Source organism: Nonomuraea sp. NPDC059007, assembly GCF_042740555.1.
Taxonomy (GTDB): Bacteria; Actinomycetota; Actinomycetes; order Streptosporangiales; family Streptosporangiaceae; genus Nonomuraea.
In genome coordinates this window covers 1-168917 of sequence record NZ_JBHYJD010000022.1, presented here as the reverse complement: position 1 = coordinate 168917, position 168917 = coordinate 1, and the positions used below count along the sequence as shown (strand labels likewise).

The 168917-nt window shown below is 71.3% G+C and carries 167 protein-coding genes, 4 tRNA genes and 2 pseudogenes; 69 read left to right on the top strand and 104 right to left on the bottom strand.

Features of this window, described 5'->3' with window-relative positions:
- Positions 1 to 69 precede the first annotated feature (69 nt).
- Positions 70 to 1347: an MFS transporter gene (locus ACFWY5_RS32450; RefSeq protein ID WP_379636446.1), complete on the top strand. Its 1278-nt coding sequence runs from the start codon at positions 70 to 72 to the stop codon at positions 1345 to 1347.
- A 12-nt stretch (positions 1348 to 1359) separates the two neighbouring features.
- Here the strand turns inward: ACFWY5_RS32450 and ACFWY5_RS32445 are convergent, their stop codons facing one another.
- Both ACFWY5_RS32445 and ACFWY5_RS32440 read right to left on the bottom strand, forming a co-directional pair.
- A complete protein-coding gene (locus ACFWY5_RS32445; protein WP_379624741.1) occupies positions 1360 to 2100 on the bottom strand; it encodes a metallophosphoesterase family protein in 741 nt (246 codons plus the stop codon).
- 18 nt (positions 2101 to 2118) lie between these two features.
- Positions 2119 to 2346 carry a hypothetical protein gene (locus tag ACFWY5_RS32440; protein WP_379624739.1) on the bottom strand — a complete coding sequence of 76 codons (228 nt, stop codon included), beginning with the start codon at positions 2344 to 2346 and terminating at the stop codon, positions 2119 to 2121.
- A 34-nt stretch (positions 2347 to 2380) separates the two neighbouring features.
- Between ACFWY5_RS32440 and ACFWY5_RS32435 the strand changes: the two genes are divergently transcribed.
- On the top strand, positions 2381 to 2992 hold the full coding sequence (locus tag ACFWY5_RS32435) for a Uma2 family endonuclease (RefSeq protein WP_379636444.1): 612 nt from the start codon (positions 2381 to 2383) through the stop codon (positions 2990 to 2992).
- A 36-nt stretch (positions 2993 to 3028) separates the two neighbouring features.
- On the opposite strand, the gene ACFWY5_RS32430 is transcribed toward ACFWY5_RS32435, so the two are convergent.
- The 7 genes and pseudogenes from ACFWY5_RS32430 to infC form a co-directional block, all read right to left on the bottom strand.
- On the bottom strand, positions 3029 to 5578 hold the full coding sequence (locus tag ACFWY5_RS32430) for a phenylalanine--tRNA ligase subunit beta (RefSeq protein WP_379636442.1): 2550 nt from the start codon (positions 5576 to 5578) through the stop codon (positions 3029 to 3031).
- Positions 5578 to 6618, bottom strand: a complete 1041-nt coding sequence (gene pheS, locus ACFWY5_RS32425; protein WP_379636452.1) for a phenylalanine--tRNA ligase subunit alpha — start codon at positions 6616 to 6618, stop codon at positions 5578 to 5580. Before pheS ends, ACFWY5_RS32430 begins: the two co-directional genes overlap by 1 nt.
- A gap of 123 nt (positions 6619 to 6741) precedes the next feature.
- The gene (locus ACFWY5_RS32420; protein WP_379624735.1) at positions 6742 to 7824 is read right to left on the bottom strand and encodes an ATP-binding protein; all 1083 of its coding nucleotides are present in this window, start codon (positions 7822 to 7824) and stop codon (positions 6742 to 6744) included.
- Positions 7825 to 7873: 49 nt separating this feature from the next.
- Positions 7874 to 8686 carry a TrmH family RNA methyltransferase gene (locus ACFWY5_RS32415; protein WP_379636440.1) on the bottom strand — a complete coding sequence of 271 codons (813 nt, stop codon included), beginning with the start codon at positions 8684 to 8686 and terminating at the stop codon, positions 7874 to 7876.
- Between the two features lie 43 nt (positions 8687 to 8729).
- Positions 8730 to 9113 carry a 50S ribosomal protein L20 gene (gene rplT / locus ACFWY5_RS32410; RefSeq protein ID WP_184961802.1) on the bottom strand — a complete coding sequence of 128 codons (384 nt, stop codon included), beginning with the start codon at positions 9111 to 9113 and terminating at the stop codon, positions 8730 to 8732.
- Positions 9114 to 9137: 24 nt separating this feature from the next.
- Complete coding sequence (gene rpmI / locus ACFWY5_RS32405) at positions 9138 to 9332, bottom strand: 50S ribosomal protein L35 (protein WP_379624731.1); 195 nt, start codon at positions 9330 to 9332, stop codon at positions 9138 to 9140.
- 243 nt (positions 9333 to 9575) lie between these two features.
- Positions 9576 to 10088, bottom strand: a pseudogene (gene infC / locus ACFWY5_RS32400) (translation initiation factor IF-3); the annotation flags it as partial.
- A gap of 364 nt (positions 10089 to 10452) precedes the next feature.
- On the opposite strand from infC, the gene ACFWY5_RS32395 reads away from it, so the two are divergent.
- Positions 10453 to 10710, top strand: coding sequence for a type II toxin-antitoxin system Phd/YefM family antitoxin (locus ACFWY5_RS32395; RefSeq protein WP_184961806.1), 258 nt, complete (start codon positions 10453 to 10455; stop codon positions 10708 to 10710).
- Positions 10707 to 11123: a type II toxin-antitoxin system VapC family toxin gene (locus tag ACFWY5_RS32390; RefSeq protein WP_379636438.1), complete on the top strand. Its 417-nt coding sequence runs from the start codon at positions 10707 to 10709 to the stop codon at positions 11121 to 11123. The genes ACFWY5_RS32395 and ACFWY5_RS32390 overlap by 4 nt, the downstream gene beginning before the upstream one ends.
- Here the strand turns inward: ACFWY5_RS32390 and ACFWY5_RS32385 are convergent.
- The 12 genes from ACFWY5_RS32385 to ACFWY5_RS32330 all read right to left on the bottom strand — a co-directional run bounded on the left by ACFWY5_RS32385 (position 11098) and on the right by ACFWY5_RS32330 (position 23500).
- On the bottom strand, positions 11098 to 11931 hold the full coding sequence (locus tag ACFWY5_RS32385) for a shikimate dehydrogenase (protein ID WP_379636436.1): 834 nt from the start codon (positions 11929 to 11931) through the stop codon (positions 11098 to 11100). The two genes, ACFWY5_RS32390 and ACFWY5_RS32385, sit on opposite strands and share 26 nt — an antisense overlap.
- Positions 11932 to 12254: 323 nt before the next feature.
- Positions 12255 to 13403 (bottom strand): endolytic transglycosylase MltG, encoded by a 1149-nt coding sequence (mltG, locus tag ACFWY5_RS32380; protein WP_379624724.1) that lies wholly within the window; start codon positions 13401 to 13403, stop codon positions 12255 to 12257.
- Between the two features lie 211 nt (positions 13404 to 13614).
- Positions 13615 to 14898, bottom strand: a complete 1284-nt coding sequence (mltG, locus tag ACFWY5_RS32375) for an endolytic transglycosylase MltG (protein ID WP_379636434.1) — start codon at positions 14896 to 14898, stop codon at positions 13615 to 13617.
- A 182-nt stretch (positions 14899 to 15080) separates the two neighbouring features.
- Positions 15081 to 15563, bottom strand: coding sequence for a Holliday junction resolvase RuvX (gene ruvX, locus ACFWY5_RS32370; protein WP_379624720.1), 483 nt, complete (start codon positions 15561 to 15563; stop codon positions 15081 to 15083).
- A 1-nt stretch (position 15564) separates the two neighbouring features.
- Positions 15565 to 18237, bottom strand: a complete 2673-nt coding sequence (gene alaS, locus ACFWY5_RS32365) for an alanine--tRNA ligase (protein ID WP_379636432.1) — start codon at positions 18235 to 18237, stop codon at positions 15565 to 15567.
- Positions 18238 to 18255: 18 nt separating this feature from the next.
- Positions 18256 to 18486, bottom strand: a complete 231-nt coding sequence (locus tag ACFWY5_RS32360) for a hypothetical protein (protein WP_379636430.1) — start codon at positions 18484 to 18486, stop codon at positions 18256 to 18258.
- Complete coding sequence (locus tag ACFWY5_RS32355) at positions 18483 to 18869, bottom strand: DUF948 domain-containing protein (RefSeq protein ID WP_379624714.1); 387 nt, start codon at positions 18867 to 18869, stop codon at positions 18483 to 18485. Before ACFWY5_RS32355 ends, ACFWY5_RS32360 begins: the two co-directional genes overlap by 4 nt.
- 306 nt (positions 18870 to 19175) lie before the next feature.
- Positions 19176 to 20393, bottom strand: coding sequence for a methyltransferase family protein (locus tag ACFWY5_RS32350; RefSeq protein ID WP_379636428.1), 1218 nt, complete (start codon positions 20391 to 20393; stop codon positions 19176 to 19178).
- Entirely contained in the window at positions 20390 to 21265 is an 876-nt protein-coding gene (locus ACFWY5_RS32345) for a hypothetical protein (RefSeq protein ID WP_379636426.1), read from the bottom strand. The genes ACFWY5_RS32350 and ACFWY5_RS32345 overlap by 4 nt, the downstream gene beginning before the upstream one ends.
- 82 nt (positions 21266 to 21347) lie before the next feature.
- Positions 21348 to 21743: a VOC family protein gene (locus tag ACFWY5_RS32340; RefSeq protein WP_379636424.1), complete on the bottom strand. Its 396-nt coding sequence runs from the start codon at positions 21741 to 21743 to the stop codon at positions 21348 to 21350.
- Positions 21740 to 22981, bottom strand: a complete 1242-nt coding sequence (locus tag ACFWY5_RS32335) for a replication-associated recombination protein A (RefSeq protein WP_379624747.1) — start codon at positions 22979 to 22981, stop codon at positions 21740 to 21742. Before ACFWY5_RS32335 ends, ACFWY5_RS32340 begins: the two co-directional genes overlap by 4 nt.
- A 69-nt stretch (positions 22982 to 23050) precedes the next feature.
- Positions 23051 to 23500 carry a DUF2231 domain-containing protein gene (locus ACFWY5_RS32330; RefSeq protein ID WP_379636422.1) on the bottom strand — a complete coding sequence of 150 codons (450 nt, stop codon included), beginning with the start codon at positions 23498 to 23500 and terminating at the stop codon, positions 23051 to 23053.
- A 146-nt stretch (positions 23501 to 23646) separates the two neighbouring features.
- Between ACFWY5_RS32330 and ACFWY5_RS32325 the strand changes: the two genes are divergently transcribed.
- The 3 genes from ACFWY5_RS32325 (at position 23647) to ACFWY5_RS32315 (ending at position 27027) form a co-directional block, all read left to right on the top strand.
- The gene (locus ACFWY5_RS32325) at positions 23647 to 24546 is read left to right on the top strand and encodes a peptidylprolyl isomerase (RefSeq protein WP_379636420.1); all 900 of its coding nucleotides are present in this window, start codon (positions 23647 to 23649) and stop codon (positions 24544 to 24546) included.
- A gap of 77 nt (positions 24547 to 24623) precedes the next feature.
- The gene (locus ACFWY5_RS32320; protein WP_379636418.1) at positions 24624 to 25820 is read left to right on the top strand and encodes a cytochrome P450; all 1197 of its coding nucleotides are present in this window, start codon (positions 24624 to 24626) and stop codon (positions 25818 to 25820) included.
- A gap of 10 nt (positions 25821 to 25830) precedes the next feature.
- On the top strand, positions 25831 to 27027 hold the full coding sequence (locus ACFWY5_RS32315) for a cytochrome P450 (RefSeq protein WP_379636416.1): 1197 nt from the start codon (positions 25831 to 25833) through the stop codon (positions 27025 to 27027).
- A gap of 152 nt (positions 27028 to 27179) precedes the next feature.
- Here ACFWY5_RS32315 and ACFWY5_RS32310 read toward each other — a convergent pair whose 3' ends face one another.
- From ACFWY5_RS32310 to ACFWY5_RS32295, 4 genes are read right to left on the bottom strand one after another with little or no spacing between them, the layout of a single operon-like run.
- The gene (locus tag ACFWY5_RS32310) at positions 27180 to 29957 is read right to left on the bottom strand and encodes a DEAD/DEAH box helicase family protein (protein ID WP_379636414.1); all 2778 of its coding nucleotides are present in this window, start codon (positions 29955 to 29957) and stop codon (positions 27180 to 27182) included.
- Between the two features lie 19 nt (positions 29958 to 29976).
- The gene (aspS, locus tag ACFWY5_RS32305) at positions 29977 to 31707 is read right to left on the bottom strand and encodes an aspartate--tRNA ligase (protein WP_379624693.1); all 1731 of its coding nucleotides are present in this window, start codon (positions 31705 to 31707) and stop codon (positions 29977 to 29979) included.
- Positions 31704 to 32960 carry a histidine--tRNA ligase gene (gene hisS / locus ACFWY5_RS32300; protein ID WP_379636412.1) on the bottom strand — a complete coding sequence of 419 codons (1257 nt, stop codon included), beginning with the start codon at positions 32958 to 32960 and terminating at the stop codon, positions 31704 to 31706. Before hisS ends, aspS begins: the two co-directional genes overlap by 4 nt.
- Entirely contained in the window at positions 32960 to 33640 is a 681-nt protein-coding gene (locus tag ACFWY5_RS32295) for an MBL fold metallo-hydrolase (protein ID WP_379624689.1), read from the bottom strand. The genes hisS and ACFWY5_RS32295 overlap by 1 nt, the downstream gene beginning before the upstream one ends.
- Positions 33641 to 33779: 139 nt before the next feature.
- On the opposite strand from ACFWY5_RS32295, the gene ACFWY5_RS32290 reads away from it, so the two are divergent.
- The 5 genes from ACFWY5_RS32290 (at position 33780) to dinB (ending at position 39101) form a co-directional block, all read left to right on the top strand.
- On the top strand, positions 33780 to 34658 hold the full coding sequence (locus ACFWY5_RS32290) for a peptidylprolyl isomerase (RefSeq protein ID WP_379636410.1): 879 nt from the start codon (positions 33780 to 33782) through the stop codon (positions 34656 to 34658).
- A 60-nt stretch (positions 34659 to 34718) separates the two neighbouring features.
- The gene (locus ACFWY5_RS32285; RefSeq protein ID WP_379624685.1) at positions 34719 to 35948 is read left to right on the top strand and encodes a DUF349 domain-containing protein; all 1230 of its coding nucleotides are present in this window, start codon (positions 34719 to 34721) and stop codon (positions 35946 to 35948) included.
- Positions 35949 to 36119: 171 nt separating this feature from the next.
- Positions 36120 to 37454 (top strand): glycoside hydrolase family 28 protein, encoded by a 1335-nt coding sequence (locus ACFWY5_RS32280; protein ID WP_379636408.1) that lies wholly within the window; start codon positions 36120 to 36122, stop codon positions 37452 to 37454.
- A 21-nt stretch (positions 37455 to 37475) separates the two neighbouring features.
- Positions 37476 to 37886 carry a cupin domain-containing protein gene (locus ACFWY5_RS32275; protein ID WP_379622499.1) on the top strand — a complete coding sequence of 137 codons (411 nt, stop codon included), beginning with the start codon at positions 37476 to 37478 and terminating at the stop codon, positions 37884 to 37886.
- 33 nt (positions 37887 to 37919) lie between these two features.
- Complete coding sequence (dinB, locus tag ACFWY5_RS32270; RefSeq protein ID WP_379636406.1) at positions 37920 to 39101, top strand: DNA polymerase IV; 1182 nt, start codon at positions 37920 to 37922, stop codon at positions 39099 to 39101.
- 173 nt (positions 39102 to 39274) lie between these two features.
- On the opposite strand, the gene ACFWY5_RS32265 is transcribed toward dinB, so the two are convergent.
- The 30 genes and pseudogenes from ACFWY5_RS32265 to pgsA all read right to left on the bottom strand — a co-directional run bounded on the left by ACFWY5_RS32265 (position 39275) and on the right by pgsA (position 73395).
- Positions 39275 to 41467 carry a RelA/SpoT family protein gene (locus ACFWY5_RS32265; RefSeq protein ID WP_379636404.1) on the bottom strand — a complete coding sequence of 731 codons (2193 nt, stop codon included), beginning with the start codon at positions 41465 to 41467 and terminating at the stop codon, positions 39275 to 39277.
- Between the two features lie 124 nt (positions 41468 to 41591).
- Positions 41592 to 42089 carry an adenine phosphoribosyltransferase gene (locus ACFWY5_RS32260; protein ID WP_379622493.1) on the bottom strand — a complete coding sequence of 166 codons (498 nt, stop codon included), beginning with the start codon at positions 42087 to 42089 and terminating at the stop codon, positions 41592 to 41594.
- Positions 42090 to 42160: 71 nt separating this feature from the next.
- Positions 42161 to 43162 (bottom strand): protein translocase subunit SecF, encoded by a 1002-nt coding sequence (secF, locus tag ACFWY5_RS32255; RefSeq protein WP_379622491.1) that lies wholly within the window; start codon positions 43160 to 43162, stop codon positions 42161 to 42163.
- 1 nt (position 43163) lies between these two features.
- Positions 43164 to 44933, bottom strand: a complete 1770-nt coding sequence (secD, locus tag ACFWY5_RS32250; RefSeq protein WP_379636402.1) for a protein translocase subunit SecD — start codon at positions 44931 to 44933, stop codon at positions 43164 to 43166.
- A 45-nt stretch (positions 44934 to 44978) separates the two neighbouring features.
- The gene (yajC, locus tag ACFWY5_RS32245; RefSeq protein ID WP_379622487.1) at positions 44979 to 45341 is read right to left on the bottom strand and encodes a preprotein translocase subunit YajC; all 363 of its coding nucleotides are present in this window, start codon (positions 45339 to 45341) and stop codon (positions 44979 to 44981) included.
- Positions 45342 to 45594: 253 nt separating this feature from the next.
- On the bottom strand, positions 45595 to 46659 hold the full coding sequence (gene ruvB / locus ACFWY5_RS32240) for a Holliday junction branch migration DNA helicase RuvB (protein WP_379636400.1): 1065 nt from the start codon (positions 46657 to 46659) through the stop codon (positions 45595 to 45597).
- Positions 46656 to 47276 carry a Holliday junction branch migration protein RuvA gene (gene ruvA / locus ACFWY5_RS32235; RefSeq protein WP_379622483.1) on the bottom strand — a complete coding sequence of 207 codons (621 nt, stop codon included), beginning with the start codon at positions 47274 to 47276 and terminating at the stop codon, positions 46656 to 46658. The genes ruvB and ruvA overlap by 4 nt, the downstream gene beginning before the upstream one ends.
- Positions 47277 to 47917: 641 nt before the next feature.
- Positions 47918 to 48412 (bottom strand): annotated as a pseudogene (ruvC, locus tag ACFWY5_RS32230) (crossover junction endodeoxyribonuclease RuvC); the annotation flags it as partial.
- 291 nt (positions 48413 to 48703) lie between these two features.
- Positions 48704 to 49855, bottom strand: coding sequence for an enhanced intracellular survival protein Eis (gene eis, locus ACFWY5_RS32225; RefSeq protein WP_379636398.1), 1152 nt, complete (start codon positions 49853 to 49855; stop codon positions 48704 to 48706).
- 9 nt (positions 49856 to 49864) lie between these two features.
- Positions 49865 to 51424 (bottom strand): hypothetical protein, encoded by a 1560-nt coding sequence (locus ACFWY5_RS32220; RefSeq protein ID WP_379636396.1) that lies wholly within the window; start codon positions 51422 to 51424, stop codon positions 49865 to 49867.
- 11 nt (positions 51425 to 51435) lie between these two features.
- Positions 51436 to 52530 (bottom strand): epoxide hydrolase family protein, encoded by a 1095-nt coding sequence (locus tag ACFWY5_RS32215; RefSeq protein WP_379636394.1) that lies wholly within the window; start codon positions 52528 to 52530, stop codon positions 51436 to 51438.
- A gap of 42 nt (positions 52531 to 52572) precedes the next feature.
- On the bottom strand, positions 52573 to 53325 hold the full coding sequence (locus tag ACFWY5_RS32210; protein WP_184961861.1) for a YebC/PmpR family DNA-binding transcriptional regulator: 753 nt from the start codon (positions 53323 to 53325) through the stop codon (positions 52573 to 52575).
- 3 nt (positions 53326 to 53328) lie between these two features.
- Positions 53329 to 53940 carry a pyridoxal 5'-phosphate synthase glutaminase subunit PdxT gene (pdxT, locus tag ACFWY5_RS32205; protein WP_379622505.1) on the bottom strand — a complete coding sequence of 204 codons (612 nt, stop codon included), beginning with the start codon at positions 53938 to 53940 and terminating at the stop codon, positions 53329 to 53331.
- Between the two features lie 30 nt (positions 53941 to 53970).
- Entirely contained in the window at positions 53971 to 54765 is a 795-nt protein-coding gene (locus tag ACFWY5_RS32200; RefSeq protein ID WP_379636392.1) for an endonuclease/exonuclease/phosphatase family protein, read from the bottom strand.
- Between the two features lie 5 nt (positions 54766 to 54770).
- On the bottom strand, positions 54771 to 55970 hold the full coding sequence (locus ACFWY5_RS32195; RefSeq protein WP_379622472.1) for an MFS transporter: 1200 nt from the start codon (positions 55968 to 55970) through the stop codon (positions 54771 to 54773).
- Positions 55971 to 55988: 18 nt separating this feature from the next.
- Positions 55989 to 56405, bottom strand: coding sequence for a MarR family winged helix-turn-helix transcriptional regulator (locus tag ACFWY5_RS32190; RefSeq protein WP_379622470.1), 417 nt, complete (start codon positions 56403 to 56405; stop codon positions 55989 to 55991).
- Between the two features lie 92 nt (positions 56406 to 56497).
- The gene (locus ACFWY5_RS32185) at positions 56498 to 58147 is read right to left on the bottom strand and encodes an alkaline phosphatase D family protein (RefSeq protein ID WP_379636390.1); all 1650 of its coding nucleotides are present in this window, start codon (positions 58145 to 58147) and stop codon (positions 56498 to 56500) included.
- A 344-nt stretch (positions 58148 to 58491) separates the two neighbouring features.
- Positions 58492 to 59157, bottom strand: coding sequence for a TetR/AcrR family transcriptional regulator (locus tag ACFWY5_RS32180; protein WP_379636388.1), 666 nt, complete (start codon positions 59155 to 59157; stop codon positions 58492 to 58494).
- A 50-nt stretch (positions 59158 to 59207) separates the two neighbouring features.
- Entirely contained in the window at positions 59208 to 60962 is a 1755-nt protein-coding gene (locus ACFWY5_RS32175) for a PP2C family protein-serine/threonine phosphatase (protein ID WP_379636386.1), read from the bottom strand.
- A gap of 56 nt (positions 60963 to 61018) precedes the next feature.
- Positions 61019 to 62803 (bottom strand): flavin-containing monooxygenase, encoded by a 1785-nt coding sequence (locus tag ACFWY5_RS32170; protein ID WP_379622462.1) that lies wholly within the window; start codon positions 62801 to 62803, stop codon positions 61019 to 61021.
- 40 nt (positions 62804 to 62843) lie between these two features.
- Positions 62844 to 63323: a hypothetical protein gene (locus tag ACFWY5_RS32165; RefSeq protein ID WP_379622460.1), complete on the bottom strand. Its 480-nt coding sequence runs from the start codon at positions 63321 to 63323 to the stop codon at positions 62844 to 62846.
- A 22-nt stretch (positions 63324 to 63345) separates the two neighbouring features.
- Complete coding sequence (locus tag ACFWY5_RS32160) at positions 63346 to 64596, bottom strand: arginine deiminase (protein ID WP_379622458.1); 1251 nt, start codon at positions 64594 to 64596, stop codon at positions 63346 to 63348.
- 13 nt (positions 64597 to 64609) lie between these two features.
- Positions 64610 to 66007: a basic amino acid/polyamine antiporter gene (locus ACFWY5_RS32155; RefSeq protein WP_379636383.1), complete on the bottom strand. Its 1398-nt coding sequence runs from the start codon at positions 66005 to 66007 to the stop codon at positions 64610 to 64612.
- Between the two features lie 87 nt (positions 66008 to 66094).
- The gene (locus ACFWY5_RS32150) at positions 66095 to 67765 is read right to left on the bottom strand and encodes a serine/threonine-protein kinase (RefSeq protein WP_379636381.1); all 1671 of its coding nucleotides are present in this window, start codon (positions 67763 to 67765) and stop codon (positions 66095 to 66097) included.
- A 296-nt stretch (positions 67766 to 68061) separates the two neighbouring features.
- The gene (gene pdxS / locus ACFWY5_RS32145; RefSeq protein ID WP_379622503.1) at positions 68062 to 68970 is read right to left on the bottom strand and encodes a pyridoxal 5'-phosphate synthase lyase subunit PdxS; all 909 of its coding nucleotides are present in this window, start codon (positions 68968 to 68970) and stop codon (positions 68062 to 68064) included.
- A gap of 203 nt (positions 68971 to 69173) precedes the next feature.
- Entirely contained in the window at positions 69174 to 70187 is a 1014-nt protein-coding gene (locus ACFWY5_RS32140; RefSeq protein WP_379622453.1) for a DUF3048 domain-containing protein, read from the bottom strand.
- A gap of 64 nt (positions 70188 to 70251) precedes the next feature.
- On the bottom strand, positions 70252 to 70794 hold the full coding sequence (locus tag ACFWY5_RS32135; protein ID WP_379622451.1) for a hypothetical protein: 543 nt from the start codon (positions 70792 to 70794) through the stop codon (positions 70252 to 70254).
- Positions 70791 to 71897, bottom strand: coding sequence for a glycosyltransferase family 4 protein (locus ACFWY5_RS32130; RefSeq protein ID WP_379636379.1), 1107 nt, complete (start codon positions 71895 to 71897; stop codon positions 70791 to 70793). Before ACFWY5_RS32130 ends, ACFWY5_RS32135 begins: the two co-directional genes overlap by 4 nt.
- Positions 71894 to 72802 carry a phosphatidylinositol mannoside acyltransferase gene (locus ACFWY5_RS32125; protein ID WP_379622447.1) on the bottom strand — a complete coding sequence of 303 codons (909 nt, stop codon included), beginning with the start codon at positions 72800 to 72802 and terminating at the stop codon, positions 71894 to 71896. Before ACFWY5_RS32125 ends, ACFWY5_RS32130 begins: the two co-directional genes overlap by 4 nt.
- A complete protein-coding gene (gene pgsA / locus ACFWY5_RS32120) occupies positions 72799 to 73395 on the bottom strand; it encodes a phosphatidylinositol phosphate synthase (protein ID WP_379622445.1) in 597 nt (198 codons plus the stop codon). The genes ACFWY5_RS32125 and pgsA overlap by 4 nt, the downstream gene beginning before the upstream one ends.
- Positions 73396 to 73562: 167 nt before the next feature.
- Here pgsA and ACFWY5_RS32115 point away from each other — a divergent pair, with 167 nt between their 5' ends.
- From ACFWY5_RS32115 to ACFWY5_RS32105, 3 genes are all read left to right on the top strand, one after another.
- Positions 73563 to 75701, top strand: coding sequence for an elongation factor G-like protein EF-G2 (locus ACFWY5_RS32115; RefSeq protein ID WP_379622443.1), 2139 nt, complete (start codon positions 73563 to 73565; stop codon positions 75699 to 75701).
- A gap of 134 nt (positions 75702 to 75835) precedes the next feature.
- Complete coding sequence (locus ACFWY5_RS32110; RefSeq protein WP_379636377.1) at positions 75836 to 77398, top strand: glycoside hydrolase family 10 protein; 1563 nt, start codon at positions 75836 to 75838, stop codon at positions 77396 to 77398.
- Between the two features lie 92 nt (positions 77399 to 77490).
- Positions 77491 to 79566 carry a hypothetical protein gene (locus ACFWY5_RS32105; RefSeq protein WP_379636375.1) on the top strand — a complete coding sequence of 692 codons (2076 nt, stop codon included), beginning with the start codon at positions 77491 to 77493 and terminating at the stop codon, positions 79564 to 79566.
- 9 nt (positions 79567 to 79575) lie between these two features.
- On the opposite strand, the gene ACFWY5_RS32100 is transcribed toward ACFWY5_RS32105, so the two are convergent.
- Positions 79576 to 80109 carry an HIT family protein gene (locus tag ACFWY5_RS32100; protein WP_379636373.1) on the bottom strand — a complete coding sequence of 178 codons (534 nt, stop codon included), beginning with the start codon at positions 80107 to 80109 and terminating at the stop codon, positions 79576 to 79578.
- Between the two features lie 63 nt (positions 80110 to 80172).
- Between ACFWY5_RS32100 and ACFWY5_RS32095 the strand changes: the two genes are divergently transcribed.
- The 3 genes from ACFWY5_RS32095 (at position 80173) to ACFWY5_RS32085 (ending at position 82309) form a co-directional block, all read left to right on the top strand.
- A complete protein-coding gene (locus ACFWY5_RS32095) occupies positions 80173 to 80622 on the top strand; it encodes an Asp23/Gls24 family envelope stress response protein (RefSeq protein WP_379636371.1) in 450 nt (149 codons plus the stop codon).
- A gap of 319 nt (positions 80623 to 80941) precedes the next feature.
- Entirely contained in the window at positions 80942 to 81661 is a 720-nt protein-coding gene (locus ACFWY5_RS32090) for a PIG-L deacetylase family protein (protein WP_379622433.1), read from the top strand.
- 444 nt (positions 81662 to 82105) lie between these two features.
- A complete protein-coding gene (locus ACFWY5_RS32085; RefSeq protein ID WP_379636369.1) occupies positions 82106 to 82309 on the top strand; it encodes a TM2 domain-containing protein in 204 nt (67 codons plus the stop codon).
- 161 nt (positions 82310 to 82470) lie between these two features.
- On the opposite strand, the gene ACFWY5_RS32080 is transcribed toward ACFWY5_RS32085, so the two are convergent.
- The gene (locus tag ACFWY5_RS32080; RefSeq protein ID WP_379636367.1) at positions 82471 to 84219 is read right to left on the bottom strand and encodes a family 20 glycosylhydrolase; all 1749 of its coding nucleotides are present in this window, start codon (positions 84217 to 84219) and stop codon (positions 82471 to 82473) included.
- A 122-nt stretch (positions 84220 to 84341) separates the two neighbouring features.
- Here ACFWY5_RS32080 and ACFWY5_RS32075 point away from each other — a divergent pair, with 122 nt between their 5' ends.
- Positions 84342 to 86246: a primary-amine oxidase gene (locus ACFWY5_RS32075; RefSeq protein WP_379622427.1), complete on the top strand. Its 1905-nt coding sequence runs from the start codon at positions 84342 to 84344 to the stop codon at positions 86244 to 86246.
- Here the strand turns inward: ACFWY5_RS32075 and ACFWY5_RS32070 are convergent, their stop codons facing one another.
- The 4 genes from ACFWY5_RS32070 to ACFWY5_RS32055 all read right to left on the bottom strand — a co-directional run bounded on the left by ACFWY5_RS32070 (position 86247) and on the right by ACFWY5_RS32055 (position 90372).
- The gene (locus ACFWY5_RS32070) at positions 86247 to 86717 is read right to left on the bottom strand and encodes a MarR family winged helix-turn-helix transcriptional regulator (protein ID WP_379622425.1); all 471 of its coding nucleotides are present in this window, start codon (positions 86715 to 86717) and stop codon (positions 86247 to 86249) included.
- 29 nt (positions 86718 to 86746) lie between these two features.
- A complete protein-coding gene (gene thrS / locus ACFWY5_RS32065; protein WP_379636365.1) occupies positions 86747 to 88711 on the bottom strand; it encodes a threonine--tRNA ligase in 1965 nt (654 codons plus the stop codon).
- A gap of 41 nt (positions 88712 to 88752) precedes the next feature.
- On the bottom strand, positions 88753 to 89358 hold the full coding sequence (locus ACFWY5_RS32060) for a glycoside hydrolase family 25 protein (protein WP_379622421.1): 606 nt from the start codon (positions 89356 to 89358) through the stop codon (positions 88753 to 88755).
- 117 nt (positions 89359 to 89475) lie between these two features.
- Positions 89476 to 90372 (bottom strand): TIGR03564 family F420-dependent LLM class oxidoreductase, encoded by an 897-nt coding sequence (locus ACFWY5_RS32055; RefSeq protein ID WP_379636363.1) that lies wholly within the window; start codon positions 90370 to 90372, stop codon positions 89476 to 89478.
- 49 nt (positions 90373 to 90421) lie between these two features.
- Between ACFWY5_RS32055 and pgm the strand changes: the two genes are divergently transcribed.
- Positions 90422 to 92041: a phosphoglucomutase (alpha-D-glucose-1,6-bisphosphate-dependent) gene (gene pgm / locus ACFWY5_RS32050; RefSeq protein ID WP_379636361.1), complete on the top strand. Its 1620-nt coding sequence runs from the start codon at positions 90422 to 90424 to the stop codon at positions 92039 to 92041.
- A gap of 65 nt (positions 92042 to 92106) precedes the next feature.
- Here pgm and ACFWY5_RS32045 read toward each other — a convergent pair whose 3' ends face one another.
- Both ACFWY5_RS32045 and ACFWY5_RS32040 read right to left on the bottom strand, forming a co-directional pair.
- Complete coding sequence (locus ACFWY5_RS32045) at positions 92107 to 93291, bottom strand: hypothetical protein (protein ID WP_379622413.1); 1185 nt, start codon at positions 93289 to 93291, stop codon at positions 92107 to 92109.
- 153 nt (positions 93292 to 93444) lie between these two features.
- Positions 93445 to 96021: a phosphoenolpyruvate synthase gene (locus ACFWY5_RS32040; protein WP_379636359.1), complete on the bottom strand. Its 2577-nt coding sequence runs from the start codon at positions 96019 to 96021 to the stop codon at positions 93445 to 93447.
- A 93-nt stretch (positions 96022 to 96114) separates the two neighbouring features.
- Here ACFWY5_RS32040 and ACFWY5_RS32035 point away from each other — a divergent pair, with 93 nt between their 5' ends.
- The 5 genes from ACFWY5_RS32035 to ACFWY5_RS32015 all read left to right on the top strand — a co-directional run bounded on the left by ACFWY5_RS32035 (position 96115) and on the right by ACFWY5_RS32015 (position 100203).
- Positions 96115 to 96696, top strand: a complete 582-nt coding sequence (locus ACFWY5_RS32035; RefSeq protein WP_379622409.1) for a TetR family transcriptional regulator — start codon at positions 96115 to 96117, stop codon at positions 96694 to 96696.
- A gap of 514 nt (positions 96697 to 97210) precedes the next feature.
- On the top strand, positions 97211 to 98380 hold the full coding sequence (locus tag ACFWY5_RS32030) for a cytochrome P450 (protein ID WP_379636357.1): 1170 nt from the start codon (positions 97211 to 97213) through the stop codon (positions 98378 to 98380).
- Between the two features lie 30 nt (positions 98381 to 98410).
- Positions 98411 to 99157, top strand: a complete 747-nt coding sequence (locus ACFWY5_RS32025) for an HAD family hydrolase (RefSeq protein WP_379622406.1) — start codon at positions 98411 to 98413, stop codon at positions 99155 to 99157.
- Positions 99158 to 99169: 12 nt separating this feature from the next.
- A complete protein-coding gene (locus ACFWY5_RS32020) occupies positions 99170 to 99436 on the top strand; it encodes a DUF4031 domain-containing protein (protein WP_379622405.1) in 267 nt (88 codons plus the stop codon).
- Between the two features lie 29 nt (positions 99437 to 99465).
- Positions 99466 to 100203, top strand: a complete 738-nt coding sequence (locus ACFWY5_RS32015; RefSeq protein WP_379636355.1) for a maleylpyruvate isomerase family mycothiol-dependent enzyme — start codon at positions 99466 to 99468, stop codon at positions 100201 to 100203.
- Here ACFWY5_RS32015 and ACFWY5_RS32010 read toward each other — a convergent pair.
- Positions 100200 to 100796, bottom strand: a complete 597-nt coding sequence (locus tag ACFWY5_RS32010) for a metal-dependent phosphohydrolase (RefSeq protein ID WP_379622401.1) — start codon at positions 100794 to 100796, stop codon at positions 100200 to 100202. The genes ACFWY5_RS32015 and ACFWY5_RS32010 overlap by 4 nt on opposite strands.
- Before the next feature lie 47 nt (positions 100797 to 100843).
- Between ACFWY5_RS32010 and ACFWY5_RS32005 the strand changes: the two genes are divergently transcribed.
- Complete coding sequence (locus tag ACFWY5_RS32005; RefSeq protein WP_379636354.1) at positions 100844 to 102040, top strand: alpha-hydroxy acid oxidase; 1197 nt, start codon at positions 100844 to 100846, stop codon at positions 102038 to 102040.
- 50 nt (positions 102041 to 102090) lie between these two features.
- Positions 102091 to 102537, top strand: a complete 447-nt coding sequence (locus tag ACFWY5_RS32000; protein ID WP_379636352.1) for a lamin tail domain-containing protein — start codon at positions 102091 to 102093, stop codon at positions 102535 to 102537.
- Here the strand turns inward: ACFWY5_RS32000 and ACFWY5_RS31995 are convergent.
- Both ACFWY5_RS31995 and ACFWY5_RS31990 read right to left on the bottom strand, forming a co-directional pair.
- A complete protein-coding gene (locus ACFWY5_RS31995) occupies positions 102510 to 102749 on the bottom strand; it encodes a DUF6011 domain-containing protein (protein WP_379636350.1) in 240 nt (79 codons plus the stop codon). The genes ACFWY5_RS32000 and ACFWY5_RS31995 overlap by 28 nt on opposite strands.
- A 58-nt stretch (positions 102750 to 102807) precedes the next feature.
- A complete protein-coding gene (locus ACFWY5_RS31990; protein ID WP_020547189.1) occupies positions 102808 to 103224 on the bottom strand; it encodes an SsgA family sporulation/cell division regulator in 417 nt (138 codons plus the stop codon).
- 430 nt (positions 103225 to 103654) lie between these two features.
- Between ACFWY5_RS31990 and ACFWY5_RS31985 the strand changes: the two genes are divergently transcribed.
- Positions 103655 to 103726: transfer RNA gene (locus tag ACFWY5_RS31985), tRNA-Val, on the top strand.
- A 24-nt stretch (positions 103727 to 103750) separates the two neighbouring features.
- On the opposite strand, the gene ACFWY5_RS31980 is transcribed toward ACFWY5_RS31985, so the two are convergent.
- On the bottom strand, positions 103751 to 104116 hold the full coding sequence (locus ACFWY5_RS31980; protein ID WP_379636348.1) for a tyrosine-type recombinase/integrase: 366 nt from the start codon (positions 104114 to 104116) through the stop codon (positions 103751 to 103753).
- Here ACFWY5_RS31980 and ACFWY5_RS31975 point away from each other — a divergent pair.
- From ACFWY5_RS31975 to ACFWY5_RS31965, 3 genes are all read left to right on the top strand, one after another.
- On the top strand, positions 104110 to 104760 hold the full coding sequence (locus ACFWY5_RS31975) for a hypothetical protein (RefSeq protein ID WP_379636454.1): 651 nt from the start codon (positions 104110 to 104112) through the stop codon (positions 104758 to 104760). The two genes, ACFWY5_RS31980 and ACFWY5_RS31975, sit on opposite strands and share 7 nt — an antisense overlap.
- 63 nt (positions 104761 to 104823) lie before the next feature.
- Entirely contained in the window at positions 104824 to 105123 is a 300-nt protein-coding gene (locus tag ACFWY5_RS31970) for a transposase (RefSeq protein WP_379636346.1), read from the top strand.
- 61 nt (positions 105124 to 105184) lie between these two features.
- Positions 105185 to 105994 carry an IS3 family transposase gene (locus tag ACFWY5_RS31965; RefSeq protein WP_379636450.1) on the top strand — a complete coding sequence of 270 codons (810 nt, stop codon included), beginning with the start codon at positions 105185 to 105187 and terminating at the stop codon, positions 105992 to 105994.
- A gap of 93 nt (positions 105995 to 106087) precedes the next feature.
- On the opposite strand, the gene ACFWY5_RS31960 is transcribed toward ACFWY5_RS31965, so the two are convergent.
- On the bottom strand, positions 106088 to 106384 hold the full coding sequence (locus ACFWY5_RS31960; RefSeq protein WP_379636344.1) for a hypothetical protein: 297 nt from the start codon (positions 106382 to 106384) through the stop codon (positions 106088 to 106090).
- 688 nt (positions 106385 to 107072) lie between these two features.
- Between ACFWY5_RS31960 and ACFWY5_RS31955 the strand changes: the two genes are divergently transcribed.
- Positions 107073 to 107423, top strand: a complete 351-nt coding sequence (locus ACFWY5_RS31955; protein ID WP_379636342.1) for a hypothetical protein — start codon at positions 107073 to 107075, stop codon at positions 107421 to 107423.
- 156 nt (positions 107424 to 107579) lie between these two features.
- Positions 107580 to 108356, top strand: coding sequence for a hypothetical protein (locus ACFWY5_RS31950; RefSeq protein WP_379636340.1), 777 nt, complete (start codon positions 107580 to 107582; stop codon positions 108354 to 108356).
- Positions 108357 to 108770: 414 nt separating this feature from the next.
- On the opposite strand, the gene ACFWY5_RS31945 is transcribed toward ACFWY5_RS31950, so the two are convergent.
- Together ACFWY5_RS31945 and ACFWY5_RS31940 are read right to left on the bottom strand one after the other, a co-directional pair.
- Positions 108771 to 109394: a hypothetical protein gene (locus tag ACFWY5_RS31945; RefSeq protein ID WP_379636338.1), complete on the bottom strand. Its 624-nt coding sequence runs from the start codon at positions 109392 to 109394 to the stop codon at positions 108771 to 108773.
- Positions 109391 to 110074, bottom strand: a complete 684-nt coding sequence (locus tag ACFWY5_RS31940) for a DUF4352 domain-containing protein (RefSeq protein ID WP_379636336.1) — start codon at positions 110072 to 110074, stop codon at positions 109391 to 109393. Before ACFWY5_RS31940 ends, ACFWY5_RS31945 begins: the two co-directional genes overlap by 4 nt.
- A gap of 133 nt (positions 110075 to 110207) precedes the next feature.
- Between ACFWY5_RS31940 and ACFWY5_RS31935 the strand changes: the two genes are divergently transcribed.
- From ACFWY5_RS31935 to ACFWY5_RS31905, 7 genes are all read left to right on the top strand, one after another.
- Positions 110208 to 110426 (top strand): hypothetical protein, encoded by a 219-nt coding sequence (locus tag ACFWY5_RS31935; RefSeq protein ID WP_379636335.1) that lies wholly within the window; start codon positions 110208 to 110210, stop codon positions 110424 to 110426.
- 92 nt (positions 110427 to 110518) lie between these two features.
- A complete protein-coding gene (locus ACFWY5_RS31930; RefSeq protein WP_379636334.1) occupies positions 110519 to 110719 on the top strand; it encodes a hypothetical protein in 201 nt (66 codons plus the stop codon).
- A 2-nt stretch (positions 110720 to 110721) separates the two neighbouring features.
- The gene (locus ACFWY5_RS31925) at positions 110722 to 111255 is read left to right on the top strand and encodes a DUF6879 family protein (RefSeq protein WP_379636333.1); all 534 of its coding nucleotides are present in this window, start codon (positions 110722 to 110724) and stop codon (positions 111253 to 111255) included.
- Between the two features lie 14 nt (positions 111256 to 111269).
- Positions 111270 to 112109: a helix-turn-helix domain-containing protein gene (locus ACFWY5_RS31920; protein ID WP_379636332.1), complete on the top strand. Its 840-nt coding sequence runs from the start codon at positions 111270 to 111272 to the stop codon at positions 112107 to 112109.
- A gap of 56 nt (positions 112110 to 112165) precedes the next feature.
- Positions 112166 to 112327, top strand: a complete 162-nt coding sequence (locus ACFWY5_RS31915) for a hypothetical protein (RefSeq protein WP_379636331.1) — start codon at positions 112166 to 112168, stop codon at positions 112325 to 112327.
- A complete protein-coding gene (locus tag ACFWY5_RS31910; protein ID WP_379636330.1) occupies positions 112324 to 112569 on the top strand; it encodes a hypothetical protein in 246 nt (81 codons plus the stop codon). The genes ACFWY5_RS31915 and ACFWY5_RS31910 overlap by 4 nt, the downstream gene beginning before the upstream one ends.
- Positions 112566 to 112925 (top strand): hypothetical protein, encoded by a 360-nt coding sequence (locus ACFWY5_RS31905; RefSeq protein WP_379636329.1) that lies wholly within the window; start codon positions 112566 to 112568, stop codon positions 112923 to 112925. The genes ACFWY5_RS31910 and ACFWY5_RS31905 overlap by 4 nt, the downstream gene beginning before the upstream one ends.
- 106 nt (positions 112926 to 113031) lie before the next feature.
- On the opposite strand, the gene ACFWY5_RS31900 is transcribed toward ACFWY5_RS31905, so the two are convergent.
- Positions 113032 to 113727, bottom strand: coding sequence for an SDR family NAD(P)-dependent oxidoreductase (locus ACFWY5_RS31900; RefSeq protein WP_379636328.1), 696 nt, complete (start codon positions 113725 to 113727; stop codon positions 113032 to 113034).
- 85 nt (positions 113728 to 113812) lie between these two features.
- On the opposite strand from ACFWY5_RS31900, the gene ACFWY5_RS31895 reads away from it, so the two are divergent.
- Complete coding sequence (locus ACFWY5_RS31895) at positions 113813 to 114412, top strand: TetR/AcrR family transcriptional regulator (protein ID WP_379636327.1); 600 nt, start codon at positions 113813 to 113815, stop codon at positions 114410 to 114412.
- A gap of 7 nt (positions 114413 to 114419) precedes the next feature.
- Here the strand turns inward: ACFWY5_RS31895 and ACFWY5_RS31890 are convergent, their stop codons facing one another.
- Both ACFWY5_RS31890 and ACFWY5_RS31885 read right to left on the bottom strand, forming a co-directional pair.
- Positions 114420 to 114620, bottom strand: a complete 201-nt coding sequence (locus tag ACFWY5_RS31890; protein WP_379636326.1) for a hypothetical protein — start codon at positions 114618 to 114620, stop codon at positions 114420 to 114422.
- Positions 114617 to 115159, bottom strand: coding sequence for an SAM-dependent methyltransferase (locus ACFWY5_RS31885; protein ID WP_379636325.1), 543 nt, complete (start codon positions 115157 to 115159; stop codon positions 114617 to 114619). The genes ACFWY5_RS31890 and ACFWY5_RS31885 overlap by 4 nt, the downstream gene beginning before the upstream one ends.
- A gap of 437 nt (positions 115160 to 115596) precedes the next feature.
- On the opposite strand from ACFWY5_RS31885, the gene ACFWY5_RS31880 reads away from it, so the two are divergent.
- Positions 115597 to 115854, top strand: a complete 258-nt coding sequence (locus tag ACFWY5_RS31880; RefSeq protein WP_379636324.1) for a hypothetical protein — start codon at positions 115597 to 115599, stop codon at positions 115852 to 115854.
- 460 nt (positions 115855 to 116314) lie between these two features.
- On the opposite strand, the gene ACFWY5_RS31875 is transcribed toward ACFWY5_RS31880, so the two are convergent.
- The 3 genes from ACFWY5_RS31875 to ACFWY5_RS31865 all read right to left on the bottom strand — a co-directional run bounded on the left by ACFWY5_RS31875 (position 116315) and on the right by ACFWY5_RS31865 (position 117748).
- Positions 116315 to 116809 (bottom strand): DUF4352 domain-containing protein, encoded by a 495-nt coding sequence (locus tag ACFWY5_RS31875; protein WP_379636323.1) that lies wholly within the window; start codon positions 116807 to 116809, stop codon positions 116315 to 116317.
- A 70-nt stretch (positions 116810 to 116879) separates the two neighbouring features.
- Positions 116880 to 117065, bottom strand: coding sequence for a hypothetical protein (locus ACFWY5_RS31870; RefSeq protein ID WP_379617260.1), 186 nt, complete (start codon positions 117063 to 117065; stop codon positions 116880 to 116882).
- A gap of 23 nt (positions 117066 to 117088) precedes the next feature.
- Positions 117089 to 117748 (bottom strand): DUF305 domain-containing protein, encoded by a 660-nt coding sequence (locus tag ACFWY5_RS31865; RefSeq protein WP_379636322.1) that lies wholly within the window; start codon positions 117746 to 117748, stop codon positions 117089 to 117091.
- Between the two features lie 39 nt (positions 117749 to 117787).
- On the opposite strand from ACFWY5_RS31865, the gene ACFWY5_RS31860 reads away from it, so the two are divergent.
- Positions 117788 to 119188 (top strand): LVIVD repeat-containing protein, encoded by a 1401-nt coding sequence (locus tag ACFWY5_RS31860; protein ID WP_379636321.1) that lies wholly within the window; start codon positions 117788 to 117790, stop codon positions 119186 to 119188.
- Here the strand turns inward: ACFWY5_RS31860 and ACFWY5_RS31855 are convergent.
- Genes ACFWY5_RS31855 through ACFWY5_RS31840 form a run of 4 tightly spaced genes read right to left on the bottom strand, consistent with a single transcriptional unit; the run spans position 119185 to position 123805 of the window.
- Positions 119185 to 121038, bottom strand: a complete 1854-nt coding sequence (locus ACFWY5_RS31855) for a protein kinase (RefSeq protein WP_379636320.1) — start codon at positions 121036 to 121038, stop codon at positions 119185 to 119187. The two genes, ACFWY5_RS31860 and ACFWY5_RS31855, sit on opposite strands and share 4 nt — an antisense overlap.
- A gap of 39 nt (positions 121039 to 121077) precedes the next feature.
- A complete protein-coding gene (locus ACFWY5_RS31850; protein ID WP_379617254.1) occupies positions 121078 to 121908 on the bottom strand; it encodes an aminotransferase class IV in 831 nt (276 codons plus the stop codon).
- A complete protein-coding gene (locus ACFWY5_RS31845; RefSeq protein WP_379636319.1) occupies positions 121905 to 122909 on the bottom strand; it encodes a chorismate-binding protein in 1005 nt (334 codons plus the stop codon). The genes ACFWY5_RS31850 and ACFWY5_RS31845 overlap by 4 nt, the downstream gene beginning before the upstream one ends.
- The gene (locus tag ACFWY5_RS31840; RefSeq protein ID WP_379636318.1) at positions 122852 to 123805 is read right to left on the bottom strand and encodes a LysR family transcriptional regulator; all 954 of its coding nucleotides are present in this window, start codon (positions 123803 to 123805) and stop codon (positions 122852 to 122854) included. Before ACFWY5_RS31840 ends, ACFWY5_RS31845 begins: the two co-directional genes overlap by 58 nt.
- A gap of 59 nt (positions 123806 to 123864) precedes the next feature.
- On the opposite strand from ACFWY5_RS31840, the gene ACFWY5_RS31835 reads away from it, so the two are divergent.
- Positions 123865 to 125022, top strand: coding sequence for a Rid family hydrolase (locus ACFWY5_RS31835; protein WP_379636317.1), 1158 nt, complete (start codon positions 123865 to 123867; stop codon positions 125020 to 125022).
- Between the two features lie 160 nt (positions 125023 to 125182).
- On the opposite strand, the gene hutH is transcribed toward ACFWY5_RS31835, so the two are convergent.
- The 3 genes from hutH to ACFWY5_RS31820 are packed head-to-tail and all read right to left on the bottom strand — an operon-like array spanning position 125183 to position 128264.
- Positions 125183 to 126733, bottom strand: a complete 1551-nt coding sequence (gene hutH / locus ACFWY5_RS31830) for a histidine ammonia-lyase (RefSeq protein WP_379617245.1) — start codon at positions 126731 to 126733, stop codon at positions 125183 to 125185.
- 16 nt (positions 126734 to 126749) lie between these two features.
- Entirely contained in the window at positions 126750 to 127463 is a 714-nt protein-coding gene (locus ACFWY5_RS31825; protein WP_379617243.1) for an ArsR/SmtB family transcription factor, read from the bottom strand.
- Between the two features lie 36 nt (positions 127464 to 127499).
- The gene (locus ACFWY5_RS31820) at positions 127500 to 128264 is read right to left on the bottom strand and encodes a class I SAM-dependent methyltransferase (protein WP_379617241.1); all 765 of its coding nucleotides are present in this window, start codon (positions 128262 to 128264) and stop codon (positions 127500 to 127502) included.
- Between the two features lie 107 nt (positions 128265 to 128371).
- On the opposite strand from ACFWY5_RS31820, the gene ACFWY5_RS31815 reads away from it, so the two are divergent.
- The 4 genes from ACFWY5_RS31815 (at position 128372) to ACFWY5_RS31800 (ending at position 129206) form a co-directional block, all read left to right on the top strand.
- The gene (locus tag ACFWY5_RS31815) at positions 128372 to 128899 is read left to right on the top strand and encodes a CGNR zinc finger domain-containing protein (protein WP_379636316.1); all 528 of its coding nucleotides are present in this window, start codon (positions 128372 to 128374) and stop codon (positions 128897 to 128899) included.
- Between the two features lie 59 nt (positions 128900 to 128958).
- Positions 128959 to 129030 (top strand) — tRNA-Gly (locus ACFWY5_RS31810).
- A gap of 15 nt (positions 129031 to 129045) precedes the next feature.
- A tRNA-Cys gene (locus ACFWY5_RS31805) sits at positions 129046 to 129119 on the top strand.
- Between the two features lie 12 nt (positions 129120 to 129131).
- Positions 129132 to 129206: transfer RNA gene (locus ACFWY5_RS31800), tRNA-Val, on the top strand.
- Between the two features lie 50 nt (positions 129207 to 129256).
- Here the strand turns inward: ACFWY5_RS31800 and ACFWY5_RS31795 are convergent.
- The 3 genes from ACFWY5_RS31795 to ACFWY5_RS31785 are packed head-to-tail and all read right to left on the bottom strand — an operon-like array spanning position 129257 to position 131268.
- A complete protein-coding gene (locus ACFWY5_RS31795) occupies positions 129257 to 130273 on the bottom strand; it encodes a cation diffusion facilitator family transporter (protein WP_379636315.1) in 1017 nt (338 codons plus the stop codon).
- Positions 130274 to 130330: 57 nt separating this feature from the next.
- Positions 130331 to 130801 carry an SRPBCC family protein gene (locus tag ACFWY5_RS31790; RefSeq protein ID WP_379617235.1) on the bottom strand — a complete coding sequence of 157 codons (471 nt, stop codon included), beginning with the start codon at positions 130799 to 130801 and terminating at the stop codon, positions 130331 to 130333.
- A 47-nt stretch (positions 130802 to 130848) separates the two neighbouring features.
- Positions 130849 to 131268, bottom strand: a complete 420-nt coding sequence (locus ACFWY5_RS31785; protein ID WP_379617233.1) for a MerR family transcriptional regulator — start codon at positions 131266 to 131268, stop codon at positions 130849 to 130851.
- Between the two features lie 28 nt (positions 131269 to 131296).
- On the opposite strand from ACFWY5_RS31785, the gene ACFWY5_RS31780 reads away from it, so the two are divergent.
- From ACFWY5_RS31780 to ACFWY5_RS31765, 4 genes are all read left to right on the top strand, one after another.
- Complete coding sequence (locus ACFWY5_RS31780) at positions 131297 to 132232, top strand: NAD(P)/FAD-dependent oxidoreductase (protein ID WP_379636314.1); 936 nt, start codon at positions 131297 to 131299, stop codon at positions 132230 to 132232.
- Between the two features lie 5 nt (positions 132233 to 132237).
- Positions 132238 to 133572 carry an MFS transporter gene (locus ACFWY5_RS31775; RefSeq protein ID WP_379636313.1) on the top strand — a complete coding sequence of 445 codons (1335 nt, stop codon included), beginning with the start codon at positions 132238 to 132240 and terminating at the stop codon, positions 133570 to 133572.
- Between the two features lie 260 nt (positions 133573 to 133832).
- Positions 133833 to 134717 (top strand): sulfotransferase family protein, encoded by an 885-nt coding sequence (locus ACFWY5_RS31770; protein WP_379636312.1) that lies wholly within the window; start codon positions 133833 to 133835, stop codon positions 134715 to 134717.
- Positions 134718 to 134779: 62 nt separating this feature from the next.
- The gene (locus tag ACFWY5_RS31765; RefSeq protein WP_379636311.1) at positions 134780 to 136135 is read left to right on the top strand and encodes an arylsulfatase; all 1356 of its coding nucleotides are present in this window, start codon (positions 134780 to 134782) and stop codon (positions 136133 to 136135) included.
- A gap of 146 nt (positions 136136 to 136281) precedes the next feature.
- Here ACFWY5_RS31765 and ACFWY5_RS31760 read toward each other — a convergent pair whose 3' ends face one another.
- Positions 136282 to 137040 (bottom strand): helix-turn-helix domain-containing protein, encoded by a 759-nt coding sequence (locus ACFWY5_RS31760; protein ID WP_379617223.1) that lies wholly within the window; start codon positions 137038 to 137040, stop codon positions 136282 to 136284.
- Between the two features lie 70 nt (positions 137041 to 137110).
- On the opposite strand from ACFWY5_RS31760, the gene ACFWY5_RS31755 reads away from it, so the two are divergent.
- Positions 137111 to 137917: a phytanoyl-CoA dioxygenase family protein gene (locus ACFWY5_RS31755; RefSeq protein ID WP_379617221.1), complete on the top strand. Its 807-nt coding sequence runs from the start codon at positions 137111 to 137113 to the stop codon at positions 137915 to 137917.
- The gene (locus ACFWY5_RS31750; RefSeq protein ID WP_184962033.1) at positions 137914 to 138177 is read left to right on the top strand and encodes a hypothetical protein; all 264 of its coding nucleotides are present in this window, start codon (positions 137914 to 137916) and stop codon (positions 138175 to 138177) included. The genes ACFWY5_RS31755 and ACFWY5_RS31750 overlap by 4 nt, the downstream gene beginning before the upstream one ends.
- Here ACFWY5_RS31750 and ACFWY5_RS31745 read toward each other — a convergent pair.
- Positions 138166 to 139383 (bottom strand): phytase, encoded by a 1218-nt coding sequence (locus tag ACFWY5_RS31745; RefSeq protein WP_379636310.1) that lies wholly within the window; start codon positions 139381 to 139383, stop codon positions 138166 to 138168. The two genes, ACFWY5_RS31750 and ACFWY5_RS31745, sit on opposite strands and share 12 nt — an antisense overlap.
- Before the next feature lie 51 nt (positions 139384 to 139434).
- Complete coding sequence (locus ACFWY5_RS31740; RefSeq protein ID WP_379617218.1) at positions 139435 to 140574, bottom strand: ROK family transcriptional regulator; 1140 nt, start codon at positions 140572 to 140574, stop codon at positions 139435 to 139437.
- A 105-nt stretch (positions 140575 to 140679) separates the two neighbouring features.
- Here ACFWY5_RS31740 and ACFWY5_RS31735 point away from each other — a divergent pair, with 105 nt between their 5' ends.
- Genes ACFWY5_RS31735 through ACFWY5_RS31715 form a run of 5 tightly spaced genes read left to right on the top strand, consistent with a single transcriptional unit; the run spans position 140680 to position 144715 of the window.
- Positions 140680 to 141408, top strand: a complete 729-nt coding sequence (locus tag ACFWY5_RS31735; protein WP_379636309.1) for an amino acid ABC transporter ATP-binding protein — start codon at positions 140680 to 140682, stop codon at positions 141406 to 141408.
- Between the two features lie 17 nt (positions 141409 to 141425).
- A complete protein-coding gene (locus ACFWY5_RS31730) occupies positions 141426 to 142343 on the top strand; it encodes a glutamate ABC transporter substrate-binding protein (RefSeq protein WP_379617214.1) in 918 nt (305 codons plus the stop codon).
- Positions 142343 to 142987, top strand: coding sequence for an amino acid ABC transporter permease (locus tag ACFWY5_RS31725; protein ID WP_379617212.1), 645 nt, complete (start codon positions 142343 to 142345; stop codon positions 142985 to 142987). Before ACFWY5_RS31730 ends, ACFWY5_RS31725 begins: the two co-directional genes overlap by 1 nt.
- Positions 142984 to 143781 (top strand): amino acid ABC transporter permease, encoded by a 798-nt coding sequence (locus ACFWY5_RS31720; RefSeq protein WP_379617210.1) that lies wholly within the window; start codon positions 142984 to 142986, stop codon positions 143779 to 143781. Before ACFWY5_RS31725 ends, ACFWY5_RS31720 begins: the two co-directional genes overlap by 4 nt.
- Positions 143774 to 144715 (top strand): asparaginase, encoded by a 942-nt coding sequence (locus ACFWY5_RS31715; RefSeq protein ID WP_379636308.1) that lies wholly within the window; start codon positions 143774 to 143776, stop codon positions 144713 to 144715. Before ACFWY5_RS31720 ends, ACFWY5_RS31715 begins: the two co-directional genes overlap by 8 nt.
- 22 nt (positions 144716 to 144737) lie before the next feature.
- Here ACFWY5_RS31715 and ACFWY5_RS31710 read toward each other — a convergent pair whose 3' ends face one another.
- A complete protein-coding gene (locus ACFWY5_RS31710) occupies positions 144738 to 145688 on the bottom strand; it encodes a PHP domain-containing protein (RefSeq protein WP_379636307.1) in 951 nt (316 codons plus the stop codon).
- An 83-nt stretch (positions 145689 to 145771) separates the two neighbouring features.
- Between ACFWY5_RS31710 and ACFWY5_RS31705 the strand changes: the two genes are divergently transcribed.
- From ACFWY5_RS31705 to ACFWY5_RS31695, 3 genes are read left to right on the top strand one after another with little or no spacing between them, the layout of a single operon-like run.
- A complete protein-coding gene (locus ACFWY5_RS31705; RefSeq protein ID WP_379617204.1) occupies positions 145772 to 146869 on the top strand; it encodes an LLM class flavin-dependent oxidoreductase in 1098 nt (365 codons plus the stop codon).
- A 35-nt stretch (positions 146870 to 146904) separates the two neighbouring features.
- Positions 146905 to 147981 carry an LLM class flavin-dependent oxidoreductase gene (locus ACFWY5_RS31700; RefSeq protein WP_379636448.1) on the top strand — a complete coding sequence of 359 codons (1077 nt, stop codon included), beginning with the start codon at positions 146905 to 146907 and terminating at the stop codon, positions 147979 to 147981.
- Positions 147978 to 148571 carry a CE1759 family FMN reductase gene (locus ACFWY5_RS31695; protein ID WP_379636306.1) on the top strand — a complete coding sequence of 198 codons (594 nt, stop codon included), beginning with the start codon at positions 147978 to 147980 and terminating at the stop codon, positions 148569 to 148571. Before ACFWY5_RS31700 ends, ACFWY5_RS31695 begins: the two co-directional genes overlap by 4 nt.
- 127 nt (positions 148572 to 148698) lie before the next feature.
- Here the strand turns inward: ACFWY5_RS31695 and ACFWY5_RS31690 are convergent, their stop codons facing one another.
- The 6 genes from ACFWY5_RS31690 to ACFWY5_RS31665 are packed head-to-tail and all read right to left on the bottom strand — an operon-like array spanning position 148699 to position 153528.
- The gene (locus ACFWY5_RS31690; protein WP_379617200.1) at positions 148699 to 149607 is read right to left on the bottom strand and encodes an SGNH/GDSL hydrolase family protein; all 909 of its coding nucleotides are present in this window, start codon (positions 149605 to 149607) and stop codon (positions 148699 to 148701) included.
- A gap of 37 nt (positions 149608 to 149644) precedes the next feature.
- Entirely contained in the window at positions 149645 to 150331 is a 687-nt protein-coding gene (locus ACFWY5_RS31685) for a type 1 glutamine amidotransferase (RefSeq protein ID WP_379636305.1), read from the bottom strand.
- The gene (locus ACFWY5_RS31680; RefSeq protein WP_379636304.1) at positions 150324 to 150731 is read right to left on the bottom strand and encodes a DUF5655 domain-containing protein; all 408 of its coding nucleotides are present in this window, start codon (positions 150729 to 150731) and stop codon (positions 150324 to 150326) included. Before ACFWY5_RS31680 ends, ACFWY5_RS31685 begins: the two co-directional genes overlap by 8 nt.
- The gene (locus ACFWY5_RS31675) at positions 150728 to 151390 is read right to left on the bottom strand and encodes a hypothetical protein (RefSeq protein WP_379617195.1); all 663 of its coding nucleotides are present in this window, start codon (positions 151388 to 151390) and stop codon (positions 150728 to 150730) included. Before ACFWY5_RS31675 ends, ACFWY5_RS31680 begins: the two co-directional genes overlap by 4 nt.
- A 53-nt stretch (positions 151391 to 151443) precedes the next feature.
- Positions 151444 to 152181, bottom strand: coding sequence for a sulfite exporter TauE/SafE family protein (locus tag ACFWY5_RS31670; RefSeq protein ID WP_379617193.1), 738 nt, complete (start codon positions 152179 to 152181; stop codon positions 151444 to 151446).
- 45 nt (positions 152182 to 152226) lie between these two features.
- Positions 152227 to 153528: an ABC1 kinase family protein gene (locus ACFWY5_RS31665; protein ID WP_379636303.1), complete on the bottom strand. Its 1302-nt coding sequence runs from the start codon at positions 153526 to 153528 to the stop codon at positions 152227 to 152229.
- Between the two features lie 71 nt (positions 153529 to 153599).
- On the opposite strand from ACFWY5_RS31665, the gene ACFWY5_RS31660 reads away from it, so the two are divergent.
- Positions 153600 to 156335 (top strand): hypothetical protein, encoded by a 2736-nt coding sequence (locus ACFWY5_RS31660; protein ID WP_379636302.1) that lies wholly within the window; start codon positions 153600 to 153602, stop codon positions 156333 to 156335.
- On the opposite strand, the gene ACFWY5_RS31655 is transcribed toward ACFWY5_RS31660, so the two are convergent.
- Both ACFWY5_RS31655 and ACFWY5_RS31650 read right to left on the bottom strand, forming a co-directional pair.
- Positions 156332 to 156811 (bottom strand): DUF488 family protein, encoded by a 480-nt coding sequence (locus tag ACFWY5_RS31655; protein ID WP_379617273.1) that lies wholly within the window; start codon positions 156809 to 156811, stop codon positions 156332 to 156334. The two genes, ACFWY5_RS31660 and ACFWY5_RS31655, sit on opposite strands and share 4 nt — an antisense overlap.
- A gap of 77 nt (positions 156812 to 156888) precedes the next feature.
- Positions 156889 to 157284 carry a RidA family protein gene (locus ACFWY5_RS31650; RefSeq protein WP_379617271.1) on the bottom strand — a complete coding sequence of 132 codons (396 nt, stop codon included), beginning with the start codon at positions 157282 to 157284 and terminating at the stop codon, positions 156889 to 156891.
- 126 nt (positions 157285 to 157410) lie between these two features.
- On the opposite strand from ACFWY5_RS31650, the gene ACFWY5_RS31645 reads away from it, so the two are divergent.
- The gene (locus ACFWY5_RS31645) at positions 157411 to 158385 is read left to right on the top strand and encodes a helix-turn-helix transcriptional regulator (RefSeq protein ID WP_379636301.1); all 975 of its coding nucleotides are present in this window, start codon (positions 157411 to 157413) and stop codon (positions 158383 to 158385) included.
- Here ACFWY5_RS31645 and ACFWY5_RS31640 read toward each other — a convergent pair.
- Positions 158377 to 159636, bottom strand: coding sequence for an FAD-dependent oxidoreductase (locus ACFWY5_RS31640; RefSeq protein WP_379636300.1), 1260 nt, complete (start codon positions 159634 to 159636; stop codon positions 158377 to 158379). The genes ACFWY5_RS31645 and ACFWY5_RS31640 overlap by 9 nt on opposite strands.
- Before the next feature lie 351 nt (positions 159637 to 159987).
- Here ACFWY5_RS31640 and ACFWY5_RS31635 point away from each other — a divergent pair, with 351 nt between their 5' ends.
- From ACFWY5_RS31635 to ACFWY5_RS31625, 3 genes are all read left to right on the top strand, one after another.
- Positions 159988 to 160782 carry a Cof-type HAD-IIB family hydrolase gene (locus ACFWY5_RS31635; RefSeq protein WP_379617183.1) on the top strand — a complete coding sequence of 265 codons (795 nt, stop codon included), beginning with the start codon at positions 159988 to 159990 and terminating at the stop codon, positions 160780 to 160782.
- 108 nt (positions 160783 to 160890) lie between these two features.
- Positions 160891 to 161283, top strand: coding sequence for a hypothetical protein (locus ACFWY5_RS31630; protein WP_379617181.1), 393 nt, complete (start codon positions 160891 to 160893; stop codon positions 161281 to 161283).
- A gap of 18 nt (positions 161284 to 161301) precedes the next feature.
- Complete coding sequence (locus ACFWY5_RS31625; RefSeq protein WP_379636299.1) at positions 161302 to 162390, top strand: alpha/beta hydrolase; 1089 nt, start codon at positions 161302 to 161304, stop codon at positions 162388 to 162390.
- 10 nt (positions 162391 to 162400) lie between these two features.
- On the opposite strand, the gene ACFWY5_RS31620 is transcribed toward ACFWY5_RS31625, so the two are convergent.
- Positions 162401 to 162871 carry a DUF2283 domain-containing protein gene (locus ACFWY5_RS31620; RefSeq protein ID WP_379617177.1) on the bottom strand — a complete coding sequence of 157 codons (471 nt, stop codon included), beginning with the start codon at positions 162869 to 162871 and terminating at the stop codon, positions 162401 to 162403.
- A gap of 134 nt (positions 162872 to 163005) precedes the next feature.
- Here ACFWY5_RS31620 and pyrF point away from each other — a divergent pair, with 134 nt between their 5' ends.
- Positions 163006 to 163812: an orotidine-5'-phosphate decarboxylase gene (gene pyrF, locus ACFWY5_RS31615; RefSeq protein WP_379617175.1), complete on the top strand. Its 807-nt coding sequence runs from the start codon at positions 163006 to 163008 to the stop codon at positions 163810 to 163812.
- Positions 163813 to 163825: 13 nt separating this feature from the next.
- On the opposite strand, the gene ACFWY5_RS31610 is transcribed toward pyrF, so the two are convergent.
- A complete protein-coding gene (locus ACFWY5_RS31610) occupies positions 163826 to 164353 on the bottom strand; it encodes a helix-turn-helix domain-containing protein (protein WP_379636298.1) in 528 nt (175 codons plus the stop codon).
- A 100-nt stretch (positions 164354 to 164453) separates the two neighbouring features.
- On the opposite strand from ACFWY5_RS31610, the gene ACFWY5_RS31605 reads away from it, so the two are divergent.
- On the top strand, positions 164454 to 165380 hold the full coding sequence (locus tag ACFWY5_RS31605) for an alpha/beta hydrolase family protein (RefSeq protein ID WP_379636296.1): 927 nt from the start codon (positions 164454 to 164456) through the stop codon (positions 165378 to 165380).
- Positions 165381 to 165386: 6 nt separating this feature from the next.
- Here ACFWY5_RS31605 and rbsK read toward each other — a convergent pair whose 3' ends face one another.
- Genes rbsK through ACFWY5_RS31590 form a run of 3 tightly spaced genes read right to left on the bottom strand, consistent with a single transcriptional unit; the run spans position 165387 to position 168750 of the window.
- The gene (gene rbsK, locus ACFWY5_RS31600; RefSeq protein WP_379636294.1) at positions 165387 to 166274 is read right to left on the bottom strand and encodes a ribokinase; all 888 of its coding nucleotides are present in this window, start codon (positions 166272 to 166274) and stop codon (positions 165387 to 165389) included.
- Positions 166271 to 167614, bottom strand: a complete 1344-nt coding sequence (locus ACFWY5_RS31595) for an ADP-ribosylglycohydrolase family protein (protein ID WP_379636292.1) — start codon at positions 167612 to 167614, stop codon at positions 166271 to 166273. The genes rbsK and ACFWY5_RS31595 overlap by 4 nt, the downstream gene beginning before the upstream one ends.
- A complete protein-coding gene (locus tag ACFWY5_RS31590) occupies positions 167611 to 168750 on the bottom strand; it encodes an ADP-ribosylglycohydrolase family protein (RefSeq protein WP_379617165.1) in 1140 nt (379 codons plus the stop codon). Before ACFWY5_RS31590 ends, ACFWY5_RS31595 begins: the two co-directional genes overlap by 4 nt.
- Positions 168751 to 168917 lie beyond the last annotated feature (167 nt).

Here is a 168917-nt window from a genome sequence, read left to right as displayed (position 1 = left end):
GGGCCCTTCCCCGCGTCAGGGAGAAAACCGTTTGAGCTCGCGCGCGGGCACGACGGACAATGTCACCTCGTGTTCTCCCTCATCAAACGCATCGCACCCGACCTGGGCCCGTTGCGCGACTCGCGTGACTACCGGCTGCTGATGGTCTCCGGGGTGATCACGATGTTCGGCACGTTCGTCACCATGGTGGCGCTGCCGTTCCAGATGATGGAGCTGACCGGCGACTACGTCGCCGTGGGACTGATGAGCCTGGCCGAGTTCGTGCCGATGGTCGTGTGCGGGCTGTGGGGCGGGGCGATCGCCGACGCGCTCGACCGGCGCAAGATCGTGCTGTTCAGTGAGGTGGGCCTGCTGGTCACCTCGGGCCTGCTGACCGTCAACGCGCTGCTGCCGCGCCCGCAGGTGTGGGTGCTGTACGTGGTCGGCGCGATCGCGATGGGGCTGACCTGCCTGCAGCGGCCCAGCCTTGAGGCGCTCATCCCGCAGGTCGTCCGGCACGACCAGCTGGCTGCGGCGGCGGTGCTGGCCAGCCTGCGCTGGAACATCGGCGCCATCGCCGCGCCCGCCCTGGGCGGCCTGCTCGTGGTCACCTACGGCAGCGCCCTGGCCTACGGGCTGGACACGGTGTCGTTCGCGCTGTCGCTGGTGCTGCTGTGGCGGATCCGCGCGGTGCCGCCGCACGAGGAGGCGCGGCCCGCCTCGCTGAAGACGCTCGCCGAGGGCGTCCGCTACGCCTGGCGCCGCAGCGACCTCATGGGCACCTACCTGGTCGACATCGCGGCGATGGTCTTCGCCATGTCGACGGCGCTGTTCCCGTTCCTGGCCAAGCAGCTGGGCGCGCCGCAGGCGGTCGGGCTGCTCTACTCGGCCAGCGCGGTGGGCGCCCTGATCGCCTCCCTCACCGGCGGCTGGACGGCACGGGTGCACCGGCACGGCCTGGGCGTGATCGTGGCCGCCGGGCTGTGGGGCGTGGCCGTGGCGCTGGCCGCGGTGGTGCCGAACATGTTCGCGGTCTTCTTCTGTCTCGCGCTGGCGGGCGCCGCCGACATGATCAGCGGCATCTTCCGCTCGACCATGTGGAACCAGACCATCCCGAACGAGCTGCGCGGCCGCCTGGCCGGCATCGAACTGCTGTCGTACGCCAGCGGCCCCATGCTGGGCAACGCCCGCGCCGGAGCGATGGCCGCCTTCGGCGGCGCCCGCTTCGCGCTGGGCGCGGGCGGCCTGCTGTGCGTGGGCGCGGTGGTCGCCTTGGCCGGAGCGCTGCCGAAATTCCGCCGCTACGACGCCCGCACCGACGAACACGCCCTGGCCGAGAAGGCCCGCCGCGAAATGGCCGCACCCTGACCCGGTGCGGCTTCACCGGCCCTCGCGCCGCGCGAACGCCGTCAGCGCCACCGCGTCGGAGTAGACCTCCCGCACATACTCCGCGACCCACTCCTCGATCCCGCCGAATCCCGACCCCGCCACCAGCCGGGCCGCCACGTCCGCGGCATCGAGGGGGGTTCGCCGCAACGTCACCGCCCCGCTGACGGAGTCGAGCAGCGCCCAATGAGCCCCGTCCATCCCGTACGGCATGCCGACGGACCCCGGGTTCACGATCAGCCGCCGATCGGCCAGCCGCGCGAACGGCATGTGCGTGTTCCCCAGCACCACCGTGTCGGCCGGCTCCCCGTCCAGCACCTCGCGCCACCGCTCCAGCGAGCTGTCGACGAGCACGACCTCGTCGTCACTGCGCGGTGTCCCGTGCACGAACAACGTCCGCCCCAGCCGCCCGAGCTCCAGTTCCTGCCGGGCGGGCAGAGCGGCGAGCACGTCAACCTGATCATCCCGCAGCCGCTCCCCCGCCCACCGCGAGATCGCGAACTCCGGCGCCTGCCCCCGAGCCGCCTCCACCAGTTCCCGGTCGGCGTTGCCGCCGACCCAGAGCGCCCGCTCCCCCAGCGAGACCAGCAGATCGATCGTCTCGACCGGCATCGGCCCCGCGGCCACGTCGCCGGTCAGCACCAGCAGGTCCGCACCCCGCACATCCGCCTCACCCAGCACCGCCTCCAGTGCTGGCAGCACCCCGTGCACATCGGACAAGACCGCGACCCGCATCCGTTCACCCCGCATCGGCTAGAGACTCTCCCGCCACCCGTCATACTCCTCGGCCAGCGCCTCGACCTTGCCGGCCAGCTCCGCGGGCAGGTCCTCGACGACCACGACCCACTGCGCGTCCTCGGCGTCGTCCTCGCCCGCCAGCGTCTCCCGCACCACCCGGGGCACCTCGCCCAGCCACTCCCCCAGCACCTCGGCCACCGCCTCGGCGTCATCCCGCTCACCGAACACCAGCAGGTTTCGCACAACCCCGTCCTTCATAGATTGCTACCGTAGAACCATGACGGCCGAAGCGGTGAGCATAGATATGCCTGAAAAGCCACCATCGCTTCCCGACTGGGTCTTCCCGCCCCCGGAAGGCTTCGTCGCGGAAGACCTCGATCACATTCCGGGATTGCCTGCGCACACGGAGTTGATTGACGGAAGCTTGGTCTTCGTGAGCCCCCAGCGAGACTTCCACACTTCCGCGCTCTACCTTCTGGAGAAGGCGCTTCGCGGTTCGGTGCCGAGCGATCACCGGGTGCGGCGCGAGATGAGCGTACGGCTGTCCGCGACCCAGCGCCCCGAGCCAGATCTGATCATCCTCGGCCCGGGAGCCCGCATCCAGCCCGACGCGACCTTCTACGACGCCGACGACGTCCTGCTGGCCGTTGAGGTCGTCTCCCCGGACTCCAGGGTGCGTGACAGGGAGCGCAAGCCCGTGCTCTACGCGCGGGCGGGCATCCCCTACTTCTGGCGCGTCGAGAACGCAGAGGGCCAGTTGATGGTCCACGTCTACGCGCTGGAGCCGTCTACCGGGAGCTACGCCGTCGCCGGCATCTTCCATGACCGGCTCAAGGTGCCCGTGCCGTTCGCCATCGACATCGACCTCACCGAGATCGACCAGCTCTGAAAGGCGGACACGGCCGAACGCCGTGCCCGCCTCCCGTCAGGCTCCGCGTAGCGATGCGCCCACGCGGTCGGCGGCCAGCGCCACCGCCGCGTCACGGGCCGCCGTCGTCTCCTCCACCGTCAGCGTCCGCTCCGGTGCGCGGAAGCGCAGCGTGTAGGCCAGGGACTTGTTCCCCTCGCCCACCTGTGCCCCGGTGTAGACGTCGAACAGCCGGATCGACTCCAGCAGATCGCCCGCCCCCTCGCGCAGCGCGGCGGCCACCGAGGCCTCCGGGGTGCCGGCGGCGACGATCAGGGCCACGTCCTGGGTGGCCACCGGGTAGGCGGACACGGCCGGCGCGTTCACCGGGCCCCGCAGGTCCAGGCGGGTCAGCTCCATCTCCATCGCGCAGGTGCGCGGCGGCAGGCCGTAGGCCTCGATGACGCGCGGGTGCAGCTCGCCCGCGTGACCCACCAGCGTGTCGCCGGCGTAGAGGGCGGCGCAGCGGCCCGGGTGCCACGGCTCGTGCTGGTCGGCGGCGACCCGCAGCTCCACCCCTGCCTGCGCGGCCGCCATCCTGGCCGCCTCGACGGCGTCGGCCCAGGTGGCCTGGCGGCCCTTGCCCCACCAGCCGGAGCGTTCGAACTCACCGGCCAGCACGACGGCCAGCCGTTCCGGCTGGGCGGGCAGCGCGGCCTCCAGCGCGGCGAGCTCCTCCCCTGCGGGGGCGCGCTCCACGCCGAAGACCGGGGCGGTCGCCGTGGCGCCGGGCTTGGCGCGGTAGACCAGGCCGGACTCGAACAGCGAGATGTCGGCGAAGCCCCGGCCCACGTTGCGTACCAGCGTCTTGAGCAGGCCGGGCAGCAGCGTGGTGCGCATGTACGGCTCGTCGTCGGAGATCGGGTTCGTCAGCCGGGTGGCCCGCCTGCGATCGTCGTCCGCGGGAAGCTGCAGGTTGTCGAGGTCGGCCTGCCCGATGAACGGGTAGGACAGCACCTCGACGTAACCGTGGTCGGCCAGCACCCGCCCGACACGCCGGCGCAGCCGCTGCGTCTCGGTGAGGCCGGCGCCGGCGGGCGCCTTGGGCAGCACCGACGGCAGCCCGTCGTACCCTTCGAGCCGGATGACCTCCTCGGCCAGGTCGGCCGGGTCGGTCAGGTCGGTGCGCCACGACGGCGGCGTCACCGTGATCATGTCGGGGCCGGTGACGGCCAGCCTGGCCGCGATCTCGCCGCCGGTGACCACCGCGGTGGGCGCGACGCCGCCCCGGCGGATCGCCGGGTCGTCGCCGTCGGCGACCGTGCAGCCGACCTGCTCCAGGCGCCGCACCACGGTCTCCTTCGGGTACGGCACGCCGCCCACCTGACCCGGGTAGGCGGCCGGGATGGCGATGCGCGCCGGCTCCACCTCGACCTCGGCGTGGGTGAGCCCCGGCTGGATGGCGGCGCCGCCCAGCTCGGCCAGCATGGTGACCGCCCGCCAGGTGGCGACCACCGGCAGCTCCCGGTCGACGCCGCGCTCGAAGCGCTTGGACGACTCCGAGACCAGGTTGTGGGCGCGCGACTCGCGCGAGATGCCGGGCGCGGAGAAGTGCGCCGCCTCGATGACCACGTCGGTGGTCGTCTCGGAGATCTCGGTGGCCAGGCCGCCCATGGTGCCGGCCATCGAGATCGGCCCCGACTGGTCGGTGATGAGGATGTCCTCGGGGTGGAGCTCGCGCACCACGTGGTCGAGGGTCTCCAGGCGCTCGCCGGGCTCGGCGCGGCGTACGACGATCTCGCCGGTGAGCTTGGCCCGGTCGAACGCGTGCAGGGGCTGGCCCATCTCCAGCATCACGTAGTTGGTGATGTCGACGGCCAGCGAGACCGGCCGCATGCCGGCGCGCGTCAGCCGTACCCGCATCCAGAGGGGGCTCTTCGCGGCCGGGTCGAAGCCGCGCACCTCGCGCAGCACGAACCGGTCGCAGGCGGTGGCGTCGGCGATCCACGCCGGCCACGCCTCCTCGGCGGCGGCGGGCGGCTGGAGGTCGGCGGGGTCGTGGAAGGGCACGCCGAAGGCGATGGCCGCCTCACGGGCCACGCCGCGCATCGACATCGCGTAGCTGATGTCGGGAGAGATCTCCATCTCGATGACGTCGTCGCGCAGGCCGAGCAGCTCGACCACGTCGGTGCCGATGGGCGTCTCGGGCGGCAGGACCATGATGCCGTCGTGGTCGTCGCCGAGCCCGAGCTCACGCTCGGAGCAGATCATGCCCTCGGACAGCCGGCCGTAGGTCTTGCGCGCGCCGACCTCGAAACCGCCGGGCAGCACGCCGCCGGGCAGCACGACCGGGACGCGGTCGCCGGCCACGAAGTTGCTGGCGCCGCAGACGATCTCGCGCGGCGTCGCCTCGCCGACCTCGACCTTGCAGTGGCGGATCGGCTTCTTGAAGCCGGTGAGCTCCTCGATCTCGAGGACCTCGCCGACGACGACGTTCTTGACGTCGTGGCCGTGGGAGATGATCCGCTCCAGCTTGAGCCCGGCCGCGGTCAGCCGCTCGGCGACCTCGTGGGCGGTGACCGGCGGCAGATCGACGTACTCCCGCAGCCAGGAAAGCGGGGCCTTCATCAGATCTCCATTCCGAACGGGAGCGAGAAGCGGACGTCACCCTCGACCATGTCGCGCATGTCCTCGGCGTTGTGGCGGAACATCAGCGTGCGCTCGATGCCCATGCCGAAGGCGAAGCCGCTGTAGCGGGCCGGGTCGACGCCGCCCGCGACGAGCACCCGCGGGTTGACCATGCCGCAGCCGCCCCACTCGATCCAGCCCTCGCTCTTGCAGGTACGGCACGGCGGGTTGCCCGGCACGGCACTGGTGCCGCGGCAGACGAAGCACTTCAGGTCCATCTCGGCCGACGGCTCGGTGAAGGGGAAGTAGTGCGGCCGGAAGCGCGTGGTGATGCCCTCGCCGAACATGACCTCGGCGAAGCGGTCGAGCGTGCCCTTCAGGTGCGCCATCGTCAGGCCCTCGTCGACCGCCAGGCCCTCGACCTGGTGGAAGACCGGGGTGTGGGTGGCGTCGAGCTCGTCGGTGCGGAAGGTCTTGCCCGGCGAGACCACGTAGCACGGCACGCCGCGCTGCAGCAGCGCGCGGATCTGCACCGGTGAGGTCTGCGTGCGCAGCACCATGCCCGAGTCGGCCGACTCCACGAAGAAGGTGTCGTGGTCGGAGCGGGCCGGGTGGTCCTTGGAGATGTTGAGCGCGTCGAAGTTGAACCACTCGCCTTCGAGCTCGGGGCCCTCGGCGACCTCGTAGCCCATGGCGACGAAGGTGTCGGCGATGCGTTCCTGCATCGTGGTCAGGGGGTGACGGGCCCCCTGCGGCCGGCGGTCCCACGGGAGGGTGACGTCGACGGTCTCCTCGACGAGGACGCGGGCGTCGCGCTCGGCCTCCAGCTCGGCCTGGCGGGCGGCCAGCGCCTCGCCCACAGCCTTGCGGGCGGCGCCGATGCGCTTGCCCGCCTCGGCGCGCGCGGCCGGGGGCAGCGCGCCGATCTCGCGGTTGGCCAGCGCGATGGGCGAACGGTCGCCGGCGTGGGCCAGGCGTACCTGCTTGAGTTCGTCGAGGCTGCCGGCCGCCTTGATCGCCGTTACGGCGTCCGCCTCCATGCGCGACAGCTCGTCGGCATGCAGGGGCGTGACCTCGACAGGGTCGTAGTCAGACAAGAGAGAGCTCCGTATCCAGGGCTTGAGCGAGACTGAGTCTAGTGCTGGCCCACCGGAGCCGATGACCTACGCGAAGTCAGGCGTGCCGGTGGGCAACATAAATCGGAACTCGGCCCCGCCCTCGGGAGCACGCTGCACGGTGATCGTCCCGCCGTGCGCCTCGACCAGGCCCTTGACGATGAACAGGCCAAGCCCGGTGCCGCCGCGCCGGCGGCTGTTGCCGCGCCAGAACTGCCGGAAGACGCGCGTGGCCAGCTCGGGGCGGATGCCCTCACCCTGGTCGCGCACAGACACGGCTACTCCATAGTCGACGGCTTGAACGTCAATGCTCACGGTTCCGCGTCCGTGCCGCAAAGCGTTTTCCACCAGGTTACCGAGAATCTGGTCGATCTTGTCCTGGTCGAGCCAGGTCTCGGGCAGGTGGCCGGCGACGGCGAGCCGGAAACGGTCTTCTGGCTCGCCCGCGGCCACGCGCCCGGCGATGACCCGGCGCACCCGCGCGGGCACGTCGACGACCTGGCGGTGCACCTCCATGCGGCCCGACTCGATGCGCGAGACGTCGAGCAGCTCGGTGATCAGCCGCGTGACGCGGTCGGCGTCGGTGTTGATGGTGTCGAGCATGACGCGCTTCTGCTCGTCGGTGAAACGGCTCCACTTGGCCAGCAGCGTCGCGGTGAAGCCCTTGACGCTGGTCAGCGGCGAGCGCAGCTCGTGGGCGACGGTCGAGACCAGGTCGGCGCGGCTGCGTTCCAGCCGGGCGCGGGCGCCGCCGTCGCGCAGCACGATCGTCACCCGTTCGACGTCGCCGCGGCGCTCGGGATCGCGCACCAGCCGGGCGGTCACGTGGAGCTCCTGGCCGCCGGGCAGATGCAGCGGGCGTTCCGGGACGCGGGTGCGGGTGCGCAGCCCGCCCTCCGGGTCGAGCGCCTTCCACCACTCGCGGCCGTCGTGGTCGCGCAGCGGGAAGACGTCGTTCATGTGCCGTCCGACGGCCCGTTCGACGGGCACGCCCGTCAGCCTCTCGGCCGCCTTGTTGAGCGCCAGCACCCTGCCGAACCTGTCGGTGACGATGACCCCGTCGGGAAGGTCGTCGATGCCGATCGTGCACACGGAGGCCACCACCCGACCTTCGCTGTCTTCGCCGTGCACGACCCCGCCTCCTCGACTACATGGCCGACAATAGCGGGTTTCCGCGCCCCTAGGGCACCCGCTGAGCCCGTGCGGACGCGTAGAGACACACTGCTGCCGCGGTCGCCAGGTTGAGGCTCTCCGCCTGCCCGTAGATGGGCACCCGCACCACGTCGTCGGCCAGCGCGCGTACTTCCTCAGGCAGCCCCCACGCCTCGTTGCCGAAGATCCACGCCGTCGGCCCCGACAGGTCCACGTCGTCGAGGGTGCGCTCGCCCGCGCCGTCCGCGGCCAGCACCCGCAGTCCCTTGTCCTTGAGCGCCCGTACGGCTCCCGCCACCGGGCTGCCGATCACCACCGGCAGGTGGAACAGGCTGCCGGCGCTGGCGCGTACGCACTTGCCGTTGTAGGGGTCCACGGAAGCGTCGGTGAAGACCACGGAATCGGCCCCCGCCGCGTCGGCCGCCCGCATCACGGTGCCGGCGTTGCCCGGATCGCGCACGTGCGCGAGCACCGCCACCAGGCGGGGGTCGCCGCCGAGCGCCTCCTCCAGCGGGACGTGCACGAAGCGGCAGATGGCCAGCAACCCCTGCGGGGTGACCGTCTGCGAGAGCTCGGCCATCACCTCGCCGCTGGCGCGGTGCACCGGCAGGTCACGCGAGAGCGCCTCGCCGACCAGATCGGGGTGGCGCAGCTCGGCCTCCGCCGTGGCGAACAGCTCCAGCGTCACGCCGTCGAGCTTGAGCGCCTCGCGCACCGCCTGCGGGCCCTCGGCCACGAACCTGCGGTCCTGGTCGCGGAAGGAGCGCTTGGCCAGGCGCCTGGCCGCCTTCACCCGCGGCGCCCTGATGTTGGTCAGCTCCACGTTGTCCCCCAGTGCCATGCAAAAAGGGCCCACCGGAGGTGGGCCCCTTGACCGTAAAACCTCAGCTCGCGGCCGGCGCGTTCACGTTCGCCGGCAGCGCCTTCTTGGCGGCCTCGACGAGCGTGGCGAAGGTCTGGCTGTCGTTCACCGCGAGGTCGGCGAGGATCTTGCGGTCGACCTCGATGTGGGCCAGACGCAGTCCCTGGATCAGGCGGTTGTAGGTCATGCCGTTCTGGCGGGCCGCGGCGTTGATCCGCTGGATCCACAGACGGCGGAACGCACCCTTACGGTCCTTACGGTCCCGGTAGGCGTACGTCATCGAGTGGAGCATCTGCTCCTTGGCCTTGCGGTAGAGCCGCGACCGCTGGCCGCGGTAGCCCGCTGCCCGTTCGAGGACGACCTTGCGCTTCTTCTTGGCGTTGAGCGCCCGCTTCACGCGTGCCATGTTGTATCTCCCCGGGGGTTCGCGCTACTTAGCGAGCAGCTTCTTGATCTTCTTGACGTCATTGTCGGAGACAATCACTTCGCCCTTGAGACGGCGCGTCAGCGTGGAGGACTTCCACTCGTTGTAGTGCGCGCGAGCGGCACGACGGCGCTTGACCTTGCCGGTGCCGGTGAGCCGGAACCGCTTCTTCGCACCGCTGTGCGTCTTCATCTTCGGCATCTCGCCGTCTCTCCCTCAATTCGTCCGTGCCGGTGGCCGGGTCGGTGCAGGCCGACCCGGTCGCGGCGTCTTCGTTACGGCAGTGGCGTCGTTCGGGGGTTGCCGTGTAAGGCTAACCCGAACCGCGGGTCACGCTTCCTGTGCGGAAACTTCCTCACCTGGTACGGAAGCTTCCTCGCCCGGAGAAGGCTCCTCGCCGCCACGCTGTGCCTTGGCTGCGGCCTTTTCGGCCTTGGCCTCGGCCTTCTTCTTGTGCGGACCGATCACCATGATCATGTTTCGGCCGTCCTGCTTGGGCTGGGACTCGACGAAGCCGAGCTCCGTGACGTCCTCCGCCAGCTTCTGCAGGAGCCGGAAGCCCAGCTCGGGACGCGACTGCTCACGTCCGCGGAACATGATCGTGACTTTGACCTTGTCTCCCGCCTTGAGGAACCGCACCACGTGACCCTTCTTGGTCTCGTAGTCGTGCGGGTCGATCTTCGGCCGGAGCTTGATCTCCTTGATGATCGTGTGCGCCTGATTCTTGCGCGCCTCGCGCGCCTTCATCGCGGACTCGTACTTGAATTTTCCGTAGTCCATGAGCTTGCACACGGGCGGTCGAGCCGTGGCCGCGACCTCGACGAGGTCGAGGTCGGCCTCCTGGGCGAGCTTGAGGGCGTCGTGAATGGAGACGATGCCGACCTGCTCGCCGTTCGGGCCCACGAGGCGAACCTCGGGAACTCGGATACGCTCGTTGATGCGGGGCTCAGTGCTGATGGGGCCTCCTAGGTTTGCGTCCCTACGTGCTCGTCGTGCCGAGAGCTTCGCACGTACGTGTCTGTACACGCGAAAAGCCCCGCACGTCGCGCATGCGGGGCCACTGAGCTCGTCGGCTTCGTGGCCGTAAGCTCCCCGGAGTAGTCCGGCGTGATCCTGGACCCGGCCGCCGGGCGGCGACTCAGGTGGGAGGGAGACCTCCGCTTGCGCGTCCAGCAAGGCATGCCGGACCGATCAGGGAGTTACGTTACCACAACACACCGAGTTCTTCGAATCATCCTGCCCCGGGAGCGTCGGCTTGCTATCACTGTGTGCTACCGGGCCAGCTTGCTAATCTAGACAGACCAGACAGGAGGTGGGTCCCATGTCCTCATGGCAGCTCCAGGAGGCCAAGCAGCGCTTCAGCGAGGTGGTGCGGCGGGCACACGACGAAGGACCCCAGATCGTCACCCGGCACGGCGAGGACGTGGCCGTGATCATCGACATGGCCGAGTACCGGCGACTCAAGGGAGGCGAACCCGACTTCAAGGAGTTCCTCATGTCCGGACCCGATCTCAGCGACCTCGACCTCACCCGGTCCCGAGATCTGCCCCGCGAGGTTGACCTGGGGACCGACTGGTGACCTACCTGCTGGACACCAACGTCGTCTCGGAGATGACCAAGCGCCACCGGGATCCGGGGGTGGCCGCCTGGCTGGAGACGATCAACGGGCCGACCCTCTACCTGAGCGTCCTGGTCATGGGTGAGATACGCAAGGGCATCGAGCTCTCCAGGCGCCACGACCCGGTACAGGCCGCCGCGCACGAGGCCTGGCTCACCAGGCTCCAGGCCGAGTTCGCCACGCGGATCCTGCCCGTCACCACCGAAGTGGCCGAGGAGTGGGGCCGGTTCAACGCCATCCGCCCCATTCCCGTCGTCGACGGGCTCATGGCCGCCACCGCGCGTACCCGCAACTGGACCCTCGTCACCCGGAACGTCAAGGACTTCAACGGGCTCGACCTGCGGATCATCAACCCGTTCGACTGGCCCGTCTGAGGATCTCCGCCTCGCCGGCCGCGCGCATGGCCTCCACCGGCACGTCCGCGCGGCCGGTCATCAGCTCCACCTGCCGCACCGCCTGGTGCAGCAGCATGGCGAACCCGCCCACCACGCGTCCGCCCGCCTCCAGCACGCTCGCCGCCGCCTTCGTGGGCCACGGCGCGTAGACCACGTCGAACAACGCCGGCACACCCGCCAGCGCCCCCGCGTAACCGTCGGCGGCGCCGCCCGGCAGCGTGGAGATCACCAGGTCGACCCCGAGCAGGTCGTCGAGCTCGTCCAGTGGCGCCACGCGCAGCGCCACCCCCAGCCGCCCGGCCACCGCGGCCGTCCCGGCCGCCCGCCCGGCATCCCGTACGGCCAGCGTCACCCGCTCCAGCCCCAGGTTCCGCAGGGCCGCCAGCGCGGAACCGGCGGTCGCTCCCCCACCCAGCACCAGCGCCGAACCGGGCCGCGGCACACCCGCCTCGGCCAGCGCCCGCTCGATCCCGTAAACATCGGTGTTCTCACCGCGGGCGGACCCATCACGGAAGACCACCGTGTTGGCCCCGCCGACCTCGACGGCCAGCTCGGAGACGGAATCCAGCAGGGGCAGCACGGCCCGCTTGAGCGGCATCGTCAGCGACAGCCCCGCCCACTGCCCGGCCTCACCGCGCAGGCCCGCCATCCGCGCGGGCAGCGCCGCCTCGTCGCACTCGAAGGCGTCGTAGGTCCAGTCGTTCAGGCCCATCGCCCGGTAGGCCGCCCTGTGCAGGTACGGCGAGAGCGAATGCGCGATCGGCGAACCGAGAACCGCTGCCCGCATGAAACCCCTCCCTATCCAGCCACAGGACCCTACCCCTGGCCACCGATCCGGCCGAAATCAGCGGCCTGGGAACACCAACCACTTGGCGGGCCAAGGCGGGCCGTTGCGGCGGGGAGTGCGTCCGACGTGAGAAGCGATCCCCCCGACCTGCGCCCGCCCGCGACGGCGGGTGGCGTCTGGGTGGCTTGCCGTAACGGAAAGGCGCCCTTGAAGAGCGCCGCCACAACGGGAGGACCCCCTTGAAGAGAGCCCGCCACAAGGCGGGGGGCCCTTGAAGGGGCCCGCCGCAACGAAAAGGCCTGCCGCGATGGACCGCCGCCCGCTCAGCCGCCGTTCTTCTTGTACTCGTTGAGCAGCACCTGGAACTCCGCGTCCGTGGTGGCGAACTTGGTGACCTGGCTCTTCGGGTCGGTGGCGACGAAGTACAGCCATGTGCCCGGCGTCGGGTTGAGCGCGGCCTCGATCGCGTGGTCGCCCGGGTTGGCGATGGGGCCGGGTGGCAGGCCCAGGTGCAGGTACGTGTTGTACTTCGACGGCGTCTTCGTCTCGGCGAAGGTGGCGGCCGTCTTGTACTTGCCGAGCGCGTACATGACCGTGCTGTCCATCTTCAGGTGCATCTCCGGCTTGTGGGCGAGCCGGTTGTAGACGACGCGGGAGATCTTGCCCATGTCCTCCTGGCGCCCGGCCTCCGCCTGGATGATGCTCGCGATGATCATGATCTCGTGCGGTGTGCGGCCGAGGTCCTTGGCGCCCGCCTCCAGGCCGGCCCGGTCGGCGGTCTCCTTGAAGCGGTCGACCATCTTGGTGAGGACCGCGCTCGCGCTCGACTTCGGCGGGAACTGGTAGGTCGCGGGGAACGCGTAACCCTCCAGGCGGCCCTTGGCGTAGCCGGGCAGGCCGAGGTCGCCGGCCTTCTTGGCGGCGGCGGCGAAGTCCTTGGCCGGGATCTTCGTCTTTCCGGCGAGCTGCGTGAACGTGTCGCTGAGGCGCAGGCCCTCCGGCAGCGTCACCTGGGTGTACTGCCGGTTGTTCGCGTCGAGTTCGCTGACGGCGTCCGCGGCGCGCATCTGCTTGCGCAGCGTGTAGTGGCCAGGAACGAGCGAGGCGCTCTTGCCGGAGTTGGTGACGGCGTTGATGAAGGCTCTGGAGTCCTTGATGACGCCGAGGCGCTCGAGTTCCTCCGCGACGTCGGTGGCGCTCTGGCCCTGCCTGATCTCCAGGGCGACCGAGCCGCTGCCGGGGCCGGAGAAGTCGCCGGGCACGAGGCGGTCGCTCACCCACAGGTAGCCGTAGTAGCCACCGCCGCCGACGATGCCGAGCAAGACGATGAGCGCGAGCAGCGGCGCCAGGAATCCGCCGCGATTGCGGCGGCGGCGACGGCGGCGCCCGCGCCGGCCGTTGCCCTTCTGGCGGCGCGAGCGTCCGTTGTCGTCCTCGGAGCCGAGGAGCAGGTCCATGTCGAGATCGTTCATAGCTGCGATGGCCAATCTCCCGGTATGACCGGCCTGGCGTCAAGACCGGCGAGGGTTACCGAGCGGAACGGGGGGAACCGCCGGTCACATGCGGATGACCAGCGATGATCACTCTGAGTAGCCATGCTAGGGGACACGGAGAGTGCGTGCGCCCCTTCCGCGGGGCGGCGCAGGGAGAGTCCCTGCGGGACGGGGGGTGTCCCGACGAGCATCAGTTGGTCCCGAGGTATTCGTTCAGCTCTTCCCGGTATCTCACAAACTCACTCTCTTTATCGGTGAATTTCGTGATTCTATGCTCCGGATCGGTGGTGACAAACCAGTACCAATCACCCTCTGCAGGCTTCAAAGCCGCCATCAGCGCCTTCTCTCCAGGGCTGGAGATCGGCCCCGGCGGCAGCCCCGCGCGCAGGTAGGTGTTGTACGGCGAGCGCACCCGCGTGTCCTTCACCGACACCTTCAACGTCCGGCGGCTCTGGGCGTACGTCACCGTGCTGTCCATCTGCAGCGGCATCCCCTGCTCCATCCGGTTGTAGATCACCCTGGCGATCTTCGGATAGTCGGAGTCCCTGCCGCCCTCGGCCTGCACGATGCTGGCCACCGTCACGACCTCCAGCGGCGTCAGGTTCACCTCGGGAGCCCGCTGGGCCAGCTTCACCTCTCCGGCCGCCGTCGTGAACCGCTCCACCATCGCCGCGACCACGTCCGTGGCCGAGGAGTCCGGCTCGATCTCGTACGTCGCCGGGAACAGGAACCCCTCCACGCCTCGTGCGTACTCCGGCAGCCCGAGCAGGTCGGTGTCGATCGAGCGCAGCTCGTTCAGCGGCAGCCCGCCCTGGGCCGCCACCCGCCGGAACACCTCCTCGGCCCGCATGCCCTCCGGCACCGACACCTTCTTCACGACCCGCGACCCGGGATGCAGCAGCATGTCCACGGCCGCCCCCGCCGCCATGCCCTTGCGCATCCGGTAGTGCCCCGGCCGCAGCCGGTCGGCGACCGCCTTCTGCTCGGTGGCGTTGATGAACGAGCGCGCGCTCGCCACCACCCCCGCCGCCGTCAGCGCCGCGCCGACCTCTCCCGCGCTGGAGCCGGGCTGGATCCGCACCGTGACCGCGCCGCTCCCCTGCCCGTCGAAGTCATCGGGCAGCAGGTACGGCTTCGCCACCACATAACCACCGACACCCACCGCCACCACCGACGCGGCGAACCCGGCCACCAGCAGCCCCTTGGTCCGCCGGGTGAGGCCGCGCTGGGCGGGCAGCGGCACGGTCTCCGCCCCGACCTCCTCGGCCACGTCGATCTCCCCGCCGGCCAGCAGTTCCGCGGCCAGCGAGCCGGAGTCGTCCTTGGCGCCGCCCTGGGGCGGAACGGCGGCGGCCAGCCCGGCCGCGTCCCGGGCCCGATCCTGCCCAGCCCTGGCCGCCTCGCCTCCGGGCGACCCTGCTCCGGGCGACCCGTTTCCGGGCGACCCGCCTCCGGGCGACCCCTGCTCGGGCACGAAGGCCCCACGCCCGGACCGCTCACCCGCAGACCGCTCACCCGCGGACGACTCACCTGCGGACGACTCATCCGCGAGCGAATCACCCGCGGCGGAAGGCCCCGCGGACGGTGAGTCCTCGGACGGTGGCTCGTCGGGCCGGGGATCCTGGGCTGGGCCTCCGGCCGGGTGCTCGTGTCCGCTCACCGGGCAGTCCCGTCGTCCGCCCCGGCGGGCGGATCGACGGGTCTGCCCGGTGGCTCGCCTGTGGCGCGTTCCCGGTCGAGCGCGTCCTGCAGCAGCACCACGGCCGCCGCCTGGTCGACGACCCCGCGCTGCTTCTTGGCCTTGACCCCGCTGGCCCGCAGCCCCTGCTGGGCGGCGACCGTGGTCAGCCGCTCGTCGTAGAGCCGGACCGGGATGGGCGCCAGCCGTACCGCCAGCGAACGGGCGAAGGCGCGGGCCAGCTCGGCGGCCTGCCCCTCGCGGCCGGACAGCGACGTGGGCAGCCCCACGATCACCTCGATCGCCTCGTGCTCGGCGGCGATCGCCGCGATCCTGGTCTGGTCGCCCTTGCCGCGCCTGACCGTTTCGACCGGGGTGGCCAGCAGTCCCGAGGGGTCGCTGCGGGCCACGCCGATGCGTACGGACCCGACGTCGACGCCGAGCCTTGTGCCGAACCTCATGTCAGGTGAGCTGCTCACCGACGGACCGCTCGACAGCCTGCAGCGCGTCGGCGACGGCGCCCGCGTCGGTGCCACCGCCCTGCGCGACATCGTCCTTGCCGCCACCGCCACCCCCAAGTGCCTTGGCGGCGACGCCGACCAGTCGCCCGGCCTTGAGACCACGCTCGCGTCCCGCCTCGTTGACCGCGGCAACCACCACGGGCCATTCGGTGGGGGCCCCGGCGATCACGACGACCGCCGGGCGGTCGGCCGGGAACCTGCCGCGCACATCAAGCGCGAGCTTACGCAGGTCATCGGCACCGGTTCCATCAGGCGCGCGGTGCGCGACGAAGGAGACTCCGTGCAGGTCACGAGCCTGAGAAGCGAGTTCGCCGGCGATCTGGAGCACCTGGGCGGAGCGCAGCTTCTCCAGGTCCTTCTCGGCGGTGCGCAGCCGGGAGACGATGCCCTCGACCCGCTCGGGCAATTCCTCGCGGCGAGCCTTGAGCTGCTCGGTGAGCTGGGCGACGAGCAGGCTCTCGCGGGCCAGGAAGCGGAAGGCGTCGATGCCGACCAGCGCCTCGACGCGGCGCACGCCGGCGCCGACGGACTGCTCGCCGAGCACCTTGACCAGGCCGAGCTGCCCGGAGCTGTGGACGTGGGTGCCGCCGCACAGCTCGCGGGAGTAGTCGCCGATCTCGACGACGCGGACCTCGTCGCCGTACTTCTCGCCGAACATGGCCAGGGCGCCCATGGCGCGCGCCTCGGCCTGCGTGGTGTAGAAGGCGTTGACCTGGAGGTCGTTGATGAGGACGGCGTTGACCTCGTCCTCGACGTCGCGCAGCACGCTCTGCGGGACGGCGCCCGCGGCGGTGAAGTCGAAGCGGAAGCGGCCGGGCGAGTTCTCCGAGCCGGCCTGCGCCGCGGTCTCGCCGAGCGCGTTCTTGAAGCCGCGGTGGACGAGGTGGGTGGCGCTGTGGCTGCGCGAGATCGCGCGGCGGCGCTCGATGTCGATCTCGGCGTGCGCCTCGTCGCCGGCTCTGATCTCGCCCTCGCGCACGCGCCCGCGGTGGACGACCAGGCCGCCGATGGGCGACTGCACGTCGAGAATCTCGGCCTCGCCGCTGCCGGTGCGGATGACGCCCTGGTCGGCGAGCTGGCCGCCGCCCTCGGCGTAGAAGGGGGTACGGCCCAGCACGATCTCGACCGTGGCGCCCTTGCCGGCGACGGGCACGGAGGCGCCGTCGACGAGGATGCCGAGGACGGTGGAGTCGGCCTCGGTGGCGTCGTAGCCGAGGAACTCGACCTTGCCCGCCTTCTCCAGCAGCGTGCCGAAGACGGAGATGTCGGCGTTGCCGGTCTTCTTGGCCTTCGCGTCGGCCTTGGCGCGCTCGCGCTGCTCCTTCATGAGCCGGCGAAAGCCGTCCTCGTCGACCTTCAGGCCCTGCTCGGCCGCCATCTCCAGGGTGAGGTCGATGGGGAAGCCGTAGGTGTCGTGGAGCTGGAAGGCCTGGTCGCCGGAGAGCGTGCCGCCGGACTTGCGCTTGGTCTCCTCGACGGCGACGTCGAAGATCGCGGTGCCGGTGCGCAGCGTACCGAGGAAGGAGGCCTCCTCGGCGTCCACGACCGCGTGGATCTGCGGGGCGTCGGCCTTGAGCTCGGGGTAGGTCTCGCCCATCGCGTCGATGGTGACGTCGGTGAGCTCGTGCATGTAGCGCTCTTCGCCCGAGCCCAGCAGGCGCAGGTTGCGGATCGAGCGGCGCAGGATGCGGCGCAGCACGTAGCCGCGACCCTCGTTGCTGGGCGCGACGCCGTCGGCGACCAGCATGGTGCCGGTGCGGACGTGGTCGGCGATCACTCGCAGGCTGATGTCGGCGCGCGGGTCGCGGCCGTAGCGGGTCTTGGTGAGCTCGGCGGCCTTGTCGAGGATCTTGTAGGTGGTGTCGATCTCGTAGAGGTTGTCGACACCCTGCAGGATCGTCGCCATGCGCTCCAGGCCCATGCCGGTGTCGATGTTCTTGGCGGGCAGCTCGCCCGCGACGTCGAAGTCGGTCTTCGAGCGCACCGCGCTGAGCTGGTACTGCATGAAGACGTTGTTCCAGACCTCGAGGTAGCGGTCCTCGTCGGCCACCGGGCCGCCGTCCCTGCCGTATTCCTGGCCGCGGTCGTAGTAGATCTCCGAGCAGGGGCCGCCGGGGCCGGGCACGCCCATGTGCCAGTAGTTGTCCTCCAGGCCGCGGCGCTGGATGCGCTCCATGGGCACGCCGACCTTGTTGTGCCAGATGTCGATCGCCTCGTCGTCGTCGAGGAAGACCGTCACCCAGAGCTTCTCCTCCGGGAAGCCGAAGCCGCCGTCGGACTCGGCGTTGGTCAGCAGCTCCCAGGCGAAGGGGATCGCCTGCTCCTTGAAGTAGTCGCCGAAGGAGAAGTTGCCGAGCATCTGGAAGAACGTCGCGTGCCGCGTGGTCTTGCCGACCTCTTCGATGTCGGGCGTGCGCACGCACTTCTGCACACTGGCCAGCCGGGCCGCCGGAGGCTTGCGCTGCCCCAGGAAGTACGGCTTGAACGGGACCATGCCCGCGGGCACCAGCAGCAACGTGGGGTCTTCGGCGATCAGGCTGGCCGAGGGCACTACTTTGTGCCCACGCTCCTCGAAGAAGCGCAGGAAGCGGCGAGCGATTTCTGCCGACTCCATGTCAGCCATCCTTTGCAATCAGTGGTGGTTGTCACCGTTGTCGAGCCCGAAGCGGGCGCGCAACGTGGTTTCGCGCTCGGCGGCCTCGCCGAGCGCGTCCGAGGTAAAGTCTCTCACCTGCTCCAGGAGCCCTGCCGCGTTGTCCACGGTACGGCGGGCGACATGCTCGGGACGCATGGCCTGCAGCCTGCGCATCACCCAGACGGCGGTGAACGCGCCGAGCGACAGGTAGAACAGGCGGCGGATCATCGGTGCCGCCTCACCCGGCGGCGCGGACGGCGGGCCTGGATCGCCCTGCGCACACCGTAGCTGAGCGCCGAGACCTTGATCAGCGGGCCGGTGAAGATGGTCTGCGTCACCCCGCTGAGCTTGGCCGCGTGCGAGCTGACCTGCTTGACGTCCTTCGTGATCGCCTCGACCGCGACGAGCTGCCGGTTGGCCTCGTTGACCGTGACGCTGACGTCTTCGAGCAACGGCACCACCCGCTCGCTCAGGTCGGAGACCATCTTGGTGGTCTCGGTGAGCAGCCGGGCGAGCTTGACGAGCACCATGGCCAGCACGCAGACCAGGACTATCCAGCCCGTGGCGGCGATCAGCCCGGCGACCTCTCCAGCGGTAAGCACTCCGCTCATCTCCCTCTTACGCTGGGCCGGAACGCCAAGACCCTATCGCGTCCGCCCGACAGAAGAGGGCATCAAAGGGCGGCAGCGGGGCCCAGCGCGCCCATCGGCGCACGTGCCACCGCCGCCACCTGCCACGGCGCGACGTCCCAGGCGTGCTCACCGAGACGGGCGCCGACCCCGGCCGGCTCACCGGCGCGGACATGCCGACGCGGCAAGCGCCGGGCGAGGCGATGCGGCAGGTGCCGGAGAGAGGCGCGGTGGCAGGTGCCGGGCCCGGGTGGAACGCCGGAGCGGCGGGCGAGGTGCTGGTGCCGGTCAGGCCAGTTCGCGTGGGCCGCCGCCCAGCGCGTCCACGCAGAGCTGGGCGAAGCCGTTCAGGCAGGGTAGCTGGAGCAGCCAGCCCACCAGCGCCCAGCCCAGGTGGACGTGGGTGAGCACGTGCGCGACGGCCGCGACGCCCTGCGCCCGCAGGCCGTCGGCGCGCTCGTAGGTGATGCGGCGCAGGCCGGCCGGGTGGGTCTCCGCGGCGACGACCCGCAGCGCGACCGGGCCGCGCCGCTCGATCCAGGCGCCGACCTGGGAGCACTGCCCGCATGTGGCCGCCACGTACACGGTCGCGGGCACCGCGGCGGGCCGCCAGCGCGGCAGCCATGCCCGCACGGCGGCCCGGTAGGCGGCCCAGTCGGCGCCGAAGCGCCGTGTGAGCTGTTCGCCCTCGTGCCAGGCGGCCAGCCCGGCGCCGTAGGCGAGGCTGATCGCCGCCGCGGCGAGAAAGCGCACGTCGAGTACGGCCAGCAGCACATACCCGGCGGTCATCGCCACCTGCATCGGGTTGCGCACATAGGCGTAAGGCCCGCCGGTCACCAGCCGCCGGGGCGGGTCGTAGGGAAAGGGCGTGCCCCCGCCCGTCCTCGCGAACTCCCGCACCGCCGAGGCCCCCATCACGAACGGCACCGCCAGCGCCTGCGCCATGAGCGCCAGCACCCACGCGGGCTGCCGCCACACCCCGAGCAGCAGCACGGGCGCGACGACCCCGAGCCCCGCGGCCAGCACCACCTGGAATCCGGCGCGGGCCATCGGCAGCGTCCCCCGCACGGTCCAGCGGGCCAGCAGCAGGCCGGGCACGAGCGCGAGCCCGACCGCCACCGCCTCGCCGTACAGCCAGTCGGGACCGAGCACCACCACGGGCTCGGCCAGCGGCATCACCGCCAGGTCGAACCAGGCCAGCCCGGCGGCGCCGAGCGCCACGGGCGCCTCGGGGAAGGCCAGCGCGGGCAGCGCGCCCCACAGCAGCGCCCAGCCGAGCAGCAGGTCGAGTGGTACTCCGGCCAGCGTGCCGCCCTCGGCGTGGAAGGTCCACCAGCCGCCCTGGTTGACGGCCATGAGCACCATGGCGTTCCAGCCGGTGGCCAGGATGGCGGCGGCGGCGCGCGACGGACCGAGGCGGCCGGCGCGCGCGGCGAGCAGGGCCGCCACGAGGACGGCGGCCAGCGGCAGCATCAGCCCGAGCCCCCTGATCAGGACCGCGCTCACCGCGCACCGGCGAACGTCCGGGCCAGGTAGCCGGCGGCCTCGGTGGCGGCGTGGCGCTGGATCGGGCCGAAGTACCAGGAGGGGTCGAAGGTCCTGCGGTAGCTCAGCGCGACGGTGAGGCGGCCGCCGTTCCAGGTGAACGCGGCTTCGCGCAGCTCCAGCCAGCGGGCCAGCGTGGTGTCGCGGGCCACCTCGAACACCACCCGGCCAGGGGCGCTCTCCTTCACCCGCAGCGTCATCGAGCGCGGCTCGGGCCGGGCGCCGATGCCCAGGGAGCGGCGCGGGCTGAAGACGATCTCGCGCGTCGCGCCGGTCCCGAGCCCGGTGCCGCGCGCCGACAGCGGCCGCGGGAAGCCGAGCTTGAGCAGGACCGAGGTGTAGGGCGCGAAGCGGGGCGGCGCGGCCAGCGCGGCGGCCACGTCCCCCGGGGCGGTGACGGACGCGCTGACCACCTCCTCGCGCGGCATCGACGTGGCCTCGCCCGCCCCTTCGAGCATGACGAGCAGGAGCAGCGGCGCGGCGAGCATCTGCGGGCCCTTGGGCCCCTTGGCGCGCAGATAGTCGGCGAACGCCCCGAACAGCGCCCCCACCAGGTAGAACAGCGGCGCGGCGAACACCAGGCAGACGATTCCCTCGCCCAGCAGCGGGCCGGCGAGCGCGAGCGCGACGGTGATGACCGCCATCACCAGCCCGATGGCCGAGCGCGGCTTGGCGACCAGCACCACGGTGATCGCGATGACCGCGGGCACGCCCACGTAGAACACCGCCGTCTGCTCCAGTCCTCCGGCGTGCAGCAGCTTGTAGGCCGCCATCGCCGCGAACAGCGCGCTCACCACGCCCGCCAAGGTCATGCGGGCGGCATTACGCTCCATCGCGAACCCCTTAACCGAATGCTTTAATCGAACGCTCAAACCTTACGACAGAGCTCGGCCCGGCAGAAGACCGGGGTCGCCCTCAGCCGGTGGCGCGCACCAGTTCGATCTCGAAGCCCGCGACGTTCTCCAGGTAGGCCGCGTGGTGGGCGAGCCCGCCCGCGTAGGGGTGACGGTCGGCGAACAGGAGCGTCCAGCCGTGCTCGCGCGCCTCCTCGGCCATGGCGTCGGGGTCGTCCACGTGGAAGGCGAGATGGTTGAGCCCGGCGCGCAGCCGGTCGTGGCGGCCGGGTACGCGGGCCGGCGACTTCTCCAGCACCAGGTACGTGGCGCCGAGCAGCCAGGACCGCCCGCCCTCCCAGCTCTGGAACGGCGCATAGCCCAGCCGCTCGAACAGCCAGGTGAAGCCGGGCAGGACCTCGGCCAGGGAGTCGACCCACAGCTCGACGTGGTGCAGCGTGCCGTGCACGGTGCTCACTCGCCCCGAAGGAAGGCGCGGATCTTGGCCCACCGCTCGGCGACCGGCGCTTCCGCGCCGTGCCTGGTCGGCTCGTAGTAGCGCCGCTCGCGCACCTGCTCCGGCGCGTAGTCCTGGCGGACGACGCCGTGGTCGAAGTCGTGCGGGTACTTGTAGCCGTCGCCGTGGCCGAGCTTGGCCGCGCCCTGGTAGTGGGCGTCGCGCAGGTGGCCGGGCACCTGGCCGATGAGGCCCTTGCGCACGTCGGTCGCCGCGGCGCCGATGGCCTTCACCACGGCGTTGGACTTGGGGGCCATGGCGCAGTGGATGACCGCGTGCGCCAGGTTGATCTGGCCCTCCGGCAGGCCGATGAGCTGGACGGCCTGGGCCACGGCCACCGCGGTCTGCAGGCAGGTCGGGTCGGCCATGCCGACGTCCTCGGAGGCGAAGATGACGATGCGCCGGGCGATGAAGCGGGGGTCCTCACCGGCCTCGATCATGCGGGCCAGGTAGTGGAGCGCGGCGTCGGCGTCGGAGCCGCGCATCGACTTGATGAAGGCGCTGATGACGTCGTAGTGCTGGTCGCCCTGGCGGTCGTAGCGGACGGCCGCCTTGTCGACGGCCTTCTCGACCACCTCGACGGTGATGTCGTCGGCCAGGAGCGCGGCCGCCTCCAGATAGGTCAGGGAGCGCCGGGCGTCGCCGCCCGCCAGCCGTACGAGATGGTCGAGGGCCTGCGGGTCCAGGCTCGCGCGGCCGCCCAGGCCGCGCTCCTCGGCGACGGCGCGCTCCAGGACGGCGCGGACGTCGTCGTCGGACAGCGACTCCAGGGTCAGCAGCAGCGAGCGCGACAGCAGCGGGGAGATGACGGAGAAATACGGGTTCTCGGTGGTGGCGCCGATGAAGGTGACCCAGCGGTTCTCGACGGCGGGCAGCAGGGCGTCCTGCTGGGCCTTGTTGAAGCGGTGGACCTCGTCGACGAACAGCACGGTCTGGCGGCCGGTCATGCCGAGCTCGCGCCGGGCGTTGTCGATGGCGGCGCGCACGTCCTTGACGCCCGCCGAGACGGCGGAGATCTCGACGAAGCGGCGCTTGGTGACGTTGGAGACCACGTACGCCAGCGTGGTCTTACCCGTGCCGGGCGGCCCCCAGAGGAACAGCGACATCGGCGCTTCGCTCTCCACCAGCCGCCGCAGCGGCGTGCCGGGACCGAGCAGGTGCCGCTGGCCGATCACCTCGTCGAGGGCGCGGGGTCGCATCCGCACGGCGAGCGGCTGCGGAGTGGCCTCCTCAGCCGCCGAATCGAACAGGCTATCCACAAATCGAGACTACAGGGTCCACACCGCTCTCGCTCCCGAGTCACCGGCGCGGAACACGTAGTACGCGGCCACGAGCGCCGCCACGACCGTGAGCGCGGAAAGGACCAGGCCCACGGTCTTGTTGCGGGCGGCGAAGACCAGCAGCAACGACAGGGCGCCCAGGGCCAGCGTGGACAGCAGCAGCGGGGTGGCGAAGCTCTCGTGGGTGGCGATGCGCTGACCCAGCTCGCCGTCGGCGGTGGCGAACCGGGCCTCCTTCAGCGCCAAACCGCTCTGCCTGGCCGCGAAGACCGCGCCGGGCGCCAGCACCGACAGGGCCACCACCGCCCAGGCCAGCTGGGGCCGCCAGCGCGAGACCGCGACGTAGACCACGGAAACGGCCACGAGCAGCGGCGTCAGCACCACGGCGAAATGGATGATCAGGGGGTGGGCGGGGAGCCCGAGGATCTCGTTGAACATGGCAGCACTCCGTTCTCATTTCAACTACGTATGAGGCAAGGACCTGGTTCCCGTCCCTTCCGCCACTTACGTACACCACATAAGGGAGGCCGGTAGCATTCGCGAAGTTGTTTGGTCATGTGTCGGCAAAGATGGAGGACATATCCGTGAGCGGCGACGACCGCCAGAGCGAGCTGGCGCGAGAGCACAAGGAGCGGCAGGCGCGGCGTGCTGCTGGGGAAAACGCCAAGGGCAGGCGTAACACCCTCATCGGCGGCGGTGTGGCCCTGGTCCTGGTCGCCGGCGGCGTCATCGCCGCCACCACCCTCCTCGGCGGCGGCGATGACGACGCCAAGAAGGTCGCGGCGACGTCCTCGCCGTCCCCTTCGTCCAGCGCCTCCTCGGAGCCCGAGCCGTCGATGACGCCGAAGACCGGCCCGATCAGCTGCACGTACACCAAGGACACGCAGGACGTCCCGAAGAAGTTCGTCGGGTTCCCGCCCAAGAAGCCGGGCGACTCCCTGAAGATCAAGACGATGACCGTGGTCACGAACCGCGGCGACATCGTGATCCAGGTGGACCCGAAGTTCACCCCGTGCACGGTCAACTCCATGGCGTTCCTGGCCAAGAAGAACTTCTACGACGACACCAAGTGCCACCGCCTGGTGGTGCCGGAGAACTCGGGCCTGTTCCTGCTGCAGTGCGGTGACGCGCTGGCCAAGGCCGACGGCAAGAACCCCACCGACGGCCAGGGCACCGCGGGCTACGTCTACGGCGACGAGGCCGCCGGGGCCATGCCGTACACCCGCGGCGTGGTCTTCCTGACCCAGCCCACCGACGCCCAGGGGCAGAACTCCAGCCAGTTCGCCATCTCGATGTCGGACGAGAACACGCAGCTCGACCCGGCCTACTCGATCCTGGGCACGGTGACCAGCGGCCTCGAGATCATCGACCAGGCGTCCAAGGAGGGCTTCATCGTCAACCCGGACGACATCACGGGTGACGGCGGCTCAACGGCACCGAAGAACCCCTTCATCATCAAGGATGTCAAGATGTCCACCAAGTGATGGTGATTCCCGTCACAAGCGGCTGATCGGCCGCTTCCGCGGAGCCAGAGTGGATCTGGACCCAAAGGAGTGGCCGCATGCCGGAAAACCTGCCTTTCGAGTTCTTCTTCTCGCCCGAGTTCAGCGCGAACCCGTACCCGATGTACGCGGAGCTGCGCGCCAAGGGCCCGATCCACCGGGTCGACTTCCCGCCGGGCGCCGAGGCGTACGTGGTGGTCGACTACGAGCACGGCCGGGCGGCGCTGGCCGACCCGCGGCTGTCCAAGGACATCGACAGCGGCCCCGAGTGGTTTCGCGACGCGGTCCGCGTCAGCGATCCGATCCTCGCCGACAACATGCTCATGTCGGACCCTCCCGACCACACGCGGCTGCGCAAGGTCGTTCAGCGGGCCTTCACCCCGCGCCGCATCGAGCTACTGCGGCCCAGGATCGAGCAGATCACCGGCGAACTCCTCGACGGGATCGAGGGACGGGGCCGGGCCGAGCTCATCTCCGACTTCGCCTTCCCGTTGCCGATCGTCGTCATCTGCGAGCTGATGGGCGTACCGGTCGAGGACCGCGAGCTGTTCCGCGAATGGTCGGGCGCGCTGGTCGATCCCGCGATCAACGAGGAGCAGCAGGCCAGGCGGGCGCGGGCCACCGAGTCGCTGCGCGCCTACTTCGCCGACCTGATCGCCGGGCGCCGCGCCGACCCCGGCGACGACCTGGTCAGCGTGCTGGTGACCAGCCCCGAGCTCGACGACAAGGAGCTGCTGTCCACGCTGGCGCTCCTGTTGATCGCCGGGCACGAGACGACCGTCAACCTCATCGGCAACGGCACCCTGGCCCTGCTGCTCGACCCGGAGCAGTTCGCGCTGCTCAAGAGCCGTCCCGAGCTGGTGCCGAACGCCGTCGAGGAGTTCCTGCGCTTCGACGCGCCCGTGGAACGCGGCACGTTCAGAATCGCCCTCGAAGACCTGGAGATCGCCGGAACGCCGGTCGGCAAGGGCGCCTTCGTCCACGTCTCCATCGGCGCCGCCGGCCGCGACCCGCACGCCAACACGCACCCCGACGGGCTCGACGTGGCCCGCCAGGACACCCGGCACGTCTCCTTCGGCCACGGCATCCACTTCTGCCTGGGCGCGCCGCTGGCCCGCCTGGAGGCACAGGTCGCCTTCGCCATGCTGCTGGAGCGCCTGCCGGACCTGCGGCTCGGCTGCCGCGAGGACGAGCTCTCGTGGCGGCTGAGCGGCTCGATCCTGCGCTCGCTTTCCGCGCTGCCCGTGGCGTTCTAGGGTGATCTCCGTGCCGGAGAAACTACCGTTCGAGTTCCTTTTCGCTCCCGACTTCAGCCGCGACCCCTACACCGCCTACGACGGCCTGCGCGCCGGGGGTCCCGTCCATCCGATCGACTTCCCGCCCGGGATGGACGCCTTCCTGATCATCGACCACGAAGTCGGGCGCGCCGCGCTCAACGACCCCAGGCTGTCGAAGGACATCACGGTCTTCGGCGACTACTTCCGCAAGCTCGCCGACACCAACGACCTGCTGTTCCAGTCGAACATGCTCCAGGTCGACCCGCCCGAGCACACCCGCCTGCGCCGCGTGGTCGCCAAGGACTTCACGCCGCGGCGGGTCGAGGCCCTGCGCCCGCGCGTACAGGAGATCACCGACGAGCTCATCGACGCCATGGAGATGAACGGCAGCGCGGAGCTGATCGGCGAGTTCGCCTTCCCGCTGCCGATCATCGTCATCTGCGAGCTGCTCGGCGTGCCCGCCGAGGACCGCGAGCTGTTTCGCGAATGGTCGGGGCGGCTGGTCAACCCCAGCTTCGACCCCGAGGGCACCAAGGTGCGGCAGCAGGCGGCCCGCGACACGCACGCCTACTTCGCGCGCCTGGTCGCCGAGCGGCGCGCCGATCCGCGCGAGGACCTGGTCAGCGCCCTGGCCAACGGCGGCGACCTGGACGAGCGCGAGCTGCTGTCCACGCTCACGCTGCTGCTGATCGCCGGGCACGAGACGACGGTCAACCTCATCGGCAACGGCATGCTGGCCCTGCTGCGCGACCCCGACCAGCTCGCGCTGCTGCGCGGCGAGCCGGAGCTGCTGCCGGACGCGATCGAGGAGTTCCTGCGCTTCGACGGGCCGGTCGAGCGCTCCACTCCCCGCTTCGCCGCCGAGGACATGGAGATCGCCGGGGTGGCGGTGCCGCGCGGCGCGATGGTGCACATCTCGCTGGGCGCCGCGGGCCGCGACCCCGCCGCCGTCTCCGCGCCGCGGGAGCTCGACATCACCCGCCGCGACAACCGCCACCTCGCCTTCGGCCACGGCATCCACTTCTGCCTGGGCGCGCCGCTGGCCCGCCTGGAGGGGCGGATCGCCATCGGCACGCTGCTGGCCCGCCTGCCCGGCCTCGCGCTGGACTGCGCGCAGGAGGAGCTGGCGTGGCGGCCGCCGGGCTCGGTGGTGCGGGGCCTGTCACGCCTTCCCGTCCGCTTCTGATCGCCGGTACGGCTACCGCCCGCCGATCGGAACCGCGGCGGGCGGGGCCGTGCTCACCGCCGGATCGTGCCCAGCGCCGGACAGTGCTCACCGCCGGACAGTGCCCAGCGCCGGATCGTGCCCATCGCCGGGCTGTGCCCAGGAGACCGTGCTCAGCGCCAGGTGACGCGCAGGGCGGTGGCGACGTCCAGCGGCGAGCCGCCCGCCTGCGCGGCCAGGATCCCCGCCCCTTCCGGTGAGCGGGTGTAGACCGGCTCGCCGAGGCTGACCCAGCGGTTCCACGCCTGCGCGAACGCCTGCGCGTCCTTCCTGCGTTCGCCGAGGACCTCGGGCACCGCGTGGTGGACGACCGCGTTCGGCTCCGGGCGGCCCGCCATGAGCGCCCGCCCCTGCCGGCGTCCCGGCTCGACCAGGTACCGGGGCACCAGGTAGCGCGGCGCGACCGGCGCGGTCAGCACCTCGTCCAGCGCGAGGCTGAAGCGCCGCGAGGCGGCCTCCGGGACACCGCGCAGCTCGATCCAGTAGGCGCCGGCGCCGTCCGGTTCCACGTGCACCCCCCGCGCGCCCTCGGGCACCTGCCCGGCCGCGTGCAGGGCGTCGGCCACGGCACAGGCGATCGCGGGCAGGTCGAACTGCCCCGCCACCTCGCGCAACGCCGCCTGTCCCGCGGTGGCGCGGCGGGCGCGGCGTACCAGGAGGAAGGCGGCGGCGCCGAGCGGCAGCCCGCCGGGTAGCGCCAGCGGGAGCGCGTCGGCGACCATGACGGCGGGCACCTCGGCCAACCCCGCGGCGAGCCAGGCGGCGGTGCCCGCCACCCACCCGGCGGCGCCCGCGAGCAGGTGCGGGCGGCGATCGAGACGGGGGCGGGGGCTGATGCCGCGTTCGGCGGGCACCGCGCGCGGCGGCTCGGGACGGCTCACCGCCGGGCGGGCGGCGGCGCGGGCGGGCTCGACGCGCAGGCTGTGCACCGGCAGGTCCTCGTACGGCGAGCCGACCCGCCACAGCTCCCGCACCCTGGCCCGGTCGGCCGCCCGCTCCAGCATCGACACGTTGAACCGGTCGAAGCCGGACACCGGAGGCGGCGCGTAGGGCGACAGCTCGGGATGCACGTGCGCGACCCCGGCGGCGATCGTGCCGGAGTCGGTCAGCCCGAAGTAGCCCTCGTGCTTGCGGACGAACCGCTCCCAGTCCGCCGACCCCTTGGGGTGCTCGGCGCTGACGCACACCACGGACCAGGTGTTGGCCACCTTCTCCGGCCAGGACGGGTCGGCGCGCAGCCCGCGCCCGCGCATCTGCACGACCGCGCCGGCCGTCGTGGCCTCGGTGAGGTCGACGACCGTGTTGACGCCCTTGGCGTCCCAGCCCTCGCCGAGCATCGCCCGGGTGCCGACCAGGATCGAGCAGCCGCCGGACTCCAGGAAGCGGGTGGCGAGGGCGACCCAGGCGCGGCTGTTCCAGGAGCCGGTCACCTCGACCACGCCCTGCGCGCTGGGCGGGATCGGGTCCAGGCGGGCCGTACCCGCGCAGAACGCGGCGAAGGCCGCGGCCGTCGCGGCCGGGGCGGCGACCGTGCGGCCGGTGACGAGCATGGGGTGCAGCCGCCCGGTACGCGGGTCGGCGGCCAGCGTCTCCAGCACCAGCCTGGCCGACCCGGCCTGCTCGTCCAGCACGCCCGACAGGCGCGCGGGCAGCGTGGCGGTGGCCCGCTCGTGGTCGCACAGCACCAGAGCGCGGATCCGCTCCCCCAGCGCGGCGTGCTCGGCGGCCAGGATCTCCGCCACCGCCACCGTCTTGGCCTCGCTGCGCGCCACCACCCGGTCGACCGGGGTACGGCCGGCCCGCACGCCACGCGCGGTCAGCTGGTAGCCGATCGACGGCAGCGCCAGCCGGATCGCCTCGACGGCCGCCGCGTCCGCGGGCTCGCCGCTCCGCCGCAGGCAGCGGCGCACGTAGTCGTCGAGCAGGCAGACCCAGTCGTCGGCCGTGGGCCGGTGGCGGTGTTCCTCACGGACGCGGGCGCCTTCCGGCAGGGGCAGCAGCCCGGCGTGGTGCAGGCGCAGCGCGGCGGCGGCCAGCGCGGGCTCGCGGCGTTCGAGCCGCTGCCAGGTCATCGCGTCGTCGCCGCGGTGGACGAGGCGGGTGTCGAGCCACTGCAGGAAGCCCAGGGTGGCGAAGCCGGGGTCGAGCAGGTCGGTGGTGAGCTCGGCGAAGCGCTCGGCCTCGGCGGCCAACCACGCCTGCTCGTGCGCGGTCGGGCAGGTCAGCCACGCCAGCTCCGCGTACGGGGCCAGGTGGCCCTCGCGGACCACGGCCGGGATCGACGGACCGCGCACCACCGGCCCGAACAGCTCCTCGACCAGCTCGGCCTGCGCCGGCGTGAGCCGGTCGGGCGGGGTCGCGGTCAGCCCGATCACGGCGGCCTCCGGCAGCCGCCGCAGGACCTCGGCCAGCAGCTCGCCCCAGGTGTCCAGCAGGTGGTGGCACTCGTCGAGCAGCAGCGTCACCCGGCCGAGCGCGGCCAGGCGGTCCACCAGCTCGCGGCCCGCCGGGCGCAGCCGGTCGAGGTGGGAGGGCCGGCTGCCGCCCTCCTCGTCGATCTCGGCGTCGGGGTCGAAGCTGGCCAGCGCCTGATAGGTCAGGACGGTGACGTCCTCGCCGAGCAGGCGCGAGGTGCCGGCGCGGGCCTTCTCGCCGAAGGCGCGCCACTCGGCCAGCCACTGGCCCTGGATGGCGGTGTTGGGGCCGAAGGCGACGATCGGGTCGCCCAGCCTTCTGGCCGCCTCCAGGCCCGTGAGCGTCTTGCCGGTGCCGGGCGGTAACACGACCCAGGCCCGGCGCCGCCCGGCCGCGAACGCCGCCTCCAGCTCGTTCAGGGCCTGTCGCTGGTGGCGGCGCAGCGGCTTGGGTGCGGCGAGATCGGCATATCTCACGCGGACCTCACGCTCGCGGCTACTCCTTGGGCTTGGCGTCGACGCCGGCTTCCTTGCGCTGCTCGGCCGTGATGGCGGTCGGGGCGCCGGTGAGCGGGTCGAAGCCGGAGGCCGTCTTGGGGAAGGCGATCACGTCGCGGATCGACTCGGCGCCGGACAGCAGCATGCAGATGCGGTCCCAGCCGTAGGCGATGCCGCCGTGCGGGGGCGGGCCGTACTGGAAGGCGTCGAGCAGGAAGCCGAACTTGCTCTCGGCCTCCTCCTTGGAGATGCCGAGCACGTCGAAGACGCGCTGCTGCATCTCGGCCCGGTGGATACGGATCGAGCCGCCGCCGATCTCCATGCCGTTGCAGACCATGTCGTAGGCGTAGGCCAGGGCTTCGCCCGGCTTGTCCTGGAAGTCGGCGGCGTACTCCGGCTTGGGACCGGTGAAGGGGTGGTGGACCGCGGTCCAGCCGCCCTCGCCGTCCTCCTCGAACATGGGGGCGTCGACGACCCAGAGGAAGGCCCACTGCGACTGGTCGATGAGGTCGCAGCGGCGGCCGATCTCCAGGCGGGCGGCGCCGAGCAGGTCGCGCGAGGAGTTGCGGGCTCCGGCGGCGAAGAAGATCGCGTCGCCGGGGGCCGCCTTGACGAAGGCCGCGAGCCCGTCCTGCTCCTGCTGCGAGAGGTTCTTGGCCACCGGGCCGCCGAGCGTGCCGTCCTCCTGGACCAGCACGTAGGCCAGGCCCCTGGCGCCGCGCGACTTGGCCCAGTCCTGCCAGCCGTCGAGCTCCTTGCGGGTCTGGGAGGCGCCGCCCGGCATGACGACCGCGCCCACGTAGTCGGCCTGGAAGACGCGGAACGTGGTGTCGGCGAAGTACGCGGTGACGTCGACCAGCTCCTGGCCGAAGCGCAGGTCGGGCTTGTCGGAGCCGTAGCGGGCCATCGCGTCGGCGTAGGTCATCCGCGGCAGCGGGGCGGGGATCTCGTAGCCGAGGATCTCCTTCCACACGCGGCCGATCAGCGCCTCGCCGACGGCGATGACGTCCTCCTGGTCGACGAAGGACATCTCGATGTCGATCTGGGTGAACTCCGGCTGCCGGTCGGCCCGCAGGTCCTCGTCGCGGTAGCACTTGGCCAGCTGGTAGTAGCGCTCGAGGCCGGCCACCTGCAGGAGCTGCTTGAACAGCTGGGGCGACTGCGGCAGCGCGTACCAGTTGGACGGCTGCAGGCGCACCGGCACCAGGAAGTCGCGGGCGCCCTCGGGGGTGGAGCGGGTGAGCGTGGGCGTCTCGACGTAGACGAAGCCGAGCTCGTCCATGACCTGGTTGGCCAGGAAGGTGGCCTTGGAGCGCACCCGCATGGCGTTGCCGACCTGCTGGCGGCGGATGTCGAGGTAGCGGTACTTCAGCCGCGCCTCCTCCGACACCCCGGTGTTGCCCTCGATGGGGAAGGGCAGCGGCGCCGACTCGCTGAGCACCTCGACCTGGGTGGCGACGACCTCGATGTCGCCGGTGGGCAGCTCGGGGTTGGCGTTGCCCTCGGGCCGCACGCGTACCTCGCCGACCACCTTCACGCAGTACTCGGCGCGCAGGTCGTGGGCGTGGTCCTCCTCGCGGAAGACCACCTGGGCCGAGCCGGAGGCGTCACGCAGGTCGATGAAGACCACGCCGCCGTGGTCGCGGCGCCGGGCCACCCATCCTGCGAGCGTCACCTGCTGCCCGGCGTGCTCCTTGCGGAGCTCCCCGGCCTTATGCGTGCGGATCACTGCACTTTCCCCTTCAGAACGTCCACGACCTGGGCCAGCGGCACCTCGGTCTGCTCAGCGGTGGTCAGGTCTTTCAGTTGTACGGCTCGCGCCGCCAGGTCACGCTCGCCCAGGATCAGCGCGAAGCGGGCGCCGGAGCGGTCCGCGCCCTTCATCGCACCCTTGAGCCCCTTGCCGCCGAAGGACATGTCGGCGGCGACGCCCGCCGCGCGCAGGTCGCCGAGGAGCTTGAACATGGTCCGGGCGGCCTCGTCACCCAGCGCCACACCGTACACCTCGCAGCGCGGCGGGGTGGCGAGCTCGATGCCCTCGCGGCCGAGGGCGATGACGGTGCGGTCCAGGCCGAGCCCGAAGCCGATGCCGGGCAGCCGCGGCCCGCCGATGGCCTCCGACAGGCCGTCGTAGCGGCCGCCGCCGCCGATGCCGGACTGCGCGCCCAGCAGCGGGTGCTCGAACTCGAAGGTGGTGCGGGTGTAGTAGTCGAGGCCGCGCACCATCCTGGGGTCGTCCTGCCACGGGATGTCCAGGTCGGCCAGGTGCTGCTTGACGCGGTCGTGGTAGGCCTTGCAGCCGGCGCACAGGTGGTCGCCGATGAGCGGCGCGTCCTCAAGCTGCTCGCGCACCTCGGGCCGCTTGTCGTCGAGCACGCGCAGCGGGTTGATCTCGATCCGGGCGCGGGTGGCCTCGTCGAGGTCGAGGCCGCGCAGGAAGTCCTGCAGTCGGGTGCGGTAGAGCGGACGGCACTCGGCGCAGCCCAGCGAGTTGAGCAGCAGGCGCACCTGGGTCAGGCCGAGCGCGGTGTACCACTGCCAGGCCAGCGCGATGGTCTCGGCGTCGACGGCCGGGTCCTCGGTGCCGACGGCCTCCAGGTCGAGCTGGTAGAACTGCCGGTAGCGGCCCTCCTGCGGCGCCTCGGCGCGGAAGACCGGGCCGCCGGTCCAGACCTTGACCGGAAGTTGTCCGCGGTGCAGGCCGTACTCCAGGACCGCGCGCAGCACTCCGGCGGTGAACTCGGGGCGCAGCGTGAGCGAGCGGCCGCCGCGGTCGGTGAAGGTGTACATCTCCTTGCTGACGACGTCGGTGGACTCGCCGACGCCGCGGGCGAACAGTTGAGTGTCCTCGAAGACCGCGGTCTCCAGGTAGGAGTAGCCGGCGCGCCTGGCGGTCTCGGCGAACGCCTGGCGGATGGCGTAGAAGGTCGAGGCCTGCGGAGGAACGTACTCCTTGACGCCCTTTGGTGCTTGGAAGCTCATTAGATCCCTCGGGTGGGACCGGCGTGCGGCGCTGCTTCCTTGAGGTAAGGATTGGTGGCGCGCTCGCGGCCGATCGTGGTCTGTGGTCCGTGGCCCGGCAGGACGATCGTCTCATCAGGCAGCGGCAGGCACTTGGCGGCCAGGCTGCGCAGGATCGTCGGATAGTCGCCGCCCGGCAGGTCGGTGCGGCCGATGGAGCCGGCGAACAGCAGGTCACCGGAGAACATGATCTCGTCCTCGGGCAGCCGGAAGCTCACCGACCCCCTGGTATGGCCGGGGGTGTGGTCCACGACGAGCTCCAGTCCGGCCAGCTTCAGCACGGCGCCGTCGGACAGCTCCTTCACGTCGTCCGGCTCGCTCAGCGTGATGCCGCCGAACAGCTGCGCGGAGGTCTCGGACCAGCCCTTGGCGGGATCGCTCAGCAGATCGCGGTCTTCCGGGTGGATCCACGCGGGAATGTCACGCGCGCCGCACACCGGGGCCACGGACCAGACGTGGTCGAGGTGCCCGTGGGTCAGCACGACCGCGACCGGCTTCAGCCGGTGCTCGCGCAGCAACTCGTCTACGCCCTCCACGGCGTCCTGACCAGGGTCGACGATCACACATTCCTCGCCGGCGGCGGGCGCGACGACGTAACAGTTGGTCTGGAAGGCCCCTGCGGGGAACCCTGCGATGAGCATCTGCCTCAGCTGATCTCGTTGAAAAAGCCAATGGGAATGTAACCGAAGGGTACCGGTGCGGGTCGCCGGGCTGCGAACCATTACCCATTGGCCGATACGATTCGCCCACCTCAGTTGATTGACTATGGGAGGCAAAGCGGTGGCCACGGGGAAGGACCGGCAGAAGCAGCTGGCTCGTGAGCACTACGAGCGGCAGATGCAGCGCCGCATCGAGCGCGAGCAGCGTAACAAGCGCACTGCGATCATCGGCTCCAGCATAGGCGTCGTCGTAGTGGTCGGCGGCATCGTCGCCGCCGTGGCCCTGTTCAACGGGGAGCCAGGCACGGAGGCGGCGGCCTCGCCCACGCCGGCGGCTTCGGACTCGGCCCAGCCGAGCACCTCGCCGAGTCAGGTCGCGGCGGCCGCGCCGTTCGACCCGAAGACCGGCAAGTGCGGCTATGTGGCCGACAAGAATGGGAACGTGAAGGATGTCGGCATGCCTCCGGCCAAGGCGAGCGTGAAGCCGGCGACCAAGACGCTGACGTTCGCCACGAACCAGGGCGACATCCAGGTGGAGCTGAACAACGCCGCCGCGCCGTGCACCGTCAACTCGCTGGAGTTCCTGGCGAAGAAGAACTACTACGACGGCAGCAAGTGCCACCGGCTGGGCAACGAGAAGTTCCCGATGTTGCAGTGCGGCGACCCGACGGCCAAGGCCGACGGCAAGAGCCAGACCGACGGCATGGGCGGCCCCGGCTACGTGATGGCCGAGGAGAACCTCAAGGGCGCCGCCTACAAGCGCGGTGTGATGGCCATGGCCAAGACGAGCGCGCCCGGGTCCACCGGAAGCCAGTTCTTCCTGGTATACGGCGACATCGGACTCACCCCGGATTACACGCCAGTCGGTACGATCACCAAGGGGCTCGACATTCTCGACAAGGTGAACAAGGCGGGCGTTATCACGCCGGGTCCGGACGGAACGGGAGCGCCCAAGGAAACCCTCCAACTCAAAGACGTGACAATCTCTGGCAAGAGCTGACGTAATACAACTAGGGACGGGTAGTCCCGAAGGGTCTGATGGAAAGTGCGGGAGGACACGGTGAGCACCGACCCGTGGGGCCGGGTAGACGACGACGGCACCGTCTACGTGCGTACGGCTGAGGGAGAGCGGGCCGTCGGCTCCTGGCAGGCCGGTGAACCCGAGGAAGCGCTGGCCTACTTCCATCGCAAGTACGACGAGCTGGCCGGGCAGGTGCAGCTGCTGGAGCAGCGGCTCAAGGGCACCGACCTGGCGCCGGCCCAGGCCGAGGCCAGCATCGTCAAGCTGCGCGAGGCCGTCGCCGACGCCCACGCCATCGGCGACCTGGCCGCGCTGACCGCCCGCCTCGACGGGCTGTCGGAGCTGGTCGCGCACCGCCGCGAGGAGGTCAAGGCCGCCCGTGAGCACGCGCGCGTCGAGGCCAAGGCGGTCAAGGAGCGCATCGTCGCCGAGGCCGAGCGCATCGCCGAGGAGACCACCCACTGGAAGTCCGGCGGCGAGCGGCTTCGCCAGCTCGTCGAGGAGTGGAAGGCCGCCGACCGCATCGACCGCGCCACCGAGGCCGGCCTGTGGAAGCGGCTGTCCGCCGCCCGCACGGCCTTCGCCAAGCGCCGCAAGACCTACTTCGCCGGGCTCGACGAGCAGCGCGAAGGCGTGCGCGCCGAGAAGGAGCGCATCGTCGCCGAGGCGGAGGCGCTGGCGGAGTCCACCGACTGGGGCCCCACCGCCTCGGTCTACCGCGAGCTGATGCAGCGCTGGAAGTCGGCCGGACGGGCCTCCCGCGACGCCGAGGACGAGCTGTGGGCCCGCTTCAAGGCCGCGCAGGACGTGTTCTTCCAGGCCCGCTCCGCCGTCTTCGCCGAGCGGGACGCGTCGCTCGCGGCCAACGCGGAGGCCAAGGAGGTGCTGCTCGTCGAGGCCGAGAAGATCCTCCCGGTCACCGACGCGCGGGCCGCCCGCGGCGCGCTGCGCCACATGCTGGAGCGCTGGGAGGCCGTCGGTCCCGTGCCGCGCGAGCAGCGCGACCGGCTGGAGGGCGGGCTGCGCAAGATCGACGAAGCCGTGCGTAAGGCCGAGGACGCGGAGTGGAAGCGCTCCAACCCCGAGGCCCGCGCCCGTGCCCAGAGCACCGTCGACCAGCTCCGCACCTCCATCGAGCAGTTGGAGAAGCGCCTGGCCAAGGCCGAGGCCGCCGGCCGGGCCAAGGACGTCAAGGAGGCCGAGGAGGCCCTGACGGCCCGCCGTTCCTGGCTGGAGGAGGCCGAGCGCACGCTCGCCGAGTTCAGCTGAGCGTCGCCACGACGAACGCCGGCCGGTCACTTCCGGCCGGCGTTTTCGTGCGCTCCCGCCGAATTAACTTCCTCACGAAGCGAATGTGATTTAGGCTCCAGACATCCGACCCCTTCTGGTGGAGGACTGATGCCTTCACGACGTTCTGTCTTGCTTCTCGGCGCTGTCAGCATGATTCCGGATACGGCACATGCCGATTCATCGGACCCATGGCACCGAGTACCTCACATTCTCCGCAGGATCAGACCACCCCGCTTCCCCGCCAGGAGGTGGGACATCACCGCCTTCGGCGCCGTCGGCGACGGCGTCACCGACTGCACCACCGCCTTCCGCCGGGCCATCGCCGCGTGCCACCGCGCGGGCGGCGGGCGCGTGCTCGTACCCCCGGGACGGTTCCTGACCGGGGCCGTCCACCTGCGCAGCGGCGTCGAGCTGCACGTCTCGGAGGGCGCCACGATCGCCTTCAGCACCGATCCGAACGCCTACCTGCCGGTGGTCTTCACCCGCTGGGAGGGGACCGAGTGCTACAACTACTCCCCCTTCATCTACGCCCGCGGCCAGCGCGACGTCGCCATCACGGGCAAGGGCACCCTGGACGGCCAGGCCCGCCAGGGCCCCTGGGAGAGCTGGTACGCCGGCGGCGGCCCGCAGGGCGCGGACCAGCGCGCCCTGCGGAGGATGGGCGACGACGGCGTGCCGGTGGAGCAACGGGTCTTCGGCGCCGGGCACTACTTACGCCCGGCGATGATCCAGTTCGTCCAGTGCGAGAACGTCCTGGTCTCGGATGTGACGATCCTGGAGCCGGCGATGTGGACGGTGAACCCGGTCCTTTCACGAAATATCACCATCCGCCGCATCACCGTCGTCAGCACGCTCTACAACACCGACGGCTGCGACCCCGAAGCCTCCTCCTATGTGCACATCCACGACTGCCGCTTCAACACCAACGACGACTGCGTGGCCGTCAAGTCCGGCCGCGACGCCGACGGCCGCCGGGTCGGCGTGCCCAGCGAGAACATCGTCGTCCAGGACTGCCTGTTCTCCGGACGCTGGGGCGGCATCACCGTCGGCAGCGAGATGTCCGGCGGCGTGCGCCACGTCTTCGCCGAGCGCTGTGTCGTCAACTCCCCCGCCTTCCCCGGCAACCACCCGGTCAAGTACCCCGTCTACATCAAGGCCAGCAAGAAGCGCGGCGCGTACGTCGACGGCGTCCACGTCCGCGGCTTCACCGGCTCCGGGGTGGACCGGGAGATCATCTTCGTCAACATGAACTACGCGAGCACCGATCCGGGAACCCTGCCGGTGTCGGTGCGGAACATCACCATGCGCGACACCCGCATCGACGGTGCCGACGCCGTGCTCAACCTCGTCGGCCTCGAAACCGACCACCTCACGGACGTGCGCCTGGACAGGTGCCGCTTCACCGGGATCACCGGGCCCGACAAGATCGCGTTCACCGACGGCCTGCGGCTGCGCAAGGTCTTCGTCAACGGCGTCGAGGTCTGAGCGCGTGAGAAGGTGGCCGCCATGGACGCCTTCCACCGCAAGCTCCACCACATCGTCCCCGGCCTGCTGACGGCCGACACCGCGCAGAGCGGGGGCATGCGCCGCCTGGCCGCCGTCAGCGGCGCCTCCGTGGGCTCCAGCCGCCTGTGGATGGGGCAGACGCACGTCGCCCCGTCCACGGCCTCGGCCGACCACCACCACGGCGAGTCCGAGACCGCCATCTACGTCGTCAGCGGCACCCCGTGCTTCGTCTTCCTCGACCCCGACGGCGGGGAGGAGGTGCGCATCGAGGCCAAGGCCGGTGACTACATCTACGTGCCGCCGTTCGTGCCGCACCGCGAGGAGAACCCCGACCCCTCGCGGGAGGCCGTGGTGGTCATCGCCCGCAGCACCCAGGAGGCCATCGTCGTCAACCTGCCCGGCCTGCGGTAGCCCTGATCGTACCTTCCATGCGAACATGTGTTCGTGAGCGAAGCGACGATCCTCCACGCCGACCTCGACGCCTTCTACGCCTCGGTCGAGCAGCGTGACGACCCGGGCCTGCGTGGCCGTCCGGTCATCGTCGGCGGCGGCGTGGTCCTGGCGGCCAGCTACGAGGCCAAGGCCTGCGGGGTCCGCACCGCGATGAGCGGCGGCCAGGCCCGCCGCCTGTGCCCGGGCGCGATCGTGGTCGAGCCCCGCATGTCCGCCTACTCCGCGGCCAGCAAGGCCGTCTTCGACGTCTTCGAGCGCACCACGCCCCTGGTCGAGGGCCTGTCCATCGACGAGGCCTTCCTCGACGTCGGCGGCCTGCGCGAGATCTCCGGGCCGCCGGACCGCATCGCCGCCAAGCTCCGCCGCGACGTACGCGAGCAGGTGGGCCTGCCCATCACCGTCGGGGTGGCCCGCACCAAGTTCCTGGCCAAGGTGGCCAGCGGCGTCGCCAAGCCCGACGGCCTGCTCGTCGTCCCGCCGGACGGAGAGCTGGACTTCCTCCATCCGCTGCCGGTCGAGCGCCTGTGGGGCGTGGGCCCCGTCACCGCCCGCAAGCTCCACGCCCTGGGCATCACCACCGTGGGCGAGGTGGCCGCCCTGCGCGAGTCCACGCTGACCGCCCGCCTCGGCCCCGCCGCCGGACGCCACCTGCTCGCCCTCGCGCTCAACCACGACCCGCGCCCCGTGCGGACGGGCCGCCGGCGACGCTCCATCGGCGCCCAGCGCGCCCTGGGCCGCACCCGGCGTACCCGCGGCGAGCTCGACGCCATCACCGTCGGCCTGATCGACCGCGTCGCGCGCCGCCTGCGCGCCGCGGGCCGCAGCGCCCGCACGGTGGTCCTGCGGCTGCGCTTCGAGGACTTCACCCGGGTCACCCGCTCCCACACCGTCCCGCAGGCCACCGACGAGACCGCGCCCCTGCTGGCGACCGCCCGCCGCCTCCTGGCCGCCGCCGCGCCCCTGATCGACGAGCGCGGCATCACGCTGGTGGGCTTCGCGCTCACCAACCTCAGCGACTGCGCCGCCCTGCAGCTCGCCCTGCCCTTCGACGAGCCGCGCGCCCTGGACACGACGGTCGACTCGCTCCGCCTGCGCTTCGGCTCCGCCGCCGTGACGCGCGCCGTCCTCCTCGGCCGCGACGACGACCCCGCCGTCCCCCTCCTGCCCGACTAGGAGGTACGGCCCCGCTCCCCTTGCCCTCCGAAGCGGCCTGAACATCCCCAGAACGGCCATGGAAACCCGCAGGCGCGCCGAGCCCTGCCCAAGGGCTCAGGCGCCGCCCCGGGGTGAGGCGCCGCTCCACCGAAGCGCTCGTGGTTCCCGTCCGGGCCGTACCAGAAGAGAGGTCAGCTGCCGGCGCCGCTGACGCGGTAGACGTCGAAGACGCCCTGGATGCTGCGGACCGCCTTCAGCACGTGCCCCAGGTGCTTGGGGTCGCCCATCTCGAAGGTGAACTTGCTGATCGCCACCCGGTCACGCGACGTGGTCACGGACGCGGACAGGATGTTGACGTGCTGGTCGGACAGGGTGCGGGTGACGTCGGACAGCAGGCGGGGCCGATCGAGCGCCTCCACCTGGATGGCCACCAGGAAGACCGAGTCCTCGCTGGGCGACCAGCTGACCTCGACGAGCCGGTCCGGCTGCTCCTTCAGCTGCTGGACGTTGGTGCAGTCGGCCCGGTGCACCGAGACGCCGTGGCCGCGGGTGACGAAGCCGACGATCTCGTCTCCCGGCACGGGGGTGCAGCATTTGGACAGGCGTACCCACACGTCGGCGTCGCCCGCCACGACCACACCGGCCCCACCGCCGCCGCGCGGGCGGCCCTTGAGGCGGGTGGGCAGCGAGGTCTCGGCGATGTCCTCCTCGGCGCTCTCGACGCCGCCGATGGAGGCCACGAGCTTCTGCACGACCGACTGGGCGGCGATGTGGCCCTCGCCGACGGCGGCGTAGAGGGCGGAGACGTCGGGGTAGCGCAGGTCGCGCGACAGCGCCAGCAGCGCCTCGCCGGACATCAGGCGCTGCAGCGGCAGGCCCTGCTTGCGCATGGCACGGCCGATGGCCTCCTTGCCGGCCTCGATCGCGGTCTCGCGGCGCTCCTTGGAGAACCACTGCCGGATCTTGTTGCGGGCACGGCCGGACTTGACGAACTTCAGCCAGTCGCGCGACGGGCCGGCGTCGGGCGACTTCGAGGTGAAGATCTCGACGGTGTCGCCGTTGCCCAGCCGCGACTCCAGCGGCACGAGGCGGCCGTTGACGCGGGCGCCGATACATCGGTGGCCGACCTCGGTGTGGACGGCGTAGGCGAAGTCGACCGGGGTCGCGCCCTCAGGCAGCGCCACGACCTGACCGCGCGGGGTGAAGACGTAGACCTCGGAGACCGACAGGTCGAAGCGGAGCGACTCCAGGAACTCGCCCGGGTCGGAGGTCTCCTTCTGCCAGTCGAGGAGCTGGCGCAGCCAGGCCATGTCGCTGCCCGGCTTGACCTTGCCGGGCGGGGCGGTGGCGCCGACCTCCTCCTTGTACTTCCAGTGGGCGGCCACGCCGTACTCGGCGCGATGGTGCATGGCGTGGGTGCGGATCTGCAGCTCGACGGGCTTGCCCTCGGGGCCGATCACCGTGGTGTGCAGCGACTGGTACATGTTGAACTTGGGCATCGCGATGTAGTCCTTGAACCGGCCGGGCACCGGGTTCCATCGCGCGTGGATCGTTCCGAGGGCCGCATAGCAGTCGCGCACGCTGTCGACGAGCACGCGGATGCCCACCAGGTCGTAGATGTCGTCGAAGGCGACATCCCTGGCGATCATCTTCTGGTAGACGGAGTAGTAGTGCTTGGGCCGGCCCTTGACCACCGCGCGGATCTTGGCCTCGCGCAGGTCGCCGGAGACCTTCTCGATGACCTCCTGCAGGAACAGGTCGCGGCGCGGCGCGCGCTCCGACACCATGCGCGCGATCTCGTCGTAGCGCTTGGGGTAGAGCATCGCGAAGGCGAGGTCTTCCAGCTCCCACTTGATCGTGTTCATGCCCAGGCGGTGGGCGAGCGGCGCGAAGATCTCCAGCGTCTCGCGGGACTTCTGCTGCCGCTTGTGCTCGGGCAGGTAGCGCATCGTGCGCATGTTGTGGAGGCGGTCGGCCAGCTTGATGATCAGCACGCGGATGTCGCGCGACATGGCCACGACCATCTTGCGCACGGTCTCGGCCTGCGCGGCGTCCCCGAACTTGACCTTGTCCAGCTTGGTGACGCCGTCGACCAGCGAGCCGATCGTGTCGCCGAAGTCGCCGCGCAGCTCCTCCAGGCCGTAGGCGGTGTCCTCGACGGTGTCGTGGAGGAGCGCGGCGCACAGGGTCTCGTCGTCGGTGCCGAGCTCAGCCAGGATCGTGGCCACGGCGAGCGGGTGCGTGATGTAGGGGTCGCCGCTCTTTCGCTTCTGATCGCGGTGATGGTACGCGGCCACGTCGTAGGCACGCTCGATCAGGCGCAGGTCAGCCTTGGGATGGGTAGCCCTGACCGTCCGGAACAAGGGTTCCAGCACCGGGTTCATGGCCCCACCCCCAAACCGCCGCCGACGCGTCGAAGACTCGGTTACGTCGGGCACGACCACATCACGGGGCACACAGACTCCTTACGTGTGAGTCCAGGCCCCCCAGTGTATCCAGGTGGCGAACTCAGACGGTCAGCAGGGCGCGTACCTCTACTCCCGGCAGGCGCGCACGCCCCTCGAGAAAGGCAAGCTCCATCAGTACGGCCACGCCCACGACGTCGGCCCCGGCGCGCCGCACCAGCTCCACCGTGGCCGCTGCGGTGCCGCCCGTGGCCAGCACGTCGTCCACGATCAGCACCCGGTCACCCGGCGCGAAGGCGTCCCGGTGCACCTCGATGGTGGCCGAGCCGTACTCCAGATCGTAGGACTCTTCCAGGGTTTCGGCGGGCAGTTTGCCCTTCTTTCTGACTGGCACGAACCCGGCATGAGCTTTGTACGCCACCGGCGCCGCCAGAATGAAGCCCCGCGCCTCGATCCCGACGATCTTGTCGGCCTCGAACAGCCCGGCGATCTCGTCCACCATGGCCGCGAACCCGTCGGCGTCGCCCAGCAGCGGCGTGATGTCCTTGAACAGCACACCCGGCTTGGGATAGTCGGGCACGTCCCTGATCAGCTCGTTCATGAATCCCCTCCTGTGGGACAAGCGAAGCCCCCGCCCCGTCGAAGCGGAGCGGGGGCCATGCCGGAAATCCGTCAGCCCTTGGCCGCGGCCGCCTTCTTGGCGCCCTTGCCGCCGCCGGTGGAGGCCAGCCTCCTGGCGATCGCCTGGTACTTCGGCTCGCGCTCCTTGAGCGTCACCAGCAGCGGTGTGGCGACGCACAGCGAGGAGTACGTGCCGACGACCATGCCGACGAACAGGGCCAGCGCCAGGTCCTTCAGCGTGCCGGCGCCGAGCAGCGTGGTGCCGATGAACAGGATCGCCGCCACCGGGAGGATGGCCACCAGTGAGGTGTTCAGCGATCGGATCAGCGTGTGGTTCAGCGCGTCGTTGGCCGCCTGGGTGTAGGTCTTCTTCGACGTGGTGCCCAGCTTGGCCGTGACTTCCTTGATCATGTCGAAGACGACGACCGCGTCGTACAGCGAATATCCGAGGATCGTCAGGAAGCCCAGGACGGTCGCCGGCGTGACCTCGAAGCCCGACCAGGCGTAGACGCCCGCGGTGATGACCAGGTCGTGCACCAGCGCCACGATGGCGGCCAGCGCCATCTTCGGCTCGAACGCCATGCTGAGATAAAGGATGATCGCCAGCATGAAGACGCCCAGGCCGATCAGGGCCTTCTGCGACACCTCGCCGCCCCAGGAGGCGCCGATGGACTGGATGTCCACCTGCGAGACCGGGATCTTGTAGTCGGCGACGACGGCGTTCTGGACCTGGGTCACCTTGGTTTCGGGCAGCGTCTCGGTGGTCACGCGCCACCGGTCGCCGGCCGTCTGCACGATCGCCTGGTGCACGCCCTCGTCGGTGAAGGTCGAGCGGACCTCGTCGATGCTGGCCGCGGGGGCCTTGAAGGAGAAGACCGACCCGCCCTTGAACTCAACGCCCAGGTTGAGGGGGCTGCCCGTGTTCACCGCGCTGAAGATCAGACCGGCGATCGAGAACACCAGCAGAAGGCCCGACAGCGAGTACCAGAGCTTCTGCTTGCCGACGAAGTCGACATCGATCTCGCCACGGTAGAGGCGACGCCCGAGTCCCATGTCAGGCCTCCTGCGGGGTGTTGGTGCGGGCGGGCTCGGAAGCCATGCGCTCGGCATCGAGACCGGACAGCGGGTGCCCCTTGGAGAAGAACTTCAGCTTCGCCAGCAGGGCGATGAACGGCTTCGTGAACAGGAACACCACGACGACGTCGATGAGTGTGGTCAGGCCCATCGCGAAGGCGAACCCGGCCACACCGCCCACGGCCAGGAAGTACAGCACGACCGCGGCGATGAACATCACGGCGTCGGCGATCAGGATCGTGCGCCGGGCACGGACCCAGGCCACCTCGACGGCCGCGCGAAGCGTCCGCCGACCTTCCTTCATCTCATCACGAATACGTTCGAAGTACACGATGAAGGAGTCGGCGGTAATACCGATTGATACCACCAAGCCGATGATGTGCGGCAGCGAGAGGGCGAAGCCTCCGTTGGCGCCGAGGACCACCACCGACTCGTACGTCAGCACCGTGGCGATCACCAGGCTCAGCACCGCGACCAGACCGAGGCCCCGGTAGTAGAACAGGCAGTAGAGGACCACGAGGGCCAGGCCGATGCCACCGGCGATCAGACCGCCCCTGAGCTGGTCGGAGCCGAGCGTCGAGGAGATCGTCTCCACCGAGCTGCGGTTGAACTTCAGCGGCAGCGCGCCGTACTTGAGCTGGTCGGCCAGGTCGGTCGAGGTCTTCTGGTTGAAGCCGCCGGTGATCTCGGCGCGGCCGCCGGGGATCGGGCCCTGGATGACCGGCGCGGTGATGACCAGGCCGTCGAGGACGACCGCCACCTGGTTGCGCGGGGCCTGCGAGTTGAACGCGACGGAGGTGAGCTTGCTCCACTCCGTGGCTCCGGCGCTCTTGAAGTCGAGCTGGACGACCCAGTCGGTGCTGCCCGGCCGCACGCCCGAGGACGCGGTGTCGATGTCGGTGCCGACGACCTTGGCCACGTCCAGGATGTACTTGGCGGAGCCGTCGTCGGAACAGGCCGCGAACTGCTTCTTCGGGTCGTCCTGCACGCCCTGGCCGCGGGTCTTGGGGTCGGTGCAGTTGAGCGCCTGGTACTGCTTCAGCACGGCCGGGTCGACGCCGCTCGTGTCGATCTGCGGCTGCTGTTCCTGCTGCGGCTGCGAAGGCTGGGCGGAGGGCGAGCCCGACGGGGTCGGGGTGGCCTTCGGGTCCTTCTTCTTGTCGTCCTTGGCCGAGGGGGTCGGCGTCGTGGGCGAGGTCAGCGCCGAGGACAGGGCCTTGCCGGTCGGCGAGGCCTTGGGGGTCTCCTGCGGGGCGTTCGCCGACGGCTTCGCGCTCGGCTCCTTGGCCGACGGCGAGCCACTCGGCTTCGCGGTGCCGCTCGGGCTGGTGCTCGGCTTGGGCGCCTCGGTGCTGAGCTGCTCCGGGGCGGCGGCCTCGACCGCGAGCACCTGGCGGAAGCGCAGCTCCGCCGTGGTGCCGACCAGCTTGATGACCTCCTCCTGGCCCTTGCCGGGAACGGAGATGATGATGTTGTCGCCGGACTTGGCGACCTCCGCGTCGGAGATGCCTGTGCCGTTCACCCGGTCACGGATGATGCTGACGGCACGGTCGAGCGACTCCTGGGAGGGAGCCGCGCCGCTGAGCGTGACGGGTGACAGGGTCACCGTCGTTCCGCCGGCGAGGTCGAGGCCCAGCTTGGGCGTGAACGCCTTCTGCAGGAGCATCGTCCCGCCCAGGGCGAGGATGAGCGCCAGGAGAATCAGGAGCGTGCGCCCCGGATTGCTGTGGCGGCTGGTCGGTCGGGCCACGGGTCGTCAGTTTCTTTCGGAGTAGAGGAGTCTGTCGCAGCCTAGTCAGGACTGCTTCGTGCTCGAGTCGCCGTTCTTCGTTTCGTCCTTGACGTCCTCGGTCTTGACCTCGTCGTCGGCGACGGGCTCGTCCTCGACGGGAGCGTCACCCGGGGTCACGACGCGGCCGATGGCCGCCTTGACCCAGCGGGTCTCGATTCCGGGCGCCACCTCAAGGATCACGTCCTCATTGTCGACCGTCACCACGGTGGCGAACAGCCCCGTCGTGGTCATCACTCGCGTACCGGGGGTGAGCGAGTTCTGCATTTTGACGGCTTCCTGCTGCCGCTTGCGCTGCGGGCGGATGAGCAGGAAATAGAACACCACCACCAGAAGTACCAGCGGCAGGATGCTTCCGAGTGATCCCATGTCCATAAGGGGCGACCTTCCATTGTCGTACAAGAAGTTGACACCGGCCTCGCGCCGGAAATTCCGTGCGTTGCGTTCGGGCCGCGCCGCTCAGCCCGTCAGCCTACACAGCCAGCCAAGCCACGGAGTGTAGGCGGTTGTTGCGAAACGCGGCAACGAGGCAGCGATTCGGCGCGCGGGGAAGTTCCCAATTTGCAATGGTTGCAACCGTTCTGTGACCCCGTGGGTTTGGCGGGGCGCGTGCCGTTCCGTGTCATAGGTCCGCGGGGCCGAACAGCGGGGCGCCGAACGCGTCCGGCGGCGGGGTCAGGCCCAGATGGGTCCAGGCCGCGGCGGTCGCGACGCGGCCGCGCGGGGTGCGGGCCAGCAGACCCTGGCGCACCAGGAACGGCTCCGCCACCACCTCGACCGTCTCCGGCTCCTCCCCCACCGCCACGGCCAGCGTGGACAGCCCGACCGGGCCGCCGCCGAACTTGCGCAGCAGTACCCCGAGCACCGCCCGGTCGAGCCGGTCGAGCCCCCACGCGTCGACCTCGTAGAGGTTGAGCGCGGCGGCGGCCAGGTCGCGGGTGACGACGCCGTCGGCGCGCACCTCGGCGAAGTCACGCACCCGGCGCAGCAGCCGGTTGGCGATGCGGGGCGTGCCGCGCGAACGGCGGGCGATCTCGTGCGCGGCGTCGTCCGGCAGGTGCACGCCGAGCAGGCGGGAGGAGCGGGCCAGCACCTGTTCGAGCTCGGCGACCTCGTAGAAGTCCATGTGGGCGGTGAAGCCGAAGCGGTCGCGCAGCGGCGCGGGCAGCAGTCCGGCCCTGGTCGTGGCGCCGACCAGCGTGAACGTCGCGATGTCCAGCGGGATCGCGGTCGCCCCCGGGCCCTTGCCGACGACGATGTCGACCCGGAAGTCCTCCATCGCGAGGTAGAGCATCTCCTCGGCGGGGCGGGCCATCCGGTGGATCTCGTCGATGAACAGCACCTCGCCCTCGGCCAGCGTCGACAGGATCGCCGCGAGGTCGCCGGCGCGTTCGAGCGCGGGGCCTGAGGTGATGCGCAGCGGCGCGCCCAGCTCCGCTGCGATGATCATCGCCAGCGTGGTCTTGCCGAGGCCCGGCGAGCCGCTCATCAGCACGTGGTCCGGCGGGCGTTGCCGTCTGAGCGCGCTTTCGAGCACCAGCGAGAGCTGCTCGCGCACCCGCCCCTGGCCGATGAACTCCGCCAGCCGCTTGGGCCGCAGCGCCGCCTCGATCTGCTGCTCGTCGCCGCCGGCCTCCGGCGCGACCAGCTCGCGCTCCAGATCGCCCAGGTCGTCCCAGTCGCTCATCGCACGCTCAACGCCCTCAGCGCCGCCTTGAGCAGCGCGGCCACCTGCGGCTGCCGTCCCTCGGCCAGCGCGACGTCGGCCTCGGGCGCCACGACGGCGATCGCCTCGTCGGCGTCCTTGCTGGAGTAGCCGAGCCCGACCAGGCCGGAGTGGACCTGCTCACGCCAGGCGGGCCTGCCCGCGTTGCCGCCGATCGCGGCGTTGACGGCCTCCTCGGGGGTGCCGAGCCGGTCCTTGAGCTCCAGGACGATGCGCTGGGCGCCCTTCTGCCCGATGCCCGGCACCTGGGTCAGCGCCTTGAGGTCCGCGCTCGCGACCGCCACGCGCAGCGCGTTGGGCGTGTGCACGGCCAGCATCGCCAGCGCCAGCTTCGGCCCGACGCCGCTGGCCGTCTGGAGCATCTCGAACACGGTCCGCTCGTCCTCGCTCCCGAACCCGAACAGGGTCAGCGACTCCTCCCGCACCACCAGCGAGGTCGCCAGCCTGGCCGCCTCCCCGACCCGCAGCCCTGCCAGGGTGCCGGGAGTGCAGTGCACCAGAATCCCCACCCCGCCGACCTCGACGACGGCGCCGTCTGGGGCGAGCGCCGCCACCTTCCCCGCCACGGACGCGATCACAACCCCACACCCTTTCCGGTGGTACGGCCGGCAGCACCGGCCTCGTCTGCTCGGGGACCGCCACTCGCACCGGAGCCCGATCCAGCGCCGGACCCCGCCTCGGAGCCCAGGCCCTGACCGGTGCCCGGGTGTGGCGGCTGTCCGGAAGGCGAGCCTAGAGCCTGGCCAGGTCGCCGGGGCGCTGCCGTGCCGCGCGAAGTCCGGCCGAGGGCACCGGCAGCGGCGGGCACGGCGGCCGAGCTTGTGGGGCTCCCGCTGCCGGCGGCACCCGAGGTGGCGGGTGCCCCGGTGGAGCCGCTGGGCCCATCAGGGGGACCAGGCGTTCCGGCGGAGCCGTGCGAGGGACCAGCGGCGGTGTCACGTGACCTGCGGGGGGCGGCTGCCGAACCGGCCGAGGTGGCGGGTGCCCCGGTGGGCGTGGCAGGCGGGCTGGCCGGAGCGGGGCGCGTGCCCGTGGGCGTGCCGGGCGCGGCGGAGCGCGTGCTGCCGGGCGCGGCAGGCGGGGCGGAGCGGGTGTCGGTGGGTGGGGCAGGAGGGTTGGGTGGGCTGGGAAGGGGTTGGGGGGAGGGGGTGCGGTTGGGTTGCCGGGGGATGGAGGTGCGGGGGTGGGGGGTACGGCGTTGGGATTGGGCTCGGGCGACGGCCTGGGCGAGGCGCTGCTGGTTGCCGCCGCGCCAGACGTGGCAGATGGCCAGGGCGAGGGCGTCGGCGGCGTCGGCGGGCTTGGGCATCTCGGACAGCCGCAGCAGGCGGGTGACCATCGCGCCGATCTGCTTCTTGTCGGCGGTGCCGCTGCCGGTGATGGCGGCCTTGACCTCGGACGGAGTGTGCAGCGCCACCGGCAGGCCACGGCGGGCGGCGCACAGGACGGCGATGCCCGCCGCCTGGGCGGTGCCCATCACGGTGCGGACGTTGTGCTGGCTGAAGACGCGCTCCACGGCCACGGCGTCGGGGCGGACGTCGTCGAGCCACCGCTCGATGCCCTCCTCGATCCCCACCAGGCGGGTGCCCAGGTCGTCGTCGGGTGAGGTGCGCACCACGCCCACCGCCACCAGGGAGAGCGCGGTGCCCGGCCGTCCCTCGACGGCCCCGAGGCCGCATCTGGTCAACCCGGGATCGACGCCCATCACCCGCACCCGCACGCCCCCTCAACCGCCGAACACCTGTTCGGCACGGAACTCTACCCGTGTTCCCCCGCCCGCGCACCGCGAACACGCCCCCTTCCACCCCGGGGGACCCGGCCCAGGAAGTACCGGCGTCTCAGGGCCTCCGGAGGGACGTGACGCGGTGTCTCGGAGGTAGGCGCCGGGGCACGCATCCGGCCCGTGGGAACCCTGGGCGGCATCCGGGTCCGAGAACCGGGGAGAGTGCGGAGAAGCCTGGGAGCGTGGGGAACCACGGGGGTGCGGGTCGTGCTTGGGGAGGGGTTAGAAGTAGTCCAGCATGTACGGCCGAGCCGCGAACACCGCGTCCAGGGCATCGTCCGAGGTGTCCGGCCCGGTCATCAGCCCGGAGCGGCGGAGAGTGGCCGTGGGCACACCGGCGTACAGGGCGGCCATGCCGTTGGCCGTCAGGTGGGGGCCGGCGGCGGAGGTGGTGGCGGTAGCCGTACCGGATCCTGAGGAGACGTCGAGGCGCCACGCGCCCGCGTTGTCCGGGCGCTGGGGGTCGGTGACCTCGACGACGGCGGAGGCGGACACCGCGGCAGGGTAGCCGCGGCGGGACACGGCGAGGGGCAGGTCGATGAGGCGGTGCATCCAGCGGACCTGCTTGACCGTCTCCTTGGCGCGCTCGCCCACCAGCCACAACACCGGGTCGTCGGGGGCGACGGCGGCGGTGACGTGGGCGGCGATGGAGGAGGAACTGCCGATGAGGGACCACAGCGCCCTGCTGGTCTCCGCGGAGCCGGCGACCACGGCGTCGACCTCGATGCCGCCGTCCGACCAGCGGTAGATGGCGTAGCCGTCGTCGGCGAGGTAGAGGAAGTCGTTCTCCTCGGCCAGCCATACGCGCCAGGTGCGTTCGTCCCAGGTGATGGGGCCGCTGGCGCGGGCGGCGGCGTGGGCGCGGCCGATGACGGACAGGAGTTCGGGGGCGTCGCCTGGGCCCATGCGGCGCAGCTTCACCTGGCCGGAGTGGCGGAGGCGGCGCAGCGACTCGGTGGGGAGCGTGATGAGGTTCTGGGCGCCGGCGTGCTCGTAGCCGAGCGAGCGGTAGATGGGGGTGGTGGCCGGGTACAGGGCGGAGACGGCTTCGCCCAGCTCGGCGGCGCGGGAGATCAGCGCGGTCATGAGGAGGGTGCCCACGCCGCGGCCCCGGTCCTCGGGGTTGACGGTGACGCCGGCGACGCCGGCCATCGGCTGGGGCCGTCCGTGCCACCACTGGGTGAAGGAGCGGATGCGGCCTGCCGCCGACAGGCGTTCGCCGTCGAAGACGCCCAGATAGCGGCCCGCGGCCATGACCGGCGGCATGGCCTTGAGCCACTGCTCGCGCTCGCCGGGCGACAGTACGCCGAAGGAGCGTTTGCGGATGTCGAGCACGGCGTCGAGGTCGTCCAGGGTCAGCTCACGTGTGTCCACCGGACAAACCTACGCGGTCCTCCCCATCGTGATCGCCAGCCGGTCGAGGTAGAGGAGCTGAGCGGCGACCACGGCGGCGAGGGCGAGCAGCATGACGGGCAGCGGCGTCGTCACGCCGACGTCGACGGTGGCGCCGCGGTAGGAGTTGAGGCTCTGGCTCAGCAGCATCGTGGCGGGGCCGCTGGACGGCCGCTGGGAGACCATGAGCGGCCACAGGCCGTCCTGGGCGTTCACGAGCGTGATGCCGCCGGCGAGGATGCCGGCCATGGGCAGCGAGGGCAGCACGACGCCGCGCAGGAATCCGGTACGGGCACGTTCGGCCAGGCCGCGGCAGAGCAGCGTGAGCACGACGAGGGCGGGCACGCTGACGAGCATGGGCGGCACGAGGGCGATGATCGTGTCCATCAGGCCGAGGTCGCGGACGTAGGTCCAGGTGGCCAGGCTGAACGGGCCGGCCGCCGCCAGCGCCCACGGCGCGAACGGCAGCAGCAGCCACTCGCTGTGGCGCCCCAGCGGCCGCAGTCCGCCGATGCCGAGCGCGGCCGCGTAGGCGACGGCCACGGACACCAGCGCGCCGGCGAGGGCGGGCAGCCACGTCCGCACATAGGTGCCGAACGTCACGGGCGGCGTCTCCTCCGCGCCGAACAGCGCGGTGATCCACGGCCAGGCGAGCACCAGCCCGGCGGCGCTCACCACGATCAGGGCGAGCACGCCGATGAGGGGCTGCCCGTTCCCGGTCGTCCGTGGCGACAGGTGCAGGCGCATCCCGCCCAGCACCACCAGGAGCACCGCGACGATGCCGAGCCCGCCGAGCAGCAGGCCGGTCAGCGTCGCCGCCGCCGCTGCCGGGCCCAGCCGCCCCGCGGCCAGCCCCTCGAACAGCATGTACGCGCCCAGCGTCCGCGTACCCCTGGACCCGCCCCGTGACAGCGCCGAGCTGAAGGTGAACGCCTGCAGCCCCACGGCGAGCAGGGTGAGCACGACCAGGGCGGCCACGGCGAACATCGCGGGCGTCACGGTGCCGCCGCGCAAAGCGGGCAGGAAGGCCAGCGTGGCCAGCGCGCACACCACGCCGAACGTCATCGCCGCCACGACGAGCGGGAACGTCACGGCGGCCCCCTCCCCCGCCACCCCGCGGACCAGCGTGGCCAGGCCCGTGGCGTCGGGACGCAGGCCGCGCGTCCAGGCGGCGACCACCGCGACCGGGGAGAACGTGATGACCGCCAGCGAGAGCACGACCCTCCCACCGCGCCGGGCCACGCTGCCGCCGCGGTCGAGCGCGAGCGCCAGCAGGGGCGCCACGACCACGGCCACCAGGAGCGGCACCAGGGTCACGAGCAGCGAGAACGCCAGCGCCCGCCAGAACCCCTCGTCCCCGAGCACGGTGGCGTAGTTGGCGAGGCCGACGGGCTCGTCCCGCCGCGCCAGCAGGCGCACCGATCGTGTGCTCATCACGGCGGTGTGCACGCTGGGCACGACCAGGCAGGCGAGCGCCGCGAACGCCGCGGGCGCCAGGAGCAACCAGCCGAGCGCGGCGGGCGGGCGTGGAGCGGGCGGGGCCGGGATCATGGCCCACCACCCTAGCGAGGGGCGAGTCCTCCGAAGAAGTCCCGGATGTCGGCCGCCAGCGGGCCGGGCGCGGCCATGGCGAGCATGTGGCTGGGGTGGTCGAGATCGTTCCAGTGGACGATCGTGTTCTTGCGCTCGGCGATGCGGCGGAAGGGCTCGGGTCCGCCGTGGGAGACGCCGGTGGGGACGGCGTCCTGGTCGATCGGCAGTCCGGCCGCGCCCTCGTAGTACGTCCACGACGACGAGCCGCCGGTGCCGGTCAGCCAGTAGAGGCTGGCGTTGGTGAGGATGAGGTCGCGCTCGACGGGGTCGGTGGAGCCCGCCTGGTCCCAGCCGTCGAACTCCTTGAAGCGCTCGACCAGGTACGCGAGCTGGGCGACGGGCGAGTCGCTGAAGCCGTAGGAGAGCGTCTGGGGCCGGGCGGCCAGGTAGGGGGCGTACCCGCTGCCCGCGGCGCCGCTGAGCATGTCGAGGACCCAGGCGTCCACGCCCTCCTGGTCCTCCGGCTCGGTGGGCAGGCCGAGCCCGCCGGTGATGTGCACGCCGACGACGTGCTCGGGGAAGAGGGCGGCCAGTTGCGGGGAGACCAGCGCGCCCGCGTCGTTGCCGTGGGCGCCGTAGCGCTCGTACCCCAGGCGGCTCATCAGCTCGGCCCAGGTACGCGCCACGCGCTCGACGCTCCACGGCCGCTCGTCGGCGGGCTCGGGGAACGGCGAGAAGCCGAACCCGGGCAGCGAGGGCGCGACCACGTGGAAGTGCTCCGACAGCGGCCCCAGCAGCTCGGTGAACTCGGCGACGGAGTTCGGCCAGCTGTGGGTGAGGATCAGCGGCAGCGCGCCGGGGTCGCCGGAGCGCACGTGGAAGAAGTGGATCTGCTGGCCGTCGATCTCGGTGGTGAACTGCGGGAACGCGTTCATCTTCGCCTCCCACGCACGCCAGTCGTAGCCGTCGGCCCAGTGGCCGGCGAGCTCACGCAGGTAGGCGACGGGCACGCCGCGGCTCCACTCGGCTCCGGGGAGCCGAGCGGGCCAGCGGGTGCGGGCCAGGCGCTCGCGGAGGTCGTCGAGGTCGGCCTGCGGGACGTCGATGGTGAAAGGCTTGATCATGCCTTCCACGCTACGAGGCAATGCGGAAAGGTTCGTTCCGCGTTAGGCGTCGAGCTTCTCCATGATCTCGTCGGAGACGTCGAAGTTGGCGAAGACGTTCTGCACGTCGTCGCTGTCCTCCAGCGCGTCGATGAGGCGGAAGACCTTGCGCGCGCCGTCCTCGTCGAGCTGCACGCTCATGGTCGGCAGGAACCCGGACTCGGCCGAGTCGTAGTCGATGCCCGCCTCCTGCAGCGCCTTGCGCACCGGGACCAGGTCGCCGGCCTCGGAGACGACCTCGAAGGACTCGCCCAGGTCGTTGACCTCCTCGGCGCCCGCGTCCAGGACCGCGGTCAGCACGTCGTCCTCGTCGAGACCGTTCTTGGGGACGAGCACGACGCCCTTGCGGTTGAACATGTACGACACCGAGCCGGGGTCGGCCAGCGAGCCGCCGTTGCGGGTCAGCGCGACGCGTACCTCGGAGGCGGCGCGGTTGCGGTTGTCGGTGAGGCACTCGATGAGCACCGCGACGCCGCCGGGCGCGTAGCCCTCGTACATGATGGTCTGCCAGTCGGCGCCGCCGGCCTCCAGGCCGCCGCCGCGCTTGCGGGCCCGCTCGATGTTGTCGTTGGGCACCGAGTTCTTCTTCGCCTTGAAGATGGCGTCGAAGAGGGTGGGGTTGGCGTCCGGGTCAGGGCCACCGGTCCGTGCCGCCACCTCGATGTTCTTGATGAGCTTCGCGAAAAGCTTGCCGCGCTTGGCGTCGAGCGCGGCCTTCTTGTGCTTCGTCGTCGCCCATTTGGAGTGGCCGGACATTACCTAGAGCTCCCTCACCATGTTTACGAAGTATTCGTGCACGCGAGTGTCCCCGGTCAGCTCGGGATGGAACGATGTCGCGAGCAGAGGCCCTTGGCGGACCGCGACGATCCTATCCCCAGGCGGCGCGGTAGCCAGCACTTCGACCTCCGAACCCACCGATTCCACCCATGGCGCGCGGATGAACACGGCGTGCACGGGACCGCCGGCGAAGGTCAGGTCGGCCTCGAAGGAGTCGACCTGGCGGCCGAAGGCGTTGCGCCGCACGACCATGTCGAGACCGCCGATGGTCTGCTGGCCGTCGACGCCGTCCTCGATCCGGTCGGCCAGCATGATCATGCCGGCGCAGGAGCCGTAGGCGGGCAGGCCGTCCTTGATCCGCAGGCGCAGGGGTTCGAGCATCTCGAAGATCTCGGCCAGCTTCCACATCGTGGTGGACTCCCCGCCGGGGATCACGAGCCCGTCGACCGCCTCAAGCTCCGCGGGGCGGCGCACGGGGGTCGCGCCGGCGCCGGCCGCCTCCAGCATCGCGACGTGTTCGCGCACGTCTCCCTGGAGGGCGAGTACACCGATCGTGGGCACGCTGGTCCTTCCGTCATGGTCTGGAGTTCGCATCATTCAACACCACGAGGGCCCGCCGTCTTCCTACAGGGCGGCACGGAGATGGAGCGGCTGGTGGTCGGAGACGGTGGTGCGGGTGTCCACGCGGCAGCCGAGTACCCGCGTGGTGAACAGGTAGTCGAGCTTCTTGGCCCGCATGGTCGGCCGCCGCCGCGGGTCGCACTCCTGGTAGCGGGCGTAGACGGGGGCGAGCGCGCGGCTGCCCGGCCGCAGGTTGAGGTCGCCGCCGAAGACGGGCGTGCGGCCCGGCGCGGTGAGCGCGAAGAGCTCGCGCACCTGTTTCGTCCGGTACGGCGCGCCCGGCCCGCGATCGTCGTAGGGCAGTCCCACGGACAGGTGGCTGGTGCAGGCTCGCACCCGCTGCCGCGGCAGGTCGGCGCAGAGCGCGGCCCGTTTCACCGACCAGGGCGGCGAGCTCAGGGCGTGGGTCTCGAAGGCGGCCGGGCCGGCGACGGCGATGGTGACGCTCTGGGTTCCGCGCGGGCGGCCGAGCAGGTCGGGATGGCAGGCGTACGGCGTGCCGTGCTGCGACACCAGTCCCCACGAGCGCACGGTCCAGGCGCGGCCGGTGGCGTTCTCGAGCCAGCCTTCCAGGGCCGCGTCCGCGCCCGTGCAGAACTCCTGCAGGAACAGCACGTCGGTGCCGCGCCCGGCCTGCGTGCCGACGGCGCGGGCGATCTCGGGGGCGGTGCGGCGGTACAGGGAGCAGGAGGCGTTCGTGCCCGCGCAGACGTTCCACGTCATGACCGATATTTCCGGGCGTAACGCGACGGCGGGGCCGACCGCCAGCCCCGCCGCCACAAGGGCGTGTCCGATCATGCCTGCTATGCAACCACGGCGTCCTCCAGGGCGTGGTCGGTGTCGACGCGCCGCAGGGCGAGAAGGTGGTGGCGCCGGCCGTACAGGATGGCCATGGCGATGACGCAGCAGGCCGCGCCGACGAGGTACGGCACCGCGATCCCGAGCTCCTCGCCCATCTTGGTGGCCAGGAACGGGGCCAGCGCGCCGCCCATCCAGCGCACGAAGTTGTAGCCGGCGGAGGCGACCGGCCGGGGCGCGTCGGAGACCTCCATGGCCGACTCGGTGAAGACGGTGTTGCAGAGCCCGATCGGGATGCCCGACAGGATCGTGAACACGATGATGCCCGCGTGGCCGGACAGGGCGATGCCGATCTGGCACAGCGCGAGCAGGGCCAGCGCCAGGTGCAGCACGTTGACCGAGCCGAGCCTGCGCTGCAGCGGCGGCGCCCCGAACACTGAGGCCAGCGCCACGCACACGCCCCAGCCGAAGAAGACGGCGCCGATGCCGTAGGCCGTCATGTGCAGGATGAACGGCGTGAACGCCAGCACGGTGAAGAAGGCGAAGTTGTAGAACAGGGCGGTGAAGGCCGTGGTGGACAGCCCGCCGTGGGCCAGGGCGCGGATGGGGGCGCTGAGCCGGGTTCCGGCCTCGGGCCTGGGCGTGTTCTTCAGGAGCGTGGCGATGAGCACGAATCCCACGGCCATCAGCGTGGCGGTGCCGAAGAACGGCGCCCGCCAGTTCCAGTCGCCGAGCAGCGCGCCGGCCAGCGGGCCGAGCGAGATGCCGAGGCCGAGCGCCGCCTCGTAGAGGATGATCGCGGCCTCGGCGCCGCCGCTGGCCGCGCCCACGATGACCGCGAGCGCGGTGGCGACGAACAACGCGTTGCCCAGGCCCCATCCGGCGCGGAAGCCGATCAGCTCGCCCACGCTGCCGGACGTCCCGGCCAGCGCGGCGAACACGACGACCAGCGCGAGGCCGGCCATCAGCGTCTTCTTGCCGCCGATCCGGCTGGAGACCCAGCCGGTGACCAGCATCGCCACGGCGGTGACCAGGAAGTAGCTGGTGAACAGCAGGGACACCTGGCTGGGGCCGGCGTTCAGCCCCTGGGCGATGGAGGGCAGGATCGGATCGACGAGCCCGATGCCCATGAAGGCGACGACCGCGGCGAACGCGGTGGCCCAGACGGACATCGGCTGGCGCAGTATGCCGCCACCGGATGACATGGCACTCCTTCGTGCGTCTCAGCCGAGCTTGGCCAGCACCGGGAGCGCCGCCGCGAGGGCGGCGCGCTCGTCCGGCGTGAGCGCGGCCAGTTCGTGGGCGAGGTGCGCGATCCTGGCACGCTGTACGGCCAGCAGCCGCGTACGGCCCTCGCCGGTCAGCTCGACCGTCCTGACCCTGGCGTCGGCCGGGTCGCTGCCCCTGGCCACCAGGCCCGCCTCTTCGAGCCGGTTGATCTGGACCGTCATGGTCGGCAGCTGGACGGCGTGCTCCTCGGCCAGCTCGGTCATCCGGCGCGGCCCGTGCTTGAGCGAGCCGAGGACGGCGTACTGCTGGCTGGTGACGGGCTGGCCGGCGACGGTACGGCGCAGCAGCAGAACCAGGTGGCGCAGCACCACGGACATCTGCTCGGCCAGCGCGTCAGGATCGTCCCTCATACTTAGCCAGACTAACTTAGTTGGGCTAAGTATCCAACCGAAGGAGGCCGGCCGCCCCGGTCTTTGCGGCTTGGGACCGGGGCGGCCGACGGCTAGGGGCGCTCGGTCTCCAGGCGGACCGTCTCCTCGATGGTCGTCTCGCCCAGCGCCTTGAGCGCCGGGTCGACCGGGCGCAAGTAGGTCTGCTTCACGCCCGGGACGCGGTCCTCGATGACGAACGTGGCCTTGGTGTGGACGCCCGAGCCCGGCGCCTGCACCTTCGGCACCACCCGGAAGTCGGCGGTCATGAGGTCGCGCTCGATCGTGGTCAGCACGTAGCCGCGCTGGTTGTTGTAGAACTTCAGGTGCGGGTTGATCTTCAGGAACGGCTGCGTCTGCGGGTCGGAGTCCTTGCCGTCGCCGCCGGTGCTGATGGAGGTGGCCACCAGCTCCGAGCCGACCGACGGGCCCGTCGGGTCGTCGTAGTCGAGCTTCAGGTCGCTGGCCCAGTGCGCGTGCACGTCGCCGGTGAGCACGACGGGGTTGCGGACGCGGGCGTCGAGCCAGCCCTGGGTGATGCGGTTGCGCGAGGCGACGTAGCCGTCCCAGGCGTCCTGCGAGGTGATCTTCTGGGGTCCGGCGTTGTTGTCGCGCTGGGCGAAGAAGACCTGCTGGCCGAGGATGTCCCACTGGGCGCGGGAGTGGCGGAAGCCGTCCAGCAGCCAGGCCTCCTGCTCGCTGCCCGTGATCGAGCGGGCCGGGTCGATAGCCGCCGGGCAGTCGCGGTAGCCGTCGCCGCAGCCCTGGTCGTCGCGGTACTGCCGGGTGTCGAGCATGTGGAAGGTGGCCAGGCGGCCCCAGCGCACGCGCCGGTAGAGCTGCATGTCGATGCCGCGCGGGACAGAGGAACGGCGCAGCGGCATGTTCTCGTAGTAGGCGCGGAAGGCGGCCTCGCGGCGCTGACGGAAGTTCGGCTGCGGGATCTCGGGCTTCTCCGGGATCTCGTCGGCCCAGTTGTTGTCCAGCTCGTGGTCGTCCCACACCACCAGCCAGGGGGCCGCGGCGTGGGCGGCCTGCAGGTCGGCGTCGGCCTTGTACTGGGCGTGGCGCTGGCGGTAGTTGGCCAGCGTCTCGGTCTCCGGGCCGTCGTGGTGGCGGACGTTCCCGCCGGGGATGACGTAGGTGTTCTTGGTGTACTCGTACTGGTAGTCGCCCAGGTGCAGGACGAGGTCGGGGTTCTCCTCGGCCAGGCGGCGGTAGCTGGTGAAGTAGCCGTGCTCGTACTGGGCGCAGGAGACGAAGGCCATCGACAGGGCGCCGCCGTACTGGAAGGGGTGGGGGGCGGTGCGGGCGCGGCCGAGCGGGGAGACGTGGCGGCCGCTCTTGAAGCGGTACCAGTACTCGCGGCCGGGGGCCAGTCCGGCGACCTCGACGTGCACGCTGTGGCCCCACTCGGGGACCGCGCGGGTGACGCCCGCGCGGACGGTGCGCCTGGCGCGCTCGTCGGCGTAGATCTGCCACTGGACGGTGATCGGGCGCGCGGGCATGCCGCCCATGCCGTCCTCGGCCATGGGGTTGAGCGCGAGCCTGGTCCAGATGACGAAGCCGTGGTGGTCGGGGTCGCCGCTGGCGACGCCGAGGGTGAAGGGGTTGGCGGCCGGTTCCCTGCCGCGGGTGGCGGCCTCGGCCCCGGCAGGCAGCCCTGCGGCGGCTCCCGCGGCCAGGCCGGTGACAAGGAAGTGGCGGCGGTTGAGGTTGCGCACGGGGGTGGCTCCCTGTCGATCAAGGGTGAGGGACGCCCGTAGCCTGACTGAGGCTCATGACTCACGGGTGAACGCCACCTAACACGAAAAAGACGACATCCAGCTGGATGTCGTCCCTTTCGGCATATCTTGCTGCGCTGAGCATGGTTTTGCGCTAAAGAGGATCTTCTCTAGCGTTATCTGGGCACTCGGGGTGCTTTCCCCCGATCGGGAGGTCGCGCCCGCGGATTCCGGCGCAGCCCGCGGCGATCGGCGCCGCCGCCATCGCGGTCAGCACCGCCGGCGGGAGCACGTTCAGCGGTTCGGCGGGCAGCTTCGGGATGGGGAGACCGGCACGCTGCCGATCAGGACCGAGAGCGGCCCGCGCCGTTGGACCCGAGGAAGCCGTGGACCTCCCCGGTCTCGTCGAGGCGCGCCTGCAGCGCGGCGCCCTCCTCCGGGGTGAGCCAGGAGTGGGAGTAGAGGTCGAGCAGCACCCGGGCGAGCAGTTCGTCCCCGGCGGGGCTGAAGACCCGCACGCCGAGCCGCCGGGAGATGTGCTCCTGCAGCACGGAGACGGCCAGCGCCATCGCGGTGCCGACGGTGGCGCGCGCCCTGACCGGGACCGTGGGCGGGTCGGGGCGGCTCTTGTCGGCCTCGGCCAGCCATTGCTCGCCGAGCTCGGCGATCGCGTCGAAGACCTCGGCGGCCGAGCCCTCCGCCAGCGCGCGGGACATGTAGCGCTGGTAGGGGCCGAAGACGGCGCTCGCGACGGCGACGTAGTTGTGCCCGGCGTCGGCGCGGACCTCGTCGTTGAGCGTGCGGATCGCCTTGACCAGGTACGCGTCGCAGGCCTCGCGCAGGCCCTGCTTGGAGCCGAAGTGGTGGCGCACGAGCCCGGAGGAGACGCCCGCGCCGTCGGCGATCCCCCGGATGGTGGCCCGCTCGAAGCCGTGCTCGCCGAACTGGCGCATCGCGGCGTCCCTGATGCGGGCGCGCGCGGTGAGGTCTTCCGGGTCGGGTGCGGTCATGCAACTGACTATACGCGTGTGTATTTTACGACACATACGTGTAGCAGCGTTCAGCGGATGCGCAGCGCCAGCAGGCAGACGTCGTCGTGGGTGTCCAGGCCGATGCGGTCCAGGACGCAGCCGATGGCCGCCTCGGGATCCTCGAGCGGGCAGTCGTCGGCCGCCTCCAGCAGGGACTTCAGGCCGGCGTCGAGATCCTGGTCGCGGCGCTCGATGACGCCGTCGGTGTAGAGGAACAGCATGTCGCCGGGGTGGAGCTGCGTGGTGGTCAGCTCGTAGGCGACCGACTCCAGGGCGCCGAGCATCGGTCCCGGCGGCGGCTCCAGCAGCGCCGCGACCCCGTCGCGCACCAGCAGCGGCGGCGGGTGGCCAGCGCTGGTCCAGGTCAGGAGCCTGCTGCCGGGGTCGAAGTGGCCGATGACGGCGGTGCCCGTCGCGGCCACGGTCTCGCTGTTGTGGTAGATGAGATCGTTCAGCCAGGTGGCCAGCTGGGCGGCGTCGGCCTTGGTGTAGGCGAGCCCGGCCAGGCCGAAGCGCATCTGCGCCATCAGGCCGACGGCGGCCAGGCCGTGGCCCATCGCGTCACCGATGGCGACCAGAACCCGTCCGTCGGGCAGGCTTCTGGCCTTGAACCAGTCGCCGCCGAGCCGGCCGACGTCCTCCGCGGGCAGGTAGCGTACGGCGATCCGGACGCCGGGCACGTCGAGGACGCCGCTGTGGCCGGGCTGGATGGCGTCCTGGAGGCGGTGGGCGACGCGCTGCTCCTCCTCGGCCCGGCGGCGCTGCCTGATCGCCTGCGCGTGGGCCGCCGACAGGGCGCGTTCGCGGCGGCGGCCGCGGGTGATGTCCTGGACGAGCATCCTGACCAGCACCGGGGTGCCGCTGTCGTCGAGGACGGGCTCGCTGACCGTACGCACCTGCCGTACGCCGTGGCGCTGCCTGATCCTGAACTCGCTGTCGGCCGCCTCGCCGTGTTCGAGCAGGGTGGACATGAGCTCGTCCACCAGCGGCACGTCCGCCTCGACGACGGCGCCGGGCAGCTCCTCCAGCGGTATCGGGCCGTCGGCGGGGTCGCGGCCGAAGATCCCGTACATCTGGGCGGTCCAGTAGGTGCGGCCGGTGGTGAGCGTCCACTCGGCCCAGCCGAGCTCGGCCTCGCGCTGGGCGCGGTCCCACCGGCTGATCAGCCGCTCGTCCTCGTCGAGCGCGCGCCAGCTCGCCAGGACGCCCTCGTGCAGCGGTACGGCACGCACGGTCAGCGACGCCGGCCAGAGCTTGTGCTCGCGCGCCTCGACGTACTCCACCGGGTCGAGCTTGAGCGGCCGGCCTTCGGCGAGCACCCGGAAGTACGCCTCCAGCAGCCCGGACTTCACCACCCCCGGGCAGGCCTGGACGAGGCGCTCGCCGACGAGTTCACCGGCGCCGCGGCCGGTCACGTCGCGGGCCTGCTCGTTCGCCGCGGCGATCACGAAGTCGACCGGCCGGTCGCCGTCGTCGACGACCGGCACCAGGTAGGCGGCCGAGACGTGCACGGCCTGGAGCACCGCCAGCACCCACCCGGGCACCGGCGGCAGCGTGGCCGGGCGCGGCGCGGGCTCGATGGTGGCGGCCAGGTCCGGGAGCTCCACGCCGGAGGCGTCGGCGAGCCGGCTGAGGTGGCGCGCCGCCTCCTCGGGGCGGATGTTCTGGCGCGCGGCGGTGCGGCTGACGGCCTCGTCGAGGACGGCTTCGCGGCGCATGCGGGCACGCAGGGCGCTCAGCCGGTCCCTGATCCGGGCCGTGACGTCGTCGCTCTCCCGGCTCACAGGGGTTGAGCTGCCCCGAGGCAGGCAAAGGCACCGGCATGGGGGTAAAGATCAAGCTAGGTGAAGTCGAGGCCGGCGAAGTCGCCTGACGTACGCCATTGCTCCAGATAGGCGAAATAGGCGGTGGCCCCGAGCGGATAGCCGAGGCTCAGCCAGCCCTTCCCGCCCGGGTCCTGACCTTCGTTGTTGTAGTAGCCGGGCGTGCAGTCGGCGCCGCCCAGCAGCGTGCCGGGACCGGACATGAGCAGCTCCAGCCACGCGTCCTCGGCCCGCTTGCTCGCCTCCACCCGGACGTGGCCGCGGTCGAGTGCGTGCCTGACGATCATCGCGATCGTCCGGCCCGACTCGGTCAGGTTGTGCGGGATGTTCGAGATGAGGTTGGCGCCCTGGGTCGGCTGGACGATGAAGACGTTCGGGAAGCCGTGCACGTGGGTGCCGTGCAGCGTGCGCATCCCCTCCTCCCAGTACGCCGACAGCCTGACCCCGCCCCGCCCGGTCACGTCGTATCCGGCGCGCCGCGTGTAGTCGGTGCCCACCTCGAAGCCGGAGGCGTAGATCACGCAGTCCACCCCGTACTCCCGGCCCGCGACCACCACGCCCGTCTCCGTGACGCGCTCGACGCCCTTGCCGTCGGTGTCGACCAGGTGGACGCCCGGCAGATTGAACGCCTGCAGGTACTGGTCGTGGAAGCACGGCCGCTTGCACAGCTGCCGGTACCAGGCCTTGAGCCGGTCGGCGGTCCGCGGATCGCGCACGACGGCGTCGACGCGGGCGCGGATCTCCTCCATCTTCTCGAAGTCGGAGTCCTCGAACGCCTCCAGCATCCGCTCGATCGTCCGGGCGTCCTGCGGCAGGGCGGCGATCCGGTCGCGCACGCGGCGGGCGATGTCGGTCCAGCCGTCCATCACCAGGTCCTCCTCGGCGCCGCCGCCGGCCTGGTTGGCGGTGAAGTTCTCCAGCCAGCGCCGCTGCCAGCCGGGCGTGGCGATCCGCGCGAACCACTCGGGGTCGGTCGGCCGGTTGTCACGCACGTCCACCGAGGACGGCGTGCGCTGGAACACGTACAGCTCGGCGCAGGCCCGCGCCAGGTGCGGCACGCACTGCACCGCCGTCGCGCCGGTGCCGATGACCGCCACCCGCTTGCCGGCCAGCCGGTCCATGGGCGCGCCCGCCGGGTCGCCGCCGGTGTAGTCGTAGTCCCAGCGGCTGGTGTGGAAGGAGTGCCCGCCGAAGGTGTCGATCCCGGGGATGCCGGGCAGCTTGGGCACGTGCAGCGGCCCGACGCCCATGGCCACGAACCGCGCGGTGAACCGGTCGCCCCGGTCGGTGGTGACGGTCCACAGCGCGCGCTCGTCGTCCCATTCCATGCCGGTGACCTCGGTGTGGAAGAGCGCGTTGTCGTAGAGGCCGTAGTGCTTGCCGATGCGCCGGCAGTGCTCCAGGATCTCGGGCGCGTGGGCGTACTTCTCCGTCGGCATGTGGCCGAGCTCTTCGAGCAGCGGCATGTAGACGAAGGAGGCGGTGTCGCACTGGGCTCCGGGGTAGCGGTTCCAGTACCAGGTGCCGCCGAAGTCGCCGCCCTTCTCCACGATCCTGACGTCGGCCACCCCGGCCTCCTTCAGCCGCGCCCCGGTGACCAGCCCGGCGAACCCGCCGCCGACGAACGCCACGGTGACGTGGTCGTTCTTCGGCTCCCGCGGGGCTCTGGGGGTGTACGGGTCGTCGGCGTAGGAGGCGAAACGGCCGGTCAGGCGCAGGTACTGGTCGTTGCCGTCGGGGCGGAGGCGCTTGTCGCGTTCCTGGCGGTATCGGGCGCGGAGGGCGTGCTTGTCGACGGTCATGGAACCAGAATGACATTCTGGAATCTTGTTCTTCAATGGCTCACGACGGCGACGGCCGGCCCGCCCGTACCGGCACCCGGATGGTGACCGTCCCCGCCGTGGGGAAGCGGAAGGTCACGGGGATCGTGGTGTTGCCGAGCTGCCGGTTCGTGCCCACCAGTTCCAGGTACGGCCGGCCGTCCCCCTTCTGCAGGGACAGCTCCCCCTTCGGCGGGACGACCACCCGCATGCGCTCCATGGGCGCGCCCGAGCCCGCACGGTAGACGACCTTCTTCGCCTCCACGGTGCTCACCGCGTCCAAGACCTGCTCGACGGCCGCGTCGTTGAACAGCGTCAGGTAGAGCGGCAGCGTGCCGCCGGGCTTCTGCTCGTCCATGGGCGGCGCCTCGATGTTGACGTGCACGAGCCGGACCGGGCCGACCTGGCCGTCGGTCTGGTTGGTACGCCACCAGTCGGGCTGGTTGCCCGAGGAGCAGGCGGTGGCCAGCAGCAAGGTGGCGCAGATCAGGACGATTCTCATGGCTTTCCTCCCGGGGGGAGGTTCAGACGGCGTCGCGTTCGATCGGGCAGGTCATGCAGTGGGCGCCACCGCGGCCCTTGCCGAGTTCGAAGCCCTCGATCTCGATGACGTCGACCCCGTGCTCGCGCAGCTTGCGGTTGGTGAACTGGTTCTTGTGGTAGCCGACCACGACCCCGGGCGCGAGGGCGAAGAAGTTGTTGCCGGAGTCCCACTGCTCGCGGGCCTGCTGGTAGTCGTCGCCGCCGGTCGGGATCACCTCCAGCCGGCCGATCCCGAGCGACTCCTCCAGGGCGCCGACGAAGGAGGCGTCGCGGCGCACGTCCAGCGTGGCCGGCTTGTCGCCGGGGCGCAGCGAGTACGTGGTGGCGGTCTCCAGGAACGGCGGATAGGCGGTGGCCTTGTCGGCGTCCAGGAAGGTGAAGACGGTGTCGAGGTGCATGTAGGAGCGGCGTTTGGGGATGTTGACCGCGATCACCCGCTCGGCGGCGCCCGCGGCGAAGAGCGACAGCGCGATGTGCTCGACGGTGCGGGCGGTGGTGCGCTCGGACAGGCCGATGGCGACGGTCTTGTTGCCGATGGGCATCATGTCGCCGCCCTCCATGGCGGCGGTGCCGTAGTCCTCCTCGTGGAAGCGGTCGTCCTCGCCCGCGTCGGGGTACCAGAAGGCGAAGCGCTCCTCGGTGAACATCGGGTGGTAGTGGTAGATGGTCGACTGGTTCATGGTCTCCAGGAGGCGGGCGTGGTAGTACATCGGGTTCAGCGAGACGCCTCCGTACAGCCAGGCCGAGGGGTCGCGCTGGTACAACGAGTTCGGCAGCGGCGGCAGGATGAACTCCCCCGGCCGCGCCGCGGCGGCCACCAGTGACTTCTCGTCCAGGGCGGCGGTGCCGTACTCCTGCTTGGTGAGGCCGCCGATGAGATGGGTGGCCAGCTTCTCGCCGCTCCACCCGGCCAGCGTCTCGCGGATGGTGTCGACCAGGGCGGGACCGACGGTCAGGTGGGTGACGGCCTGGTCGATGGCGTGCTGCTTGGCGTCGAAGCGCGACTCCAGCGCCTCGGCCAGCAACCGCTGGTGGTCGAAGACCTCGATGCCGCGCCCGCGCATCATCGCCACGAAGGCGTCGTGCTCGCGCTGTGCCTGCTCGACCCAGAGGATGTCGTCGAACAGCAGCCGGTCGTTGTTGGCAGGGGTGAGGCGTCTCATGCTCAGCTCCGGCCGGTGCACGATGACCTTGCGCAGCATCCCGACCTCGGAATGCACACCCAGCGTCATGGCTTCCTCCTTCTCAGATGGTGATCCAGCCCGCGGCCAGGCCGACGACGCCGACGACCGCCCCGGCGGCGACCAGGACGAACAGGATCAGCTCCGGCGGCGTGAACGCGCGCCGGCCCCGCTCGCGCCTGGTCATGACGAACAGGATCGTGCCGGGCGCGTAGATGATGCACGACAGCAGCAGGAACTCCAGCCCCGCGGCGAAGATCAGGAAGGCGGTGTAGACGACGGCCAGCGCCGCCACGGTCACCTGCCCGGCGGTGCCGCGCAGTTTGAGCGCGTAGCCCGCGGCGAGCAGGTACGGCACCAGCGAGAGCGAACTGCACAGCTTCAGCGTGAACGTGAACGCGTCATCCGACCACAGGGTGACGGCCAGCACCGCGGTGATCAGGATGCCGGTCATGACCAGCGCTGCCACCGGGGCGCCCTGCCGGTTCTCCCGCCGCAGGAAGCGCGGCATGTCGTCGTCCCCGGCCGCCACGAACAGCACCTCGGCGGCCATCAGCGTCCAGGCCAGGTACGCGCCGAGCACCGAGACGATCAGGCCGGCGCTGATGAACACCGAGCCCCAGGGGCCCACGACCGACTCCATCACCCCGGCCACGGACGGCTGGCGGATCTGGGCCAGTTCGCCTTGGGGCAGCACGCCGTACGAGAAGATCGACACCGCGGCGAACAGCGCGAGCACGCTGACGAAGCCCAGCACCGTGGCACGGCCGACGTCCTCGCGGCGGCGCGCGTAACGGGAGTAGACGCTGGCGCCCTCGACGCCGAGGAAGACGAAGACGGTCACCAGCATCGTCGCCTTGACCTGGTCGAACAGGCCGCCCGTCGTGCCGAGGAAGTTCGCGGAGAAGGTGGCCGACTTGAGGGCGATGGCGACGATCACGATGAACAGCACGATCGGCACGAGCTTGGCGACGGTGACGATCCGGTTGATCGCCGCCGCCTCGCGCACCCCGCGCACGATCATGAAGTGGAACGCCCACACGCCCACCGCGCTGATGACCACGGCCAGGATCGTGTCGCCCTCGCCGAAACCGGGGATGGTCGCGCCCAGCGTGGACTTGATCAGCACCCAGTAGGTGACGTTGCCCACGCAGGCGCTGGCCCAGTAGCCGAACGCCGACAGGAATCCCGGGAACTCGCCGAACCCGGCCTTGGCGTAGGCGTACACGCCGGCGTTCAGGTCAGGCTTGCGTACGGCCAGCGTCTGGAAGACGAAGGCCAGCATGAGCATCCCGGCCCCGGCCACCGCCCACGCGATCAGCGCCCCGAGCACCCCGGTGGCCTGCGCGAAGTTGCGCGGCAGCGAGAAGACCCCGGCGCCGACCATCGACCCGACCACCATCGCGGTCAGCGTCGGCAGCGACAGCTTCCGGGCCGCCGCCTGTGCCTCCCCGGCCGTCATCGCCCACCCCCGTCCACCTGGGTGGTCATTCCTCCACATCAGTCGACGTAGTCCGACAAATCCCTGTCTTTGCCCAAAGCTTGCCGGTCAGCGGGTGATCTTGAGCGTGAGGTAGTCGTACTCGCCCTCACCCGCCCGCTTGAACGCCTTGTCGCCGTTCAGGTCGATGAAGGCGGCCAGGTACAGCGTCCCGGCGAAGCCGGCCAGCGGCGTGTCCGCCCCGTCGCGGAAGATCTTGGAGACGAACACCTTGTCCTGGGTGGGCGACTGCGCGGCGACCCGGTTGCCGGCCAGGTAGTTGTGGCCGTCGTTGTCGTTCAGGTACAGCGTGCCCGAGCCGTACTCGTAGTCGGCGACGCCGGTTCCGGGGCGGAAGCACGGGTGGCTGTCGACCTTGGCCCCGTCCTCGATGGAGAAGACCGACTTGCCGGTCCACGCGCAGACCTGCAGCGCCCGCCCTTCGGCGAGCTTCGGGAAGCGCAGCTCGAACGGCGCCGCCTTGAGCTGGGCCACGGTCACCGGGGAGTCGAGGTCGTCGAGCGACAGGGCCACCGGCTTGTCGTCCTGCCAGACCTCCAGGCCCAGCCGGGGCGAACGGGTCACGTCGCCGACGGGCGTACCGGTGTCCTGGCTCGTACTGGGGCTCGTACTGGGGCTCGGGCTCGCGACCGGGGTGGTGGTCGTGGTCACCCGGATGCCCGTGGTGTCCGGCCTGGTGGCGACGTAGACCGCCGTCGCCGACCCCAGCACGAGCACCGCCGCCACCGCCGCGCCCACCGTCACCCTGGCCGTCCTGCTGCCCGGCCGGGTCTGGCCGGGCGGCCGCGGCGGCAGCGACGGCGGCCCGTGCACCGGCCTCGGCGGCGGCGAGGACCCGAACCCCGGCCTGGGCGGGGGCGGTCCGCCCGCGATCGGCTGGGCGCGGGGCGGCGGGGGCGGGAGCGTCCCCCTCGGCGCCTGCTCCATCAGCCCGAGCAGCACCTGCCTGGCCGACGGCCGCCGCGCGGGGTCCTTCTCCAGGCACGCGGCCACGAACCCGCGCAGCCGCCCGTCCATCCGCCCCAGGTCGGGCTGGGCGTTGAGGATCCGGTTGATGACCAGGGGCAGCGTCTCGTCACCGAACGGCGGGCGGCCGTTGGCCGCGTACGCCATCGTGCACGCCCACGCGAACATGTCCATCGGCGGCCCGGCCGGATGCCCGGACAACTGCTCGGGCGCCATGTACGCCGGGGTGCCGACGGCGGAGCTGACGGTGGCGGCGGTGGCGTCCATGGGCCGGGCGATGCCGAAGTCGATGACACGCGGGCCGTCGGCGGCCAGCAGCACGTTCGCCGGTTTGAAGTCGCGGTGCACGACGCCCGCCGCGTGGATGGCGCCGAGCGCGGTGGCGGTCGCGACGGCCAGCCGGTCGAGCTCGGCCCCCGCCATGACGCCGCGCCCGCGGATCACCTCCTGCAGGGAGGGCCCGTCGATGTACTCGCTGATCACGTACGGCGGATCCGCGTCGGGGTCGGCCGCCAGCACGCGCGCCGTGCAGAAGGAGGCGACCCGCCGCAGGGCGTTCAGCTCGCGGTGCAGGTAGCGCCTGGCCTCGCCGTCCTCGGTGAGGCGGGCGTGCAGCACCTTGACCGCTGCCAGTGAGCCGTCCGCGGCGGCGCCGAGGTATACGGTGCCCTGGCCGCCCTCGCCCAGCCTGCCGCGCAGCGCGTACCCGTGTACTTCTCGAGGATCGGACGAGCGAAGCGGACGTACCTGCATCAAGCACCCTCAGGATCTCGGTGGCCGCACCACCCCCGACGATACTGGCTCAATCTGTACGGCTTGTCCGGATAACTCAGGACGCCTTCCCCCGCAGCCGGAGCCTCGCCGATCGTCGGACCGACGAAGGGAGCGCAACGTGCCGGCAACCGCCCGTACACGACGGTGGACCGCGGTGATCGCCGCGGCGCTGGCACTGGATCTGGCGCGGGGCCTTGAGCCAGTTCGCGCGCCAGAGCTCGTAGGCACGGCGCGGCCCCGCTCCCCGGCCGGGGAGCGGGGCCGCGTTCGACGCTCTACCAGCCGCGCTCGGCCAGGCGGTGGGGCTGCGGGATCTCGTCGACGTTGATGCCGACCATGGCCTCGCCCAGCCCGCGCGAGACCTTGGCCACGACGTCGGGGTCGTCGAAGAAGGTGGTGGCCTTGACGATGGCGGCGGCGCGCTTGGCCGGGTCGCCGGACTTGAAGATGCCCGAGCCCACGAAGACGCCCTCGGCGCCGAGCTGCATCATCATGGCCGCGTCCGCCGGGGTCGCGATGCCGCCCGCGGTGAACAGCACGACGGGCAGCTTGCCGGTCTTGGCGACCTCGGCGACGAGCTCGTACGGGGCCTGCAGTTCCTTGGCCGCCACGTACAGCTCGTCCTCGGGCAGCGTGGTCAGCCGCTTGAGCTCGCCCCGGATGGTGCGCATGTGGGTGACGGCGTTGGAGACGTCGCCGGTGCCGGCCTCGCCCTTGGAGCGGATCATGGCCGCGCCCTCGGTGATGCGGCGCATGGCCTCGCCGAGGTTGGTGGCGCCGCAGACGAAGGGCACCGTGAAGCGGAACTTGTCGATGTGGTTGGCGTAGTCGGCCGGGGTCAGGACCTCCGACTCGTCGACGTAGTCCACGCCGAGCGCCTGGAGGAGCTGCGCCTCCACGAAGTGGCCGATGCGGGCCTTGGCCATCACGGGGATCGAGACGGCGCTGATGATGCCCTCGATCATGTCGGGGTCGCTCATCCGGGAGACGCCGCCCTGGGCGCGGATGTCGGCGGGCACGCGCTCAAGGGCCATCACGGCGACGGCGCCGGCGTCCTCAGCGATCTTCGCCTGCTCAGGGGTGACGACGTCCATGATGACGCCGCCCTTGAGCATCTCGGCCATGCCGCGCTTGACGCGGGCGGTTCCGGTGACGGCAGTGGTTTCTGGCGTGCTGCTGGACACGGTCTTCCTCACGGGCTCTCTCGGCTGGTCCGCCTGCGCGAACACATACGGGCTCTCGGACGGCTTTCGCCCCGGCGCACCCGCCTGGGCGAACGGTAAGCTATCAAGCCCATCGTAGGTCCTGGAGCGCCCCTCCCCCGACATGCCACCATGTCAGGATTTGTCCGCTCTTTTGTACGGCCCGCCCAAACGTCGGCAGGCGGTCAGGGAGTGACGGGCTTGCGGCTGGCCAGCGCGATCCACACCTGACCCGGCGCGAAGTTCATCGGCTCACCCTCCGCAGTGGTGAACGTCGTGCCCGACTCCTCCGATTCCCGCTCCCACTTGGCCTTGTACGCCTTGCCGTCCCGCAGCACGATCGCCGAGCCCTTGCCGGTGCTGTGCACGAGCGGCGTGTAGCTCTGGTTCTTGTCGTGGAACTGCGACCGGACCGTCTTGGTGTACTGGATCACGATGGTCGGCGCGCTCAGCTGCCCGCCCTCGGCCGCCATGTTCTTCTTGCCGTCCTGCCAGATCATCCACTGCTTCTTGGCGTCGGACCAGTTGAAGGTGAGGCGCGCCGCCGGCCAGCGCACCGTCCACGACTTCTTGTCCACGCCGCCCTCGGCCGGGGCGTCGCCGAAGGTGAGGCCGATGTCCTTGGCCTTGGACGCCTTGGGCGCGGCCGACAGCAGCTTCTTGGTGTTGGCGAACAGGTTGTAGGGCGCGAAGCGGCCGGGCTGGCGGAAGTAGGCGGCGCCGTTCCTGGTGTCGCCGACGTCGAACAGCGACGCCTCGGCGATCAGCGGCAGCATCTTGGTCTGCGCGCCGGAGTAGGCGAAGGCGGGCTTGCCGAACTGCGGCGCGATGTGCAGGTCGGAGATGCGGGCGCTGCGCACGGGGCCCACCTTGGCCGGGATCTTCGAGGAGAAGATGGCCATGAGCCGGGTCAGCCCCGCCTCGACCTGCTCGACGTAGACGATGTCCGCGCTCTTCAGGCCCATCTGCGGCTTTCCGGCCGCGGTGTTCTCGATCTTCACCGCCAGTACGGGCTTGCGCGCCTCGTCCGGCAGCCCGGTGAACGGATGGCCGGGACCGGCGTCCGGTGTGTCACTGGGGGCGGTCGTGGCGGCCTGGGGCGCCGCGGGAGGGGCGGGCTTTTCCGACGAGCACGCCGCGACCGGCAGCAAGACCGCCGTTCCCGCCAGCGTCACGGTGATCATCCGCGGTAGCCGCACCTGTCCACTCCTCCGCCTTTAGCTCCTAGAACGGACGAAGCTTACCGGCGATGAACAAATTCGGTCATTCAGTTGCCATACTCTTCGGCGGATCATCATCAATCTCGAAAAATCGGGGAAAATCGGTGTGACCCGCGAGGCGCAGGGTCTTGGCCAGCCAGCGCTGCTGGGCCGTACGCGTGACACCGACCGCGTTGTTGTGGAAGCGGCGCGAGTAGACCACCTTGGTCACCACCGCGTCGAGCTCCTCCAGCAGGTCCGCGCCGCCCGGCGCCTCGGCCAGCTTCTCCCGGAAACGGTCCTGGTCCACCACCGCGCGGATCGTGCGCGACAGGTCGCTCTCGGCCCGCTCCCGCTCCTCGGGACCGGCGATCCTGGCCTCCTGGGCCGCGGTGGCCAGCATGAGCGAGGTGGCCGGGTCGAGGATGCGTGAACCGGCCATCAGCAGCACCGTCGAGCGGCGCTGCAGCAGCGCCGCGTCCAGCGCCTGCCCCGCCAGCTCCAGCCGGATGTGCAGGCGGTCCAGCCGACCGGCCCGCCAGGAGATGTAGACGGCCGTGAGCACCACGACGATGCCCACGATCAGGATGATCACCGTGGAGGTCACGACGCGTCCTCCTCCACCCGGCCGGCGCCGCCCGCCGTCACCGTCTCGTACACCCGCACCACGTCCCGTGCCACCGTCGACCAGTCGTACTTGCGCACCGCCACCAGCGCCTCGGCGGCCAGCTTGGCCCGCCGTTCCGGCGCCGCCAGCAGCGCCCGCGCCTCCTCGGCCAGCGAGGCGGGGTCGCCGTTCCTGAACAGCGCGCCCGCCTGCCCCTCGCCCAGTACCCGGCGGAAGGCCGGGATGTCGCTGGCCAGCACGGTCGCCCCCGAGGCCATCGCCTCGGCCAGCACGATGCCGAAGCTCTCCCCGCGCGTGTTCGGCGCGCAGAAGACGTCCACCGAGTGGTACGCGCGGATCTTGTCCGCCTCGCTCACCATGCCCAGCACCGTCACCCGGTCACGCAGCTCCTTGGGCACCTTCACCTCGCCGGGCCCGGCGATGAGCAGCTTGGCGTCCGGGATCGACTTCAGCGCCTCCATCAGGATCGGCAGGCCCTTGCGCTCCTCGTCCACCCGCCCGAGAAAGCCGATCGTCGAGCCGTCGGGACCCCAGCCGTCCAGCGGCTCCGCCTCCGTGTAGCGCGCGACCGTCACCCCGTTGGGAATCAGCACCGTGTCCCCGCCGAACTGCTCCACCAGGCTCTTGCGTGCCGCGTCGGAGACCGCGATGCGCCCGTGGAGCTTCTCCAGCGCGCTGCGCAGCAGCGGCTCGGCCACCGCGATCGCCCGCGAGCGGGTGAAGGAGGCGTGGAACGTGGCCACGATCGGCCCCTTGGCCGCCCAGCAGGCCAGCACCCCGAGGCTCGGGATCAGCGGCTCGTGGATGTGCAGCACGTCGAACCCGCCGTCGCGCACCCACCTGCGCACCCGCGCCGCCGAGATGAACCCGAACGACATCCGCGCCACCGACCCGTTGTACGGCACCGGGATCGCCCGGCCCGCCCCGGTCACGTACGGCGGCAGCTCGTCGTCGTCGGCGGCCGGCGCGATCACCGACACCTCGTGGTCCTGCGCGATCAGCGCCTGCGCCAGGTCGTCGATGTGCTGTTTGACGCCACCCGGCATGTCCCACGAATAGGGGCAGACGATGCCGATTCTCATCGCGTCAGGTCCTCCAGCCACAGTCGCTGCAGCATGTGCCAGTCTTCCGGGTGCTGCGCGATCCCCTTCTCGAACACGTCCGCCAGCCCCTGCGCGACCGAGGCCACCTTCTCCTGGCGGGTGCCCTCGCCGGGCACCGGCACCTCGGGGTGGATGTCGATCCCCCAGTCGTCGCCGTGGAAGTAGACGATGGCGGGCAGCAGGGCGCATCCGGTCTGCACGGCCAGCAGCGGCGGCCCGGCGGGCACCTTCGTGGTGGCCCCGAAGAAGCGCACCTCGACGCCGCTCTTGGTCAGGTCGCGCTCGGCGGGCAGGCAGACGACCCCGCCCCGCCGTACCCGCGTCGCCAGGGTTCCGAAGTTGTGGCCGTCACCGCCCGTGAGCGGCAGCACCTCCATGCCGAGACCCTCGCGGAAGGCTACATAACGGCGGAACAGCGACTCGGGCTTGAGGCGCTCGGCCACGGTCGTGAACGGATGCCCGACCCCGACCAGCCACGCGCCCGCCTGGTCCCAGTTGCCCATGTGCGGCAGCGCGAGCACCACGCCGCGGCCGGCGGCCACGTTGTCGTGGACGTGCTCGGCGCCGGTCACGTGGGTACGCCTGACCACCTCGGCACGGTCCATGGACGGCAGCCGGAAGATCTCGTGGAAGTAGCGGAAGTAGGAGCGCATGCCCTGACGGGTGAGCTCGCCCAGCTCCGCGCCGCCGACCGGCAGGCCGGTGACCCGGCTCAGGTTCGACTCCAGGCGGCGCACCGACTTGCCCCGCTTGCGCCAGACCCGGTCGGCCATGAAGCGGAAGGCCGCCGCCGTCGGCTTCTTCGGCAGGTACGGCACCAGCGTCCACCCCGCGGCGAACCCGGCGGCCACCGCCCGGTCGGCGACGGACGTCTTCTCGCTCATGACACCCCCGACTGTCGGTAGACGTGCACGACCCGCTGCACCACGGTGATCGCGCTGGCCACGGCCAGCACCCACATGCCGATCGCCAGCACGTAGGGGACGAACCAGAAGCACGCCGCCACCAGCCCGACGACCAGCCGCTCCGGCCGCTCAGCGAGGCCGACGTCGCACTCGATGCCGAGCCCCTCGGCCCGCGCCTTGGCATAGGACACCAGCACGCCGGCGACCACGTTGAACAACGTGACCGCCACCATGGTGATATTGCCCTCAATCGCGAAATAGAGGGTCAAACCACCAAAAATGGCCGCGTCGGCCACCCGGTCGAGCGTGGAGTCGAGGAAGGCCCCCCACTTCGTGCCGCCGCTGCCGCCCAGGCGCGCCACCACGCCGTCGAGCAGGTCGAACAGCACGAACACGGTGATCACCAGGGCGCCCGCGGTGAGCATGCCCATCGGGAAGAAGAACAGGGCCGACACCACGGTGCCGAGCGTGCCGATCGCGGTGACGGCGTCAGGGCCGATCCCGCGGCGGACGAGGGCCCTGCCCAGCGGGGTGAGGATCCGGGTCATGGCCGGGCGCAGGAGTTTCAGCATCGCGCTCCGATCGTAGGCCATAAGAGCCCGCTGGACTTTCTTTGCCTCACCCCCCTTGTGATATTCGCCACAGGGGTATTTGGTGAACACACCGCGTCCATGCGGTTTCTGAACCCTTCCGCGCGGGCGCGGCGTTGGAACCCCCACCCAACGACGCGGGAGGCAATGTGGCAGAAAAGAATCCCGGCGGCCATGCGGGAGCCGCGGGCAGGGCACCCACGGCCGACAGTGCGGACGCCATACGCAATGTCGTGCTGGTCGGCCATTCAGGAGCGGGCAAGACGACCCTGGTCGAGCACTTGCTGGCGGCGACGGGCACCATCCAGCGCACCGGCCGGGTCGAGGACGGCAACACGGTCACCGACTTCGACGAGGTCGAGGTACGCCAGCAACGTTCGGTGAACCTCGCACTGGCGCCCCTGGTCTACAACGACATCAAGATCAACCTTCTGGACACCCCCGGATACGCCGACTTCGTCGGGGACCTGCGCGCCGGGCTGCGCGCCGCGGACGCCGCCCTGTTCGTGGTCTCGGCCTCCGAGGGCGTCGACGGCCTGACGCAGATGCTCTGGGAGGAGTGCGCCCAGGTCGGGATGCCGAGAGCGGTGGTCATCACCAAGATCGACCATCAACGGGCCGACTTCGACGAGGTCCTGGCCACCTGCCAGGACGTCTTCGGCGACGGCGTGGCCCCCCTCTACCTGCCCGTCATCACCAACGGGCACGTCAACGGACTCATCGGGCTGCTGTCGCAGAAATTCTTCAACTACGCCACCGGCAACCGCTCGGAGAAGGAACCGGGCCCGGAGTACGAGGCGCAGATCGCCGAGCACCGGGACTCGCTCATCGAGGGCATCATCCAGGAGAGCGAAGACGAGTCGCTCATGGAGCGCTACCTCGAAGGCGAGCCGATCGACACCAAGGTCCTCATCGAGGACCTGGAGAAGGCGGTCGCCCGCGGCAGCTTCTACCCGGTCCTGTGCTCGGGGACCGGCATCGGCGCGATCGAGCTCCTGGAGATCATCACCCAGGGCTTCCCCGCCCCGGCCGAGCACCCGATGCCCGAGATCACCACCCTCGACGGCAAACAGGTCAACGGCATCACCTGCGACGCCGACGGCCCGCTCGTGGCCGAAGTGGTCAAAACCACCTCCGACCCCTACGTGGGCCGCATCAGCCTCGTCCGCGTCTTCTCCGGCACCCTGCGCCCGGACATGACCGTCCACGTCTCCGGCCACGGCCTGGCCGACCGCGGGCACGAGGATCACGACGTCGACGAGCGCATCGGCACGCTCACCTCGCCGCTGGGCAAGCAGCAGCGCGGCGTGGCCAAGGGCGTGGCCGGCGACATCGTCGCGGTCGCCAAGCTGTCGCGCGCCGAGACCGGGGACACGCTCTCCGAGGTCGACAACCCGCTGCTCATGACGTCCTGGACGATGCCCGACCCGCTCCTGCCCGTCGCCATCCAGGCCAAGTCCAAGGCCGACGAGGACAAGCTCTCGCAGGCCCTGGGCCGCCTGGTCGCCGAGGACCCGACGCTGAGACTGGAGAACAACGCCGAGACCCGCCAGCTCGTCCTGTGGTGCATGGGAGAGGCCCACACCGACGTGCTGCTCGACCGCCTGGCCAAACGGCACGGCGTCGAGGTCGAACGGATAGAACTACGCGTGCCGCTGCGCGAGACCTTCGGCGGACAATGCAAGGCCATGGGCCGCAACGTCAAGCAGACCGGCGGCCACGGCCAGTACGCGATCTGCCATCTGCAGGTCGAGCCCCTGCCCTCCGGCGGGGGTTTCGAGTTCGTGGACAAGATCGTGGGCGGCGTGGTGCCCCGGCAGTTCATCCCCTCCGTCGAAAAGGGCGTGCGGGCCCAGATGGAGCGGGGCGTCGTGGCCGGGTACCCGATGGTCGACGTCCGCGTCACCCTCTACGACGGCAAGGCGCACTCGGTCGACTCCTCCGACATGGCCTTCCAGATCGCCGGGCAGCTGGCGCTCAAGGAGGCCGCGACGAAGGTGCCGACCCTCCTGCTCGAACCCGTCGACGAGCTCGCGGTCCTGGTGGCCGACGACTACGTCGGCTCCGTCATGTCCGATCTGTCGTCGCGGCGCGGCAGGGTACTCGGCACCGAACCCGTGGGCACCGGCCGCACCCTCGTCAAGGCGGAGGTCCCCGAACTGGAGCTCGTCCGCTACGCCATCGACCTGCGGTCGATGTCGCACGGCACCGGCATGTTCACGCGCACCTTCCTGCGCTACGAGCCGCTGCCGTCGCACCTGGCGGGCAAACTGGCCGCCGCCGAGTGAGGCTCGGTGTGTCTGTTGGTACGGCCGGCCGCCGTCACACGCGGCACGGCCGTACCAACAGTCACACAATCATCACGAATCCATTTCGTTTTTTGGGCCAAAGCACGTCAGTGGCGATGCCAGACTGAGGAACCATGCGAACCGGACGACCTCTGTTTGCCGCCGTCACGATCGCCGTCGTCACCGCCGGCGCCGCCTACGCCCTTGGGCCGGGGACCGCGGAGAAGACCGCCAGTGGCGCGGCGAAGAAGGCCACCACGGCCGCCGCACCCGCCGCCTGCACGCCCGACGCGCGCTATCCCAAGCGGCAGCTGCGGGGCGTCTGGATCGCCACCGTGCGCAACATCGACTGGCCCTCGCGCACCGGGCTGAGCCCGGACCGGCAGAAGGCCGAGTACGTGAAGATCCTCGACGCCGCGGCCAAGCGGCGGCTCAACGCGGTCTTCGTCCAGGTCCGCCCGGCCTCCGACGCGCTGTACAAGTCCTCGCTCGAGCCCTGGTCGCAGTACCTGACCGGCACCGCGGGCAAGGACCCCGGCTGGGACCCGCTGCCGTTCCTCATCGACGAGGCGCGCAAGCGGGGCATGGAGTTCCACGCCTGGTTCAACCCCTACCGCGCCTCCTACGACGCCAACGCCGCCAAGCTGCCGGCCGGCCACCCGGCGCGCGTGCACCCCGACTGGATCGTCAAGTACGGCGACCGCCTCTACTACAACCCGGGCCTGCCCCAGGTGCGCGAGCACGTCACCAAGGTCATCACCGACGTGGTCAAGCGCTACGACGTGGACGGGGTCCACTTCGACGACTACTTCTACCCGTATCCGGGCGAGGGCGGCACGTTCAACGACAAGGCCGCCTTCGCGAAGTATCGTTCGGGCAAGAACCTCGCCGACTGGCGGCGTGACAACGTCAACAAGCTCATCGCCCAGGTCGACAAGGCGGTGCACGAGACCCGGTCGCCGGTGAAGTTCGGCATCAGCCCGTTCGGCATCTGGCGCAACAAGGCACAGGACCCGACCGGCTCCGCCACTTCCGGCATGTCGGCCTATGACTCGATTTATGCGGACGCGCGACACTGGATCAAGAACGGCACCGTCGACTACGTGATGCCGCAGCTGTACTGGCCGCGCGGGCTCAAGGTCGCCGACTACAAGGCGCTGGCCCCCTGGTGGGCCAAGGAGGTCAAGGGCACCGGCGTCGACCTCTACATCGGCCAGGCCCTCTACCGCGTCGGCGCCAAGGACGACAAGGCCTGGACCAGGCCCGGCGAGCTGTCGGCCCACCTCACGCTCAACCGCAGGCATCCCCAGATCGACGGCGACGTCTACTTCAGCGCCAAGCAGTTCCTGACCAACCCGCTGAAGGCCATCGACAAGGTCGCCGCCGACCACTACGCGCGCCCCGCCCTGCTGCCCCTCATCAAGGAGCGCGGCGGGCAGGCCCCGGCCAAGCCCGCCGGAGCCAAGGCGAGTGGCGGCACCCTGACCTGGACCGCCTCGCCCGGCGCCCGCGCGTACGCGGTCTACCGGGTCCCCGACAAGGGCGAGGCCTGCCAGGGCGCCGACGCCCGCAGCCTGGCCGCGGTCGTCACCGCCCCGTCCTTCGCGGCGGCGCGGCCGGGCACGTACCTGATCACCTCGCTGGACCGCCTCCACAACGAGTCGAAGCCAGTGAAGGTCACGGTCGCCCCGGTCTGACCTCGCCCGGCTCCTGCGGTGAGCCCGCGTGGTCCGGCGATGCGTGAGACTATGTCGTGCCACACACGGGCTCTACCGCGGGAGGACATACGGTGAGGCGGGCGCTGGTCATCGTGACCATGCTGATGGGTCAGCTGCTGCTGGCGGGGGCGTTCGCCCCCGCGGGACTGGCGGCCCCACCTCCCGCCGCGCGGGTGGCGCTGATCGGGATCCCCGGTCTGCACTGGAACGACATCACCCAGCAGGACACCCCCAACCTTTTCAAGCTCTCCCAGAACAGCGCGATCGGGTCGATGTCCGTCCGGACCGTGGGCAGCGTCACCTGTCCCTACGACGGCTGGCTGACCGTCTCGGCGGGCATCCGCTCCGCCTCCGGCGGCAGTTGCGGCGCCCCGCCGGTGCCGGAGCAGCGCGGCGCCGGCGCGGTCGTCCCCGGCTTCCGCTCCCTCATCGACGTGGGCAAGCAGAAGAACGCCGGCGCGCTGGGCGAGACGCTGAAGAAGGCGGGCACCTCCACGATCGCGATCGGCCCCGGAGCCGCGCTGGCGCTGGCCGACACCACCGGCGCGGTGCCCGTCTACCGCTCCTCGCCGCTGCAGGTGAAGACGGCCGACCTGCAGAGCGCCCAGCTCGTCGCCATGGACGTCGACGACCTGATCCGCCCCTACCTGCCCGGCGGCCGCATCGCGCGGGTGCCCGACCTGCTCAGCGCCGAGGACCGCCGCAACGCCCTGCACCTGGCCGACGCCAAGGCCGAAGCGCTCCTGTCGATCCTCCCGCCCGGCACCACGGTGATGCTGGCGGGCGTCTCCGACCACGGCAGCGTCCCGCACCTGCGGGCGGCGATGCTGAGCGAGCCGGACGCGGCGGGCCGCGAGCTGGGCGCCGCCTCCACCCGGCGCGACGACATCTCGATCCTGCCCGACCTGACCACCACCGTGCTGACCAAGCTGGGCGTGGCCGTACCGGCGACGATCATCGGGCAGCTGTGGGAGACGGGAGCCACGGGCGCGACCCCGCGGCACATGGCCGACGCCGACGAGAGCGCCCAGACCATGCGCTCGGTCAAGGGCCCCTACTTCACGGTCCTGGCCGTGCTCCAGGTCCTGTTCTACGTGCTCGCCTTCCTGCTGCTGCGCCGCCGCAAGGGCCTTTCCTGGGTACGGCTGGCCGCGGTCGCCCTGGCCGCGCTCCCGGTCACCTCGTTCCTGGTGAACCTGCTGCCGTGGTCGTCGCACGTGGAACTGTTCGGCGGGATGGCCGCCTTCTGGGCCGCGCTGACCGTGCTGGCGCTGGCCGGCCCGTGGCGGCGCCACCCGCTGGGCCCGCTGGCCGTGGTCGCCGGCGTCACCACGCTGACGCTCGCCGGTGACCTGCTGACCGGCACGACGCTGCAGCTCAACAGCTTCATGGGCTTCAGCGCCGAGCAGGGCGCCCGCTACTACGGCCTCGGCAACATCCCGTTCGCGCTGCTGGCCACCGGCACGCTGCTGACAACGACCGTGATCGCCCACCGCTTCCCCGGCAAGATCGGGGCCGCCGTCGTGGCGGTGCTGGGCGCGTTCGCCATGGTGCTGGGCGGCTCGGGGCTCGGCAGCGACTTCGGCGGCGTCATCGCCTTCGTGCCGGGCATCGCGGTGACCGCCCTGCTCATCCTGGGCAAGCGGATCTCGGTGCTGAAGCTGGCGCTGTTCTGCGTGGCGGGCGGGCTGGCGGTCACGGCCTTCGCGGTCGCCAACTACCTGAGGCCGCCCAGCGAGCAGTCACACCTCGGGCGTTTCGTCGGCCAGGTCCTGAACGGCGAGGCCGTCGAGGTGGTCTGGCGCAAGTTCGAGGCGATGATCAGCACGCTCATCAACCCCAACCTGGTGCCGATCGTGCTGGCCGCGCTGGGATTCCTGATCTACGCGATCCTGCGCCCCGAGAAGGCGTCCGCGGGTGTGGTGCCCGCCGCCTTCGCCTACTCGCCCGCGCTGAAGGCCGGGCTGATCGGAACGCTGGTGAGCGGCGTGGTGGGCATGCTGGTCAACGACTCGGGGGCGGCGATCCTGTCGATGGCGCTGGCCATGGCGATCCCGTTGCTGCTGTCGGTGGGCATCGCCGTACTGCCGGGGGTCCGCGAACCCGTGAAGGACCCCGACGAGCACCTGGCCACCAGCGGCACCTGAGGCCGGTTTTCAGGCGTCCCAGGCGCCGGCGAGCAGGTCGCGGGTGTCGCGCAGCATCTGCGGCAGGACCTTGGTCTGCGCCACGACGGGCATGAAGTTCGTGTCGCCGCCCCACCGGGGCACCACGTGCTGGTGCAGATGGGCGGCGATACCGGCCCCCGCGACGTGGCCGAGGTTCATGCCGACGTTGAAGCCCTGGGCGCCGCTGGCCTTGCGCAGCGCGCGCAGCGAACGCTGGGTGAAGTCACCGAGCTCCGCCATCTCGGCCGGGTCGAGCTCGTCGTAGTCGGAGACGTGCCGGAACGGCACCACCATCAGGTGGCCGGAGTTGTAGGGGTAGAGGTTCAGCACCGCGTACACGACGGTGCCGCGCGCCACGATCAGGCCGTCCTCGTCGCTCATCTTGGGGATCTCGCAGAACGGGCAGCCGTCGCCGGGACCGGAGCCGGACGGCTTGTTCTCGCCCTTGATGTAGGCCATGCGATGAGGGGTCCACAGCCGCTGGAAGTTGTCGGGCTCCCCGGCCCCTGCCTGATCGTGCATAGGTAGCAGCATAGGCCCCCGGCTTACCGGACAACTGGGGCACATATCCGTCACAATCCCCCCATGAGCGAAGTATTAGCGGAACAGACGGAACAGACGGAGCCCGCGCCCACGCCCGCCGTCGTGAAGGGCCGGATCAAGGTAGCCGACGAGGTCGTGGAAAAGGTCGCCGCCCTGGCCGCCCTGGAAGTCGCCGGAGTGGCCGACATGGGCGGCGACCTGGCCAGGGCCTTCGAGTCCGTACGCGACCGGATCGGCATCGGCTCCCGCCGCGGCAACCAGGGCGTCAGCGCCGAGATCCAGGACCGGCAGGTGGCGGTCAACCTCGTGATCGTCGTGGAGTACGGCCACGTGGTCATGGAGGTCGCCGCCGAGGTCAAGACCAACGTGGCCCGCACGGTCGGCCGCATGCTCGGCATGCGCGTCACCGAAGTCAACGTCACCGTCGACGACGTCCGCCTCCCCGGCGAGCCCCGCCCCACCCCCGAACCGGACATCTCTCCCATCTCCTGATTTTCCGGCTTTTCTCTCCTTGACGCCCGCACCCACAAGTCCCACCCGTCGCGGCCCTCTCCGTCCCATCCGTTACCGCCGACCACCGTAAGTCCCTCTGTCCCTCCCATCCGTTACGGCAAGCCGCCTTGGCGCCTCCCGCCGACCATGGCAGGGCTCTGCCGAACCACGCTCCTCCGGTGATGTCGCCGCGCCGCCGTAACGCGGCACGTCACCCCCGGCCGTGGCCAGTCGTCACTCAGAGCGCCGGACCGAGGACGGGAGACCGTTGATAGGCAGGGGTGCGCGGGAGTGGGGGGTGGGCGTCTAAGGTGTGGGCATGGTTGATCAGCTTGAGCCCATGCCCGAGGACTGGACTCGTGCGCTCGCGATCGTCGCGCACCCCGACGACCTCGAGTACGGGTGCGCGTCCGCCGTGGCCACCTGGACCGACCAGGGCCGCGAGGTCGCGTACGTGATCGTGTCCAGCGGCGAGGCCGGGATCGACTCGATCGAACCGGCCAAGTCGGGCCCGCTGCGTGAGCAGGAGGAACGGGCCAGCGCGGCCGTGGTCGGGGTGTCGAGCGTGGAGTTCCTGGGCTACCAGGACGGAGTGATCGAATACGGGCTCCCCCTGCGCCGGGACATCGCGGCGGCGATCCGCCGGCACCGTCCGGAACTGGTGATCACGCTCAACCCCGACGACACCTGGGGCGGCACGATCTGGAACACCCCCGACCACCGAGCCGTCGGCCGTGCCGTCCTGGACGCCGCCGGTGACGCCGGAAACCGATGGATCTTCCCGGACGCCGGCGAGCGCTGGGACGGCGTCCGCTGGGTAGCCATCAACGGCACCCCCGACCCCACCCACGCCGTCGACGTCACCACGGGCCTGGAGCGCGGAGTCGCCTCCCTCATGGAGCACCGCGCCTACATCGAAGCCCTGACAGACGAGGACGTGGAGTCCTACGCCCGCTCCATCGTCGAACGCTTCCCCAAGGAAAGCGCCCCCCAGTACGGCGACCGCCCCGCCGTAACCTTCCGCCTCTACCCCCGCTAACCACCTCCCTCACACTCCCACTCAGTCGGCCACAACCCAGGCCACATGTCGGGTATCCGCAGGCCCACACCTCACCCGACCGACCCCCGCACGCCAGGGCTCACCGCTATCACCCGAGGCATGTAGCGCCCACAGGCCGGGCGCCAACCGGGGGCCACTGCCCGGGACACGCGGCGAGACCATGGGTGAGCCTCACCGCGCAATACACGTGCCGCAGCCACCGGCCGGACGGCGCGCAGCGAGGCGGTGGTGGCGGGGGGAAATCGTGCAGTGGGGGATATTGGACGTGTTGTCTTACATATCTGGCGCTACTGCTGGCGGCCCCACACCCGGCTTGCTAGGGTTTCGGCCCTGCGGAGATCGTCTCGTCGATTCCGCCGCACCGGGCTGCCCATGCCATCGCGCCCCGTGCACGAAACATCCCCCACATCAGAAGGATCCATCATGACCAGGTCATGGCTCGTCGCCGTGCTGCTCTGCTTCTTCCTCGGCGTCTTAGGCGTCCACCGCTTCTACGTCGGCAAGATCGGCACCGGCATCCTCCAGCTCATCACCCTCGGCGGCTTCGGCATCTGGGTGCTGATCGACTTCATCATGATCCTGGTCGGCGCGTTCAAGGACAAGCAGGGGCAGCCGCTGGCCAAGTGAGCGCCTAAGCAGCGTGCTCAGGCCCTGACGGCCGCGCGGCAGCCTCTCCCCCAAGCCTCACGGCACCGAGGCTGCCGCCCCGCCGACCGCACAGAACCGGCCACCCAGAACGTGCCGCACAGAACGAGCCGCACAGAACCGGCCGCGAAACCCCACCGCCGCTACCCGCTCCACCACTCGATCTCCAGCCCGTCGGGCGCGCCGACCGCCCGCAGGCACGCGTAAGCCCCACCGGCCTCGACGTCCAGCACGTTCCAGGTGGTGGTGGGCAGCCACTCGACCACCGCGAGATCCTCCCAGGGCCCATCGGCCGCGGGCGCCCCCTGGAACCTGGTCCCGCGCACCGCGTCCAGCGCCTGCCACACCGGCTCCGGCCACTTCCCGCCCACGGCCCGCGCACCGGAGGGCACCGCGGGCCGGAACCGCACACGCCGGATGCGGGCAGGCACGGTCGCCGCAACAACAGGCCACCCCTCACCCACCGGCCGCACCCCACTGACCGGCCGCAGCTCGCCGACCGGCCGTAGCCGCGCGCTTCCCGGGTACGGCAGCGCGTCCACCACAGCCAGGTAGTCATCCACGTCGCCCAGCAGCGGCCCGCCCCACAACCGGTCGGCCAGGACGTCCAGCGGCCGGGTGGCGTACCAGTCGAAGTAGGCGTCGGTCTGTTCCTCGGCCCAGTCGGCCCACACGCACAGCTGGTAACCGGTGACCTGCGACGGTGTCCAGTCGTGGTAGAGGTGGCGCGGGTCGGCGGTGACGTAGTTGATGCCGGTGCGGTTGCCCGGGGCGGTGCGCGGGGTGACGTAGTGGCTGACGGCCGGGGCGGCGATCACGTCGTAGCCGTCGTCGGAGAAGGCGCGTACCTCGGCCTCGGTGTCCGGCCAGGCGGTGAGGCGGATGTCGCGGGCGGGGCTGATCCGGTGGGTGCCGCCGGAGGCGTACTCCCACCAGTTCCACATCTCCGGCCGTTTTCCATGATCCCGGACGACCTGGGCGAGCTCGTTGACGAAGGCGATGAGCGCGTCGCTGGGGCCGTGGTCCGGGTGGATCGAGCGGGCGTACGCCACCAGGGCGGGAGCGGCCGACAGGGCGGGCTCGACCGGCCATTCGTCGGCGCCGATGTGGATGGCCGGGGTGTCGAAGGCGGCGCAGAACGCGGCCAGCAAGCCCTTGATCCACTCGCGGTTGGCGGGCCGGGTGATGTCCATCGTCCAGGCGTCGGTGGCGTACCCGGTCCAGTGGGCGCCGTCGTTGAGGCTGTCGTCGGCCGGACGCAGCTCGGGACGGCGGGCGATGAGGTGGGAGGCGTGGGCGGGCAGGTCGATCTCCGGCACCACCTCGATCCGCAGCGAACGGGCGTAGCCGATCAGCTCGTCCAGCTCGTCGAGGCTGTACGCGGGCTCGGTGGCCAGATCCTCATAGCCGGGCAGGCGGACGCGGAAGCCGTTCCACTCGGTGAGGTGGAGCTGGAGGCGGTTGTAGCCGAGCCAGGCGATCCGGCGCACGAACCGGCGCAGGTAGGCGAGGTCCCAGTGGCGGCGGCCGAGGTCGAGCATGACGCCGCGGACGGCGACCGCCGGGCCGTCGGCGATCGTGACCTGGGGCAGGTCCCGGCCGGACAGCAGCTTCAGCACGGTCTGCAGGCCGTAGAAGGCGCCGGCGGGGTCGGCGGAACGCACCCGGACCCGCTCGGCGATCTCCAGGACGTAGGACTGCGGCGCGAGCGCGGGGTCGGCGGTGAGTTCGAGGTCGGCGCCGCGTTCGCGCTCGGGGAGGGGCAGCCCGGTCGCGGCGCGCAGTTCGGCGAGCAGCGGCCCGGCGCCGGGGCTGATCGTGGTGTGCGGGCCGAGGCGCAGGCGGGCGCCGCCGGAGCTCAGCCGGTGGGGGGTGGGGACGAGCGGGATCACACAGTCTCCGTAGATCGGGATGCCGTGCGACTGACCTTAACCTTCGTTTCCGGGCATCCGGCACTTCACCGGGAACATCATTTCGCGCACGATGGAAGTCCCTCTGACGTAAGGAGTGCCCCATGACCGTGCACCCGCTTGCGATGATCACCGCTGACGAGGTCCACGCCGCGCGCCGCATCCTGGGTACGGCGGGGCACCTCGGCCAGGACGTGCGCTTCGCCTACCTCGGCCCGGAAGAACCCGCCAAGGCCGATCTGCTGGCCCACAACCCGGGCGACCTCGTGGACCGCCGCCTGCGCGTGCTGCTGCTCGACCGGGCCACCGGCGCCGCCTCCTCCCTGCTCGTCTCGGTCACCCGCGGCGTCGTGGACCACGTCGAGAAGCTCGACCCGGCCGTGTCCGGCCAGCCGCCCATCATGGTCGAGGAGTTCGAGGCGGTGCAGCGCATCCTCGACACCGACCCGGCGTGGGGCAAGGCGCTGGCCAGGCGCGGCCTCACCCCGGACACCGTACGCGCCTGCCCGCTGTCGGCCGGCCACTACGGCTACCCGGAGGAGTCGGGCCGCCGTATCATCCGCAGCTTCGGCTTCCACCAGGACCACGAGCACGACCACCCGTGGGCCCACCCGGTCGACGGCCTGGTCGCCTACGTCGACCTCGTCGCGGGCACGGTCGTCAAGGTGATCGACGAGGAGCTGACCGAGGTGCCGCGCGAGCCCGGCAACTTCCAGGACCCCGACTACACCGGCCCGGCCCGCACCAGCCTTCGCCCCATCGAGATCACCCAGCCGGAGGGCCCCAGCTTCACCGTCGAGGACGGGCTCGTGCACTGGGAGAACTGGAGCCTGCGCATCGGCTTCAACGTGCGCGAGGGCCTCACGCTGCACCAGATCAGCTTCCGCGACCAGGGCCGCGACCGGCCGGTCGTGCACCGCGCCTCGATCGCCGAGATGGTCGTCCCCTACGCCGACCCGTCACCGGTGCGGTTCTGGCAGAACTACTTCGACCAGGGCGAGTACCTGTTCGGCCGCTTCACCAACTCCCTCGAACTGGGCTGCGACTGCCTCGGTGAGATCCACTACACCGACGTCGTCGTCGCCGACGAGCAGGGCGAGCCCGCCACGATCCGCAACGCGATCTGCATGCACGAGGAGGACTACGGCGTGCTGTGGAAGCACTCCGACATGTTCGCCGGCTCGAACGAGACCCGCCGCCAGCGCCGCCTGGTGATCTCCTTCTTCACCACCGTCGGCAACTACGACTACGGCTTCTACTGGTACCTCTACCTGGACGGCACCATCGGCTGTGAGTGCAAGGCCACCGGCGTGCTGTTCACCTCCGCCTACCCGCCCGAGGGCCGCGAGTACGCCGCCCAGGTCGCCCCCGGCCTGGCCGCCCCCTTCCACCAGCACCTGTTCTCCGCCCGCCTGGACATGGCGGTCGACGGCCACACCAACGCGGTGGACGAGATCGACGCCGTGAGCGTGCCGATCGGCGAGGGCAACCCGTACGGCAACGCCTTCGCCCGCCAGGTCACCCGCCTGGCCACGGAGAGCCAGGCCCAGCGCCTGGCCGACCCGTCGCGCGGCCGCGTCTGGCAGGTCGTCAACCCGCGGGTCACCAACCGCCTGGGCGCGCCGGTCGGCTACACGCTCATCCCGGAGCCGCGCCCGACGCTGCTGGCCGACCCGGCCTCCTCCATCGCCGCCCGCGCCGCCTTCGCCACCCGCCACCTGTGGGTGACCCGGCACGCCGACGACGAGCGTTTCCCGGCCGGCGACCTGATCAACCAGCACCCGGGCGGAGGCGGCCTGCCCGCCTGGACCGCCGCCGACCGGAGCCTGGACGGCGAGGACATCGTGCTGTGGCACACCTTCGGCGTGACGCACTTCCCGCGCACCGAGGACTGGCCGGTCATGCCGGTGGACCACATCGGGTTCTCGCTCAAGCCGACCGGCTTCTTCGACCGCAACCCGACGCTGGACGTGCCGCGCTCGACCGGCGGCCACTGCCACCCGCGGTGATCAGCCGAGTTGCTCGTCCATGGCGGCGCGCATCCCGGCCAGGAACGTCTCGACGTGGTGGAGCTGCTCCTGGGTGTAGCGGCCCAGGAGTTCCTCCTGCCGCCGGACGATCGGGGCGAAGAACTCCGCGGCCAGTTCCTTCGCCCGCGCTTGCGCGTAGAGGGTGACGACGCGCCGGTCGGCGTGCTCGCGTACCCGGGAGACGTAGCCGTGCTTCTCCAGCCGGTCGAGCAGCGCCGTCATCGCGCCCGACGACAGCGCGACACGCTTGCCGAGCTGGGCGGGCGACAGCGGCGCGCCCGCCGACTCGGCCTTGGCGATCTCCATCAGGGCGAAGGCGTCGGTGAGGTGGATGCCGAGCCGGTCGGCGAAGCGGCGCCCGAGCTCGTTGAAGCTGGCCCCATAGGCGTGCAGCTCCTCCGCCAGCCGCGCGTGCTGCGCAACGGCGCCCTCGCGCGCCCGCTCCTCCATCCGGTCTTCTCCCGCCTGGCCCCGGCGTGTCACACCTGGATGCGGCGCTCCACCGCGTCGATGATCTCGGCGACGGCCACGTCGACGGGGACGCCGTTCTTCTGCTCGCCGCTGCGGTAGCGGAAGGAGACCGCGCCGGCCGCGATGTCCTCGTCACCGGCCAGCAGCATGAACGGCACCTTGGCCTTCTGCGCGTTCCTGATCTTCTTCTGCATGCGGTCGTCGGCGCTGTCGACCTCGACCCGGATGCCGCGCTCGCGCAGCTTCTTGGCCACGTCCTGCAGGTAGGCGACGTGCGACTCGGCGATCGGGATGCCGACCACCTGGACCGGCGACAACCACGCGGGGAACGCGCCCGCGTAGTGCTCGACCAGCACGCCCATGAACCGCTCGACCGACCCGAACAGCGCCCGGTGGATCATGACCGGCGTCTGCCGCGAACCGTCGGCGGCCTGGTACTCGAGGCCGAAGCGCTGGGGCTGGTTGAAGTCGAGCTGGATGGTCGACAGCTGCCAGGTACGGCCGATGGCGTCCTTGACCTGCACCGAGATCTTGGGCCCGTAGAAGGCGGCGCCGCCGGGGTCGGCCACGAGCTCGAGGCCGGACTCCTCGGCCGCCTGGCGCAGCGACTCGGTGGCCTCGTCCCAGTCGGCCTGCTCGCCGATGAACTTGTCGGAGTCGTCGCGAGTGGACAGCTCCAGGTAGAACTCCTCCAGGCCGAAGTCGCGCAGCACACTCAGCACGAAGGCCAGCAGCGACTTGATCTCATCGCCCATCTGCTCCTTGGTGGTGTAGATGTGCGAGTCGTCCTGCGTCATGCCGCGGACGCGGGTCAGGCCGTGGACCACACCGGACTTCTCATACCGGTAGACCGAGCCGAACTCGCACAGCCGCAGCGGCAGCTCCCGGTAGGACCGCCCGCGTGCCCGGAAGATCAGGTTGTGCATCGGGCAGTTCATCGGCTTGACGCGGTACTCGGTGCCGTCGAGCTCGAAGGGCGGGAACATGTCCTCGCCGTACCACGGCAGGTGCCCGGAGGTCTCGAACAGCGATGACTTGGTCAGATGCGGCGTGTTGACGAACTCGTAGCCCGCCTCCAGCTGCCGCTTGCGCATGTAGTCTTCCATCTCCTTGCGGATGATCCCGCCCTTGGGATGGAAGACCGGCAGCCCGGAGCCGAGCTCCGGCGGGAAGCTGAACAGGTCGAGCTCGGCGCCGAGCCGCCGGTGGTCGCGCTTCTCGGCCTCCTCCAGCAGCTTGAGGTATTCATCCTGCTTGTCGCGGGACTCCCAGGCGGTGCCGTAGATGCGCTGGAGCTGCGGGTTCTTCTCGCTGCCCCGCCAGTAGGCGCCGCCGGTGCGCATGAGCTTGAAGGCCGGGATCGACCTGGTCGAGGGCACGTGCGGCCCGCGGCACAGGTCCTTCCAGCACAGCTCGCCCGTCTTGGGGTCGAGGTTGTCGTAGATGGTCAGCTCGGCGCCGCCGACCTCGACGCTCTCCTCGTCTGCTGCCCCGCCTTTGAGCCCGATGAGCTCCAGCTTGTACGGCTCCGCCGCCAGCTCGGCCCGCGCGTCGTCGTCGGAGACCACGCGGCGCGAGAACAGCTGCCCCTGCTTGACGATCTCCCGCATGCGCTTCTCCACGCGCTTGAGGTCGTCGGGGTGGAAGGCCTGCGGGACGTCGAAGTCGTAGTAGAAGCCGTTCTCGACCGGCGGGCCGATGCCCAGTTTGGCCTCGGGGAACAGCTCCTGAACCGCCTGCGCCATGACGTGCGCGGCGGAGTGGCGGACGATGGCCCGACCGTCGGCGCTGCCGGCCTCGACCGGCTCGACCACGTCGCCGGGGACCGCGTGCGCGGCCAGGTCGCGCAGCTCGCCGTTGACCCGGACGGCGACGACCGAGCGGCCGTCGGCCTCCAGCGCGTCGCCGTACGTCGTGCCGGCCGCGACCACACGCTCGGCTCCGGCGAGGGTGATGCGTAGCTCGGCTGACACGGTGACTCCCTTGGATGGCGATGAAACGGGTGCACCGAATGCTATCGCGGGTCGAAGCCCAGCCTGGTCAGCTCCTCCCGGCTGCCGTGGAAGACGTTGCGGTCGAGCGGGCTGTTGGAGTGCTGGTGAATCGTCCACGCGGTCCACGGTCCCGGCACGATCGGGCGGCCGCGCGGCTGCTGGGGCGAGGCGATCCACAGGGGATACTCGCCCAGGCCGGCGCAGTTGCCCGACCTGGCGAACCACAGGAAGGTGTAGATGAACGGCCGCACGCCCGCCTCGCGCTCGATGAAGCGGCACCAGCGGCGCGCGTAACGTGCCACCCGGTCGGGCGGCAGCCCGTCGTTGGTCTCCAGGTCGAGGGCGATCAGGTCGCCCCTGCGCAGGCCGCCGGCGGCCTGGACGGTGCGCAGGAAGTGCCGGGCGTGCTCGGCCGGATCGCCTTTGGGCCGCCCGAAGTGGTAGGCGCCGCTGACGATCCAGCTTTCGCGCATGCCGTTCCAGTTGCGGCGGAAGAACCGGTCGCTCCAGTCTCCGCCCTCGGTGGCCTTGGCGAAGGCGAAGGCGACACCGGACTTGGCGTGCGCGCCCCAGTCCACCGCCCCCTGCCAGTTGGACACGTCGATGCCATGCAGCAAGCGCTTCACCGCGCCCCTTTCGTCGGCGCGGCGAGGCCTGTCCTGCTCTGCCTGCCGCTTCGCCCGCTCACCTTGCCGGATCTTATTGAGCCATCCTCCGGCCGGCCCCGCGCCGCGCCGTACGCCCTATTGAACTAGGCCCTTGAGGAACTGTCGCGTACGTTCCCGTCCGGAGTACTCCGAGGCGATGAAGTCGGTGACGCCCGCCTCGGCGAGCCGCTCGATCTGGGCGCGGACGGCGTCCTCGTCGCCGACCACGGCCACGTCGCCGGGGCCGCCGGCGCCCTCCTTGTCGAGCATCGCCCGGTAGGAGGGCAGTTGGCCGTACACCGAGTAGACCTCTTCGGCGCGCGCCCGCGCGGCGGCGGGGTCGTCGGTGACGCAGACGGGCAGGGCGCAGACGATGCGCGGCGCGGGACGGCCGGCCTCCTCGGCGGCGGCGGTCACGGCGGGCGCGACGTGCTCGACGACGGTCTTGGGCCCGGTCATCCACAGGACGGTGCCGTCGGCCACGGCGCCGGCCAGGTGGAGCATGCGCGGGGCCAGGGCGGCGATGAGGACCTGAAGGCCGCGCCCGGGGGTGCTCAGGCGCACGTCGGCCTTGAGCGTCTCGCCCTGGAAGCCGACCTCGCCCTCGCGCACCAGCGGCAGCAGCACCGACAGGTACTCGCTCATGTGGCGGGCGGGTTTGTCGAAGCTGTAGCCGTACATGTTCTCGATGACGACCTTGTGCGACAGGCCGATGCCCAGCGTCAGGCGGCCGCCGAGCGCGGCGTTGGCGGTCAGCGCCTGCTGGGCGAGGACGGCCGGGTGGCGGGGGTAGGTCGGCACGACGGCGGTGCCGAGTTCGAGGCCGGGCGCGGCGCCGCCCGCGGCGGCCAGGGCGGTCAGCGCGTCGAGGCCGAAGATGTTGGAGATCCAGGCCGAGGCGAAACCGTCGGCGGCGGCGCCGGCCAGGCGTTCGCGCAGCTCGGCGATGGGGTCATCGCCCCTGGGCTCATTGAGGAACAGTCCGATCCGCATCGCTACCGAACTCCATTCTAGTTTTTCCGCCCATCATAGGCTTGCTTCCATGACCCATGATCGCGCAGGACAACCCGCTCAGCCGGCCGACCTGGTCGACGTCTCCCGGCTGGTCACCGCCTACTACGCGCTGCATCCGGATCCCGGCGATCCCGGTCAGCGCGTGGCGTTCGGCACCTCAGGGCACCGCGGGTCGGCACTGAAGAGCGCGTTCAACGAAGATCACATCTTGGCGACCAGCCAGGCCATCTGCGAGTACCGCGCGGCGCAGGGCGTGTCGGGGCCGCTGTTCCTCGGCATCGACACGCACGCGCTGTCCGAGCCCGCCCGGGTCTCGGCGCTGGAGGTCTTCGCCGCCAACGAGGTCGAGGTGCGCATCGACAGCCGCGACGGCTACACGCCGACGCCGGCCGTCTCCCACGCCATCCTCACCCACCCGGGCTCCGACGGGGTCGTGGTCACGCCGTCGCACAACCCGCCCGCCGACGGGGGCTTCAAGTACAACCCGCCCAACGGCGGTCCCGCCGGCACCGACGCCACCGGGTGGGTGCAGGAGCGCGCCAACGCGCTGCTCGCCGCGGGTCTCAAGGGGGTACGGCGGGTGCCGTACACCCGAGCTCTCGAGGCGGAGACGACACGCCGGCACGACTTCATGGGCGCGTACGTGGACGACCTGCCCTCGGTCCTCGATCTCGACGCCATTCGCGACGCCGGCGTGCGCATCGGCGCCGACCCGCTCGGCGGGGCGAGCGTCGCCTACTGGGCCGAGATCGCCGAGCGGCACCGGCTGGACCTGACCGTGGTCAACCCGCTCGTCGACCCGACCTGGCGGTTCATGACCCTCGACTGGGACGGCAAGATCCGCATGGACTGCTCCTCCCCCTACGCGATGGCCTCCCTGATCGACAACCGCTCCCGCTACGACATCTCCACCGGCAACGACGCCGACGCCGACCGGCACGGCGTCGTGACGCCCGACGGCGGGCTGCTCAACCCGAACCACTATCTCGCCGTCGCCATCTCCTACCTGTACGAGCACCGCACCGGCTGGCCGGGCGCGGCCGGGGTCGGCAAGACCATGGTCAGCAGCAGCATGATCGACCGGGTGACGGAGTCGCTGGGACGGCGGCTGGTGGAGGTGCCCGTCGGGTTCAAGTGGTTCGTACCGGGACTGCTGGACGGCTCGCTCGGGTTCGGCGGGGAGGAGAGCGCGGGGGCGTCGTTCCTGCGGCGGGACGGCTCGGTGTGGACGACCGACAAGGACGGGCTCATCCTGGCGCTGCTGGCCGCCGAGATCCTGGCCGTGACCGGGTCCTCGCCCAGCCAGCACTACACCAAGCTGACCGAGCGCTTCGGGGCGCCCGCGTACGCCCGGGTGGACGCGCCCGCGACCCGCGAGGAGAAGGCGGTGCTGGGCAAGCTGTCGGCCTCGCAGATCACCGCCCGCACCTTGGCCGGCGACCCCATCACGGCGGTCCAGACCGAGGCTCCGGGCAACGGTTCGGCGCTGGGCGGGGTGAAGGTGTCCACCGGCCAGGCCTGGTTCGCCGCCCGCCCTTCCGGGACCGAGGACGTCTACAAGATCTACGCCGAGTCCTTCAAGGGCCCCGACCACCTGGCCGAGGTCCAGGAGGAGGCCAGAGCAGTGGTCTCCGCCGCCCTGACCTAGCCCCGGAAACCCGAGGCTTTTGACAAGCCCGATGGTGGGTTGAGGGGCCGGGGTCCAGGGGGCGGTCAGGGGGTGTTGGTGAGGATGCGGTCGTCGTCCTTGACGGCGGGGAAGGAGCCGGTGTCGACGATGCCGTGCTCCTGGTACAGGGCCTCGATGATGGCGTGCGCCTGCGGTTCGAGCTTCCACAGGGCACGCCACTCCCTGGCGGTGCCCACCGCGATGCCGACCTCCTGCGCGATGTCCACGGTGCGCGGCACGATCCGCTTTTCGATCTGCCGGTCCCAGTACCGCCGGGCGGCGCGCATCAGCCGTGCCCGCTCGGCCGTGTCGAGCACCTGCGGCGTCGCGTCGAACACGTCGTCGTCCTCGTCGTCGTGGAGCTGGGTCAGCGCGGGCGGCAGGGCGCGGGCGGGCACCGGCTGGTGGTCGTGCTCGGGCTCCCACGGCACCCGCGGGTCGGCGTCGACGAGCTTGGAGGTGTTGTACAGGGCGGCGATCTGGGCCAGCAGCGCCTCCTGACGCTGCGGGTCGACGGCCAGGCCGGTGTGCTCGACGGCCTGGTCCATGGCCTTGTCGAGCTTGGCCAGCGCGGCGCGTACCTTCCGCTCGGAACCTCCGCCCTCGCGCAGCGCCTTGGCCCGTTTGGCGGCCAGCGCGACGCGGGTGAGGCGGCGGTGAGCGTCGACCTCGCTGGCGGTGCGGTCGCTGACCTCGGCCAGGCCCATGCGGACGAGCAGCCGCTCGGGGGTGAGGCGCCAGTTGATGCGGCCGGTGCCGCGGATGCGGTGCCGTTCGATGGCCATGCCGCGCTCCCACAGCCACGCCGCGACGAGCGGCGCGGCCAGGCGGAAGATCGCCTCGGGCAGGCTGCGCGCGTCCATGCTGGAGAGCACCGCGGTCAGGCAGGTCAGCGCCCATACGGCGATGCCGTCGATGCCCGCGGAGAAGTTCTCGCGCATGTTGCGCCTGGCCCGCACCGCCGAGGTGATGATCGCGACCTCGATGAAGGCGAACAGCAGGAACCGCAGCGGCCCGTCAAGCCCGAGTACGTCGCCGGAGAAGCGCCACATGCCCTGCGCCGACACGCCCGTGGCGATGCACGCGGCCACGACCGTGAGGACGTCCTCGATCGGCCGTGGCGAGACGTAGCGGCTGAACAACCACGCTCCCGCCCGCCAAGCGATCTTGATGAGCATGAAGGCCAGCGCGAGCACGATCAGTCCCAGCACCGAGATGATCACGGTCACGACCGGCTTTTCCGCGACAAAAGCGGCGATTTCCTCAAATGGGGGCATCAGTCACTGTCCGTCAGGTTGGATGTCCGACTGTATACAGCGAGATCATCGCAGAATGTCGCCCTCTTGTACGCCAAACCGGTCTCGCCCCATCATTTTCTCCCGTCACAGGAGGTGCACGGTACCCAGGGTGCCGTCCACCCGGATCCGCGCCCCGTCCGGAATCGCCGTCGTCGCCCCGTCCACCCCGACGACGGCGGGCAGCCCCAGCTCACGGGCCACGACCGCGCCGTGCGTCATCATCCCGCCCACCTCCAGCACCAGTCCCGTCACCGCCGCGAACAACGGCGTCCACCCCGGATCCGTGTACGGCGCGACCAGAATGTCCCCCGGTTCCAGCCGCGCGTCCTGCGGGCGCAGCACGACCCTGGCGCGTCCCTCCGCGCTGCCCGCCGAGACCGCCTGCCCGGCCAGCACGCCCTCCCGCTCCGGCGCCGCCCGCGCCACGGCGACGGCCTCGCCGTCGCCGGTCAGCACCCTGGGCGGGCGCAGAAGCACATCCGCCGCGTGCGCCTCCCGCCGCTCCTTCACCGGTACGGCGGGCCCGCCCGCGGCCAGCAGGCCGAGCAGTTCCCCGAGCGTCAGGTAGTGCACGTCGTCCGCGGCCTCCAGCACCCCGTTCGCCACCAGCCCGGCCGCCTCCTCGCGCACCGCCGTACCGAAGACGTCGAACAGCCGCACGGTGAAGTACTTGTCGTGCTCCCGCAGCGCCAGCAACTCCCGGTAGACCCGCACCACCCGCGCCATCACCACCGCCTTGGCCCGCCCGCCCCTGGTCGCAAGGAGACGGGCGCGCAGCCGCCGGGCCGCCTGTCCGGCCTCCCGCTCGCCGTCGCGGAAGCGCCGCCGGTGCTCCCCCGGCCCGGTCGTCTCGACGTTGGCCAGGATTCCGGCGAACAACTGCTCCGGATCCTCCCGCCACCGCGTCCTGGTGAGGTCGATCTCGCCGGGGGCGCGCATGCCGTACCTGCGCAGGAAGTCCTCGAAGGCGCGCGTGAACTCGCCCTCCGGCCACACCAGCGGGCGCGGCGGGTCACGCAGGAACGCGAGCACGCCGGGGCGGTCGCGGGCCAGGTCGGCGAGGTCGCCGACGGCGAGGCCCATCTCGGTGGTGACGTTGCCGGGCAGTGACTTGGCCAGCGCGGGCAGTTCGGCCTCGTCGCCGAGCCAGCGCCTGCTCAGGGCGGCGGCGACGGCCCCGGCCAGCATTCCGGCGACGGGCTTGAGCAGCACCTCGGTGTACATGCGGATCGGCACGTGGCGCATCGTGCGCTGGATGCGGCGCACGCGTTCGGCTCCGGTGCTCGCGCCGATCTCCGCCCCGGCCAAGCGCAGCGTGCGCGCGATGAACGCCTCCGCCTCCACGCGGGCGGCGCCGGGGCGCAGCAGGCTCTTGACGATCTTGCCGAGGGTACGGGCGGCGAAGCGGGCGACGGCCAGCTCGCCGCGCAGGCCACCGCGGCGGTACTCCGGCCGCTCCGCCACCCTGGCGAGCGCGGCGGCGGCCTGCTCGTCCATGCCGGCGAGGGCGCGGATCAGCAGCGGCCGTCCGAGGCGAGTGGACAGGACCCGGGTGACGTCGATGTACAGGCGGCCGCCCGCGGGCACCAGGTAGGGGCTCTCCTGGCCGGTCGCCGAGCCGCCGAAGGGGAAGAACGTGCGCAGAACCGAGCGTCCGAGCGGTTTGATGGCGTCGGTCATCATCTGCTGGTGGCCGAAGGAGAAGTACACCCTCGGCCCCGACCCCTCGGGAACGGGGAACAACGAGGTGATCGGCCGCGCCTGCACGATGTGGAAGCGGCTGCGCGCCCAGGTCCACTCGACGTCCTGGGGTGTGCCGAAGTGGCGCTGGACGCGCGCGCCCAGCTCGGCCAGCGCGCGGATCTGCGCGTCGGGCAGCGCCTGTCCGCGTCCGGTGCTTTCGACGGTACGCGTGCCGCCGCCGGGCAGCGATTCGATCGTCACCTTCTTGCCGCCGAGGACCCGATCGGTGACGACGCCGTGCCGTACCCGATAGAGGTCGGCGTCGACCAGGCCGGACACGATCGACTCGCCCAGCCCCCACGAGGCGTTGACCACGATGTCGCGGCGGTCGCCGGAGACCGGGTCCGCGGTGAACATCACGCCCGACACCTCGGGCTCGACCATGTGCTGCACGACGACGGCGAGGCGGACGCCGCGGTGCCCGAAGCCGCCGCGGGCGCGGTAGGCGATGGCGCGGTCGGTGTAGAGCGAGGCCCAGCAGCGGTGTACGGCGTCGAGGAGCTGGTCGCGGCCGACGACGTTGAGGAAGGTGTCCTGCTGCCCGGCGAAGGAGGCGCCGGCCAGGTCCTCGGCGGTCGCCGACGAGCGTACGGCGTAGGCACGCCCGGCGCCCGCCTCGTTCCAGGCGGCCAGGAGCGCGGCCTCGACGTCCGGGGGCATGGGCAGGTCCATGAGGTGGCCGCGTACCCGGGCGCCGGCGTGGGCCAGCGCCGTGAGATCGGTGTGGTCGAGCGCGTCCAGCTCGTCGTAGAGGGCGTCCATGCCGTCCCGGGCGAAGGCCTCGTAGGCGGCGGTGGTGAGACAGAAGCCCCCGGGCACCGGCAGACCGGCGCGGATCAGTTCACCGAGATTGGCGCCCTTGCCGCCCACCTGCTCACGGTCCGGCTCCTCGAAGGTCGCGATGAAGGGGTACGGCATGCCGGCCTCATTTCTTCGTCGTTGGTGAAGAATTTTGCCAGAGTTCACCCGGTTTCTTCAACGGCGATGGAGAAAAGTAGGATCACTCTCACCATGAGCGAGTCGGGCGCCGGGCGGCGCGGCAGGTGGCGCAGCGGCGAAGAGAGCCGCCGGCGCATCCTCGACGCGGCTCGAGCCCGCTTCATCTCGCACGGATACGACACCGTCACCGTCCGGTCCATCGCCGCCGACGCCGGGGTGGATCCGGCGATGATCCACTACTTCTTCGGGAGCAAGGACAAGCTGTTCGCCGCGGCGCTGGAGGGTCCGGTGAGCCCGCGCGACCCGCTGGACGACCTGCTCGCGGAGGGCCTCGACGGCGCCGCGGCCCGCATCGTCCGCGGTTTCCTCGCCGCCTTCGACGAAGCGGGCGGCATGGGCCCGCTGGCGCTCCTGCGCTCCGGCCAATCACCCGAAATGGTGCGCGAGTACGTCGAACGCGAATTCACCACCCGCCTGGCCAACCACCTCCAGGGCCCCGACACCGCCCTGCGCGCCCAGCTCATCACCGCCCAGCTCCTGGGCCTCGCCCTGGCCCGCTACGGCCTGCGCCTCCCCGGCCCCGCCACCGCCTCCCCCGAAGACCTGGTCACCTGGTACGCCCCCCTCATCCAACCCCTCCTCGACACCCCCTGACCCCCACCCCACAGCACTCCAGCCCTCACCCCCTGGCCCGGAGCCGGAGGGTGGGCCGGGACCGAAGCCGGAGGCCGAGGATCCGAACCGGGGAGCCGGAAGACCGAAGCCGAGGGCGAGCCCGAGCCGGGGCGGTCCCCGCGCACCGGGGACCGAGCCGGAGGATGACCCGAGCCGGGGGCCGGTGGGCGGAGCCCCGAGCCGGGTGGGGAGCGAACGGGGCTCCCGGGAGGTTGAGAGGTTGCTCACGGTGGTCGGTCGGGTGGCGGGGTCGGGGCAAACCCCGGTCGTACCCCCATTTCGGGGCGCTGTTCCCCCCAGATGCCCCGGGCTTGTGGGCGCACCGGAGGCGCGGGGCGCGTCGCGTGCGTAACGTGGCGTGCGGATGCGCCCTGCCGTACCGGAATCTGAGGGTTGTGGATGGGGGTGGACGAAGGCCCGTCAGCAGGTGGGACCATCTATAACGGGATTTATCCCGACAAAATGCGATGACGCCTCCGGCAGGATGGGTTTGATGTCTGAGTCAGAGTTTCCCCTCGTGCAGTTCATGCGCGAAGGCTTCGACCCCGTGGCCGAGCTGGCCCGGATCCGCACAGAACAGCCGGTGTTCCCGATGGAGATCCCCGGCGACCAGACCGTGTACCTGGTGACCCGCTACGACGACGTCCGCGCCGTGCTGGGTGACCACGAGCGGTTCAGCAACGACTTCGCCGGTGTCATCGGCCTGGGGTCCAACCAGGACGACCCGGGCGGCCTCGGCTTCCGCGACCCGCCCGAGCACACGCGGCTGCGCAAGTACTTGACGCCGGAGTTCACCATGCGCCGCCTGCGCAGGCTGGAGCCCCGGATCGAGGCCATGGTCGAGGAGCACCTGGACCGCATGGAGGCGGCCGGCAACAGCGCCGACCTGGTCGAGGCGTTCGCGCTGCCGATCCCGTCGCTGGTGGTGTGTGAGCTGCTCGGCGTGCCGTACGCGGACAGGTCGGACTTCCTCAAGCTGAGCACCGACCGCTTCGACTTCACGGAGGGACCCGAGGCGTCGCTGCAGGCGATCAACGACGCGATGACGTACCTGACCGACCTGGTCGCCCGCGAGCGCCTGAACCCCGGCGACGGCCTGCTCGGCCAGCTGCTGCGCGAGCACGGCGACGAGCTCGACGACCGCACGCTCGCCAGCATGGCCGACGGCCTGCTGACCGGCGGCCACGACACCAGCACCAGCATGCTCGCCCTCGGCTCGCTCTGGCTGATGAACAACCCGGACGAGGCCGCCAAGGTCCGCGAGGTCGACGGCTACGTCAACCACGTCGTCGAGGAACTGCTGCGCTACATGACGGTCGTGCAGGTGGCCTTCCCGCGCTTCGCCCGCGAGGACCTCGACCTGTTCGGCACGCCCATCACCAAGGGCCAGCTCGTGCTGTGCTCGCTGACCGCCGCCAACCGCGACCCCGCGCTCGGCGGGAACATGGACACGGCCGTGCCCGGCCGGGAGAGCGCCGGTTCCCATCTGGCCTTCGGGCACGGCATCCACCGCTGCATCGGCGCCCCGCTGGCGCAGATGGAGATGCGCATCGCCTATCCGGCGCTGCTGCGCCGATTCCCGAACCTGCGGGTGGACGGCGAGGTGCCCTTCAGGAAGCTCGCGATCGTGTACGGACTGGAGAAGCTCCCCGTCGCCTGGTAGACGGCAGAGCGGCGGCGTAACGTCACGTATGTGAACGGACACGCCATCGACCTGAGTGCCATCGGCGCCGTCGTGTTCGACAGCGACGGCGTCGTGACCGACACCGCGCGGGTGCACGCGGCCGCGTGGAAGCATGTCTTCGACGTTTTCCTGCGCGGCCGCTCGGCGCCGTTCGACATTCGCGCCGACTACGTGCGCCATGTCGACGGACGGCCCCGCCTGGACGGGCTGCGTACCTTCCTGGCCTCGCGCGGTATCACCGTGCCCGCGGGCTCGCCCGACGACGAGCCGGGCGCGCCGACCGTGCACGGCCTGGGACGGGCCAAGGATCTGGAGTTCCAGGCCCAGGTCGACAAGTACGGCGTGGCCGCCTTCCCCTCGGCCGTCGCGCTTCTGCACGAGCTGCGCCGCCGGGGCTGCCGCACCGCTGCGGTGACGTCCAGCACCCACGGCCGCAAGCTGATCACCGGGGCGGGCGTCGCCCACCTGTTCGACCTGGTCGTGGACGGCAACGACGCGGCCCTCATGAACCTGCCCGGCAAGCCCGACCCCGCCCTGTTCCTGGAGGCCTGCCGCCGCCTGGACCTGCCGGCCGCCCGCGCCGCCGTCGTCGAAGCCGCGCTGCCGGGCCTGGAAGCGGGCAGGAAGGGCGGTTTCGGGCTGGTCGTGGCCGTGGACCGCAACGGCCGCGCGGCGGAGATGCGCGAGCTGGGCGCCGACCTGGTGGTAGGCGACCTCAGCGAGCTGGAGGTACGCGGGCGGGTGCCGGTTTCGTAGACAATGTGAGGGATGACCGTCCTCATTGATCCGCCGAACTGGCCGGGGCCGCGTGGCCTCATGTGGTCCCACCTGGTCAGCGACACCTCCTTGGAGGAGTTGCACGCCTTCGCGGGGCGCCTCGGGGTGCCGGTGCGCGCCTTCGACCGCGACCACTACGACGTCCCCGAGACCGTGCACGCCCAGGCGGTGTCGCTGGGCGCCGAGGCGGTCAGCAGCCGGGAACTGCTGCGGCGGCTGACCGAGGGCGGGCTGCGGCGCCGTAAACGATCGTCGTAACCCAGAACATTATTCGGTACGGTGGGCCCATGACGGACATCTTCGGCGACCTGGAAGCCGAGTACCGGCAACTGGACTCCGTCCTCGCCGCCCTCACCCCCGCGCAGTGGTCCCACCCCTCGGCCGCCGAGGGATGGACCGTCTCCGACGTCGTGCTCCACCTCGCCCAGACCGAGGAGCTGGTCACCGCCTCCCTGGACGGCCACGACGGCCTGTTCGCCCGCGACCCGGCCGTCAGCGACGTGGACGGCATGGCCGCCGGCCTGGTGGCCGCCCAGCGCGACATCACCCCGGACGCGCTGCTGGCCCGCTGGCGCGCCGCGGCCTTCGCCACTCCCCCCGCTCTGGCGGCGCACCCGCCGCGATCGCGCCTGATGTGGGTGGCCGGCACCCTGTCGCCGGGCACCCTGGCCACGACCCGCCTGGCCGAGCACTGGGCGCACGCCTACGACGTCACCGCGCCGCTCGGCCTCGCCTACCCCGCCACCGCGCGGCTGCGCCACATCGCCTGGCTCGGCCACCGCACCCTGCCCTACGCCTTCACCCTGTCCGGCCTGGAACCCCAGCCCGTCCACTGCGTCCTGACCGCCCCCGACGGCGGCACGTGGCACTACGGCGACCCCGGCTCGCCGTCGGTCATCACCGGTCCCGCGGCCGAGTTCTGCCTGGTGGGCGCCCGCCGCCTGGCCCCGGCCGACTCCACGCTCCAGGCGACGGGCCCGCACGCCGCGCGGGCCCTGGCCGTCCTGCGCAACTACGCCGCCTAGTCCCGGAGCGCGGCCAGTTCGGCGCTCATGTTGTGGCGGGCGCGCTCCTGCCACAACGCGCGGGCGCGTTCCGTCCGGTAAAGGTGGGGTACGGCCAGCAGCCGCGCCAGCACCGCGCTCCGCCCGGCCGCGAACAGCTCGTCCGGCACATGCGCGTACTCCCGGCGGATGTCGGCCGCGTACACCTCGTATCCGGGCCGGCCCAGGACCGCGAGGTCGGCGTCGCACAGGACCGCGCCGTTGGCGTCGCCGTCCTGAAGGGTGTCGTGGGCGGCGGTCAGGCGGACCAGCCTGGCCACCTCGGCCACCCGCTCCGCCGGTACGCCGCAGGCGGGCAGGCGGCGCTGGGCGAGCTGGGCGCTGCGTTCCTCGTCCCAGCCGGGCCGACCGTCGTAGACCGCGTCGTGGAACCAGGCGGCCAGCCGTACCGCCACGGGATCTTCGGCCAGGTCGGCGAGGTCGTCGACGGCGGCGAGCACCGCGCGCAGGTGCGTGAGCGTGTGGTAGCGGCGGTGCGGCTCCGACCAGCGGGCCACCAGCTCGGCGTGGAGCGCCTGGGCGGCGGGCGTGTCGGCGACGAGCTCCCCGATCATGGCGTCAACGCTATCGCGAGTGGCGGCAAATTTCGTGTAATGGTCGGATGGGTGATGGACGGCGGTTTCCCCGGTGGCGCGATCTGCGGGCGGTGCTGCCGCCCCTCGGCAGGCGGGACCGGCTGCTGGCCGCGGCCGACGTGGCCGACATCCGGCTGCTGGCCAGGCGGCGGGCGCCCCGGCTCGTCTTCGACTACGTGGACGGCGCGGCAGAGGGCGAGATCTCCATGGCGCGGGCGCGCGAGGCGTTCGCGCGGGTGGAGTTCCGGCCGCGGATCCTGCGCGACGTCGGTGAGGTGCCGCTGACGGCGCGGGTGCTGGGGCGGGAGATCAGCATGCCTCTGGTTCTCGGGCCGACCGGGTTCACGCGCATGATGCACCGCGACGGGGAGAAGGCGGTGGCGCGGGCCGCGGCCAGGGCGGGCGTGCCGTACACGCTGTCGACCATGGGGACCACGTCCGCGCCCGAGGTGACGCGCGCCGCGCCCGGCGGGTGGAACTGGTTCCAGCTCTACGTGGCGCGCGATCGCGGTCGCAGCCGGGCCGCGCTCGACCTCGCCCGCGACGCGGGCATGGACGTGCTGGTCGTCACCGCGGACGTGCCGGTCGCCGGCGCGCGGCTGCGTGACGTACGGCACGGCCTCACCATGCCGCCGACGTTGCGCTGGCGCAGCGCGCTGGGGGTGGTACGGCATCCGGCCTGGTGGTTCGACTTCCTGACCAGCGAACCTCTCACCTTCGCCACCATGGGCGGCAGCGATCTGGCCGGGATCACCAATCTCATGTTCGACCCGGGCGTGACCTTCGCCGACCTGGAGTGGATCCGCGGGGCGTGGGGCGGTCCGCTGGTGGTCAAGGGCGTGCAACGCGTGGACGACGCGGTCGCCCTGGCCGAGGCCGGGATCGACGGGATCGCCGTCTCCAACCACGGCGGCCGCCAGCTCGACCGCGCGGCCACACCCCTGGAGCTGCTGCCCCGGGTGGCCGAGGCCGTGGGCGACCGGGCGGAGGTGTACCTGGACGGCGGCGTGCGCTGTGGGGCCGACGTCGCCGCCGCGCTCGCGCTGGGGGCGCGCGCGTGCTTCATCGGCCGCGCCTACCTCTACGGGCTGATGGCCGCGGGCGAGCCGGGGGTGGACCGGGTGCTGGACCTCGTCCGCGCCGAACTGACCCGCACGATCCAGCTGCTCGGCGGCTCTCTCGACCCTTCCGTGGTACGGCTCCGCCACAACGGGTCAACCTAGGGCGATCTTCACACGTCTCACGGGTCCACCCATCGATGGAGGACCCGACGATGCGTCCCACCACCCTGCTCCTCGCCTGCGCGGCCGCCCTGATCGCGACGGCGGCACCGGCCCAGGCGGCCGTGCCGAAGATCCAGCTCGTGAAGGTGTACTACGACTCCCCCGGCGTGGACCGGCGTTCCAACTCCTCGCTCAACGGCGAGTACGCGGTCGTCAGGAACACGACCAGGGCAGCCCTCGACCTGGAGGGGTGGACGATCGCCGACCAGACCGGCTACCGGTACACCTTCGGACCCGGGCAGGTGCTCAAGGCGGGCAAGAGCCTCACCCTGCGCACCGGCCGGGGCACGTCGGGGACCAGCACGGTCTACTGGGGGCGGCGCGCGTACGTGTGGAACAACGACAAGGACAGCGCCTACGTCCGTGACGCCGGCGGCAGGCTCGTCGACAAGTGCTCGTACAACTCGAGCTACCGCGACTCGGTCTCCTGCCTCTGAGCCAGCAGATCGAGCTGGCCCTCGCACATCCAGTGGGCCGCGGCGGCCCGGATCCGCACCGGTTTACGCCTGGCCAGACCGAGGCGTTCGGCGCATTCCGGGCCGATCCTGGCCCAGCGCGACTCGGGGGCGCGCAGAACATGCCGGCACGCGCGGCAACGCACCACGTGCTCACGCGCGGCAGGTTCGCTGAGGACTTCGAAGAGGTTCACGGCACCTCTCATCCTGCCATGGGGGTCTGGTACGGCCGGGCAGGCGCGGCCGAGGGGGTCAGGACGGCCAGAGCATGTTGGTGAGCTCGGCGTCGAGGTCCATGAAGTCGGTCTCCCTGCCTGCGGGCACCTTCTCGTAGGTGCGATGCAGGAACTCGGTGAGAGGTGCCAGCGGGACTTCGAAGAGCGCCTGCCCGAACGGTGACGTCAGGCTGATGTGCAGCGTGCGTTCGCCGTCGGCGCGGGCAGGCCAGACCTGCACGTCGCCGTCGCCGACACGCCGCACGATCCCAACGGTCAGGAGTTCGCGGGCGAAGATCCACTCGACCGGTTCGTCGTTCCCTACGTGGAAGGCCATGCGGATGGCATACGGGTCGTCGGCTGTGTAGCTCAGTCCGGCGAGCAGGGGGACGGTCGTACGGTCGGGGACCACAAGCCGAAGGCCAAGCTCGGCAGAGACGGTGGTGCTGTTCATCGTCAGCCAAACCTTTTCGTCGTAGGGTCCCCTCTTCGGGGCTTACTGCTCTGACGGACTTCGTCCTGAGCTATGACGCGGAACGAAGAAACCTGTAGGAAAGATTCCGCTCCTGAGGCCTTCTGTAACGCACATCACAGCAGGACATTTGGGCATCTACCAGGCTAAACGGCATCAATCGGGCCGTGTTTGCAAGGGTTTTGCGAGCTGTAGAGCCCACCCCGGCGAGCCCTCGGCACCTTTCGGGCGAAAGATCCCCTTTCCCAGCGCCTTCCGAACATGACCGATGCTATGCCAACCAGCCACCACGACGATGGGCAACCACCGCGTTTCCCCCCGAATCCTCTCGGGGCGCCTCGTCGCTTCGCCACCTGCTCCGGAAGTGCGGTATGGTTTTCCCCGTCGGGAACCGCAAGGGGCCAGGCAGGGCGGGCGATTAGCTCAGCGGGAGAGCGCTTCGTTCACACCGAAGAGGTCACTGGTTCGATCCCAGTATCGCCCACCGAGGTCAGGGCCCCGGAAGAGATCATCTTCCGGGGTTTTCTGGTTCCGAAAGTAGCTCGTGCGTGCCAGGTGCGTGATCGTTTCGAGCCGCCCACGCACCACGTACCGCGTCATGCGCCCCCGGCGCCAGGTGCACGTAACGCTGGGTAGTTCGAGGGTCCTCGTGACCTAGGAGCACCTGAACCTGGTAGAGGCTCACTCCCGCCTGCACGAGCCAGCTGGCCGCCGTATGTCGCATGACATGGGGTGACCACCGCGGGATACGGTGTGCCGCCACATCACATGAGTCCGACCGGCAGCCAGGGCTCTCATTCCAGGGAGAGTCCTCCGATGCCCGGTTCCCGCAGACCCGAGCCCGCTCGACCGCCGCGGGCGGCGGCCATGGCATCAGCCTCTCGATCCCGTCCGGTGCCGCCGAGCCCGAGCAGCCGCCCGCGCCGCCCGTTCACTCCCGGCAAAGGTTCGGCCCTCTACCAGTACGTGTTCCGCAGGCTGATGGGCGGCGACTACCTCGGCGAGATCGGCCGCCGCCGGCTCACCCACCTGCAAGCCCAGTCGGGTGCCAACCTCGGCCTGATCCTGCAGGCGGGAAACTCCGGCGTCATCCGCGGCCGCACCTACCTGGCCACCGACGGCGCCACCTACGGACGCCGGCTCATCGAACTCGCCGAGGTAGACAACGGGTTCGAGTGGCGCATCGACATCGTGCCCGGCAGCTCCGGCCTGGAACGCCGCTGGGTGTGGGGGTATCCGATCCTCGGCCAGCAGACCCCGCCGCTGTACGTCTTCGTCGACAGCCCGTCCGGCCGCGGCGTGCTGGAGTGGGACGAAAACATCGACGCCCTGCGCGGCGCCACCCGCGGGCGGGCCCGCGGCGGCACCCCCGACACCGGCGACGCCTCCACCATCGCCACCCCGCTCATCTCCCCCGTCCACGTTGCAGCCGCGCACCTGGCGGCCGGCTGGCCCCGCCTGGACCGCACGATAAACAAGTCGTCGGTGGTGGTGCAGGCCACGCTCGCTTGGGCTTGATCCGGTTTGACGGACATCCGAGATCAGGGGTTCGTCCCCGGAAGGATGTCCATGATGGAGAGCATGGGGAAGAAGAAGCCACGTCCTCGCCGCTCGTTCACGCCGGAGTTCAAAGCCGAGATCGTGGAACTGTGCCAGCGCGGTGACCGCTCGGTCGGGCAGGTGGCCAAGGACTTCGACCTGACCGAGACCGCGGTGCGGCAATGGGTCCGCCAGGCGGAGGTCAATAACGGCCAGCGGGACGGGCTCACCAGCAGCGAGCGGGAAGAGCTGGCAGCATTGCGGCGGGAGAACCGGCGTCTTCGCCAGGATGTCGACGTGCTCAAGCGAGCGACGGCTTTCTTCGTGAGGGAGACCCGGTGAGCGTGCACCCGTTCATCGAGGCGGAGAAACAGGGCGGCCACAGCGTCAAGCGGGCTGTGAACTGCTGAGAGTCTCCCGTGCCGCCTTCTATGCCCGCCGCAGCGCGATCCCTGGGCCGCGTGCCGTGCGTGACGCCGAGCTGGCCGAGCGCGTCGCCGAGGTGCACGCGCGCTCGCGGGGCAGCTACGGCGCACCCCGGGTGCACGCACAACTGCGCCACGACGGCGAGCAGTGCGGCAGGCGGCGGGTGGCCCGGCTGATGCGCGAGCTCGGCCTGGCCGAACGGTATCGGCGGCGCCGGGAGCCGACCACCATCCCCGATCCGGGCGCCGGCACCCGGCCGGACCTGATCGGCCGCGATTTCACCCCCGATGCGGCCGGACTCGATGCCCGCTGGTGCGGTGACATCACCTACATCGCCACCGAGGAGGGCTGGTTGTATCTGGCCACCGTCATCGACATCGCCTCGCGCCGGGTGGTCGGCTGGGCGACGGCCGATCATCTGCGCACCGACCTGGTCGTCGATGCGCTACGCCAGGCCTGGGCACGCCGCCGCCCCACCCGATCGGTGATCTTTCACTCGGACAAGGGCTGCCAGTACACCAGCGCCGGCTACACCGCCCTGGCCGAGCGGCTCGGGATGCGACTGTCGGTCGGTCGAACCGGTCAGTGCTGGGACAACGCGCTGGCCGAGTCGTTCTTCGCCACGCTCAATGGCGAGCTCCTCCTCGGCGATCGCCCCTGGCCCACCCGGGCTGCCGCTCGCAGCGCGATCTTCGAGTTCATCGAGGGCTGGTACAACCTCCGTCGACTGCACAGCAGCCTGGGCTACCGTAGTCCTGCCGACTTCGAGGCCGCTCACACGGCCTGACACCACAACGATGGTGTCCGCCAAAGCGAAACAAGCTCACTGAAAGCGCTGCTGGCATCACTTCGCGGCGGCGACATCATCGCCTGATGGCCGCTACGTGCGCTGACGGCCCGCTTCGACGATCCACAGAGCGACAGCACCCATACCAGCAAGAATCTGCACTGCCAACAGGGAGAACGCAGCGGCGGGCGGCAGATCGGCGTGCTGGCTGATCACCATCAACGCCACAAACGCGGCGATCAGCAGGTTGGCCCAGCCGCCGAGCCTGCTGTGACGGCTCCTACTCAGCCACAAACCCCAGACAGGAACCCGACCGGTGATCACGACGTAGCCGCCCAGCACAGCGTTCAACGAGGCCAGTACGAGCAGAACCCACGAAAGAGTGATCACCCGGTCATTATCGGCGGAGCTTGTCCCCATCGCCAGCCCACGATCGTGGCCGTCCGCGTACCGACGTCGATTCCTGAGGGTGCTGCGGCGCGTCAGTAAAGGGATCGCGGGCGGTCACCCCATCACCAATGGCGAAGGAGCGACGTGACCGATGCGCCGTCCCCAGGGCGAGCTAAGCCGCCGGATCGACCAGGTGACCATGACGATCACTCAACTGGTGCAGTGAGTCCGTACCGACCTGGTCGCCACCAGAGCCAAAGGCTTCGGGATCCAGACCGCGCTCCGCAACGCCGGTCTGATGGCCATTTGACACGAGAGGCTAGGTGCGCTGCTGGCCGGCCGCCGCTTGCCCACCGGCCGCGCCTTTTCGACGCTTCCGCCAGGCGGCCCACAGCCCCCGGCCCGCTGCCACAGCCACAGCCACAGCCACAGCAGCAACCAGCGCGCTGCGCACCGCGACCTTGGCCGCGGACTGTGGCTCCCACGTGACCAAGAGCGCCACCCCTCCCGCTGCGAGGCCGCACACCACGCATACGACCAGGCAGATCAGCGCTGCCAGCGACACCCGAACTACCGCGATCACACATCCTCCCGCGCGGAGTTTAGGCGCGCCCTGCCGCCGGTTTGATCACCGCCCTGTCCTGCACGCCGTCGCGGCGACAGCCGTACCCACCGGAACGGAGCGCCCGTGACCGACCCTGGCTCGTCCGATGTCACCCTGGCCCTGGCCAAGCTGTCCGAGATCACCGCTGTCAGAATCGCCGAGATCAAAGGCCAGCTCGCCCTCCTCGTGCAACGCGCGGACCACTCCGACCGGCGCGTCGACGAACTGGCCACCCGGCAGGAACGCGACCACCAGGAGCTTGTTGACCTGCTCGCTGCTCAGGACGCGCGCCTGCGGGCACTGGAGGCCGACCGGATAGGCCGTACCGAAGTGCACGCGGCGGCCGGCCGCCGAGCGGTCTGGATCTCCGTCGTGATCGCCGCGCTTGGCCTGGCGATCACCGTCATCGTCACCCTGCTCAAGCAAGGAGTGTGACCGTGGCCCAGCTCATCTCCCGCGCCGGATGGGGCGCCCAAGCACCCACCCGCCGCCTCGACCACGTCGCCTCCACCCGCGGCGTCAAAGTCCACTACACCGGCGGCTGGGTCGACCCCCCGAATCATCGACGACCACCGCGATTGCCTCGCCCTCATGCTCCAGATCCAGCGCATGCACATGGCAGGCGGCCGGGAACAGCCCTACAGCGACATCGGCTACAACCTCGGCTCGTGTCCCCACCGGCGGATTCTCATCGGCCGCGGTGCCGGGATCCTGCCCGCCGCCAACGGGGCCGGGCTCAACTCCGGCCACTACGCGGTGCTCGCCTTCGTGGGCTTCTCAGACTTCACCGTGCCGAATGACGATCTCCTGCACGCGGTCCTCGACGCCGTCGACTACCTGCGCGAGCACGGCGGCGCCGGACGCGAGATCCGGGGCCACCGCGACGACTACGCCACCTCCTGCCCCGGCCACCACCACTACGGCTGGATTCGCCGCGGCGCACCCCGGCCGACGGCCGCCAGCCCGCTGCGCCTGCCCGAGCTGCGCCCTGGGGACCGGTCCGAGCACGTGGTCACCATCCGGCGGGCGCTCGGCACCGCTGACCAGACCAGCTCGCTGTACACGCCCGAGGACCCGGACCTGATGGCCCTCGTCGTCGCATTCAAGACGCGGCACAAGCTCGGCGCTGACCTCGTGTGGACCAGCGCCTGTTGGAAGATCCTCGACCACCTGGAGAAACCCGAGCGGAAGATCACGCTCTACTCCCGGTCCGGCGTGGACAGCCTGGTGAAGTCGCTGAAGGGGTTCGAGCTCACCTTCGACGGCACCACCGCCACCTGCAAGCACAACGGGGCAAACGCGGCCGGACTGCCGCGCTACGCGTGCACCGAGGTCACCCCGAGCCCGACGCCGACCCCCACCTCCTGACCGTCCCCGGTCACCCGCCCCGAACCGGCTGGCCGGGGCTTCGTCATCTCCCGAAGGAGGAGAAGGCCATGCATCCTGCCCCCAAGAGCCCGTTCACGGTCCGCTACCCACTGCTCGTGCGCGGCGCGCTCGCCCTGGTCCTCATGGCCCCGCCCGCCTCGGCATCGCCCTCGGCTGGCTCCCACCCGAGTGGGAGCTGACCGAGAACGGCGTCGAGCAACTCTTCGACGCGGCCCTGTTCGCCTGGGCCTGGTTCACGTCCCAGCGAAAGGTGACCCCGGTGGCCGACCCGCGTGATGACCGTGGCCGGCAGCTCGTCGTCCAGGGCTGGGTCGAGCGCCCCTGACGGCCCCAGAAACGCGATCGCCCCCGTCTCCTCCATCGCGGAGGGGGCGGGGGCTCTTCGTCGTTGCGCTATTCCGCCGACTTCGTCCGGCTCTTGGCCTCCAACACCCTTTCAAAAGCGCTCTTCGCCGCAGCTCGCTCCTCGATGGTCGCCTCATCCTCAGCGTTTCCGTAGGCGATAAAGCTGCTGGGTTCGAGGATGTTCCCTGCGCGGAGAGGGAAGATCAGAAGTTCAATCCAGTGATCCGGCTCATCCAGCATGACCTCGAGGTGCGCTGTGTACTCGACAGGATGAACGTCGGGCGGGGACTTGGTGATTGAGAACTCCGCGAAGACCTGGAGCGCTTTCCGCCCTTCCACAGGGAAGGCTGCGGGCAGATCAAGGTGATCGCCTTCCTCCGGCATCAGGCGCGATTTGGTTCCGCCGTTCCACGGGACGGTGATGAGAGTGGTGTCATACGCGAGGTGAAGACGCATACCTCGGACGACGATGGGCCGAGCCCCATCGTTGTAGAAAACCAGTGGTAGGCGGAGGCGGATGAGTCGCGTCGTGACCGTGGCGCCGAACGTGTGTGGTTCGAATGCTCGGAGCTCTCCACGGCGGATGTTCTGATACCAGAACGAACCTACAGTGAAGCCCAGAGCGCAGCCTGAAATGATGACCGCAGACGTGATCTCTAAAACCCAGTTCACGATAGCGAGACCTTCACGCCGCCCGAGAACATGCTGTCGTGCAGTTCGATAATGGAGGGCTTGACGGTCTTCGGGATGTCGAAGAGCACCACGCCCTTCACCGAGTTTCCGGGGTTGATCTTCTCATACAGACTCTTTGAGTCCTGGAGATAGATGGCCGCCTCCGAGCTGGCCTCGTACTCCGCACCCTTGCCGTCAAACAGCTTCTGCGCCGCCCCGGAGAAGGCCTGGGCCTCGTCGCCGATGTTCTTTACCGTGACATGCACAAGCAGGAACACGCCCTGGGCGTCCTTGTTGAGGAACTCGCCGCCGACCTGGATGCGCTTCTCCAGCCGCGTGACCTTGAAGGAAAACTTGCCGTCTTTCACCACGTCACCGATGCCCGCGGCCTCGGGCTTCGGCTTCTCCTTCTTTGGCGGCTTCGCGCTCGCCTGCTCGCCGGTGCCGGCGTCCTGCTGACTGGCGGTTGTCGGCTTCTGGTCGCTTCCGCCGACTGCGGCGACGAGTACGGCGCAACCGCCGAACAGGACAAGGGCGACCACTGCGAGGATGATCAGGATGACGGGGGCGCTGCTCTTCTTGCGGCGGGGTGGGGGTGGCGGGCCGCCGTATCCGTGGTGTGGCGGGTACCCCTGCTGCGAGCTGGCGTGGGTGGGCTGCTGCCCGTACGGCTGGGACATGGTGAGCCTCCTGAGGACGCGCGAGGGGTGAGGATGTGACGCTCCGGATGCATATGTGGTTGGCGTTGCATACGGGACCGGTATGGCCAGATATGGACATCAATACGAACAGAGGTTCGAGTCACGGTGTAGGGTGACCTGCATAAACGAGCTCGACCGCGTCGCCCTCGACTCCGTGCTCCACCCCGTGAGGCACGCGACCGACGGCGTCGTCGACCAGATCTGGATCTGCAACAGCGACACCGGAAGCCCTTCGGCCGATGAGGCGCTGCGAGCACTCGACGTCCTGGCCGCCGAAGTCGCTCGCGCCCGTACCCTCGTGCAACGCCTGGGCGAAAATCCGGACGCGTAGCCGGGCTACTGAATCCTTCCCTTGACGACCAGGATGCGTCCAGAGACGATCCGCGTGTCGAGAAACTCCGAGAAACTCCCAAGGGAGATCTGATGGCCCTGCACTTCCTCGGCAAGGAGACGGACGGCGGGAATTCGCCCACCCTGTGGTTCGACGACGCGCGCGACGAGTACGTCCTCCAGGGCTGGGAGGTCACCGACGCGGACAACCTGGCCGCCATCGGCACTGTCCCGGCGGGGGAGCTCATCCTGCGCGTCCCGACCGCGCTCATGAACCACCTGCCCAAGGGGTAGGGGTGAACCTGATCAGCGCCGAGCAGTTCCGCGAACACTTCCGGGCCGGTGTGCGCGCCTGGCACCTAGAGCTGAAGGACACCTACGGCGTCGACGCCGAGGCCGAGCCGTTCCGCAAGTGGCAGGCCGGCGAGCATGACGACCACGCGTGGCGACGGCCTTGGCAGTCCTTCCTACGAGACCGGACCGCCGCCGGGTGCGTCATCCAGCGCGCTCGTGTCGTCACCGTGCCGCACTCGACGTACACGCGGTGGCTGCTGGCGATCGCTGGCAACAACGTCGCGGCGGGCGACGACATCCGGTACCTGCCCCGTCACCTTGCCGAGGACGTCGACTTCCCGGCGGAGGACTGCTGGCTGTTCGACGACGACCAGCTGGTCCTCAGCGTCTTCCCCGGCGACGGCAGAAAGGGGGCGTTCGCGTCCGATACGGATCCCGGCCTGATCAGCCGCTACCGTGTCGCACGTGATCTCGTCTGGGACCGGGCTATCCCGCACGCCGAGTATGTGCGCTCCGAGTACATGCAGCCCGCCTGACCTTCGCCGCGCTCGTGCCCGCGCCTACTGATCCGGCCCGCGAGGCCCTCGGCTCCCAGCTCCGTGAGATCCGCCGCGATGCGGAGCTCACGGGGCGCGAGCTGGCCGCGCGGGCTGGCTGGCGTCCGCCCCGGGTGTCGAAGCTGGAGGGGGGCTGGCAGGCGCCGAGCGCGGACGACATCCGCATCTGGTGCCGGATCTGCGGTGCCGAGGACCGGATCCCCGAACTGATCGCCACGGCGCGAGCGATCGAGCAGCAGTACGTGGAGTGGCGCCGGCAGATGCGTGCTGGGCAGCGGCGAGTTCAGCAGGCGCTGTCGACCGAGGATCTTTCAACGATGCGGTGGCGGATCTGGGAGCCGTTCCACATCCCGGGGTTCGTGCAGACACGCGAGTACGCGCGCGCGATCATGCGCCGGTCGATGGCGTTCTACGAGGTGCCAGCCGACGATCTGGACGCCGCGGTCGCCGCCCGTATCGGCCGTCAGTCGATTCTGCGGATGGGGCAGCGGCACTTCCACATGGTGTTGGCCGAGCAGGCGCTGTACACACGCGTGGGCGGCGCCGAGGTGATGCGTGAGCAGTTGGCCCACCTGATGGCTGAGATGAGGGCGCTGCCGCGGCTGAGGGTCGGCGTGGTGCCGCGGGAGGCCGACTACGAGCTCGGCCCCCACTCCGGGTACTGGATCTTCGATGCGCGGGTCGTGATGACGGAGACGGTGACGGCGGGGATCAACCTGACGCAGCCGCACGAGATCGCGCTGTACGAGCGGCATTTCAAGGGCCTGGTCAGGCTGGCCAAGTACGGCCTGCGGGCCGAGGAGCTAATCGCCAAGGCAATCGAAGATCTTTAAGAAACCTCGAGAAACCTCGTTGAGCACGTGACCTGCGACGTTGGACATTCGGAGACATGGCCCTCCGCATCCCCAACTGCCACGTCCAGAGCGCCGATGGCGTCATCCACCTCCAGCACAAAGCCTCCGGCGAGCACGCGACTGCCAGCAGCCCGGAGCAAGCCCACATCGAGGCCGCAGTCCTGCGCCTCGCCTACGTCCTCGGGCGGGTGGCATGAGCGGCTTTCAGATCCGCGCCGAGTACTGCGCCATCTGGGATGGTCGGCTCACCTCGGATGAGGTGGAACGCGCCCGGCCTCGCGACTATCACTTGACGTTCTGGGACACCGGCCAGCCGGATGAGGCCGGCTGGCTGTGGGCGTTCACGATCACGGCGTCCACGCGGCTGAAGCTAGATGCCTGCACCGCCTACTGGAGGCGCCGGGCCGAGGCCGCCCTGTGCCAGGAGCGTGCCGCATGACGGGCTTCGTGGAGATGGCGAACTGGCACCTCATGCGCGGGGACGTCACCGCCACTCAAATCAAGGCCGCCTACGAGGAAGCACTCGCCAAGCGCACGAACAAGAAAGACCGGGAAGAGCTCGAGGTCGCGACCCGCCACGTCCTCGCCAGCTATGGCAGCTGGGAAGGCCTGGCCGAAGCGTGGACGACCGACAACTGGCAGCGCGCCTTCACACACCAGCTCCACGGCAAGACGTGGCTACGCCTTCAATCTCCACAGCAGCAGCACGAGATACTCCGCGACCTGATCCAGAAGTACCCGAACGTGGCCGGAGAGATCCTCGGCAGCCGCGACACCCTGAAGAAGGATCCTTAGGCGACCCGCTCTCTGCCGGACCACACCCGCGCAGACGGCGGGCGATCAAACCCCCGGCTTCCCCACAAATGCTCGCCGTGCGCGTCCCGATGCTTGGGCTGACCACCTACCACGGGACGATCTTGCCGTGGCGGTCCAGGAACTGCAGGCCCGGGGCGCCGGTCTGTGCTTCGAGGACGTCGGCGACGGCCGGGATGCTCTCCCGAGCGGTCAGGGGCGCGTCTGGGCCGCCCAAGCGGGTCTGGTTGTGGCCGGGGTCGATGAGGAGCTTGGTCTGTCCGTCGTCGGCATGGCGGGTGGCGTAGCTGCGCATCAGCTGGTTGAGGGCGGCCTTGCTGGCCTTGTAGAGCTCGTAGCCGGGCTCGGTGTTGCGTGAGATGCTGCCCTGCTCGGATGACATGACGGCGACGGTTCCGCCGGGGGCGACGAGGTCGCGGAGGGTTTCGAGGGCGCGCAACGGGCTCAGCGCGTTGGTGATCATCACCTCGGTGAACATGCCGGTCGGGACCTCGTTGATCGGCAGGTCACCTCGGTCGATGGCGGCGTTGACGAAAAGCAGGTCGAGCCGGCGGCCGGACAGGCGTGCGCGTAGTGCGGCCAGCTCGTCTGAGCTGGTCATCTCCAATGGCTCGACGGTCAGCCGGCCGTTCGAGGCGTCGGCGCTCGCGCGCAGTTCGGCGGCGCGCTCGCGCATCGTGGCGATGACGCGCCAGCCGCGCCGGGTGAGCTCGTTGGCGAGGACGAATCCCAATCCACGGGACGCTCCGAGGATGAGGGCTTGGCGGTCGGGTGTGGTGGACATAGGGGCTCCTTCGCGAGGCCAACAATAGACGCAACGTTGCGTCCAGACAAATGTACGGCACCGCCCGACGGGTATCGTGTCCCGCATGCCCGTCGCGAACTCCCAGCCCCGCAGGACGCGCTCAGGTAGCCGACGCGACGAGGCCGCCCGCCTGGCAGTGCTGCACGCGGCGGACGACCTGCTCGCCGAGCACGGCTTCGGCGCTCTGACCGTCGAGGCGATCGCGCGTCGTGCCGGTGTCGCCAAGCAGACGATCTACCGCTGGTGGCCGTCGAAGGTCGAGGTTCTCCTGGACACGCTCATCGAGGACAGCGGCAAGCGCCTGCCCATCCCCACGGACACCCCCACGGCGGAAGGCATCCGCGGCTACCTGCGCGCCTTCGCACGCTTCGTCACCGGCGATCCGGCCGGCAAGGTCCTTCTCGCGCTCATCGCCGAGGCACAGCACGATCCCGCCACGGCCAAGCTCTTTCACGAGCGCTATCTGGGTCCACGCCGTGAACAGGAACGTGACATGCTCGCGCGCGCGATCGAGGCCGGGACGGTCTCGCCCAGCCTCGGCCCCGACTCCGCGATCGACGCGCTGATCGGGCCGATCGTCTATCGGGGCCTGACCGGGGCGAGTGTCCCCAGCGGCCTGGTGGACGCCCTTTGCGACGACCTGCTCAGGCCCCGCTCGGGCTGAGTGTGCGTCAAGCCGCCGGACCGGTGCGCTGGAGGAGCAGGGAGACGAAGCCGAGGGTGTTCCGGTAGCCGTTGAGCCACAGGTCGCGGTGTTCTCTTGCGGCGGCCAGGGCCTGGGCGGCGTCGGGGCCGGTGGTTGCCGCGGCCCAGCGGGTCAGGGTGCCGGTCCATGACCACTCGTACTCGTCCCACTCGGCCGGTTCGCTCACGTGGGCGTAGACGGTGAGCCAGCCGCCGGATTCGGCCGTTTCCACGGTGCCCGCCAGATCGGGGTACTGGCCGATGGCCTCGACGATCTCGGGGGCGGGGGTCGTTCCCAGAAGGCCTCGCCCACCAGGGCCAGGCCACCGGGGCGGACGAATCGTCCGAGCGCTTCCATCGTCTGCTTCAGGTCGCCGAAGGCGTGCGTCGAGCCCACACAGAGCACCAGGTCGTACGGCTCGGCGGCGGAGAAGTCCGAGGCGGGCATCGTGTGCAGCGACATGCGGCCCGACAGGTTTCGCCGGGCGGCCGCGCGCTCGGCTGCCGCTACGGCGTGCGGCGAGATGTCCACGCCGTCGGCCACGGCCGTGGGGGCCAGTTCGAGTGCCCGGAGCGACCATTCGCCCCCGCCACATCCCAGGTCGAGGATTCTGGCCCGGTCCGGCAACGCCGCCCGGCGCAGCAACCTGTCGAGGTTGGACTCCGAGATCGGTGCGGCGATCGGGTGGTCACGGTGTGCGATGGCGCTCAGCAGTTGTCGATCCATGCCGGCCATCCTTCCAGTGGCCGGTGATCGATCAGCGGGGTGGTGAGCATGGGAAAGAGCCGCGCCCCGGCTTTTCCGAATGGCCGTTGCGCTTTCCCACCATTTGTTGAACCTGATGTGATTGCTTTTGTCATATCGGGGTACATGGGCGCGCCGACGTGCTTACATACCTGGTCCCGGAAGTCGGTTCGGCCGTGAAATGCCTGTTCAGACGGCGTAAATATCAACCACAAGCCCCGCAAGAGATGGCTTTTCAGGCTAAATAGTGAAATGTCGGAAATAAGGCTTTGCTTCCTAGCGGGTGACCGTGCGGGGTGCTGGCGGTTAGCGTCGGATACGTTCCGTTAGCGCCGTTCTCGCGTGTCCTGTTGACCGGAATTCGGCGCCATCCACCTGCCCAGACATCTGCTGGGCCTCAAATCAGGGATGGATCTCTGATGCTCAAGCGCATTCTCGTCGGCACCGCGATCGCGGCGTCCGTGTTCGCGGTCACCGGAACGGTCACCTCACAGGCCGCAAGCGCGTCGACCCAGACAAGCTGTTCGGTGGCGTCCACCACGCAGCTCTCGACGTCGGCGGCGAAGCCCAAGTGCAAGTGGCGGTGGGACAAGCACGACCGCAAGTGCTGGTACTGCTGGAAGCACCACCGCTGGGTCAAGCAGTGGTGCAAGGGCAAGCGCCACAACCACCACTAGCCCGCCCGACGGCGAGCATCGTCCGCGTCAACCGCCCCGCGAGGGACTCCTCGCGGGGCCGATCCCTGCGCTAAAGGTCCCGGCGGGCGCCCACCCAAGGACACCGGGGCCGAGCCCGAGCGCGGTCACCGCCGCGGCGATGGTGACCCCGAAAAGCACGGCCCCGGCGAGGTCGAAGGTCCCGGGCGCCTCGGGACCACGAACGGGCGGCAGCCCCACGGTGGCCAATGCGGCCAGAGCGGCGACGCCGGCGGGCGAGGAAGACGAGGGGCCGGCCTCCGGCGGCCATCAGGCCCTGGGCGACGACCGGACCCAGGGCGAGGCTGCCGCCCAGGACGGCGCCGGCGTAGCCGTACACACGACGGCGCTCTTCAGGCGGGTAGACGGCGAGGATCATCGAGGAGCCGCCCGCGGCGCACATGGCCGCGCCCGCACCGGCGATCACGCGCAGGAGCAGTGGCTACTGGGCCTGGAGGTTCACCTGGGCGCCGCCGGACGACGCCCGCTCGTGCAGTTCGATGCTGTCGGGCCGGACGCCCTTGGGGACGTCGAAGACGAGCGCGCCGGCGATCGTGTCACCGGGTTTGATCTTCTCGTAGAGGAGTTTCGAGTCCGCTCCGTCCACGTAGACGGCGGCGCCCGGGTCGGCCTGGTACTCGGCGCCGCCGGCCAGCAGCTTCTGGGAGTCGCTGATGAACGCCTGCGCCCGGGTGCCGGTGTTCTTCACCGACAGGTGGACGACGGCGAACCGTCCCCGCGCGGTCTTGCCGAGGCTTTCGGCGCCGATCCGGTCGAGTTGCTCCACTTTGGTGACGGTCATCGTGAAGCCGCCGTCCGTCACGGCCTGGCCGATGCTCGCGGAGGTCCCGGAGCGCAGGAAGAACACCACGGCGACGATGCCGATCAGGAGCGCGGCGACGGCGACGGCGACCCGCGTGCGCGGAACCTGGGACATCGGGGGGCCTCCTGGCGATCGGACGCGCGGCCAACCACTTAACCAGCAAGGGCCCGCGCTCCGCCAGAGGTCAGGCGGCGGGGTGTTCGGTCAGGTCGGCCAGGTCCACGCCGTGTTTGTGGAGTTCGTCCACACTGGCCACGTAGCCGCGGAAGTACAGCTTGTCCTCGACGCGCCGCGACACGCGCAGGACGGGCTGGTCGTCGACTACGACCGCCTCCACCTGCATCCCGTCGGAAGTGCGCCAGATTGCCATGGTTGAAGCGTAGGGGCAGGAACCTAAAGAGCGGGTAATGACCTCAAGGCCTCGCGCATGCGGGCGATCTCGATGCTCTGGCCCGCGGCCACGTCTCTGGCCAGCATGCGCATACGCTGGTCGGTACCCTCGCGCAGGGCGGCGTCGGCCATCGTCAGGGCGCCCTCGTGGTGCCTGATCATGAGGCGCAGGAACATGCGGTCGAAGTGGCCGTCGCGGGCCGCGCGCAGGGCGTTCATCTCGGTGAGGGTGGCCATGCCGTTCGCGGGCTGCCCCGTGGGGTGTCCGTGAGTCCGGGGTACGGCCCGGCCCAGCGCCGACAGCCACCCGGACATGATGCGGATCTCGGGTTCCTGCGTCAGCGCGATCTGGTCGGCGATGCGGCGGATGGAGGGGGTACGGGTGCGTTCGGCGACCAGGCCGGCCATCTCCAGGGCCTGCCGGTGGTGCGGGATCATGCCTTCGGCGAACCGTACGTCGGCCGCGGACGGCTGCTGCTCGGGCTGCGGAAGGCGTTCGCCGGGCGTGGCCGTACGGGCGGGAGATCCCGGGGCGTGCGGGACCAGTACGGGAGCGTCGGTGCCGACGGGAGAGGGTCCGGCGCTCTCCGTCGCGCAGGCGGCCAGGGCGAATGTCAGCAGAACTGTGATGAAGAGAAGACGCGGCCGGAACTGTACTGACATAGCTTCCATACTGGGCCACGACATTGAAGGAGTGCACGCGTGATCCCTGCGAAGCTACGAGCGGCGGTGGTCGGTGCGGCTGTCATGCTGGTGGCGGCCTGCGCCGGGGCACCGGCCGCCGGGCCCAGTCCGAGTCCGGCGAGCAAGGCGCCGTCGAGCGCGTCGCCCTCGGCGAAGACCATGGCCGACGTGACGACCAGCGACAACGTGAAGCTGGTCGCCAACATGCCGCGGACGGCGCCGCTCAACGGTCCGATGAGCTGGAACTCCGACCTGGCCTTCCAGGGGAACTACGCGTTCGTGGGCAACTTCGGCGGGTTCTCGATCTTCGACATCAGCGACCCCACGCAGCCCGAGCCGGTCAGCCAGGTCTCCTGCCCGTCGCAGCAGAACGACGTCTCCGTCTACGGCGACCTGCTGATCCTGTCGATCGACGAGCCGCGCGGCGGCGAGAAGTGCGACTCGGGGCAGGGCACGGGACCGTCCTCGTCCGGCTGGGAAGGCCTGCGCATCTTCGACATCAGCGACAAGAAGAACCCCACGTACGTCTCCGCTGTGCGCACCGACTGCGGCTCGCACACCCACACGATGGTCCCGGGCAAGAACCCCGACACGTTGTACGTGTACGTCTCCTCCCCCGGCCCCGAGCCGGATTCGAAGACCTGCCCGCCACCCCACGAACTCATCCAGATCGTAGAAATCCCAGTAAAGAATCCCAAGTCCGCAAAAATCGTGGCAAAGCCGAACATCTTCCCTGATGGCCAGGGCGAAGGCATGTTCGCCGCCGGATGCCATGACATCACCGCCTACCCCGAGAAGAAGCTCGCCGCCGCGGCCTGCTTCGGCGACGGGGTCCTGCTGGACATCGCCGACCCGGTCAAGCCCAAGGTCCTGCAGCAGGTACGCGACACCGAGAACTTCCAGATCTGGCACTCCGCGACGTTCAACAACGACGCCACCAAGGTCGTCTTCAGCGACGAGCTCGGCGGCGGCGGGATGGCGACCTGCGACAGCAAGACGCCCAAGACCAAGGGCGCCAACGCCATCTACGACATCGTGGACGGCAAGCTCGAACGCCGCGGCTACTTCAAGATGCCGCGCGAGCAGACGTCGAACGAGAACTGCGTCGCCCACAACGGCTCGCTGCTGCCGATCGAGGGCAAGGACGTGATGGTCCAGGCGTGGTACCAGGGCGGCGTCTCGGTCTGGGACTTCACCGACTCCAACAACCCGCGCGAGGTCGGCTTCTTCGACCGCGGCCCGGCCGGGGGCGACCACTCGATCGCCGGCTCCTGGTCGGCGTACTACTACAACGGCTACATCTACTCCAGCGACATCCTCAAGGGCCTGGACGTCATCCAGATCGACGACCCGCTGACCGACCCGGCCAAGCAGGTCAAGATGGACGACTTCAACGTCCAGACGCAGAAGTCGTACTAGCCGGGCTCGCTGATCTCCCCGTCGCGCCACCCCTTGTAGGTGACGTCGAACGGGGAGGTCAGCCGGGCGCCCTGGTCGAGCAGCATGTGCCAGGACAGCCGCAGCGAGCGCGGCCGGTTGCGCTCGTCCAGCTTGAGCACCCAGGAGAGCGTGGTCTTGGCGAGCTGCGCCTCGGGGATCTCGTCGTTGTTGATGGCGCTGATCTGCCGCCAGAGCGATTCCGGGCCCTTGGTGGTGGGCAGCGAGCCGGTGTAGGTCCTGCCCTCTGACTGCACGCCTGAGGTGAGCCTGGCCAGGTCGGCCACGTTGGCGATCGAGGCGACCGCGTGCACGAACCGGGCGTACAGCATGATCGGGGTCTTGGCCTGGTCGGTGACGAGCTTGCCGCCGACGTAGTCCTGCTCGGCCATCAGCACGCGCCCGGTCAGCGCGGGCTCGACGTGCTCGGCGACGACCCGCGCGTCCATGCGGACGTCGGAGATCTGCGGGTCGTAGGCCAGGCGGCCGGTGGCGGTGGTGTGCCAGGTGCCCTGGGTGATGCGGGCGTCGAGGGTGAAGTCGGCCAGCGGCGCCAGCCCGACCGCGCTCTCCATGACGTCGGCGAGTTGCCCGGCCGCGGGCGGGGCTGCCGGGCTGGGCGTGCTGCTCGGGCTGGGCGACGTGGTGGGCGAGGTGGTGGGGGTGGCGGTCGGCGTGCTCTCGGCGGTGGGGTTCGCGCGGGTGCCGGTGCCCTGACCGGGCCCGCCGCGCCACAGCACCACGCCGGTGGTCGCCGCGGCCAGCACCGCCACACCACCCGCGAGCGCCGCCCGCCGCGACACCCCTCTCGCGCGTGCCCGCCCCGGCGTCCCGTCAGTGGGTACGGCCCCGCCCCGGGAACCCGGTGCCGTGGACGCCCCCGGCACGACACCCGGAGCACCCGGCATCCCCGGCACAGCACCCGCAGCACCCGGAGCACCCGGAGCACCCGGAGCGCCGGGCATCCCCGCCATGGCACCCCGAGCGCCCGGCACAGCACCCGGAGCGCTCGGCGCGGGCCACGCTGAGGGGCCCGTGCCGCCCGCTGGCTGGGCGGCGGCCATGCCCTGGCGTAGGGCGGCGTCCGGTTGGGCGGGGGCGTGTTCGCCCAGCAGGTTCAGCAGCAGGTCGCGGGCTGTGGGCCGGGCCATCGGGTTCTTGGCGAGGCAGCGGGCGACGATCGTGCGCAGCGGCTCGGGCAGCTCGCCCAGGTCGGGGTCGGCGTGGATGATGCGGTAGGCGACGGCGGCGAGGGTGTCGGAGCCGAACGGCGGCCGTCCGGAGGCGGCGAACACCATGGTCGCGCCCCACGCGAACACGTCCGCCGCGGGCCCGACCTGCCCGCCCGCGAACTGCTCGGGCGCCATGTAGGGAGGCGTCCCGGCGGCGCCCTGCGACTGGGACAGGTCCACGAGACGCGCGATGCCGAAGTCGATCACCCGCGGCCCGTCCGGGCCCATGAGGACGTTGCCCGGCTTGAAGTCCCGGTGCACGACTCCGGCCCGGTGGATGGCGGTCAGCGCGGTGGCGGTGCCGATGGCCAGCCGGGTCAGCGCCGCCCCGCGCAGCGGCGCCACCTGGTGCAGTGCGGGGCCGTCGATGAACTCGCTGGCCACGTAGGGCGGGTTGTGGTCCAGGTCGGCACGCAGGACGCGGGCCGTACAGAACTCGGCCACCTGGCGGGCGGCGGCGAGCTCGCGGTCGAAGGCGCGGTCGAACCCGTGGACGACCTTGACCGCGGCGAGCTCGCCGCGGTCGTCCCGGCCCAGGTAGACGGTGCCCTGACCGCCTCGTCCGAGCTCGCGGAGGATGCGGTACGGGCCGATGTCCACGATGCCTCACATGATCGGTATGCGGGGCACGAGACTAGCTCACGGGTCGAGATCGGCGGCAGAGCGCTCGGCGAAGACCTGCATGGCCTTGGTGGTGATCGGTCCCGGCGCGACCGGCAGCGTGGTCTGGTCGACCAGCTTGATGGGCTGCACGTCGCGCGTGGTGGAGGTGAGGAACGCCTCCTCGGCCTCGTAGAGGGCCTGGAGCGGCACGTCGGCCTCCTCGGCGCCGCACCACTCGACGACCAGCGCCCGCGTGACTCCGGCCAGCGGCCCGGCCTCCAGCGTGGGGGTGATCAGGCGGCCGTCCCTGACGATGAAGATGTTGGAGCCGGTGCCCTCGCACAGGTTGCCGGCGAGGTTGCCGAAGATCGCCTCGCCGCCGCCGCGCGCCTTGGCGTAGGCCAGGGCCTTGGCGTTGTCGCCGTAGGAGGTGGACTTGACGCCGGACAACGCGCCGCGCTCGTTGCGCGGCCAGGGCACGACGGTGACGGCGGCGGTGCCGGGGAAGGGCTTCTGCTCGTCCACGATCACGACGGAGGTGCCGCCCTGGTCGCCGCGGTCGGAGCCGAGCGGGCCCGGGCCGCTGGTGTAGGTGACGCGGATGCGGCCGAGCGGCCACGCGGGGGCGGCGGCCAGGAGCTTGCCGATGCCGTCGGCGATGGCGTCGGTGTCGGGCTCGGGCAGGTCCATGCGCCGTGCCGAGAGCCGGAGCCGGTCGAGGTGGCGGGTGAGCGCGAACGACACGCCGTTGACGATCTTGATGGTCTCGAAGACGCCGTCGCCGACCATGAGACCGTGGTCGAAGACCGAGACGCTCGCTCGGGCGGGGTCGAGGATCTCCCCGTTGACCCAGACAGGGACTGTCATCTATCTCCTCCAAGGCGAGATGCGAGTGCGATGAGCCTGGATGCTTTCAGCTCGGTCTCCTGCCATTCACGCCGGGGGTCGCTGCCCCAGGTGATGCCCGCGCCGGTGCCGAACCGGATCTCCCGGCCGGAGATCCAGAAGGTGCGGATGCCCACGGCCAGCGCGGCCGTGCCGCGGTCGGCGTCGACCCAGCCCACGGCCCCACAGTACGGCCCGCGGGGCTCGGGTTCGAGTTCATTGATGATGCGCAGGGCCGAGGACTTGGGGGCGCCGGTGATCGAGCCGGGCGGGAACGTGGCCGAGAACAGCTCGGGCCATCCCGTGCCGGGCTCCAGCCGGGCGCGGACGGTCGAGACCAGGTGCACCGAGCCCGGGTAGGCCTCGGGCACGCACAGCGCGGGAACCTGCACCGAGCCGACCGCCGCCACCCGGCCGAGGTCGTTGCGGACCAGGTCGACGATCATGACGTTCTCGGAGTAGTCCTTGTCGAGCAGGTCGGCCTCGGTGGCTCCGGTGCCCTTGATGGGGCGGGACTCGACGACGGCGCCGTCGCGGGAGAGGTACAGCTCGGGCGAGGCGGAGACCACGGCGCGGCCGGGCAGGCTGATCACCGCGGCGTACGCGGCGGGGTTGCGCTCGGCCAGGCGGTGGGCCAGGGCGAGCGGGTCGGCCTCCGGTGGCAGCGGCGCGGTCAGGATCCGGGTGAGGTTGGCCTGGTAGACCTCGCCCCGGCGGATGTGCTCGCGGATGGCCTCGACGCCGCGCTCGTAGGCGGCCCGGTCGAGGGAACTGCGCCAGTGGCGGGCGCCGGGGCCGTGCCAGGGTCCGGCCGGGGGCAGCGGGGCGGGGCGTACCTGGTCGAAGCGGGCGCAGCTGACCTTGCCCTCGTAGTCGACCACCACGGCCCACCAGCCCTCGCCGTCGAGGGCGGCCAGGTCCGTGGTCAGGTCGCGCAGGCCGGTGGCGAGCCGCCCGCCGACATGGGCGAAGCTGTCGTACACGCGCCCATTGTCCCAGTGCGTGATGCCACCTCGCACAACAAGTCCACGAAGGCCAGGGCGGCGGGCAGCGGGACGCCGGGTAGCGCCGCGTAGTAACGCCTGGTCGGGGCGGCGGCGCCGAGCGGGCGGAGCACGACTCCCCGCGGTACGGCCCGCGCCGCCAGCTCCGGCACGAGCGTGACGCCGAGCCCGGCGGCGACGAAGCCGAACTTGCCCGACCATTCGGCCACGCGCAGCCCGCCGCGCGGCACGAACCCGGCCGCGGCGCAGGCGGTCACGAGCAGCGTCGGCTGGCCGCTCGGCGCGGCCTCGATCCAGGTCTCCTCGCGCAGGTCGGCCAGGTCGACGGTGGCGCGGGCGGCGAGGGGGTGGCCGGCGGGGAGCGCCACCAGCAGGCGGTCCTCCCCCAGCGGCACCGTGTGACCGCCCGAGGGCAGCCCGGCCGGGTAGTCGCTGATCACGGCGACGTCGAGCTCGCCGGCTTCCAGGCGCTCGACCAGGCGGGGGCTGAGGCCTTCCGCGAGCCGTACCTCGACGGCCGGGGCCCGCTCGGCGAAGCGTTTGAGCGCGGCGGGCACCAGTTCGACGTTGGCGGTCGCGAACGCCCCCACGCGCAGCCTGCCGCCGCCTCCGGCGTGGATGGCGGCCAGCTCCTCCCCCGCCTGGTCCAGGCGTTCCAGGACGGCGAGGGCGTGGCGGCGCAGGGCGTGGCCGGCGGGCGTCAGCCGTACACCCCGGGCGCGGCGCTCGAACAGCGCGCCGCCCGCCTCGCGCTCCAGCGCGGCGATGCGGCGCGAGACCGCGGACTGGGTGTACCCGAGCAGTTCGGCGGCGGCGGTGAACGAGCCGGAGCGGGCCACCTCGTCGAACAGTCGCAAGTCATTCGTCTCAAGCATGGCTGGTATGCAATGTAGTCGGTGGTGGAATGGCTCGCACCTCTCCTATAAAGGGGAACATGATTGCTTTTCTTGGACAGGGGCGCATGGGCGTCCCCATGGCCCGGCGGCTTGAGGCGGCCGGGCACGAGGTGACCACGTGGCGGCGCGGGACCGGCACGCCGGTGGAGACGGCCGTCGAGGGCGCCTCGGTCGTCATCACGATGCTGCGCGACGGGCCCGCCGTGCTCGACGTGCTGAAGTCGGCCCTGCCGGGGCTGCGGCCGGACGCGATCGTGATCGAGATGTCCACGATCGGGCCGACGGCCGTCACGCGGGTGCGCGAGCTGCTGCCGTCCTCGGTGGGGCTGGTGGACGCGCCCGTGCTCGGCAGCGTGGGACCGGCCACCGACGGCACGCTGACGGTGCTGGCGGGCGGCGCGGTGGCACCGGTGCGCGAGGTGCTGTCCGTCTTCGGGACCGTGCGCGAGTGCGGGCCGCTGGGGTCGGGCGCGGCGCTGAAGCTCGCCGTCATGAGCGCGTTCCTGCCCGCGCAGGTGCTGCTCGCCGAGTCTCTCGCGTACGGCGAGGCGCACGGCGTCCCCCGCGAGGCGGTGCTGGACGTCCTGGCCGGCACCCCGCTCGGCGGCCTGTCGGAACGCCTGCGCGAGCCCGCGGCGGAGACCCGCTTCGCGCTCGGACTGGCCGCCAAGGACCTGGAGCTGGCCGCGTGGGAGGGCGGGACGCTGGCCACCGCCGCCCGCCTGCGCCTGCGCGCGGCCGAGGCGGCCGGGCTCGGCGACCGCGACGTGACCGCGATCGCGGAGCACGTCGGCGCGGGCCGGCCGTCCCGGGTCACGCCGGTCAACCCGCCGACCGTGCCCGCCACGAACGGCATGTACTCGCACGCGGTGCGGACCGGGGACACGCTGTACATCTCGGGACAGGCCGCGTTCGACGACGACGGGAACGTGGTGGCTCCCGGGGACATGGGGGCGCAGGCCGAGCACATCTTCTCGTGCCTGGAGCGGATTCTGGCCGATCAGGGGGCGGGGTTCGGGGACATCGCGTTCATCCGGTCGTACCTGACGGACATGTCGCAGGCTCCCGCCTACCGGGAGGTGCGCAAGCGCTACATCACGGGCACGCCGCCGGCCAGCACGACGGTGGAGGTGTCCCGGTTGTTCATGCCGGGGCTGGTGCTGGAGGTCGACGCGATCGTGGCGCTGCCCGGCTGAGCCAGCCTCAGGCGGCCGGCGGGACGTTCGTCACGGCGGGCCACCACCCCCGCTGGACGAGCGTCTCCCTGGACAGAGGGATCCACGTGCGGCGGGTGGGGGTGGCTGCGGCTTCGCCGTAACGGATGGGGGCTCTCAAAGAGAGCCGCAACGGGAGGCCTTAGGAGAGAGGACCCGTGACGGCCTCGGCGGCCGAGAGGAGGGCGCCGTCGGCGACGAGGCGGACGGTGGACTCGATCTCCGGGGCGAGGAAGCGGTCGGGGCCGGGGCCGGGGACCGCCTCGCGCAGTGCCGACACCACGGCGCCGGTCGCGGGGGCGGGCGTCAGCGGGGCGCGCAGGTCGAGGGCGCGGGCGGCGGTGAGGATCTCGATGGCCAGGACCCGCGTCAGGCCGTCCACCGACCTGCGCAGCTTGCGCGCGGCCGACCAGCCCATGGAGACGTGGTCCTCCTGCATGGCCGAGCTCGGGATCGAGTCGACGCTGGCCGGGACGGCCAGGCGCTTCATCTCGGAGACGATGGCGGCCTGCGTGTACTGGGCGATCATGTGGCCGGAGTCCACGCCGGGGTCGTCGGCGAGGAAGGCGGGCAGGCCGTGGTTGCGGGCCACGTCGAGGAAGCGGTCGGTGCGGCGCTCGGACATGGAGGCCACGTCGGCGGCGACGATGGCGAGGAAGTCGAGCGCGTAGGCGACGGGGGCGCCGTGGAAGTTGCCGTTGGACTCCACGCGGCCGTCGTCGAGCACGGCCGGGTTGTCGACGGCGCTGGCCAGCTCCCAGGTGGCGACGTTGGCGGCGTGCGCGACGGTGTCGCGGGCGGCGCCGGCGACCTGCGGGGCGCAGCGCAGGGAGTAGGCGTCCTGGACGCGGGCGCAGTTCTCGGGGTCGCGGTGGCTGGCCATGACGCCGGAGCCGGCCAGGATCCTGACCATGTTGGCGGCGGCGAGCGCCTGGCCGGGCTGGGGGCGCAGGGCCTGGAGCTCGGGGGCGAAGACGCGGTCGGTGCCGAGCAGCGCCTCCACGCTCATGGCCGCGCTCAGGTCGGCGGTCTTCAGCAGCCTGGACAGGTCGTCGATGGCCAGGACGAGCATGCCGAGCATGCCGTCGGTGCCGTTGATGAGGGCCAGGCCCTCCTTGGCGGCCAGTTCGACCGGTTCGATGCCGGCCTGCTTGAGCGCCTCGGCCGCCTGGGTGAGGTTGCCGGTGGAGTCGCGTACGACGCCTTCGCCCATCAGCGTCAGCGCCACGTGGGCCAGCGGCGCCAGGTCGCCCGAGCACCCCAGCGAGCCGAACTCGTGCACCACCGGCGTGATCCCCGCGCTCAGCAGCGCGGCGAGCGTCTTGGCCGTCATCGGGCGGATGCCGGTATGGCCGGTGGCCAGCGTGTGCAGGCGCAGCAGCATGAGGGCCCGCACGACCTCCGTCTCGACCTCGGGACCGCTGCCCGCGGCGTGCGAGCGCACGAGCGAGCGCTGCAGTTGCGCGCGCAGCGCGGGGTCGATGTGCCGCGTGGCCAGCGCGCCGAACCCGGTCGACACCCCGTAGGCGGGCGTCGGGCTCTCGGCTAGCTCGTCCACGCGCTGGCGGGCCGCGGAGATCGCCGCGATCGCGTCGTCGGTCAGGCGTACGGCGGCGCCGTCACGGGCCACGCGGATGACGTCCTCGAAGCTCAGCGGCTCGGGGCCGACGTTCACGACTACGTTGTCGCGCATGCTGCCACTCTCTCGTTTAAGGATGTTGGGTAACCGGCGTATGCGATGTTAGCTCCTTACCATCAAACAACTCCCTTCTGCCCTCTTCTGTCACGGTCACCGCGCGGGGGATGCTCCCGCGGGCGATCCAGCCCCGCTCGAACAACACGTCGGTCAGCGCGGCGCCGAGCGCTCCGCCCAGGTGGGCCCGCCGTTCCGTCCAGTCGAGGCAGTCGGGCGCGAACCTCCTGCGTGTCCTGCGCACCGCGTCCACGTCCACGCCGAGCAGCTTGAGCGCCCGCTCCCCCGCCGCGGTGAGCTCGCCGCCGTCGAGGTGCCCGTCGGCGCGCAACCGGTCCAGCAGCGCCACGCCCGCCCGGCCGGCCAGGTGGTCGTAGCACGTGCGGGCCTCCTCCAGCAGCCGCGCCTGGCGTGACTGCCGCAGCGACCGTACGGCGGGCCGCGCGCTGACCCGGGCCAGCACCTCCAGGACCTCGGCCACGTCGTGCCCGGCCAGGCGGTAGTAGCGGTGGCGGCCCTGGCTGACCACCTCCACGAGGCGGCCCTCCAGCAGCTTGGCCAGATGGGAACTGGCGGTGGCGGCGCTCACGCCGGCCAGCCTGGCCAGTTCCCCGGCCGCCAGGGCTCGGCCGTCGAGCAGCGCGTTGAGCATGGCGGCCCTGGTCGGGTCGGCGATGAGCGCGGCGACCGGTGCGATGTCGGCGTCGCGGGTGAGATGTTCTGCGGCCATGATGCGACGCTAACCCACCGACGTTTCGGCCCCGGTCTAAGCATCGGTGCTTTTCACCGCGCACAGGAGACGGTTGTTGCCGCGCTGCCACAGCGTTCCCACCTCGGCGAACCCGGCCGTGCGCAGGGCCCGCGCGTGCGTGGACAGGAGCTCGGACTCCTCCCCGTTGTGCGTGGTGCCCTGGTCGTGGCGGGCGGTGTTGAGCTCGGCCAGATCGGGGTCGGCGACGACGGCGCGCCACCACTCCTGCCAGTCCTCGGGCCGGTTCTCGCGGAAGCGGCGCTCGGTCTCCTTCTCGTGGATCGCGCGCTCCAGCTCGGCCAGGGCGGGGGTGGCGTCGTCGCTGTTGAGGTGGTCGCCATTGAGGAGCACGCCGCCCGGCCGCAGTACCCGGTGCACCTCGGCGTAGACGCCGGCCAGCTCGGAGCCGGTGATCCAGTGCAGCGCGGTCGTGCTGACCGCGGCGTCCGCGGGGCGGTCCAGGCCGAGCCCGTCGCTCCAGCCCCGGGCCCGCAGGTCCCGGGAGACGAAGGTCAGTCGCGGGTACGCGGCGCGGCCCAGGCCCAGCAGGAGCGGGTCGGCGTCGATGGAGATCACCGTGGCCTTGGGCAGGCGCTCAAGCAGGCGGGCCGAGAGCGAGCCGGGGCCGCAGCCGAGGTCCAGCACAAGGGGGTCGGGACGGCCGAGGGACTCAACGGCGTCGATCAGCGCGGTGAAGCGCTCCTCGCGGTCGGGCAGGTATCCGGCCTGCTGCAGGTCCCAGCGGTCGATCCATTGACGGGCGGCGTCATAGGTAAGCACAACCGGCTCCTTGTAACTGTCGTCTACACTTTGGATAGTCACAAGCTAATCGAGAGGTTGTAACCGGTCAAGTGAACTTCAACAGTCACACGGACAGTGTCACGCGGGTGACGGTGAGCTTCGTCAACGCGCTGACGCCCGGCATGCGGCGAGGACGTCCCTTCACGCCCGCCGTCCTGGACGAGGCCGCCACGGCCAGCGCCCGCGAGGTCTATCCGGCCCACCGGCCGTTCACCGCCCCGGAGGCGGAGGAGCTGGCGGGCGTGGCCGTACGGCTGCGCGCGGTCTTCGAAGCGGTGGCCGCCGAGGACAACGACACCGCCGCCGCCCGGCTCAACCGCCTGCTCGACGACCACAACGCCCGCCCCCGCCTCGACCGCCACGACGGCGAGCCGTGGCACCTGCACTTCCACGGCCCCGGCGGCACCGTGGCCGGCGACTGGGGCGCCAGTTGCTCGACGGCGCTGGCGATCGTGCTGGGCAGCGAGTTCGCCGACCGGCTCGGCGTGTGCACGGCGCCCGCCTGCGACCGTGTCTACGTGGACGTCTCCCGCAACGGCACCAAGCGCTTCTGCTCGACCGCGTGCCAGAACCGGGTGAAGACGGCCGCTTTCCGGGCCAGGGCGAAGAACTGAGTTGGGGGAGAGGGGGAAGATTCGCTACAGTTCTCTCGTCGCCGCCGATCGCGGCGGACGCGGAAGTGGCTCAGTGGTAGAGCATCACCTTGCCAAGGTGAGGGTCGCGGGTTCAAATCCCGTCTTCCGCTCTAGGCTTTCGGCTCGGTGGAGTGGCCGAGAGGCGAGGCAGCGGCCTGCAAAGCCGTCCACACGGGTTCGAATCCCGTCTCCACCTCCAGTTGAATAACCCGGACGATTAGCTCAGCGGGAGAGCGCTTCCCTGACACGGAAGAGGTCACTGGTTCAATCCCAGTATCGTCCACCAGCATTTTCCGGTCAGGCCAGCCCTGCGGGACAAGGCTCGGCTGAGCGCTTTCACCGGTGGGTGAGCAAGGGCGCGTGGTGGTCGGTGTCGGGTGGGCCGTCGGGGTCGGCGTGGACCGTTGCGGCCCTCAGGCGGGGCAGGTCGTGGATGAGGCGGTGTTCGGCCTCCACCGCCACCGCGTGGGCTTCGATCAGGGTCAGGTCGTGGCTGACCCTGATGTCCACCTCGGCGCGTAGCGTGTGGCCGATCCAGCGCAGGCGGACCGCGCCCACGCCTTTCACGCCGGGTACCGCGGTCAGGATCTGCTCGGCCTGGGTGATGAGGGCGGGGTCCACGGCGTCCATCAGGCGGTGGTAGATCTCCCTGGCGGCGTCGCGCAGGACGAAGCAGATCGCGACCGTGATGAGCAGGCCGACGATCGGGTCGGCCAGGGGGAAGCCCAGGGCGGCGCCTCCCGCGCTCAGCAGGACGGCCAGGGAGGTGAAGCCGTCGGTACGGGCGTGCAGGCCGTCGGCCACCAGCGCGGCCGAGCCGATTTCGCGGCCCACCCTGATGCGGTAGCGGGCCACCCACTCGTTGCCGATGAAGCCCACGATGCCGGCGGCGGCCACCAGGCCCAGGGCGCGGATGTCTTCGGGGGTGATCAGGCGTTTGATGGCCTCATAGGCGGCCAGTGCGGCTGAGGCGGCGATCAGGGTGACGATGATGATGCCGGCCAGGTCCTCGGCGCGGCCGTACCCGTAGGTGAAGCGGCGGGTGGCGGCGCGGCGGCCCAGGGAGAACGCGATCGCCAGCGGGACGGCGGTCAGGGCGTCGGCGAAGTTGTGCAGGGTGTCGCCGAGCAGGGCCACAGAACCCGACAGCGCGACGATGACGGCCTGGATGATTGCGGTGACCATGAGGACCGCGAAGGAGATGGCCAGCACCCGCATGCCACGGCTGCTGGACTCCAGAGCCGCGTCGGTTCTGCCGGCGGTGTCGTGGCTGTGGGGTTTGAGGAGGCTGCCCAGCTTCGACCGGGCGTGACCGTGTCCGTGGCCGTGGGGCGGGGGGCCGGGGTGCGTCATCGTGTCCCCTCTCGGTGGCCCCCGCATTATATATTCATGTACGCATGTAACAACGGATCAGGGCGGAGCCGGGTGGTGGTCGGAGACGGCGTTGAGTTCGATGCCGTGCTCCAGCAGGGCCTTCAGCGCGCACAACACCGTGGTGAAGCCGCCGACGGTGTCGTTGACCCACTGGATGGTGTCATCGCCAGAGCCCTGGAAACCGGTCTCGGTGACCTCGACGAACGTGCCGTCGGCGAGTGGGGTGAAGCGCATCTCCACCGTGGTCGGCTGCTCGTAGTTGCCCCACTCGAACCGGATCAGGCTCCCCTCCTGCACCGCCTTGACCCAGACCTGGACGCTCGCGCCGTACGTCTCCCACTCCCAGCGCAACTCCGCCCCCGGAAGCATGGGGCCGCTGCTCTTGGAGTACCACAGCCGCGTGGTGACGGCCGGGTCGGCGAAGGCCCGGAACGCCGTCTCGGCGGGCGCGCGGACGATCATGCACGCGTACGCGGCGGGGGCCTGGGTGAGCTGGAGAGTCTGCATGGCCAGGAGTGTGCCCCCATGGACCTGCTCGCCGTACCCCGGCACGTTCAAGAATTGCCCACGCAGTCGGAGAGGCCGACCGCGGTTTCCACCATGCGCCGGTAGTCCGGGCATTGGGTGAAGTCCTCCGCGCCGCATTCCATGAGGTGTTCGATCAGCCGCTTGGACGTCGTGATCTCCGCGAGCCGCCGCTCCAGGTCCGCGTGGTGCCGCTGGAGCAGCGTCCGGCGTTCGGCTCGGCCGGTGGCCGACAGGACCTCGCCGATCTGGTCGAGGCTCATGCCGCCGCCCTTGGCGCGGATGATCGTCATGACGCGGATGACGTGGTCACGGGTGTAGCGACGGCGGCCGTTCACGCGGGCGGCCGGGGTCAGCAGGCCCATCGCCTCCCAGTGCCGCAGGACGTGCGTCCCGAGACCGAAGCGGTCGGCCAGTTCCCCGATGCGCATGTCCTCGCTTGACTTCATGTTGACATTAACTTGCAGACTTTCCCGCATGTCAACCAACGACGTCGTCATCATCGGCGGCGGGCCGGCCGGGCTGGCCGCCGCCCTCACCCTCGGGCGGGCGCACCGCCGCGTGCTCCTGCTCGACGCCGGGCACGGCCGCAACGCCCCGGCCGAGGCCGTCCACAACTTCCTGACCAGGGACGGCACGCCGCCGGCCGCGTTGCGCGAGCTCGCCCGCGAGGAACTGTCCGCCTACCCGTCGGTCGAGATCCGGGAGGAGACGGTCATCGACGTCCGTCCCGGCTTCCGGGTGGAGTTGTCCGGCGGGGGAACGGCGGGCGCGCGCCGGCTCCTGCTGGCGACCGGCCTGTCCGACGACCTTCCCGGCCCGCCCGGCGCCGAGGCGCTGTGGGGGCGATCGGCCTTCCACTGCCCGTACTGCCACGGGTGGGAGGTCACGGGCCGGCCGGTCGCGGTGATCGGGGCCTCCCCCGCCCGGGTACGGCTGGCGCTGCAACTGAGCCGCTTCGCCGACGTGGCCCTGTGCACCGGCCGGGAACCACTCGACCCGGCCTCGCGGGCGAAGCTCCTGGCCCACGGCGTCACCGTGCGGGACGAGCGCATCGCCCGCCTGGAGGCGACGGGAGGTCAGCTGGAGCGGATCGTGTTCGAGGACGGCCCGCCGCTACCCAGGCAGGCGGTGTTCGTCGTCAACGTGGCGCGCAGGCACGAGACGGACCTGGCCGCCCTGCTGGGCTGCGCCACGTTCACCGACGGCTGCGTGGAGGTGAACGAGTTCGGCCGGACCAGCGTCCCGGGCGTCTACGCGGCGGGCGACACGGCGCGCAGGGCCACCGTCCCGGTCCCGCTGGCGGCGGTCATAGCCGCGGCGGCGAGCGGAACCGTCGCCGGCGCGGCCATCGACCAGGACCTGTTGAGCGCCGACTTCGGCCTGCCCGCGTTCGCGGCCCCGAAGGGCTGAGCGCGATGTCCGTATCCCTGACCCGGAAGGCGGGCAACGTCCCGCTGGCCACCGCCGGCCTGCTCCTGGGCATGCTGCTCTCGGTCCTGGACCAGACCGTGGTGGCCATAGCGCTGCCCGCCATCACCGCGGACCTGGGCGGCATGGACACGATCGGCTGGATCGTCACCTCCTACGTCCTGGCCTCGACCGCGACCGGCGCCCTCTACGGCCGCGTCAGCGACCGCTTCGGCCGGCGCACGGTGTTCCTGGTCGCGCTGGCCGTCTTCGCCGCCGGTTCCGTGCTGTCCGGCCTGGCCCAGACGACGCCCCAGCTGATAGCGGCCAGGACGCTCCAGGGCGTCGGGGCAGGCGCGTTGTTCGTGATCCCGGCGGTGGCCCTGTCCGAGCTGTATCCACGTCACCTGCGCAGCCGCGTCCAGGGCTTCACCGGCGGCGTGTTCGCCCTGGCCAGCGTGGGCGGCCCGCTGGCGGGCGGCCTGATCACCGACGCCGCGGGCTGGCGCTGGATCTTCTACGTCAACCTGCCGCTCGCCGCAGTCGCCATGGCCCTGACCGGGTACGCGCTGCGCCTGCCCAAGCCGGATGCCGCGGGCAGGCTCGACCTCGCCGGAGCGCTGCTGATCGCGGGCACCGCCGTCAGCCTGCTGCTGGTGACCGAGTCGCCCGCGGGCGCGGGGGCGGCCTTCGCGGTACTGCTGACGGTGTCGGTGTGGTGGCGGCGCCGCGCGCCCGACCCGATACTGCCTCCCCGGCTGTTCGCCGTCCCGGCGCTGCGCGTGGTCCTGCCCGCCACCGCCCTGCTCGGCGCGCTGCTCGGCGGCTCGCTCGTCTACCTGCCCACGTTCGTGCAGGCCGCCTACGGGATGGGCGCGACCGCGGCGGGGCTGGCGCTCACGCCGTACGTCCTGACGTTCACGGCGGTGTCGTTCGTGGCGGGCGCCCGGGTGGGGACCCGGTTCAAGCCGTTCCTGCTGGCCGGGGCGTTGATCGTGGTCCTGGGGTTCGTCCTGCTGAGCCGGATGGAACCCGGCACGCCCTATGCGCTGCTGGCCGTCACGCTCGGCGTGCTCGGCGCCGGGTTCGGGCTGCTGATGCAGAACCTGGTGGTCGTCGCGCAGAACGCCGCGGCCCCCGCCGACCTGGCCGCCACCACCTCGGCCACGATGACCGCGCGCGGCCTCGGCCTCTCGCTCGGCGTGGCCGTCTTCGGCGCCCTGCTCACCCGCGGGCTCGGGAGCAGCCCGCAGGCGACGGCCGCGGCCGTCCCCGAGGCTCTGGCCTGGGGGATACCCGCCGCCGTCGTCCTGGTCGCGCTCCTCGCGTTCCTGCCCCGCTAGATGTGCCGGAGGAACTCCGCCGTGTCCAGCAACCAGATCAGCCCCCACATCGCCACGACCCACAGATGACCGGATCCCCGCCCGGACCCACCCCAGGTCCGCATGTCCACCAGCCCCCTCGACGGTGCTATGCCGCCCAGTGTGCGCGCCTTTCCCCCCAAAGCGCGGCATGTCAGGAAAAGTGGTGAATGGCGGCAAGCCGAACACGTTCTCAGCCGGGGTTAACGCGTGGTTAACCGGCTCCCTCTACGGTGCCGGGCATGAACTGGAAGTACCGAGCGAACGCCACGCTCGAAGGCCTCACCGGGTACACGCTCTCGCGGGCCACCCGCGTGCCCCGCCCGGTGCCCCCGCCGAAGCCGCACCCCGCGCTGGTACGGCTGCCGGACGACGAGGTCAGGGGCCCCGCCGACCCGGCGCACGACCGGCTGCTGCGGGCTCCGGTCTTCCTGTTCTCGTCGGTTCGCTCGGGCTCGACGCTGCTGCGGGTCCTGCTCAACAGCCACTCGCTGATCCACTCCCCGATCGAGACGCACTTCCGCCGCGTGACGGCCGGCTTCCCCACCGATCCGGTACGGCAGGCCGTGGCCGCCCTCGGCCACACCCACAGCGACGTGGAGCACCTGATCTGGGACCGCCTCCTGCACCGGGAGCTGGCCCGCAGCGGCAAGCGGATCATGGTGGAGAAGACGCCGAGCAACGTCTTCGCCTGGCGGCGCATCGCCACCTGCTGGCCGGACGCCCGCTTCCTGTTCCTGCTGCGCCACCCGATGTCGATCGCGCAGTCCTGGCACGAGGCCGACCCGGACAACCGGCCGATGGACGAGGCGGTCAGCCGTACCCTCAACTACATGGTCTACCTGCAGGAGGCCCGCGAGCACCTGCCCGGTCTGACCGTCACCTACGAGGACCTGGTCGCCGAGCCGGGCCCGGTGCTGCGCAGGGTCTGCGACTTCCTGGAGGTCACCTGGGAGCCCGCCATGCTGGAGTACGGCTCGCGCGACCACGGCGGTTTCGTCAAGGGCATCGGCGACTGGCGGGACAAGGTCCGCACCGGCAGCGTGGTGGAGGGACGGCCGCTGCCGGCGCCGGACGAGGTTCCCGAGAAGCTCTGGGAGATCTGCCGCCGGTGGCGCTACCTGTGAGTTCGCCCGTGGTTCACGGGTCGTTGGCCCGGCGTTCCCCCACGGCCTCCAAGGTGTGCGACATGATCTCCGGGCCCTCTCGCCGCACCCTGCTCACCGGCGCCATGGCCGCCCCCTTCCTGGGCGGCCCGGCCACTCACGCGAGCGCAGGACCGCCCGCGCGGCCGAACGTGGTGGTGGTCCTCGCCGACGACCTGGGCTGGGGCGAGGTCGGCTTCCAGGGGCAGCGCACGATCACGACCCCGCACCTGGACCGGCTGGCGGCCGAGGGCGTGCGCTTCGAGGCGGCCTACTCGGGCGCGCCCCTGTGCGCGCCCTCGCGCTGCGCGCTGCTCACCGGGCTGCACGCCGGGCACGGAACGGTCAGGGAGAACCCGGAGGGCGGCCCCCAGCGCTCGCTCACCGACGCCGACCTGACGTTCGGCGGGGTGATGCAGCTGGCCGGGTACGACACCGCGTGCATCGGCAAGTGGGGTTTCGGCCCCGACCAGCCCGGCCAGCCCTCGCACCCCAACGAGCGGGGTTTCGGGGAGTTCTTCGGCTTCATCGGGCACCGAGCCGCGCACCGCTACTACCCGCAGCGGCTCTGGCACAACGACCGCACCGTGCCCTTGAACGGACGTTCCTACGCGCCCGACCTGTTCAGGGAGCGGGCCGTGCGCTTCATCAAGAAGGAGCGCGAGCGGCCGTTCCTGCTCTACTTCCCGACCACGCTGCCGCACTCCCCGAGCGTGGTGCCCGGCGGCGACGCGGGGCCGTACGAGGACCGGCCGTGGACCGGCCCGAACCGGCGGCACGCGGCGCAGGTCGGCCGGCTGGACGCGGACGTGGCCGCCCTGGTGCGGGCGCTGCGCGACAGCGGGCAGGCCGAGCGCACGGTGGTGCTGTTCACCAGCGACAACGGGCCGCACAGCGAGAAGGGCGTGACGCCCGCGCTGTTCGACTCCAACGGTCCCTTCCGCGGCGACAAGCGCGACCTGTACGAAGGCGGCATCCGGGTGCCGATGATCGCCTGGTCGCCGGGGGTGAAGGCGCGGGTGGAGCGGCGGCCGGTGGCGTTCTGGGACGTGCTGCCGACGCTGGCCCACCTCGCCGGGATGCCGGTGCCCGAGGGGCTGGACGGGGTGTCGCTGCGCGGCGCGCTGACCGGGGCGGGGGTGCCGAAGCGGCGGCAGCTGATCTGGAACCGGCCGCGCAAGATCCAGGCGATCCGGCGGGGGCGGTGGAAGGTGGTCAGGTTCGCGCCGGGCATCGCGGGGGCGGGGCCGGGCGGGCGGGTGGAGCTGTACGACCTGCGGGAGGATCCGGGCGAGCGGCGCGACCTCGCGGCCTCGCGGCCCGGCCTGGTCGCGGACCTGCTGGCCCGACTCGACGGCGCGATCGGGCCGGACCCGCGCCGGCCGTACGCACCGCTCTAGAACGCACCGCTCAGGGACGCACCGCTCAGGGACGCGCCGCCCTAGGACGCACCGCTCAGGGACGCACCCACGCAGGGACGCGCGCCCACAGGAAGACGCCCCCACAGGAAGACGCCCCCACAGGGAGACGCCCCCGCAGGGAGGTGTCAGCCCGACTGGCGGATGGCGCGGGGGGCGGCGCCGAGTTCGCGGCGGCAGGCCTTGTTGAAGGCCTGCAGGTCGGCCAGGCCCACGGCGGCGGCCACCGCCGGGATCGGCAGCGTGGTCTCGCGCAGCAGGTGGCGGGCCTGCTCCAGGCGGCGGCGCCGGATGTAGGCGACGACGGTGTCGCCGGTCTCGGCGCGGAACAGCCGGGTCAGGTGGTTGTGCGAGATGCCGGCGGCGCCCGCCACCTCGGGCACGGTCAGCGGCTGGGCCAGGTGTGACTCGATGTGCGCGATGGCCAGCCGCACCGCGGCGTGCGGGCCCTCCGACTCGGCCAGACGGGCCACCCGCCACAGCACCGTCCAGGCCGCGGCGGCGGCCATCGCGGGCGTCGCGGGAGCGGCGGTGATCGCCTGGCGCAGCAGGTCGCGCAGGAACGGGGTGTCGGCGCCGGCGTCCTGCATCAGCGGCACCGTCACCGGCGCGCCCTCCTCGGGCAGGCGCAGGTGGGCGTAGAGGTGCTCGGAGCGGCCCTCGTAGAAGTACTGGACGAGCTCGCCGGGCGGGATCAGGCTCACCCGGCCCGGCCGGATCTCGTGGGTGCGGCCGCCGACGGTCAGCCGGGCGGAGTAGGAGTACAGGTGCAGCTGCCACAGGCCGCGCAGGCGGAAGATGTCGCGGCGGCGGCCAACCCCGTGCACGCCCACCCCCGCGTTGGCCACCTCGGGCGGCGCGCCGAGGTGGGGGGTCACACGGTCCATGGTGAGAATCTACCAGTAATGGTGAGCCAGACCCACGAACGAGCAGGGCCTGTGATCCTACGGTTGACGCATGGAAACCACTCTTCTCACCTCGGTGGAGGTGGCGCGGTTCGTGGCCCAGGGGTTCCTGAGGCTGGACTCCGCGGTGCCGGAGGAGCTCAACGCGGAGGCGATCGGCGTGCTCTCCGCGGGCATCCCCCCGGTCCCGTACGGCACGCCGCTGCCGCTGGCCTTCCCCGAGGGCTCGTTCGCCCGCCGCCTGGTCGAGGTCCCCCGGGTGGCCGGCGCGCTGCGCAGCCTGGTCGGGCCCGACCCCACCGTCGACCACCACGCCGTGCACGTGCGCGAACCCCAGGGCGGCAGCGCCCAGCCGCTGCACGGCGACGCCATCATCGACACCCGTACCGACGCTTTCGACGTGCAGCTCATGTACTTCCCGCACGAGGTGAGCGCGGCCATGGGCGGCACGCTGCTGGTGCCCGGCAGCCACCTGCGGCGGACCAACGAGAGCGACACCGGCCGCTACCAGAACCTGCGCGGCCAGATCAGGCTGACCTGCCCGGCGGGCACCGTGCTGCTGCTGCACCACGGCATCTGGCACGGCGGGCGGCGCAACGACAGCGACGAGCGGCGTTACATGTTCAAGATCCGCTTCAATCCCACCGTGCGGCAGGTGCGCCTGTGGGACACCGCCGACCTGGACGACCCGGCCGTGCCGGCGGAGTTGTCCACCCGCTTCCCCTGGTACGAGCCCGCGACGGGCCGGCTGGAGGTCTACAACCGGGTCGCGATGTGGCGTGCGATGACCGGCTTCGACGGATTCGACGTCGACCACTGGGCCACCCGTGTCAGCAACCGCCCCCGGAGGATCGCGTGAAGCAGCAGGTTCTGGTTCTGTACCTGGCCACCTCGGCCCTGGACGCGCCCGTGGTCGGCTGGGCGTCCTACGACGGCACCGGGCGCACCACCCCGACGACGGGCGACGGCGACGAGCCGCCCTACGACAGCGGGGTGGCGGCCCTGCGGGACGGCTGGCGGCTGTTCCAGGCCTCCCAGCTCATCCCGCCCTATCCCGGGCACGAGTACGACACGTCGTTCCTCAAGCACGAGTTCTTCTTCGAGAAGCTAGCGGACTAGCCGCGCGTCCCAGGGGACGAACTTGAAGTTGGTGTTCTCCCGCTCGCCGTCCGCCGGGGTGTTCTGCCCGTCGTGGACGACCAGCAGGCCCTCGCGGAACCGGCCGAGCGGCTCGCCGACCACCATCGCGCCGTCGCTGTGCTCGGTGGCGTCGATGCCCCGGCCGGTTCCGACCCGGAACGAGCCGAGGTAGGCGTTGCGGCCCTCGCGGCGGTAGGCGGCGAAGGTGTTGTCGCCCTGGCTGGAGGCCAGCAGGTAGCCGGCGCCGCCCTTGCCGTACCAGATGGTCAGGCCCTCGGCGTCGGCGGCCAGGTGCTCGCCGCCGTGGCCGCGGTCCTCGCCGGGCAGGCACTCCTCGGTCTTGGGGTCGTAGGTGTCCTGCCGGCCGTACTCCTTGACCTTGTCGACCAGGACGGGCTCGCCGGACAGGTCGGCGGGCAGCCGCCAGATGCCGACGTCCTCCTGCGCGGCGTAGAGCACGTCCCGGCCGCGGTCGACGACCATGCCCTCGACCTGGGCCAGCTCGCCGGGCTCGCCGCACGGCCGCCAGCGGGAGCCGTCGGGCAGCTCGAACGCGCGGGGCAGGTCGAGGGTGCGCACCAGCCTGTAGCTCACCTTGCCGCGGCGCTCGGTCAGCCTGGCCAGCCCGATCCGGGTCTGGTGGCGGCGGCTGACCAGCGCGTAGTCGCCGCCGCCGTCCTGCCAGGTGGCCAGGCCGTAGGCGGTGCGGGCCTCGTTGACCTCCTTCTGGTCCTTGTTGAAGACGTACGGCGCCGCCGGGTCGCTCACGTCGGCCAGTCGCAGCGTGACCGGGTCGACGGCGTAGAAGCGGAGCTGGTCGCGGCCCCGGTCGGAGACGACGGCCAGGTCCCTGCCGTGGAAGCCGTAGACGAGGTCGACGTTGTTGAAGCGGCCGGGCTCGTCGTCCTTGCCCGGCGCGGGCGGGGCGGCGATGTGCTGGAGCTGCCTGCCGTCGAGGTCGTAGACGTAGAGGCCGCCTTCCTTGGCGGTGGCGATCACCAGGCTGCGCGCGGAGTTCTTCTTGTTGACCCAGATGGCGGGGTCGTCGCCGTTGGCGTTGCCGCCGGCCGCGTCGTCGAAGAGGGCCGGCGTCTCGGCGAGCGGGGTCGCCCGCGGCGGGTCGGCGGCCAGCGCGGGCGCCGCGCTGACGGCGACCAGCGCGAGGCTGAGCAGGAGGGTTCGCATGCGCGGAGTGTGGCGCTCGCGCGGGAACGGCCGGTGAACGGCGGATGACGGCTAGAGGACGGCGTCGAGCAGGAGCGCTCCACCGCCCAGCAGCGCCGCGTCCTGGCCGGCGCGGGCGGGGGCGATCTCCAGTTCGCGGGTGGCCAGCGGCAGGCAGCGCTCGTAGACGGCGGCCCTGATCGAGGCGATGAGCGGCTCGGCCGCGGCCAGGCTGCCGCCGACGGCGATCACGTCGGGGTTGAAGAAGTTGACCAGGACGGTGAGCACCTCGCCGATCATGCGCCCGGCGGTGCGGACGAGGCTGGTGGCCTCGGGTACCGCGTCGTCCACCAGGCCGACGATGTCGGCGGGCCGCTCGACGGCGATGCCCGCCTCGGCCAGGGCCGCCTGGAGCGCGGCGCCGCTGGCGTAGGCCTCCAGGCAGTCGCGGTGGCCGCAGGCGCAGACGATCGAGGAGTCGGTGCGGACCCTGACGTGGCTGATGTCACCGGCGGCGCCCCTGCCGCGGTGCAGGCGGCCGTTGACGACGACGCCGCAGCCGATGCCGGTCCCGGCCTTGAGGACCATGAGGTTGTCGGCGCCTGGCCAGGAGCGGGCCTCGCCGACGGCCATGAGGTTGGCGTCGTTCTCGACCAGGACGGGCAGGTCGTAGCGGGCGCGCAGGTGGTCGGCGACGGGGAAGTTGTTCCAGCCGGGCATCCGCGAGGGGCCGACCACGCGTCCCGTCGCGGGGTCGACGGGGCCGGGGATGCCGGTGCCGACGCCGCGCAGCGGGACTCCGGGCGGCGCGTGCGTCTCCAGGAGGTCGTCGAAGGCGTCGGCCAGCCAGTCGAGGACCGCTTCCGGCCCAGCTGTTATGTCGGCTTCACGCTCCTGTACGGCCAGCGGCGTGCCACTGAGGTCGAGCAGGCCGAGCCGTACGTGATGGGCCCCGAGGTCGGCGACGGTGAGCACGCCCGCGCTCGGCGACAGCCTGAGCCGGCGGGGACGGCGCCCGCCCCGCGAGGTGCCCGAGCCCTCCTCGACGAGCAGCCCGGCGTCGCGCAGTTCCTCCACGCGCAGCGACACGCTGGAGGCCGCGAGGCCCGACAGGCGCGCCAGTTCCGCGCGTGATTCGGCCTGCCCGGTGGCGACGAGCCGCAGCAGGTCCCCCTGCGCCCCCGTCACCGGCAGTCGCTCTTTGCCAGACATGTGGAGATGAATACCACGGTTCGGCTTTGTTCGACAACGTGTTGACTTCGCATGAAATCATCTATTACGGTCCGCTCTATCTTCGATATCGAAGGAAGTAGCTGGATGATTCGGGCAAGAGGGCTGAACAAGTGGTTCGGCGAGCACCACGTGCTGCGGGACGTCGACCTCGACGTCGCGCGGGGCGAGGTCGTCGTGGTGGTCGGCCCGTCCGGGTCCGGCAAGTCGACGCTGTGCCGCTGCCTCAACCGGCTGGAGACCGTCCAGCGGGGCGAGGTCGTCATCGACGGCGTGCCCGCGCCCCTGGAGGGCCGCGAGCTGGCGAAGCTGCGGGCCGACGTGGGGATGGTGTTCCAGTCCTTCAACCTCTTCCAGCATATGAGCGTGCTGGACAACGTCATGCTCGCTCCGGTGAAGGTGCGCGGCGCCGGCCGTACCGAGGCCGAGAAGAGCGCGCGTGAGCTGCTGGAGCGCGTCGGCATCGGCGCGCAGGCGGACAAGCTGCCCGCCCAGTTGTCCGGCGGCCAGCAGCAGCGCGCGGCCATCGCCCGCGCGCTGGCCATGAGGCCCAAGGTCATGCTCTTCGACGAGCCCACCTCGGCGCTCGACCCCGAGATGGTCGGCGAGGTGCTCGACGTCATGACCGGGCTGGCGGCCGACGGGATGACCATGGTCGTGGTCACCCACGAGATGGGCTTCGCGCGCAAGGCCGCCGACCGTGTGGTGTTCATGGCCGACGGCCAGATCGTCGAACAGGGCGCTCCCGCGGCGTTCTTCGACTCCCCGCAGACGGACCGGGCCAGGGACTTCCTGGCCAAAGTACTGACTCACTAACGCAAGGGATGGTGTCCATGAGAAAGATGGTCGCTGTCGTCGCCGTGTCGCTGCTCGGCCTGGCCGCGTGTTCCAGCACCGGTGGCGGCTCGAACCCAGCCGTACCCGGGGAGGCCAAGCCCGCCGCGAGCGGCCTGCTCGCGAAGGCGCCCGTCGCCGACGCCGCCGCGATCGTGCCCGGCTCGACGATGGACAAGATCAAGAAGCGCGGCGAGCTGCTCGTCGGCGGTTCCCTCGACGCGCCGCTGCTGTCGCAGCAGAACCCGGTCAACGGCGAGGTCGAGGGCTTCGACGCCTCGATGGGCAAGGCGCTGGCCAAGTACATCATCGGCGAGCCCAAGGTGAAGATCGTCAACTCGGCGTCGGAGACGCGTGAGGCTCTGATCGGCAACGGCACCGTGGACGTGGTCTTCCAGACGTACACGATCACGCCGGAGCGGGCCAAGCAGGTCGCGTTCGCCGGGCCGTACTACACCTCCGGGCTGTCGATCGCGGTCAAGAAGGGCACCACCGGCATCGCCAAGCCAGAGGACCTCAACGGCAAGAAGGTCATCGCGGGCGCCAACACCCCGGCCATCGCGGCCATCAAGAAGCTGGCGCCGCAGGCCGAGATCATCACGTTCGGCTCCGACCCCGAGTGCATGCAGGCGCTCAAGCAGGACCGGGGCGTGGCCTACGTCCAGGACGAGACCCTGCTGGCGGCCAACGCGCAGAAGGACCCGACCGTCCAGGTGATCGGCAACCCCTTCACCGAGGACCCCTACGGCATCGGCCTCAAGCACGGCGACGAGCAGTTCAAGAAGTTCGTCAACGACTGGCTGAAGAAGATGCAGGACGCCGGGGTCTGGCAGCAGGCGTGGAAGGACTCCCTCGGCACCGTCGTCAAGGGTGAGGCCCCCGCGCCGCCGGCGATCGGCTCGGTGCCGGGTTCCTGATGTCCGTCCTCCTGGACTACCTGCCGGAGTTGTGGCAGGGCCTCCTCGTGACGCTCCAGCTCACCGTCGCGTCGTTCGTCGGCGCGGCGGTGCTCGGGGTGCTGGTCACGGCGATGCGGGTGAGCCCGGTTCCCGTGTTGCGGGCGCTGGGCACCGCCTACGTCGAGACATTTCAGAATCTGCCGTTGCTTGTGCTTCTTGTCCTGGTCTTCTTCGGACTGCCGGAGATCGGGATCCAGGGGCCGCCGATGGCGACCGCGATCGTGGTGATCGCCGTCTACCAGGCCGCGTACATGGCCGAGGCGCTGCGGTCCGGCGTCAACTCCGTGTCCAAGGGCCAGGCTGAGGCGGCCCGCGCGCTCGGGCTGACCTTCGGCCAGTCGCTGCGGCTGGTCATCCTGCCCCAGGCGCTGCGCACGGTCGTGCAACCGCTCGGCAACCTCACCATCCAGCTCATCATGTCCACCGCGCTGGCCGGGGCGATCAGCGTCGTCGACCTGACCGAGGCGGCCAAGCGGGTCAACCTCCAGGAGGCCCAGCCCATCGCGATCTTCGTGGGCTCCGGCCTCGCCTACGCGGCCATCGCCGCGGCGGTCGGCTTCGTCACCGGACGGCTGGAGCGGCGGCTGGTGATCGTGCGATGAGCACTGTGCTGTTCGACGAGCCGGGACCGCGCGCCAAGCGGCGGATCCGGATCGCCACCGTCCTCGGCGTGCTGGCCACGCTGGCGCTGGCCGCCCTGGCCGTGCGCCAGTTCGCCGCCAACGGGCAGCTCGCGGCCGAACGCTGGCAGCCGTACGCCACCTGGCCCATGTGGCGGTACCTGCTCGACGGCCTGTGGTCGACGGCGCTCTCGGCCGTCGTCGCGGCGGCCCTGTCGATGGCGCTGGGACTGCTGCTCGCGGTCGGCAGGCTGTCCTCACGCCGCTGGCTGCGCGGGCCCGCCACCGCCTACATCGAGGTCGTGCGGACCATCCCCGCGCTGCTCCTCGTCTACGTCGTGCTGTTCGCGCTGCCCAAGTACGGCCTGGACCTGCCGCTGTTCTGGAAGCTCGTGGTCCCGCTCACGGTCTCCAACGCCGCCGCCTTCGCCGAGATCTTCCGCGCCGGCATCCTGTCCATCGAACGCGGCCAGACCGAGGCGGGCCTGGCCGTCGGCCTCACCCGCGGCCAGACCCTGCGGATGATCGTGCTGCCCCAGGCGGCCCGCCGCGTCCTGCCGTCCATCGTCAGCCAGTCCGTCGGCCTGCTGAAGGACACCTCGCTCGGCTTCATCGTCAGCTACGGCGAGCTGTTCTACTCGGGCAAGGTCCTCGTCGCCTACAACGGCCTGCTCATCCAGACCTACATCGTGATCGCGCTCATCTACCTCGTGGTCAACGCCTCCCTGTCCAAGCTCGCCAGGGTTCTGGAGCGAAGGAGTTCCGCACGTGCCTGATTTTCCCGCACTCGCCGAGGTCGTCCGCTCCGGCTTCGTGGAAAGCGTCCACTACGGCAGCGCCGTCGGCCTCGGCCCCGACGGCCGTCCCGAGGTCGTGCTCGGGCCGGTGGACGCGCCGGTGCTGCCGCGTTCCTCGGCGAAGCCGTTCCAGGCGCTGGCCTGCCTGACCTCGGGCGCGGCCCTGCCGGGCGCGCGCCTGGCCATCGCCGCGGGCAGCCACACCGGCGAGGACTTCCACGTGCGGCTCGTCACCGAGCTTCTCGAGGAGTACGGCCTGCGCCCCGCCGACCTGCTCTGTCCCGAGGACTGGCCGGAGGACGAGGCGACCCGGCTGCGCCTGATCCGCGAGGGCGGCGCCAAGACCCGCGAGCGCATGAACTGCTCCGGCAAGCACGCCGCCATGCTGGCCGCCTCGGTGGCCAACGGCTGGGACACCGCCTCCTACCTCTCTCCCGGCCACCCGCTCCAGCTCGCGGTCCGCGCCGCCGTCGAGGAGCTGTCCGGGGAGAAGGCCACGGCGGTGGCCGTGGACGGGTGCGGGGCGCCGCTGTTCGGCATGTCGCTGGCCGGGCTGGCCCGCGCGGTGCGGGCCCTGGTCCTGGCCGCGCCCGGCACCGCGCCCCGGCAGGTGGCCGACGCGATGCGCGAGCACCCCGAGTACGTGGGCGGGACCGGGCACCAGAACACCGACCTGATGCGCGCGCTGCCCGGAGCCGTGGTGAAGGGCGGCGCGGAGGGCGTCCTGGTCGCGGCGCTCCCGTCGGGGCACACGGCCGCGGTCAAGGTCATCGACGGCAGCCCGCGGGCCACGTCGGCGATCGCCGTGTCGGTGCTGGCGCGGATGGGGTGCGACGTGTCGGGGGCGGAGTCCTTCACCCGGATCCCGGTCTACGGCGGCGGAAAGCCGGTCGGCGAGATCCACGCCCTCTGAACCGGCTCTCGACCGGCGCCGCTCAGGGGGACCCGGTAGCCGTCCGGGGAGCACTCGGCGCCGTCGCAGGAGCGCTCGGCGCCGTCCCAGGAGCGCTCGGCGCCGTCCCAGGAGCGCTCGGCGCCGTCCCAGGAGCGCTCGGCGTCGTCCCGGAGTTCGTGGCCGCGGCGCGGAGGGTCTCGTAGACCTCCTCGGTCGTGCTCTCGCGGCCCAGACGGTGACCGGTCAGTTCGCCGTGGTCGTCGCTGGAGCCGGTCACCACCAGCCCGAGGTCGGCGGCGAGGCCGCGCAGCTGTGTGCGGGCCTCGTCGTCGTGGTCCGGGTGGTCGGCCTCCAGGCCGGTCAGCCCGGACGCCGCCAGCTCGGCGATCCAGGCGTCCGGCATCTCGTGGCCGCGTCTCGGGTGGGCGAGGACCGCCGCGCCTCCGGCGGCCCGGACCAGGGCCACCGCGCGGGCCGGGTCGGGGGCGTAGCGGGTCACGTGGGCGCGGCCGCCCGTACCGATCCATTCCGGGGTGAAGGCGCCGTCGGGGGTGGCCACCACGCCCAGCGTGGCCAGCACGCGCGCGATGTGCGGGCGCCCGACCACGCCTCCGTCCGCCACGGCCGTGACCATGTCCATCGTGATCGGCACGCCCAGCTCGGCCAGCCGCCCGACCATGGCCGCCGCCCGGCCGTCGCGCGCCCGCCTGATCAGCTCGCACTCGCGGACCAGCGCGTCGTTCCCGGGGTCGAACCAGTACGCCAGCAGGTGCACGCTGCGCCCGTCGCGGCGGCACGACATCTCCATGCCGGGTACCAGCAGCAGGCCCGCCTCGCGCGCGGCGCGCCCGGCCGCCGCGTGCCCGGCCGTGGTGTCGTGGTCGGTCAGCGCCAGCACGTCGACTCCGGCCGCGCGCGCCCGCCGTACCACCTCCTGGGGCGGCGAGGTGCCGTCGGAGGCGTCGCTGTGGCTGTGCAGATCGATGCGCATGACCTGATTGTGGCGGACGGGAATAAGGCGGGAGAGGCCCGCGCTAAAGTCACCAAAATGGATCGTCAAGATTGGTGACTAAAATGCAGTTCGGCATTTTCAGCGTGGGCGATGTGACGGCGGACCCGAACACGGGCCGCACGCCCACCGAGTACGAGCGGATCAAGGCGATCACCCAGATCGCGGTGAAGGCCGAAGAGGTGGGGCTGGACGTCTTCGCGATCGGCGAGCACCACAACCCGCCCTTCATCCCGTCGTCGCCGACGACGCTGCTGGCCCATGTCGCCGCGCGGACGTCGCGGCTGGTGCTGTCCACGTCGACCACGCTGATCACCACCAACGACCCGGTGAAGATCGCCGAAGACTACGCGATGCTCCAGCACCTGGCCGACGGCCGGGTGGACCTGATGATGGGGCGGGGCAACACCGGCCCGGTCTATCCGTGGTTCGGCCAGGACATCCGGCAGGGGATCCCGCTCGCGATCGAGAACTACGCGCTGCTTCACAAGCTCTGGCGCGAGGACGTCGTGGACTGGCAGGGGCGTTTCCGCACCCCGCTCCAGGGCTTCACCTCCACCCCGCGTCCCCTGGACGGCGTCCCGCCGTTCGTGTGGCATGGCTCGATCCGCTCGCCGGAGATCGCCGAGCAGGCCGCGTACTACGGCGACGGCTTCTTCGCCAACAACATCTTCTGGCCGAAGGAGCACTTCCAGCGCCTGATCAGCCTGTACCGCGACCGCTTCGAGCACTACGGGCACGGCACCCGCGAGCAGGCCATCGTCGGGCTCGGCGGCCAGGTCCACGTCGCGGCGAGGTCGCAGGACGCGATCGCGGAGTTCCGCCCCTACTTCGACAACCACCCGGTGATGGGGCACGGCCCGTCGCTGGAGGAGTACATGGCCGAGACGCCGCTGACCGTCGGCAGCCCGCAGGAGGTCATCGACAAGACCCTGACCTTCCGCGACTCGTTCGGCGACTACCAGCGGCAACTGTTCATCGTGGACGGCGGAGGCCTCCCGCTGCCCAAGGTGATGGAGCAGTTGGAGATCCTTGGGGAGCGGATCGTGCCGGTACTGCGCAAGGAGTTCGCGATCGGCCGGCCCGCGAACGTGCCCGGCGCGCCCACCCACGCTTCGCTCCTGGGGAATAAGGGGCTGGCCATCGGCGCTCAACGGCAGTAGAGTTGAACGTTCAATAGTCAAGGTTGGTGATGAAAGTGCAGTTCGGCATCTTCAGTGTGGGCGACGTGACGACCGACCCGACAGACGGCCGGACTCCCACCGAGCACGAGCGCATCAAGGCGATGGTCGCGATCGCGCTGAAGGCGGAGGAGGCCGGGCTCGACGTCTTCGCGACGGGCGAGCACCACAACCCGCCGTTCGTGCCCTCCTCCCCCACGACCATGCTCGGCTACATCGCCGCGCGGACCTCGCGGCTGATCCTCTCGACCGCGACCACGCTCATCACCACCAACGACCCGGTGAAGATCGCCGAAGACTACGCGATGCTCCAGCACCTGGCCGACGGCCGGGTGGACCTGATGATGGGGCGGGGCAACACCGGCCCCGTCTACCCGTGGTTCGGCCAGGACATCCGCCAGGGCGTCCCGCTCGCGATCGAGAACTACGCCCTGCTCCACAAGCTCTGGCGCGAGGACGTCGTCGACTGGAAGGGCCGCTTCCGCACCCCCCTCCAGGGCTTCACCTCCACCCCGCGCCCCCTGGACGGCATCCCGCCGTTCGTGTGGCACGGCTCCATCCGCACCCCGGAGATCGCCGAGCAGGCCGCGTACTACGGCGACGGCTTCTTCGCCAACAACATCTTCTGGCCCAAAGAGCACTTCCAGCGCCTCATCAAGCTCTACCGGGAGCGGTACGCCCACTACGGCCACGGCACGCCGGAACAGGCGATCGTCGGGCTCGGCGGGCAGGTGTTCATGCGGGCCAGGTCACAGGACGCCGTACGCGAGTTCCGTCCCTACTTCGACAACGCCCCCGTCTACGGCCACGGCCCCTCCCTGGAGGACTTCACGGCCGAGACGCCGCTGACCGTCGGCAGCCCGCAGGAGGTCATCGACAAGACCCTGACCTTCCGCGACTCGTTCGGCGACTACCAACGCCAGCTGTTCCTCATGGACCACGCCGGCCTGCCGCTGAAGACCGTGCTGGAGCAGATCGACATCCTCGGCGAGGAGGTCGTGCCCGTGCTGCGCAAGGAGTTCGCGATCGGCCGGCCCGCCGGCGTCCCCGACGCGCCCACCCATCTGTCCCGACTTGGAGAGAAGAACTCATGAAGCTCGCCGCCGTCTCGGCCGGACTCACCCAGCCGTCCTCCACCCGCCTGCTGACCGACCGGCTGGTGGAGGCCACCGTGCGCGCCGTGGGCGAGGAGGTCGAGGTCGAGGTCGAGGTCGTCGAGCTGCGCGACCTGGCCACCGAGATCGCCAACAACTTCGTCACCGGCTTCGCGGGGCGGGCGTTGCGTACCGCGCAGGAGGCGGTCACCTCGGCCGACGGCCTGATCGCGGTCACCCCGATCTTCACCGCCTCCTACAGCGGATTGTTCAAGTCGTTCTTCGACGTCCTGGACCCCGAGGCGCTGGAGGGCAAGCCGACGCTGATCGCGGCCACGGGCGGCACGCCCCGGCACTCGCTGGCGCTGGAGCACGCGTTGCGGCCGATGTTCGCCTACCTGCACGCGGTCGTCGCCCCGACCGCCGTGTACGCGGCGGCCGAGGACTGGGGCAACGACGACGGCCTGCCCGACCGGATCCGGCGCGCCGCCACGGAGCTGTCCGGCCTCATGAGCCACCGCGCCCCGGCCCGCGAGGAGCGTCTGGTCCCCTTCGCCGAACAGCTCGCCGCCCTCACCCGCGAGCCCTGACCGCCCGCGCCCACCCGGTCGCGGGCGCGGGCCTCGAAGACACACCGCCGGTACGGCCGCGCGGGCCGTACCCACTCAGAGGTCCGCGGGTTGACCCCTCCGGTACGGCGGCGCGGGCCGTACCCGCTCAGACGTCCGCGGGTTTGACCAGGTTGTAGACGACGCGCGCCTGGTGGTCGGCGCCCCGCTGGTTGGGGTGGAAGGGGATGACGGGGCCGAGCGGGTCGGTGGACAGCGGGAGCAGGCCCTCGACCCACCGGACCCCGGGGCGGCGGCAGACGTCGTGGCCGCGGCTGGTGGTGTAGGTGTCGGCCAGGCGTACGCCGGTGGTCCTGGCCACGCGGGTCAGCATGGCGTTGAGCTCGCGGAGCTTGGCCGACAGCCAGTCCATGTCGAGGTCGGTGATCTGGACGTAGGGGTAGCAGCCGCCGACGTCGGGCAGGCCGGCGAGGTAGTCGACGAGGAGGATCTCGGCGCGGGGCGAGCGCTGCTTGATGCCGTTGACGGCCGCCACGACCTTGGGCTCCGTCGCACGGATATTTCCGGACATGCGGTCTACGCCGTCCACCACCCACCGCTTCTTGCACGGCGCCCCGAACGGCGCGGGCAGCGTGCCGCCGGGCAGCGTCAGCGTGGGCAGCAGGCTGATGCAGTCTCCGACCGCCGCGGCCAGCCCCGCGTCGTTGCCGCCGATGCCCAGCGTCACCAGGTCGGTGGTGGCGCTCAGCCGGTCGAACTGCGGCCGGTTCACCCCGTCGATCAGGCCCCTGATCCGCGTGACGTCGTGGGACCTGGTCATGTGGTCGGTGGTCGCCCCGGCGCACGTCGCGTCGCGGAACACGGTGACGCCGAGGGCGGCGGCGACCTGCTTGGGATAGTTCTTGGAGCTCTGCACGCACCCGCTCGGCACGTGCTTGGTCGTGAGGTGGACGATGGAGACGTCGGCGCTCCACGAGTCGCCCAGCGCGACGTACTCGCGGACACCGGAGGCGGGCGCCGTGACCAGGCCCGCCACGAGGATCAGAGGTAGCAGCACCCGCCCATTGTGACGGTCACCCTATGCATCTGTCCGGCTACTGTACGCATACCAGCGTGGCGAACCGGGTGGCCACCGTGCGCCAGATCGGCGTGGAGACGGGCTCGTCGGCGACCGCCCTCGCGTACACCTCGCCGGGGTCGAAGCCGTCCACCTCCCACTGCCTGATCCGCTCGGGCAGCACCTCGGGGTGGAACTGCACGCCCCACGCCCGGTCGCCCACCCGGAAGGCCTGGTAGGGGCAGCGTTCCGTGGAGGCCAGCCACGCCGCGCCGGGCGGCAGGGCGGTGACGGCGTCCACGTGGTGCTCGATCGCGGGCACCACCTCCGGCAGGCCGTGGAAGAGCGGGTCGGCCGCGGCCTCGGGGCGGATCGTCACGGGGGTGCTGCCGTTCTCGGGCGCGCCGGCGTCGGCCGTCACCACCCCGCCCGCCACGTGCGCGAGCAACTGCCCGCCCAGGCAGATCCCGAAGTACGGCACCGCCCGCTCGATCGCCTGCACCGCCAGCTTGCGGGTCCGGGCCAGCCAGGGCGCGCGGGCGTCGTCGTCGGGCAGGTAGCCGCCGCCCAGCACGACCATCGCGTCGTGCTCCAGCGTCTCGGGCAGCGCCGCGCCCTCGTGAGCGTGCACGACCTCCGGCCGCAACCCCGACGCGGCCAGCCAGTCGCCGAACCGGCCGGGGCCGCCGCTCCGGCTGTTCTGCACGATCAGGACGTCACGCATCGTAGGCCTCCGCCATCCACTCGAGAATCTGCCCGTCCACGTCCTCGGGGCGGGTGAACTTGAAGAAGTGCGCGTAGCGGCCGGAGCCCATGGCGAAGCTCCGCGCCAGCAGGGGGTGCGCGATCGGCCGGGCGAGGGTGATCTCCACCTGCAGACTGCGCGCCTTGGGGCGGATCTCGGCGAACTTGCGCTCGGCCTTCAGGAACACCCCGACCCCGACCGCGTCCTCGTGCAGCGGGCCGAGCGGGCCCAGCGGCTCGACCAGGCGATCGTAGATCTCCCGGTAGGCCTCGGGCCACGGCGCGAACACCGCGTCGACGGTGACCCCGGGCACGCACACGTGCGACTGCCGCTCACGTCCGAACTCACGGTCGCAGCGGGGGCAGGCCCATCTGGTCATTCGCGGTGCATCGGACGCGTGGCGTCCTCGCCGCCCGGGGGCTGCTGGGGCTGGAAGACCGAGCCGGGCTCCTGGCCGGGCGGCCGCTGGAAGGCCGACGGCTGCTGCTCCTGCGGCTGGAAGGCCGAGGGCTGGCGTTCCTGCGGCTGGAAGGCCGGGGGCTGCTGGTAGGACTGCTCTGGGCCGGCCGCGGGCTGGTAGGCGCCCGGTCCGTACGGCCCCGCCGTACCGTGGGCTGCGTGCGCGGCCCGCCGCGGTCCCCGCCAGCGCGAGGGGAAGAACGACGCCACGAGCATCCCCACGCCGAGCGTCAGGAGGATGCCGGTGTACATCAGCGTGTTCAGCCCCCGGCTGAACATGCCGGGCAGGAAGTCGGGCAGCAGCCGCATCCGGAGCGACATCTCCAGGATCGGGAAGAGGCCGACGACGGTGTACATGAGCCCGCCGATGAGCGTGGCGACCGGCGAGATCCGCGAGCTGAACAGGAAGGCCACGACCACGCCCGCGGCCGCCATCACCGCGAGCCCGGTCCACGGGGGCGTGAAGGTCCGCATGGCGTGGGTGAACCCGTCCAGGCCGAACGCGAGCACCACCACCAGCAACGGCGCCAGCAGGAGCCCCGCCACTACTCCGAGTCCGTGCCGCGCACCGTTAGACATCTCTGACCCCCGTTCCGGTTAGTGCCATAACCTACCCCGTTGTCCGGCGCCGGTCACGGGGAGGTGTAGGTGTCGTAGCCGAGCTTGGCGGCCACCGCGAGCCCGCACGCGGCGGCGAGATAGCGCAGGCTCTGGCCGGGCAGCCGCCTGGCGATCTTGGGCCCGACCCACCCGCCCAGCAGGAACCCGGCGGCCAGCGGGCCCACCGCGACCCAGTCCACCGGCCCGAACACCGCGAACCCGATCGCCGCCACCGCGTTCGCCAGCCCGGTCAGGACGTTCTTCACCGCGTTGACCTTGGCCGCGGGATGGTCGAGGACGGCCGAGAGGATCGCGAACATGAGAATCCCGCCCGCCGCCCCGAAGTAGCCGACGTAGACGGCGACGGCGTACATGGCCAGCTTGGCCATCACCCCGTGCTCGTGGAGCCTGCTCGCGGTGGGCGGGCGGACCAGCACCAGCGAGGCGCCGGCGATGAGCCACGGCATGATCAGCTCGAACGTCCTGGCCGGGGTGACGAGCAGCAGGGCCGCCCCGGAGGCGCCGCCCAGCGCGGTCAGCCACCCCAGCCGCAGCACCCTGGCGCCCTCGCCGCGCAGCTCGGGGCGGGACCCGGCGGCGGCGCCGACGCCGGTGAAGAGCAGCGCCACGGTGTTGGTGACGTTGGCGGTCAGCGGCGGCAGGCCGAAGGCGAGCAGGGCCGGGTAGGAGACGACCGAGGCGAGGCTGACGACCGTGCTGACGATTCCGGCGGCGATCCCCACCCCGAGCAGTCCCAGCACCTCGATCACCCCCGACATGCTAGGAGGTGGCCGCCGGCTCGCCCGCGCCGGGGGTCAGGAGGTGAAGCCGGGGATCCAGCGTTCGGCCTCCGCGCGGAAGGGGGCGGTGGCCTCCAGCTGGCTCAGCAGGCCGTAGCCGGCGGTCAGCACGCGGAAGCTCATCACGTAGTCGGGCGGCACGTTGAGCGTGCGGAAGATGCTGGTGCCGTCGCCCAGCATGTACAGGCCGCGCTCACGCATCCAGTCGCGGGTGAAGGTGAACGACTCGGCGGCGATCGGCTCGGCGTAGGGGCGCACGAAGGAGCCCAGGGCCTCCAGGTCGATCTCGGCGCCGTCGCGGATGACGCCCTCCTCGCGGAAGACCCGGGCGACGCCTTCGATGTCGTCGGCGGCGCCGTACCGGAGCATGGGTCCGACGGCGGGCGGGTGGCCGTCGGGATAGGCCTTCACGGCGCCGAAGTCCAGCACCCCGAGACGCCCGTCGGGGGTGACGCGGAAGTTTCCGGGGTGCGGGTCGCCGTGCAGGTAGCCGCAGCGGACCGGCGAGGAGAAGGAGAAGCGGACCAGGCGCAGCGCCGCGCGGTCGCGGACCTCCTGCGGGCCGTCGGCGATGATCCGGGCGAGCGGGATGCCGTCGAGCCACTCGGTGACGATCACGTGCTCCGAGGCGGCCACGACGGGCGGGACGGCGATGTCGGGGTCTTCGGCGTACTCGGTGGCGAATGCGTGCCAGGCCTCGGCCTCCTTGCCGTAGTCGAGCTCCTCGGCGACGCGTTCCTGGAGTTCCTGGACGAAGGAGCGCACGTCGAGGCCGGGCAGCAGGACGCCGAAGAGCTTGGCGACCCGGCCGAGCTGCTTGAGGTCGCCGCGCAGGGCCTTGGCGGCGCCGGGGTACTGGACCTTGACGGCCACGGGCCGGCCGTCGGACCACAGGGCCCGGTGCACCTGGCCGATGGAGGCGCTGGCGGCGGGTTCGTCGTCGAAGGCGGCGAAGTGCGCGCGCCAGTCGTCGCCGAAGTCCTCGGCCAGGACCTTGTGCACGGTGGCGGCGGGCATGGGCGGCGCGGAGTCCTGCAGCTTGGTGAGCGCGGCCCGGTAGGGGCCGATGACGGCGGGCGGCAGCGCCGACTCCAGCACCGACAGGAGCTGCCCGATCTTCATGGCGCCGCCCTTGAGCTCGCCGAGCACCTTGAACAGCTGCTCGGCGGTGCGCGCCTGCACCTCGGCCGCGATGAGCTCGGCCGGTCTGCCGAGCGCGCGCTTGCCGAGACCGATCGCGGTACGGCCCGCGTATCCGAGAGGAAGGGCGGCGAGCTTCGCCGTCCGGGCCACCGCCGACTGCGGAAGATCAGACATGTCCTTATCTTTTGGACTCAATGCCAATAAGGCAACGTGACAGTCGCCACATCGGATGCAACCCTCAATGCATGGAGGAATTGATCACGGCGCTGACCGAGGGAAACAGTGGTCTCATCGCGGTCGTGCCGGAGATCGACGGCCTGGAGGGCGCCGGTGTCACCACCGCCGCCACGAGGGCCTGCGAGGATCCCCGCGTACGCGCCCGCTTCCCCGGCGGCATCGCCTGGCTGACCGTGGGCGCCGACCCCCGCCAGTCGCTCGGCGACCAGTTGCTGGAGCGGGCACTGGAGGTCAGCGGCGGCGCCGACCCGGCCGACTGGATCGAGGTGCTGCTGACCGCCGACGAGCTGACCGCCGCGCCGGGCGACGGGCTGGTCGTGCTGGACGGCGTGCGCGCGCCGCACGTGTCCATGCTCGCGATGATCGTCGCCCACCGCGCCAGCGTCCTGGTCACCGCGCGCACCGCCCGCGGCCTGCCCGGCAGCGCTACGGTCGTGCGGCTTCCGGTACGGCGCTGGCCGCTCCTCGACCGGCTCGCCGCGGCGCTCAAGACCCGCCCCGCCCGCGAACCCGACCTGCGCGAGCCCGCCTCCCGCGAGAGCGCGGTGCACGAGCTGCTCGACGCCGGACTGGTGCGGGCGGAGCTGCCCGACAGCGTCGCCCGCCTGCTGGAGCTGGGCGCGTTCGCCACCGACCGCAACATCCCGACCGGCCTGGCCCGGCTGCTGTGGGCGCGTACCGCCGAGCTGAGCCCGATCGAGTCGGACCTGACGCTGGCCGGGCTGAGCGCGCTCGGCCTGCTCGCCGAGGCCCCCGACCGCGAGGTGCTGCTCGTGCCCGACGTGGTGCGCGGCTACCTGCGCGCCGTGCTCGGCCCGGACGGGCTGCGCCGCGTCAACCGGGCCCTGGTCGAGGCCATCGACCGGGGCGCCGACGGCGAGGCCGCCCACGAGGACATCGCGTACGTGCTCGCCCGGCTACCCGGCCACCTCCGGCAGGCCGGCATGAACGTGGCCGAGCTGGTCTGCGACGGCGGCTGGATCGCGACCAAGCTGCAGAGCTTCGGCGTCGCCGCCGTCGAACAGGATCTGGAGCTGGCCGCGACGCCGCTGGCGGGGCGGCTGCGCCGTACGCTGGCGCAGAGCGCGCTGGTGCTGGCCAGGACCGAGCACGCCGCGCCCGCCGCGCCCACGGCGGCGGCCACCCTCGCCGGGCGGCTGTTCGCGGTGCCGGCGACCGCGCGGGAGATCGCCGCGCTGCTCAGCGGCTCGGGCTCGCCGTGGCTGGAGTGCCTGTGGGCGCCGCCGGACCTGCCGCCGCCCGCGCTGCGCCGGATCATGGGCGCCCGCGGCGAGGAGCGCTACGGCGTGGCGATCAGCCCCGGCGGCGACTGGCTCGTCACCGCCGACGAGATCTGCACCGCGACGATGTGGAACCTGGACGGCACCGTCCGCACCGTGCTGACCGGCCACGAGGACGACGTCACCTGCGTGGCCGTCGCCCCCGACGGCACGTGGCTGGCGACCGGCAGCGACGACGGCACCGTGCGCTTATGGGCCCCTGACGGCACCCAGCGGCAGGTGCTCGAAGGCCACGACGACCCGGTCAGGCATGTGGTGATCGCGCCGGACGGCTCCTGGCTGGCCTCGTGCGCCGAGGACCTGATCGCGTGGGCGCCGGACGGCCGCCTGCTGTGGCGGGCGGCGGCGGCCGAGGACGGGCCGGCGCCCGTGATCACCCCCGACAGCGGCACGCTCGCCTGCCGCGAGAGCACCTGGACCCGCGACGGCCTGCCCGCGGCCGGCACGGCTCCCCCACCCGCCGACCCGCTGGCGGACGTGCGGGCCGCCGAGCACTTCGACCGGCTCGGCGTCACCGGCGTCGCCTTCGCCCCCGACCGCAGCTGGCTGGCCAGCGTCAGCCTCGACGGCAGCATCCGGTTGTGGGACGCCGCCCCCGGCCTGCCCGCGCCCGACGAGCACCTGCGCCGCCGCCCGCTGCGCGCGATCGCCGCCGTGGCCGACGGCAGCGCCCTAGTCACGGCGGGCGGCGCACCCGGCCTGACGCTCTGGGACGAGGAGGGCAGCGCGCGGCGCACGCTGCACGAGCAGGTCACGTTCACCGCCGTGGCGAGCTCCGAGGACGGCGCCCTGCTCGCCGCCACCGACGACGAGGGCCTGCTGTGGCTGCTGGACCGCCACGGACAACCCCTCCATCGCGTACGGCTGCGCGGCCCCGCCCGCTCCGTGGCCATGGCGCCGGACGGTTCCTGGCTGGCCACCGCCGCGCGGGACGCGGTGCAGTTCTGGCGCCCCGACGGGCAGCTGAGCGCCGAGACCTCGATGAAGGAACCCGGCCACCTGGCCATGGCGCCGGGCGGCGCGTGGGTGGCGGCGGGCGGCGAGTCCGTGCTGCTGCTCGACCCGGCGGGCCGCAGGATCGCCCCCGTGCTGACCCCCAGCTCCCCGGTGACCGGCCTGTCCGTCGCGCCCGGCGGCGCCTGGGTGGCCGCCTCCTCCACCAACGGCGCCATCCGGCGCTGGGACCGTACCGGCCGCCTGCGCGACGAACTGGAGGAGCAGACCGCCGCGGTGGGGCTGGCGGCGGGGCCGTTCGGGTCCTGGCTGGCCACGGCGACCGAGGACGCGGCCGTGCGGGTGTGGGACGTGCGCGCCGGCCGGTGCGTGGCCGCCATCCACCTCGACGCCGAGCTGACCGGGTGCGCGTGGACGCCGGGCGGCACCCGCCTGTACGCGGTGGGCCCCGCGGGCCTGTACGGCTTCCGCCTCCACCTGCCCCGCTAAGGCTCCGGGAGCAGGTGGCCGACCGTGACGTGGTGCCGCTCGGCCAGCCGCCGGGCGATCAGCGAGCGGTGGCAGGCCACGGCGTCGCGCTCGACGCAGAGCAGCGCCGCCGTCCCGCCGCCGGCCAGCTCCGACACGATCGGCGTGAGGTCGGCCCGGTCGAGGATCTCGGTGGTGTAGCGGCGGGTGTACTCGGCGGCGAGTTCGCGGCGCGAGCGCTTGCCGACCCCTTGGCGCTCGTCCTCGGCGTATTGGAGGTGGCGCAGCTCGGTGGTCGGCGCGAGCTCACGGTGGTGCTCGTAGCCGATCCCGGCATCGGCGAGGGCCGCCTGCAGCCTCCGGGAGTTGGCCCAGGCGTACTCGGGGCCGCGCACGCCGCGCCGCTGGCGTACGTCGAGCAGCAGGCGGACGTCCGCCCGCCGCAGCCGCCGCAGGAAGGACTCGCCGTCGAAGCCGTAGACGCCGACCGTCACCATTCTGAGCACCGGACAATCACCCGCCTTCCCGTTTCTGGTGCCGCCTCCGGCCGTCCTGCCGGAGGCGGCGGGCCGTGTCACGCGACGGCGGTTCCCTCGAGCTCGACCAGCAGGTCGGGGACCGCCAGCCGGGTCACCCCGAGCATCGTGGTGGACGGCGCCACCCGGGCGGCGCCCAGCCGCCCCGCCAGCACGCCGTAGTGCTGGAAGAGCCGGTCGACGTCGGTGGTGTAGACGTTGAGCCGGACCAGGTTCGCGAGGGACATGCCGGCCTCGCCGAGCACGGCCTCCAGGTTGTCGAGGCTCAGCGCCAGCTGGGCCGCCATGTCATCGGCGTGCTGGGGCTTGCCGTCGGCGCTCATCGCGGTCTGCCCGGAGCAGTACAGGGTCCTGGTCTGCCCGGAGACGACCTCGCCCTGGTTGTAGCCCAGCTCCGTCGACCACGCCCACGGGTTGACCGCCGTTCGCTCGATTGCCATATCCGCTCCATTCGCTTCGTTTCATCACATGCGCCGATCGGCTCGGTAGCCGTCGTCGTGCTCATCAGCCTCCCGGCAAATCACGACATCCTCTGTCGCGTATTCCTGTTAAGTTTTCGTATGCGCGCCGACCGGTTGGTCTCGCTGGTCCTGCTGCTGCGGCAGCACGGCCGGCTGTCCGCGGTCGCGCTCGCCCGCGAGCTGGAGGTCTCCACCCGCACCGTGCTGCGCGACATCGAGGCCCTGTCCGCGGCCGGGGTCCCGGTCTACGCCGAACGCGGCCGGCACGGGGGCTTCGCGTTGCTGCCCGGGTTCCGTACCGAGCTCACCGGGCTGAACCACGACGAGGCCCTCGCCCTGCTGGTCGCCGGATCGCGGCGCGGCGCGCAGGCGTTCGGCCTCGGTTCCGCGCTCGCGTCGGCGATGCTCAAGGTGGTCGACGCGCTGCCCGACAGCTATCGCGACACCGCCGCCGGGGCGGCCGAACGCCTGCTCATCGACCCGGAGACCGACCTCCTCTCGCGCCGCCTCGTCGACGAGGAGGTGCCCGACGCGATCGCGGCCGAGGTCCTGCGCGCGGTGTTCGCCGGGCACAAGCTGCGGATCCATTACGCGGCCGTGGGCCAGACCCCGGAATGGCGCACGGTGGACCCGATCGGCCTGGTCACCGTCCGCGACCGGGGCTACCTGCTGGCCACGAAGTCCGGCGCGGACCGTACGTACCGGCTGTCGCGGGTCCTGGCCGCCAAGGAGCTCGACGAGCCCGCGCAGCGACCGGACCGGGTCGACCTGGACCGGGCCTGGCAGGAGCGCAGCACGCGGTTCCGGACCGGCGGCGACCAGGTCGCCGTGCTGGTCCGGCTGAACCCGGCGCGGCGGGAGGACCTGGTGGGCACCGCACTGGCCGTCCTGTCCGAGGAGAGCGGCGCGGACGGCCGGCTGCTCATGGAGGTGACCTTCCAAGATCGGAGACACGCCGAGTGGGCGCTGTGGCAGCTCACCACGAGCGCCGAAGCCCTGACCCCGCAGTGGCTGCGCGACTCGCTGCGCGAGCGTGCCACCGCGATCGCCACCCGCTACGGAACGTCAGCCTGAGCGGGACCGCAGGCGGCGTAGCAGAAGTGCCGACAGGGCCGCGGCGCCCAGAGCCGCGCCGGCGGCGAGCCCGCGCTGGCGCGCCACCCGGCGCTCCACCTGCGAGTACGGCGTGGTGGAGAAGGAGACCAGCTCATAACGGGAGACGTAGCGGCCCGGCAGCGCCCGCTCCAGCGCGTGTTCGAGGCGCTTGCCGGCCAGGAACGCCTTCGAGCCGACCTTGTCGCGCATCTCCACGAAGTTGTCCAGCGCGAGGCGGGCGATGACGTCGGTGTCCGCCCGGCGGCGTTCGAAGCGGTCCAGGGCGGCCGGGAAGTCGTCGCCGGTCTCGTCCAGGCACCGGTCGAGCTCGACGCAGTCCTCGAAGCCGCAGTTGGCGCCCTGGCCGTAGAAGGGGACGATCGCGTGGGCGGCGTCGCCGATCAGGCCCACGGTGCTCCCGCCGACGCGGGCGTGCCAGGGCGCGCAGCGCATCGTGACCAGGTGGCCCACCGGGTTGGCGCGGAAGCCGGACACGAGCGCGGGCAGGTGGGCGTCGGGGTAGTGCCCGGCGAAGTACGCCTCGATCTGTTCGGCTGTGCGCAGGCGGGCGAAGGTCTCGTGCGGCCAGAACAGCGTGCAGGTGAACGAGCGGTCCGGGTTCGGCAGCGCGATCATCATCGAGCGGCCGCGCGGCCAGATGTGCAGCGCTCCGGGCTCCATCGCCCAGTCGCCGTCGCGCGGCGGGATGGACAGCTCCTTGTAGCCGTAGTCGAGGTAGGACTGGCTGAAGTCCACGCCCGGCAGCGCCCGCAGCTTCGCGCGGACCGCGCTGTGGGCGCCGTCCGCGCCGATCACCACCGCGCCCGGCGGCAGGTCCGCCTCCACCCGGTGGCCGAAGGTGACGGTGACGCCGTCGTGCTTCTCGGCCGCGTCGAGGAGCTTGTGGTTGAGGTCGGCGCGGCTGATGGAGTTGATGGCGTGGGTGCCGGCGGCGCTGTAGGGCTGGAAGGTGAGCGAACCGTCCACGGCGTGCATCATCCGGCCCGGCATCGGAATCGCCCGCGCGAGCACCTCCCCCTCCAGCCCGAGGCGGCGAAGCGCGTCGATGCCCCGTTCGGAGATCGCCAGATTGATCGAACGCCCCCGGTCCGCGCCCTCGACCCGCGGGTCCGGGCGGCGCTCGTAGACGGTGACCCGGTGGCCTCGGCGCGCCAGGAAACAGGCGAGCAGACACCCGACCAGCCCGGCACCGACGACGGTAACCTCCATCTTTCCTTGGTACGGCCCGGCATCCCCGATGTCCAGAACCCCCCACCCCGCCCACCCTCGGTTACCCGCACCCGGCCCCACCTCCGCCCCGGCCTTGCGCGAGGCCGGACTTCCAGGTCCGAACCGGCCCGCACCAGGCTCCCGGGACCGGACCGGCCGGGACCGGGACCTCCAGGACCCGGACCTTTCAGGGGCCGGACCGACGGGCTGAACCCCTCGGTCGCCCCCCGCGACCGGACCTCCGGGGGCGGACCTCCGGGGGCGAGGGGGGCCGCTGGGTGGAGGGTGGGGGCGGAGTTGTGATGCTTGGTGGTTGGTGGCTGTTTGGGTGGGTTGGTGATACTTGGGCAGGTGACTCCTCCTCGCCTCGTGGCCACCGACCTTGACGGCACCCTCCTCGACTCCACCGGCTCCCTCACCCCCCGCACCCGAGCGGCCCTGCGCCTGGCCGAGCGGGCCGGCGCCGAGATCGTGTTCGTGACCGCCCGCCCACCACGCGGCGCGGAGCGGGTGGCGGCCCTGGCCGGGGTGGCGGGGACGGCGGTCTGCAGCAACGGCGCGATCGTCTACGACCTGGCCGGCCGTACCATCACCGAACGCGTCGACCTCGACCCGGCCATCCTCCGCAAGATCATGGCCGCGCTGGCGGAGAGCGTGCCGGGTATCGTGTTCGCCGCGGAGACGGGGCACGGCGTCCTGTGCGAACCCGGCTACTCCCGGCGTATCGCCGAAGACCTCGACTTCTACCGCGACGTCCCCTCCGTCTGCGAGGCGGGTGAGCCGGTGGCCAAGCTGCTGGCCTGGGCGGCCGGTCACCCGGTGGACGAGCTGGCGAGCCTGGCCGTGGCCGCGGTACAGGACCAGGTCACCGTCACCCACTCCGGCGGCCGGAGCCTGCTGGAGATCAGCGCCACCGGCGTCGACAAGGCGGCCGCCCTGGCCCGCGTGTGCCGGGCCCGCGGCGTGGACGCCGCCGACGTGGTGGCCTTCGGCGACATGCCGAACGACCTGGCCGTCCTCGCCTACGCCGGCCACGGCTACGCGATGGGCAACGCCCATCCCCTCCTCCTGGAGTCGATCGGGCGCCGCACCCTGTCCAACGACGAGGACGGTGTCGCCGCCGTCCTGGAACGCCTGTACGGCTGAGCCCCGCGTACCCCATCTGTAGTACGGACGATCGCGACACCGGGCGGATGCCGGGCGGCGCGGGACCCGCGAGGCTGGCGGTCTCAGCCGAGATCGAAGGAGAACCCCGTGGTCACCCAGCAGGTCGTCAAGGAGCGCGGCGGGCTCAGGGCCGCCTTCAAGGTCGCCATCGTCCTCAACGCGCTCGCGGTCCTGGCCCAGGGGGTCACGGCCGGCCAGCTGCTCAGCGGCTCCGGTACCGCCGCGCACGGCATGGGCGCCGGCGCCGTGCACGTCGCGGGGCTGCTGGTGGCGATCACCGGGGTGCTCGCGTGGAAGCCGGGACGCGGCGCGGGCTGGCCGGCGCTGGTGGGGGTGGGAATCCTGCTGCTGGGGTTCGCGCAGTCGATGACCGGCGGGTCGGGCGCCACGGCGGTGCACGTGCCGCTGGCGCTGGCGATTTTCGGGCTCAGCGTGTGGCTGGCGGTATGGGCGTTCAGCCCTCGCATGTCGCGTATGTGAACAAGTACTGTCGGACTCGTGAGTGACGTGCGCGTGGTCGTGGGGCCGGGGGTCGTCGCCGATCCCACCCTTCTGTCGGAGGTCGCCGAACGCGAGTTCGCGGCCCTGGGGGTGAAGGGCCACATCAGGTACGCCCGCACCGTCGGCGAACTGCGCCCCGACGGCGGCATCCCGGTGATCCTCCCGGGACCGGACCCGGCGGCGCGGGCCCTCATGAGCGAGCCGGTGGGCCCGGTCGTCTGGCTGGACCTCACCCGCGACGACCGGGTGAGTCCCGGCAAGGACGCCCGTCACCTGCACGGACGCGGCGTGGACGGCCTGGCGTGGGCGATCAGGCACGCCGTGCACCGCACCCGCCACAGCGCCCGCCGCATCCCCTACGGTTCTCACCCCGACCAGTGGGCCGACCTCTACCTCCCGCCCGCCGAAGCACCCACCACCGGATCGCCCACCGCCACCGTGTCCTCCGGCGGCCTGCCGGTGATCGTGCTGGTGCACGGGGGCTACTGGCGGTCGATCTGGGCCGCCGACCTGATGGAGCCGCTCGCCGCCGACCTGGTCGGGCGCGGGTTCGCGGTGTGGAACCTGGAGTACCGCCGCCCCGACCTCCACGGCTGGCGGGCCACGACCGCGGACGTGGCGGCGGGCGTCGACGCCCTGGCCGGTGCCGCGGAGCCGGCGCTGGACCTGAGCCGGGTCGCGGTGGCCGGGCACTCGGCCGGCGCCCAGCTGGCACTGCGTGCGGCGGCCGACGGCGCGCGGGTGGCGCTGGCCGTCTCCCTGGCGGGCGTCCTGGACCTCGTGGAGGCCGGGCGCCGGTGGCTGAGCTCGGGCGCGGTGGCCTCCGCCCTGGGTCCGGACACCCAGGTGTACGGCGAGGCCAGCCCCCTGGCCAGGCTCCCCCTGAAGGTACGCCAGCTGGTGGTCCAAGGCTCGGGCGACGACCTGGACCTGGTCGACTTCAGCCGCCGCTATGCCAGAGCCGCCAAGGAGTCCGGCGACGACCTCACGTACCTGGAGATGTCCGGCGACCACTTCGCGGTCATCGACCCCGCCACCCCCATCTGGCGCACCACCGCCGTGGCCATGGCCAACGCCCTGCGCTGAGACCGGGGCGTCAGGCGCGCATCTCGGAGGGCAGGGCGGTGTCGGCGTTCAGGAGTTCCACGCCCAGCAGCTCGCCCGACTCGCCGAAGTCCAGGACCACGTCGTCCGCGACCGCCTGCCGTACCGCCTCGCCCGGGGCGATCTCCCGCTTCATCGCGATGTACGCCGCGTTGACCTCGTGGTCCATCCTCAGGTAGACGGTCCTCGGGCCGGACGGTTCCTCGTCCCATGACAGCAGGCCCTCGCGGCCCTCCGGCGAGTTGGCCACCGCCGTACGCAGGACCCCGAGCACCATCTCCACGACCTTCACCGCGTCCGCCTCGGTGACCTTGCGCTCGTGTTCCCATCCGTCCAGGCCGTCGATCCGGTAGGGGCACGACCACTCCCCCGTCGGCTCCTCGTACGGCAGGCCGACCGTGATCGTCACCTCCCTGGGCGGCATGGTGCGCAGGGTGAGTGTGCGGCTGGCGATCTCGTACATGCCTGCGACCTACCCACGAGCGGGTCCCCGCATCCGGCCGGGGCCGTACCCCCCGACTCATACCGTGGTCGTCTATTCCGTTCTGCCCGCGCCGCGAACCAGTTAGGCTGCGGCGCGTAAGGGGGGTCACTGTGATGGAAGAGACGTTCGGGGCGCGCCTGCGCTCCAGACTGGATAAATACGGACCTCTGTGCGTCGGCATCGACCCGAGCCCCGCGCAACTGCTCGCCTGGGGCCTGGACGACTCACCCGCGGGCCTGGAGAAGTTCAGCCGCACGGTCGTGGAGGAGATCTCCGACGTCGCCGCGGTGGTCAAGCCGCAGTCGGCGTTCTACGAGCGCTGGGGCAGCCGCGGCGTGGCGGTGCTGGAGCGCACGGTCCGCGACCTGCGCGCCGCCGGCCCGCTGGTCATCCTGGACGCGAAGCGCGGCGACGTGGAGTCCACCATGATCGCGTACGCCGAGGCCTACCTCGACCCCGGCAGCCCCCTGGCCGCCGACGCCCTGACGGTCAGCCCGTACCTGGGCCTGGCCTCCCTGGCCCCCGCGATCCGGCAGGCCCACACCAACGACGCCGGCCTGTTCATTCTGGCCCGCACCTCCAACCCGCAGGCCGAGCGGCTGCAGTCACGCGTGGCCGGCCAGATCTACGACGCGGTGACCGGCCTGAACCAGGGCGCGACCCCGCTGGGCTCGATCGGCGTGGTGGTCGGCGCCACGGTCGCCGACGCCGGCTTCGACCTCTCCCGCCTGAACGGCCCCGTCCTCGCACCGGGCCTGGGCGCCCAGGGCGCCTCTCCGTCCGACCTCGCGCGCCTGTTCGCCGGGGTACGGCAGGCCGTCATCCCCTCGGTGTCGCGCGCGGCGACGGAGAACCCGGCCAGGATCCGCGAGATCACCCTGCGCTACCGCGACGACTGCGCCCACCACCTGGCCTCCTGACGGGCGGGCCCCCTCAGTCCTCCAGCGGAAACTGGATCGGGCTGATGAGGTAGCGGCGCCGTCCGGGCGCCGGCTCGTTGCCCAGGTGGGGAACCAGGGCGGCCCGCACACCGGCGATCACCTGCTCCAGCTCCGCCGGATCGAGCCACACGGCGTGCTGCCGGTATCCGACCGCGTCGGCGATGGGATCGGCGTGCTCGCGCTCGACGTAGGCGCCGAACTCCGCGAGCAGCGTGGCGACGGCGGCGGCGAAGACGCGGCGGTGCTCCTCGGGTGACAGCGCGACCATCGCCTCCGGCTCGACGGCGGCGTGCTCGCGGCGCAGCCGGTAGCGGCGTTCCACCGCGCCCCGCACCCGCTCCTCCCCGTCGACCTCCAGGATTCCGGCGTCGGCCAGGACGCCGACGTGCCGGTACACGGTCGCCTTCGACACGTCCGGGATGACCTCGCAGAGCTGGGCGGTGGTCAGGGTCCGCTGCCCGGCCATGGCGTGAATGACGCGCAGCCGTACCGGATGGGCGAAGAGTTCCAAGGCGTCCACGGATCTATGGTTTCATGTCGTGCGACCATTCTCAACTATTGCGAACGTTCGCATCGAGCGATAACGTGAATGCGACATATCGTGAAGATCGGGAGTACCCATGTACCGAGACCTGAGCCTGACCATCGACGGCGGCCTGTCCCTGTCCGGCACGCTGACCCTGCCGGACGGCGACGGCCCGCACCCCGCCGTCCTCCTGCTCATGCCGGGCAGGCTCGACCGCGACGGCAACCTCGGCAAGGGCCGCGTCGAACTGGGCGGCCCGCTCGCGGCCGCCCTTGCCGCCAAGGGCGTCGCCTCCTACCGCTACGACCGCCGCGGCGTCGGCGCGACCCCGGGCGACTGGCAGGCGACCGGCTTCTACCAGCACCGCGCCGACGCCGCCGCGGCCCTGCGCGAGCTCGCCAAACTGCCGGAGATCGGCACCGTCGGCGCCATCGGCTACAGCGAGGGCGCGCTGCACGCCGCGGCGCTCGGCGCGCACGAGGGCGCCGCGGCGGTGGTGATGATCTCCGGCCACACCATGACCGGCGAGGAGACGCTGCTGTGGTTCGCCGGGCTCAAGGACGCCGAGGGCCTGTCCTGGCCGATACGGCTCGTCGCGCTGCTGCTCGGGCAGCGCACGATGCGCGGCCTGGCCGCCAAGCTGTCGGCCAGGATCAAGGCCACGAAGGGCGACGTGGCGCGGCTGTACGGCTTCAAGATCCCCGCGCGGTCGATGCGCGAGTTCCTCACCTACGACCCCAAGAAGGACCTCGCCGAGGTCCGCGTGCCCCTGCTGGCCGTCACGGGGGCCAAGGACGTGCAGGTCAGCCCCGACGACCTCGACGTACTCGCCGAAGTGGTCCCGGGCCCAGCCGAGGTCCGCCGCCTGCCCGACCTCACGCACCTGCTGCGCCGCGACCCCGGCCCCGCCTCACAGAGCACGTACGGCAGGCAGTACGCCAAGCCCGTCGACCCCGGCCTCGTCGAGGAGGTGTCGGCCTGGATCGCCGCCGGCCTGACGACCCGCTCCCCCCGCCCCTGAGGGGCTTCAGCCGCGCAGGAAGGCGTCGATCTCGGCACGGGCCGGCATCGAGGTACTGGCCCCCTCCCGCTGCACCGACAGTGCGGCCGCCGCCGACGCGAACCGCAGCGCCCGCGCCGGATCCAGCCCCTCCCCCCGGGCCACCGCCAGCGCCCCCACGAACGTGTCCCCCGCCGCCGTGGTGTCCACCGCCTTCACCGGCACCGCCGCCACCCGCAGCCGCTCACCGGAGCGCGAGCCGTACAGCGCCCCGGCCGCCCCGAGCGTGATCACCGCCTCGGGCACCCGCTTCAGAAGCGCGTCGAGCGCCTCATCGGCCCCGGAGGCGCCGGTGATGGCGGCGGCCTCGTGCTCGTTCGGGACGATCAGGGTCACGGCGTCCAGCAGTTCGTCCGGCAGCGGCCGGGCGGGCGCCGGGGTGAGGATGACCGGCGCACCGGACACCTGCGCCGCCTGGGCGGCCCCGATGACCGCCTCCATGGGCAGTTCGAGCTGCAGCAGCAACGCCCGCGAGGCGGCGATCACGGCGAGATCGTCCCCCGAGGGCCCGCTGACGGTGCCGTTGGCGCCGGGGACCACGATGATCGAGTTGCCCCCGTCGTCGTCGACCACGATGTGCGCGATGCCGCTGGAACCGGGCACCTGCCGCAGCCCCCTGACATCCACCCCGGCCTCGGCGAGCGTGGCCCGCATCTCGGCCCCGAACCCGTCGTCGCCCACCGCCCCCAGGAACGCCACCCGGCCACCCGCCCGCGCCGCGGCGATGGCCTGGTTGGCCCCCTTGCCACCGGGAATCGTACGGAAGGCACGCCCGGTGATGGTCTCCCCGGTTCTGGGAGCCTGCGCCACATACGCGACCAGGTCCATGTTCGCGCTGCCGAAGACCGAGATCATGCCTTCATCATCTCCTGGGTACGGCGGGCCAGCTCTGCCAGCCCCACTCCATCGAAGCCGGTGAGGCTGGTGGACAGGCGGTCCCGCATGAGCCACTGCTCGGGCACCCGGCCGGCCAGCGCACCGGCGATCGAGCCGACGGTGGCGCCGGCCGAGTCAGTGTCCCAGCCGCCGGCGACGGCCCCGGCGATGGCCCGGGTGAAGTCGCCGCGGCTGTGGACCAGGGCGGCGGCGGTCAGGGCGGCGTTGTTGATCGTGTGCACCCAGTGCAGGCCGCCGTGCCGCTCGTACAGGCCGTCCACGACCTGCTCGAAGTCGCCGGCCGAGCGGGCCGCCTCGACGGCCTGCCGTACCGCGTGATGCAGGCGGGAGCGGGCGGGCACGACGGTCAGGCCCGTCTCCACGACGTCTTCGGCGTCCGTGCTCACCAGGGCACGGGCGCACATGGCGGCGACGAACATCGCGCCGTAGAGCCCGTTGGCGGTGTGGGTCAGGCGGGCGTCGCGGTAGGCGTGGATCGCGGCCGACGCCGGGTCGCCCGGGTTCACCCATCCGTAGACGTCGGCCCTGATGAAGGCGCCGATCCACTCGCGGAACGGGTTGCGGTGGGTCGCGGTGTCCGGAGGTTCCAGGCCGTCGAGCAGGTTGCGGTAGGCGACGCGCTCGGCGGTGAAGGTACGGCCGGCGGGCAGCTCGTCCAGCCACAACTTGGCCACGTCGTCGGTGGTGAACCCGTGGCCGTGCCGCTCCAGGACGGTGAGCGCGAGCAGCGGGTAGTTGAGGTCGTCGTCCTCGGGGATGCCGTCGATGTTCTCGGCCAGCGAGTTGACGGCGCTGCGCCGGTTCCACGGCCACCGGCCGGCCACCTCGGCGGGCAGGCCCTTCGCGGTGAACCAGCCCCGGATCGGCCAGTTCCCCGTGGCCTCGGCGATCTCCCTGATGCCCGCGCGCGGGATCTTCTCCACCGGCTTGCCGAGCACGCACCCGGCGGCCCGGCCCTGCCAGGCGGCCAGCAGGCGCGCCGGGTCGGGCACTGCGGGCCGCGGTGCGGGCCAGGCGGCGCAGGCGGCGATGATGTCGGTCAGCTCGCCCGGCTCCTCCAGCGGCGAGGTGAGCGCGGCGAGCCGGCCCATCAGCTCACCGGCCAGCCCGCGCAGCCGCGCAGCCCGCGGCTCGGAGGCGCCGGCGCGCGGCGGGGCGTCGTGCCCGCCCGCCGCGTGCCACTCGCCGGTGATGCGGGCGAGCTGGGCGGGGTGGGCGGCGGCCCGCCCGTCCTCCCCGGCCTGCCGGAGCTCGTGCCCGATCAGGTCCTCCGGCTGTACCCAGGTGAGGCGGATCATTCGCCCGCCAGCTCGGCGAAGGCGTCCTCGTGGGCGCGCCTGCGGGCCAGGTCGGCGGTGTGGACGCGCTTGGCCACCCGGGCGATCGCCCGCCCCGGCGTCACGATGTCGGTACGGCTGGCCGTACCGACCGCCTCGACCCACGCGGCGGGCACGCTGTCGAGCCCGCCGAGCGCGCCCGCGATCGCCCCGCCCATGGAGGCGATCGAGTCGGCGTCGCGCCCGTAGTTCACCCCGCCGAGCACGGTCTCCCTGAAGTCGCCCTTGGCGATCACCAGGAAGGCCAGCGCCAGCGGCAGCTCCTCGATGCTGTGCACCCGGCTCGGCCGGCGCGCCCCGAGTCCCTGGTCACGGTAGGTGTCGGCGACGGTGTCGTAGGGCCGCATGGCGGCGCGCAGCCTCTCGAACGAGCCGTCCCAGTGCCCGAGATCCACCGCGGCGCCGCACACGGCCTCGATGGCGGCGCGGGTGCCGTCCTTGGCCAGGCGGATCGAGGTGGCGATCACGCTGTCCACGGTGGCGCCCGGCCGCATGGCCTCGGCGACCGCGGCGGCCATGATTCCGGCCGCCTCGCGGCCGTAGCTGGACTGGTGGGCGCCGGTCAGGTCGATCGCCTCGGCGTAGGCTGCGTCCGGGTCGCCGGCGTTGACGACGCCGACCGGGGCGACGTACATGGCGGCGCCGCAGTTCACGATGTTGCCCACACCGGCCTCGCGCGGGTCGGCGTGGCCGTAGTGCAGGCGGGCCACGATCCACTTCTCGGCCAGGAAGATCCGCTGCAGCGGCAGCGCCTCGGCCTCCAGTTCGGGGATCCACACACGCTCGCCCATCAGTTCCGGCACGAAGTGCTCGGCCATCGCGTACGCGTCGAGGTGGCGGCCGGCCTTCTCGTACACGCGGATCAGCGCGTGCGTCATCAGGGTGTCGTCGGTGATGTGGCCGTCGCCCTTGTGGTACGGGGCGATCGGGCGGGCGTTGCGCCAGTCCTCGTTGTACGGCGGCACGATGCCCTCGACCGGCCCGCCGTACCTGGTGGTGATCTGCTCGGGAGTCCAGCCTTCCGTGGCGCCGCCCAGAGCGTCACCCACCGCGGCCCCCGCCACGCAGCCAGCGGCTTTGTCCTCAAGCGGCGTCATGTCAGTCCTTCCGTGAGTTCCAGGAGATCCCTGCCCGCCAGTTCTGGCAAGCAGCAACCGGCCAGCGTGCGAACCGGCGCGATCCACCCCTCCGGGATCGAGCCGTACCCCCCGCACGCTCCGGTGATCGCGCCCGCGAGCGCGTGCGCGGAGTCCTCTGTGGCGGC

Excerpts from the sequence above, each read along its gene's own strand:
- ACFWY5_RS32445 (WP_379624741.1), bottom strand. The coding sequence starts at position 2,100 with ATGCGGGTCGCGGTCTTGTCCGATGTGCACGGGGTGCTGCCAGCACTG.
- ACFWY5_RS32435 (WP_379636444.1), top strand. The coding sequence starts at position 2,381 with ATGACGGCCGAAGCGGTGAGCATAGATATGCCTGAAAAGCCACCATCG.
- ACFWY5_RS32430 (WP_379636442.1), bottom strand. The coding sequence starts at position 5,578 with ATGAAGGCCCCGCTTTCCTGGCTGCGGGAGTACGTCGATCTGCCGCCG.
- pheS (WP_379636452.1), bottom strand. The coding sequence starts at position 6,618 with ATGGAGGCGGACGCCGTAACGGCGATCAAGGCGGCCGGCAGCCTCGAC.
- ACFWY5_RS32415 (WP_379636440.1), bottom strand. The coding sequence starts at position 8,686 with ATGGCACTGGGGGACAACGTGGAGCTGACCAACATCAGGGCGCCGCGG.
- rplT (WP_184961802.1), bottom strand. The coding sequence starts at position 9,113 with ATGGCACGCGTGAAGCGGGCGCTCAACGCCAAGAAGAAGCGCAAGGTC.
- rpmI (WP_379624731.1), bottom strand. The coding sequence starts at position 9,332 with ATGCCGAAGATGAAGACGCACAGCGGTGCGAAGAAGCGGTTCCGGCTC.
- ACFWY5_RS32395 (WP_184961806.1), top strand. The coding sequence starts at position 10,453 with ATGTCCTCATGGCAGCTCCAGGAGGCCAAGCAGCGCTTCAGCGAGGTG.
- ACFWY5_RS32385 (WP_379636436.1), bottom strand. The coding sequence starts at position 11,931 with ATGCGGGCAGCGGTTCTCGGTTCGCCGATCGCGCATTCGCTCTCGCCG.
- mltG (WP_379624724.1), bottom strand. The coding sequence starts at position 13,403 with ATGAACGATCTCGACATGGACCTGCTCCTCGGCTCCGAGGACGACAAC.
- ruvX (WP_379624720.1), bottom strand. The coding sequence starts at position 15,563 with ATGAGGTTCGGCACAAGGCTCGGCGTCGACGTCGGGTCCGTACGCATC.
- alaS (WP_379636432.1), bottom strand. The coding sequence starts at position 18,237 with ATGGAGTCGGCAGAAATCGCTCGCCGCTTCCTGCGCTTCTTCGAGGAG.
- ACFWY5_RS32360 (WP_379636430.1), bottom strand. The coding sequence starts at position 18,486 with ATGATCCGCCGCCTGTTCTACCTGTCGCTCGGCGCGTTCACCGCCGTC.
- ACFWY5_RS32355 (WP_379624714.1), bottom strand. The coding sequence starts at position 18,869 with ATGAGCGGAGTGCTTACCGCTGGAGAGGTCGCCGGGCTGATCGCCGCC.
- ACFWY5_RS32345 (WP_379636426.1), bottom strand. The coding sequence starts at position 21,265 with ATGGAGCGTAATGCCGCCCGCATGACCTTGGCGGGCGTGGTGAGCGCG.
- ACFWY5_RS32335 (WP_379624747.1), bottom strand. The coding sequence starts at position 22,981 with ATGCGACCCCGCGCCCTCGACGAGGTGATCGGCCAGCGGCACCTGCTC.
- ACFWY5_RS32330 (WP_379636422.1), bottom strand. The coding sequence starts at position 23,500 with ATGTTCAACGAGATCCTCGGGCTCCCCGCCCACCCCCTGATCATCCAT.
- ACFWY5_RS32320 (WP_379636418.1), top strand. The coding sequence starts at position 24,624 with ATGCCGGAAAACCTGCCTTTCGAGTTCTTCTTCTCGCCCGAGTTCAGC.
- hisS (WP_379636412.1), bottom strand. The coding sequence starts at position 32,960 with ATGAGCTTCCAAGCACCAAAGGGCGTCAAGGAGTACGTTCCTCCGCAG.
- ACFWY5_RS32295 (WP_379624689.1), bottom strand. The coding sequence starts at position 33,640 with ATGCTCATCGCAGGGTTCCCCGCAGGGGCCTTCCAGACCAACTGTTAC.
- ACFWY5_RS32280 (WP_379636408.1), top strand. The coding sequence starts at position 36,120 with ATGATTCCGGATACGGCACATGCCGATTCATCGGACCCATGGCACCGA.
- ACFWY5_RS32275 (WP_379622499.1), top strand. The coding sequence starts at position 37,476 with ATGGACGCCTTCCACCGCAAGCTCCACCACATCGTCCCCGGCCTGCTG.
- ACFWY5_RS32265 (WP_379636404.1), bottom strand. The coding sequence starts at position 41,467 with ATGAACCCGGTGCTGGAACCCTTGTTCCGGACGGTCAGGGCTACCCAT.
- ACFWY5_RS32260 (WP_379622493.1), bottom strand. The coding sequence starts at position 42,089 with ATGAACGAGCTGATCAGGGACGTGCCCGACTATCCCAAGCCGGGTGTG.
- secF (WP_379622491.1), bottom strand. The coding sequence starts at position 43,162 with ATGGGACTCGGGCGTCGCCTCTACCGTGGCGAGATCGATGTCGACTTC.
- yajC (WP_379622487.1), bottom strand. The coding sequence starts at position 45,341 with ATGGGATCACTCGGAAGCATCCTGCCGCTGGTACTTCTGGTGGTGGTG.
- ruvB (WP_379636400.1), bottom strand. The coding sequence starts at position 46,659 with ATGAGCGACTGGGACGACCTGGGCGATCTGGAGCGCGAGCTGGTCGCG.
- ACFWY5_RS32220 (WP_379636396.1), bottom strand. The coding sequence starts at position 51,424 with ATGATCCCGGCCCCGCCCGCTCCACGCCCGCCCGCCGCGCTCGGCTGG.
- ACFWY5_RS32215 (WP_379636394.1), bottom strand. The coding sequence starts at position 52,530 with ATGATCAAGCCTTTCACCATCGACGTCCCGCAGGCCGACCTCGACGAC.
- ACFWY5_RS32210 (WP_184961861.1), bottom strand. The coding sequence starts at position 53,325 with ATGTCCGGCCACTCCAAATGGGCGACGACGAAGCACAAGAAGGCCGCG.
- pdxT (WP_379622505.1), bottom strand. The coding sequence starts at position 53,940 with ATGCGAACTCCAGACCATGACGGAAGGACCAGCGTGCCCACGATCGGT.
- ACFWY5_RS32200 (WP_379636392.1), bottom strand. The coding sequence starts at position 54,765 with ATGATCGGACACGCCCTTGTGGCGGCGGGGCTGGCGGTCGGCCCCGCC.
- ACFWY5_RS32195 (WP_379622472.1), bottom strand. The coding sequence starts at position 55,970 with ATGTCATCCGGTGGCGGCATACTGCGCCAGCCGATGTCCGTCTGGGCC.
- ACFWY5_RS32190 (WP_379622470.1), bottom strand. The coding sequence starts at position 56,405 with ATGAGGGACGATCCTGACGCGCTGGCCGAGCAGATGTCCGTGGTGCTG.
- ACFWY5_RS32180 (WP_379636388.1), bottom strand. The coding sequence starts at position 59,157 with ATGACCGCACCCGACCCGGAAGACCTCACCGCGCGCGCCCGCATCAGG.
- ACFWY5_RS32170 (WP_379622462.1), bottom strand. The coding sequence starts at position 62,803 with ATGACCGTCGACAAGCACGCCCTCCGCGCCCGATACCGCCAGGAACGC.
- ACFWY5_RS32165 (WP_379622460.1), bottom strand. The coding sequence starts at position 63,323 with ATGAGAATCGTCCTGATCTGCGCCACCTTGCTGCTGGCCACCGCCTGC.
- ACFWY5_RS32160 (WP_379622458.1), bottom strand. The coding sequence starts at position 64,596 with ATGACGCTGGGTGTGCATTCCGAGGTCGGGATGCTGCGCAAGGTCATC.
- ACFWY5_RS32155 (WP_379636383.1), bottom strand. The coding sequence starts at position 66,007 with ATGACGGCCGGGGAGGCACAGGCGGCGGCCCGGAAGCTGTCGCTGCCG.
- ACFWY5_RS32150 (WP_379636381.1), bottom strand. The coding sequence starts at position 67,765 with ATGCAGGTACGTCCGCTTCGCTCGTCCGATCCTCGAGAAGTACACGGG.
- ACFWY5_RS32130 (WP_379636379.1), bottom strand. The coding sequence starts at position 71,897 with ATGAGAATCGGCATCGTCTGCCCCTATTCGTGGGACATGCCGGGTGGC.
- ACFWY5_RS32125 (WP_379622447.1), bottom strand. The coding sequence starts at position 72,802 with ATGAGCGAGAAGACGTCCGTCGCCGACCGGGCGGTGGCCGCCGGGTTC.
- pgsA (WP_379622445.1), bottom strand. The coding sequence starts at position 73,395 with ATGCTGAAACTCCTGCGCCCGGCCATGACCCGGATCCTCACCCCGCTG.
- ACFWY5_RS32110 (WP_379636377.1), top strand. The coding sequence starts at position 75,836 with ATGCGAACCGGACGACCTCTGTTTGCCGCCGTCACGATCGCCGTCGTC.
- ACFWY5_RS32100 (WP_379636373.1), bottom strand. The coding sequence starts at position 80,109 with ATGCACGATCAGGCAGGGGCCGGGGAGCCCGACAACTTCCAGCGGCTG.
- ACFWY5_RS32095 (WP_379636371.1), top strand. The coding sequence starts at position 80,173 with ATGAGCGAAGTATTAGCGGAACAGACGGAACAGACGGAGCCCGCGCCC.
- ACFWY5_RS32090 (WP_379622433.1), top strand. The coding sequence starts at position 80,942 with ATGGTTGATCAGCTTGAGCCCATGCCCGAGGACTGGACTCGTGCGCTC.
- ACFWY5_RS32085 (WP_379636369.1), top strand. The coding sequence starts at position 82,106 with ATGACCAGGTCATGGCTCGTCGCCGTGCTGCTCTGCTTCTTCCTCGGC.
- ACFWY5_RS32075 (WP_379622427.1), top strand. The coding sequence starts at position 84,342 with ATGACCGTGCACCCGCTTGCGATGATCACCGCTGACGAGGTCCACGCC.
- ACFWY5_RS32070 (WP_379622425.1), bottom strand. The coding sequence starts at position 86,717 with ATGGAGGAGCGGGCGCGCGAGGGCGCCGTTGCGCAGCACGCGCGGCTG.
- ACFWY5_RS32055 (WP_379636363.1), bottom strand. The coding sequence starts at position 90,372 with ATGCGGATCGGACTGTTCCTCAATGAGCCCAGGGGCGATGACCCCATC.
- pgm (WP_379636361.1), top strand. The coding sequence starts at position 90,422 with ATGACCCATGATCGCGCAGGACAACCCGCTCAGCCGGCCGACCTGGTC.
- ACFWY5_RS32040 (WP_379636359.1), bottom strand. The coding sequence starts at position 96,021 with ATGCCGTACCCCTTCATCGCGACCTTCGAGGAGCCGGACCGTGAGCAG.
- ACFWY5_RS32035 (WP_379622409.1), top strand. The coding sequence starts at position 96,115 with ATGAGCGAGTCGGGCGCCGGGCGGCGCGGCAGGTGGCGCAGCGGCGAA.
- ACFWY5_RS32030 (WP_379636357.1), top strand. The coding sequence starts at position 97,211 with ATGTCTGAGTCAGAGTTTCCCCTCGTGCAGTTCATGCGCGAAGGCTTC.
- ACFWY5_RS32020 (WP_379622405.1), top strand. The coding sequence starts at position 99,170 with ATGACCGTCCTCATTGATCCGCCGAACTGGCCGGGGCCGCGTGGCCTC.
- ACFWY5_RS32015 (WP_379636355.1), top strand. The coding sequence starts at position 99,466 with ATGACGGACATCTTCGGCGACCTGGAAGCCGAGTACCGGCAACTGGAC.
- ACFWY5_RS32010 (WP_379622401.1), bottom strand. The coding sequence starts at position 100,796 with ATGATCGGGGAGCTCGTCGCCGACACGCCCGCCGCCCAGGCGCTCCAC.
- ACFWY5_RS32005 (WP_379636354.1), top strand. The coding sequence starts at position 100,844 with ATGGGTGATGGACGGCGGTTTCCCCGGTGGCGCGATCTGCGGGCGGTG.
- ACFWY5_RS32000 (WP_379636352.1), top strand. The coding sequence starts at position 102,091 with ATGCGTCCCACCACCCTGCTCCTCGCCTGCGCGGCCGCCCTGATCGCG.
- ACFWY5_RS31990 (WP_020547189.1), bottom strand. The coding sequence starts at position 103,224 with ATGAACAGCACCACCGTCTCTGCCGAGCTTGGCCTTCGGCTTGTGGTC.
- ACFWY5_RS31975 (WP_379636454.1), top strand. The coding sequence starts at position 104,110 with ATGGCATCAGCCTCTCGATCCCGTCCGGTGCCGCCGAGCCCGAGCAGC.
- ACFWY5_RS31980 (WP_379636348.1), bottom strand. The coding sequence starts at position 104,116 with ATGCCATGGCCGCCGCCCGCGGCGGTCGAGCGGGCTCGGGTCTGCGGG.
- ACFWY5_RS31970 (WP_379636346.1), top strand. The coding sequence starts at position 104,824 with ATGGGGAAGAAGAAGCCACGTCCTCGCCGCTCGTTCACGCCGGAGTTC.
- ACFWY5_RS31950 (WP_379636340.1), top strand. The coding sequence starts at position 107,580 with ATGCTCCAGATCCAGCGCATGCACATGGCAGGCGGCCGGGAACAGCCC.
- ACFWY5_RS31940 (WP_379636336.1), bottom strand. The coding sequence starts at position 110,074 with ATGTCCCAGCCGTACGGGCAGCAGCCCACCCACGCCAGCTCGCAGCAG.
- ACFWY5_RS31930 (WP_379636334.1), top strand. The coding sequence starts at position 110,519 with ATGGCCCTGCACTTCCTCGGCAAGGAGACGGACGGCGGGAATTCGCCC.
- ACFWY5_RS31915 (WP_379636331.1), top strand. The coding sequence starts at position 112,166 with ATGGCCCTCCGCATCCCCAACTGCCACGTCCAGAGCGCCGATGGCGTC.
- ACFWY5_RS31910 (WP_379636330.1), top strand. The coding sequence starts at position 112,324 with ATGAGCGGCTTTCAGATCCGCGCCGAGTACTGCGCCATCTGGGATGGT.
- ACFWY5_RS31905 (WP_379636329.1), top strand. The coding sequence starts at position 112,566 with ATGACGGGCTTCGTGGAGATGGCGAACTGGCACCTCATGCGCGGGGAC.
- ACFWY5_RS31900 (WP_379636328.1), bottom strand. The coding sequence starts at position 113,727 with ATGTCCACCACACCCGACCGCCAAGCCCTCATCCTCGGAGCGTCCCGT.
- ACFWY5_RS31895 (WP_379636327.1), top strand. The coding sequence starts at position 113,813 with ATGCCCGTCGCGAACTCCCAGCCCCGCAGGACGCGCTCAGGTAGCCGA.
- ACFWY5_RS31885 (WP_379636325.1), bottom strand. The coding sequence starts at position 115,159 with ATGGATCGACAACTGCTGAGCGCCATCGCACACCGTGACCACCCGATC.
- ACFWY5_RS31880 (WP_379636324.1), top strand. The coding sequence starts at position 115,597 with ATGCTCAAGCGCATTCTCGTCGGCACCGCGATCGCGGCGTCCGTGTTC.
- ACFWY5_RS31875 (WP_379636323.1), bottom strand. The coding sequence starts at position 116,809 with ATGTCCCAGGTTCCGCGCACGCGGGTCGCCGTCGCCGTCGCCGCGCTC.
- ACFWY5_RS31870 (WP_379617260.1), bottom strand. The coding sequence starts at position 117,065 with ATGGCAATCTGGCGCACTTCCGACGGGATGCAGGTGGAGGCGGTCGTA.
- ACFWY5_RS31865 (WP_379636322.1), bottom strand. The coding sequence starts at position 117,748 with ATGTCAGTACAGTTCCGGCCGCGTCTTCTCTTCATCACAGTTCTGCTG.
- ACFWY5_RS31850 (WP_379617254.1), bottom strand. The coding sequence starts at position 121,908 with ATGACAGTCCCTGTCTGGGTCAACGGGGAGATCCTCGACCCCGCCCGA.
- ACFWY5_RS31840 (WP_379636318.1), bottom strand. The coding sequence starts at position 123,805 with ATGCTTGAGACGAATGACTTGCGACTGTTCGACGAGGTGGCCCGCTCC.
- ACFWY5_RS31835 (WP_379636317.1), top strand. The coding sequence starts at position 123,865 with ATGATTGCTTTTCTTGGACAGGGGCGCATGGGCGTCCCCATGGCCCGG.
- hutH (WP_379617245.1), bottom strand. The coding sequence starts at position 126,733 with ATGCGCGACAACGTAGTCGTGAACGTCGGCCCCGAGCCGCTGAGCTTC.
- ACFWY5_RS31825 (WP_379617243.1), bottom strand. The coding sequence starts at position 127,463 with ATGGCCGCAGAACATCTCACCCGCGACGCCGACATCGCACCGGTCGCC.
- ACFWY5_RS31795 (WP_379636315.1), bottom strand. The coding sequence starts at position 130,273 with ATGACGCACCCCGGCCCCCCGCCCCACGGCCACGGACACGGTCACGCC.
- ACFWY5_RS31790 (WP_379617235.1), bottom strand. The coding sequence starts at position 130,801 with ATGCAGACTCTCCAGCTCACCCAGGCCCCCGCCGCGTACGCGTGCATG.
- ACFWY5_RS31785 (WP_379617233.1), bottom strand. The coding sequence starts at position 131,268 with ATGAAGTCAAGCGAGGACATGCGCATCGGGGAACTGGCCGACCGCTTC.
- ACFWY5_RS31780 (WP_379636314.1), top strand. The coding sequence starts at position 131,297 with ATGTCAACCAACGACGTCGTCATCATCGGCGGCGGGCCGGCCGGGCTG.
- ACFWY5_RS31775 (WP_379636313.1), top strand. The coding sequence starts at position 132,238 with ATGTCCGTATCCCTGACCCGGAAGGCGGGCAACGTCCCGCTGGCCACC.
- ACFWY5_RS31770 (WP_379636312.1), top strand. The coding sequence starts at position 133,833 with ATGAACTGGAAGTACCGAGCGAACGCCACGCTCGAAGGCCTCACCGGG.
- ACFWY5_RS31765 (WP_379636311.1), top strand. The coding sequence starts at position 134,780 with ATGATCTCCGGGCCCTCTCGCCGCACCCTGCTCACCGGCGCCATGGCC.
- ACFWY5_RS31760 (WP_379617223.1), bottom strand. The coding sequence starts at position 137,040 with ATGGACCGTGTGACCCCCCACCTCGGCGCGCCGCCCGAGGTGGCCAAC.
- ACFWY5_RS31755 (WP_379617221.1), top strand. The coding sequence starts at position 137,111 with ATGGAAACCACTCTTCTCACCTCGGTGGAGGTGGCGCGGTTCGTGGCC.
- ACFWY5_RS31745 (WP_379636310.1), bottom strand. The coding sequence starts at position 139,383 with ATGCGAACCCTCCTGCTCAGCCTCGCGCTGGTCGCCGTCAGCGCGGCG.
- ACFWY5_RS31740 (WP_379617218.1), bottom strand. The coding sequence starts at position 140,574 with ATGTCTGGCAAAGAGCGACTGCCGGTGACGGGGGCGCAGGGGGACCTG.
- ACFWY5_RS31735 (WP_379636309.1), top strand. The coding sequence starts at position 140,680 with ATGATTCGGGCAAGAGGGCTGAACAAGTGGTTCGGCGAGCACCACGTG.
- ACFWY5_RS31730 (WP_379617214.1), top strand. The coding sequence starts at position 141,426 with ATGAGAAAGATGGTCGCTGTCGTCGCCGTGTCGCTGCTCGGCCTGGCC.
- ACFWY5_RS31725 (WP_379617212.1), top strand. The coding sequence starts at position 142,343 with ATGTCCGTCCTCCTGGACTACCTGCCGGAGTTGTGGCAGGGCCTCCTC.
- ACFWY5_RS31720 (WP_379617210.1), top strand. The coding sequence starts at position 142,984 with ATGAGCACTGTGCTGTTCGACGAGCCGGGACCGCGCGCCAAGCGGCGG.
- ACFWY5_RS31710 (WP_379636307.1), bottom strand. The coding sequence starts at position 145,688 with ATGCGCATCGATCTGCACAGCCACAGCGACGCCTCCGACGGCACCTCG.
- ACFWY5_RS31705 (WP_379617204.1), top strand. The coding sequence starts at position 145,772 with ATGCAGTTCGGCATTTTCAGCGTGGGCGATGTGACGGCGGACCCGAAC.
- ACFWY5_RS31695 (WP_379636306.1), top strand. The coding sequence starts at position 147,978 with ATGAAGCTCGCCGCCGTCTCGGCCGGACTCACCCAGCCGTCCTCCACC.
- ACFWY5_RS31685 (WP_379636305.1), bottom strand. The coding sequence starts at position 150,331 with ATGCGTGACGTCCTGATCGTGCAGAACAGCCGGAGCGGCGGCCCCGGC.
- ACFWY5_RS31680 (WP_379636304.1), bottom strand. The coding sequence starts at position 150,731 with ATGACCAGATGGGCCTGCCCCCGCTGCGACCGTGAGTTCGGACGTGAG.
- ACFWY5_RS31675 (WP_379617195.1), bottom strand. The coding sequence starts at position 151,390 with ATGTCTAACGGTGCGCGGCACGGACTCGGAGTAGTGGCGGGGCTCCTG.
- ACFWY5_RS31665 (WP_379636303.1), bottom strand. The coding sequence starts at position 153,528 with ATGTCTGATCTTCCGCAGTCGGCGGTGGCCCGGACGGCGAAGCTCGCC.
- ACFWY5_RS31660 (WP_379636302.1), top strand. The coding sequence starts at position 153,600 with ATGGAGGAATTGATCACGGCGCTGACCGAGGGAAACAGTGGTCTCATC.
- ACFWY5_RS31655 (WP_379617273.1), bottom strand. The coding sequence starts at position 156,811 with ATGGTGACGGTCGGCGTCTACGGCTTCGACGGCGAGTCCTTCCTGCGG.
- ACFWY5_RS31645 (WP_379636301.1), top strand. The coding sequence starts at position 157,411 with ATGCGCGCCGACCGGTTGGTCTCGCTGGTCCTGCTGCTGCGGCAGCAC.
- ACFWY5_RS31640 (WP_379636300.1), bottom strand. The coding sequence starts at position 159,636 with ATGGAGGTTACCGTCGTCGGTGCCGGGCTGGTCGGGTGTCTGCTCGCC.
- ACFWY5_RS31620 (WP_379617177.1), bottom strand. The coding sequence starts at position 162,871 with ATGTACGAGATCGCCAGCCGCACACTCACCCTGCGCACCATGCCGCCC.
- pyrF (WP_379617175.1), top strand. The coding sequence starts at position 163,006 with ATGGAAGAGACGTTCGGGGCGCGCCTGCGCTCCAGACTGGATAAATAC.
- ACFWY5_RS31605 (WP_379636296.1), top strand. The coding sequence starts at position 164,454 with ATGTACCGAGACCTGAGCCTGACCATCGACGGCGGCCTGTCCCTGTCC.
- rbsK (WP_379636294.1), bottom strand. The coding sequence starts at position 166,274 with ATGATCTCGGTCTTCGGCAGCGCGAACATGGACCTGGTCGCGTATGTG.
- ACFWY5_RS31595 (WP_379636292.1), bottom strand. The coding sequence starts at position 167,614 with ATGATCCGCCTCACCTGGGTACAGCCGGAGGACCTGATCGGGCACGAG.
- ACFWY5_RS31590 (WP_379617165.1), bottom strand. The coding sequence starts at position 168,750 with ATGACGCCGCTTGAGGACAAAGCCGCTGGCTGCGTGGCGGGGGCCGCG.